The sequence below is a fragment of the Variovorax paradoxus genome, assembly GCF_902712855.1.
Classification (GTDB): Bacteria; Pseudomonadota; Gammaproteobacteria; order Burkholderiales; family Burkholderiaceae_C; genus Variovorax; species Variovorax paradoxus_Q.
Genome location: NZ_LR743508.1, coordinates 450,064 through 670,918, shown reverse-complemented (window position 1 = coordinate 670,918; position 220,855 = coordinate 450,064). Strand labels below are relative to the sequence as shown.

Genomic DNA, 220,855 nt, shown 5'->3' with positions numbered 1-220,855 from the left:
CCTCGGGCACCTTGGTGCTGGTGTTGTGCGGGCAGCCGGCGCAGAAGTAGGGCAGGCGCTTGACGGCGTCGCTGGCGTTGCCCAGCAGCTCGGGCGGCGTGAAGTCGCGCACGTGCTGCAGGTGGTCGCCCAGGTCGCGGTTCTCGGGGAAGTGCACGGCCAGCCAGTGCGCCACCAGCTCGATGAGGCGCGAGGGACGCAGCTCGCCGAGGGCCGACACCAGCGGCTGGCCTTCGCGGTCGTGCTTGCCGACGAGCACGGGCCGTGCGCCGGCGGGCGCGTTGTAGAAGATGTCGCGCAGCTGCGTCTCGAGCACCGCGCCCTTCTCCTCCACGATGAGGATCTCCTCGAGCCCCTGCGCGAAGGCCTTGATGCGCGTCTGCTCGACGGGAAAGCTCAGGCCCACCTTGTACAGCCGCACGCCGGCGCGCGCGAGCTGCTCGGGCGAGAGCTCGAGCCGGCGCAGCACTTCCATCAGGTCGTGGTGCGCCTTGCCGCAGGTGACGATGCCCACCTTTGCGTGCGGGCTCACGATCACGTGGCGGTCGATGCTGTTGCGCTTCGTGAAGGCGGCCACTGCCGCCAGCTTGTCCTCGAGCCGCGATTCGATGCGCAGCGAGGGCAGGTCGGGCCAGCGGTAGTGCAGGCCGTCGGCCGGCGCTGCATGGCCGGTGGCTGCGCGCACCGCCTCGGCGTCTTCCCAGGCGGCGACGCGCGCGTTGACCGCGTCGAGGTCGACCGTGCCGGCGCTCTCGACGATTTCCGAGAGCGCCGCCATGCCGACCCATGCGCCCGAGTAGCGCGACAGTTCGTAGCCGTACAGGCCGAACTCCAGGTACTCGGCCACGTTGGCCGGCTGCATCACGGGCATGCGCCAGGCCATGAAGGCGTGGTCGCTCTGGTGCGGCATGGAAGACGACACGCAGCCGTGGTCGTCGCCGGCCACCACCAGCACGCCGCCGTGCGGCGACGAGCCATAGGCGTTGCCGTGCTTGAGCGCGTCGCCCGCGCGGTCCACGCCCGGACCCTTGCCGTACCACATGGCGTACACGCCGTCGACGGTGCGCTCGGGGTCGGACTCGACGCGCTGCGTGCCCAGCACCTGGGTGGCGGCCAGCTCTTCGTTGACGGCCGGCACGAAGCGGATGCCGGTTTGCTTGAAGCGCTCGCCAGCCTTCCAGATGGCCTGGTCGACCATGCCCAGCGGCGAGCCGCGGTAGCCGCTCACGAAACCCTGCGTGTTCAGGCCGCGGGCTGCGTCGCGCTGGCCCTGCATGGCCAGGATGCGGATCAGCGCCTGCGTGCCGGTGATGAAGATGGAGCCGGCGTCGGCCCAGAGGTTGTCGGAGAGCTGGTAGTCGGGCCGTCTGAGCGCGGCGTGATGTGGGGCATTCATGCCCCGAATTGTTCTGCCGCGCGCAAAGGAAGTGCTTCTTCATTTCATGGGCGCAGACCCTTGTTTGGAGAGGAATCCACTTCCAGAGCGCGAATCGAGAAGGAAATTTTCTCGCTAACGCCCGATTGCAGGAATGGCAGCCTTCGCGCCGGCCCGCCCGGCCTCCGCCATCGGAGGGAGGCGCCGAGGTGTCCGAGGAGGTTTGTGCGCACTGCCGCCGCACCGGACCATGGAGGCTTCGCTTCAACGACACCGAAGGCCGGCCATGAACTCCCTGCAGCTCTCCAGTGCGCCGTGGCGGACCGCGAACATGGCCGCCCTCCGGGCCCGCGCCGGCGGCGTCGCGCGCTACCGTCCTTTCGGCGAGGCGCCCGATCGCGCGGCGCCGCTGGACGACCGGGACACCGATTTCCTCGCGCTGCTCAAGGCATTCCGCCGCTCGGGCGGCCTTGCCACCGGCGACGAGATCGCGGCGCGGCAGGCGTCGGGCGGCGTGTTGCAGCTCGCGCGCTGGATCCACGGCCGCGAGGTGCTGAACTTCGGATGGCGCGGGCGCATCTGGCTGCCGGTGTTCCAGTTCGAACGCATCGGCCTCGTGCTGTGCGACGCGCCTTCGCGCGTGGTCGGCGAACTCGCGCCGGTGCTCGACGGCTGGGAACTGGCGAACTGGTTCACCGCGCCGCACGCCGCGCTGGACGACCGGAGCCCGCTCGACATGCTGCCCGACGATCCCGGGCGCGTGATCGACGCGGCGCGGTCGAGCAGGTTCCTGCACCGGGGTTGAGCGCCCGCGCGGCATGGAGGCGGTGACTAGGGCGTGTTCACACTATTTCTGGCGTCGCGTTGGCCGGCAAAGGGGCGGGCTGCAAGGCGCGCGTGCGCAGCAAGGCTGATGCCTTGCAAGCGCGGGCAACGCCGCAGACGGCCCCTTTGCCGGCCAACCCGAAGGGAAGGCCTGTCACGGCGGGCCACTCGGCGTTGCGCTCCTTGCATGGGCATACGCACATGCGGCGTCGCGCGCCTTGATCGGCCCGCCGTGACAGGCCTTCGCGACGCCAGAAATAGTGGGAACACGCCCTAGAATCGCCCCCACATCGCGATGAATGCCGGCACCGTAACCCTCGACGAGCACTGCCTCAAGATCCTGTCTGCGCTGCAGCACGACGGGCGCCAGACCGTGCAGCAGATCTCCGAGGCCGTGGGCCTTTCGCCCACGCCGTGCTGGAAGCGCATCAAGGACATGGAGGCGGCCGGCGTCATCCGCGGCTACACCACGCTGGTCGATCCCGAACTCGTGGGCTTGCACGTCTCGGCCGTGGCCGAGGTGAACCTCGACCGGCACAGCGAGGCGATGGTGCAGCGCTTCGAGGAGGCGGTGGCCGCGAGCCCGCAGATCATCCGCTGCGTGTCGGCCACCGGACCGGCCGACTACATCCTCAACGTGACCGTGCCCGACATGAAGCACTACGAGCGCTTCCTGCACGAGGTGCTGTTCAGTCTGCCCGGCGTGACGCACGTGCGCTCGAGCATCGTGCTGCGCGAGATCAAGTCCGAAGGCGCGCTGCCGCTCGGGCACCTGCTGGGCGCCAAGGCCGGCGTGGCCGCTCCCCGGCGCGGATAGCCCGCACGGCGATCCCTGCGTCGCGACGCAGCGGGCCGGCTCCAGCACCGCCCCCGCCCCAGCCGCCATGTCCACGTCCACGTCCACGACGCGCACGGTTCCCGAGACCTCCTGCATGACGTGCAAAGCAGCTTTTCGTTGGGTGCCGGCCTGCCGCCCGTACCCGGAAATAGACTGAACGTCGCGAGCACCCCGGCGACGCCGCCCGGGCCCTTCGACAACTACAAGGAGACACCAGGAATGATCCGCAGGACCATCCTTTCGGCATTCACGGGACTGCTGCTGGCCGGCACAGCCGCCTTCGGCAGCGCCCATGCCCAGCAGCCCATCCGCATCGTCGTGCCCTTCTCGCCCGGCGGCGGCACCGACCAGTACGTGCGCCTGCTCGCCTCGGAGCTGACGAAGCGCGGCAGCCTCGTGATCGTCGAGAACAAGCCCGGCGCCAGCGGCATCGTGGCCGCCGACTACGTGGCACGCTCGCGGCCCGACGGGCTGACCGTGCTCATGTCGTCGCTGAGCACGCTGACCAGCAACACGGTGCTCTACGACAAGCTGCCCTACGACCCCGCGAAGGACTTCGCGCACGTCACGCAGATCGCCTACCAGCCCGCGATCATCGTGGGCCGCATGGACCTGCCGTACACCAACATCAAGGAGATGGTGGCGTACGCCAAGGCGAATCCGGGCAAGATCAACCGCGGCTCGCCGGGCGCGGCCATCCTCACCAACCTCGCGCCGATGTCGTTCGAGAAGATGGCGGGCATCGGCACCACGCACATCCCGTTCCCCGGCGATTCGCCCGGCATCCAGGCACTGCTCGGCAAGCAGATCGACGTGCACGGCACCTCCATCACCGGCCCGCTGCCGCACATCCGCGCCGGCAAGCTGCGCGTGCTCGGCGTGATGGACAACCGGCGCCTGCCGCAGGTGCCCGAGGCGCCGACCTTCAAGGAGCAGGGCTTCGACATCGAGGCGCCGCTCTGGTATGCGCTGTCGGTGCCCGCGGCCACGCCGAAGGACGCCATCACCCGCCTGAACGCATCCGTCAACAAGCTGGTGACCGATCCGGAGTTCATCGCCCGCGCGCGCGCCATCGGCATGGAGCCGCGCGGCGGCAGCCCCAAGGAGATCACCCGCTTCATCCGCACAGAGCACGAACGCTGGGCGCCGCTGCTGCAGAGCCTGAACCTGGTCAAGGAAGCGCAGTGAGCGCCTTGTTCGACGGCACGGTGGCGCTGGTCAGCGGCGCGGGCCAGGGCATCGGCCGGGCGATCGCGGCGCGGTTGCTCGAGGCCGGCTGCCGCGTGGCCATCACCGACACGCAGCTCGAACCCGCGCGCCGGGCGGCGCTGGAAACCGGCCACGGTGCCGACCGCTGCCGGCCGTATGCCCTGGACGTGCGGGACACCGCGCAGTGCGAGGCGGTCGTCGCCGAGCTCGCGCAAGCGTGGGGCGACGTCGGCGTGCTCGTGAACAACGCGGGCATCGGCGGGCGCAGCGCACCGGGCGACGCCGCCGGGCTTGCGGACGACATCGACCGCGTGATGGCGGTCAACGTGAAGGGCGTGCTCAACCTCACGCTGGCCTGCGCCGCGAGCCTGGAGCGCACGCGCGGCGCGGTCGTCAACGTGGCGTCGATCACCACGCTGGTGGCCACGCGCGCGCACATCGCCTACGGTGCGTCGAAGGGCGCGGTCGGGCAGCTCACGAAGTTCCTCGCGCGCGACCTCGGGCCGCGCGGCGTGCGGGTGAACGCGGTGGCGCCGGGCCTGGTGATGACGCCGATGACCCGCCACGTCGCGGACGATGCCGCTCGCTTCGGCGCGATGGTCGAGCGCACGTTCCTCAAACGCGCCGCCGAGCCCGAGGACATCGCCGGGCCGGTCGTGTTCCTGGCGTCGGAGCAGGCCCGGTACGTGACGGGCACGGTGATGCCGGTGGACGGCGGCTACACGGCGAACTGATCGCGCCTTGCGCCGCCGCGCCGGCGCATGGGTTGCGAGGAACCTGGCCTGGCGCGGCGCGCCCGGCCTTGACGCACATCAAGCCCGCGCGCCGGGGCGCTCCGGATACTGGACGAACACCTCTTCATCCACTCCAGGAGCCATGCCATGTACCAGCGAATCCTTGTTCCCGTCGATGGCAGTTCGACATCCGGCCGCGGCCTGGCCGAAGCCATCCGCCTCGCGAAACTCACCGGCGGCCGGCTGCGGCTGGTCCATGTGATCGACGAACTCTCGTTCGCGCTCGCGATGGACGCGTACGCGGGCTATGCCGGCGACTGGCTCAAGGAATTGCGCGCCGGCGCCGCGCGGCTGCTCGAGGAAGGCCGCGCGCAGGCCGCAGCGCAGGGCGTGGACACCGACGTGGTGCTCTGCGACAGCTTCAAGGGCACGGTGCACGACCAGGTGGTGGCGCAGGCGCTGGCGTCGCAAGCCGAACTGATCGTGATCGGCACGCACGGCCGCCGCGGGCTGGGCCGCTGGGTCATGGGCAGCAGCGCCGAGCACATCCTGCGCATGTCGCCCGTGCCGGTGCTGCTGGTGCGCGCGCCCGAGGAACTCGCCAGGGCCGAGTCGGAGCGCTTCGCGCTGCCGGCCGGCGAAGTCGCCAGCCAATAGCGCAAGCACGTCGCGGCTGCCATCAGGCGTAGGAACGCAGCCGCACCGAGAAATCGGCCAGCGGCGCGATGCCGCTGTCTTCCGCGCGTTCGCACCAGTCCTGAAGGCGCCGCACGAGCTGTTCGCCGGTGGCGCCCGAGCGGGCCCACAGAACGGTGAGTTCGCGGCGCATGGCGTACATGGTCTGCAGCGCCTGCGAAGCGTTCAGCGCCGACGACAGCTGCGCCTGGCGCGACGGGCCGAGCGCGCCCTCGTCCTTGCCCAGCCAGGCCTTCACGCCGCGCAGCGCGCGCGCCTGCTGCGGCGCGTGCTCGCGCAGCCGGCCGAACTCGCGCGCATAGGTCTTCTTCAGCGAACGCGTGTAGTTCGACAGCACGTCGTAGTGGTGGCGGATGACGGCCTGCACCGTGTCGAGGTCGATGTCGGCGCGCGGCGCCACCAGCCGCGGCTTCGGCGCCAGGTGCTTCACCCTGGCCAGGCCCACTGCCTGCAGCATGCGGATGTAGAGCCAGCCGATGTCGAACTCGTACCACTTGCTCGACAGCCTGGCCGAGGTCGGAAACGCATGGTGGTTGTTGTGCAGCTCCTCGCCGCCGATCACGATGCCGATGGGAAAGAGGTTGGTGCTGGCGTCCGCCGCGGGCCAGTTGCGGTAGCCCCAGTAGTGGCCGATGCCGTTGACCACGCCGGCCGCCCAGAACGGAATCCAGGCGATCTGCACGAGCAGCACGAGCGCGCCCGGCACCACGCCGAACAGCGCCATGTCGGCGAGCCCGGTCAGCACGATGCCCAGCACCTGGTGGCGGGTGTACAGATGCCGCTCGATCCAGTCGTCGGGCGTGCCGTGGCCGTAGCGCGCCAGCGTTTCCTTGCTGGAAGCCTCCTTCGCGTACAGCGCCACGCCGCGCCACAGCACGCGGCTCAGCCCGTACACCTGCGGGCTGTGCGGGTCGTCGGGCGTCTCGCACTTGGCGTGGTGCTTGCGGTGCACCGCGGCCCATTGCTTCGTGACCATGCCGGTGGTCAGCCAGAGCCAGAGCCGGAAGAAATGGCTCGCGGCCGGATGCAGTTCCAGTGCGCGGTGCGCCTGGTGGCGGTGCAGGAAGATGGTGACCGATGCGATGGTGACGTGCGTGAGCGCGAGCGCGGCGAGCACGCAGCCCCACCATGGGAGATCGAGAGCGCCTGAGAAAAGCAGTGAATGCATGCGAGCGAACCAGTGGAAAGACCGGCGGATTCTGGGCGGCGCGCGCACGCCCGGCCTTGACCTGCATCAAGCGCCGAAGCTGCCGCGCGCGAGCACGCGTGCTACGCTTCCCGCGATCCCCCGCCTGCTCCCCTCCTGCATGAAAACCGCACCCCACATCGCGGTGCTCGACGACGAAGTCGACATCACCCGGCTGCTGGCCAACTACCTGCAAGGCCACGGCTTCCGCGTGACCGAGCTGCACGACGGCGCCGCCCTGATGACGCTCATGGCCACCGACCCGGCCGACCTGGTGCTGCTCGACCTCGGCCTGCCCGGCGAGGACGGCTTCTCCATCGCGCGGCGCATGCGCGAGCGCTGGCAGTGCGGCCTCGTCATCGTCACCGGGCGCGGCGACGCGGTCGACAAGGTGGTCGGGCTGGAGGTGGGCGCGGACGACTACGTGACCAAGCCCTTCGATCTGCGCGAACTGGTCGCGCGCGTGAAGGCGGTGCTGCGGCGGCTCACCCCGATGCCCATGCCGGCGCCGATGGCCGCCGCGCCGGTCGCAGCCGCGGTGCCGGCGGCGGCGCCCGGCACGCTGCACTTCGCCGGCTGGCGGCTCGACACCGCGGCGCGCCGGCTCGACGATCCGCAAGGCGTGGAGGTGGCGCTCACCGGTGGCGAGTTCGACCTGCTGTGCGCCTTCGCACGAAATCCGGGGCGCGTGCTGTCGCGCGACTTCCTGCTCGAGCAGACGCGCGGGCGCGAAGCCGCGCCCTTCGACCGCACTATCGACGTGCAGGTCGGCCGCCTGCGCAAGAAGATCGAGGCCGATGCGGACCATCCGCAGCTCATCAAGTCGGTGCGCGGCGCGGGCTACATCCTCGTGCCGCCGGTCTCGCATGGCTGACGCGGCAAGCCACCCCGCCGCCCTCGCGCTGCCCTCCGGCATCGAGGAGGGCAGTGTGTTCCGCTCGCTCTTCATCGCCTACCCCGACGGGCTGCTGCTGGTGGACCGCGCCGGGGCCATCGTGCTGGCCAACCCGTCCGCGGCGTCGCTGCTGGGCTATGCCGTCGAGGAACTGCCGGGCCTGAACGTCGACGTGCTGGTGCCCGACAGCATCCGCCCGCGCCATGCGTCTTACCGCGACGCCTACGGCCGCGCGCCGCGACCGCGGCCCATGGGCACCGACATGGAACTCGTCGCCAGGCGCAAGGACGGCAGCGAGGTGATGGTCGAGATCGCGCTGAGCCCGCTGCAGGACCATGGCCTGCCGTTCGTGGTGGCAGCGATCCGCGACATCGGCGCCTATCCGCGGGTGAAGCAGGCGATGCAGCGAGCGCGCTACAGCGACCATCTTGCGCAACTGGGCCGTCTGGCCGTGGACACGCGCGACCTCGCCGTGGTGCTCGAGCAGGTGCCGCGCATCGCCGCCGAGGGCCTCGAGGCCGAGGTGGCGACGGTGCTGCTGCTGGAGCGCAGCGGACTCGAGTTCCGCGTGGCGAGCGCACTGGGCCATGTGCCCGGCGAGGAGATCGGCGCGCGCATCGACAACCGGCCCGACACGCCGCCGGGCTTCGTGCTGTCGCAGGGCCGCCCGGTCGTCGTTGCCGACTACCGCGAGGAGCGCCGCTTCGCGGTGCCGCCGGCCTACCTGCAGGCGGGACTGGTGAGCGCGCTGGCGGTTCCGCTGTCGGACCGGGGCCGCGTGATCGGCATGCTGTCGGTGCGTTCGCGGCAGGCGCGGCGCTTCGGCGGCGAAGAGCAGCACTTCCTGGAATCGCTCTCCAACCTGCTGGCCACCAGCCTGCAGCGCGTGCAGACCGAGGAGGCACTCGCGCACTCGCAGCGGCTGGAAACCGTGGGCCAGCTCACCGGCGGCATCGCGCACGACTTCAACAACCTGCTGACAGTGATCCAGGGCAATCTGCAGGTGCTCGAGGAGCTTCCCGCGCTCGCGCAGGACCCCCATGCGCAGCAGTTGGTGGCGGCCGCCGCGCGCGCCAGCCGCCGCGGCGCCGAACTCACCGGCAAGCTGCTGGCCTTCTCGCGGCGGCAGGTGCTGCAGCCCGACATGGTCGACACGCACGCGCTGCTGCATTCGCTCGCCGACATGCTGCGCCGCACGCTCGACCAGCGCATCCACATCGCCGTCGATGCGGATGCCGGCCACCCGCCGGTGCTGGCCGACCCGGTGCAACTCGAGTCCGCATTGCTGAACATCGCCATCAACGCGCGCGACGCCATGCCCGAAGGCGGCACGCTGCACTTCCGCGCCGAGGCCGGCGCGGTGCTGCCGCCTGCGCTGCGCACGGAGCCGGAGAGCAAAAGCGGCGACAGCAGCCATGGCCGTGCCCGCTTTGCCGCCATTTCCGTTTCGGACACCGGCACGGGCATGGCCGACGAGGTCAAGGAGCGCGCGTTCGAACCCTTCTTCACCACCAAGGAGGCCGGCCGCGGCACCGGCCTCGGCCTGAGCACGGTGTACGGCTTCGCCACGCAGTCGAAGGGCGCCGTGGCCATCGACAGCGCGCCGGGCCGCGGCACCACCGTGACGCTCTACTTGCCGCAGTGCGAGGCCCACGAACAGCCCGAAGACATCTCCGCGCCGGCGTTCGCCGACACGCCTGCCGACGAAGCGATTCCACCGGGCCTGCGCGTGATGCTGGTCGAGGACGATGCGGAAGTGCGCAAGGTAGTGCGCACCTTCCTGGCCACGTTGGGCTGCGATGTGCAGACGGCCGCGAACGGCGAGGAGGCACTGGCGGCCATGCAGCCCGGCGATGCGCCTGCCGACCTGCTGCTGAGCGACATCGCGCTCGGCGCCGGCATGCGCGGCACGCAGCTCGCAGCCGAGGTACAGCGGCGCTTTCCGCGCATCGCGATCCTGCTGATGTCGGGCTTCTCGTCGGAGCTGCTCGACGCCGACCGGGACATGCCGCAGGGCTGGGAGCTGCTGCCCAAACCCTGCACGCGCGGCGAGCTCGCGCGCGCCATCGCGCGGCTGCTGGCTGCGCAGCCGCCGGCCTGAACGGTCACTGCAGCATCGGCGCCGCAGGAGCGAGGCAGCGCTGCACGAAAGCCGAGAGCGCGCCCACGTCGGGAATGCGCACATCGCGCCGGCCCTTCTCGGCAAAGCCGATGACCTTGTCGCGCGCCAGCCGCGAGAGCGCGCGGCTCACCGTCTCCAGCGTCATGCCGAGGTAGTTGCCGATCTCGGCGCGCGTCATGCGCAGCGTGATCTGGTCGGTCCGCATGCCGCGCTCGGCCAGCGACTCGGCCCAGTAACGCAGGAAGTCGGCCACCCGCGCGTCGGCCGGCAGCGTGCACACCGACATGAGCGAGTCGCGGTCGTGCGCGATCTCGCGGCTCATGGCGGCATGCAGCAGCTGCAGCAGCGGCGGGTGCTGCATGCACGCGGCCAGCAGCGCGCCGTAGGGAACGACCCAGACCTCGCCGGTGTCCATCGCCACGGCGTCGCAGGCGTAGTGGCCGTCCGCGATGCCGTCGAAGCCCAGCCAGTCGCCGCGAAACTTCAGGCCCACCACCTGCTCGCGCCCGTCGGCCGCAAGGTTGACGATCTTGAAGAAGCCCGAACTCAGGATGTAGAGCTTGCCGAAGCGCTCACCGGCCTGGTAGATCGCGTCACCGGTGTGCACCACGCGTCGCTGGGGGCACAGCCGGTCGCAGAGCAGCCTGAGCATGTCGGCGGTGCTCGCCGTGCCGGCGGTGGCGGTGATGTCGGTCATCTGGAACTCCTTGGGCTTGCGGTTGCCGCGCATGCCGCGCGGCGATGAACCGATCCTAGGAAGCGCCGGCCTGCGCAGTGCCAATGCTCCGCATCGTCCGGTAACGCTCGGTGAATGCCGTGTGTCCGGCGTGTATCAGCGCCGCGACGCACGGCGCGCTTGATGCGTGTCAATTCCGCCGCAACCGGCGGGGATAGCCTTGCGATGCAAGACCTTCACGCTCGCCATGCCGCTTCGCACCGCCTCCCCGAACCTCTGCGCCCACCTGCCGCTGTCGCCAGCGGAATCGACGGCGCTGGCCGCGCTGGCGCGGCGGTTGCGGCAGCTCGCGCAGGCCGGTGCCCTGCCCCCGCTGCTGCGCGGCAGGAACATCGGCCTGCTGCGCGGCTCGCACGATGGCGAAGCACCGGCGCTGCTGGTGCAGGCCGCGCGCGAACTCGGCGCGCAGGTGGCCACCCTGCGGTGGCACCTGTCGGCCGCGAGCGCGCCCGGCGAGGTGCAGCACACCGGGCGGATGCTGGGGCGCCTGTACGACGCGCTGGTGTGCCAGGGCATGTCGCCTGCCCAGGTGCGCGAGGTGGGCCTGGCCGCGGGCATTCCGGTGTTCGACGACATCGCGGCCGACAACCACCCGTCCGCGCGCCTGGCCGATGCGCTGGGCGGCGAGGCGCCGCCCGCCGGCAACCGGTTCTTCGTGCTGCAGGCACTGCTGGTCGACGGCCTTTCCTGAACCCGGCACGCGGCCCGCACCGCTCAGACCATGCGCGAGAAGCGCTCTCGATGGTCCGCGCCATAGCGGTCGAACACCATGGCCACCGCACGCACCACGAACCAGCCTTGCGCAGTGACGGTGATGTCGTGGTCAGTCAGCCGCACCAGCCCCTGCGCGACCAGCGGCCCGAGCGCGGCGAACTCGGCGGCGAAGCACCGGCGGAAGTCGATCGCATGCGCCTCGCCCATCGCGTCGAAGTCCACATGGCCGCGGCACATCAGCGCCATGATCACATCGCGCCGCAGCAGGTCGTCGCGCGACAGCACCAGCCCGCGCACCACCGGCAGGCGCTGCCGGTCGAGCAGGCCGTAGTAGTCGTCGAGCGTCTTCGCGTTCTGCGAGTAGGTTGCGCCCATGCGGCCGATGGCCGACACGCCCAGCGCGAGCAGGTCGCCGCCGGGCTGCGCGCTGTAGCCCTGGAAGTCGCGGTGCAGCCGGCCCTGCCGCCGGGCCACGGCGAGCGCATCGCCCGGCAGCGCGAAGTGGTCCATGCCGATGTGCACGTAGCCCGCCTGCCCCAGCACCTCGATGGCGCGCGCCAGCATGCGCACGCGCATCGGCGCGTCGGGCAGGTCCTCGGCCCGGATGCGGCGCTGCGGCTTGAAGCGCGCGGGCAGGTGCGCGTAGGCGTAGAGCGCGATGCGGTCGGGCCGCAACGCGCACAGCTGCGCCAGCGTGCGTTCGAACGACGCGTCGTCCTGGCGCGGCAGTCCGTGGATCAGGTCGACGTTCACCGACTCGAAGCCCAGCGCCCGCGCGTCGGCCATCAGCGCGAACACCTGCCCGGCGGGCTGCACGCGGTGCACGGCGCGCTGCACCTCGGGGTCGAAGTCCTGCACGCCGAAGCTCACGCGGTTGAAGCCGAGCCGCGCCAGGTGCGCGAGGCGCGCGGTGTCGACGGTGCGCGGATCGATCTCGATGGACTGTTCGCCGCCGCGTGCGAACTCGAAGGTGCCGCGCAGCATGTCCAGCAGCGCAGCGATCTCCGCGTCGTCGAGGAAGGTCGGTGAACCGCCGCCGAGGTGCAACTGGCCCACCACCGTGCCGGGCCCCGTCAGCGCGGCCTGCAGTGCAGCCTCGCGCGCGAGATAGCCGAGGTACTGCCGCGCCTTCTCGCGGTTACGCGTGACGACCTTGTTGCAGGCGCAGTAGTAGCACACCGACTCGCAGAACGGAATGTGCACGTACATCGACAGCGGCGCCGCCTGTGCGCCGGCCTCGCGCCGCAGTCGCACCGCACGCGCATGGTCGTCGGCGCCGAAGCTGTCGACGAAGCGGTCGGCCGTGGGGTAGGACGTGTAGCGCGGGCCGGGCACGTCGAACTCGCGCAGCAGGTCGGCGGGCGGCGCGACGGCCCCGTGTATTGCAGCGTCTGGAATGCGGGGCGGGGCGAGCGTGGCTTGCATGAAGCAAGGCTAAGGGCGCGTGCCGCGGGGCGGCTTGATCTGCATCAACCGCCTTCAGGAGCGCCCTGCCTACGCTGGAGGCCCTCTTACGGAGCAAAGGAAGCACCGCCATGTTCAAACGGATCCTCGTCGCCACCGACGGCTCGCCGCTGTCGGAGCGGGCCGTCGACCGCGCGATTGCGATGGCCGCGGGAAGCGATGCCGAACTGGTCGCGCTCACCGTGGTGCCGCGCTATCCGCAGAGCTATCTGGAGGGCGCCATGACCTTCTCGGCCGAGGAGATCGGCCGCGCGGAGAAGCAATGGGCCGACAAGGCGCAGGCGATGCTCGACGGCGTGCGCGACCGCGCGCAGGCCTGCGGCGTGCGGGTGAAGACCGCGCAGGTCAGCTCGGACCTGGTGGCGGAGTCGATCATCGCGGCGGCAACGAAGCATGGCAGCGACCTGATCGTGATGGCCTCGCACGGCCGCAAGGGGCTGCAGCGCCTGCTGCTGGGAAGCGAGACGCTGCAGGTGCTGACACATTCGGCCTTGCCGGTGCTGGTGCTGCGCTAGACGCCCGCGGCATGGCGGCGGCGATGGACAAAGCGGGTGGCTGCGGGTAGCTTTCGTCGCGGACCCGCAGAACCCTCCCGAACATCGGTTCATCGGCAAGAAAAGGAACGACATGGCGAAGATCACCTCCCTGGTGCCCGGCTACTTCCGCATCCCCCTCGAGACACGGCTCAGCGACAGCACGCACGGTCTCATGCTCGACTTCGAGCTGAACACGGTCCGCCTGCAGGACGCCGACGGCGTGGAGGGCGTGGGCTACACCTACACCGTGGGACGCAATGGCGCCGCGATCCACGCGCTGCTCGAGCGCGAGTTCAGCGAGCTGGCCATCGGCGAGGAAGCCTCGCGCATCGAAGCGCTGTGGCAGAAGTTCTGGTGGGCATTGCACTACGGCGGGCGCGGCGGTCCGACCGTGCTGGCGCTGTCGGCGGTCGACATCGCGCTGTGGGATCTGAAGGCCCGCCGCGCGAGCATGCCGCTGTGGCAGCTGCTCGGCGGCCACGACCCGCGCGTGCCCTGCTATGCAGGCGGTGTCGATCTCGACCTGTCGATCGATGCCCTGCTCGCGCAGACCGACGCGAACCTGAAGAAGGGCTTCCGCGCCATCAAGATGAAGGTCGGCCGCAAGAACCTCGGCGAAGACGTCGCGCGCCTCGCGGCGATGCGCGAGCACCTGGGCGCGGAGTTTCCGCTGATGGTCGACGCCAACATGAAATGGACGGCCGACCAGGCGATTCGCGCCGCGCGCGCGTTCACGCCCTACGACCCGCTGTGGCTCGAGGAGCCGCTGATTCCCGACGACGTGGCCGGCCATGCGCGCGTGCTGCGCGAAGGCGGCCTGCCCATCGCGGCCGGCGAGAACCTGCGCACGCTGTGGGAGTTCAAGCAGCTCATCGACAGCGGCGGCGTGAGCTTTCCGGAACCCGACGTCACCAACTGCGGCGGCGTGACCTCGTTCATGAAGATCGCGCACCTCGCCGAAGCCTTCAACCTGCCCGTGACCTCCCACGGCGCGCACGACGTGACGGTGCAGCTGCTCGCGTCGGCGCCGAACTGCGCCTACCTCGAAGCGCACGGCTTCGGGCTGGACCGCTACATCGCGCAGCCGCTCGCGATCGACGAAGGCTTTGCGATCGCGCCGGACCGCGCGGGCCACGGCATCGCGTTCGACTGGGAGCGGCTGGCGACGGTGAAGGCCTGACAAAGAATCAGGAGGGCCATGGCTTCAGCAGCCGCCTGTGCACTTCCCGTTCGCGTCGAACGCCATCGTCACGCCCGAAAGCGGCACATGCACCGGCACCTTCGAGGCCTTCACGAAGGCCTCGGTCTTGCTGGCTGGGCGCACCTTGCCGTTCACCGTGCCGACCTCGTTCGCATGCGAGGCGATCACCGACGCGGGCTTCACGAGCTCGTTGATGACGTAGGCCGACTCGGCCGGCCCCGTGGTGAAGCCGTCGCCCATGTTCATCACCGCGAGCTTCGCCTTGTAGTAGTCGCGAACCACGCGCTCCTGGTCGGCCACGATGCCGGTGTCGCCGGACAGGTACGCCACGAGGCCGTTGCTGAATCGCAGCACGTAGCCTGTGGCGGTGCCGACGTCGCCGGCGATGCCCGCATCCTTCATGGCCTTGCCGAGTTCGCCGCCGATGTAGTCGGGGTCGACGCCGTTGCTGTGCAGCGCCATCACGGTGGCGATGCGCACGCCGCCGAGCGTGACGCTGCCGCCGAAGCGCGCCAGGATCGAGTCGGCCGGGTTGCCGCCGTTGGCCTTGAGCTTGGCCGCGAAGAAGGGTGGCATCTCGCTGCCGGTGACGATCTTCGACTTCTTGGCGAGCGCGATCTCCACCGCGCTGGTGTTCGGCAGCGCCGACACCGACATGTCGGGGCTTTCGCAGCTGCCCGAGTTCGGCGCCTTGTTGTGCGCATTGCCGACGTGATCGCCGTGCATGTGGCTCACCAGGATGATGTCGATCCTGCCGAGCCGCGGATCGTCGGCGCCTGCCACGGTGCGGCCCGGGTCGTAGAGGATGCGCGTGCCGTTCGGGTCCTCGAAGACCAGCGCGCGGTCCTGCGGGCAGAACTCGCCGTCGATGCCGCCGAGCGGCGTCACCTTCACGGTCTGGGCCAGGGCGGGCATCGCCAGGGCGGCGGAAACGGCGGCGAGGGCCGCGAGCAGGGTCAGGCGTTTCATGGAACTCCTCTCTTGCGTGGTGGGAAAACCATTGCGTCCTCAGGCGCGCGCGGGCGCCACGGCGGCGCCCTCGATGCCATGGCGCACCAGTGCCTGCGCCACGAAGCCCGAGGCCTTCATCTCCTCGATGTAGCCGCTCAGCCAGGCCTGCGCGGCGGTGCGGCCCTTCGGCACCCCCATGGCCTGCTCGATGACCATGAAGCGGCCGGGCAGCATGCGCACGCCGCCGACGCGGCGGGCATCGGCCTCGAGCTGTTGCCGCACGCCGGCCGCGACGTCGAGGTTCTGCGCCAGGAACATGTCGGTCACCGCGGGCGACGTGGGCGCGCGCACCAGCGTGGCCGCCTTGATCTCGCGTGTGAGGAACAGGTCGTAGGCGCTGCCGCGGCCCACCACCACGCGCGTGCCCGCGCGGTCCACGTCTTCGTTGCGCCGCAGCGCCGAGGCCTCGCGCACCAGGTACGCGCCCTCGATGATCACGTAGGGTGCGGTGTAGTCCATGTCGGCCGCGCGCACCGGATCGATGGCGACGAAGGCCAGGTCGACCTGGCGTGCCTTCACGGCCTCCACGACCGTGCCAGCGGAATTGAATGGCACCAGCTCGAGCGGCACGCCGAGGCGACGCGCGGCCTCGCTTACCAGGTCCACCGACACGCCGCGCAGTTCTCCCGATGCGCTGCGCGACGCAAGGATCGGATTGCCGAGGTTGATGGCCGCGCGCAGCTTGCCAGTCGACGCGAGTTCGCCGATGGCGGCCTTCGGGTCGGCGCGTGCACTTCGGCCCGAAGCGGCGCAGCCGCCGAGCGCGAGCGCGCCCGCGGCGCAGAAAGTCCGGCGCGTCAGCCTGTCGTGCATGGCGTGCTCCTTTGCATGTTCCGTATCGGCTGCCGGGGTGGTCCGTGCGGAACTCATGGCCGTGCAAGCCCTGTCAGCGCGCGAACATCGGCGGCCTTGCCGAGGTCCCAGCAGGCCTCGAGCAGCGCGTCGGTCTTCGACATGCCCAGGATGCCGTCGGACAGGCCGTGGAACTTGCGCTCCAGGTCGGTGTCGCTCATGGGCCGCTGCAGCGAGCCGATCGCATGTTCGACGAACACATGCTCGCGCCGTCCGTCGGCGAGCACCGCGATCACGTCGGCACTGGCCTCGTCGATGCGGTCGTCCACGGTGGCCACCACCTTGCGGCGCAGCGCGACGACATCGGGGCGGTTCACGATCGCGTCATCGAACTCCTCTTCCGCGGCACGGCCGAACAGCAGGCCTGCGGCGCAGCCGTGGTACACGCTGAACTTGGCGCTCAGGCCGTCGGCCGGCTCCTTCTTGCCGGTGAGCTCGAGCACCAGCGAATGCACCTTGAGCTCGATGCGCTCGACCTGATCGGCATGCACGCCGCGCTCGCGCAGCTGCACGCAGGCATCGATGCTCGGATGGATCACGATGCCGCAGGCGAAGGGCTTGTAGCTGTTGAACGAGATCTCGAAGCGTTCGCCGAGCTGGTCGGTCACCTCGTTCCATGCGTGTTTCGTCGACACCACCTGCGCCCAGCCGCGCGGCGCCTCGATGGCCTTCGGGCTTGCGGTGAAGCCATGCTTCGCCATCAGCGCAGCCATCAGCCCGGCGCGCGCGGCGCCGCCCGGATGGAAAGGCTTGGTCATGGTGCCGAACTGCTCGCGCAGGCCGACCGGTTGCGACGCCGCGATGCCCAGCGCCATCGCGGTGCGCCCGGCATCCAGTCCGAGCAGCCGCGCGCAGCCCGCCGCGGCGCCGAACATGCCGGTGGTGCCGGTGATGTGCCAGCCCCGGTCGTAGTGCTCGGGATACACGGTGTTGCCGAGCCGGCATGCGACGTCGATGCCCAGCACCAGTGCATCGAGCAGCGCCCGCCCGCTGGCGCCGGTGTGCTCGGCCAGCGCGAGGATCGCGGAGGCCACCGGCCCGGCCGGATGGATGATGGTCTTGAGATGCGTGTCGTCGAAGTCGAAAGTGTGCGAGCTGATGCCGTTGAGCATCGCGGCGCTGGCGATGTCGACCTTCTCCGCACGGCCGAGGATGGTGGCCTGCGGTGCCGGCTGCAGCACCTGCACCGCGGCCAGCGCTGCCTCCACCGCCTCGTGCCGCGCCGCGCCCACCGCGCAGCCCAGCCAGTTCAGCAGGGTGCGGTGCGCCTCGTGGTCGACCTCGTCGCTCCATCCGCGCGAGGCGTGGCCGGCGACGTGGTCGGCCAGGATGCGGGTGATGGGAGGGGCGTTGTGGTCTGCGGGGACCTGGGTGTTGCGTGCCATGAAGAAGATGCTCTGGATTGAGAAGGAAGGAAGAAAGAGAGAGAGGATTTATGGAGAGAGGAAGGGCTCAGGCGTCCAGCTGGATCTTTCGCTCGCGAGCCAGCCTGGTCCAGCGCTCGATGTCCGCGCGCACGTACGCGCCGAACTCCGCCGCGCTCATCGGCATCGGCTCGACCGCCTCGATGGCGAGCTTCTCGCTGAGGTCGGGTGCCTTGAGCACGGTGTTGAGCGTCTCGTTGAGCTGCCGCACCACGTCGGCGGGCATGCCGGCCGGCCCGACCACGCCGTACCACTGCACCGCGTCGAAGCCGCGCAGGCCGAGTTCCTCGAGCGTGGGCGTGTCCTTGAGCTGCGGATGGCGCGCCTTGCCGGTGACGGCGAGCGGCCGCGCGCGGCCCGACTTGATGTGCGGCACCGCCGCAGCCAGGCCGGGGAACATGGCCTGCGTCTGCCCGCCCATGAGGTCGTTGAATGCCGGCGCCACGCCGCGATACGGCACGTGCGTCATCTGCACGTCCTCGACCTGCTTGAACAGCTCCATCGTCAGGTGCGTGAGCGAGCCGGGTCCGGCCGAGCCGTAGCTCACCTTGCCGGGGTTCGCGCGCAGGTAGGCGAGGAACTCCTTGAAGTCCCGGGCGGGCACGTCGGCGTTGATCACGAGCACGTTGGGCGTGGCGCCGATCATGCCGATCGGCGTGAAGTCCTTGACCGCGTCGTAGGGCAGCTTGCGCGTGGCGGGGCTGGTGCCGTGCGTGGCGACGTAGCCCTGCATGAGCGTGTAGCCGTCGGCCGGCGCGCGCGAGGTGCTCTGCGCGGCGATCACCCCGCCACCGCCGCCCTGGTTGTCGACCACGATCGTCTGGTTGAGCAGCCGCCCCCATCGCTCGGTGACGGTGCGGCCCACCATGTCGCTGCCGCCGCCGGCGGCCACCGGCACGATGTAGCGAATCGGCTTGCTGGGAAAGGGCTGTGCGCTGGCCAGCCGGTGGACCCCGATCAGGGCGGCGGGAAGCGCGAGCGTGAAGGTGCGGCGTTGCATGGACTGTCTCCTTGTTGGCTTTTCGTCTCGAGGCTCTGCAAACGGTCGTAGGCGTCGCCCACATGGCGCGCCATGAGGTCTTCGCACCGCGCGATGTCGCCCTTGCGCAGCGCGCGGGAGATCCGCTCGTGCTCGGCGATCGAGGCGCGCATGCCCGTGTCCTGCGACAGGTTCTTCAGGCGCGAGAGGTGGAGCTTCTGCACCACGCTGCGGTAGGTGTTCGCCATCGCGCGGTTGCCGGCGGCCTGCACGATGGCCCAGTGGAAGCGCAGGTTCTCGCGGTAGTAGAGCTGCACGTCGTGCGCGGCGAACGCGGCCTTCATCTGCGCGATGGATTCATCGAGCAGGTCCGCCAGCGCAGTGCGCTGCGCGTCCGGCAGCCGCGCCGCACGTCGGCCGGCGAAGCCGTCGAGCATGCCGCGCATCTCGTAGAGCTCAAGGATCTCGCGCGCGTCGGGCTCGTGCACGAAAACCCCCGCGTGCTTGCGCGCCACCACGAGTCCGGTGCTTTCGAGTTCGCGCAGCGCTTCGCGCACCGGCACGCGCGAGATGCCGAGGCGCGAGGCCATGTCGGGTTCGTTGATGCGCTGGCCCGGGCGCAGCTCGCCGCGCAGGATCATGCCCAGCATGTCGTCGCGCACCACCTTCGCGAGCGGCGCGCCATGCAGGGTTCCGGGTGGGTCGCAAGCTTCGTCGGAGAGCCAGGGCAGCATCGTCGAGTCCTTCGGGAAACCGGCGAATCGTATACGGATTGCTTGGATTTATCTTCAAAGTGTTTACCCGAATACATGAAGTGTTGACACTTTGAGCGGTGAAGACGAAGAATCCACGACCCTATCGCCCCTCGTTCCCATGCCTCACCTGCCCGCTTCCGCCGCACTTTCCCGCTTTCGCGTGATCGACCTCACCCAGGTGCGTGCAGGCCCTACGGCCTGCCGCCAGCTCGCCGACTGGGGCGCCGACGTGGTGCAGGTGCAGATGCCCGAGCACATGCGCGGCGACGACACGCTCGGCGGCCAGGACGGCTCCGACTACCAGTACACGCACCGCAACAAGCGCTCGATCACGCTCAACCTGAAGCAGGACGAGGGCATCGCCACGCTCAGGCGGCTGATCGCAGGCGCCGACGTGGTCGTCGAGAACTTCAGGCCCGATGTGAAGTACCGGCTCGGCATCGACTACGAAAGCCTGAGCGCCGACAACCCCGGCCTGGTCTACGCCAGCATCTCGGGCTTCGGCCAGACCGGCCCACTGGCTTCACGCCCCGGCTTCGACCAGATCGCGCAGGGCATGGGAGGCCTGATGTCGGTCACCGGCCTGCCCGGCGACGGGCCGGTGCGCGTGGGCATCCCGATCGCCGACCTGTGCGCGGGCATCTTCGCGGCGCAGGGCATCCTGGTGGCCCTGCTCGAGCGCGAGGCCTCGGGCCGCGGCCAGTGGCTGCACACCTCGCTGCTCGAGGCGATGGTCAGCATGATGGACTTCCAGACCTCGCGCTTCCTGATCGACGGCGAAGTCGGCACCCAGGCGGGCAACTTCCATCCGACGAGCATTCCGACGGGCGTCTACAAGGCGCGCGACGGCTACCTCAACATCGCGGTGTTCGGCTCCAAGATCTGGGAGCGCTTCTGCAACATCCTCGGCGCCCCCGAGTGGATCGACGATCCGCGCTACCACGACAAACCCTCGCGCTCGGTGAACCGCGACGCGCTCAACGCGGAGATCGATGCGCGGCTCGCGGCGCACGACCGCAGCCACTGGATCCGGCAGTTCAACGAAGGCGGCGTGGCCTGCGGCCTGATCAGCGACATGCGCGAAGTCTTCGAGGAACCTCAGCTGGCGCACCTCGGCATGGTCAAGCGCGTGGTCTCGGCGCGCCTCGGCGAGCAGCGGCTGGTCGGCCAGCCGGTGCAGCTCGAACGCACGCCCAGCACCATCGCGCGCGCCGCCCCGCGCCGCGGCGAGCACACCGAAGAGGTGCTGCGCGAACTCGGCCTGGGCGCCGACGAGCTGGACCGCATGAAATCGAACGGAGTCTTCTGATGCGCAACACCGACTACGCAACCGGCACCGAACGCGTGCAGGCCTGGCTCGACGCCAGCACGCTGCACGTCCGCTTCAACAACCCGGCGCGGCACAACGCGCTGTCGGTCGACATGTGGGAGGCGGTGCCGCCGCTGCTCGCGAAGGCCCGAGGCGACGACCGGGTGCGGCTGGTGGTGTTCTCGGGCGCCGGCGAGAAGGCTTTCGTGTCCGGCGCGGACATCTCGCAGTTCGAGGACATGCGCGCTGCGCGCGAGGCCGTCACGCGCTACGAGGCGATGGCCGAAGAGGCGCTGACCGGCATTGCCGACTTTCCCAAGCCCACGCTCGCCTGCATCCGCGGCTACTGCATCGGCGGCGGCGTGAACGTGGCGATCGCCTGCGACATCCGCATCGCATCGGACGATGCGGTGTTCGCGATTCCCGCGGCGCGGCTGGGCCTGGGCTACCGCTACTCGGCCATGAAGAACCTGGTCGACCTGGTCGGGCCCGGCGTGGCCAAGGACCTGTTCTTCACCGCACGCCGCATCGACGCGGCCGAGGCCAGGGCGCTCGGGCTGATTTCGCGCGTGGCCACGGCCGACGGTCTCGATGCGCTGCTGGCCGAGTACACCGGCGCCATGGCCGACAACGCACCGCTGACGATCGCCGCGGCGAAGGCCATCACGCGCGAGATCCTCAAGCCCTCGCCCGAGCTCGACATGGCGCTGTGCACCTCGCTGATCCGCGGCTGCTTCGAGAGCGCCGACTACACCGAGGGCCGCACCGCCTTCATGCAGAAACGCAAGCCGGTCTTCACCGGCCGCTGAGAAGGAGCGACACACCATGCAGGCCTACTGGATGCAGATGAGCGGGTCGTCGAGCGTGCTGGAACTGCGCACGTCCGACGTGCCGCAGCCCGGCGCAACGCAGCTGCTGGTGCGCATGCGCGCGGCATCGCTGAATCGCGGCGAATTCCTGGCCGCGCACGGCCTGCACGGCGAACCCGGCAGCTGGAAGGCGATCGGCGGCGAAGGCGCGGGCGAAGTCGTGGCGGTGGGCGCCGATGTCACGCGCTTCAAGGTGGGCGACTGCGTCATGGGCCGCTGCGCAGGGGCGTTCGCCGAGCAGGCGCTGATGGAAGAAGCCGAGGCCATGGCGGCGCCGCCGAAGCTCTCGTGGGAAGAAGCGGCGAGCATTCCGCTGACCTTCCTCGTGGCCTACGACATGCTGGTGCTGCAGGGCCGCCTGCGCGCCGGCGAATGGCTGCTGGTCAACGGCGTGTCGTCCGGCGTGGGCGTGGCCTCGCTGCAGCTAGCGAAGAGCCTCGGCGCGAAGGTCATCGGCACTTCGGGCTCGGCAGGCAAGCTCGCGCGGCTGGCACCGCTGGGCCTCGACGTGGCACTGGCCAGCCGCGAGCCCGACTTCGCGAGCGCGGTGATCAACGCCACCGACGGGCTCGGCGCCAATCTCGTCGTCAACACGGTCGGCGGCACGGTGTTCGCGGAGAACATCCGCTGCATGGCCTTCGAAGGCCGGCTGGCCACCGTCGGCTATGTCGACGGCGTGGTGCATGCCGACCTCGACCTCGCGGCGCTGCATGCGAAGCGGCTCACGCTGTTCGGCGTTTCGAACAAGCTGCGCAGCAAGGCGCAGCGCGCGGCGGCGGTGCCCGGGTTCGTCGCCGACGTGGTGCCGCACTTCGCCACGGGGCGCATCCGTCCGCAGGTCGACGAGGTCTTCGGCTTCGGAGACCTCGCACAGGCCAAGGCGCGCATGGAAGCCGGCGGCCATGTCGGAAAGATCGTATTGCGCATGCCGGGTTCGGACTGAGCCGGCCGCCGCGGCGAACGACAACAAGGAGACAAGACCATGATTTCCAGAAGAAGCCTCGTCCGGTCCGTTGCCGCCGCAGCGTTCGGCGTTGCGGGCTGCGCGGCCATCGCGCAGCCCGCGCCCTACCCCAGCAAGCCGGTGCGCCTGGTGATCGGATTCGCGCCGGGCGGCGCTGCCGACTACGTGGCCCGCGCGATGAGCGACGCTTTCGGCAAGGCGCTCGGCCAGCCGGTGGTGGTCGACAACAAGCCGGGCAACGGCTCGAGCATCGCGGCAGACATCGTGGCGCATGCGGCGCCCGACGGCTACACGCTGCTGATCGCCAGCCCGAGCAGCATCTCGGTCAACCCGGCGTTGAACCCGAAGCTCAGCTACACGCCGCGCGACCTCCTTCCCGTGACCAGGATCACGACCTCGCCGCTGGTGCTCGCGGTGAATGCGTCCACGGGCATCCACTCGGTGGCCGACCTCGTCGCCGCCGCGAAGAAGGACCCCGGCAAGCTCAACTACTCCACCTCGGGCAACGGCTCCGCGCCGCACCTGGGCGCGGCGCTGTTCAGCCAGGTGACGGGCACGGAGATGACGCACATCCCGTTTCGCGGCGGCAGCCTGGCCATCCAGTCGGTGCTGGCCGGCGACACCCAGCTGACCTTCGGCACCTCGCCGTCGGTGCTGCCGATGGTCAGCGGCGGACGGCTGCGCGCGCTCGCGGTGAGCACGCGCGAGCGTTCGCCGCTGGTGCCCGGGCTGCCGGGCATGCGGGAAGCCGGCCTGCCCGACTACAACCTCGAGTTCTGGTACGGCATGTTCGTGCCGGCCGGCACACCGCCGGCCATCGTGCGCAAGGTCTACGACGCCACCATCGCCGCCATGCAGCAGCCGTCTGTCAAGGCTTCTCTGGCGCGCGATGGCACCGAGGTGTCGGTCTCCGAGTCTCCGGAGCAGTTCGGCAGCTTCCTCGCCGAGGACGGCAGGTTCTGGGTCAAGCTGGTGAAGAGCGCGAACGTGAAGGTGGAGTGAACGCGCAACGGTTTGAACTACGATTGTTCATGCCGACCATTTCCTCAAGCCCCCGCGGTGCAGGCCTTGCCGCGGGGATCGTCGCCGAGCTCAAGGAGCTGATCTACAAGGGCGAGTTCAAGCCGGGCGAGCGCCTCAACGAGGCAGCGCTCGCGCTGCGCATGGGCACCAGCCGCGGACCGATCCGCGAGGCCATCAAGGTGCTCGCGGGCCTGGGCCTCGTCACGGCGGTGCCCAACCGCGGCGTGTTCGTGCGGCAGCTGTCGCTGCGCGAGATGCTCGAGATCTACGAACTGCGCGCGCTGGTCTTCGGCTTTGCGGCCGACCGCGCCTGCGAGCACCTCACCGAGGAGCGCCGCAGGCAGATGCAGGCGCTGCTCGACGGCATGGACGCGGCCTGCGAGCAGGAGGACGGCACGCTCTACTACGAGCTCAACCTGCAGTTCCATGCGCTGATCCTCGAACTGTCGAACAACCAGCGCGCCCACCAGGCCTACGACGACTACGTGAAGGAGCTGCACCTCGTGCGGCGCAAGTACTTCAACGTGCCGGGCAACATGCGCCGCTCCAATCTGGAGCACCGCGCGATCTACGACGCCATCGTGGCAGGCAGCCGGACCCGTGCGCGCTCGGCCGCGGAGCGCCACGTGCAGGCAGGCCAGGTGCGGCTGCTGGCCAATTTCGATTCATCGTCGCCGGTCGGCGGCGGCTGAGCTCAGCCGCTCGAGCCCGTCAGGCCGGCGCCTGCGCCTGGAGCATCGCACCCATCTTCTGGTGGATCAGGTTCACGGCCTTCAGCGGCCGCAGCATGACCTTGAACTCGGTGATCCGGCCGGCGTCGTTCCACTTGATCATGTCCACGCCGTTGATGGCGATGCCGTCGAGCTCGAGCGTGAACTCGAGCACCGCGTCGCGCTCGCCCTTGATCTCGCGCACGTAGCGGAAGCTCTCGTTGAAGAACACCTGGAACGCGGCGGCCAGGTACTTCTGCGTGATGGCCTTGCCGACCTGCGGCTTGTGCACCACCGGCGAGTGGAAGACCGCGTCGTCGTCGAGCAGGGCGTCGAGCCCGGAAGCGTCCTGGCGCTCGACCAGCTGGTGCCATGTGGCGAGAGTGTCGATCGGCATGGGTGTCCTCTGGCGTTGAGTGAATCCGCCCGCAGTCTATCGAAGCCCCGTCGCCCGGGCCATGTGCGGTGTCGCGCAGTTGTCTTCGCCCGCTCCTCAGTCCGCCGCGAGGACTTGCTTTGAGGGTGGGGCTTCCTTCGCGCTGTTTCCGGCGGGCAAGGAGGATATTGCGAGTTGTGCGGGATGCCCTTGATCCTTCGCGTCGAGGCACGAAGCTCAGGGTGCTGCGAACGGATGCCATCAGAGGCTCGCGCAACGCGCCACTCGACGCGCGAAGATTCGGATGGCGCGCCTTCCAACTTCCGCGAGGCGAGCTTCGATGCGCGGGTCCATTTATCGATCAGGTGGTGGCCCCGCTCAGCGGCGTTGGTGTCGACTTGGCCGCTGGTTCCGGCCAAAGCGGGAGGCTTCATGCGGTTGCATCCGGTGCTGATCCGGCGCGAGCTGCTGCGCTTCCTTCCCCTAGCCTGACGAGCCGCGTGGCAGCGCAGCTGGTTCTGCGGGCCTCGGCAGACGATCGCGAACGCGGTGCACCGGCTGTGCGGGACCCAAAGTCTCGCGATCCTGCACGTCGTCGATCTGCACCAGCGAAGTCCGGAACGCCTGCAACAGGTCGTCGAAATCGGCGCGCCTGCGGCCCTCGGCGACCGACAGCGCCGACACCGTCACCGGTATGCGCGGCGAGACGCTTCGGATCGACAGCGACTCATCGCGCGCGAAGCCGGCGGTGAATGAATCGATCACGCAGGGCCCGAAACCGTCGAGCGTGAACAGCAGCGCGGACTGGTATGTCTGCGCCGAGAGCCGCGTGCCGGCGAACACCGCGCTCTCCGACAGCAGTCCGAGCAGGACCCTGCCCACGAGGTCGTCCTTGTCAATGCCGATGAAGTCGCGCGCCGCGATCTCGGCGGTCGGCATGTCTGCGGTGCCGGCGCGCTTCTTCGTGTCGGCCTCGCGGCGCTCGACCCACACCAGGTGGCCCGTGGCCACCACCTCGGCGACGACCGGGGGCGCATCGATCTCGCCATAGGCGATGCCCAGGTCGCATTCGCGCAGCGCCACCGCGCGCGCGATTTCGTCGGAATGAAGGATCTTGATCGAGACCGCGCTGTGCGGATGGCGGGTCTTGAACAAGGCCAGCGCGCGCGACAGACAGGTGGTGGACAGCGAGGGCACGATCGCGATGCGCAACGGCGTCAGGTGGTCGGGCCGCAAGGACTGCGCGAGGCGCCGCAGTTCGTCGACCTGCTCGAAGATCTTCTGCGCCCGCAGGTGGAGCTGCCGCGCCTCGAGCGTCGGCTTCATGCCGCCCTTGTCGCGTACGAACAGCGCATAGCCGAGCTGCTGTTCGGCGTGTTTGAGCGTCTGCGTCACCGCGGGCTGCGTGACGTTGAGGATGCGCGCCGCGGCGCTCACGCTGCCCGACAGCATGATCGCGTTGAAGACCTCGATGTGCTTGAGTTTCATGAGGGCCCCATTAGAAGACCTTATCGCGTTGCCTCAAATTCTGATTTGACGCTCCCCGCCCCCGAATCGGAGACTTCGATGCATGGCAGACATCCGGGCGCGCCGATCATCGGGCACGCCGGAGGTCGATGGCAACAACCCACATCGGAGACCTATGGCGCATTCACTGGCGGTGGACGACACCGCACGGCATGAGATCGATCCCGCCCTTTTCGAGACGCCCGAAGTGCGGCAGGCCTGCGTCGATCTCGCCGCCTGCTTTCGCATGGCAGCGAATCTTGGCATGGAGGAAGGCATCTGCAATCACTTCTCGGCGGTGGTGCCGGGTCTGGACGACTGCTTCATCGTCAATCCCTTCGGATTGGCCTTCAACGAGATACGTGCCTCCGACCTCATCATCTGCGACTTCGATGGCCATGTGCTCAAGGGCGACCGGCCACCCGAGATCACCGCATATTTCATCCACGCGCGGGTGCACAGGAACCTGCCGCGCGCTCGCGTCGCGTTTCATACCCACATGCCGTACGCGACCAGCCTCGCGATGCTCGAAGGACAGCCGCTGCAATGGGCGGGGCAGACCGCGCTGAAGTTCTACGGGCGCACTGCGGTGGACGATTTCAACGGTCTCGCACTCGATGCGATGGAAGGCGACCGCATCGCGGCGGCCATCGGCGATGCCGATGTCGTCTTCATGCGCAACCACGGCGTGATGGTCGTCGGCACGACCATCGCCGAGGCCTGGAACGATCTGTACTACCTGGAGCGCGCCTGCCAGGTGCAGGTGCTTGCCGAGTCCACGGGTCGCAAGCTCCGCCCCGTGCCCTCGGTCCTGGCCGCGGCCACCTACGCGCAGATGCGCAGCGGCGGCAACGAAAGCGCGATCCAGCACCTGGCGAGCATCAAGCGACGCCTGCTCAAGACAGACCCCGATTACCTGCTCTGAATGCCAACTCTCGAACCCATCATGAAATCCAGTCTTCCGCATCTCGTCATCGCTGCCACTGCCGCCCTCGCATTCGCCAGCCTGGGCGCGAACGCCGCCGAACTGACCGGCCGGCTCAAGACCATCAAGGAGCGCAACACCATCACCGTGGCATACCGCGAGTCCTCGATCCCTTTCTCCTACCTTGGCGGCAACGGACAGCCCATCGGCTATGCGCAGGACATCTGCCAGAAGATCGTCGAGGACGTGAAGGCCGCGATCGGCAGCCCGGACCTCGTGGTGAAGCGCCAGGCCGTGACCTCGCAGAACCGCATCCCGCTGATCCAGAACGGCACCATCGACCTCGAGTGCGGCACCACCGTCAACAACCCGGAACGGCAGGCACTGGTGAGCTTCAGCACCACTTACTTCGTGGTGGGCACCAAGTTCGTGTCGCGCAAGGCCGACAGGCTCGCCACGCTGCAGGACCTCAAGGGCAAGACCGTCGTGGCGACGACCGGGTCGAACACCGTCATGCGCCTGCGGGGCATCGACCGCAGGGAGGGCCTGAACCTCAACCTGATCCAGGCGAAGGATTTCTCGGACAGCATGCTGACCTTCACCTCGGGCCGGGCCGATGCGTTCTTCGAGGACGACATCAACCTGGTCGGGCAGATCTCGTTCTCGCTCAATCCGGCCGATTTCACCTTGAGCACCGACACCCTGAGCCGTGACCCCTATGCGGTCATGCTTCCGCGCGGCGAGCCCGAATTCAAGGCCGTGGCCGACAAGACCATCGCGCGGCTGTTCGCCAGCGGCGAGATCAGGGCGCTCTACGACAAGTGGTTCCAGTCGCCGATTCCGCCGCGCGGCGTCAACCTGCGCTTCCCGATGAGCGATGCGCTGGTCAAGGTGATCGCGAAGCCGACGGATTCGCCGAATCCGTCGGATTATTGAGAAAGGAGCCGGGCATGCCCGGCGTTCGCAAGGATGACACGCCGGCCGGCATGGTGCCTGCGGTCGGTCCGAATTTTTCTGCGGTTTTTCGTCTGTGCCTGCGAGGCGCGGCTGCGGGCTGGCATCAGCCCCTTGAAGGCAGTGCCGTCTGACACGCAATGGCCGGTGCGGCTTCGGCAGTGCGGTGGAGACGTTTCTTTGCGACGCGACCGCCGAGCGGAACGAGCACGCCGAATTGTTGCGGGACGTGTGCAAGCCGGCTTTTTCCGGCCGCCGTCCAGTCTTCCCGCTGATGACGGACGGCCAACACCCTGATTTTCCGGCCCGGCCGCATTTCGTGGAGCGACACGCACCCTAGGGAGCCGAGGCCCTCAACGAGCTCGCGGCCCCCGTGGGCCACGTCAAGGTCACCATCACCTGTGGGAACGCTGCCGCATGGGCGCGGTGGCGGCATGCATGCTGGCACTGCTGCTGGCGGGCTGCGCATTGCGCAGGTCGACAACTTCCTCATCGGCTGGCTCGTGCGCCTCAGCGCGAGCGGCCGTAGGGAGCAGGATGCGAAGCGCCGGGAAGCTCAGTACACGGATGAGCCGATGACGAGTTGGACAGCCGTGCTCACGAACTGCAAGGATGTTCCTGCGACGCCGACACAGTGATCTTCATCGAAATCCACTAACGGCCGGTGAGGGAAATACAACGACCGTTCGACACGTGCTGGACTCCGCGAACAGCTTGGACATGTCAGCGCACTCTGCTCGCCAACCGGTCAGATCCCGGCCACGCCGCGCTGCAACGCGAAATCGAGCAACACGCGATCGGACGGTTCCTCAGGCCACGTGGTCTGGGCAACCCATTTGTAGAACGTGCTGGCCGCCACGCGGCTCGCCGGGCCATCACGGCGCCAGGCACGTGCAATGGGAGCCGCCAGTTGCTCGAGCCGCTGCGTCTCGAACTGGCTGCGCAGTTCGCCCTGCGCCGGGATCTGCATCTCGGCGAACATCGCCCTCGCCTGCGCCATGCGGTCGTTTTCCCAGAGCTCGCGGATGCGCAGCATCCGATCCGAAGGCGACAGCTGCTGCTGCATCACCGGCTGGTTGGCGGCCGGGGTGCTGGGCGACACGGCGGGTCGCGCTTCGGCTGGCGCCAGCGACTTGACCGCGGCATAACCCTTCTTCAGTGCGTCCTTGAAGTAGGCGGCGGGCGACTTGAGCTCCGGCATGGTCGGGCTGCGCAGCCGCTGGTCGACATGGTCGAGCGTGGCACGCAACTGGGCCTCGTCGGTGGTGGCGTAGAGGTCCTGCGCTTCTTCCTGCTTGATGCCGAGCGCGATGAGCCGGCCGACGAGCGCCAGGTCGAAGATGTTGCGTTCCGCGCCGGAAATCTCGCCGAGGCGCTGCTGCATCTTGGGCACGACACGGAACTGGATCTCCTCGATCTTGCGCCCGCGCTTGTGCTCGATGAGTTCGATGCTGAAGTCTTCGCACAGCGCATCGATTTCGGCCAGGGCCTTGGAGATCACGTCGCGCTTGAGGAAGCGGTAGTCGACCTCCTTGATGTCGCTGCGACCGGTGAGCACCGCAGCCCACCAGACAACGTCCTCCCGCATCGACAGGCGGCCCGGCGAGGTCAGATAGCGCGCGCCGATCTCGTAGAGCACGGCGGCTGAGTAGCTGCGCATCTGGCCGCTGATTTCCAGCAGCACGCGCGTGTACTGGTGCGGGCGGACCAGCCGCTCCTTGATCTCCTCCGGATAGCGCCACGTCACCATGCAGGCTCGGCCTCGCCCCTGCTCTTCGATGGTGACGGTGCCCAGCAGCTGGGAAGACACCCAGCGCTTCAGCGCGGGTCCGCTTGTGGACCATTCGATGGTCGTGGCCTGCATGTCGCGCAGGTGGGCCTTGAGCAGTTCGGTGTTGTTCGAATTGAAACGGGCGTCGCCGATGAGTTCGCTCAGCGCGAGCTTGTAGACGGGCTCGTCGACGCCCTGTCTTTGCGAGTGGTACAGCAGCGCGTTGTAGATGCGACGCGACAGCAGCGTGAGCCGGCCTCTCTTGGGCCGGATGGCAATGGCTTCGTTGGCTTTGGCAACGCTCTGTTCGTCTGCACTGGGGGATTGGCGCGGGGCGCTGGGCGGAGCATCTTCCTCGGCCATGTCTGATGTATCGCAATTGCTCGGGTTCACATCATGCCTCCGTATTGTGAATCGGTCAATTCACAGAAAAATCGAACCGACTTGTTTTATTTGAAAAAGACACTTGGAACATTGAAGAGTTTGGCAATCGAATTTCTCGTTCTGTGACAAGGACTTGGCAGTGGTTGTGTGAGTACTTATGGGATTCAATGTGAGATCGGATGGGATTTCATGTGAGATCCGTTGGGGTTCTTGGACCGTTGCTGTGTATGTCTATGGGGTCTGATGTGAGTGGATATGGGGTCATCCAGCTGCCGGAGGCTCTTTTCGGGCCCGTCCGGGCCTTCAAGCGGGGCGAACTCGCCTCGATCTCCGTAGAAGACGCGCCTGCAGGCCCCGGCCGCTGCAAAATCCACCCGCACTGGTGGCGTTGCGGCCGGGGTTCCCTAACCGTTCTCACATTAGAAAGGTGGGCGTGCACTGAAGACTCGGCAGAACTTGTTCATTCGATGGATTCTCGTAGAATTGCCGAATTCTGTCGAATAGGGTCCACCCAATGTCCGTTCCCGTGCCTCCCATCAGTGGAAACCAGGTTTCCACCGACTCCCAGACGCCACCGAGGCAAGTCATCAACATGGAGCGCATCGCTGGTCTCGCCACGCGTGCCGGCTCCATGGTCGAGCAGATCCGGGGCATGTTGCTCGCCCCCGAGGCTCGCAAGATTCCGCCCGTCTACTCCACGGCCCAGCTTGCCGCACTGTGCGGCGTGGACAAGGCGCACGTCGCGTACCGCATCACCAAGGAAGACCTGCCGGCCGGCCGACTGACACCGTCCGGCGGCAAGCGCACTTTCGAGCTCGACGAGTTGCGCCGCTGGACGCGCACCTACCGCGCCGACAAGATGCGCCCGTCCGGCCGGAAGGCCATCACGATCGCGGTGGGCAACTTCAAGGGCGGCGTCGCCAAGACCACGACCGCGATGGTGCTGGCACAGGGGCTGAGCCTGCGCGGCCATCGCGTGCTGGCCATCGATACCGACCCGCAGGGTTCCCTGACCACGCTGCACGGCCTGCTGCCCGAAGCCGAGGTCACGGAAGACATGACCATCGGCCCGTTGTGCGATGGAACGCAAAGCGACATCCGCTACGCGATCCGGTCGACCTACTGGGACGGCCTCGACCTGGTGGCCGCGGCGCCCTTCCTGTTCTCCGCGGAATTCGCCCTGCCCGCCCGCCAGATGCAGGAGCCCGGCGCCAAGTTCTGGGACGTGCTCAACGAGGGCCTGGAAAGCGTGCGAGACCTCTACGACGTGATCGTCATCGACACGCCCCCGTCTCTTTCTTACGTGACCATCAACGCACTCTGGGCCGCCAACGGCATCGTGGTGCCGGTTCCGCCGTCGGGCCTGGACTTTGCCTCGTCGGCGCAGTTCTGGTCGCTGCTGGCTGACCTTGGGGGAAACCTCGACGGCCAGAGCAAGGACCGGGAGGGCAAGGCCTTCGAGTTCCTGCACGTGCTGCTCAGCCGCGTCGACGCGGCCGATCCCGCGATGCCGGCGGTACGCCAGTGGATCCAGGCCACTTATGGCGAATACACGCTGCCAGTCGAGATCCCGAAGACCAGCGTCACCAGCAACAAGGCAGCGGAGTTCGCTACTGTCTATGACGTGCAGCGCTACGAGGGTGCGGCCAAGACGTACAAGCGCGCAGTGGATGCGTACGACGCGTTCGTCGAACTCGTCGAGCAGTCGGTGGTTGGCGCCTGGGCTGCGCAGGGAAGGGCGCGTTGATGGGAACGGCTTTCAGCCTGAATCGAATTCCGTCGACGCGGATAGAAGGCGGGGCTGCGTCTGCCGGTGTGGAAACCTGGTTTCCACGTGGCGAGCAGTCACCGCCAGCAGGCGGGTCGGAGATCGCGGGAGCATCTGGCCGCGCTGGTACGTTGCCTGGCGTGTATATATATATGAGCGTGCGCAAGGCACTCTGGTCTGGGCGCGGCATCGTGGAAACCAGGTTTCCACTGCGCGCGCCGCGCGTCAGATTTCATGCTGAACAGGCGCGTGCCTGTCACGAGTCAATTCACTGGAACGGCTCGGCTGCAGAATGCATTCCTACGATCGGGCGTCGCCATGTGCCGTCCGAACCGCGACCGACGCAGCAGCCGTCGTCGTCGATCGGGGCATCGCGACCCCCGTCTATGGAAACCTGGTTTCCACGCCCAAGGAGTCCGCACCATGTCTAGTACCCGCAAGCGCCTCGAAGCGCTCACTGCCAACCTGTCGCTTCCGCAGGCCGCCGCCCAACCTGTCGTCGATCTGCCGAAAGCAGCGCCTCCGGAAGAACCGGCACCGCACGCGGCAGCACAGGCCGGTGCAGGCGTCGCCAGCACCAACACTGGCGCCGGCACTGGATTGGAAACCCGGTTTCCACCAGCCGTCGGCGGCAGCCACGTTCCGCGCACAGGGCCAGGCCAGATGCTCGCATTCCGCGGCCAGATCCAGCAGGTCGAGGGCGAGATGGCTGCACTGCGGGAAAAGCTGCGCCAGTACGAAGGTTCGCTGCCCACCCGCAAGATGGATCCCGCCACGATCCGGCCAAGCCGCTGGGCGAACCGTCACGAAACGGCATTCAAGACCAGCGAGTTTGCAGGCCTCAAGGCAGACATCGAACATGCGGGCGGCAATGTGCAACCGATCCTGGTGCGTCCTCTCAAGGATGAGCCGGGGCAGTTCGAACTCGTCTTCGGGCATCGCCGGCATCGCGCCACGCTGGAGCTGGGCATTCCCGTACTGGCATCGATCTGGACGGACGACCTCGGCGACGCCGCATTGTTCGCGGCCATGGACCGGGAAAACCGCGAACGCGCCGATCTGTCGCCGTACGAGCAAGGCGTGATGTACCAGCGAGCGCTGGAAGAGCAACTGTTCCCCACGCAGCGCCAGCTTGCCGAAGGACTGGGCGTCAGCCACACCTGGGTGCGCAAGGCACTGATGGTGGCGCAACTGCCGTCGGCCGTGGTCGAGTGCTTCCGCTCTCCTTTGGAAATCAGCTTCCGCCACGCCGAGCAGATCAATGCCGCCATGGCGCTCGATCGTCGGGCTCTCCTGAAGCGGGTGGAAAAGCTGCGGGGCCAGACCTTGTCGCCGGCACTGGTGTTGTCGCGCCTGCTGGACTCTGCTCCAGGCTTCGAGCGCAGCGAGAGGGTCGAGGTCCAGTTCGATGGCCAGAAGTTCGGGACGTTGGTGCGCTCGAAGGCCGGCGAGGTCACCATCACCTTGACACCGGGAGCGGCAATCAGCGCTCCGTTGGACTCGTTGGAATCGGCGATCACCGACGCTTTGCGCCGGGCGCGTAGCGTGAGCTGACACCGCCTTCTGCGGGGACATCAGACCCAAATGTGAGAACCATTGGGATTTGATGTTCCCCCCAAGGGCATCCTCGATACGTCTTTGCTCCACATTGGTGATCGCAAGCCAGCCAACCTTGGATGGCAGCCTTCTCCGGGAACCGAAGGCAAATGATCCGGCTGCTCAAAGGCGGTCGACCACCTTCACAGTCAACTGCAACATGACGTGTCATGGGGCCACGTCGAAGCGCCAGTGATGTTGCCCGCCGGGGCATCGCAATAAGGTATCCGAAGCCGGTGAGGGCGCCGGTTGCCGTCTCCTGCGATGTCATCACATTCCGCATCCGCTCGACGAAAGTGAGCGCAGGCTTCAGGGACTTGTTGGCCGCTGACAAGCACTTGCAAACTCAACCTCGAAAGCACCACAAAAGTTCACCCCATCTGACGGCTGGTGGAGCCGAGTGCCCCGGTATGGCCCCCAAATGTCCGTGTGCAACGAAACATCTGCACACCTCGCTTAGCTTCATCGTCCAGATAATGCCAATCAAATCAACGAGTTAAGTTGAGCTCGCGTTGTAGACTCTAGAAATGCAACCAAGAATTGCATGAATGATTATTCCGCTAATCATCGAAATAGAATGAGCGCTCTCCATCCAATCCCAGACCCAGGCACCCATGAGTTCAGACGGCACGTCATCCCCCTTTGCCCACATCGATGACGAGACCCTCGTGAAACTTGCGCAGGAGTGGCGGGCTTACGCGCAGCGCGGCGAGAAGGAGGCCTACGGCACCGCGCATGCACTCGAGGTCGAAGTACGCCGCCGCTCCCGCCAAGCCGCGGCCCTTGAGGAAACGGTGCCCCCGGCCGAGCCCGCCGCTGAGCGTCCCTGGTGGAAGTTCTGGCAATAGCCTCTCCCAGCCGCAGAGCCCGAAGCCAATGACATCGCTCCAGTCCCGCAAGCTTCATCGCGGTCACTTCGCGTTCATGCGGGCATTGGCGCAGGGCATCGACGAACGCACCAGCTGGGACCGCTACCTTCGGCTCGAAGGCGAGCACACCGACCTGCGGGTGGTGCGCCGCACCATCGCGTGGATCCGCGACGAGTTCGCTGCGGCCGCCCGACGCGAGCAGCGGCCGGGCACGGCGCGGCTGATCCTGCTCGATCCCGACCAGTTCTCCAAGGCGACCCCGCTGCCGAGCCTGGGCGATTTCGCGCAGGCCCAGGGCCTCGAGGATTTCTCCGAAGCCGAGCAGATCGAGGCTTATGAAGCGGCCTTTCCCGCGGCCGGGAGCCAGGCCGGCGGCACCGCCCGGGCGTCGCGGCGCACCCGCGTGGTCGAGCGCCAGCTCGACGCGCTGCGCTGGCTCGAAGGCCTCGCAGCGCAAGACCCGCGCCCCGGCGACGGCGTCTCGGCGTGGCTCAACCCGGCGCTGGCCGCGCGGCTGGAGCGCGCCGAACTGCCGACGCTGGTCGCGCTGGTCGGTGCCATCAACTTGAACGGGGCGCGCTGGTGGGTCCGTGTGCCCGGCATCGGCGAACGCAAGGCAGCGCGCATCCTCGACTGGCTGCGCGCCAACGAAGCACCGCTCGGCCTGCGCGTCGGCATGCACGCGACCCGCCGTCGCCGGCAGGTGAGTCCGGTGGACCTGGCTGCCGTGGTGCCCGCCGCCACCGCGCTGTTGCCGCTCGAGAAGTTCGTGGTGCCGCCCGATCTTGATGGACGCAGCGGACGCTTCCGCGCCCCGCAGGACACATGCCTGCTGCCTGCAGCGACCGACCTCGAGGCCATCGGCGCGTGGCTCGAGGCCAAGCGCCCGCACGACTCGTCCGCCGAACTCTCGCCCACGCAGCGCTCCTACCGCAAGGAGGCCGAACGCCTGCTTCTGTGGACCGTGCTCGAGCGCAAGACGGCGCTGTCGTCGCTGTCGGTCGCGGACGCTGCCGCGTACCGCCAGTTCCTTGCCGGGCCGCCCGCGGCTTGGTGCGGCCCGCGGCACAACCAGCGCTGGTCGCCGCTGTGGAGGCCGCTCGAAGGGCCGCTCGCACCGACCGCCGTCCGCCAGGCGATGGCGATCCTGCGCAGCCTCTTTGCCTTTCTCGTGCGCCAGAACTATGTGGTGGGCAATCCGTTCGCGGCAATGAACGAGCCCGCAGCGGCACCGCGCGCGCTCGGGCTGCATCGCACGCTGAGCTTCGCGCAGTGGCAGCACCTCGACACCCTGCTGGCAAAGCACTCAGCCACCGAGTCCGGCCGGCGGCTGCGCCGCGGCATGCGCTGGGTCTATGCGACCGGGCTGCGGCTGGCAGAGATCACCGGTGCGACCTGCGGCGATCTCCGGCGGGTGGTTTTTCGCACGCCCGATGGACGCGATGCCGCCGGCTGGTTGCTGTCGGTCCACGGCCGGGCAGGGCGCCGGCGCGAGGTGCCGGTGCCGCACGAACTGGTGGCGGACCTCGAGGAAGAACTGGCGCACCACGGCTTCGAGCAAGCAGTCGGTGCCGACGGCAACCGCGCCATCCACGTGCTGGCGCGCTTCGACCTGAAACCCGAGCCGCCCAGGCCGTGGTCGACCTCCGGCTTTTACAGCGCCATCAAGCTGTTCCTGGCCCAGGCCGCGCGCACGCTCGAGGGCACCGACGCGCAGAACCTGCAGCGCGCCAGCATCCACTGGCTGCGCCACGCGCACGGCGTGCATGCGCTGCAGGGCGGGGCAGGGCGCGCACCGGTGCCGATCCAGGTCGTGCAGAACAACCTGGGCCACGTGTCGGTCGGCACGACCGCCGGCTATCTGGATGCTCAGGCCCCCACCGGCCTGATGGAGATGCAGCGCTTCTGGGCGCCCTCGGCGGACCTGCCGTCCTAGCCGCGCACCAGTTCGCCCGTCAGCACGTCGCGGATCTCGCTCGGCTTTCCGAGCCCGCCCAGCGGCGCGTCGACCAGCACGTCGATGCCTTGAGGAAAGTAGGAAAGCACTTCGCCGGCCGTGCGCGCAGGTGGCTGTCCGTGCGGGTTGGCGCTGGTCGATACCAGCGCGCCGCCGAAGGCGCGGCACAGCGCCGCCGCATCCGCGTGCGCCGTCACGCGCAGTGCGATGCCTTCATGCCGGCCCGAGATCCATGCAGGCACCCGTTCGCTGCCCGGAAATATCCAGGTGAAGGGGCCGGGCCAGCTCGCCATCGCCTTGTCGAGTGCCGACGAGGGCACGCGGGCCAGGTCGACATACGGCGCAACCTGCGCGAAGTCGGCGGCGATCAGCAGCACCCCTTGCGCCAGCGATCGCTGCTTGAGCGCGCAGATGCGCGTCACCGCCGCTTCGTTCGCGGGATCGCATCCCAGTCCCATCACTGCTTCGGTCGGGTAAGCCGCCACCGCGCCCGCGCGCAGCCGCTGCGCGATCTCACCGGCGTCCGCGGACACGTCGCGAAAGGTCTGCATGGGGGTGGTCGGCTGCGGCATGAGGGCCGCCAGTCTAGCGATGCTGCATGTCCGCGCCGGCCGCATGGACGGTGCGCGTCACGCGGTCGCCGATGGTTCCGTCGCAGGTGCCTAGCGAACGGCCGGGTCAGAACGCGTCGCCGGGCACGCGCACCCAGCCTTCCATCAGCACGCGGGCGCTGCGGCTCATCACTGCCTTGGTCACGCGCCATTGGTCGCCTTCGCGCGTGGCCTGGGCGCCCACGCGCAAGGTGCCCGACGGGTGGCCGAAGCGCACCGCCTCGCGCGCTCCGCCGCCGGCCGCGAGGCTCACCAGCGTGCCGGGGATGGCTGCCGCGGTTCCGATGGCCACTGCGGCAGTGCCCATCATCGCGTGGTGCAGCTTGCCCATCGACAGCGCGCGCACCAGCAGGTCGACGTCCGTCGCCTTCACCGCTTTGCCGCTCGAGGCGGTGTAGCCGGCGGGCTTCGCGACGAAGGCCACCTTCGGCGTGTGTTGGCGGCCCGCCGCTTCGCCGACATGCGCGATGAGGCCCATGCGCACCGCGCCGTGCGCGCGGATGGCCTCGAACCTTGCGAGCGCCGCGGCGTCGCCGTTGATCGCGTCCTGCAGTTCGGTGCCCGTGCAGCCGATGGCTTCCGCGTTCACGAAGATGGTGGGAATGCCCGCGTTGATCATCGTCGCCTGCAGCGCATCGACGCCGGGCACGTCGAGCGTATCGACCAGGTTGCCGGTAGGAAACATCGCCCCGCCCGCGCCTTCCTCCTCCGCGGCCGGGTCCATGAATTCGAGCTGCACCTCGGCGGCCGGGAAGGTGACGCCGTCGAGCTCGAAGTCACCGGTCTCCTGCACCGCGCCATCGGTCATGGGCACGTGTGCGACGATGGTCTTGCCGATGTTCGCCTGCCAGATGCGCACCACCGCCACGCCGTTGCGCGGCACGCAGGCCGCATCGACCAGCCCGTTGGAAATCGCGAACGGGCCGACGGCCGCCGACAGGTTGCCGCAGTTGCCGCTCCAGTCCACGAAAGGCTGGTCGATCGACACCTGCCCGAACAGGTAGTCGACGTCGTGGCCGGGCCGGTCGCTCTTCGACAGGATCACCGCCTTGCTGGTGCTCGACGTGGCCGCGCCCATGCCGTCGATCTGCTTGCCATAGGGGTCGGGGCTGCCGATGACGCGCAGCAGCAGCGCATCGCGTGCCTTGCCCGGCACCTGTGCGGACACGGGCAGGTCCTGCAGGCGAAAGAACACGCCCTTGCTGGTGCCGCCGCGCATGTAGGTGGCGGGAATCTTGATCTGTGGAACGGATGCCATGGCGATGGGATGGGGTGTGGGTTGTCTTCAGAGGGCCGACGCGTTCGCGGCCAGGAAGTCTTGCGCAAAACGCTGCAGCACGCCGCCGGCCTCGTAGATCGACACCTCCTCCGCCGTGTCGAGCCGGCAGGTCACCGGTACCTGCACGGTCTCGCCGTTCCTGCGGTGCACGACCAGCGACAGCTCCGCACCCGGCGCCGGCCTGCCGGCCACGTCGTAGGTCTCGGTGCCGTCCAGCCCCAGCGTGAGCCGCGTGGTGCCCGGCTTGAACTCCAGCGGCAGCACGCCCATGCCGAGCAGGTTGGTGCGGTGGATGCGTTCGAAGCCCTCGGCCAGCACGGTCTCCACGCCGGCCAGGCGCACGCCCTTGGCGGCCCAGTCGCGCGAAGAGCCCTGGCCGTAGTCGGCGCCGGCCACGATGATCAGCGGCTGCCTGCGCTGCAGGTAGGTCTCGATCGCCTCCCACATGCGCACCACCTTGCCCTCGGGCTCGACGCGCGCCAGCGATCCCTTCTTCTGCACGCCGTCGACCACCGCCATCTCGTTGACGAGCTGCGGGTTGGCGAAGGTGGCGCGCATGGCCGTCAGGTGGTCGCCGCGGTGGGTGGCGTAGGAGTTGAAGTCTTCCTCCGGCAGGCCCATCCGGTGCAGGTACTCGCCGGCGGCGCTGTCCATCAGAATCGCGTTCGACGGCGACAGGTGGTCCGTCGTGATGTTGTCCGGCAGCAGCGCCAGCGGCCGCATGCCGCGCAGCGTGCGCGGGCTGGCCGCGAGCGCGCCCACGCCTTCGCTGTCCCAGTAGGGCGGGCGGCGGATGTAGGTGGATCGCGGGCGCCAGTCGTACTGCGGGCTCACCTTCTCGCCGGTGTCCGCCTGGATCGCGAACATGGGGTCGTACACCTTGCGGAACATCTCCGGCCGCACCGAAGCCGCGACGATCGCGTCGATCTCCTCGTCGCCCGGCCAGATGTCCTGCAGCCGGACCTCCTTGCCGTCGGCGATGCCCAGCACATCGCGCTCGATGTCGAAGCGCATGGTGCCTGCGATGGCGTAGGCCACCACCAGCGGCGGCGAAGCGAGGAAGGCCTGCTTCGCATAGGGATGGATGCGCCCGTCGAAGTTGCGGTTGCCCGACAGCACGGCCGCGGCGTACAGGTCGCGCTCGATGATCTCCTGCTGGATCTTCGGATCGAGTGCGCCCGACATGCCGTTGCAGGTGGTGCAGGCGAAGGCCACGATGCCGAAGCCCAGCTTTTCGAGCTCGGGCAGCAGGCCGGCGTCGCGCAGGTAGAGTTCCACCGCCTTCGAGCCCGGCGCCAGCGACGACTTGACCCATGGCTTGCGCGCGAGGCCCAGGCGGTTGGCGTTGCGTGCCAGCAGTGCGGCCGCGATCACGTTGCGCGGGTTCGAGGTGTTGGTGCACGAGGTGATGGCCGCGATGATCACCGCGCCATCGGGCATCAGTCCGGCCGCTTCCTGCGCCCGCGCCTCGGGCAGGCCCACGGCGATGCTGCGTTGCGCCAGTTCCGACGTTGGCAGCCGGCGGTGCGGGTTCGAGGGGCCGGCCATGTTGCGCACGACGCCGGACAGGTCGAAGCGCAGCACGCGCTCGTAGCTCGCGGTCTTCAGCGCATCGCCCCACAGGCCGGCGGTCTTCGCGTAGGCCTCGACCAGCGCGACCTGCGTATCCTCGCGGCCCGTGAGCCTCAGGTAGGCCAGCGTCTGTTCGTCGATGTAGAACAGCGCCGCGGTGGCGCCGTATTCCGGGCACATGTTGGAGATGGTCGCGCGGTCGCCGATCGTCAGGCCTCGCGTGCCTTCGCCGAAGAACTCGAGGTATGCGCCGACCACTTTTTCCTTGCGCAGGAACTCGGTGAGTGCCAGCACGATGTCGGTGGCGGTGATGCCCGGCTGGCGCCGGCCGGCGAGTTCCACGCCCACGATGTCGGGCAGGCGCATCCACGAGGCCCGGCCCAGCATCACGTTCTCGGCCTCGAGCCCGCCCACGCCGACCGCGATCACGCCCAGCGCATCGACGTGGGGCGTGTGGCTGTCGGTGCCCACGCAGGTGTCGGGAAAGGCGACGCCGTCCTGCACGAAGACCACCGGCGACATCTTCTCCAGGTTGATCTGGTGCATGATCCCGTTCCCCGCCGGGATCACCTCCATGTTGGCGAAGGCGCGCTTCGTCCATTCGATGAAGTGGAAGCGGTCTTCGTTGCGGCGGTCCTCGATCCGGCGGTTCTTCTCGAAGGCCTGCGGATCGAACCCGCCGCACTCCACGGCCAGCGAATGGTCGACGATGAGCTGCACCGGCACCACCGGATTGACCTGCGCCGGATCGCCGCCTTCGGCGGCGATCGCATCGCGCAGCCCGGCCAGGTCGACCAGCGCGGTCTGCCCCAGGATGTCGTGGCACACCACGCGCGCGGGAAACCACGGAAAGTCGCGGTCGCGCCGTCGCTCGATGAGCTGCAGCAGGCATTCGTCGAGGATGGCGGGCTCGCAGCGGCGCACCAGGTTTTCGGCGTGCACGCGCGCGGTGTAGGGCAGGGTGTCCCATGCGCCGGCGCGCAGCGTGTCGACCGCGGTGCGGGCGTCGATGTAGTCCAGCGTGGTGCCGGGGAGTCGTTTTCTGTGGGAAGCGTTCATCGTGACGGATCAGGAAGCGAAACTGCAGGCCCGGCGCATCGCAAAGCGCCGGGCGCGTCTGCAGCGGAAGCGGTTCATTCGGAGCGGATGTCGTTGTCCTTCACGACCTGGGCATAGCGCGGAATCTCGGTGCGGATCAGCGCGCCGAACTGCTCGGGCGTTCCGCCCGCCGCCGACACGCCGGTCGGTTCCAGCCTGGCGTTCAGCTCGGGTGCCTTCAGTCCGGCATCGAGCGCGCCGTTGAGCTTCGCGAGCACCGCCGGCGGCACGCCCTTGGGCGCGATCAGCCCGTGCCATGCCACCACGTCGTAGGCGGGCAGCGCACCCGCCTCTGCGATCGAGGGGATGTCGGGGTAGGCCTGCAGACGCTGCGCCGTGGTCACGGCGAAGGCGCGCAGCCGGCCCGACTGCACGTGCGGCATCAGCGCCTCGGTGCCCGCGATGAGCATGTCCACGTTGCCTGCCACTAGGTCGGTGACCGCCGGGCCGGTTCCGCGGTAGGGCACGTGCGTGGCCTTGACCTTGGCCATGCCGAACAGGTACTCGCTCGTGATGTGCAGGTGGCTGCCGTTGCCTGCCGACGCGAAGGTCAGCTTGCCGGGGTTCTGCCGCGCATAGGCCAGCAGCTCCTGCAGGTTCTTCGCAGAAACCTTGGCGGGGTTCACGCACAGCACGTAGGCACCCTTCGAAAGCTGGATCACAGGCGTCATGTCGGCGACCGGGTCGAAGCGCAGCTTGTAGAGCGCGGGGTTGACCGTGTAGCTGCCGGCCACCAGCAGCAGCGTGTAGCCGTCGCCGGGCGTGTGCAGCGCGTACTCGGTGCCGAGCGTGCCGCCGGCACCCGGGCGGTTGTCCACCACCACCGACTGGCCGAGCCGCTGGCTGAGCACGTTGGAGGCCACGCGCGCGATGAAATCGGAACCTCCGCCGGGCGCGAAGGGGCAGACGATCTTGATCGGCTTGCTGGGAAAGGCCTCCTGCGCCCATCCGGCCCGGGCGAGCGGAAGGGCCAGTCCGGCCACGGCGGCCGAAGAGAAGGCACGGCGATTCAGCGTCATGGTGTTGTCTCCAGTGTTGTTGTCCATGCGTCCCGCGAGGGCGTCCCATCGCGGTGGGCACGCCAGTGTGCACATGCGGAGCGCAATCGCAAGAGGGCAATGCGTGCATCGGACTCGGCCGCTGCACGCGGACGACACCACGCGGTTCAGACGCGCGCCTCGATCGGCACGAACGCCAGGTCCTCGGGTCCGGTGTAGTTGGCGCTGGGGCGGATGATCTTGTTGTCGATGCGCTGCTCGATCACGTGCGCGGCCCAGCCGCTGGTGCGCGCGATGACGAACAGCGGCGTGAACATGGCCGTGGGCACGCCCATCATGTGGTAGCTCACCGCGCTGAACCAGTCGAGGTTGGGAAACATCTTCTTCACTTCCCACATGACGCTCTCGAGCCGTTCGGCGATGTCGTACATCCGGGTCGAGCCGGCCTCGGCGGACAGCGACTTCGCCACGCCCTTGATCACCACGTTGCGCGGATCGCTCACGGTGTACACCGGGTGGCCGAAGCCGATGACCACTTCCTTCGCCTCCACGCGGCGGCGGATGTCGGCCTCGGCCTCGTCGGGCGAGTCGTAGCGCTTCTGGATCTCGAACGCCACCTCGTTCGCGCCGCCGTGCTTGGGCCCGCGCAGCGCGCCGATGGCGCCTGCGATCGACGAATACATGTCGCTGCCGGTGCCGGCGATCACGCGGGCAGTGAAGGTCGAGGCGTTGAACTCGTGCTCGGCGTACAGGTTCAGCGAGGTATGCATCGCGCGCACCCAGGCTTGCGAGGGCGCGCGGCCGTGCAGCAGGTGCAGGAAGTGCCCGCCGATGGAGTCGTCGTCGGTCTCCACGTCGATGCGCTTGCCCTGCGTGCTCCAGTGGTACCAGTACAGCAGCATCGAGCCCAGCGAGGCCATCAGCCGGTCGGCGATGTCGCGCGCGCCGCCCAGGTTGTGGTCGTCCTTCTCGGGCAGGATGCAGCCCAGCGCCGAGACGCCCGTGCGCATCACGTCCATCGGATGGGCGCCGGCGGGCAGGCTCTCCAGCGCCTCCTTCACGTTCGCGGGCAGGCCGCGCATCGCCTTCAGGCGCGCCTTGTAGGCCCTGAGCTCCGCGCGGTTGGGCAGCTTGCCGTGCACCAGCAGGTGCGCGATCTCCTCGAACTCGCAGACCTCGGCAATGTCGAGGATGTCGTAGCCGCGGTAGTGCAGGTCGTTGCCGGTGCGGCCCACGGTGCACAGCGCCGTGTTGCCGGCGGTCACGCCCGACAGGGCGACGGATTTCTTCGGCTTGAAGCCGGCTGGGATTGTGGTGTCGTTCATGCGGGTTCCTTTGCGTTGCTTTCCGTGTTCTCGTCGCTGGCCCGGTGCGTATCCGCGCCGGGAATGCGCGCGGGGCGACCCTTGCCGTCGACCGCGACCATCTCGAACAGCGACTCGAGCACCGGCCGCGGCTCGCGCCCCGGCTGCTGCGCAGTGCCGTCGACGCGAACCGTCAGCGAACTGCGGCCGACGCGGCTCACCCATGCGCGCAGCCGCAGCACGCTGCCGACCGGCACGGGCGCCAGGAAGCGGGCGTCGCCGCACCGGGCCATCACCACGTCGGAGCCGGCGAAGGTCCGTGCGGCCAGGAAGGCCGCCTTGGACATCAGCAGCAGTGCGTTGCCGCCGAACAGCGTGCCGTAGTGGTTGGCGTGCTCGGGAAACACGATGTCCGTGAGTTCGAGCGCCGTGTCGTGGTTCGTCATGGATTCGCAATTTACGCAATTGCGTGACCATAATGAAGGACTGAATTAGCCAATCATTGCGAATGAAGAACGCCGAATTTGCGAATCTTGCAAATCTCGCGAATAGCGCAGGAGCGCGAACGGCAGCGCATTCGCCAGGAGTCACACGATGAGCAAGACCTTCATGGGCGTGCGCCTGCGCAAGCTGCGCGCCGAACGCGGCATGACGCAGGTGGCGCTGGCCCAGGTGCTCGGCCTGTCGCCCAGCTACCTCAACCAGCTCGAGCAGAACCAGCGGCCTCTCACGGTGGCCGTGCTTCTGAAGATCAGCCGCGCCCTCGGCGTGGATGTGCAGCAGTTCTCCGAGGACGAGGAAGCCCGCCTCGTCTCCAGCATGCGCGACGCGCTGGCCGACAACCCCGGCGGCGAGACGGTCGCACTGCCCGAACTGCGCGAGGTGGCCTCGCAGATGCCCGCGGTGGCGCGCGCGCTGCTCGCGCTGCATCGGCGTCACCAGGAAGCCACGGAGCGGCTCGAGATGATGGCGGCCGAACTCGGCGACGGGCGCGGCGACCTCACGCGCGTACGCCCGATGCCCTTCGAGGTGGTGCGCGACTTCTTCTTCGCGCACCAGAACCACTTCGAGTCGCTCGACCTGGCGGCCGAGCAGCTCGCGGGCGAGGCGCGCGGCCATGGCGGGCCGCTTTCCGAATGGCTGCTGTCGCGGCTCATGCAGCGGCACGGCGTGCGCGTGGTGCCGACCGACGACGACGCCATGCACAGCCAGCGCCGCTACGACGCGGCGAGCCGCTTGCTGCGCCTGTCGGGCAGCCTGGAGCCGGGCCAGCAGTCGTTCCAGCTGGCCACGCAGCTCGCGCTGCTGGAGCAGAGCGAACTGATCGAGTCGCTGGTGGAAGGCGCCGACTTCGGCGACGCGACCGCGCACGCGCTCGCGCGCATCGGCCTGGCCAACTATTTCGCCGGTGCCGTGCTGCTGCCGTACGGGCTGTTCCTGAAGACCGCCGAATCGCTGCGCTACGACATCGACCTGCTGGCGCGCCGCTTCGGCGTGGGCTTCGAGACCGTCTGCCACCGCCTCAGCGCGATGCAGCGTCCCGGCGCGCCCGGCGTGCCGTTCTTCTTCGTCCGCGTGGACCGTGCCGGCAACATCTCCAAGCGGCAGTCGGCCACGCACTTCCACTTCTCGAAGACCGGCGGCACCTGCCCGCTGTGGAACGTGTACGAGGCCTTCGCCCAGCCCGGGCGCATCCTGCGCCAGCTCGCGCGCATGCCCGACGGGCGCACCTACCTGTGGGTGGCGCGCACCGTGTCGCACGGGCAGCGCGGCTTCGGCTCGCCGAGCAAGACCTTCTCCATCGGCCTGGGTTGCGACATCCGCCATGCCTCGCGGCTCATCTACGCCAAGGGCCTCGACCTTGCCGACGAGGACGTGCCCACGCCCATCGGCATGGGCTGCAAGGTGTGCGAACGCGTGGCCTGCCCGCAGCGGGCGTTTCCCTTCATCGGGCGGGCGCTGGATGTGAACGAGAACGAAAGCCGCTTCACGCCGTACGCGGTGGCCGACGCGTAGGGGTATGGGCGGAATCGGCCCCGATGTGGCCGAACATGCGAACCGGCGGGAACTCCTGCGGCGCATCGGGTTCAATCGCGGTCGACCTCTCGTTCACCGCAAGGGGAATGCCACCCCCGCCGGCCGCATGGCCCATATGCCTGCACTGCGCCGACGACCTCATCCACAGAGAACGCCTTCCGTCCCCATGAACGACGCCTGTCCCATTTCTTCCCGTTCTCCCCGTTCTCCCATCTCTGGCGAAACCCTCGACCGCGACCGGCTGACGCGCCTGGTCGCTGAGGCCGCCGACAGCACCGCAGCCCTGCAGTTCGACCAATGCGATTTCGACGGCGCCGACCTGTCCGGCCTCGACCTGCGCCGCGCGCGCTTCACCGGCTGCAGCTTTGCCGAAGCCGTGTTCCGCAAGACCCAGCTCGCCGAAACGCACTGGACCTCGTGCCGCGCGCGGCAGGCCGATTTCGAGATGGCCGACCTGACCGACGCGCGCTTCACCGCCTGCGACCTCAACAACACCGGCTGGCACCGCGCCAAGCTCGCTGCCACGCACTTCGCGGAGGTGAAGCTCACCGGCGCGCACTTCCATGAAGCCCAGGTGCTCGGCATCGGCTTTCGCGACTCGCTGCTTGCGGGCGCCGACCTGCGCGGCATGTCGTTCCGCAAGCAGACCCTCGCGCAGCTCGACCTGCGCGATGCCGACCTCGGCGGCTGCGACTTCCGCGACGCCGTGTTCGAGGGCGGAAGCCTGCGCGACGCGAACCTCAAGAACGCGCGCTTCGATGGCGCCGACCTGCGATCGGTCGATCTCGGCGGCCTGCGCATTGCCCATGTGTCGCAGTTCTTCAAGGGCGCGATCATTTCCCACGACCAGGCCGCCACGCTGATCGGCGAGCTCGGCATCCGCGTGCTGTGAGCGCGGCGGATCTCCTTTTCTTCTTCCGATGAACCATGAAATCCGCGACGCTGCGGCCGAACTCTCCCGCTTCCGCCGCCGCCTGGTGGTGATCGCCGGCGTGGTGCTGTTCGGCTTCGGCCTGATCGGCGCGCGCCTGGCTGTCCTGCAGGTGGTGCGCCACGACGAACTGGCCGAACGGGCCGAGAGCAACCGCACCGCCATCGTGCCGATCGTGCCCAACCGCGGGCTGATCCTCGACCGCAACGGCGTCGTGCTCGCCTCCAACTACGCGGCCTACACGCTGGAGATCACGCCGTCGAAGGCGGGCGACGTGCATGCGGCCATCGACGACCTCGGCGAGCTCGTCGAGGTCTCGCCGCGCGACCGCCGCCGCTTCCAGCGCCTGCGCGAGGATTCGCGCAGCTTCGATTCCATTCCCATCCGCACCCGCCTGAGCGACGAGGAAGTCGCGCGCTTCGCCGCGCAGCGCTACCGCTTTCCGGGCGTGGAGATCAAGGCGCGGCTGTTCCGCAACTACCCGCTCGGCGACACCGCCTCGCACGTCATCGGCTACATCGGCCGCATCAACCAGCGCGAGAAGACCGCGATGGACGACTGGCCCGAGGACGAGCGCGCCAACTACCGCGGTACCGACTACATCGGCAAGCTCGGCATCGAGCAGAGCTACGAGAAGGTGCTGCACGGTGAGACCGGCGTGGAGCAGATGGAGACTTCCGCCGGCGGGCGCGCCGTGCGCCGCCTTGCGCGAAACCCCGCGGTGCCGGGCCAGACGGTGATGCTGTCGCTCGACATCAAGCTGCAGAAGCTGGTGGAGGACATGTTCGGCGAGCGCCGCGGCGCGCTCGTGGCCATCGACCCCAAGAGCGGCGAGGTGCTGGCCTTCGTGAGCAAGCCCACCTTCGACCCCAACCTGTTCGTCGAGGGCATCGACGTGGAGAGCTGGAAGGCGCTGAGCGAGTCGATCGACAACCCGCTGCTCAACCGCGCGCTGCGCGGCACGTACCCGCCGGGCTCCACCTACAAGCCCTTCATGGCGCTGGCCGCGCTGCAGACCGGCAAGCGCGCCGCCAACGTGGTGGAGAACGACCCGGGCTACTACAACTTCGGCGGGCGCACCTTTCTCAGCCACCGCGGCGGACTGGGCGGCGTCGACATGCACCGCGCCATCCAGTACTCGAGCAACACGTATTTCTATTCGCTGGCCACCGAGATGGGCGTGGACATGATCCACGACTTCATGGCGCCGCTGGGCTTCGGCCAGTTCACCGGCATCGACCTGAAGGGCGAGGTTCGCGGCGTGCTGCCGAGCACCACCTGGAAGCGCAACGCCTACCGCCGCGCCGAGCTGAAGAAATGGCATCCGGGCGAGACCATCTCGCTGGGCATCGGGCAGGGCTACAACAGCTTCACCATGCTGCAGCTCGCCTCGGCCAACGCGACGCTGGCCAATGCCGGCGTGCGCTACCAGCCGCACCTGGTGCGCGCCATCAGGGACACCGTCAGCGGCGAGGTCGTGCGGCAGGTGCAGCCGCCGGCGCAGGACCTGGGCTATGCGCGCAGGAACATCGACGTGGTGCGCAACGCCATGGTCGCGGTCACGCAGGGCGGCACCGGCACGCGCGTGTTTGCGGGCGCGGGCTACGCCTCGGCCGGCAAGACCGGGACCGCACAGGCGGTGAGCCTGAGCCCCAAGGCGCGTGCCAGCGGCAAGGCGCTCGATGCGCGCCAGCGCGACCACGCGCTGTACATGGCATTCGCGCCTGCGGAAGACCCGAAGATCGCGGTGGCCGCCATCGTGGAGAACGCCGGCTTCGGCGCGGCGCATGCAGCGCCGATCGTGCGCCGCGTGTTCGACTACTGGCTCGAAGACAAGTACCCCAACGCCGTCGACATGGCCGCCGTGCAGGCGGGCACCGCGTCTGCACCCATCGGCCAGCCGCTGGTGGCCAGCGAGGTGCCGTTGTCGGAAGCGCGCGCGGACAGCGTCGCGCAAGACGAGGCCGCGGAACTCTAGGCCGGTGCAGGCAGGCTACGCCTCGCGCTGGGCCTGCGCGATCAGGCGGTCGGCGTAGTCTTCCCACGCGCTCTTGCCGTCCAGTCCTTCGAAGAGGCCGGCGCGCGCGTGCTGCGACACCGCGTCCTGCCTGCCTGCGATGGCCGCGGTCATCAGCGGCTCGAAGCCCGCCTCGCGCACCGTCTGCGCGGCTTCGCGCATTTCCTCGGCGCGCCGCTTGCCGTGCTGCACCACGCGGCTGAAAAAATAGGCGCCCTGTTGCGGCCAGTCGATCTGCGGAAAGGTCTCCTTCAGCGTTGCGAGCATCTGCGCCTCGACGCCGTACCTGCGCGCCGTGGTGAAGCTCTCGATCACCAGCGCCTCGAGGCCCTTGATCATGATGCTGCGGCTCATCTTGACGGCCGACGCCACGCCGAGCGTCTCGCTCACCGCCGTCGCGTCCATGCCCCAGCCGTTCAGCGTGGCCGCGAGCGATTCGGCCTGCGCGCCGCCGAGCAGCATCGGCACGCGGATGCCGTACGGAGGCACCGAGGTCATCACGCCGGCTTCGACGTACTCGACGCCAGCTGCGCGCAAGGCTTCGGCCGCGCGCTGCTTCGTGCCGGGCGATGCGGAATTGAGATCGAGAAAGCGTGTGCCTCTGCGTGCATGCCGTGCCGCCTCTTTAGCGACGGCGAAGGTCTGCGATGCGGTCACGGCGGAGATGAGCAGGGCGGCCTCGGCGCAGAGAGCCTCCATGCTGGCTGTGGCAGTTATGCCGTTAGTGTCTTCGGCTGCGCGCCTGGCCGCGGCGCCGTTGTCCGCGTCCGCAAAGCGCAGATCCCACGCCAAGATGCGGTCGATGCCAGGCTTGCCGAGCAGCCCGCGGCCGAGAATGCCGCCGACCTCGCCGAAGCCGATCAGCCCGAGGGTGAGTCCCATGTGCGGTCCTTTTCAGAAAGATGCGCTCTCGCCCGGCTGGAGCGCGAGCACGCGCGTGGCGCTGCTGCCGAGTGCGCGCATGTACTGCTCGGGCGTGCCCTTGCCCAGAGGGTTCGCGCCGTAGTGCATCGGGATCACGAAACGCGGCCTGAGCCATTCGCGCGTGACGAAGGCGGCGTCGTCCGGGCCCATGGTGAAGTGCCCGCCGATGGGCATCAGCACGAGGTCGGGCTTGTAGTAGCGCGCGATGAAGGCCATGTCCGCGAACGGGCCTGTGTCGCCCATGTGGTAGATGCGGAACCCGTTCTCCAGCTCGATGATGAAGCCCACTGGCTCGCCGCCCGGGTGGGCTTCGTCCTTGCCGGTGGCCGGGTTCTTCCACACGATGACCGACGAATGCTCCGCATGCACGGCCGTCACCTTGATGCCCGGTGCCGGCGTGACGGTGCCGCCCTTGTTGAAGCGCGGCACCAGCGCGGGCGGCAGGATGCCGAGCAGGCCGACGGTCTGGTTCATGTCGCCGGGCGCGTACATCGGCACGCGGTTGAGCAGCGCCAGTGCGGGCGCGTCCGCGAAGTGGTCGAGGTGGCCGTGCGTGACCAGCAGCACGTCGACCTTGCCCAGCGCCTCGAGGTCCTTGTACTTCGCGGGCGTCAGCGGGTTCTGCCTGAGCCAGGGGTCGGTCACGATCACCTTGCCGCCGGGCGTGCTGATGCGGAAGGCCGACTGGCCAAGCCAGAGCACTTCGGTCTTGCCGGCGGCGGCCGGGGATGTCGCCGTTGCCGCCGCGTTCGATGGCGCCGCCGTCGTGCACGCGACGCAGGCGAGCACCGCAGCCGTGGCCGCCATCATCGCCAGCAGGGGCTTGAATCTTTTCATTCGCGTTGTCTCCTGGGCCGCGTTCAATCGACGGTGACGTGCGCGGTCTTGATGACGCGGTCCCAGCGCACCATCTCGCTCGCGATCAGGTCCCCGAAGGCCTTGGGGCTGGTGGGGGTGGGTTCGGCGCCTTCGGCGCCGAGGCGCATCCTGACCTCGGCCGAGTCCAGTGAACGGTTGATCTGCTGGTTCAGCGCCGAGACCACCGCCGCCGGCGTGCCCGCGGGCGCCACCACGCCGTACCACTGGTCGGCCTCGAATCCCCGGGTGCCGGCCACGCCGCTCTCCGCCACGGTCGGCACGTCGGGCAGCAGCGCGATGCGGTGCGGGCTCGACACCGCCAGCGCCCGCAGCTTGCCGGCCTTGATATGCGGCACGAGCGCGGGTGCGCCGGTGAACAGCATCTGCAACTGCCCCGCGAGCAGGTCGTTCACTGCCGGTGCGGTGCCGCGGTAGGGAACGTGCAGGAACGAGCTGCCGGTCTGCAGCTTGAGGTATTCCATGGCGATGTGCGCCGCGCTGCCGTTGCCGCCGGAGCCGAAGGCGAGTTGCCCCGGCCTGGCCTTGGCCAGCGCGATGAGCTCGGACAAGGTGCGCGCCGGAACCGATGCGTGCACCACCAGCACGTTCGGCACGCGCGCCACCCACGCCACCGGCGTGAAGCTGCGAAGCGGGTGGTAGTCGAGCCTGGGATACAGCGACGGGTTGATTGCCAGCGTGCCGATGTGGCCCATCAGCAGCGTGTAGCCGTCGGCCGGCGACTTGGCGGCCTTGTCCGCGCCGACCGAGCCTCCGGCGCCAGGCACGTTGTCGACCACCACCGCCTGGTTCCATGCGCGGCCCAGTTCCTGGCCGATGGCGCGGGCCAGCAGGTCGGTCGAACCGCCGGGCGTGAAGGGCGCAATGATGTGCACGGGCCGCGCGGGGTAGGCCTGCGCGAAGGCGTGCGGCGCCGCGGCGCCGAATGCGCCGCCTGCCGCCGCCAGCAAGGCCTGACGGCGCGTGATGCCTGGTGTCATGTGAGCTGTCTCCTGCGTTCTTCTGTTGCAGCCGGGCCGCTTCGGTGCGGCCGGTGCTGCCGTTGCGTTCAGTCGGGCTTGATGCCGGCTTCGCGAATCAGCTTGCCGTAGCGCGCCGCGTCGCTCTTGAGCAGCTTGCCGAACTGCTCCGGCGGACCCGGCAGCGTGACACCGCCTGCCGCAGCGAGCTGCTCGCGCACTTCCTTCGAATCGAGCGCCTTCTGCACCGCCTCGTGCACCGCGGCCAGCACCGGCCTGGGCGTGCCTGCAGGCGCGACGAAGCCGTACCACACGCTGGCTTCGAAGCCCGGGTAGCCCGACTCGGCCACCGTCGGCACGCCCGGCAGCACGGCGGAGCGGTCGGCGCTCATCACCGCCAGCACGCGCAGCTTGCCGGCCTTCACCAGCGGCAGCACCTCGAGCGCGTTGACCGCGACCACGTCCACATGGCCGCCGAGCACGTCGGTGATGGCCTGTGCGCCGCCCTTGTAGGGCACGTGGCTCAGCTTCAGGCCGGCGGTGTGCTGGAACAGCTCCATCGCCAGGTGCGGCGTCGAGCCGTTGCCCGGCGTGGCGACCGTGAGGCCGCCCGGCTTGGCCTTGGCCGCGGCGACGAACTGCGCCACCGTCCTGATGCTCGACTCCTCGCGCACCGTGAATACCACCGGCACGCGGCCGACCATCGTCACCGGCGTGAGGTCGTGGTCGAGGTCGTACGGCGCGGGCTGGAACAGCGACGGGTTCACCGCCAGCGCATTGGCTGCCAGCAGGAGCGTGTAGCCGTCGGGCGCGGCGCTGGTCAGCGCCTTCACCGCGATGTTGGTGCCCGCGCCGGGTTTGTTCTCGACGACCACCGGCTGTCCCATCGTGGCCGACATGCGCTGGCCGACCGACCGCGCGATGGCGTCGACCGCGCCGCCGGCGCTGTAGCCGACGAGGATCTTCACGGGCTTCGACGGATAGGTGTCGGCCGCGGTGGCTGCGCCGGCGGCGAACGTCATCGCGAGGGCGCACGCGGCGGTGCGAAAGAGTTGTCTCATGGTCTGGTTCCTTGGGTTCTTGCGTGTGCGGTTGTCAGCGGGCGGGAGGCGTCGCCGCCTTGTCCCAGGCTTGCGGCGCGGCGTCCTTGCCGGCCACCGAATACAGCGCGCCGGGCGCGTTGCGGGTCTGCTGGAAGGCCTCCAGCGTCTGACCGCGCATGGCGGCGTAGATGTGCAGGTTCGACACGCCGATCACCGCGCCGAGCTTCTCCAGCATGAAGAAGATCACGCCGTAGCGGACGAGCCCGCGCCAGTCGCGGCGGCGCAGCAGGTCGCGCTCCTGTTCGGTGAGCGCGGCCGCCTCGAAGGCGGATTCCGGGTCGGCCAGGAAGGCCGCGCGGTGCGCGGGACGCGTCATGCCGTGCAGGAACCTGTTGAGCCGGTAGGCGCGCACGCTGGTCTCGAGCGTGAACGGATAGGTGCCTTCCAGCGCCTCGATGCCGGCGAGCGGCTCGTCCATGCGGCGGCGGTGCCGCTGCACCTCGCCCGCCGAGGGCGGGCTCGCCAGGTTCTCGTAGACGGCCGTGGCAATGCCGGTCATCGAGGGCAGGTAGTAGCTCTGGTGCGTCTTGCGGATGTTCGACGACAGCGCGCCGCGCATCACGAGCCACATGATCACCTCCGCGCCTTCGGCGCCGCCCAGCGTGGCGAGCTCGGCCTGCGTCATCTCGGTGAGGCGCACCGGGTCGTTCTCGATCAGCTCGAGAAACTTCGCATCCCAGCCGGTGTTGTTGAAGCCCGCGCGTTCGCCGTGCACCTGGTGCGAGAGCCCGCCGGTGGCGACGATGGCCACCTTCAGGTCTTCGGGGTAGCTCTCGATCGCGCGGCGCAGCGCCTGCCCCAGCCGCCAGCAGCGGCGCGCCGAAGGCACCGGCGACTGCAGCACGCCCACCTGCAGCGGGATCACCGGCACCGGCCATGCGGGCTCGTGCGCGCACAGCAGCGACAGCGGCGAGAACACGCCGTGGTCGAGCGCGCGGTCCTGGAAGAACGACATGTCGAACTCGTCGGCCACCAGCGAGCGCCCGATGTGCTGCGCAAGTGCCGGGTGGCCTGCCAGCGCGGGCAGGTCGCGCGCACCGCCGCCTTCGTCGGCGACCGCATGCTGCTCGCCCACGCCCAGCGTGAAGGCCGAGTAGTGGTCGAAGAAGAACGAGCTGACGTGGTCGTTGTAGATGAAGAACAGGGCGTCGGGCCTGCTGTCCTCGAGCCAGCGGCGTGCCGGCTCGAAGGCCTCGAAGATGGGCGACCACACCGGGTCGTCCTGCTTGGCCTTGTCGTATGCAAAGCCGATGGTGGGCGTGTGGGAGCAGGCCACCGCGCCGATGATGCGAGCCATGGTGTTTCCCTAGCGTCAGTCGACATAGCGCAGCCCGGCCCTGGCCAGCGGCTCGCGCATCGTGTACATGTCCAGGCCAAGCACGCCCGAAGCGAGCTTCTGGCGCTTGGCGTGTTCGTTGTCCTCGCGCGCCTGCGCGGCCACGGCCACCTGCTGCGCCATGTGTGCGGGCACCACCACCACGCCGTCGATGTCGGCCACGACCACGTCGCCCGGGTTCACCAGCGCGCCGGCGCACACCACCGGCACGTTCACCGAACCCAGCGTGGCCTTGATGGTTCCCTTGGCGTGGATGGCGCGGCTGAACACCGGAAAGTTCATCTCCGTCAGGTCGCGCACGTCGCGCACGCCGCCGTCGATCACCAGCCCGCGGCAGCCGCGCGAGAGAAACGAGGTGGCCAGCAGGTCGCCGAAGAAACCGTCGGTGCTGTCGGCGGTGCAGGCCGCGACCACCACGTCGCCGGGCTGGATCTGCTCGGCCGCCACGTGCAGCATCCAGTTGTCGCCCGGCTGCAGCAGCACGGTGACGGCCGGTCCGCAGCAGCGCGCCAGCGGGTAGATCGGGCGGATGCGCGGCTGCATGAGGCCGAGCCGGCCCATGGCCTCGTGCACGGTCGACACGCCATGGCGCGACAGCTGCTCGACCGCGGCCGCGTCGGCGCGCTGGATGTTGCGATGGACCACGCCGAGTTCCTGGAAGCGGGGTTCCTGGATGCGGGGAGAGGCAGTCATGGGTCAGAGTCCCTTGTGCTTGAGTGCGCGGTCCAGCCGCGGGTACACGCGGCGGGCGTTGCCTTCGTAGATCTGGTGGCGCGCCCTGGCGTCCAGCTTGGTGGCCGCGTCGATATAGCGGCGCGTGTCGTCGTAGGCGAAACCGGTCTCGGGGTCGATGCCGCGCACCGCGCCGATCATCTCGCTCGCGAACAGGATGTTGTCCACCGGGATCACGCGCGTGAGCAGGTCGATGCCCGGCTGGTGGTACACGCAGGTGTCGAAGAAGATGTTGTTGAGCAGGTGGTCCTTCAGCAGCGGCTTCTTCATCTCCTGCGCCAGGCCGCGAAAACGCCCCCAGTGGTAGGGCACCGCGCCGCCGCCGTGCGGAATGACGAAGCGCAGCGTGGGGAAGTCCTTGAACAGGTCCGAGGTCAGGCACTGCATGAAGGCCGTGGTGTCGGCGTTCAGGTAGTGCGCGCCGGTGGTGTGGAAGCAGTCGTTGCAGCTGGTGCTCACGTGCACCATGGCCGGGATGTCGTGCTCCACCATCTTTTCGTACAGCGGATACCAATGGCGGTCGGACAGCGGCGGCGAGGTCCAGTGGCCGCCCGACGGATCGGGGTTCAGGTTGATGCCGACGAAGCCGTACTCCTTCACGCAGCGCTCGAGTTCGGGGATGCAGGTGCGCGGGTCGACGCCCGGCGACTGCGGCAGCATCGCAGCGCCCGCGAAGTGGTCCGGGAACATCTGCGCCACGCGGTGGCACAGCTCGTTGCAGATGGCGGCCCAGGTGGCGCTGGTCTCGAAGTCGCCGATGTGGTGCGCCATGAAGCTGGCGCGCGGCGAGAAGATGGTCAGGTCGCTGCCGCGCTCGCGCATCTTGTGCAGCTGGTTCTGCTCGATGGACTCGCGCAGTTCGTCGTCGCCGATGTGCAGCGACGCGGCGGTGGGCGCTTCGCCCGGGTTGCCCAGGCTGGCGATCTGGCGCTTGCGCCACGTCTCGAGCGCGGCGGGCGCGGTGGTGTAGTGGCCGTGGCAATCGATGATCACGCGGTCTCCGTTCGGTTCATGTTCATGGGGCAGGGCGAGTGGCAGGCACCAGCACCTGGCCGCGAAAGAGCGGACGTGCGGTGCGCAGCAGCGCGGCACCGGCGATGGCGCGGCCGGTGTCGTCCATCAGCAGCCGCACCGTGAATTCGCCGGTGGGGTGTTCCACCGACAGGTCGTGCAGGCGGCGCGCGGGGTCCGGCGCGATGGCGCACAGCCCTTCCATCACCGTGCCCGGCACCACGCAGGCCGATGCCACCGACACTGCGCCCAGCACGCCGATGGCGTCGTGGCACTTGCGCGGAATGAAGGTGCGCGTGCCCAGCGCGCCGCCGTCTGTCGCGGGCGACACCAGCGTCATCTTGGGAACGACCCTGGCACTCACGTCGCCCAGGCCCATGCGCAGGCCGGCCTGCAGGCGGATGGATTCGACGCGGGCCTTCAGTCCGGCATCGGCATCGAGCGCGGCCGGCGTCTCGTGGCCGGTCACGCCGAGGTCCGCCGCGCGCATTAGCACCACCGGCATGCCGTTGTCGATGCAGGTGACGTCGACGCCGTCGATGCGATCGCGCGCCTCGCCCGTGGGCAGCAGCGCACCGCAGCTCGAACCCAGGATGTCGGAGAAGCGAAGCTCCACCGGCGCGCCGTGCCCCGGCACGCCGCTGATGGCGGTGTCGCCGGCGTAGCGCACGCGGCCGCCGGGCGTCTGCACCACGGCGTCGCAGTACGAGGCGGTGTTGACCATGCGGATGCGAACCACAGACCGGCCTTCCTGCGCGTGCACCAGCCCTTCGTCGAGCGCGAAGGGACCGACGGCCGAAAGGATGTTGCCGCAGGTCGGCGCATAGTCGACGCGCGACTCGGTCGCCACGACCTGGCCGAAGAGGTAGTCGACATCCGCGCGTGGATCGGCCGAGGGCGACACGATCGCGACCTTGGTGGTCAGCGGATGGCCACCGCCGATGCCGTCGATCTGACGGGCATCCGGATGGCCCATCGCAGCGAGGAGCGCGGCGTCGCGTGCGGCGGGCTCCGCCGGCAGGTCCTTCGCATGGAAGAACGCCGCCTTGGAGGTGCCGCCGCGCATCAGCACGCAGGGCAGCGCAACGAGGTCTTCGACCGTGTCCGGCGGGGCTTCTTGAGGCATGCGGAAAGTGTGGCCGCGCCTTGCCGCGAGCGGGTTGAGTTCCGCTTGCTTTGCGTTCTTGTTTATTTATCGAACCGGGTTAACCCTTGCGTTGAATGAAAAGACTTGAGGGATCTGCGCTTGGCAGAATCCCGTCATGCCAGCAAAGAAACTTATCGATGCCGAACCGGCGGCGGGGGGCGAGATGGCGCTGCAGATCAACCTGCGGCACCTGCAGGCGTTCTCGGCCGTGGCCGCCGCGGGCAGCGTGACCCAGGCGGCAGACGCGATGTTCCGCGTGGCATCGGCGGTGACGCGCGCCGTGGCCGAGCTGGAAGCCTGCCTCGGCGTGTCGCTGTTCGAGCGCAAGGCACGCGGCATGCTGATGAACGTGTATGGCGAGGCGGTGCGCGTTCGCGCGCGGCGCGTGGAGCAGGAGTTCGCCGCGGCATGCCAGGAGCTTTCGGCCGGCGTTGTCGCGTCGCCGCGGCAGCCGCTGGAAGCGCGAAGCCTGCTGGCATCGATGTTCAACGGGCGCCGCGTGGCGCTGTTTGCCAGCCTCTCGGAGCTGCACAACATGCCCGCGGTGGCAGCCGCCTTCGGCGTCACCCAGCCCGCCATCAGCGCGCTGGTGCGCGAGCTCGAGGCGCGCACAGGCCACAGCCTCTTCACCCGCTCGGCGCGCGGCGTCACACCGACGCGTGCGGGCAGCCAGCTGGCGTTTCGCTGCAGGCGCGCGCTGGCTGAACTGCGCAGCATCGCCTCCGATCTCGCGGCCCTGCGCGGTGCGGTCGAGGGACGCGTGGCGGTGGGCGCGCTGCCTTTGTCGCGCACGCTGATCCTGCCCTCGGCCATCGCGGCGCTGGTGGCGCGGCATCCACGGCTGCACGTGAGCACCGTCGAGAGCCCGTACGAGGTGCTGGCCGCGGCGCTGCGCAGCGGCGACATCGACTTCATCATCGGCGCGCTGCGCCCGCCCGAGGACGTGAAGGACCTCGTGCAGGAGCCGCTGTTCGAGGACCGCATCTCGCTCATCGTGCGTGCCGGGCATCCGCTGGCCGCGCGCCCGCGCGTCGGGCGCGCAGCGTTGCAGCGCGCGCAGTGGGTGCTGTCGCGGCCGGGCTCGCCTTCGCGCGAATTGCTCGAACGAGCCTTCCGCGAGTCGGGCGATGCCGCGCCGGTGCCCGCCGTGGAAACCGGCGACCTGGCCTTGCTGCGCGGCCTTCTGCTGCAGAGCGACATGGTCACCGCCATCTCGGCGCACCAGCTGCGCTACGAGATCGAGACCGGCGCGCTCGTCGTGCTGCCCCACCCTCTGGAGAGCACGCGCCGCCGCATCGGGCTCACGCAGCGCCGCCATGCGCTGCCTTCGCCGGCCGCGAAGGCATTGATGGATGCGGTGCGGCAGGCCGTTGCGCAGATGTAAGTGATCGCTGCGCGAGCCGGTACAGCTCGAAAGCTGTATTCGCAAAATACAGTTCATGAGCTGGATAAGACGAATACAAACTATCTTGTCGGCCTACCCGGTCCTGGGCGAGGGGCCCGGCAAGCTGTCGCCCTTCAAGGCCCGGATGGCGATGGCCGTGCGCTGGAAAAGCGCGCACTGGAAGATGCGCGACATCCAGCGGCGCCACTGGCTGGGCATGGCGGAGCGCTTCGGCGTGCTCGATGCGCACGGCCGCCCCGCGGACCTCATCGTCGACGACCTCGTGGCGCGCACGCCGCAGGCGGTGCAGGCCGTGCGCGCGCAACTGCCGCAGGGATTCCCGCAGGCATTGGCCGACAGCGTGCTCGGCGGGCTGCAGGACGCTGCCGACCGGCTCGCCGCCTGAGCCCGGAGGCCTGCGCCATCAGGCCCGGCGCTTGAACAGTGCCGACGCGCCGCTGGCCAGTGCCACGTCTTCGGCAGACAGCAGCAGCACCGGGCCGAGTTCGAGCATGCGCTCCTCGGTCAGGCGCACCAGCGGCCCCGCGATGGTGATCACGCCGATCACCGCGCCATTGCCGCTGCGCACCGGCGCGGCCATCGCCGTCATGGCCGGCGCGAACACCTCGTTGATCATCGCGAAGCCTCGCTTGCGCGCCGCGCGCAGGTATGCCAGCAGCGCCTTCACCGTGGTGGGCGCCTTCGGGCCGTAGTCCTCGGGCTTGCCGAAGCCCTGGCGGGCGACCAGCTGCAGCGCCTGCTCGTCCGTCATCGTCGAGAGCCACGCATGGCCTGCAGAACTGCACGACAGGTTGACCGACAGCCCCATGTCGGGGTCGTAGCGCAGGCCGCGCGTCGCGCCCTGCGCCTTGGCGACGAAGGTGAGCTCGTCGCCGTCGACCACCGCGAGGCGCACCAGCTCGCCCGACTCGGCGGCCAGCTTGTCGAGCAGCGGCTGTGCGATGTCGACGATGCCGCTGTTGCTCAGGAAGCTCAGGCCCAGCGACACCAGCTTGATGGTGAGCATGTAGTCGCCGTGGCTCTGGTCCTGGCGCACGTAGCCGCAGCGGATCAGTTCGGTGAGCAGGCGGTGCGTGGCGCTCAGCGGCATTTCGAGCTCGGCCGAAAGCGCCGACAGGGCGCGGCCTTCGGGGTGGCCGGCCAAGTGTTCGAGGACCTTGAAGCTGCGTTCGAGTATGGCGGTCATGTCGTTCGGGAAAAAGAAAGGCGATCCGGGGAGCAGGTGCAACTCTAGCCTTTTTGCCAAGTGTTTTCACTAGTGGAAATGTTTTCCATATTCCAACTAAGATCGCGCCGCCGGAGGTTGGAGCCGCCCTGTGGTCGCCCGACGCGCATCTCTCAAACACAGTTGGAACAGTTGGAGATCACATCTTGAAAACGCTTTATCGCTCGCTGGCCGCAGCCGGCCTGACCGTGGCCCTGGGCCTCGCCGCTTCCACCTGCGCCCTCGCGCAGGAAGTGCAGGAGCGCGTCATCCGCTTCGGCCACCTCAACAATGCCGACCACCCGGTGAGCTTCGGCGTGAAGCGCTTCGCCGAACTGCTCGCGGCCAAGAGCGGCGGGAAGATGAAGGTGCAGGAGTTCCCCGCGTCGCAGCTGGGCAACGAGATGCAGCAGCAGTCGGCGCTGCAGGGCGGCGTGCAGCAGATGTCCGCGCCGGCCACCACCTCGCTGGCGGGCATCGTCAAGGAATTCGGGCTGGTCGACTTCCCGTTCGCGGTGGCCAATTTCGCGCAGGCCGATGCGCTGCTCGACGGCCCTCTGGGCCAGGCGCTGATCGCCCGGCTGCCGGAGAAAGGCCTGGTCGCGCTCGGCTACTGGGACCTCGGCTTTCGCAACGTCACCAACAGCAAGCGCCCGATCACCAGGCCCGAAGACCTCGAAGGGCTGAAGATCCGCGTCATTCCCAACCCGGTGTTCCTGGAGACCTTCAAGGCCTTCAAGGCCAACCCGGTGCCCATGCCCTTCGCCGAGCTCTACGGCGCGCTCGAGGCCAAGGCGGTCGACGGCCAGGAGAACCCGTATGCGGTGATCCTGTCGAACAAGTTCTACGAAGTGCAGAAGTTCGTGAGCGCGACGAACCACGTGTACGCGGCCAACATCGTGCTGGTCAGCAAGAAGTTCTGGGACTCGCTCAGCCCCGCCGAGCAGAAGATGATGCGCGAGGCGGCCGACGAGGCGCGCGGCTACCAGCGCCAGGTGAGCCGCGCCGCGGCGCAGCGCGCCGTGGGCGACCTGCAGGCCAAGGGCGCGCAGTTCAACGAACTCTCCGCCGCCGAGCAGGCCCGCATGCGCCAGATCGCCAAGCCCGTGACCGAGCGCTTCGCCGCGAGCTACGACCCTGCCATCGTCAAGCTCTACACCGACGAGCTGGCGCGCATCCGCAAGTAATCAAACAAGCAAGACATCACCGACGCACCGCCATGAAGATCCTCGTCCTGCACGGCCCCAACCTCAACCTGTTCGGCCGCCGCGAACCGCACATCTACGGCAAGACCACGCTCGCCGAAATCAACGCGCTGCTGCAGCAGCTCGCCGGCGAACTCGGCGTGACGCTCGACATCCTCCAGTCGAACCACGAAGGCGACCTGATCGATTTCCTGCACACGAACATCGACGAGGCGCAGGGCGCGCTGGTCAATCCTGCCGGTCTCACGCAGCACGGCGTGCCGCTGCACGACGCGATCAAGGCCATGCCGTTCCCGGTGATCGAGGTGCACATGTCGAACATCGCCGCGCGCGAGGCATGGCGCGCGCACTCGATCATCTCGCCGGCGGTGAAGGGCACGGTCCAGGGGCTCGGGCCGCAGTCGTACCTGGCCGCGCTGCGCGCGCTGGTCGAGCTGCAGAAGCAGGCTGCCGCAGCCTGAACGGAGCGCCGACATGAACCAATGGATCGACCGGTGCTGCACGGCCGTCGAGGCCCTGATCGCGGCCGCGCTCGCGGTCATGGTCGTGCTGGTCTTCGGCAACGTGGTGCTGCGCTACGGCTTCAACTCGGGCATCACCGTGTCCGAGGAAGTGTCGCGCTGGCTCTTCATCTGGATGACCTTCCTCGGCGCCGTGGTGGCCCTGAAGGAGCACGGCCACCTCGGCGTCGACATGGTGGTGCAGAAGCTGCCGCCCATCGGCAAGAAGATCTGCCTGGCGGTGGGCCACGTGGTGATGCTCTATATCGTGTGGCTGCTGTTCCAGGGCAGCATGGCGCAGACGCGCATCAACTGGGACGTGACCGCGCCGGTCACCGGCGCCTCGATGGCGGTGGTTTACCTGTCGGGCGTGGTGTTCTCGGTGCTGGCGGCGTTCATCCTCGCGCTCGACCTCCTGCGCCTGCTCACCGGTCGCATCGCCGACAGCGACCTCGTGATGGTGCAGGAGTCCGAAGAAGCGGTGCAACTGCAGCAGATCCTCGGTTCGCAGGCCGACGCACGCGCCGACGCGCAGGGAGCGCGCCAATGACCATCCTCGTCTTCGTGGGTTCCCTGCTGCTGGCCATGGCGATGGGCATTCCCATCGCGTTCTCCCTCCTGGCGAGCGGCGTCGCGCTGATGTGGCACCTCGACCTGTTCGACGCGCAGATCCTCGCGCAGAACGTGATCGGCGGCGCCGACAGCTTCCCGCTGCTGGCCGTGCCGTTCTTCATGCTGGCCGGCGAGATCATGAACGTGGGCGGGCTGTCGAAGCGCATCGTCGATTTCGCGCTCGCGCTGGTCGGCCATGTGAAGGGCGGCCTGGGCTACGTGACCATCATGGCCGGCTGCCTGCTGTCGGCGCTCTCGGGCTCGGCCGTGGCCGACGCCGCGGCGCTCACCGCGCTGCTGCTGCCGATGATGGTGAGCGCGGGCCACGACAAGGCACGCGCCGGCGGGCTCATCGCGGCCACCGGCGTCATCGGCCCGGTGATTCCGCCGAGCATCGGCCTGGTGATCTTCGGCGTGGCGGCCAACGTGTCGATCTCCAAGCTGTTCCTCGCGGCCATCGTGCCGGGGCTGCTGATCGGCGGCGCGCTGTGGGTCACCTGGGCGTGGCTGGTACGCCGCGAGAAGATCGTGCCGCCGCCGCGCAAGTCGTCGGCCGAGATCTTCACCGCGTTCCGCAAGGCGCTCTGGGCGCTCATGTTGCCGGTGATCATCCTGGTGGGCCTGCGCATGGGCGTGTTCACGCCGACCGAGGCGGCGGTGGTGGCCGCCGTGTATGCGCTGTTCGTGTCGACCGTGATCTACCGCGAGATCACCTGGGCCGACCTCTACGGCATCTTCGTGAGCGCCGCCAAGACCAGCGCCATCGTGATGTTCCTGATCGCCGCGGCCATGGTGAGCGCCTGGCTCATCACCGTGGCAGACCTGCCTTCGAAGGTGGTGGGGCTGCTGCAGCCCTTCATGGGCAACCAGATCCTGCTGATGATTGCGATCATGGTGCTGGTGATGGTCGTGGGCACCGCGATGGACATGACGCCCACCATCCTGATCCTCACGCCCGTGCTCATGCCGATCGTGAAGGCCGCGGGCATCGACCCGGTTTACTTCGGCGTGCTGTTCATCATCAACAACTCGATCGGGCTGGTCACGCCGCCGGTGGGCACGGTGCTCAACGTGGTGGCGGGCGTCGGCAAGATCTCGATGGACGACGTCACGCGCGGCGTGGTGCCCTTCATGATCGCGGAGTTTGCGGTCATGTTCCTGATGGTGCTGTTCCCCTGGCTGGTGACCGGGCCGGCCAGGTTGTTCCACGGCTAGAGAAAACGCACAAGGAGACTTCGGCATGAAGAGTTCGACGCAGAGGACGAAGAGGGTGTTCGTGGCCGCCATGGCATCGCTTGCGGCGCTGGCGATGACCGGCGCGGGCGCGCAGGTGAAGGAGCGCACGCTGAAGTTCGCGTTCCAGAACCAGACCGGCCATCCGCAGGCGCAGGGTGCGCAGAAGTTCGCCGACCTGGTGGCGGCCAAGTCCGGCGGCAAGATGACGGTGAAGCTGTTCGCCGGCGGCGCGCTCGGCGGCGACCTGCAGACCGTGTCCGCCCTGCAGGGCGGCACGGTCGAGATCACGGTGCTGAACGCGGGCATCCTGTCGGCGCAGGTGAAGGAGTTCGCGGCGTACGACTTCCCGTTCCTCTTCAACAGCGGCAAGGAAGCCGACGCGGTCACCGACGGTCCCTTCGGCCAGAAGCTCATGGCCAAGCTCGAGGAGAAGGGCCTGCACGGCCTGGGCTACTGGGACCTGGGCTTTCGCAACCTCACCAACAGCAAGCGCCCGATCGCCAGGGCCGACGACATCGCCGGCCTGAAGATCCGCGTGATCCAGTCGCCGATCTACATCGACCTGTTCGGCGCGCTGGGCGCCAACGCCACGCCGCTGCCGTTCCCCGAGCTGTACCCGGCGCTCGACCAGAAGGCGGTCGACGGGCAGGAGAACCCGAACACCACCATCCTGTCGTCCAAGTTCGCGGAGGTGCAGAAGTACATCACCCAGACGCGGCACATCTACAACCCGCAGGCGCTGCTGATCAGCAAGAAGACGTGGGACGGCATGAGCGCCGAAGAGAAGAAGATCATCACCGAGGCCTCGGCCGAGTCCACCGCGTTCCAGCGCCAGGCCTCGCGCGGTGCCGCCGACAGCGCGCTCGACGCGCTGAAGAAGGCGGGCATGACGGTGTCCGAACTGCCGCCGGAAGAAATGGCGAAGCTGCGCACCAAGGTGAAGCCGGTGATCGACAAGTACTCGGCGTCGGTCGGCGATGCGACGGTGAAGGAGTTGATGGCCGAGATCGACAAGGCGCGCAAGTAGGCGCGGGCGCGACGCGGCGAAGCGGCGTTCAGTGCGACGCCACGTACTCCGCGTGCGGCAGCGGGTCGGGCATGGCGAAGGCCTTGCGCATGCGCTCCGCTTCTTCCGCCGGTCCGCGCCCGAACATGCGCTTGAACTCGCGGCTGAACTGCGACGGGCTTTCGTAGCCCACCTGCGTGCAGGCCAGGGCGGCCGTCACGCTGTTTCTTACCATGAGCAGGCGCGCCTGGTGCAGCCGCGTCGACTTCAGGTACTGCATGGGCGAGGTGGCGGTCACGGCCTTGAAGTGCGCATGGAACGACGGCGCGCTCATGCCGGCTTCCCGTGCCAGCGTGCCGATGTCCAGTGGACGGTCGAAGCACGCGTGGATCTTGCGGATGGCCCGCGCCACCTTGCCGAACTGGCCCTGCCGCGTGAGCGCGGCGCGCATTGCGCCGCCCTGCTCGCCGGTGAGCACCCGGAAGTAGATCTCGCGCACCAGGCCCGGCCCGAGCACCGCGGCCTCGACGGGAGATCGCATGACTTCCAGGAAGCGCAGCACCGACTGCGCGAGCCGCGCGTCCATCGGCGTGGACATCAATCCCCTGGGCGCCTCGTGTGCGGGCGCGCCGTGTTCTTCGAGCCGCAGCATGAGCTCGGCCGCCACGTTGAAGTCGAGCCGGAAGTAGATGGCCAGCAGGGGCTCCGCGGCGCTGGCGTCGGTCTCCATCGAGAACGGCACGGGCACCGATACCGCGAGATAGTGCTGCGCGTCGTACAGGTAGACCTCGTCGCCGAGGAAGCCGCGCTTGCGCCCCTGCAGCACGATGACGATGCCCGGGTCGTACAGCACCGGCGCACGGCTCAACGGGCGGTTCGAGCGCAGGAAGCGCACGTCGGGCAGCACCGTGAGGTTGTAGCCCTCGGCGGGCGCGAGCGCCCCCGCCAGCGCAACCATCTGCTGCTGGAGCGCGGATGCGGGGGCTGCCGACGGCGGGCTGCTTTTGCTGGAAGGGGAGGACATGACGAGCGATTCCGGGTGGCATCCAATTTGCCACACAAGCATCGCGGCTTCCACCGCCTCATAGTTTCAGGCAAGCAATGCAGGCGAGCGGGCATTTCCGGTTTCGATGGCGATTCCTAGGATCGGTCATCCACCAATCAAAGGAGCCGCCATGGCCGTCGCATCGCAAGTCAAGACCTTTCTCATCACCGGCGTGAGCTCCGGCTTCGGCCGGGCCTTCGCCAGCGCCGCGCTTGCCGAAGGCCACGCCGTCGTCGGCACCGTGCGCAGCGACGCGGCGCGCGCCGCTTTCGAGGCGCAGTCGCCGGGCCGCGCCCACGCGCTGGTGCTCGACGTGACCGACTTCGACGCGATCGGGCCGGCCGTCGAAGCCGTGCAGCAGCGGGCAGGGCCGATCGACGTGCTGGTCAACAACGCCGGCTATGGCCATGAAGGCACGCTGGAGGAGTCGGACCTCGGCGAGATGCGCCGGCAGTTCGACGTCAACGTGTTCGGTGCCGTGGCCATGACCAAGGCGGTGCTGCCTTCGATGCGCGAGCGGCGAAGCGGCCACATCGTCAACATCACCTCGATGGGCGGCTTCATCACGATGCCGGGCATCGCCTACTACTGCGGCAGCAAGTTCGCGCTCGAAGGCATCTCGGAGGTGCTCGCCAAGGAGGTCGCCGGCTTCGGCGTGAAGGTCACGGCGGTGGCGCCGGGGTCGTTCCGCACCGACTGGGCGGGGCGCTCGATGGTGCGCAGCGGACGCACCGTGGCGGACTACGACGCGCTGTTCGATCCGATCCGCCAGGCACGGCAGGACAAGAGCGGCAACCAGGCCGGCGATCCCGCCAAGGCCGCGCGGGCGCTGCTGCAGATCGTCGCCGACGCGAACCCGCCCGTGCACCTGCTGCTCGGCAGGGATGCGCTGAAGCTGGTGCGCGAGAAGCTCGCGCTCATATCGGGCGAGATCGATGCGTGGGAGGCGCTGTCGGCTTCGACGGACCACGACTGAGCGGCCCCTGCGGACGCACAATGTCCGCATGGCCCATCACAGCGTCAGATCCGCGGCACTGCCCGCTGAAAGCAGCATCGCCCATCTCTATGCCGGCGCGAACCTCGCCGACGCCTTCGCCATCACGCTGCCGGCCGGCGCGCCACAGGACATCGAGGCGCTGGCGCGCGCGGTGCTTGGCGACCCGGCGCCGTGGTTCCGTGCGCTGCTCGCATTGCGCGATGCCATCGTCAGGCCCTTCGGCGTCAAGACCTCGAACCAGATCCGCCATGAAGCCGGCAGCGACGGGGCGTCGACGCACATCGACTTCTTTCCGATCCTGGCGCGGCGGCCCGACGAACTGGTGGTCGGCGAGGACGACAGTCATCTGGACTTTCGCGCGTCGGTGCTGCAGCGCCCGTTTGGCAACGGCGACGAGCGCGAGCTGGTCGCCACCACGGCCGTGCACTGCCACAACCTGTTCGGCCGCATCTACATCCAGGCGATCGCGCCCTTCCACCGGCTGGTGGTGCGATCGAGCCTCGCCCGCGCTGCCGCGCGCGGCTGGCGCTGAACGGCCCGACCCTAGGTGCGGTAGAGCGCGTCCTGGATGCGCTCGAGGTCCGGCGGCTTCGGAAAGTGCGCGTCGAAGCCCGCGGCCAGCGCCTTGCTGCGGTCCGACTCCTGGCCATAGCCGGTCAGGGCGACCAGCACCATGCCCTGGCTGCGCGGGTCGGCGCGCACGCGGCGCGCGAGGTCGTGGCCGCTCAGGCCCGGCAATCCGATGTCGAAGATGCCCGCGTCGAAGCGCGTGGTGTCCATCAGCTCGAGCGCGGTCTCGGCGCTGTCCGCGGTGCTCACGTCATGCCCTTCCAGCGTGAGCCAGTCGGCCAGCACCACCAGCGCGTCGCGGTTGTCGTCGACCAGCAGCAGCTTCAGCCGCGGCCGTGTGTCGGCGTGCGCGGCGACGGCCGGCAGCGCCGCCGGCGCCTCGTCGCGTGCCAGCGGCAGCCGCACGATGAAGCTGCTGCCCTGGCCCGCGCCGGCGGAGTGCGCCTCGATGGTGCCGCCGTGCAACCGTGCCAGGCTGCGCGCGATGGCCAGTCCCAGCCCGAGCCCGCCGGCGGCGCGCTGCAGTTGCTGCTCGCCCTGCACGAAGCGCTCGAACACCTGCGTGAGCAGTTCCGGCGCAATGCCGATGCCGGCATCGGCCACGGTCAGTTCGGCATGTCCGTCGTGCGTGCGCAGCACGATGTCGATGCGCTCGTCGGGCTGGGTGAACTTGACGGCGTTGTTCAGCAGGTTGCCCACGATCTGCGCGAGCCGCAGCGGGTCGCCCTGAACCGCCACGGGCGCGTCGGGCAGCGCCAGGTGAGGCATCTGGCCGCGGGCGTGCAGGGCCGGCAGTGTGAGCTCGATCGCCTTGGCCACGATGTCGCGCAAGTCGATGCGCTCGGGCCGCAGGACGATCTTTCCCGACACGATGCGCGAGATGTCGAGCAGGTCGTCCACCAGGCGCGACAGGTGCTTGACCTGGCGCTCGATGATCTGCCGCTCGCGCGGAAACGCCGTGCCGTCGCGCCGTTCGATGAGAGTGAGCGCCAGCGAGATCGGCGCCAGCGGGTTGCGCAGCTCGTGCCCCAGCATGGCGAGGAACTCGTCCTTGGCCTTGCTGGCGATCTCGGCCTGCGACTGCGCCTGGCGCGCGCTCGCCAGCAGGCGCACGTTGTCGAGCGCGAGCGCCGCGCGCTGCGCCAGCTCGCCGATGAGTGCGCCGTCCTCCGGGCCGAAGCGCCGCTTCGAGCGGTCCTGCAGGATGGCCATGGCGCCGATGGTGCGCCCGCGCGCCACCAGCGGCACCACGCAGCCGGCGGTGATGTCCAGCGCCTGCACGAAGTCGCGCAGCTGCGGATGGAAGGTGTCGAGCAGTCCGGGCTCGTCCAGGTTGTGCAGGAAGGTCTGGCCGGTCTCGATGGCCCACGGAAAGAAGCCGGGCACGCCGGCCGGCGCTTCGCGATGGCCCACCATCGCGGCGATCTGCGCGCTGCGCACCGGATCGGCGTGGTGCGTGAGCTTGCGCTGCAGCACATCGTTCTCGTCCAGCAGGTCGATGCGGCAGAGGTCGGCCACGTCGGGCACGATCACCTCCGCGATGGCGTGCAGCGTGGAGTCTTCCTCCAGCGAGCGCGACAGCGCCGCGCTGGCGCTCACCAGGCGCTCGAGCCTCAGCTGCGCGGCCTGGGCCGCGGTGCGGGCGTCGCGCTCGGCGCCGAGCAGGCACTCGCGCTCGACCTCGTGCTGCAGGCGCTGCGTGGCGGAGGAGGACAGGGCGTTGCCCACTGCGTCGATCTCCGCGATGCCTGAGCGCACGCCCGTCACCGGCTGGCCCAGTCCCAGCGCGTCGGCGCTCTGGCGCAGGCGCGCCATGGGACGGGTGATGGTGCGCGACACCCACCAGGCCGCCAGGCCGCCGACCAGCAGCGACACCAGCAGGCCGCCGCCATAGGCGATGAGCGTGCGGCGCATCGCGTCCTCGGCCACCGCGGTCGGGGCGCCCAGCGCCACCGTCCATGGCGCGATGTCCAGGCGCGACACGGCGGTCTGCACATGCGTGCCGTCCACGTTGCGGGTGGTGCCGACGAACTCCTGGCGCCCGTTGCGCGAGCCGAGCAGCTGCTTCAGCGAGTCGCTGGGCGCCATGCCGCGAAAGCGCTCGTCCTCGCGCGAGCGCGCCACGCGCAGGTCGTTGGAGTCGAAGATGGACACGGCCCAGCCCTCGGGCACGCGCTGGCGCGTCAGCACCGCCGAGACGGCCTCGGGCCGCACGATGGCGGTGAGCACGTAGCGCACCTGCTCGTTGCGCACCACCGGCACGCGCACCGCGAAGGCCAGGTTGCCCCGTGGCCCGGGCGTGAGCGGCCCGACCGCCGGCTGCCCGGTGCGCACCACCTGCGCCAGGCTCGCCGCCTCGACCACGCCTGCGCTGCGGCCTGTGACGTCGCCCTCGGTGCTGAAGATGACCTTGCCGTCCGGTGCCACCAGCAGCACGCCGCGCCACTCGGGGTGCGACGCGCGCAGACCTTTGGACAGCAGCAGCGCGTCGACGAGGCCCGACGACTCGGCCACGCCGAGCGGCTCGGTCAGCGCCAGCGCCTGCAGCGCGGCCACCGTGAGGCGCAGCTCGCTGTCCACGGCCGTCGCCAGCGCGCGCGCCACGCCGAGCGTGGAGGCCTGCGTCTGATCGCGCTGTCCCTTGAGCAGCCCGTGCAGTGCGAAGCCGCAGACGATGGCCAGCGGCAGCAGGGCCGCGGAAGCGACCAGCAGGAGCCGGGCCGACAGGGTGGGGTTGCGCATGGAACGGAAGCGGGCTGTGTGGGCGTTCTCGAAGAGCCGACATTGTGGCGTGGGCCGGACAGTGCCGTCACAGCGAATGCCGCGGCGCCAACAGCCGGACGCGGCTTTTTCTGACAGGGCCGCGTCCACGCAGGCCCGACGGTCCATGACATGAAGCTCTCCGTCTACCTCGTCGAGGACGAACCCGCGATACAGGACAGCTTGAAGGTTGTCATCGAGGGCTACCTGCGCGCCGAGGTGGTCGGCACCGCGCCCTCGGAGGCGGAGGCCGTCGCGTGGCTGCACGCGAACGGCGGCGGCTGGCAACTGCTGGTGGTCGACCTGAAGCTGGCGCAAGGCTCGGGCCTGGGCGTGCTCGCGGCGCTGGCGGGCGCGGGCCCGCGCGGCGAAGGATGCGCGGTGATCGCGCTGACCAACGCCGCTTCGCCGGGCAACCGCGCGGAGTGCCTGCGCCTGGGCGCCGACGCGGTGTTCGACAAGGCGGAGGAAATCAACCAGTTCCTGGCCTACTGCGAACAAAGGATGCCGGCCGCGGCTTCGTGACGGCGCGAGGGGGACGCGGCGCACGGCACCGGTACAGAATCGCGGGGCCATGGAACTTCGATCCCTCCGCTACTTCATCGCCGTGCTCGAGGCAGGCAGCCTGTCGCGCGCGGCGGGTGCGCTGTACGTTGCGCAGCCCGCGCTCACGGCCCAGATCAAGAAGCTCGAGGTCGAGCTCGGCACGCAGCTGTTCGAACGCTCGCATGTCGGCGTCACGCCCACGGCCGCCGGGCTGCAGCTCTACCAGGACGCGCGCAAGCTGCTGTCGGACGCCGGCGCCATGCGCGAGCGCCTGCAGCGGGCGCCCGACGGGCCCGAGGGTTCCGTCACGGTCGCGGTGCCGTTCCTGCTGGCCTCGCTGCTGCTCGGGCCGGTGCTGGCGCGGCTCAAGCAGTCGCACCCGCGCATCCGCGTGTTCGTCATCGACGATCTGAGCCTGATGGTGCGAAAGGCCATGGTCGAGCGGCGAGCGGACATCGGCGTGCTGGTCGACACCGAATACGTCAATGGCCTCGATGTGAGACCGTTCGCGCGCGAGGCGATGTTCGTCTGCGGCTACGACGCCGGCGGCGAGGTGGCCGCCATGACGGTGCAGCCCGCCGCCAGGAAGACCGCGAAGGGCAGCGCCGCCGCGGTACAGCGCCCCGAACTGCCGTTCGCCCGCGCGGCCGGCCTGCCGCTGGTGTTGCAGTCGCGCCGCTTCAGCATCCGCGCGCAGGTCGAGCGCACCGCGGCCGACCTGGGGCTCGAACTCAACATCGCACACGAGCACGATTCGGCGCGCGTGATCCGCTCGCTCTACCTGGCCGGCGCGGGCTTCACCTTCTCGCCGGCCTGCGCCATGGGCGACGCGCCGGCGGGCGGCAGGCAATGGCTGGTGGCGCGCGTGGTGCAGCCCGACCTGGCGCGCACCTACTTCCTCGCGACCCCCTCCGCGCGCGAGCCCGACCCCGCGACCCGGGCGGTGATGGAGGTGCTGGTCGACGAGGCGCGCCGCATGATCGCATCGGGCCGCTGGGAAGCCGAGTTCCTGCACGGCAAGCGGCGATCCGCGGGCACCTCGGCCCGGCCATAGCGCGAGACGCGCCGGGCAGGCCGGGCCATCAACCTTTCTGATGGCCGCGCATCAGCAATCCGTATTTGTTGTCGGGTGCCTTCCGCTGCCAAAGTGGTCTCCATCCCGCGCCGTGGCGCGGGCATCCAGGAGACAACTTGCAAAAAACCACATCCCCCGAGATCGCCAACGTCGGCGAGCTTGCATCCCGTGCCGCGCGCATCCACGCGAAGCGGCTCGCCATCACCAGCGCGCAGCGCTCGGTGACCTACCAGGAGCTCGAGCAGCGTTCCAACCGCCTGGCCAATGCGCTGTGCGGCCTCGGCCTGCAGCGCGGCGACCGCGTGGGCGTGTACCTGCCCAACTGCATCGAGATCGTCGAGCTCGAGCTGGCCTGCTACAAGGCCGGGCTGGTCAAGGCGCCGATCAACGCGCGGCTGGCGCCGGCCGAAGTGGCCGAGGTCATCGCGAACAGCCAGGCGACGCTGATCGTCACCACCGCCGACCGCGCCGATGCCTTCCTGCCCCGGCTCGAGGGTGCCGCGCCGCGACTGCTGCTGCTCGACGCCGTGCAGGATTCGCCTTTGTCGTACGAAGGCGTGCTTTCCCGCGCCAGCGACCGCTTCACGCCGGTGCGCGTGCGCGCCGACGAGCTCGCGGTGCTGCACTACACCTCGGGCTCCAGCGGCGTGCTCAAGGCGGCGATGCAGACCTTCGGCAACCGGCTCGCGCAGCTGCGCAAGTTCCTGATGCGCGCCGACAACCTGCAGCCCGGCGACCTGCTGGGGCTGGTCGGCCCGATCACGCATGCCTCGGGCATGCAGCTGGTGCCGGCGCTGTGCAGCGGCGCCACCATCCGGCTGTTCGGCGGGTTCGATCCCGGCCGCTTCATCGCCGAGATGAAGCGCGAGCGGGTGACCCACACCTTCATGGTGCCGACCATGATCAACATGCTGCTGGCCGAGGTGCAGGGCCGCTACCGGCCGATGCCCGACCTGCGGCGCCTGGGCTACGGCGCCGCGCCGATGGCGCCGGCCCGCATCATGCAGGCGATGGACGTGTTCGGCCCCGTGCTCTCGCAGGGCTACGGCGCGGGCGAGACCACTTCCGGCGTGTGCGGCCTGAGCGTGGAGGACCACCTGTTCGCGCGCGCCGCCATGCCCGAGCGGCTGGCGTCCTGCGGCCGGCCGTTCCTCGAGTCGCAGGTCGACATCGTCGACGACGAGGGCCGGCCGGTGGCCACCGGCGAGATCGGCGAGATCGTGGTGGGAGGCGCCGACATCTTCGCGGGCTACTGGCGCGCGCCCGAGCTCACAGCCGAGGTGCTGAAGAACGGCCGCTACCACACGGGCGACCTGGCACGCGCCGACGACGAGGGCTACATCTACATCGTCGACCGCAAGAAGGATATGGTGATCAGCGGCGGCTTCAACGTCTATCCGTCAGAGGTCGAGGCGGTGCTGTATCAGCATGCGGCTGTCGACGAGGCGTGCGTGTTCAGCGTGCCCGACGACAAGTGGGGCGAGGCCGTGGCCGCGCACATCGTGCTGAAGTCCGGCGCCGCTGCGGACGCCGCCGCGCTCGACGCCTTCTGCGCCGAACGGCTTGCGGGCTTCAAGCGGCCGCGCCGCATCGAGTTCGTCGAGGCGCTGCAGAAGAACGCCAACGGGAAGATCGCGCGCAAGGCGATCCAGTCGCCGTACTGGGCCGGCCGCGACCGCCGGGTGAACTGAGGAGCCGCACTGCCATGAACACACAAGTCATCTCGTCCGCAACCGCGGCCCCCGACACCCCCGCCGCTGCGTCCGGCGTGCGCTCGCCGCTGTTCGACGGGCCCTTCGAAGGCTCGGAGCGCGCGGCCGGGCTGATCGCGCGCATCGGCGATTTCCTGCACGGCGAACTGGCCGCGCTGGCGCGCGAGGAAGGCATCGACCATGAGCACGGCGCCGACCGGGCCACGCTGCAGCGCGTGTGGCGCCGCTCGCACGAACTGGGCTTCTACGGCATGACGCTGCCCAGGCAGATGGGCGGCCTCGGGCTCTCGCTGCTCGATCACGTGCTGATCAAGGAGTCGATCTATGCGAGCGGCTCGCCGCTGGCGCCGCACGTGTTCGGCGAACTCAGCGGCCCGCCGCGTGTGGGCGCGCTGGCGCGCTACGCCACGCCGATGCAGCTCGCGAACTTCATCGTGCCGGTGGCGCAGGCAGAGAAGGCCATCTGCTTCGCGCTCACCGAGACCGAGGCCGGCTCCGACCCCGGCGCGCTGCAGACGCAGGCGCGCCTCGAAGGCGACACCTACGTCATCAACGGGCGCAAGCGTTTCATCTCGGGCTCGCCCTTCGCGGACTTCGCGGTGCTGATGGCCTCCACCTCCGACAGCCCCGAGCGCCGCGAGATCTCGGCCTTCTTCGTCGACCTGCGCCAGGACGGCGTCGAGGTGAAGACCGGCTACAAGACGATGGCCGGGCAGTCGACCACCGGCGACATCCTGCTGACCGATTGCCGCGTGCCGGCCGCGAACCTCATCGGCGAGCCGGGCCGCGGCCTGGCGCTGGCGCTGGGCCGCATCACCGTCAACCGGCTGCTGCATTGCCCCGGCATGGTGGGCCTGGCCACGGTGGCGCTGAAGGACGCACGCGACTACGCGCGCACGCGCCGCCAGTTCGGCCGGCCGATCGCGCAGTTCCAGGCCATCCAGCATTCGCTGGCCGACATGGCCACGCAGCTGGCCGCGGCGCGCGCGTTGATGATCTCGACCGCGCGGCAGCTCGACGCGGGTGGCGACGCGCGCGCCGATGCGTCGATGGCGAAGCTGTTCTGCTCGGAAGCGGCCTTCCGCATCGCCGACGCGGCGGTGCAGATCCACGGCGGCGAAGGCATCGTGCAGGGGCGGCGCGTGGAGTTCCTGTTCCGCATGCTGCGCATGTACCGGGTGCTCACGGGCACCAGCGAGATACAGAAGAACATCATCGCGCGCGAGCTGCTGGGCGAGGCGGCGCAGGCGAGCGCCTGAAGAATCACGACACAAGAAATACGGAGACAAGCAACTTGAACAACGACATCGACATCTCGCGCCGCGCGCTGTGCCGTGCCATGGTGGCCGCGCCCCTGCTGCCGCTCGCGGGCGCCGCGCGGGCCGCCGACAAGTGGCCGAGCCGCCCCATCAAATGGGTGGTGCCCTACCTGGCCGGCACCGGTCCCGACACCGGCGCGCGCATCCTCGCCGAGGCCGCCGGCCGCCTGCTGGGCCAGCCGGTCATCATCGAGAACAAGGGCGGCGCCGCCGGCAACATCGGCGCGCGCCAGGTGGCACGCGCCGCGCCCGACGGCTACACCTGGATCTACTCGGCCGCGCCCATGGCCGCGAACGTGCTGATGTACCGCAGCCCCGGCTACGACGTGATGAAGGACTTCCGCCACGTCATGCGGCTCACCACGTCCGACGTGCTGCTGGTGGTCAACCCGGCGTCGGGCATCGAGACGCTGCAGGACCTCGTCGCCAGGGCGCGCGCCAATCCCGGCAAGCTCGACTACGCCTCGGGCGGCGTGGGCACGCCCTCGCATCTCGGCGTGGAACTGTTCCTGAACGCCGCGGGCGTGAGCGCCACCCATGTGCCCTACAAGGGCGCTTCCGAACTGGTCAACGCGGTGCTGGGCAGCCAGGTGACTTTCGGCATGCCGATCTTCGCGGTGGCCTATCCGCAGGTGAAGGCCGGCAAGCTCAAGGCGCTGGGCGTGGCGGCCGCCAGGCGCAACGCCAGCCTGCCCGACGTGCCCACGCTGTCCGAGCAGGGGCTGCAGGGCGTGGAGCTCACCTCGTGGGGCGGGCTCTCGCTGCCCGCAGGGACGCCGGACCCGATCGCGGCGCGCATCTACGAGGTCTTCAGCCGCATGCTGAAGGACCCGCAGGTGATCGCGGCGATGACGGAACTGGGCAGCCAGGTCGCGCCGTCGACGCCCGAGGGCTACCTGCAGGTGATCCGGCACGAGATCGAGCTGACGGGGCGGATGATGAAGAGTGCGAGCATTTCGCCGCTCTAGGGCCCGGTCACCGTGTTTCCGGCGGCCGGACCGAAGTTAGAGCCTGTTGTCGCGGCGCCATAAACAGGGCGAACGGACTCTACGCGGGCATTTGGCCTACTTGGAGCGTCAGCCCTCGCGCATGGGCGAGGGCGGCGACGCGACGCAAGCTCGGTGTTCGACCATCCCCCGAAAAGGATCACTCACCATGCAAAACACAACGCCCCCACGCCATCCCGATGCCATCACGCAGCTCGACGTGTCCCAGGCCGTGCTCGAGGACGAGGAGAACCCGAGTGCCCTGCGCGCGATGACGCCGCAGGAGCGCGCCCTGATGTTGCCCGCGCGCAGCGGCTGGGGATCGGCGTGCCGCAACGCGCTGCGCAGCGTGACGAGCAGCCCCGTGAAGTTGCTGGGCGGTGCCGCGGTGGTGGGCCTGGCGCTGGCCCTGGCCGTCGCCAAGCGGCCTGGCCGCGCCTGACGCGCACGGGCCTGCGGCACCGGTGCGCAGCTCGCTCGACTTCAGTTCCTGGCAAGGCCTGCTATCGACCTTGCTGGGGCTGGTGCTCGTGTCGGTCGTGGCGGTCGGCATCCGCCTGCTGGTCATGCACAGCGTGCAGCAGCGGCGCGAGCGGCAGAACCGGCAGATCAACGAGCGGCTGAAGACGCTCATCGCGGCCTACAAGGTGCTCGGCGGCTCGTTCACCGGCGAGCTTGCCGTGGACCCGAGCCACCTGCGCGATCTTCGCCTGCGCGCTGGCGCCACGGCAGACGTGCCCGTGACCGATGACGACGGCGCGGCCCGCGCCGAGCCGCCGTCGTCGGACCGGCGCCGGCGCATCCGTGACGCGGTCGAAGCAGCGCTTTCCGACGTGATCCTGCTGGGCACCGAGACACAGGTGCGTCTTGCCACGAAGGCCGCCAACGACATGGTGGCCGGCCGCACGGTGGAGACGGCCGAACTGGTGGTCGCGCTGCGCATCTTCATTCGCGACGTGCTCGACCTCGATCCGATTCCCGCCGAGCTCGGCATTCCCAAGCAAGGGCCGCTGCGGGCAAAGGGCACGCCGGCGCGTGGCGAAGGCGGTGGCGGTGGCGGTGGCGGCGGTGCGGGAGCGCGGCGCGGAGGAGAGGCCGGTGCCGCGGGCGGCGGCTTGGCCGGTGTCGGCATGGGCGTGGGCATGGGAGGGACCGCGCCTCCGGCGCGGCCGGTTCCACCGACGAGGTGCAAGCTTGCCGCACGCCGCGGGCATGTCATCCGACCTCGACCCACGGCCGTGAACAAGCACTCTTTCGTCGCCAGGGCAGACTTTCCGGTGACCGAGGCGCAGCGGGGCGACGGCGTGTTCCATGAAGCCGGCAATGCGTGTCGCCGGCGCGCTGTTCAGGCCGGACCGGTCGTGAGCTGGCAGGGCGGGGCTCGATCCCCGGGTGACCCGCCCGCCCTTGCACGCGCGGCGCGGTACCGGCCGTCGATGCATCGGAAACGCGAGAAGCATTTGGCGATATCGCGAGGTTCTTCGACAGGCCCCCAAGGCATCGGCGGGCTGGCCGCATCGATACTCGGTCGCCATTCAACGACCCGCTGCCATGCCCGCTCCTTCCCCCGCAGAACGCATCAAGAACGACGTCGCCCAGGAAATCCGCAAAGGCGTCGACCTCGCCCTCTCGCATGGCCCCTTGCATCGCGGCAAGGGTATGGTCAGCGGAATGATCGCGCTGGCGCTGGCCAACTTCAGCATGCTGGGCGTGCTGATGCTCCAGTTTCCAGCCTTCCTCACCACGCCGAAGGTGCGCGAGGTGCTGAGCTTCGACGCCATGCGCACGATGCTGCTGGTGGCCATGGTGGCCATGGTGGTGTGCGGTGCGCTGGCGCTGACCAACATCGTCTTCAACCGCGTGCGGCGACTGTCGGTCTGGGCGCTGTTCTGGCTGGCCGTGGCGGTGGTCGGCTCGCAACTGGGCGCGAGCGCGACGGGCCGCGGCTGGCTTCCCACGGGGCCGCTGCCTGACAACGTGCCGTACCTCGGCATCGACTGGTTCATCTTCGACCTGCTGGCGACGACGCTGCTGTTCACCACCATCGAGAAGCTCGTGCCGCTGCGGCCTGCGATGCCGGTCTTTCGCAAGGAGTGGCAGACCGACTTCATGTACTTCGTGACGGGCCACCTGCTGGTGGGGCTCACGCTGTTCCTGGTGTATGCCATTCTTCATGGCGTGAGCGGCATGTTCGCGGCCGTTCAGCCGGCCGCCCAGGACACACTTCGCGGCTGGATACGCCAACTGCCGTTCGGCTGGGCGCTGTTGCTGCTGATGCTGGTCACCGACTTCGCGCGCTACTGGCTGCACCGCTTCTATCACGAGACCGCCATCGGCTGGCGCCTGCATTCCGTCCACCACAGCGCGCAGCACATGGACTGGATCTCGGGCAGTCGCACGCACGGCGTGGAGACGGTGCTGTCGACCGTGGTCATCCTCGCGCCGGCATTCCTGCTGGGCTTCTCGCAGAACGTGATCAACGTGTACATCGTCATCGCGGGCGTGCAGGCCGTGTTCAACCATACCAACACATCGGTGCGGCTGGGCCCGCTGCGCTACCTGATCGTGACGCCCAATTTCCATCACTGGCACCACAGCCGCGATGCCGAAGGACTCGACCGTTGCTACGCGGCGCATTTCGCGTTCTGGGACTACCTGTTCGGCACCGCGGTGAAGTCGGACAAGAACAAGATCTGGCCTGACGAGTACGGCGTGGTGGGCGACTATGTGCCCAAGGGCTTCTGGCACCAGCAACTGCACCCACTGACATGGTCGGGGCGCTGGACGGACGAACACGGCGTGGCGCACCGGGAGAACCGCTAGCGGCGCGACGCGGCACCTGCGCGGCGAAAGGAAGGACACGCCGGGCCGCGGCCACGCGACCCGGCGCCCTGAGGTGCGGCTTCCGGCCGGGTCTCCGGGTGCGGCAACCTCGGTGCCTGCGTCCGTCGCCACGCCGGGGTCGGAGCGGCCGGCATGAGCGCCGCTTCGCAGTAGCGTGGTCGGCTTTTTCCCGCCGGGTCGCGGGCTCACCGCAACGCAGCGAAACTAGGGGCCACATCCGGCGCTTCTGCGCCAGCATTTCCCCGGGAGCAGAACAACTTGGCATCCAACAAAGTCTTTCGCATCGCACTGTCGGCATCGGCCGCCGCCATCGGCGGCATCGCGGCGTACTGGACGCTGCTCGCGACACGGCAGGGCGACATCCTGTTCAACGCGCGCAAGCTGCCCGTCGTGCATCTGTCCGACGACTTCTCCACCTATTCGCACACCGTGCCCGGCGGCATGGTGCGCGGGTACGTCTACCACCCGCAGGGCGAAGCGGCGCTGCACGACCTGTTCGTCTACTTCGCCGGGCGCGGCGAAGACGTGCGCGCCACAGCGCAGATGCTGCACTGGCTGCCCGAAGGCTTCGGCTTCGCCGCCGTCAACTACCGCGGCGTGGCCGACTCGCAGGGGCACCCGTCGGAGATCGCATCGGTCGAGGACGCATGCCAGTTCGCCAACCATCTGCGCAAGGCCTTCCCGCATGCCCGCCTGCACGTCGTCGGCCGCAGCCTGGGAACGGGCGTGGCCATCCAGCTGGTGGCACGGCAGGAGTTCGCCAGCCTGCAGCTGGTGACGCCCTACGACTCGATGCTCGAGGTGGCCAAGAAGCGCTTTCCGCTCGTGCCGTTGTCGCTGCTGTTGCGGCACCAGTTCAATTCGCTGGAGCACAGCAAGGAAGTGGCGGCGAAGACGCAGGCGCTGCTGGCCGAGCGCGACGACGTGGTGCTGCCCGAGCGCTCGGCCAGGCTCATCGCGGCCTGGCCCACCCCGATCAGCGTGCAAACCGTGCCGGGGTCGGACCATCACAGCATCATGGGCCTGGAGGCGACGTGGCTGTACCTGATCGACTTCGCGCTGACGGCGGTCCTTCCTGAGCCGAAGGTGGCGTAGCGGGAGACACGCATGGCCGTCAGGGCATTCGCTCCATCCGATCTCGAGGAGGTCCATCGTCTCCTGGCGTCCAGCGGATGGGCGCATCGCATCCCCGACGCGCAATACCTGGCGCGCCTGATCGCGGCGTCGCAGCGGGTGGTGGTGGCCGAGATCGATGGCCGGATCGTCGGCTTCGCGCGTGCGATCACCGACGGGATCTCGAACGGCTACCTCTCGATGGTCGTGGTCGCGCCGGATGTCCGCAGACAGGGCCTGGGCCGGGCGCTTGCCGAACAGATCATGCAAGGCGACGACGCGATCACCTGGGTGCTCCGCGCAGGCAGGGAGGGCGCCGATGCATTCTTCGCCAGCCTCGGGTTCGTCGACTCCGCCGTGGCGATGGAGCGAAGGCGGCGCTGAGCCAGAATGTCGGCCTGAACGTCCACCCGACTTCGAGGAGACCGCTCATGCAGCTCGCGTCGCACAGAACCGTTCTCGCCGGCATCGCCATCGGCTTCTGCCTGATGGCCGCGGATGCCGGCGCGCAGGCAAGGCCGCCCAGCGGCTCGGAGCGCGCGGGCGAGTCCTCACAGGTGTTCACCCGGGCGGTCGTCCGGTCGTTCTTCGAAGAGCCCGACGGCAGGTCGTACGTGCGCCTGAAACTGCTGCCCAAGGCCAAGCTGCCGTTCACGGTGCAGACCTTCAGGGTCGTCGACCGGGCGTTGCTGGCGGGCCTTTCCGAAGGCAGCTCGGTGAAATTCGTCTCCAGGTACATCGACGGCGAGAACACCGTGACGTCGATCCACGCAGCGGCCGAATGCCAGCGGTTCCGGCCGTGTGACTGAAGCGGCCTCGCTCAGCCCGCGCCTTCCAGGTCCTCGAGAGACAGCACGAGCGACTGCACGTTGCCCGCATAGAAACCCGCCGCGTTGATCGTGTTGATCTCCACGATCTTCATGCCGTGCGGGGTGTCGCACACGTCGATGACGAATGCCCTGTGCGGCTGCCACGCCTGCACGCACTCGTGCACGAACCGGTCGAAGCGTTCGTCCACGTCGCTGGCGTACATCACCTTGTCGCCGCGCTTGTACATGCTGCGCGTCGCGATCTCGCCGTTCACGATCCAGAAGCGGTACTCGCCGTAGATGGTCTTCGGGTTGCACAGCTGCACGAGCGTCTCGCCGCTCAACGACGTCCCATGGTCTTGCCCGAGGTCGACGACCTTGTGTTTCCAGTCATTGAAATCGCCGGGCATGAAGACCTTGCCCGCGAAGTACTTGCTGTCGTCGACAGGGCGCAGGAAGGTCGGTTCGGTAAGGCTTGGGACGTCCTTGAACGGCAGGATGCGGCTGTCGAAGTTCAGCATCCGTTCACCCCAGTGCGAGAGTTGCACCTTGAAATCCTTGTCGAACAGGTCGTAGACCCCGGGTGTCCAGGCCTGGGCCCTGGCCGTGTGCCGCATCGAGTACGAACCGAAGCAGACGACCTTGTCGTGCTTCGGCTCCGCGGGAGGCACCAGTTCACCGACGAACGGGACGACCTTGTGGACCGAAAAGGGGATGCCGAAGCGCTCCAGCGTGCCGGTCAGGCTCGCCCACTCGTTTTCCTTGAAAAGGTTCTCCTGGAGGATCCAGTGCACGCACCGCTCCCCTCAAGACCGCCGCACGAGCTTGCCCGTCGACGACGCACGCGCAATCAGCCGCCCTTCGGGCGCGAACAGGTCGGCATCGAGGAACACCACGCTGCGACCCCACCGGAGGATGCGCGCCTCGGCCTCGAAGGTGGTCACTTCGGCCCGGTCGAGGAACGAGACCTTGAGCTCGAGGCTTGCCAAGCTGGCGGTCGGGTCCTTGGCATGCACGGCGACGGCCATCGAGCAGTCGAGCCAGGCGGTGACCAGCCCGCCCTGAACCACGGTGCCGTTGCTGTGCGCGAACTCCGGCCGCGCCACGAAGCGCACGCGCGCCGAGCCGGCTTCGGGGTCGGTGCGAAGCACCTGCGAGAAGCCGATGGTGTGCATCAATGCGCTGGGGAATTTTTCGATTTCCATGCGCGCATTCTCGCGTGGGAATCGCTGTCGGCACATGTGCGGCAGCGTGCCGGGCGATTCGCTTTTACCGACCGATCCGTTTGGCGACAGGCCATGACGGTCGAAGCTGCGCTAGACTGCCCGGATGCCCAGGCCGACCAAACCCGAGATAGACGCAGAAATCATCGACCGTGCGGCCGCGCTGTTCGCCAGGCATGGATTCGCGAACACGTCGCTCCAGCAGATCGCGGATGCCGTCAACTACTCCAAGGCCGGGCTGCTGCATCACTATCCGAGCAAGAAGGCGATCTACGACGCGGCGCTGAAGATCGGCCTTGGCCAGACGCAGACGCTGCTGGCCAGCGTCAAGGGAATCCCTGTCGGCATCGAGCGCGACCGCGCCGTGGTGGAAGCCTCGGTCGACCTGACCTTCGACTGGCCGGGGCTGTCGGCGTTTGCCAACCAGCTCGTCAACACCGAGCAGGATGTCGATCCCGAACTCACCGAGATGGGCCTCATGATGTACGCGGCCCTCGGCATCGACCTGAAATCGGTCAAGCTGGAGCGGATCGTTCGCGTGACGAGCGCTTTTTCGGGGCTCGGCGCGACAGCGATGCTGGCGGCGCGCATGGGCCTGAAGCGCGAATGGCGCGGCGACATCGTCGCGTGCGCCATGAACGCGCTGGGGCACTGAGGCCCGTCAGGAACCCCCGACGAAATTGATCAGCTTCGGGGCCAGCACCCCGTGGCCCATGCCGACCGACACGCGCAGTTCGGGCATGTGCGCCGCCGCCGCCCTGCCGGCCGCGTAGACGGCGCCGAACACCGCACCGAGCAGCACCCCGAGCAGCACTCCGAGGAAGACGAGCCGCATCAGGCGCTGCCCGAACGCGGAGAAGGCCGGGAAGGTCCGGAAGGCGGTGGGCGGCGTGGTCAATGTGTCTTCCTTCCTGAAGATGGGGCGATCGGTCCGGCCTTGTGCCGGACAGCCTCATTATTCTACCGATATGGTTGGTTGGCAACCATTATGGTCTGGACTGAAGGCGGGTCGGCACTCAGGCCGTCGGGAGGACCTTTCTCACGTGCGCCGCGAAGGCGGCCGTCAAAGCACTCGGCTCGTTGCGCCCGAATGCGAGGGTGACGCCCACGCTCGGCAGTTCGGGCAAGCCCTGGTCCGGCGTCAGGATCTCGAGGTCGTCGGGCACGGCGGTGCGCGTGAGAACGATGACGGCCTGGCCCGATCGCGCCATGCCGACCAGGCCCGAGAGGCTGCTGCTTGCATAGGCGAGCCGGTAGGCCCGTCCCGCGGCCTCCAGCGCCTGCCTCGGCCACAGGTGGTCCAGCGCGTCGGGCGCGCCGAGCGCCAGCGGCAAGGGTTCGCACGCGGCCGCGGTGCCGCCGCGCAGGCCGACCCACACCAGCGGTTCGCGCCGGATCACTTCGGTGCCGCCGCTTCCCGGGCTGCCGGACACCGGTCCCGACACCGACACCAGCGCCAGGTCGACGGCCCGGCGGGCCAGCAGCTCGTGCAGCCGCGGCGTGGGTGCGCAGATCACTTCCACCTGTACGTGCGGATGCAGGCTCGCGAAGCCCTGCAGCAGGTAGGGCAGGAAGACGACGGCGTAGTCGTCGGGGCAGCTGAAGCGCAACGTGCCGGCCAGCTGCTCGCCGCGCAGCTCGGACAGGGCTTCGTCGTGCCTGCGCAGCAGCTCCCCGGCGCGCAGCAGCAGCCGCTCGCCGGTGGCGGTGAGCGTGACGCCGCGCCCGGTGCGGTAGAGCAGCGGCTGCTCGACGATGCCTTCGAGCTTCTGCATCTGCATGCTGAGCGCCGACTGCGTGCGCCCGACGCGGGCCGCGGCCTTGCCGAGCACGCCCGTCTCGGCAATGGCCACGAAGCTGCGAAGCAGGTCGATGTCGAGGGACTGGCTCACGGCATGAGTTCTCCTGATAGCTGAATTCAAAACATTTCGCTTCCCCCGGCGCGGGGCGACACGTAATGTGCGCCACTTCGGTCACTTTGGTCTGGAAGCATCGACATGAGCAGGAACGACGATCCGCAGTTCTGGGCACAGGCCCGGCAACACCTGGTGCGCTACGGCGGCAGCTTCGAGCCGCTGATCATCGAGCGCGCGCAGGGCAGTTTCGTCTACGACGCCGACGGACGCGCGATCCTGGACTTCACGTCGGGGCAGATGAGCGCCCTGCTCGGCCACGCGCATCCGGAGATCGTCGAGGTCGTTTGGGAGCACGTGCGCACGCTCGACCATCTCTTCAGCGGCATGCTGTCGAGGCCGGTGGTGTCGCTGGCCGCGCAGATCGCGCGGCACGCGCCGGCGGGGCTCGAGCGCTGCCTGCTGCTGAGCACCGGCGCCGAGTCGAACGAGGCCGCACTGCGCATGGCCAAGCTGGTGACGGGATGCCACGAGGTGGTGGCCTTCACCCAGTCGTGGCACGGCATGACCGGCAGTGCCGCTGCGGCCACCTACAGCGCGGGACGCAAGGGCTACGGCCCGGCGCCCGCCGGCTCGCTGGCCATCCCGGCGCCCAACGCCTACCGCCCGCGCTTCACCACGCCCTCCGGCGAGCTCGACTGGCGACGCGAACTCGACGACGGCTTCGAGCAGATCGACCGGCAGTCGACCGGCGCGCTGGCCGCCTTCATTGCCGAACCCATCCTCAGCAGCGGCGGCATCCTGGAACTTCCGCCGGGCTACATGGCTGCGCTGAAGCAGAAATGCAGCGAGCGCGGCATGCTGCTGATCGTCGACGAGGCGCAGACCGGCGTCGGCCGCACCGGCGTGATGTTCGCGTGCCAGCGCGACGGCGTGGCGCCGGACATCCTCACGCTCTCCAAGACGCTGGGCGCGGGCCTGCCGCTGGCCGCGATGGTGACCACCGCCGCCATCGAAGAACAGGCCCACGCGCGCGGCTTCCTGTTCTACACGACGCACGTCTCCGATCCGCTGCCGGCAGCGGTCGGCCTGAAGGTGCTCGAAGTGGTCGAGCGCGACGGGCTCGTCGAGCGCGCGCGCATCGCCGGCGAGCGGCTCGCGCAGGGGCTGCAGCGGCTGCGGTCGCGGCACGAATGCATCGGCGACGTGCGCGGGCGCGGCCTGCTGATGGGGCTGGAGCTGGTCACCGACCGCAAGACGCGCGAACCGGCTTCGCAGCTCGGCGAGGCCATCACCCGCGAGTGCATGAAGCTCGGGCTGAGCATGAACATCGTCAAGCTGCCGTCGATGGGCGGCGTGTTCCGCATCGCGCCGCCGCTGACCATCAGCGACAGCGAGCTCGATCTCGGACTGGAACTGCTCGACAAGGCGATCGACACCGCCGTGCGGGCCATGCCCGGCGGGCGCTGACCCGGTCAGCCGCCCGCAAGCCAGCGGCCGGAGGCCGGACACAGCACGGCCGGCGCGCCGTTCACCAGCACCTGTTCTTCGTCCAGCCGCAGCGCGGCCTGCGGATCGACATCGAACGCGATGCCCAGCGCGCCTGCGATGCGCGGGTCCTCGATGGGCAGCTCCCACGTCAGGAAGAGCTGGGCGCAGTCGTCGTCCGGCGGGAAGTCGGCGGCATCGAAGCCGGTGCCGCCGCGGCGTACCACGGCATGCGGCTGGCCGGTGTCGAAGACCAGCGCCGTGCCGCGCGTCAACGGGATGCGATGGCCTGCGTGTGGAAAGATCACGTCGAGACCGCGGTCGTCGCTGACGAACAGGTTGCAGAAGGCAGCGCCGCCGTACTGCGCGCCGTCGTGGTGGTAGCGCGCGCCGCGGCATGCCATGAGGGCGATGTCGCAGGTGGCCAGCAGGCCGGGAAACCCTTGCGCGGAAGTCCAGTCGGCCATGGCCTGCACGCACAGCCTGTAGTCGGGCCAGCGCATCCGCGCGCGCGCCAGCGGCAGCGGCTCGACGTCGCCGGGTTCCAGCGCGAGCGACGCGACCTCCCTTTGCCAGTCCGCCGCGAGCCGCGCGGGCGGCGCCGGGATGTCGAGCGTGGCGGCCAGCACCACGCCGCTCACGCTGCGGCTGCGCAGGGCGTCGCCGTGCCGGAAGATGCAGGCGAGGCGGTCTCGCGCGGGGTCTGCAGGCGGCGTAGGAGAAGGGCGCATCCGGGGCAGTGTAGTCACGCGCCGCGCGGCGGCTGGCCGCGATGCACCACAGAATGGCGGCCTCCTTCACTCGAAAGGCTCCCGCCACCATGTTGACCTACGCGATCCAGAAAGTCGGCTACGACCACCAGCAGACAGACCCGCAGGGCGAGACCAGTCTCGTCGCCTTCATGGCCGCCATCGACGCCTTCCCCTGGGCCGAGCAGCACAAGGCCTGGGACGAGGACCAGGAGGGCCCGCTGCCCGCGCTGGTGCTGCTCAACGACGCCGACCAGCGCCAGCTGTGGGTCACCGCACTGGGCGCGGACCGCACCGGCGGCTACCAGCTGCAGTCGGTGGCCATGCGCATGCGCAAGGGCTTCTTCGGCAAGGGCAAGCTGGAGCAGGACGCGACGGTGGCGGACGCGCGCAGCCGCGGCGAGGTCGACCGCCTCTGCGAGCTCTTCTGCGACGCGCAGTACGACGCCCTCGACCGCGAGGTGGAGCGCCTCGCCGCGCGCGACGGCGACTGAGGCGCGAGGCACCGCGCCGGGCGCCCGCGGCGTCCGGCTTTTCGCATCCGTATGGCACGATCAAAGGATGCATGAGCCGTCTCGCCGAATACCGTATCGCACCTGGCCGGGCGCGCTGGCGGTGCTTCTCGCCATTGCAGCCTACGTGGGCGGCCTGATCTTCTGGGACCGCCACACGCCCGCGAGCCGGCCCCTGCCCGAGGGCGACACGGTGGCGGTCGGGCAGGCCCGTTTCGTGCCCGTCGACGGATGGGAGATGGACGTGTCGCGCTCGCGGGCCGGCCAGTCGCTGATGCTGTTCAAGGGCAGCCACAAGTTCCTGGTGACCGTCGGCCAGTGGGCGGGCGGACCCGACGGACCGATGCTGCGGCAGCAGCGCCTCATGGAGCGCGGCCAGGGCCTGAGCATCGAGGGCGACGTGTCCGATTTCGTCACCTCCTGGGGCCTGCAGGGCAAGACCTTCGCCTACTACGGATCGAAGCTGGCGGGTCGCTTCTGGCAGGTGGTCGACCTGCAGCGCAAGTCGGTCGTGCAGGTCGACGCCTACGGCGCCGACGACGGGCTCGACGAGGCGCTGGAAGACGCCCGCGCCATGCTCGACTCGATGGACCTGGAGGCGCCGCAATGAACCAGCCGATCTTCGAGAAGGATGCGTCGCCCTGGCCGGTCGGCACCGATTCGTTCTTCCAGCCGCGCCGCGCGGCGTTCTGGGTGCTGGCGGCACTGATCGTCAACGGCCTGTTCTACACGCTGCACCTGTTCTTCATGGGCGTGCGCGTGGTGCCCGTCACCGCGCTGCTGGGGCTGGTGGTGTGGGGCGTCTACACGCTGGTGTTCGTGCAGGTGTTCCGCACGCTCGACCTGCTCGAACAGCACCCGCCCGAGGCCTTCGTGCTGGCCTTCGCATGGGGCGGCATGGGCGCGGTGTATTTCTCGGCGCCGGCCAACATCGCCATCCAGAGCCTGTGCGCCAAGCTGGTGTCGCCCGAGTTCGTGGCGGTGTGGGGGCCGGCGGTGGCGGGGCCGATCACCGAGGAATTCCTGAAGCTCGCGGGCGTGGTCCTGCTGGTGCTGGTGGCGCGCAACCAGTTCCAGACCTACCTGTCGGTGCTGATCGTCGGCGCCATGACTGGACTGGGCTTCCAGGTGACCGAGAACCTCGTCCACACGGTCAACGCGTCGATGCACTTCCCGCTCGAGAACCAGGTGGCGCCGGTGTTCATCAACCTGCTGACGCGCGGCCTGCTGAGCGGGCTCTGGAGCCATGCCGCCTACACCACGATCGCATCCTTCGGCATCGCCTGGTTCCTGCTGCATCCCGAGAAGCGGCTGCCGGCGCGCATCGGCGTGGCCTTCCTGTGCTTCGCGCTGGCGTGGGCGATGCACTTCGTGTGGAACTCGCCATTCCTGGAAGACCTGTTCGACGGCGGGTACGGCGAGATGGCGGTGCTGCTGATGGTGAAGGGCATTCCGGTGCTGATCGCGGCCGGCCTCTTCTGGCGCATGGCCGCGCGCGAAAACGGCACCTACCTGCATGCGCTGGCCGCCTACTTCGTGCCCGAGCGCGAACTGATCCAGGACGACGAATGGGTGCGCCTTGGCGCGCCGATGCAGCGCTACAAGGTGCGCCGCGAGATCGGCTGGACCTTCGGCTGGCGCGCGCGCCGGCTGAAGACGCGGCTGCAGCGCGAGCAGCTGCGGCTCATCCGCAAGGCCGGCACCTACGGGCGCGGTGCCCAGACGCTGCGCCACGAGGTGGCGGTGCGGCGGCTGCGCGCGCAGCTCGAACCGCTGATCGCCGTGCAGCCCTGAGCGCAGCGCAACCGACGACATGGATTCGCTGATCGCCGCCTCCGCCCGCGCGCTTGCCGGCGGCGACGCGCTCGGCGCGCTCAAGCGCGTGGCCTTGCGAGACGATCCACCGGCGCTGGCGCTGCGCGGCATCGCGATGGCGCAGCTCGGCGAGCATCCGCGTGCGCGCGAACTGCTCAAGCGCGCTGCGAGCGGCTTCGGCGCGCACGAGGAGCTGTTTCGTGCGCGTTGCGTGGTCGCCGAGGCCGAAGTGGCGCTCGCGATGCGCGACCTCGGCGGCTCGCCCCGCGCGCTGGCCGCGGCGGCGGCCACGCTCGAGGCGCGCGCCGACCGTGCCAATGCGCTGCAGGCGCGGCTGATCGCGGCGCGAAAGCTGTTGCTGCTCGGCCGGCTCGACGATGCGGAAGCCGCATTGGCGCTGCTCGACACGCGTGGCCTGGCGCCTTCGCTCGCGGCGGTGGCCGAGCTCAGTGCGGCGGAGCTGGCATTGCGGTCGCTGCGCATCGGCACCGCACACGCGGCGCTCGCGCGGGCCCACGAGGCCGCCGAACGCGCGCGCGTGCCGGCATTGCTGGCCGAGGTGGCCGAAGCCCGCGCGGCCATCGAGCGCCCCGCCGCGCGGCGGCTTTCGGGTGGCGCCGAGCAGGTGCTGCGCCTCGGCGACGTCGCCGCGCTGCTCGCGTCCGGCACCCTGGTCGTCGACGCCTGCCGCCGCAGGATCGGGCCCGGCCCCGGTGTCGACGCCCCCTGGCAGCCGCTGGTGCGCCGGCCGGTGCTGTTCGCGCTGGCGCGCCTGCTCGCCGAGGCGTGGCCGGGCGACATCGACCGCGAAGCGCTGATCGCCGGCGCGTTCCGCACGCAGCGCCCCGACGAGACGCACCGCGCGCGGCTGCGCGTCGAGATCGGGCGGCTGCGTGCGCTGGTGAAGGGCATGGCGCGGATCGAGGCCACGCCGCGCGGCTTCGCGTTGACGCCGCACGGCGACCGCGCGGTGGCGGTGCTGGCGCCGCCGCTCGACGGCGAGCAGGGCGCGCTGGTGGCCTTGCTGTCCGACGGCGCGGCCTGGTCGACCTCGGCGCTCGCCCTGGCGCTGAATGCGAGCCAGCGCACGGTGCAGCGCGCGCTCGCCGAACTCGAAGCCGACGGCCGTGTGCGGTCCATCGGACAGACGCGCGCGCGCCGCTGGCTTGCGCCGCCGCTGGCCGGATTCACGACGATCTTGTTACTCCCCGCCGCACTGCCGATTGAATAGAGTTGTCTCCAGGGCGCCGATCCACGGCGCGCACAAGGAGTCAACGATGAACAGCAAGACAGTCAAGGCCCGCCCCCAGGTCCGTGTGCAGGCCGCGGACATCGTGCGCGAGTACGGCCCGTTTCCCGGCGGCGACAAGGTGAACGGCGTGACCCACGACGGCCGGCGTGTGTGGGCCGCACTGGGCGCGCAACTGGTCGCTTTCGATCCGGACAGCGGCGAGCCCACGCGCTCGCTCGACGTCACCTGCGACGCCGGCACCGCGTTCGACGGCAAGCACCTCTACCAGATCGCCGATTCGCGCATCGACAAGATCGATCCGGCCACGGGCGGCGTGGTGGCGTCGATCCCGGCGCCGGGCCATGGCAGCGATTCGGGGCTCACCTGGGCGGAGGGCAGCCTGTGGGTGGGCGAGTACCGCGACCGCAAGATCCACCAGGTCGACCCGACGACCGGCGCGGTGGTGCGAACCATCGAGTCGAACCGCTTCGTCACCGGCGTGACCTGGGTCGACGGCGAACTCTGGCACGCCACCTGGGAGGGCGACGAAAGCGACATCCGCCGCATCGACCCGCAAAGCGGCGCCGTGCTCGAGCGGCTCGAGATGCCCGGTGGCACCGGCGTGAACGGGCTCGAGTCGGACGGGGCCGGCCTGTTCTATTGCGGCGGTGGCGGCAGCGGCAAGGTGCGCGCCGTGCGCCGGCCGAAGGCCGCGCGCGCCTGAGCGCTCACAACTCCACACACCTCATACATGTCCGAAGTCCGCAAGGAGTACCCCGCCATGAACAACGCCGTGACCGAAACAGGCCCCGTGAATCATCCCGTCGTACCGCCCGAGCAATGGGTGGCCGAACGGCTCGTCCTGCTGGCGCGCGAGAAGGAACTGATGCGCCTGCACGACCAGCTCGCCCGCGAGCGGCGCGCGCTGCCCTGGGAGCGCGTCGGCAAGCGCTACGCCTTCGATACGCCGCAGGGCAGCCGCACGCTGGCCGAGCTGTTCGGCGGCCACCGCCAGCTGGTGGTGCAGCACTTCATGTTCGGGCCGGGCTGGGGCCAGGGTTGCCCGAGCTGTTCGTACATGGCGGACCACGTCGACGGGATGACGGTGCACCTGGCGGACCGCGGCATCGGCTTCGTTGCCGTCTCGCGCGCGCCCCTGCCCGAACTGCTGCGTTTTCGCGAGCGCATGGGCTGGAAGTTCGACTGGGTGTCCTCGCATGGCAGCGACTTCAACCATGACTTCGGCGTGAGCTTCACCCCGCAGGAAGTGGCGAGCGGTGCGGTCGACTACAACTACGGAAAGCGCCCGTTCCCTTCCGAGGAGGCGCCGGGCGTCAGCGTGTTCTTCCGCAGCGATGCAGGCGAGGTCTTCCACACCTACTCGACCTACGGGCGCGGCGTGGAAGTGATGATGGGCGCCTACCAGCTGATGGACCTCGCGCCCGAGGGCCGCAGCGAACGCGACGTGCCGCACAAGATGGAATGGGTGCGGCATCACGACCGCTACGCGCCGGCGCCGGCACCCGTTTCTGCCTCTGCTGCACCGTCGTCCTCGGCATGCTGCGGTGGCGCGCACCGCTGACGCACGCGATGCCATGTCAGGCCTCTGGCCATGGCTTGCGGTCGCCGGTGCCGGAGCGCTGCATGGGCTGAACCCCGCCACCGGCTGGATGTTCGCGGCCGCATGGGGCGTGGGCTCGCGCGACCGGGCCCAGGCACTTCGGGCGCTGATGCCCATCGGGCTCGGGCATGCGGCGTCGGTCGGTCTCGTCGCCGGGGTGGTCGTGCTCGGGGTGTCGATGGGCCGGGTGATGCTCCAGGTCGTGGCCGGTGCATTGCTTGCTGCGGTGGTCGCCTTGCACGTCTTCCGGCGCCGCACCGCGCCAGGCCGGTCGCCGAGCCCGGCCGGGCATGCGGGGCTCGCGCTCTGGTCTTTCATGATGTCCACCGCCCACGGGGCCGGCCTGATGCTGGTGCCGGCACTCGTCCCGCTCTGCATGGGCGAGGCGTCCGCTGCGCGGGACATCACTGCTTCCGGCGCCCTGCTGCTCGCAATGGCCGCGGTTGGCGTTCACTCCGTAGCCATGCTCGCAGTGACGGGGCTGGTGGCCGCGATCGTGTGCCGCAGCGTCGATGCCGGCGCGGGCTGGCTGTGCGGGATGCGCGGGATGCGCCGGGACTGACCGGACATGACCTCTGCAATCCCGGCAGGGCATTTGCCGCGGCGCTGGGTAGCCCCCCATTCATCAAGAAACATTGGTTACTTTTTGACGCAGTTCAGGGTATGCCGGGTGGGGAGGCGCTTCGACGCGACGTACACGCCTGTCACACAGCCGGAATATTCGGGCAGAGGGGTACCCGGAACCGGGCATATGCCGGGCTGCTACGCGTACTTACATTTTTGACTTGCAAATTCGAAATCGAAGGGCGTGGGGAGGTGCAAGCCATTGCTGCCGCACGCGGGCGCCTGCCCGATCAGGTAACGAAGGACCAAGTTGAAGCCATGAACAAGATCTTCCGAACCCTCTGGAATCCCACCCTCGGCACCTGGGTGGCCACGCCTGAAACCTCGCGCGGCCATGCCCGGTCGTCGGGCACGCGCAGCGCGCGCCGCGGCCGCGGCGGCACTGCTCGTGCGCAGCGCCCGTGATGGCGGCGGGCGGCGCGGGCGGCGTGCCCGTCGGCGAGACCACGCTGGGTGCGGGGCCGGCGGCAGTGACGGCACCGGCGGCGCCGGCGGCCTGAACGACACCACCATCAACGCCTTCGGCGGTGCCGGCGGTTGTCGACGCCCGCGGGCGTGACCGCGGGCGGCAGCGCCAGCACGGCCGGCTTCGGCCGCGACGCCCGGCACCGGCGGCGCGGCGGGCGCCGTCAGCATCCCGGTGGGACCGGGCGCGTTCCAGGGCCAGGACGGCGGCGCGGGCCAGGCACAGACCGGCGGCATGGGTGCCGGCGACGGCTACGGCGGTGGCGGTGGCGGCGGCTTCCAGGGCGCGTCGATCGCGAACAACGTCGGTTCGTCCGCCGACAACTACACGGGCGGTGCCGGCGGCGCGGGTGGCAACGGCTACTGGGCCGCGGGCGGCGGCGGTGCCGGCGGCTACGGCTCGATCCTCGATGCCCCGCTCGGCAGCTACACCGCATCGGGCCTCGACCGGCGGCGTGGGCGGCAAGGGCGGCGACGCGGCCTCGCAGGCCGGCGGCGGCGGCGGCGGCGGTGGCGGCTTCTACCTGAACGCCACGACGGCCGGCATCGTCTTCACCAACACCGGCGCCATCACCGGCGGCGCGGGTGGCGCTGGCGGTGCCGAGCTGGCCCCGGTACGCGCCAACAGCGCGGGCGGTGGCGGCGGCGGCGGCGGTGTGGGCGTCACGCTGGCCGGCAGCGCAGTCACCGTGAACAACACCGGCGCGATCGCGGGCGGTGCCGGCGGCGCGGGTGGCGCGGCCGGTGGCGGCGCAGGCGGCACGGGTTCGCCGGGCGCGGGTGGCGATGGCGGCATCGGCCTGTCGTCGACCGGCGCCGGCGCGACCGTCGTCAACACCGGCACGATCTCCGGTGGCGCGGGCGGTGCAGGCGGCGCCAACAGCAGCGGCGGCGCCGTGGGCGCCAACGGCGTCGGCGGCGCGGGCGTGTCGGGCGCCAACATCGCGCTGACCAACGGCGGCACCATCAACGGCGGCCTCGGCGGCGACGGCGCGACCCAGGCAGCGGCCGTGCGGTTCACCGGCGGCACCAACAGCCTCACGCTGAACACCGGCTCGGCCATGACCGGCGCCGTGGCCATCGACGCGGGCGCCACGGCCAGCGTGATTGCCGGCTCCGACGGCCTGAGCGTCAGCAACGCCCTGCTGCTCGGCGGCAACGCCACCGTCGACACCGGCGCCAACAGCCTGGCCTGGACGGGCCCGATCTCGGGCGCCGGCAACCTCGCCAAGGCCGGCACCGGCGTGCTCACGCTGAGCGGTGCCAACACCTACACCGGCGCCACCAACGTCGCGGCGGGCACCTTGCGCGCCGGCGCGGCCAACACCTTCAGCAGCGCCAGTGCCTACACGGTCGCGTCGGGCGCCACGCTCGACCTGGCCGGCAACAGCCAGACCATCGCGTCGATGGCCAACAGCGGCACCGTCTCGCTGGTGGGCACCGTGCCCGGCACCACGCTCACCGTCACCGGACCGTGGGTCGGCAACGGCGGCACGCTGCGCCTGGGCACTGCGCTCGGCACCAGCGCCAGCGCGACCGACCGGCTGGTGCTCAGCGGCGCCACCGCCATCGCCAGTGGCACGACCAACGTACAGGTCACCAATCTCGGCGGCCTCGGCGCACTGACCACCGGCAACGGCATCGAGCTGATCAGCGCCATCGGCGGCGCGACCACCACGGCGCAGACCACGAAGAGCGCGTTCGCCCTGGCCGGCGGCCATGTCGATGCCGGCGCCTACGAATACCGCCTGTACGCGGCCGATGCCAGCGGTGCCGGCGAGAACTGGTACCTGCGCTCCACGGCCACGGTGACACCGCCGACCGGCGGCGGCACGGGTGGAACGGGAGGCACCGGCGGCACCGGCGGTACGGGCGGCGCAGGCACGAGCACGGGCGGCGGCATCGTCGTGCCGACGTACCGTTCCGAAGTGCCGCTGTACGCGGCGCTGCCCGAGCAGCTGCGCCAGGCCAACCTGTCGATGCTGTCGAACCTGCACCAGCGCGTGGGCGACGACGGCGCGTCGGGCGCCAACACCGCGAGCCCAGAACAGGGCTATCGCCAGGCCTGGGGCCGCGTCATCAGCACCGAGCGCACCATCTCGCAGGGCGGCACCGTCAGCCCCACGAGCAAGGGCCGCCTCACCGGCTTCCAGGCCGGCACCGACCTGTGGGCCGACCCCAACTGGCGCGTCGGCGTGTACGTCGGCAAGCTCGACGGCGACATGCGCGTGAACGGCTTTGCCAGCGGCCTCGCGAACTTCGGCGTCGGCTCGACCGACCTGCGCAACGAGTACGTCGGCGCCTACGCCACGTGGAAGAACGACAGCGGCCTGTACGTGGACGGCGTGCTGCAGGGCGGACGCCACCGCTACAGCGTGTCGCCCACGCTGAACTTCGGCAGCGGCGGAAAGGGCGACAGCCTGCTGGCGTCCATCGAGGTGGGCCAGTCGTTCCCCATCGCCGAGGGCTGGAGCATCGAGCCGCAGGTTCAATTGGTGCACCAGCGCGTGAAGCTGGACAACACCAGCATCCCCGGCGCCCTGGTGCAGCAGGACAGCCACGACGGCTGGCTGGCGCGCGCCGGCGTGCGGATCAAGGGCGAGATCGCCACCGGCGCGGGCCTGCTGCAGCCCTACGTTCGCGCCAACGTCTACCGCAGCAGCAGCGGCACCGACGTCACCCGCTTCGTCGGCCCGGCCGGCTTCACCGACATCGCCACGCGCACCGGCGGCACCAGCACCGAACTCGCGGCCGGCGCCACGCTGCAGGTGACCGACAGCGTGAGCCTGTACGCCGAAGTCGGCAAGCTGTGGGGCGCGGGCAGCGGCGTGCGCACGAAGAGCAGCGTCGATGCGAGCGTGGGCCTGAAGGTCCGCTGGTAGGCGCGCTTTTCGCTTTTTTCGGAGACCGGCAGCAAGCGAAGAAAGCAGGCGAGAAAAAAGCGCCCATGGCCCTCGCGGGTCATGGGCGCTTCGACTTTTCTCGCCCGGTGCCTGTCCGGCGACGGCTAATCGTCGGCGGCCATTGCAGCGAACCCCTGCGCCAGGTCCGCCATGAGGTCGGCCGGCGCCTCCAGCCCGATGTGCAGGCGCACGACGGCGCCGCGTCCGCTCCAGTCGGTCACGCTGCGCGCGGCGCGCATGTTGGTCCACGCGACCAGGCTTTCGTAGCCGCCCCATGAGGAGCCCCGGCCGAACAGGGTGAGCGCATCGACGAAGCGCTCGACGGCCGCGTTGGCGATGCCGGGCTGCAGCTCGATCGACAGCAGACCGTTGGTGCCCTTGCAGTCGCGCTTCCAGAGGTCGTGGCCGGGGTGTTGCGGCAGCGCCGGGCAGAACACGGTGGCCACCTCGGGCCGCCGCTCGAGCCAGTGCGCCACCTCGAGCGCATGCCGCTCGTGCATCTGCAGCCGTGCCGACAGCGTGCGGATGCCGCGCAGCACCAGCCATGCGTCGTCGGGGCTCACGGTCATGCCGAACGCATCGCAGCGCTCGTTGAGCGGCCGCCACGCGGCCTCGGTGGTGGCCACGGTGCCCATCATCACGTCCGAGTGTCCCGACAGGTACTTGGTGGCGGCCATCGTCGAAATGTCCGCGCCCAGCGCGAGCGGCCTGTACTGCAGGCCCGAACCCCAGGTGTTGTCGGCCGCGAGCAGCGCGCCGCGCGCATGCGCGAGCGCGGCGAGCTTCGGCAGGTCGCACATCTCGTAGACGAGCGAGCCGGGGCACTCCGCATACACCAGCCGCGTGGAGGGCTCGAACAGCGCCTCGATGCCGCTGCCGTCCGCCGCAAAGAAACTGCTGCGGATGCCGTAAGGCTCGAGGAACGAATGCACGAGGTTGCGCGTGGGCTCGTACACGCTGTCCGACATCAGCACATGGTCGCCCGGCTTCAGGTACGACAGCAGCACCATGCCGATGGCGGCCAGCCCTGTGGGAAAGAGCCGCGTGCGGTAGGCGCCCTCGAGTTCGCTCACCGCATCCTCGAGCGCGAAGGTGGTGGGCGTGCCGCGCGCACCGTAGCTGAAGACGCGCTCGTCGTCGCGCCGCGCCCGCGCGTCCCGCATGGCGCCCACGCTGTCGAACAGCACCGTGCTCGCGCGCACCAGCGGCGTGTTCACGGGCGAGCCGCCGGCATGCGAGGGGTTCTTGCCGGTGCGCGTGAGGCGGGTGTCGGATGCCAGGTCTGCGGGAACGGTGTGCGAATCGGACATGGTGATGCGGGGCAGGAAGACGTCGGGCCGCTATGTTGCTCGAATTGGTCAGTCGGCGCGCGCGCCCGACAGCTTGACGATGCGCGACCAGCGGTCGATGTCCTGGCGAAGCTGCGCCGCGAAGGCCTCGGGCGTGTTGGCCACCACTTCGCTGCCGCCGTCGGTGACGAGCTTGGCCACTTCGGGCAGGTGCAGCGTGCGCACGATCGCCTCGTTCAGGTAGGCCACGCGTTCGGGCGGCGTGCCGGCCGGCGCGAAGAAGCCGTACCAGTCCTCGAAGCGCGCGCCGGCATACCCGAGCTCCTCGAGCGTGGGCGCCTTGGCGAACACGCCGATGCGGCGCGGGCTGGTCACGGCGAGCACGCGCAGCTTGCCGTTCTGCACCAGCCCGGCCACCGACGCGGTGGAGGTCACCAGCACGTCGACCTGGCCACCGAGCAGGTCGGTCAGCGCGGGGCCGGCGCCCTTGTAGGGCACGTGGGTCATGTCGATGTGGTTGTCCTTCGCCAGCACCACGCCGACCAGGTGCGACAGCGTGCCGTTGCCCGGCGTCGCGTAGGTCACCTTGCCGGGGCTCGCCTTGGCCTTGGCCGCCAGGTCGGCGAAGCTCTTCAGCGCCGAATTGGCGTCCACCACGAGCGCGAGCGGCGCGGCATTGATCTGCGTGATCGGCACGAAGTTCTTCACCGGGTCGAAGCCCGCGGAGGCATACAGCGTGGGGTTCACCGCCATGATCGACACCTGCGAGGTGAGCACGGTGTAGCCGTCGGCCTTGGCGTCGGCCACCGCCTTGGCGCCGATGTTGCCGCCCGCGCCGCCGCGGTTGTCGACCACCGCGGCCTGGCCGATGATTTCCGGCAGCCGCGTGGTCACGAGCCGAGCGGTCGCGTCGTTGCCGCCGCCGGGCGGGAACGGCGAGATGAACTTGATCGTCTGCGACGGGAAGCCGTTGCGCGGTGCCAGCGGCTCGGCCGTGGCGGGGTGCATGACCAGCGCCGCGAGCCAGGTGGCGGCGACGGCGAAGCGAACGAGCGGTGTGATGCGACTGGCAGACGACATGGCAGGACTCCTGGGATAGGAACGGACAGGGACGAACAACAGAAAGCGGATCGGGAGCGGGGTCAGGCGTGCGACCCGGCGGGGGAAGAGGGCAGGCGGAACGCCGCCTTCTCCTGCGCATCGAGCTGCGCGACAAGGCCGGTCTCCCATGCGAGGTAGCGGCGCGCGGCGTCCTTGTTGCCGTCGTGGCGGTCGTGCACGAAGAACAGGTAGTCGATGCAGTCGCTGTCGGCCGGCAGTGCGGGCGTGGCTTCCACCGGCAGGCCGGCGGCGCGCCAGGCGGCCATGCCGCCCTGCAGCAGCAGCGGTGCGGCAGCGCCCTCGAGTTCGGAGGCCGCGCTCCACGCCGCGAGCGCGGCGTCGTCGGCGACCAGCACCAGCTGGCGCGTCTCGTTCTTCGTGTCGGCCGCCAGGCGCGGGCGGATCGACCAGCGCGCCTGCGGAATGTGGCCGGCGCGGAACTGCATGCTGCCGCGCAGGTCGATCAGCGCCACGTCGTTCTTCTCGAGCCGCGTGGCGAGCGCCTGCGCATCGATGGTGGCAAGCGGCGGTGCGGCGGGCGCCGGGGCGGGTGCCAGCGACAAACCGCTCGCGAGGCCGCCCTCGAGCACGCTCGCGTCGTGCCCCATCTGCCGCAGCCAGCTCGCCACGGTGGGCGCGCGCACGCCGTCGTCGTCGAACAGCACGAGCCGCGCGCCGCGCACGCCGAAGTACTGGTCGCCCGCCTGCATCAGCTGCCCGCCCGGCGTGTGCTGTGCGCCCGGCAGGCTGCCGGCCGCGAATTCCTCCGGCGTGCGCACGTCGCACAGGAAGAGGCTGCGGCCCGCATCGGCGACCCATTGCTGCACGGCCTGCGCCGTCACCGTCGGCACGTCGAAGCGCGCGGCCAGCGCATTCGCGGCGGGGCGCAGGTCGGTGTTGCCGCTGTCGTCGGCATAGCGGTGCGTGCCGCCGTGCTCCAGCACGTGGTCGTTCAGGTACCAGCCCTGCGTGCCGTTCTCCAGCGCATACACCGGGTTGGGCAGGCCGAGGTTGATGAGCGTCTGCGCGCCGATGATGCTGCGCGTGCGCCCCGCGCAGTTGATGACGATCGGCGTGGCGGTGTCGGGCACCAGCCGGCGCACACGGTAGGCCAGCTCGCCGTTGGGGCAGCAGGTGGCGCCGGGGATGTTCATCTTGTGGAACTCGCTGACCGGGCGGCCGTCGAGCACCACCACCTTGTCGTTGCGCGCCAGCATGCCGGCCAGCTCGTCGGCGCTGACACGGGGCGTGTGATAGACCTCCTCGGCCAGTTCGCCGAAGGTCTTCGAGGGCAGGTTCACGCCCGCGAAGAGCACGTAGCCCGCGGCCTTCCAGGCCGGGGCGCCGCCGGCCAGCACGTGAACGTCGGTATAGCCCAGCGCCGCGAGCCGCGCCGCGGCGCGCTCGGCCACGCCGCCTTCGCCTTCGTCGTACAGCGCCACGCGCACGCTGCGCCGCGGCACCAGGCGCGGCGCATCGATCTCCAGCCGGCTGAAGGGCAGCGGGATGCCGTAGAACAGGTGCGCCTCGCCGTACTGGCCGTGCTCGCGCACGTCGAGCAGCGCGATCTCCGAGCCGTCGTGCAGCCAGGTCTTGAGGGTCTTCGGGTCGATGAAGGAGGTCATGGGAAAGAACAGGTCGTTGGGACGAACGGGGTCCTGCGAAGCCGCTGTCGCGGCCCGCATGAAGAAAGACGAAGTCGGAGGAAGAGGCGCCCTAGCGGCGCGTCTGCACGCCGATGCCCATGGTCTGGTACGTGCCGGCCGCGAGGTCGTAGGCGGTGCGCTGGTTCAGCGTCTCGAGCGCGCGGCCGTACATGTGCAGGTGGCGGATCACCTGGTCGCCCTGTATCTCGACCGAGTGGATGTCCTCGGGCATCAGCGCGATGCCCTTGCCGGGCGCCACGACCACCAGCTCGGTCTGCTTCAGCGTTCCCCGGCCCGGCACCGAGCCGTCGTCGGTGCGCTCGTAGACGCGGTTGTGCTCGGTGCCTTCCACCGCCGCGATGCAGGCCCAGGTGGTGTGGTTGTGCGGCACGATCTTCTTGCCGGGGCGCATCACGTTCAGGTAGAGCGCGTAGCTCTGGTCCGCGTCCTCGGCGATCAGGTAACGGGCCTGGTGCTCGCCGGCCTCGGGCGGCGGGAAGTCGGCGGCACCCCAGTACTCGGTGTGTGCCGCCAGGTCCTGCAGTGCGCCGAGCACCGTGCCGAGCGCGGCGCGGTTCGGTTCAGCGCCGGCGATGGCTTTCTTCATTGCATCGATGGACGTGGTCACGGCCTGCTGGCGTTGATCGGACGTGGTGCTCATGCATTTCTCCAGTGGGGTTGGCTCTTCGTGTGCATTCACTGTAGTGACCGCCGCGTGACGCCACAATCCAGCTGGCGCAGGAAACACATCAATAAAATTAATGTATGCCCACGCTCGATCTTGAATTGCTGCGCTCCTTCGCGGCCGTCGTCAGCCTCCAGAGCTTTGCCGCGGCCGCGGTGCACCTGGGGCGCACGCAGTCGGCCGTGACGCAGCAGATGCAGCGGCTCGAGGAGCAGATCGGCCATCCGCTGTTCGCCAAGCAGGGCCGGCAGAAGCGCCTCACGGAGCACGGCGAACGCCTGCTCACCTACGCCCACCACATGCTCGCGCTCAACGACGAGGCCCTGCGCAGCCTGCGCCAGGGTCAGCTCGAGGGCAACCTGCGCATCGGCGCGCCGCACGACGTGGCCGAGACCATGCTGCCGCTGCTGCTGACCGAGGTGGCGCGAACCTCGCCGCTGCTGCAGCTCGACATCCACATCGGCCGCAGTCCCTACCTGATGACCTCGCTCAAGAGCGGCGAGGTCGACATGATCATTTCCAACCGCGCCGACGCGCAGTCGCAGTTCGAGGGCGTGGTGCTGCGCAACTCGCCCACCGTGTGGCTGTGCGCCGCGAGCTACGTGCACGACCCGGCCAAGCCGGTGCCGCTCATCATGGCCGACGGCCCGAGCATCTTCCGGCGCATCGGCCACGAGGCGCTCGACACCGCTGGCGTGGCCTGGACACCGCGCTACACCTCGTCGAGCCTGATCGGCATCAAGGCCGCGCTGCGCGCGGGGCTCGGCGTGACCGCGCGCGGCGTGGAGCAGCTCGACGCCGGCCTGCGGGTGCTGGGCGCCGGCGACGGCATGCCGCGGCTGCCCGACCTGGCCTACTACCTCTACGTGCGCAGCCACGTGGTGAACCCGGTCACCCGGCAGGTGTTCGAGACGCTGAAGAAGCACCTGCGGCTGCCGCGCACCGACATGCCGGCCTGAGTGCCTAGGGCGTGTTCCCGGCCAGGCGCCGCACGAACCCGACAGGCTTCACGTCGGCGCGCACCTGCACCTCGGCCGCGCGCGCCCGCAGCTGGCCGCAACCGCCGTCGACGTCCTGGCCCGCGGAATTGCGCAGCTTGGTCAGGATGCCGCGCTCGTGCAGCACGCGCGCGATCTCCCTGCAGCGCTCCCACGACGGCCGGCTGAATGCCACGCCGTCCACCGCGTTGAACGGGATCATGTTCAGCACGCCGTACTTGCCGCCGAGCAACCGCACGAGACCGTCGATCTCGTCCGGCCCGTCGTTCACGCCCTCCAGCAGCGTCCACTGGTACTGGATGGGGTAACCCGTGGCGCGCGCATAGCGTTCGCCGGCGGCAACCACTTCCTCGGGCGTCATGCCGGGGGCGCGCGGCAGCAGCGTCCTGCGCAGCTCGGCCCTGGTGGTGTGCAGCGACAGCGCCAAGGCGGGCTTCACGCGCTCCTGCAGCAGCCTGTCGAACACGCGCGGGTCGCCCACGGTGGAGAACACCAGGTTCTTGTGGCCGACGTTGCCGACCGTGCCGAGCAGGTCGATCGCCTCGAGCACGTTGTCCAGGTTGTGGGCCGGTTCGCCCATGCCCATGAACACCACCTTGCGCACCGGACGGCGGGTGCGCGCGAGCGCGACCTGGGCAATGATCTCGGCGCTGCCCACCTGGCGCAGCAGGCCTTCGCGCCCCGTCATGCAGAACTGGCAGCCCACGGCGCAGCCCACCTGCGAAGAGACGCACAGGCCGTCGCGCGGCAGCAGCACGCTTTCGACGGTCTGGCCATCGGCAAGGGCCACCAGCAGCCGTTCGGAACCGTCCGCGCCCGGATGCACCGCGTGGATGCGCGCCAGTCCGGCCAGCTCGGCCTCGATGGCGGGCAGCGCGTCCATCAGCGACGCGGGAAAGAAGCTGTGCGGTAGGCGCCTGCCGCTGTTGCGCGGCAGCGCATGCGACCACAGGCGCAGGATGCGCTGCTCGTGGCCGGGGCCCGCGCCGGCTTCGCGCAGGCGGCTTTTCAGTTCGTGGATTCGCAGCATGGGCCGGCTAATGAAGGCCCCGGAGGTTCCGGAGGCTCTGGGAAGACATGCGACAGATTGTGCATGGCGGTCACCCGAAGTGAGGTGCCTTGTACCGCCCGGTCCCGGCGCGCAGAATCGCGCTCCCCACCCTGGGGCACGGAAGATGACGATGCCGTACTTTGTCCTCACGCCAGAGCGGCGCGATGCGCCTCTGAATGTGGTCGGCACGCAGGTCACGGTGCTGGCCTCGAACGCCGTCACTCGGAGTTTCGGCGTGACCTTCCAGCGGGGCGACGAGGGCACGGGCCCGCCGCCGCACAGCCACGACTGGGACGAGGCCTTCTACGTGCTCGGCGGCGAGATATCGTTCTTCTGCGAGGGCCGCCTGCACATGTGCCGCCCGGGCACGCTGGTGCACGTGCCGCGCGGCACGGTGCACGGCTTCCAGTACGGCCAGGGCGGCGGCCAGATGCTCGAGATCACCGGGGAGGGCGCGCTGGCCACCCGGATGTTCACCGACATGGACCACGAGATTCCCCCAGGCCCGCCCGACATTCCGAAGCTGCTCGCCGTGCTCGAGCGCAATGGCGTCACGGTCGAACTCTGAACCGCTCACTCGCGCGCGGCCAGCCACTCGCGCGGCGACACGCCGACCTTCTGCGTGAAGAGCCGCGACAGCGCCGACGCGTTGGCGTACCCGAGCGCGTCGGCGATCGTCTTCACCGACGCGCCGTTGCGCAGTTCCGCCTGCGCGATGGTGAGCCGCCAGTTCGCAAGGTAGTCCGCGGGCGTGGCGTCGACCACGGCCTTGAAGCGCTGCGCGAATGCGCTGCGCGACAGCCCGGCCTCGCTCGCCATCTGCTCGAGCGACCAGGGCTCGCCCGGCCGCTCGTGCATGGCAACCAGCACGCGCGCGAGCTGCGGGTCGCCCAGGCCGGTCAGCAGGCCGGGCGGCAGGCCGCTTTCGTGCGGATGATCGAGCAGCCAGCGCAGCAGCTGGATCAGCACGACCTCGAACAGCCGGTCCGCCAGCAGGCGGTGGCCGCACAGCACCCGCGTGGTCTCGGCGAACAGCAGCCCCAGCGACTGCTCGAGGCCTTCCACCGCATGCAGCGGAAGGCGCACGAGCGGCGGCAGCGCACGCGCAAGAGGGTGCGCCTCGCCGCCGTCGAAGTCGAGCGTGGCGCAGACGAAGTCGGAGCCTTCGACGGGCGCGTTGTGGAAGTCGTGGGACAGCGGCCGCGGATAGAACAGCAGGGTCGGTTCCTTCACCACCACCTTGCGCGGCACGCCGGCACGCGCCGAATGGGTGACGACCATTTCCCCGCGTCGCAGCACATGCAGGAAGCCGCGTCCCGGCTTCGCCGCGAAGTGCGTGGTGCCGCACAGGGGACCGCTGTGGAACAGGTGGGCGCGCACCTGGAAGCGCTCGAGCAGCGATGAGAGCCTGTCGATCGGTGGCAGGGCGGTGGCTGAGGTCATTGGACGAAAAGGTATGTTTTCTGGACAAAACGAGCCAAATCATACGGCCAGCGCGAAGACACTTCCTTCACCACTTCATTTCAAAGGAACACACCATGTCCCGCATTCCCCTCGTCAGCCAGGCCGAAGCCACCGGAGAAGCCCAGGCGCTGCTGTCGCAGATCCACGGCGCGTTCGGCGCCACGCCCAACATGTTCCGCGCCGTCGCCAACTCGCCGGCCGCGCTCAGGAGCATGTGGGGCTCCTTCGGCGCGCTGGGCGGCGGCGTCATTCCCGCGCAGCTCGGCGAGCAGATCGCGGTAGCCGTGGCCGACCGCAACGCCTGCAACTACTGCCTGGCCGCGCACACCGCGCTGGGCCGCAAGGCCGGGGTGTCCGCCGCCGACATGGCGGCCGCGCAGGCGGGCGAATCGTCCGACCCCAGGACCGCCGCGGCCTTGCGCTTCGCGCTCAAGCTCGTCGAAGACCGCGGCCAGATCGGCGAAGCGGACGTGCGGGCGTTGCGCGACGTGGGCTTCGACGACCAGCACATCGTCGAGATCCTGGCGCACGTCGCACTGAACCTGTTCACCAACTATGTGAACGTGGCCTTCGACGTGCCAGTCGACTTCCCGTCGGTCAGGCTGCGCGCCGCGGCGTGAGGATCGGTCGGTAAGAATCTCCCGGCAAGCGTGCCATGCGCGCTTGCCGGCGTTGCCTTCAAGTCGGAGCTTTCCAGTCATGCCCAATCACTTTCCCGAAGCCCCCGCGCTGCAGGTCTCGCGATGGCTCAACACCGACACGGCCCTCACGCTCGAGTCGCTGCGCGGCCGCGTGGTGGTGATGCACGCGTTCCAGATGCTGTGCCCGGCCTGCGTCACGCACGGCCTGCCGCAGGCCAAGAAGACGCGCCAGCTTTTCGCCGAGAAGGACGTCGCGGTGATCGGCCTGCACACCGTGTTCGAGCACCACGACGTCATGACGCCCGCGGCGCTCGAGGCGTTCGTGCGCGAGTACCGCTACGTCTTCCCGATCGGCATCGATACGCCCGCGCAGGGCAGCATTCCGGCCACGATGCGCGAGTACCAGCTGCAGGGCACGCCGAGCGTCGTGCTCATCGACAGGCAGGGCCGCATCCGGCTGAGCCGCTTCGGCGTGATCGACGACATGGCGCTCGGCGCGGCCATCGGCCAGCTGGCTGCCGAGGACGCGCCCACGACGCTGGTCACGCGCCCTTCGGCCGAAGCGGAAGCCGCCGGCCCGGAGGGTTGCGACGACGACGGTTGCCGCGCGGGCGGAGCCTGAACATGCCATGCATCCTCATGCTGCACCTTGCCGTCGAGGGCCCCGAATGACGCGCGAAGCCCTCACCATCGACGCGCTGCTCGTCGGGCCGGTGGCCCTGCTGCCCGACGGCCGCTCGCGCAGCGGCATCCACAAGTTGCCGGCCCACGACGCGCGGTGGCTGTCGGCCACCGGCCTGGACGGAGACTCGCAGGCCGACCTGCGCATCCACGGCGGCGTGGAGAAGGCGGTGCACCACTACCCGCGCGAGCACTACGCGGGCTGGGCGTCCTGGAGCCGGCGCGCCGACCTGCTCGCGAGCCCCGGCGCCTTCGGCGAGAACGTGTCGACCACCGGCTGGGACGAATCGAATGTGTGCATCGGCGACGTGGTGCGCCTCGGCGAAGCGCTGGTGCAGGTGTCCCAGGGCCGCCAGCCCTGCTGGAAGCTCGACGTGCGCTTCGGCGAGACCGGCATGGCGCGCGAGATGCAGGCGCGCGGCTGCACCGGCTGGTACTACCGCACGCTCGAACCCGGCTGGGTGCGCAGCGGCGCGCAGGCGGTGCGGGTCGAGCGGCCGCATCCCGACTGGCCTTTGTCGCGCCTCATCGCCTTGCTGTTCGCTCGCGACGAGCGCTTTGCGCCCGAATGGGAGCGCGCCGCCGAACTGCCTGCGTTGGCGCAGCGCTGGCGCGACACCTTCGCCAGGCGGGTGGCCGCAAGGCGCGTGGAAGACTGGGAGCCGCGCCTGAGCGTGCCGCCGCAGGACGCGTGAGCCGCCGGCCGGGCGCGCTCAGGCGATCATCAGTTCCAGGTCGGCGGCGAGCACGCGCGGCGCCGGCATGTCCTGGACCACGTGCTCGGCGAGGCCCGCGGCCATGGCCGACTGGCTCGGCCAGAAGCCGCCGACGTCGCTCAGGTTCGCGCCCTGGCACTCCAGCGCCACGCGCCACACGGCCAGGTGAAGGATGCCACCGAGCGCATTGACGCGCTCCGACCTGACCGGGCTCACGAAGCTCGCGAGCCCGCCGATCAGGTCCGGGGCGAAATCCCAGCGCTGTGCCAGCGACGCGCTCACGTCGCCGTAGTGATAGCCGAACTCGACCTGCTCGAGTTGCGCACGCCCGAGCGCGTCGAAGGGGTGGTCGTCGTTCAGCGCGGCCATCCGCGCGGGCATCGCCTGAGCCATGACCAGGTGCCCGATGGCATGCATGCTGCCTGCGGTGAAAGCCAGGTTGGGGTCGACGCGCCGCGTCCTGGATGCGAGGTATCTCGCGACCGATGCGACGCGCAGGCTGTGTGCCCAGAAGGCCGGCAGGTCGACGCCGTGCACCTTCCTGAAGGCGGCCGGCAGGCCCGAGCTCACCACGAACGAGCGCATCGCCGAGTGGCCGAGCATCAGGATCGCGCCCTGGATCGAGGAGATCTTGCGCTGGAGTCCGAAGAACGGCGAGTTCACCATCTGCAGCACCCTGGCCGCAAGCACCTGGTCGAGCTCGATGCGGTGCGCGATGTCCGCGAAGGAAACGTCCTCGTCGCGCAGCATCTCCATCAGGTCGGACACCACCCTCGGAACGGTGGGCAGCGACTCGTCATGGGCAAAGAGTTCGTCGAGTGTCATGGCGCTTGTTGGTGTATTGCCTCGGTATGCAAAAGATTCTCCTCCAGCATGTCGCCCGGCACACTCCTGATTTGCGCGAATCCTTCATTTCTACGGATTCCGGTGGTGCTCCCCGCCGCATACCATCACGGCTCCATGCATCGCCGCCGTTCCCGAAAGACATGACCCTCTCCACACGAAACCTGACCGCACTTCCGGACATCGATGGCCTGCGCCGCCTCGCGCAATCGCTGGCGACGCTCGATGCCATCCTGTCGCCGGAATGGGAGTACCGGTACTACTCGTTCAACCGGTCGTGGGCAGACGGCGAGATGATGGCCTCGATGCGCAACGGCTCGGGCGATCGCTGGTTCGCGCTCTTCTGCGCCGCAGGCGCCGCATTGCACGGCCGGGTGCAGGGTGCCCCGGCGGCCGCGGTCTTCGGGCGCCTGCCGTCCGCGTTCCACGACAACCTGCTGCACGAGCCGGCCTTCACTGCGCACGAGAGCACCTTCTGCATCTGGCGCCTCGAGGACGACACGCGCTGGTCGAGTGGCGCCGCTGAATCGGCGGCCGGCGACGACGCGGCCGGGCTGCTGGAAATCCTCGACGGACAACCGGCGCGCTACGTGGCCTTTGCCGGCAGCTATCACGAACGCGATCTCGAACCGGACGACGTCGCCGCGATCTACGCGCACCGGCCGCTCGCGCCGGCGCTGGTACGGCGCCTCAATCCCGATGTCGACCTGGCCGCGCTGGCGGACGACCTCGACGAAATCGGCTACCCCGTCGAAAGCCTCGACGCGCCCTGAACCGCGACGCGCGGAGCGTTCGCCACCACGTGGCTCCTGCGTCCGCGCTGCTTCGCCTGGTACATCGCCCTGTCCGCCGCGGACAGCAGGTCCTGCGGCGTTTCGTCTCCGCAGCCCACGGCGATGCCGATCGACACACCCATGACGGTCTCGGAACCCCTCAGCCGCAGAGGCGACGCGATCGCGTCGACGCAGCGTTGCGCCAGGATCGCGGCGGCGCGTTCGGCGGAGTCCTCGAAGTCGGCGGCCAGCAGCACGAACTCGTCGCCGCCGATGCGTGCCACGGTGTCGGTCTGGCGCACCAGGCCCAGCAGGCGACGCGCGACTTCTTCCAGTGCCTCGTCGCCGGCCTCGTGGCCGAGCGTGTCGTTGAGCGCCTTGAAGCCGTCGAGGTCGAGGTAGAGCACCGCGACCTGGTGGCCGTGCCGCTTGGCGCGCACCAGCGCCTGCTGCAGCCGGTCGTCGAGCAGCTTGCGGTTGGGCAGGCCGGTCAGGCTGTCGTGGTGGGCCATGCGCGCCAGTGCCGCCTGGTTGTCGACCAGCTTGGCCAGCAGCCGGTTGAAGGCCTGCGTGAGGTGGCCGATCTCGTCGTCGCGCACCACGCGCAGCGGCGCCAGTTCGAGTTCGCCGCGGGTCATGCGGTCGGCCTGGTTGGCGGCGCGCAGCAAGGGCCGCAGCAGCCAGGCCATGATGAACCCGATCACGATCAGCACCGCGGTGACCGCGGGCGCGCGCTGCTGCAGGATGAAGGTCTGCATGCGTCCCACCGGCGCCAGCGCTTCCGACACCGGCAGCCGCGCGACCACGAACCAGCCGCTGGTCGGCACCGAGGCGATGGCGGAGATCTCGTCGATGCCCTTGGCGTTGCGCGTCGTGCCGCTGCCGCGGTAGCCCGCCATGGCGCGGTCGTGCAGCAGGTTGACGCCTTCCGGCGGGGTCGGGGTCAGCGACATCGACACGTCGGTGGAGGCCACGAAGAGACGGTCGCGCGGCGAGATCACGAGGATGCCGCCGGCCTGGCCCACGCGCCCGGCCTGCAGGTGGTCGAGCAGCCCGTCGGCCGTGAGGTCCGCGGTGCCGACCAGCACGGCCGCCACCTGGCCCGAGGCGTCGCGCACCGGGGCGGTCATCGGCAGCACGGAATGCCGCGATACGGGGGCCTCGTGCGGAATGCCGAGGGCCGGGCGGCCGGCGAGGGCGCCGCTGAATTCCGAACTGTCCGCTGCGAGCTGCCCTTCGCCGTCGAGCCGCCTGCCGGTGGCGTCGGCCACCGTCAGCCCGAGCGGGAAGGCCTGGCTCAGCGCGTTGCGTTCGGCCAGCCAGGCGTGCAGTGCCGCGGGTTGCGCAAGGAGTTCCGGGGGCAGCGCATGGGCCAGGCGCTGCAGGAACGACAGCCGTTCGACGAGGTAGTTGTCGACGTCGCGGGCGACGTAGTCGGCCAGCGCCTTCTGCTGGGTCGCGACCGACTGGGTCAGGTCCTGCCGCAGGAAGCGGCTGAGCTGGATGTAGCTGACGGCGGTGCCGAAGATCGCCATCAGCAGGCCCATCGCGAGCAGGCGAACAACCAGACTGTTGGCAGATTTTCTGAGGTTCACTCTGTCGGCAAGTCCTGAAGCAGTGGTGCGGGACTGTATCCCAATCGCATGAAATGCAAACCCCAGTATTACCCGTTCTGCGAGGCCAGGCTCTCGCGCGTGGAACTCTGGCGGCGCGACCAGGCGAAGATGCCGCCCATTGCCAGCACCAGGAACGCGCCGAAACCCGCCAGCGTGGGCAGCAGGGGCGCGTCGAGGTAGAGCAGCCCGCCATACACCCCGAGCATGACGAGGGACGCCAGGCTCTCGTTGGCGTTCTGCACCGCGATCGACTGGCCCGGATGCATGCGCAGCAGCCCGCGGCTTTGCAGCAGCGCATTCATCGGCACCAGCAGCAGCCCCGCGAGGGCGCCCACCAGCACCAGCATGGCGACGGCAAACGCCGGCCCTGTCACCAGCGTCATCGCCATCACCGCGGCGCCCAGCACCACGCCCAGCGGCAGGGCCCGGCGCGCGCGCTCCAGCGGGAACCAGCGGGCCGCGCCCATCGCGCCGGCCACCATGCCGATGGCCACCGCGATCTGCAGCAGCGCACCCTGCGCCAGCGTGAGCCCGAGCCGCTCGGCGGCCCAGCGCAGCACCAGGAACTGCAGCGTGGCCGACGCGGCCCAGAACAGGCTGGTGACGGCCAGCGAGATGCGCGCGTCGGCGTCCTGCCACAGCAGGCCGAGCGAGCGCCGGAAATCGCGCAGCAGCCGTCCGGGGTGCGCCAGCGCCTTGCGATCGCGCGCCGGGCTGTACGGAATGGCCAGCGTGCAGGCTGCCGCCAGCAGGTAGACCGCGCCGATGGCGTGCAGGCCGAGGTCGCGGTCGACCAGCGCGCTGCCCAGCCCCACGCCGAACAGGATCGACACCACCGTGCTGGCCTCGACCCAGCCGTTGGCCTTGACCAGCTCCTCCTCCGGCAGCAGCTCGGGCAGGATGCCGTACTTGGCCGGCGAGTACGCCGCCGCGCCCAGCCCCACCAGCGCATAGGCCACCAGCGGCTGCACGTGCCACAGCAGCAGCGCGCAGCCGCCCAGCTTGACGAGGTTGGTGGCCATCAGCACCCGGCCCTTGGGTGCGGCGTCGGCCACGGCGCCCGCGAACGCGGCGAGCAGCACGTAAGACAGGTAGAAGAAGAGGCGCAGCGCGGGCGTCATCCAGCCGGGCGCGTGGCGCTGCGCGAGCAGTCCGATGGCGACGATCAGCAGGGCGTTGTCGGCCAGCGAACTGAAGAACTGCGCGGCCACCACCGCGCGCAGCGTGCGGGCGGTGCGCGCCGGGGTGCCCGGGTCGGCCGCGTTCACGCCGTCACGTTGAAGAAGTGCTGGCGGTAGCGTGGCGAGACCTCGTCCACCCGCAGCATCAGCGGCAGGTCGGCCGTGTTGAAGGCGACATCGAGCGCCGGCGGACCCAGCAGCCGCGCGCCGCAGCGCAGGTAGCCCTTGATGAGCGGCGGCGGCGACGCGGGCGGCGTGGCGTCGCTGTCGGCATCGGCGTCCGGGTCGGTGTCCAGCGGCAGCGCGATGCGGGGCTCGACGCGCCAGCGCTGCTCGACCAGGTGGGTGCGGCACAGCCGGTGCCACAGCCGCGCGGCGCTCAGGCCCTGGTCGTCCAGGCCGATGCTGGCGCAGCCGATCATGGTGTCGAGCTGGTGCTCGACCATGTACTGCCCCAGCGCCGTCCACAGCGCCATGATGACGCTGCCCGAGCGCCACTGCGCGTCCACGCACGAGCGGCCCAGCTCCAGCGCGCGGCCGCGCAGCGGTGCGAGGGGCGCAAGGTCGAATTCGGTGTCGGTGTAGAAGCCGCCCGCGCGGCGCGCCGCATCGGGCGTGAGCACGCGGTAGGTGCCGATCAGCGGGCCGGCGCCGTGCACCGGGTCCACCGCCCGCACCAGCAGGTGGTCGCAGAAGGCATCGAAGCGGTCGGCGTCGAGTCCCGGCGGCGTGCCTTCGGGCGGCGACAGGCTGGCGCCCATCTCCTGCGCGAAGACGCGGTAGCGCAGGCGCTGGGCGTCTCGCAGGTCTTCCTCGCAGTCGGCCCAGCGGGTTTCCAGCAAGGTGGCGGCGGTCGGGTCCGGGGGCGTGCGCTCTTTCATGCAGTGCCTTCGTCAGTTGGAAGGGGGATACCGGTCCACCAGGCGGTTCTGCCGCCGGTTGAGCCTCGCGAGCGCCAGCAGGCCGATGGGCCGGACGCCCGCCTTGCACTGCGCCGCACCGATGGTGAACAGCAGCCGCTGCTTGGCGAAGACCATGCGGAAGCCCTGCAGCACGCCGATGCCGGGGTCCCAGGCCTCGATCGCCTCGGAGCCCGCGCCGTTGATCTCCATGATGGTGAAGCCGCGTCCCGCGCCGAGTTCGCGCAGGCTGTCGTAGCGCACGTCGAAGCGCCCGAAGTGAAAACCCGGCATGTCGCGCGCCACCGCGTCGATCGCGCGCACCAGCTCGGGCGTGACGAGCGCCGCGCCGTTGCGGTACAGCCCGCCCACCCGGGTCGAGCCGATGGTGGCCAGCCGCACCTGCTGGCCGGCGGCGGGCACGCTGTCCGGCGGCACGCTGCACGCGTGACGCGGCGAGCGCGCGATGCGCCGGGCGCGCGCGTCGCCCGCCACGAGTTCGGCCACGGTGCTGCACCCGTCGCCCGTCACCCGCGGGAAGTAGCGCAGCGCCAGCCCGATGATGCGGCCCTCGTCCGTGACCGGGTCGCGTGCGTAGAAGATGCCCGCTTCGCCTTCCTGCGGCAGGTAGTGCTGCAGCACCACGGTCTCGCCCGCGGGAAACGCCGCGAGGTACGCCTGCAGGTCGGGCATGCCGTGCAGCAGCCGCACGCCGTAGCCGCACAGGCCGAGGTCGGGCTTGGCGACCACCGGGAAAGCGAGGCCGGCAGCCGCCATGCTCCGCTGCAGCGAGGCCGGCGTGGCAGTGCCGTCGTTGAACACCGCGCAGTGCGCGGCCGTGAGCGAGCGCGCCAGCGGTCCCATGCCGCGGAAGTACTCGAGCTTGCCTTCGCCCACCAGCCCGCCGGACGTCAGGTGCGGATTGGCAGCCGAGGGCACCGTGGGGCCGCCATGGCGCAGCGACAGCCACAGCCACTGCACGACCAGCGGCACGCAGATGAGCCACTTGGGCATGCGCTCGAGCACGCTGCATTCGCGCACCCCGGCGAGCGGGCCGGTGGCCGTGTCGAGGTCGGCCGGGCCGGCGAGGTCGAGCCGGGCGGCCATCAGGCGGCCTCCGGCGCGCGCGTGGCGACGAGGCCCACGGCGGCGATGCGGTCGATGTGCGCGTACACCGGCCGCTCGAGCTCCTCGCCGAATACGTCGGGGTCGATCTCGGTGTACGACCATTCGGTGCCCGACGCGGCCAGCAGCGGACGCATCTCGGCCAGGAACGGGTCTTCGCCGTCGACCATCGCGACGCCGGTGTACAGCAGCAGCTGCCCGCCGGGTGCCAGGCGCCCGAGCGCGTCGGTTGCGATGCGCGCGCTCAGCGCGCGGCCGAGCCGCGTGCCGCCATGGCGGTAGGCGCGCCGCGCGGCGTCGTCGAGGTAGGGCGGGTTCGACACGATGAGGTCGAACATGCCGTCGACCGCCGCCAGCGCATCGCCCTGCGCCAGCGTCACCGTCACGCCGGCCACTTCGGCGTTGACGGCGGTGTACTGCAGCGCGAGCGGGTTGATGTCGTTCATCACCACCTTGGCCGGAATGCCCAGGGCGGCCAGCGCCCGCGCCACCGCGATGCCGCCCGCGCCGCTGCCGCAGCCCACGTCGAGCACCCGCAGCGGTCGCGGCTGCACGATGCGATGCGCCAGCGCATGGCCGAGGAAGCGCGCGAAGCGGCTGGTGTCGGGCCCGAAGAACACCGCGTTCTCCTCCACCGTGGGATAGGCCGAGTGAAGGAACAGGTCGTCGCCGAGGCTCGCGATGCGCACCGTGCTGCGCAGCAGCGTGCCGGTGCGCGCGACGACGCCGGCGTGCTCCATCGCGGCCAACAGTTCCGGCGCCACGGCGCGCGCCTCGAACGGCAGGTTCCAGCCGAAGATGTCGCGCAGCGTGGCACCCGGTTCGCGCCCGCGCCGCGCCAATACGCGCTGGTGGGTGAGCGGCGTGACCGTGGTGAAGCGGTAGCCGGTGGCCGCCACCTGGCGCAGCACGCCGGCCGCGTTCAGCATGCAGCGGCCTCCTCGGCACGCAGGGCTTCGTCGAGATGCGCGGTGTAGCGGTCGAAGCAGCGCTCGCCGCACACGAGCCGCATCAGCGCGCCTTCGGCAATGAACTGGCCGCAGGACGGCTCTGCCGCCACCAGCGGATGGATCACCTCGCGCAGCCATGCGCGCGCATGCGACACGTCCAGCGCCGCATGCAGGTCGAAGTACGCGCGTGCGCGGCCGCTCAGGCCCAGGCGCCGCATGCCCGCGGCCACCTGCTTCACGCGTCCCGGCGCGGTGAGCTCGATGACGCCGAGCGCGCCGATGGCGTGGTAGCCGTAGCGCCGCGTGGTCGCCAGGCCCACCATGGTGTTGGCGAGCGCCAGCGATTCCCACACGGTGCCGTCGATGGACGGCTGCAGCCCGAGCTCGCGCACCATCTGCTCCAGCATCTGGCCGTGCATGGCGCTCTGCTTGCCGTGGCCCATCTCGTCCCAGAAGTTGCGCGCGCATTCGAGCTTGGGCTGCGGCGGCAGCTTGACCTGGGTGTAGGCCAGAAGGTCTTCGAAGCCCGCTTCGCCGGCGGCTTCCTGGGTGAGAAACCACCGCATCTGCGGCAGCGTGGCCTCTTGCGCGAGCCGTTCGAACAACGGATGGTTCTGCCCGGGACCGTTGTGCGCAAGCCGTTCGAACCAGTTGACGAAGTGGTCCGCATTGCCGGCCGAGCCGCAGGCCCCCACCTGCACGGTGGTGCGCAAGGCTTCGAGAAAGCCGCCTTCGAGCAGGCGGTATTCATGCTCGCGCGCAAGTTCTTCCTTCCAGCCGGGAGCGGGCGTGCCCGGCTTCAGCCGATCGGCGTTGAACCGCGCCAGCCGCCGATGCAGCGAGGCGTTCGTCTCCGGGATTTTCTGAGCAGGCATGGCCGGTCCTTGTCACCGCTGGGCAAAAAGGCAGGTTGCGCCTTTGCGCGGCGGCTGTCCGTCAGACAGCGGCTACAAATTCGCCCCCTCACGCGGGGCCCCGCACTCAGGTCGCCCAGATGCGCGGCGTGGCGGCCGGCAGCTGCCAGAGTTCGCCGCGCCATGCCTGCCAGACCTGCCGCAGCAGCTGCATGGCGGGTTCGACGACCGGTGCCAGCACGCGCAGCACGACCACCTCGGCATGCGGGCTGGTGGCACCGGCGCTGTCGGCCAATCCGTGCGCCTCCAGCAGCCTGCGTGCGTGCGCCAGCAGCACGTCGCGGCGCGCGCGTTCCAGGGGCGATCCGGCCACGAAGAACAGCGATGCCATGCAGCGATGGCCGCCCAGCCCCAGCGGGCTCTGCAGCAGCCGGCGGTCGGCCGCGTCGATGCGTCCGCGCTCCAGCCACACGCCGGGTACCTCGATGTGCTGCAGGTAGGTACCCCGCTCGAAGGGCTGGCCGGCGTTGGGCAGGCCGAGCGCGGTCACATCCCAGCCGATCAGCTCGGCACCGGGCGCGGCCTCGATGGACAACCGGTTCTCCGCCTGGCAGCCGATGTAGCAGATGGCCTCGAGCGGCAGCCATTCGAGCCGTGCGCCGGCTGCGAGCCGGATGCGGGTGCGCTGCAGCGCCAGCTCGCCTTCGGACCGGTAGAAGCGCGAGGCGCCCGGCGTGGTGATGAGGCCGTGGCTGCCGTCGGCGGCCTCGATGTCGATGTCCAGCGTGTCGCCGCCCACCAGGCCGCCCGGCGGGTGCACCAGCACGTTGTGGCAGACGCTGTCGCCCTCGGGGTAGAGGCTCTGCAGGATGCGCAGCGGGCCGTCGTGGCGGAAGCGGGCGACGGTGCGGGCGGCTTCGTGTCGATAGGAGAGATGGAGACGGGCGTGCCAGGGCATGCAGCGAGTCTCGCACGTGGCGTGCCGCGCCTAGGGTGCGCTGCGCGCCTGCGATCTCTGCTTCTTCATCTCGCCGGCCGCCTTCACCGCGACTTCCTTCAGTTCCCGCACCATGAGGCTGCCCTGCATCGCGCTGGTGGTGAGGAAGCTCACCGGCGGAAGGTTCCATCCCAGCCGGTAAGGCAGGGCTCGCCAATGGCCCTTGGCCTCCATGTCGTCCACGACGTCGCGCGAAAGGATGGAGATGGCGTTGGGCTCGTCGCGCAGGGCCGTCTCCAGGGTCCGGATGGACGTGGACTCCAGCATGGGCACGGGCGGCTGCACGCCCGCACCGACGAAGACGGCGTTGTAGGTGCGCCGCATCGGCGTGTTCAGCGGCGGAAGTATCCAGTCGAGCTTCGCCAGGCCGGCCCAGTCGAGCGGACCGCGCGACAGCCTCCTGGCGCTCCTGGCGGACACCACGAGGCAGGGCTCCTGCTCGTAGAACGCCTCCTGCACGAGGCCGGTGGCGTCGCCGTCGTACGAGCGGCCGATGGCGCAGTCGAGCTCGCCTGCGAGCAGCAGTCCCACCAGTTCGTCGGTGGTGCCTTCGCGCACCATCGCCGCGACGCGCGGTGTGCGGTGCAGCAGATGGTCCAGCAGGGCGGAGATGAACTTCTGCGGCACCTGCTGCGTGAGCCCGATGCGCACGCGGCCGCCGCGCCCCGCCTCGTAAGACGAGAGAACCTGGGCCGTCGCCTCGAGTTCGGCCAGCGCGCGCTTCGCATAGGCCAGCACCGCCTCGCCGCTCGGCGTGGGAACGAGGCCGCGGCTGGTCCGCAGGAAGATCGCGCTGCCGAAGACCTCCTCGACCTCCTTGAGCGCCTTGGTCACCGCGGGCTGGCTCACCCGCATCTCGGCGGCGACCCTGCCCAGCGTCCGATGCCGGTCGATGCGTTGCAGCAAGGCAAGCTGGCGCAGCCTCAGGCGTGAAAGGAGCGCCTGGTGAAGCATCTCGGCAGGGTCGCGGAAGGAAGACAAGCCATAACTCCCGGGTTATCGGTGCATCAGTTTATAGATGCTTTTCCTGAATCGACCGGCCTAGACTTTCCTCATGACATCACCGTGCAACATCCATGATGTGGACCTGGACCTCCTCGCGGCCTGCACCACGCCGGGGGAGGGAATGGCCGCGATCGATGCGCTGCGGCGCCGGATCGCACCGCAGTCGATCTTCAGCATCCAGCAGAACGTGACGACCGCGCGCGATGCGGCAGGCGAGGTGCTGCTGCGCCGCTTCCACTCATCGGAAGCGGAGCGTTTTCCGGTCAATGGCGCCAAGCGCAAGACACGCACGCCATGGACCGAATGCCTCTTCGTCGAGGGGCGCCCTTTCGTCGGCGAAGGGGCGCATGTGCTCGCGCAGCACTTCGACGACTTCGAGCAGATGCGTGCCATCGGCCTGCGCAGCGTGATCAACGTGCCGCTCATGCAGGGCGCGCTCTGCTACGCGACCTTCAATGTCTTCGGCACCCGCGACCGCTGGCTGCCGGAAGAGATCCTCGGCATCCGGCTGCTGGCGCTCGCCGCCGCGCGCTGGGTGCCTGCCATGCCGGGGCTCGCCTACAGGTTCGCGGCGGCGCCTGCCGCGTCCCATCTTTCCGCCATGCAGGCGCAAGCGCGCTGAAGGAGGACTTCCATGCCCGTGACCGCGTTGCATCACTTCACCATCCGCTGTGCGCCGCAGGAGCTGCCGCTGCTGCTGGACTTCTACACCCGCGTGCTGCGCCTGGAGGCTGGCCGGCGGCCCGAGATTCCCGCGCCGGGCGCCTGGCTCTATGCCGGAGGCCAGCCGATCGTGCACCTGTTCGCGCACCTCTCGACGCCGGACGCGCCCGTGCAGCCGGTCACCGGGCATGTCGACCACATCTCCTTCCGATCGCACGGGCTCCGGGAGATGCGCGCGCACCTGGGCGGACTGGGCGTGCCGTTCAGCGAGGCACCGATTCCCGGCTGGAACATCCAGCAGCTGTTCCTGCATGATCCGCGCGGACTGAAGATCGAGATGACCTTCTGGCTGGACCAGGAGGAAGCCGCGGCACAAGTGCAGAAGGAAGGCGGCGCGACATGACCGAGTTCCTGCAGGCCGGCGAGGTGCGCATCGCTTTCGAGCGGGCCGGCGAGGGGCCGCCGCTGGTGCTCATGCACGGCGCGGAAGCCACCCGGCAGATGTTCGCGGCGCTGGTGCCGCATCTGGCGAGCCACTTCACCGTCATCACCTACGACCAGCGCGACTGCGGCGAAACCGAAGCCCCGGAACACGGCTGCACGCTGTCGGACCTCGCGAACGATGCGCAACGGCTGATCGGCGGCCTGGGCCTCAGGCGTGCGCACGTGTTCGGGTCTTCCTTCGGCGGGCGGGTGGCGCAGGCGCTGGCGCTGATGCACCCGCGCGTCGTCGATCACCTGGTTCTCGGCAGCACCTGGCCGCTGCCGAGGCCGCTGGAAGAGCTCTGCCCCGACGCGCGCCGCCTGGGCGAGGTCCGGCGCGGTCTTCCCGGCACCGCCGAAGAGCTGGCGACATGGTTCTTCCCCGAGGCTTTCCTCGTGGAGCGGCCCGAGCTGCGGCGCTTCTTCGCGAACGTGCGGCCCGCATCGCCGCGGTCCGCGCGGCGCGCCGCCACGGTGCAGACGGCACTCGACAGCGGCGTGGCCGGCATCGTGGCGCCCACGCTGCTGCTGGCCGGCGAGCTCGATCGGGTGGTGCCCGCGAGCGTGACCCTCGCCATGGCGGCCCGCATCCGCAATGCCAACGCCGTGCTGCTGCCCTCGGTCGGCCACGTGACGGCGATGCAGGCGCCCGAGGCGCTCGCCCGGCACATGGTTCATTTCTTGAAGCCCACAGGAGTCGACGCATGAACGCACCGCTACGCCCCGACTACATCCGCATCGAGGGACTGTCCAAGACCTTCGGAGGCGGCAACGAGGGCGTGCTCGCGCTCAAGGACATCGACTGCACCATCGCGCAGGGCAGCTTCGTCACCATCGTCGGGCCGAGCGGGTGCGGCAAGAGCACGCTGCTGCGCATCCTGGCCGGGCTGCTCGACTACGGCATGGGCACGGTGATGCTCGACGGCCAGCCCATCCGCGGCACGCGCCGCGACGTGGGGGTGGTGTTCCAGAGTTCCATCCTGCTGCCCTGGCGCACCATCCTGGAGAACGTGATGCTGCCGGCGGAGGTACTGGGCCTGGACATGAAGAAGGCCCGCGACCGCGCGATGCAGCTGCTGCAGATGGTCCGGCTCGAAGGCTTCGAGCACAAGCTGCCGCGCCAGCTGAGCGGCGGCATGCAGCAGCGTGCATCGATCGCGCGGGCACTGCTGCACGACCCGAAGATCCTGCTGATGGACGAGCCCTTCGGCGCGCTCGATGCCATGACGCGCGAGCGCATGAACCTCGAGCTGCAGCGCATCTGGATGGAAAGCGGCAAGACCGTGGTGCTGATCACGCACTCCATTCCGGAGGCCGTGTTCCTCGGCGACAGGGTGTTCGTCATGTCGCCGCGCCCCGGCACGCTGGAGCGCGTGCTGCCCATCGACCTGCCGCGCCCCCGCACCATGGACGCGATGTCGCATCCCCGCTTCGCGGCGGCGTCCGCGTCGATCCGCGAGCGTTTCTCGCACGCTGCCTCGTTCGACTGAAAGGACGCCCCATGACCACCGCCATGCTGAACTCCTCCCGGACCGCGTCGTCGGCCGACACCGCCACTCCGGTCGCCACGCCTGTGGCGCCGAGGTCGCGCCGGCGCGCCAATCCGCTCGCCTCCACGCGCGTGCAGTCCGTCCTGCTGCTGGCCGCATTGCTGGGTTCCTGGGAGGCCGCCGTGCGCTGGTTCAAGGTGCCGCAGCACCTGGTGCCGCCGGTCAGCGACATCGCGGTCGCGCTGTGGCGCGGCCTGGCCACAGGACCGATGGCGAAGGACGGCTTCTGGTACCACGGCGGCGTGACGCTGGCGGAGATCCTGCTGGGGTTCTTCGTCGGCGGCGGCATCGGGCTTGCGATCGGCATCGTGATCTCGCAGATGCCGCGGCTGGAGGCATTGCTTGAGCCCTACGTGGCGGCGCTTCAGAGCGTGCCCAAGGTGGCGGTGGCGCCGATCATCGTGGTGTGGCTGGGCTTCGGCATCAGCTCCAAGGTGGTCATCATCTGCCTGCTCACGTTCTTCCCGGTGCTGGTGACCAGCATCGCGGGCTTCAAGGCGGTGGACACCGACCGCATCGACCTGCTGCGCTCGCTGTCGGCGTCGCCCTGGCAGATCTTCCGCAAGGCCAAGTTTCCTACCGCGCTGCCGTACATCTTCGCGGGCCTCAACATGGCCGCGGCCTTCAGCGTGGTCGGGGCCGTGGTCGGCGAGTTCGTGGGCGCGCAGGCCGGGCTGGGCGTGCTGATCCTGCAGATGGAAGCGCAGGCCGACACCGGCGGCAGCTTTGCCGTGTGCATCGTGCTCTCCGTCATCGGCATCCTGCTGACCTCCGCGCTGCGCCGCGTGCAGCGGCGTGTCCTGCACTGGATGCCCGCCGATACCTCCCAGCGCCCGGTGAACACCTGAACCGGCCGCATTCCCGGTCCCTCTTTTTCCTTGAAGGAGCACAGCGATGTTGACGAGACGTGATCTTGGCCTGGGCCTCGGCGCCTGGGCCCTTGCGACGGGACTGCCGGCACTGGCGCAGGGCGTGCGCGTGATGAAGCTGGCGAACACGGCGGCGGTGAACGACCCGCAGCAGTGCTTCGTCACGGCGGGCCAGCATCCGCGGCTCAACTTCTACAAGCCCGCCGGCGTGGACCCGGAGTACGTCAACATGTCCAGCATGACGCAGGCGCTGCAGAGCCTGCGCGCCGGGCATGTGGATTTCGGGCCCGCGGTGCCGGGCATCCTGCTGCCCGCGATGGCCAAGGACCCGTCGCTGGACCTGGTGAGCGTCTACAAGTGGCTGCCGGGCAATGCCAACACGGTCGTGGTCAAGCCGGGCAGCCCGATCAAGTCGGTGGCCGACCTCGTGGGCAAGCGCATCGGCGTGCGCAGCCAGGGCGACGCGGGCATCGTCGTCACGAAGACCATGCTCGCCGAACTGGGGCTGAAGGACGACACCTGCGAGTACATCGCCATCGGCGACGGCGCGCCCGCCGGGGCTGCCATCGACAACGACCGGGTGGACGCCATGGTGGCCTTCGACACCGCGACGGCACGCATCGAACTCGTGGGCACCAGGCTGCGCTATGTGCCGCTCACGCCCAGGTTCGCGCGACTGGGATCGGGCTGGCTGTGCGTGCCGCGCAAGCTGCTGAAGGACGAGCGCAAGTCGCTGGTGGCGCTGTTCCAGGGCATGGCGAAGTCGACCATCTTCTCGAACGCGAACCTCGATGCGGCCATCGACCTGCACTGGGCGGTGTACCCCGAGAGCAAGCCCAAGGGCCGCAGCGAGGAAGAAGCCCGCAAGGAACTGGCGTTCATCCTCAAGGACCGCAAGAACAGCTGGATGCGCCGCCCCGACGACCCGGACCAGCGCATGGGCGCGTCGTCGCTGGCCGAATGGAACTCGAACATCGAGATGGCCGCGGAAAGCAGCAAGAACCCCAAGCTCGGCAAAGAGCTCGGCGACCCGAACCGCCTGTTCACGAACGACCTGATCGACGAGATCAACAACTTCGACAAGCAGGCCGTGATCCGGATGGCCAGGGAATTCAAGCTGTAGAGCGCACACCCACACACTCAGGAGCCGCATCATGAATGTCCTCGTCTCCGGCGCCAGCATGGCCGGCCTGTCTGCCGCCTACTGGTTCGCCCATCTCGGCCACCAGGTGACAGTGGTCGAGCGTTCGGACGGCCTGCGCCCCGGCGGTGCACCCATCGACGTGCGCGGACGGGCGCTCGGCACGGCGCAGCGGATGGGCATCCTCCAGCGGATCGATGACGAGAAGGTCGTGATCTCGCAGCCGGCGCCGGTGCTCGACGCGAAGGGAGAGCAGGTGGCGACGCTCGACCTGCGGTGGTTCGCCAACGAGACCGACGACGACATCGAGATCTCGCGCGATCGCCTCAACAACATCCTGCTCGATCTGATCCCGAAGGATGTCGGGTTCCGATTCAAGGTGTCCATCGCATCGCTCGTGGACGGCGAGGGCGGCGTGGACGTGGCGCTGACGGACGGCTCGCAGGGCCGCTACGACCTCGTGGTGGGCGCCGACGGCCTGCACTCGAACGTGCGCAGGCTCGCCTTCGGCCCCGAGAGGGACTACGTGCGGCACTTCGGCCACTACGTGGCACTGCTCGACCTGCCGAAGGAGCGCGAGTGGTCCCGCGGCATGCTCAATGTGCCCGGCCTGAAGATCAGCGTGCGCAACGCAGGCGACGGACCGCAGGCCATGATGATCGCCGCCAGCCCCGAGATCGACTACGACCACCGCGACCTTGCCGCTCACCGCAGGATCATCGACGGCTTCCTCTCGCGCGTCGATGCGTGGCAGGTCCCCGCGATACGTGAGGCGTTCATGGACCCGGCCGCCAAGGGCTTCTATTTCGACTCCGTGAGCCAGACCCACATGCCGAGCTGGATCAAGGGCAACGTGGCCGTGATCGGCGATGCGGGCCACTGCGCTGCGCTGCTGTCAGGCATGGGAACCACGCTGGCCATGGTGTCCGCCGAGACGCTCGCCCGAACCTGGAGCGAGTGCGGCGGCGACATGTCGGCCGCATCCCCGGTCTATCACGAGAGCCTGCGCCCCTACGTCGAGCAGTGCCAGGCCTTCGCGCACGAAGGCGCGCCGATCATGGTGCCGAGGACGCAGGAGGCGCTCGACCAGCGCAACGCGAACTTCCGGCGCTACGCCGAAAAGGCTGCCGCGTCATCGGCCGCGCCATTGGCCGCGACCGCAACCGAGGGCAACGCCTGAGCAGCAGCCGGCGCCCGGCCGCGCCCGTCAGGGCAGCAGCAGGATCGCGCCGGTGACCGAGCGGCTCTCGGCCGCGCGGTGCGCGTCGGCCGCATCGGCCAGCGCGAAGCGCGCGCCGATCGAGGCACGCACCGCGCCGGAGGCCATGGCGTCGAACACGTCCTTCGCGTTGGCGCGGAAGGTGGCGGGGTCGGCGTTGTGCGGGAACACCGAAGGGCGCGTGAGGAACAGGCAGCCCTTCTTGTTGAGCAGCTCCGGGTCGATGGCCGGCGCCGGGCCCGAGGCCGCGCCGTACAGCACCACCATGCCGAACGGCGCGGTGCAGTCCAGCGAGCCCATGAAGGTGTGCTGTGCGACCGAGTCGTACACCACGCGCGCCTTGCGCCCGCCGGTGGCGTCGATCACCTGCTGCACCCAGTCGGGCTGCGAATAGTCGATGGCCGTGTCGCAGCCTGCCGCGCGCGCCACCTCGCACTTGGCGGCGGAGCCGGCGGTGCCGATCACCGTGGCGCCCAGCGCCTTGGCCCAGCCGCTGAGGATCTGCCCCACGCCGCCGGCGGCCGCATGCACCACCACGATGTCGCCGGGCTGCACCGCGTGCGTCTTCTTCACGAGGTATTGCGCCGTCATGGCCTTGAAGAACACGGCGGCCGCGTCCTCGTCGGAGATGGCGTCGGGAATGCGCACCAGCTTGGCGGACGGCACGTTGCGGCGCTCGGCATAGGCGCCGACACCTGCGTTCATGTAGGCCACGCGGTCGCCAGGCTTCAGGTCGGTGACGCCTTCGCCCGGCACTTCGACCACGCCGGTGGCCTCGTGGCCCAGGCCGGTGGGCGAGGGCAGCGGGTACTTGCCGCTGCGCTGGTAGACGTCGATGTAGTTGAAGCCGATGGCGGTCTGGCGCAACTGCACTTCGCCGGCGGCGGGCGCGGGAAGGTCGACGGTCTCGAGGCGCATGGCCTCGGGGCCGCCGAACGTGGCGACGCGGATCGCGCGGGTGGTGCGTGCGTGGGGGGCCTGTGGTGTCGCGGTCAAGGGGCTTGCTCCTGTGTGTTCTCGTGGGCCATGGCGGCCGACGCGATTCTGGGCGAAGCCGGAGCCCCGGACAGGAGCGGGTCTTTCGGAGGCCGGGGCCCTCAGGTTTTCCAGGCCCCGTCGTGCGCCGCGCTGGCCTCGTCGATCAGCGCCGGCCCGACGCATTCGATCGGGTGCGGCGAGGCGCGGAACACGTCGCGGCACGACAGCTCGGCGTCGCGCTGGTCCTGCCGTTCGCCGCGGAACACGCGCAGGCGCTCGGCGTCGATGCCGAACACCACGCGGCCGATGTTCGACCAGAAGATGGCGCCCGCGCACATCACGCAGGGCTCGCCCGAGGCGTAGAGCGTGGCGCCCGCGAGTTCCTCGCGCGAGATGTTGCGCCCGGCCAGCGCGCGCAGCGCATTCACTTCGGCGTGCGCGGTGCAGTCGCCGGTCTCGATGTTGCTGTTGCCGGCCTCTGCCAGCACCTCGCCCGAGGCCGAGACGATGACCGAGCCGAACGGGCGGTTGCCGCGCCGGCGCGCGGCGTGCGACCAGCCGATGGCCTTGCGCAGGTAGCGGCCGTCGCGCTCGTCGAGCGTGCTTTCGGCGGGGTAGGTGGAGGTGGTGTTGTAGCTGTTGAAGTTCATACCTTGGGGAGATTGCGTTCGCTGCGCGATGGGAGCATCGAAGTGTTGAAGATGGCGTCGGACGCAGGCTTGACCTTGAGGCCGAACACATCGGCCACTTCGTCGACCTGCTGCTCGAGCGTGAGCTTGCGGATGTCGCCCAGGCCGTGGCCGCGCGTGTCCGCCGCGCCCACGTACTGGGCGGTGATGCCCCAGCGCTCCAGCTCGATCTTCTCGTCGAGGATGGGCTCGCGCTGGCGCATGGCCGCGATGCTGGGCGCCGGATTGGCGAAGGTCTCGACGATGGCGCGGTTGCTCGCGCGCAGGAAGGCGGCCACCACCTTCGGGTTCTGCGCAATGAGGTTGCTGCTCGCCAGGATGGCGTTGCCGTACAGGTTGACGCCCGCGTCGGCGTACTTGAGCACCGACAGCTCGTCGGGCTTCATGCGCGCGAACAGCGAGACGGCCGAGTCGTGGAAGTAGGTGGCGGCATCCACGTCGCCGCGCACCATCACGTTGTCGCGCGCGCTGAAGTCGGTGGTCTGCCACTGGAAGGCGTCCCCGCGCATGCCCTGCTTGCGTGCCACCAGGGGCCAGGCGCGGCGGGTCGATTCGACGGCGGCCGCGGCCACCTTCTTGCCCTGCAGGCTCTTGAAATCGGCGGTCACGCCGCGGTCTTTGCGCCCGATGATCACGAACGGTGCGCGGTTGTAGTACTGGTACACGGCCTGCACCATCGGCGTGCCCGCGTTCTGCGCGTTGAACTCCACCAGCGAGCTGATGTCGCCCAGGCCCAGCTGGTACACGCCGCTGGCGATGCGGGTGATGGAGGCGACCGAGCCGGCGCCCGTGTCGATGCTCACGTCGAGCCCTTCGTCCTTGTAGTAGCCCTTGGTCATCGCGAGGAAGAAAGGCGCGGTCTGCCCGTTGATGCGGAAATCGAGCGTGAACTTGAGCGGGGTGAGCTTGCCGCTGCCCTGAGCGAAGACGGAAGGAGCGGCGATGGCGGCTGCGGTGGTGCCGGTGGCTGCAAGAAAGAATCGACGTTGCATGGCGGGGCCTCGGAAACTTCGGGTCTTGAATCCCCCTGCAAGAAGCAGAAGGCGTTTCAAGAGCAATTTCCGGGCGGCGCACGTTCATGGTGCGTGCGCTGCTGAACGCTTCTACTCTTGCGGCCGGTGATGCACGACGCATGCCAAGGCCAGTGCCAGCCGGTTTTGCTCGGGCTTTGCGGCCGGGGCTTGGAGCGGCGGCGCGGCCGCGTCACAATCCGGGCGCGCAATTTGCATGGCAGGTTGCGCAGAGTAGAAGCGTTCAGCCGCGCGGTGCCCCTCCCCGCACCCCGGCAGGAAATTGCTCTTTCAGTTCGTCCCCACACGACCACAGAAGGAGTCCGCGCATGCTCGTTACCCAACAACCCGTCTTCCGCAAGTTCTGGCATGCCGTCATGCCGCTCACCGAACTGGCCAGCGGCCCCAGGCCTTTCAGGCTGCTGGGCGAAGACATCGTTCTCTTCATCGATGCCAGCGGCCAGCCCGCCGCCTTGCGCGACCGCTGCTGCCACCGCACCGCGAAGCTGTCGAAAGGCTGGTGCGTGGACAGCGAAGGCCAGGCCTGCGGCACCGGTGCCATCCAGTGCGGCTACCACGGCTGGACCTACGACCGCAGCGGCCAGGTCATCCGCATTCCGCAGTACGAGCCCGGGCGCACGATCTCGCCCGACTACAAGACCACGGCCTACCGCTGCACCGCGCGCTATGGCTATGCATGGGTGGCGCTGGAAGAGCCCATTGCCGACATTCCAGCGATTCCCGAGTTCGACGACCCGGGCTACCGCACCATCTTCCAGTTCTACGAGGAGTGGCAGACCAGCCCGATGCGCGCGCTCGAGAACTCCTTCGACAACTCGCACTTCAGCTTCGTGCACCGCGCCACCTTCGGCGTGGCCGCGAGCCCGAAGCCGAGCAGGTACGAGCTGGTGGAGAACGAGTCGGGCTTCTACGCGGAGACCGTCATCGAGGCGACCAATCCGGTGAAGTTTCATGCAATCAGCGGCGTGACCGACCCCATCACCACGCGCCACATGCGCAACGCCTATTTCCTGCCGTTCTCGCGCCGCCTCGACATCGAATACCCGAGCGGCGTGCGCCACATCATCATCAACTGCTTCACGCCCATCGACGACGGCCGCATGCAGCTGTGCCAATGGCTCTTCCGAAACGACACCGAGGCGGACTGCAGCGCGCAGATGCTGATCGACTTCGACGAGGCGGTGACGCGCGAGGACAAGGACATCCTCGAATCGACCGACCCCGACGCGCTGGTCGACACGCGCCGGCGCGGCGTGGAGTACTCGATGGAGTCCGACCGGCCGGGCATGCTGATCCGCAAGCACCTGATGCAGCTGCTGGCCAGGCACGGGGAAGCGGAGGTTCACCGCGGCATGAGCGCGGTCATTCCTGTCGCCAAGGCTGCTTGAGAGGCTGGGTCAAGTTCCTGGTGCTGGGGGCTGGGTCGGCTGCGTCTGGCGGGGCTCGGGAAACGCAGGCATCGGCAAGCACTCGAAGCCCGGCTTCGCAAAGAGGTAGCACTGGAACAGGTGCACGCCTTGGTCTTCCAGCCAGCGCAGCTGGTCCGGCGAATCGATGCCTTCGGCGATCACGTCGATGCGCAGTTCGCGGCACAGGCCCACGATGGCCCGCACGATCGATTGGCGCGGGCCGTTGATCTGAATCTGGCGCACCAGGGCGATGTCCACCTTGATCTGGTCGGGCTGGAATTCGGCGAGCAGGTTCAGCCCCGAATAACCGGCCCCGAAGTCGTCGATGGCCACCTTCAGCCCCTGGCGCCGGTACACGTCGATCGACTCCGAGAAGCTGCGATGGTCCTGAATGGCCTCGGTCTCCGTGATCTCGATGACGATGCGCTCGAGCGCCATGCCGCATTGCCGGGCCGCGGCCAGGGTGCTGTCCAGAACGCGCGGGGACGCGACGGCGCTCTGCGGCATGAAGTTCAAGTTCAGGTCGCAGTCGATCCCCAGGCGCGCCGCTTGCGCGATGGCTTCGATGCGGCCTTCGGCGTCGAAGCCGTGGAGCTGCGCGGCCGGCACCGCCCCCAGCACCTGGAACGCCGATTCGCCCCGGGCGCCGCGAACGAGGGCCTCATAGGACACGACCTTCCGGGCCACCGTGTCGACGATCGGCTGATAGGCGTAGCTGCGGCCGTACGCCGACGCCCAGGCTGCCGATGCAGGCGCGGGAACGCTCGGGGCGTCGGCGGCCGCGCCGGTGACGGTTGCCCTTTTTTGCGATGCACGCCCGACGATGTTCTGCCGCCAGCGCCCGTCGGCAAAGGCTGCAATCACCCGGCGCGCCCGTGCCGGATTCAATTGCATGAACGTGGCGTCTGCGTCGAAGACGTCTTGCAGTCCGTCGATCGCGCCGAGCTCGCCCGGCGTCATGGCCATGAACGCCATGGACCACTCGTCGAACTGGCGCGCGGGAAGGGGTTCGTTCAGGATGCAGACGATCTCGCCATGCCGCGCGTCGGCCACGATCTTGCGGAACGTCTCGTCGACGACGGCCGGCGGACCTTCCAGCAGCTGAAAGAAATGGCGGTTGTCGTAGAGCAGAAAGCCCGTGAGCCCGAGGCGTTCATTGGCACTGCTTGCGCGCTGCATCAGCTGCGCCAGGGCGCTGCCATCGAAGGCTTGCGTCGCTTTGCTCGCGTAGGCGATGTGAATGAGGGGTTGCATCAGTTGGATCCGTGCCCTCCAGGGTAGCGGCGGAAACCGGCTGTGCAACCGCGACTTCGCGGCGATTCTGTAGGCCGATGTGCCGTGACGGCGTGGCCGACGCCTTCGGCCTGTGCGTCAGGCGGGTGCAGCCGCGGTGCTGGGGCGCGTCGCGCGCGGCGAGCCCTGCTCGTAGCGGTCCATTGCGAGGCCGTCCGTACGGATCTCGGGGCGCTGGCCCATCACCATGTCGGAGATGAGCTTGCCCGAGCCGCAGGCCATGGTCCAGCCCAGCGTGCCGTGGCCGGTGTTGAGGAACAGGTTGCCGTAGCGCGTGCCGCCCACGATGGGCGTGCTGTCGGGCGTCATCGGGCGCAGCCCGGTCCAGAAGGTGGCGCGGGGCACGTCGCCGCCGGGGAACAGGTCGGTCACGACCTTCTCGAGCGTGGCGCGGCGTGCGGGGTTCAGGCGCAGGTCGAAGCCGCCGAGCTCAGCCATGCCGCCCACGCGGATGCGGTTGTCGAAGCGCGTGACGGCGACCTTGTAGGTCTCGTCGAGCACCGTCGACTGCGGCGCGAGCGATTCGTCCAGCAGCGGCACCGTCAGCGAATAGCCCTTGACCGGGTACACCGGGATGTCGAGGCCCAGTGAGGCGATGGCGGCGCGCGAGTAGCTGCCGAAGGCCATCACGTAGCGGTCGGCCGTGAGGATCTTGCCCGTAGTGGTGCGCACGCCGGTGATCCGGCTGCCGTCGGTTTCCAGGCCGTCGATGGTCTGTCCGAAGCGGAAGTCCACGCCCAGGCTGCGCGCGATGTCGGCCAGGCCGCGCGTGAACAGGTGGCAGTCGCCGGTTTCGTCGTTGGGCAGACGCAGGCCGCCGGTGAGGCGGTCGCGCGCGCCGGCCAGCGCGGGCTCGACGCCGGCGAGCGCGTCGCGATCGAGCAGCTCGTAGGGCACGCCGCATTCCTCGAGCACCGCGATGTCGCGCTGCACCGCGTCGAGCTGCGCCTGCGTGCGAAACAGCTGCAGCGTGCCGCCGGTGCGCTGCTCGTACTGCAGGCCGGTGTCGGCGCGCAGCTGCTGCAGGCAGCCGCGGCTGTATTCGGCCACGCGCATCATGCGTTCCTTGTTCACCGCATAGGCCTCGGGCGAGCAGTTGCGCAGCATGGCGGCCATCCAGCGCAGTTGGAACAGCGTGCCGTCTGGGCGGATCGACAGCGGCGCGTGCTTCTTGAACATCCACTTGATCGCCTTCAGCGGAATGCCCGGCGCGGCCCACGGCGTGGAGTAGCCGGGCGACACCTGGCCGGCGTTGCCGAAGCTGGTTTCCTCGGCGGGCCCGTCCTGCCGGTCGAGCAGGGTGACCTCTGCGCCCGAGCGCGCGAGGTAGTAGGCCGTGGTGGTGCCGATCACGCCGCCGCCGAGAACGATGACTTTCATGGTGTATTCGCCGATTCAGATGGAATACGTGGAATCTAAAGTGCACAATGCCGTGGATTCCATCGTTTTTGGAGGTTTGGCAGGGGAATCCGCTGCCAACAATCGTCCAGAGCCACGCCCGAAGTGAAATGCCTGAACTCGACCGAATCGACCGCAGGATCCTCGACGTATTGCAGCGCCAGGGCCGCATCTCCATGACCGAGCTGGCCGAGCACATCGGCCTGTCTGCCTCCCCCTGCGCGGAGCGTGTGAAGCGCATGGAGCGCGACGGCGTCATCACCGGCTACCACGCGCGCGTTTCGCCCGAGGCGCTGGGCAAGACGCTGCTGGTGTTCGTGGAGATCAAGCTCTCGGCCAAGTCGGGCGACGTGTTCGACAAGGTCAGGCAGGAACTGCTGCACATGCCCGAAGTGCTCGAATGCCACCTCGTGTCGGGCAGCTTCGACTACCTGGTGAAGGCTCGCCTGAGCGGCATGAGCGAATACCGCCACCTGCTCGGCGACATCCTGAAGAAACTGCCTGTGGCGGCCGAGTCGCACAGCTACGTGGTGATGGAAGAGATCAAGGAGACGCTGACGCTGGCGGTCGACCGATGAGCACGGGCAACGACGTTCCGGGCATCGCGGGCGGGTACCGGCGCCCTGGCGGCCTCTTCATCGCCTTCACGCACCTGAAGGCCTTCTTTTCCTGATTTCCCGATCCTCCAACTTCTGCCAAAGGACAACCGCATGACCATCTCGATCCGCCGCGACGGCACCACCGGCACGCGCCACATCCTCAAGATCCGCAACCACGAGATTCCTGTCGATGCCTCGCCCGCCGGCGGAGGCAGCGACGCGGGCCCCGAGCCGCACGACCTGTACGACGCATCGCTCGCGGCCTGCAAGGCGCTCACGGTGCTGATCTACGCGCGCCGCAAGGGCATCCCGGTGGAAGACATCGAGGTGGTCGTCGACCGCGACGACAGCGAAGAGCGCAAGGGCGTCTATCGCCTGAAGTCGGGCCTGCGCGTGACCGGCGCGATGAGCGACGTGCAGCGCGAGGAACTGCTGCGCGTGGCGGCCAAGTGCCCGGTCCACAAGCTCATGACCGAGGTGAAGACCGAGATCGAGACCGGCTGGGCCGATTGACCGGCCGGCACCGGTCGCTAGTTCAGCGCGCGGTAGGCGCGCACCGCGCGCAGCAGCGCCCACAGGCCCGCTTCGGCGGGCACCTTCTTTTCGTTGAACGACACGGCGATGTAGACGTCGTCGGCCGGCACGTAGGCCACGACGCTGGTGAAGCCCTCGATGCCGCCGCTGTGGCCGAGCATCAGTCCCGGGCCGTCGGGTACGTCGTACAGCTGCACGCCCATGCCATAGAAGGAGCTGCTGCCGCTGTAGGCGCCCAGCATCGCCGGCATGCCGCTGAACATGCGGTGCACCGCGGGTTCGGGCAGCACCCGGCCGGCCAGCAGCGCATGCCAGAAGCGAACGAGGTCGCCGGCCGTGGAGGCCAGCGCGCCGGCAGCATAGGGCGTGGCGTACTGGTCGGGCGCTTGCACCGGACGACCCGCATCATGGCCCGAGGCCACCGGCAGCTCTACGCCTGGCCTGCGCATGACGCTGTGTGTCAGCGAGAGCGGCTGCAGGAGCCGTTTCGAGAGCACCTCTGCGAATGGCGCGCCTTCGGTCTTCTCGATGATGATGCCGAGCATCGCGTAGCCGGTGTTGGTGTAGCTCCAGTCGGTGCCGGGGCAGAACTGCGGTTTCTGCGAGGTGCCGAGCGCGATGATGTCGGCCGGGGTGCGGTAGTGGGTGCCGAACGACGGCAGTGCATTGAAGCTCACCAGGCCGCTGGTATGCCGCAGCAGCTGTTCGATGGTGATGAGCTTCGCGTTGGGTGCGTCGGGAAACCACCTGTCGATGGTGTCCTCGAGGCGCAGCTTCTGCTCTTCGACGAGTTGGAGAACCACACTGGCGTTAGTGTCTTTGCCGTGCTGGCCACCTGAAAGGCCTGGTCGGGCATCACGGGCTGTGGCGGTTCGCTGCGTGCGAGGCCGCGTGTGGCTGTCCAGGTGCCCTGGCCGGGAATGGCGACCGCGACGCTGGCCGCCGGCACGTGCGCCAGCATCCTGTCGAGCGCGCCGCTCAACGAGGCCTGCAATGCAGGTGGCAATGCACCGTCGATGGAACGCCTGAAGTCCTTCTGCCACACGGTCTGCGGCGCGGAGCGCATCGGCGGACCTTCATAGGCCGGAGACGGCGCGCATGGCTGAGCCATGGCACGGGACAGCGGCAGGGCTGCGCACAGCGCCAGCAGCGCAGCCGACAACGGGTTGGCAAGCCGCTTCATGCCGCCGCTTCTGCCTGCCTGCGCGCAGTGGCCACGCGCCTGGCATGGCGGTCGCCCCAATCGGCCAGCGGACCGAGTGCCGCATGGAGCGTGGCACCGAGCTTCGTCTGCGAATACTCGACCCGCGGCGGCACTTCATGGAAGACCTCGCGATGCACGATGCCGTCGGCCTCGAGTTCGCGCAGCTGCAGGATCAGCGTCTTCTCGCCGATCTCCGGCAGCAGGCGCCTGAGCTCGCCGAAGCGGCGCGGCTGCGCGTGCAGCTCCCACAGGATCGCGGCCTTCCACTTGCCGCCGATGACGTCGAACGCGGGGCCGATGCCGCGGTTGCAGGGTTTCCTGGATTTCATTTTCCTTCCGGGCAATTCTTCGGTACGGAGCTTCTCGCTGGAACTGCGGCAGTGTCCGGCATGCACCTGAAGAATCCCTGCGGCATTCATGAAGATTTCCTGAATCCGGTGCGCGGCGCTTGTCAGATACTTCGGCCTCACCCGGCCCCGTCCCGCCTCCGCGCGCCGGCGGACGGGCCATTCCCGTGGAGGCCCATGAATCTTTTGCTTGTTGAGGACGATCTTGATCTCGGCAACGGCGTGCGCATCGCGCTGGCCAACCAGGGCATGGACGTGGTGTGGGTGCGCCGGCTCGACGACGCGTTGCGCACGCTCGACGGCGGCACCTTCGACATGGTGCTGCTCGACCTCGGCCTGCCCGACGGCGACGGGCTCGACCTGCTGTTCCGCCTGCGCCGCGACCGGCAGATATTGCCGGTGCTCGTGCTGAGCGCGCGCGACGCGCTCAACGACCGCCTGCGCAGCCTGGACGACGGCGCCGACGACTACCTGGTCAAGCCCTTTGCGCTGGCCGAACTGCTGTCGCGCGTGCGGGCGCTGGCACGCCGCAGCTACGGCTTCAACGACGAGACCATCCGGATGCGCGGGCTGGCATTGCACGAGCCCACGCGCGGCGTGATCGTCGACGGCGAACCGGTCGAACTGTCGCGCTGCGAGTTCGACCTGCTCGCGCTGCTGCTCAAGCGCACCGGCCGCGTGGTCACGCGCCGCGTGATGGAGGAGCAGGTGCTGCCCGGAGGCCAGGCCAACGGCAGCAATTCGCTCGAGGTGCACATCTCCAACCTGCGCCGCAAGATCGGCCAGGGCTACATCCGCACGGTGCGCGGCATCGGCTACGTGATCGACGCGCAGTCGCTGGCGCGGAGCGCGTCCAAGTGATGCTGCAGGGGCTGGCGCAGCGCTGGAAGAACTGGAAACAGCCTTCCCTGATGCGGCGCCTGCTGATGGCGCAGATGGCGGTGGTCGCGCTGCTGTGGACCATGGTCATCGCGCTGCTGCTGTACGACTCGTACGAAGACCCCGAGCTGCTGAAGTACGACAAGATCTTCAACACCGTGCTGGCCATCGCGCAGAACATGTCCGGCCAGCCCGCCGCCCAGCAGCAGACGCTGGCGGCCTTCGATGCCGCACTGCTCGAGACCGTGGGCGACGGCGACGCCGCTTCCGACAGCGCACCGGTGATGCAGGTGTGGCAGGGCGACAGGCTCATCTACCGCTCGACGGCGGCGGTGCCGGTGATCCTCAACACCACGCTGAACCGCATCGAGACGGTGAGGGCGGGCGACCGCGAATGGCGCGCGCGAACGCTGGCCTCGACCACCTCGGACACGCGCGTGATGCTGGCCGAGCCCAGCGTCTGGCGGCTCACGGTGACCGTGATGTACCGGGGCTTCTACCTGCTGCCGCTCGTCATCAGCCTGCCGTTCCTGATCTTTCCGGCATGGCTCTCGGTGCGGGTGGCGCTGCGGCCCTGGCGGCAGGTGAGCAAGGAAACCTCGGAGCGCGGCCCGGCCGATCTGACGCCGCTGTCGTATTCGCCGCCGCACAAGGAGCTGCAGCCGCCGGTGCAGAGCATCAACAGCCTGCTGCAGCGCGTGCGCGACAGCACATCGCGCGAGCGCAGCCTGATCGCCGACGCCGCGCACGAGCTGCGCACGCCGCTGGCGGCCATGCGGGTGAACGTCGAGGCGCTGAAGGAGCAGACCACCGACGAGGGCCAGCGCGAGCTCATGGGCAACCTGCTGCGCAGCAATGACCGCGCGGCGCGGCTCGTGGGCCAGCTGCTGCAGCTGATGCGCAGCGACGCCGTCTCGGGCCACGGCCTGCCCGTGATGCTGGTGCTCGACACGCTGGTGCAGGATCGCCTCGCCATGATCGAGGGCCTGGCGAGCGCCCGCAGCATCGAGCTGGAGCTCGTGTGCGACGACCACGTGCCGGTGCTCGGCGAGCGCGAGAGCCTGATGTCGATGATCGACAACCTCATCAACAACGCCATCAAGTACAGCCCCGAGGGCGCGACCGTGGTCGTGCGCGTGTCCCGCGAGGGCGCGCATGCCGTGCTGCGCGTGACCGACCGCGGCCCGGGCATTCCGGGGGCGCTGCGCGAACGGGTGTTCGACCGCTTCTTCCGCAGCCCGGACCAGAGCCAGAGCGGCAGCGGCCTGGGGCTGGCGATCGTCAAGTCGGTGGTCGACCGCCACGGCGGCGAGGTCGCGCTGGACGAGGCGCCCGGCGGCGGGCTGGTCGCCACGGTGCGGCTGCCGCTGGCCGGGGCCGATGCGCCGCAGCACCTGCCGTTCGGCTGAAAACCCGGCGGTTACACCGTCCAACGTGGTCATGGGGCGCGATCAGGCCCATTCCGGGGCAACGATTTACACTACCCGGTGCCGTTTACAGGACACTTTCGACAATGAAGTGGGTCATTCTTGCCATCTTCGCGCTCAGCGCGCTCTACGTTCATTTCCGCGGCCAGGTGCGGCATCGTTTCTTCAGACAGCTCTCTGATCACTCGACCTTCCTGGCGCCGCTGAACGTCTTCATGTACCTTTTCTCGAAGGTGCCGGGTACGCCGTACCTGTCGCCCGCGCAGTTCCCCGAGATGCGCATCCTCGAGGAGAACTGGGAGGTGATCCGCGAGGAAGCGCTCGCCATGCGCAACGGCGGCAGCATCAAGGCCTCGAGCCAGTTCAACGACGTGGGCTTCAACTCGTTCTTCAAGAGCGGCTGGAAGCGCTTCTACCTGAAGTGGTACGACGAGGCGCACCCCTCGGCCGCCGTGCTGTGCCCGCGCACCACCGAACTGCTCAAGGGCATCGGCACCATCAAGGCCGCGATGTTCGCCGAGCTGCCCCCGGGCAGCCGCCTGGTGCGCCACCGCGACCCCTTCGCCGGTTCGCTGCGCTATCACCTGGGGCTGTGGACGCCTGGCGTCGAGGGCTGCTACATCGACGTGGACGGCCAGCGCTACCACTGGCGCGACGGCGAGGCCGTGGTGTTCGACGAGACCTTCATCCACTACGCCGAGAACACGACCGACCACGACCGCGTGATCCTGTTCTGCGACATCGAGCGTCCGCTGAAGTACCGCTGGGCCAGTGCCGTGAACCGCTGGTTCGCCAAGAACCTGCTGGCCGCGGCGGCGTCGCCCAACGACGCGGGCGACAAGACCGGCGGCATCAACCGCGCATTCAAGTACATCTACCAGATCCGCGTGGTCGGCAAGCGCCTGAAGGCGTGGGACAAGCGGGTCTACTACCTCGTGAAGTGGGCCATCTTCGGCGGCCTTGCGCTCTGGATCTTCTGGTGATCCGGACAGAGCCGCTAGCTTCCATCCTCCGACCGGCCCGGCCCGCCTGAAGCGAATCGCGGGCCGCGTGCTTCGCGCTCAGGGGCGTGCGACCCCTGCAAGCGGCGAGCCGGGCGTCAGCCCGTAGCACGCCAACCCCAACGGTGCCAGCCGGTCGGGGTACTCCCAGAAGGCCTGGTCCAGTTCTTCGAGTTCCTCGCTTTCCGCTTCGGTCAGCAAGCGGTAGATGTCCTGCATGGATTCCAGCCGGGGGTCGTCTTCCAGCCGCTGCAGGATGTCGCGCTGCCGCTGCACGATGGCCAGCGCCTGGTGCGCGCCGATCTTTCGCAGAGCGTCCAGTGCGATCCGGCAGTTGGCTTCACCCCAGTTGCCGAAGAACTGGATGAAGCCGCCGTTGTTCATGTCGGCTTCGAGCCGCCACAGCGCGCACAGGTCCTGCTCGCGCGAAGGCAGGGCGTCGAGCTTCCAGCCGGCTTCCTTGAGCAAGTCCATCGCCGCGTCGTACGACGCCTCCCAGGCCACGTCGTACATGTTGATCAGGCCGGCCTCGCCGGAATTCGCCAGCGCGGGCCAGGCGATGCCGCAGCCCCCGTCGACCAGCACCCATTGCGCGCGCTGCGCGGAGGTCGCCTTTTGCAGCACGCTGTGCAGGCGATAGGGCCGGCTGTGTTCGCTGCCGTTGGAGAGCGTCAACTGCAGGTGGTCCGTGTCCAGCGCGACGCGTTCGATGCGCAGCGCGGCGGCGATGTCGTCGGCCATGATTCGAGAGTGCCTGGTGTTGTTGTGCCTCGCGCTTTGTACCGTATTCAGGCCTCTTTCCACACGAGCCGGCCGCGCGTGTTGCCGGCCCAGCCCACCGCGAACGCGAGCAGCGTGCCGCCGAGCACGTCGAGCAGCACGTGCTGGCGCGTGGCGAGCGTCGAGTAGACGATGCCCAGTGCCCACAGCAGGTTCAGCGCGCGCACCCAGGCGGGCGCGCGGACGCTGCGCAGCTGCCGCGCCAGCACCATCGCCGAGAACACCGCGAAGGCGACGTGCAGCGACGGGAACGCATTGCCTCCTGCGTCGGTCGCCTTGAGGAACTGGAGCGACGGGTACTGCGACCAGTCGACCGCGAACGCCGGCACCGCGGTCGGGAACAGGCAGAACACCAGCAGGCCGACGACGGCCATCAGCGCGGCGTCGCGCGCGCAGGCCAGGAGCTCGGCCTTGTCCTTCGCGAACGCCGGCGCGAGCGAGATGTAGAACCACAGCGAGCCGTAGAGCATCATGGCTTCGTCGTTCACGCCGACCCAGTGGTCCAGCGGCGTGAGCGGCATCACCGTCGGCTCCCGCAGCGGGTTGTGCATCACCCAGAAGTACACGACGAAGAAGCCCGAGATGCCGAGCGTGGTGCCGAACATCTTGACCACCCAGAGCGTCGCGATGCGCTGGCCCAGCGCCATGTACCAGGGCACGGGGCTCGCGGAAGGCAGGAGGGAATGTGTCGCCGGGCGGGAGGTCACCGATGCTGCTTTCGGAGAAAGGAAGCGACCCAGCTTAGGGGCCTGCATTGCGTGAACATTGCGTCTTCCGCAAGGGGCCCTCTCCTAGAATGACCGGCCCCGTTTCACGCATCCGCCCTACTCACATCCGCCACCGCAGCCCATGAGAATCCTGCTCGTCGAAGACGAAGCCGACCTGGCGCAGGCCCTCGCGTCGGCGTTGCGTCAGAACCAGATGGTGGTCGACGTGGCGAGCTCGCTGCGCGAAGCCGAGGAGGCGGCGCTGTCGGCGCAGCACGACGTGATCGTGCTCGACCGCGGCCTGCCCGATGGCGACGGCCTATCGCTCGTGGCATTCCTCCGGCAGAACAGCATCGCCGCCGCGGTGCTGGTGCTCACGGCCATGAGCGATGTGGCCGAACGCGTGCTGAGCCTCGACGGCGGCGCCGACGACTACCTTGCCAAGCCCTTTTCCATGGACGAGCTGATGGCGCGCGTGCGCGCGCTGGCGCGGCGTCCCGCGGTCCGCGCGAACCTCGTCATGACGCTGGGCCTGCTGCGCTTCGACCATCAGATGCGGCAGGCCCACGTGGGCGACGCGAGCATCACGCTGCCGCGCCGAGAGCTGCTGGTGCTCGAGGCGCTGCTCGAGCACCGCGGCCGCACCGTGCTGCGTGAGGCCATGCAGGACCGCGTGTACGGGCACCAGGACGAGATCCAGTCGAACGCGCTCGACACGCACGTCTCGCGCCTGCGCTCCAAGCTCGACAAGGCCGGAGCGCAGGTCGAGATCCATGCCATCCGCGGCGTGGGCTACCTGATCTGCGCGGCACAGCCGCCCGCGCAATGACGCTGAGTTCGCTGCGCTGGCAACTCATCTGGAGCCTGATCCTGCTGCAGGTGGTGGTCGGCTCGCTGGTGCTGGGCGGCTTCATCGGCCTCGCGTGGGTGCTCGGCCGCGTGGTCGACGAGACGGGGCAGGAGACGGTGGCAGTGATCCAGCGTGCGGCGGCGCGCGATGCGGGCGGCAAGCTGGTCATGGAACAGACGGCGGAGCTGAAGCGCCTGGCGGAGGCCGACGCGTCGTTCTGGTTCATCGCGCGCGACCCCGCAGGCAACGAGGTGCGCCACGGCGAGGTGCCGCCGAGGTACGACACGCTGATGAACTCGTTCGACGGCCTCTCGCGCATGTCCATCGAGCCAGCCAACGACAACACGCAGCCCAAGGCCCGGTTCGAGCGCATGGACACCGCGGCGGGGCCGCTCGACGTGATGGCGCGCACCGGTGCCCCGCTCACGATGAAGAACACGCTGAAGGGCACAGGGCTGGTGTTCCTGTTCCTGGTGGCGCCGATGGCGCTGGTGACTTGCCTCGGCGTGATCCTGGCGACGCCGTTCGTGGTGAAGCGCGGCCTGAAGGGCGTGGTGGCCACGGCCGGCCATGCGGAGAGCATCGACGTGCACGAGCGCACCACGCGGTTGCCGCTGGCCAACGTGGCGAGCGAGATCCGGCCGCTGGTGAACGCGGTGAATCGCGCGTTCGACCGCCTCAACGAAGGCTACGACCGGCAGGAACGCTTTCTCGCCGACGCCGCGCACGAGCTGCGCACGCCGATCACCACCCTGCAGATCCACATCGAGGGACTGCCCGGCGACGCGCCCAAGGTGAAGCTGATGCAGGCCTCGGCGCGGCTCGCCACGCTGGCCGAGCAACTGCTCGACCTGCAGCGGCTGGACCGCATCGTGCTGCACGACCATGAGCCCGTCGACCTGAAGGCGCTGTGCGAGCGCGTGGCCGGCGACATCGCGCCACTGGCCATCCTGAACCGCTGCACGCTGTCGGTCGACGCACCGCGGCCCCTGTGGGTGCGCGGCGACGCGCCCTCGCTCGAGCGCGCGCTCACGAACCTGATCCAGAACGCGATCGAGCACGGCGGACAGGGCTGCGACATCGAGGTACGCCTCTGGGAGCCTTCGGGTTTCGAGGTGCTCGACTCGGGACCGGGCATTCCGGAGGCCGATCGCGAACGCGTGGTGGCGCCGTTCCACCGCCTGGTGCCCCGGGGACGCGGCGCGGGGCTCGGCCTGCACCTGGTGGCCGAAGTCGCGCGCCTGCATGGCGGGCAGCTCACGATCGGGTCGAGCGAATCGGGTGGCGCGAAGATGCGGCTGGAACTGAACCTCGAGACCCGAGAATCGGCGCTTCCTTCATGAATCCGATCGAACGGTTGCCCGACCCCACGAACCTTGCCGGCGCGCAGGCGCTGATCGCGCGCGTGCAGGCCTTGCTCGACGCGCACGGTGTCGCGCTGCGCCCGCCGCCGCCAGAGCCCACCACCTGCTGCGGGCGCGGCTGCAACGGCTGCGTATGGGAAGGCTGGCTCGCAGCGGTGAACTACTGGCGCGACGAGGCGTCCCTGCTGCTGGAAGACGACGCGCCCGAAAACGCAACCGAAGTGCGCCGTACCGACTTGCGATGAGCGAGTTCCGCCGCCTGCGCGCCGATCAGCCGCGCTCGCTCACGCATCTGCGCGACCACGGTCTCAAGCCGCGCATCGGGGAGGCGCTCGGTGATGGTGGCGATCGCCAGCCCTGCCACGGTGCGGCCGTCGGCCAGGCACACCGGCACCGCCACCGCGCGTGAGCCGGGCACCACGCCCACCGGCGCATAGGCATAGCCGTCCCGGCTGACGCGCACCGCGCGAGCCAGCAGTTCCGCAGGATCGATGCGCAGGGCTTCCAGCCGCCGCGCGTTGCGCCGCACCACCTCGGCCGCCTCGTCGGGCGGCAACGAGGCGAGCAGCACCAGTCCGCTCACGCCCACCCCCAGTGGCCGCCGCGCGCCGATCTCGATCGACAGCACCTTCACCGGAAAGCTGCCGGCGCGCCGGTCGATGCAGACCGAATCGGTGCCGTTGCGGATGGTGAGGAAGGCCGTGTCGCCCAGGCTTTCGCTCAGGTGCCGAAGATGCGGCTCGGCGATCGCGCGAATGGGAAAGCGGCTCGAGCGCGCCAGCCCCAGCAGCGAGACCTCGCCGCCGACCAGGTAGCGGCGCGTGGCCGGGTCCTGCTCGACCGCGCCTTCCTCCACCAGCACGCGCAGGATGCGGTGCACCGTGGGCCGGTTGAGGCCGGTGTGGTTGACCACGTCGGTCAGCCGCACGCCACGCTCCTGGCCGGTGGCCAGCACGCGCAGCACCGCCAGCGCGCGGCGCACGCTCTGCGCGCCGGCCGTGCCGGAGTCCGTGTCGGCCGATCTATCTGCCGCCGCCATCCATCACCGCCTTGGGCGTCTGCTGCATGCCGCGCAGCGTGACGATCTCGCCCAGCGTGGCGTAGTTCGGGCCGCCGATGCGGCACACGGGGTCGAGGGCGCGCGTGTCGACCTTGCCGTCGTGCATCAGGCCGTCGCGGATGTGAAAGGCCGTGACCTCGCCCACGATGAACTCCGCGCCGGTCTTGCCGAAGGAGATCACGCGCTCCAGCCGGCACTCCATGCTCACCGGTGCGTCCGCCAGGCGCGGCACCCGCACCGTGGTGCAGGGGAGGGTGCCGAGGCCGAGCAGCTCGGTCTCGCTGACGTCGGGCGCGTGCTCCGCGCTGCTCTCGTGGATGGCCACCATCTGCGAGGCGTCGCCGATGTTCACCACGAACTCGCCCAGCGCGTGGATGTTGGCGCCGGTGTCCTTGCGCCGGCCGGCCTTGCGGCCCACGTTCACGCCCAGCATCGGCGGCTTGTTCGACACGAAGGTGAAGCAGGAGAACGGTGCGAGGTTGACCACGCCGGTGTCCGACAGCGTGGTGATCCACGCGATCGGGCGCGGCACGACGATGCCGCTCATCAGGCGGTAGGTGGCTTCGGGCGACAGGTCGCCGGCATCGAGAAACATGAGGGGCCTTCCTTGGTGGCAGAGGCTCGATTGTCCGCAGCGCCTCTGAGACGGCATCTGCGGACTTGTCGAAAACGTCCATCATATGGAACAACTCGGACATATTGCGTTGCAGCATCCAGTCTCGGATTCTTAGAGTGCATGGGTCGCCGGTGCACAGCGCAACACACTTGCGGGGCCGGCATGCAAGCAAGGAGACATCACTTGAAAGAACTCATCGCCACCGTTGCCGTCGCCGCGTGCGCGGCCTTCGCGCCCGTGCTCGCCACGGCACAGTCCGGCTGGCCCGACAAACCCGTGAAGCTGGTGCTGCCCTACCCGCCGGGCGGCAATGTCGACGGCGCCGCGCGCATCATCAGCGAGCAGCTGCAGGCTGAGCTCAAGCAGCCCTTCATCGTCGACAACCGGCCCGGCGCGGGCGGCATGATCGCCGCCGAGTACGTGGCCAAGTCCTCGCCGGACGGCTACACCTTCTTCATGGGCGCGAACGGGCCGATTCTGTTCTCGCCGACCATCTTCAAGCGCAACGCCTACGACTGGAAGAAGGACTTCGCGCCCGTCAGCTCGGTGTCCTTCACGCCGCTGGTGCTGCAGGTGCATCCGTCGACCCCCTACAAGACGGTGGCCGACCTGGTCGCCGAGGGCAAGAAGCCCGGCAACACGCTGACCATGGCCTCGCCCGGCGCGGGCACGCAGAACCACCTGGTGAGCGAATACCTGCAGCGCGAAAGCGGCGCGCACTGGACCACGGTGCACTACAAGGGCAACGCGCCGGCCACCACCGACCTGCTGGGCGGCCAGGTGCAGTTCAACTTCGACCAGATCTCCGTGGCCGGTCCGTTCATCCAGCAGGGCCGCACGCGCGCGCTCGCCGTCACCTCGCCCAAGCGGCTGCCGCAGCTGCCCGACGTGCCGACGCTGAAAGAAGCCGGCTTCAAGGACTTCAGCACCGAGACCTTCACCGGCGTCCTCGCACCGCACGGCACGCCGAAGGAGATCGTCGCGCGGCTGTCGACTGCGCTGCAGAAGATCCTGGCCGACAAGGCGGTGCAGGCCCGCTTCCAGACGCTGGGCTCCGAGGCCCGCGGCAGCTCGCCCGAGCAGTTCGCGCGCTTCCTCACGCAGGAAGACGCGCGCTGGATGCCCGTCATCAAGCAATCCAACATCTCCGCCGAATGAGCACGCCCACCGCACCCATGGCCGTTCTCGGGCGCGCCGCGCCGGCCGCGCGCACCAGCGTGTACGTCGACGGCTTCGGCCACAAGAACCCGATTCCCGCGGCCTGCCGCGTGGGGCCGCTGCTGGAGAGCGGCAGCATCCAGGGCAACGACCCTGCCACCGGCAAGCCCGCCGAGACCATCGAGGCGCAGTGCCGCTTCATGCTCGACAACGTGCGGCGCATCGTCGAGGCCGCCGGCGGCAGCACGCAGGACATCGTGAAGCTCACCGTGTGGATGAAGGACCGCAGCCAGCGGCCCGCGCTCAACGCACCCTGGCTCGAGATGTTCCCCGACGCCGCCTCGCGGCCCGCGCGCCACGCCATCGTCGCGCCCGAGCTCGACATGGGCAAGCTCATCGAGTGCAGCTTCACCGCCTGGATCGCCTGAGCCGCGTCCCCTGTTCCTTCCGACCGGAAACCCATGCCCGACTACCTTCCCTTCGACCCTCATCCGCGCGCGCCCGTGCCGCTGCCGCCGCCGCTGGCCTGCGACAGCCAGTTCCACGTGTTCGGCCCGCGCGAGCAATACCCGGTGCGGCCCAACGCCGCCTATGAAATGCCCACCGCCACCTGGCAGGTGGCCCAGCGGCTGCACGCCACGCTCGGCATCGGCCGCGGCGTGATCGTGCAGGCCACCACCTACGGCGCCGACCACACGGTGGTGCTCGATGCGCTCGAAGGCCTCAACGCCGGCGGCCCGCGCCGCTACATGGCCTGCGCCAACGCCGCCGTGCTGACCGAGCGCGACGACGCCTACCTCCACAAGCTGCACGACGCCGGCGTGCGCGGCGCGCGCTTCACCCGCGGCGGCCTCGGCATCAGCCTGAGCGCGGCCGAGCAGGCGCGCGCCTTCGCCCGTGTCAAGGAACTCGGCTGGTACGTCAAGGTGCAGCCCGAGCCCGACGGCATCGCGGCGCAGCTCGCGACCTTCGAGGCGCTCGACGTGCCGGTGCTGCTCGACCACATGGGCCGCGCCGATCCGTCGCGCGGCGATGCCGACCCGAGCCTCGCGCGGATGCTCGAGCTGTTCGAGCGCGGCAACTTCTGGGTGATGCTGTCGCTGTCCGAGAAGATCTCGAAGACCGGCGCACCCTGGGACGACGTGGTGCCGCTGGCCCGCCGCCTGATCGAGGCCGCGCCTGAGCGCTGCGTCTGGGGCAGCGACTGGCCGCACCCCGTGTCGGTGAAGCAGCCGCCCAACGAGGGCGCGCTGCTCGAGCTGCTCTACCGCTTCACGCCCGACGCCGCCACGCGGCAGAAGGTTCTTGTCGACAACCCCGCCCGCTTCTTCGGATTCGAGACCGCATGAAACTCATCAGCTACCTGCATGGCGGCTCCTCGCACTGGGGCTGCGTGGTCGGCGACGGCGTGGTCAACCTGAGCCGGCGCCTGCCGGCCTTCGCATCGGTGTCCGCGCTGCTGGCCGGCGGCGAGGCCGCACTGGCCCAGGCCCGCGCCGCCGCCGAGGGTGCGGCGCCCGACCACGCGCTGGCCGACGTCCGCTTCGAGCTGCCCATCGCGCAGCCGCGCCGCGTGTTCTGCATCGGCGTGAACTACGCGCACCGCAACGCCGAGTACAAGGACGGCAGCGACCTGCCGAAGTACCCGAGCATCTTCATGCGTGTGGCGGAGTCCTTCGTGGGCCACGGCGAGGCGCTGCAGCAGCCGCTCGAATCGACGCAGCTCGACTACGAGGGCGAGATCGCCATCGTCATCGGCCGCCGCGCGCGCCGCGTGAACGGCGACGAGGCGCTGGCCTGCATCGCCGGCCTGACCTGCATGAACGAGGGCACCATCCGCGACTGGGTGCACCACGCCAAGTTCAACGTGACGCAGGGCAAGAACTTCAACGCCTCCGGCGCCATCGGTCCGTGGATCGTCACCGCCGACGAGTTCCCGCAGGGCTTCGGCGCGCTGCGCGTGCAGACGCGCGTGAACGGCGAGCCGCGCCAGGACGACACCACCGCGAACCTGATGTTCGACTTCGCCTACCTGGTGCACTACCTGTCGACCTTCACCACGCTGGAGCCCGGCGACATCATCGCCACCGGCACGCCGACCGGCGCCGGCATCCGCTTCGATCCGCCGAGATTCCTGAAGCCGGGCGACGTGGTCGAGGTGGAAGTGAGCGGCGTGGGCGTGCTGCGCAACGTGGTGCGCGCAGAGGAATCGGTGCCATGAGCCTGGACGCCACCACCCTGTCGCAGGCCGCCGAACGGCTCGAGCAGGCGCAACTCACGCGCGTGGCATGCCGCCAGTTCTCGCTCGAGCATCCGGGCATGACCATCGACGACGCCTACGCCATCCAGCACGCCTGGATGCAGCTCAAGCTGCGCAACGGCCGCACGCTCAAGGGCCACAAGATCGGCCTCACGTCCAAGGCGATGCAGCGCGCGGTGAACATCGCAGAGCCCGACTACGGTGCGCTGCTTGACGACATGTTCTACCGCGACGGCGCGGTGATCCCGACGGAGCGCTTCCTTCAGCTGAAGATCGAGGCCGAGCTGGCCTTCGTGCTGGCGCGTCCGCTGTCGGGCCCCGACTGCACGCTGTTCGACGTGCTCGACGCCACGGCCTACGTGACGCCTGCGCTGGAGATCCTCGACGCGCGCATCCAGCGCATCGACCCAGAGACCGGCCGCACGCGCAACGTGTTCGACACCATCTCCGACAACGCAGCCAACGCCGCGCTGGTGCTGGGCGGGCGGCCGTTCAGGCCCGCGCTGGTCGATGCGGACATGCGCCGCATCGGGGCCATCGTGAGCCGCAACGGCGAGGTCGAGGAAACCGGCCTGGCCGCCGGCGTGCTCAACCATCCGGGCTACGGCGTGGCGTGGCTGGCGAACCGGCTGCATCGCTTCGGCGTGACGCTGGAGGCTGGGCAGGTGATTCTCGCGGGCTCGTTCATCCGGCCGATCGAGGTCGTCAAGGGCGACACCGTGGTGGCCGACTACGGCGAGTTCGGCACCGTGTCGTGCCACTTCGGGTGAACGCCATGCCGGTGCTGCCCAATCACTTCAAGCGCGCGCTCGCGGCGGGCGTGCCGCAGATCGGGCTGTGGTCGACGCTGCCCGACCCGTACGTGTCGGAGATCGTCGCCGGCGCGGGCTTCGACTGGGTGCTGCTCGACACCGAGCACACGCCCACCGACGTGCCGCACATGCTGCACCAGCTGCAGGCGGTGAGCGCCGCGGTGCCGGCCGATGCCGCGCGGCGCACCTCGGCGGTGGTGCGGCCCGACTGGAACGACACCGTGCTCATCAAGCGCTACCTCGACATCGGCGCGCAGAGCTTGCTGCTGCCCTTCGTGCAGGACGCGGAACAGGCGCAGGCGGCGGTGCGTGCGACGCGCTACGCCCCGGCCGGCGTGCGCGGCATGGGAGGCTCGATGCGGGCGTCGAACTTCGGGCGCATCGGCGACTACGTGAAGCGTGCGCAGGACGAGCTGTGCCTGCTGGTGCAGGTGGAAACCGGCGAGGCGCTCGAGCAGCTCGACGCGATCCTCTCGGTCGAGGGCATCGACGGCGTCTTCATCGGGCCGGCCGACCTGTCCGCGAGCCTGGGCCATCCGGGCGACCCCGGCCACCCGACCGTGAAGCGCGCCATCGACGATGCGATCCGCCGCATCCGTGGCAGGCACAAGGCGCCCGGCATCCTGATGCTCGACGACGCGCGTGCGCGCGAATGCCTGGACCTGGGTGCGCTCTTCGTGGCGGTGGCGATGGACCTGCAGATCCTGGCGCGCGGCGCCGAGGCGGCGGCGTCACGTTTCCGCGACGGTGCGCAAACCACGCGCGCCGTGCGACCGGCGTACTGACCCCAGGTGGCGGGCGCCTACCCGCCCTGGTGGTTCCCGCGCGACTCCCAGAAGCCGCGGTGCGTGGCGATCATCTCTTCGGCCACCTCGGGCACCGGGCCGATCACCTCGACCTTCTTCTGCCCGCGCGCGAAGACCTCGCGGCACGGCAGGCTCAGCGTCGGGTTTTCCGGGTGGCTGCCGGTGAGCGCGAGCAGCGCTGACTCTTCGGCACCGTAGACGATGCGCCCGATGTTCGCCCAGTAGCTCGTTCCCGCACACATTGCGCAAGGCTCGAAGGTGGTCGCCAGCGTGCATTGCCAGAGGTATTCGGGCGGCCAGTTCTGCGCGGCGTGGCGCGCGAGCGTGGCCTCGGCGTGCTGCACCGTGTCGATGTTGCCCTGCTCGGCGAGGATGGTCTCCCCGTCGGGCGCCACCAGCACCGCGCCGAAGGGGTGGCGGCCCATCGCCATCGCGCGCCGCGCCACGTCGTTCGCACGGCGCAGCGCCTTGATCGCCTGCTCCGGCGTCATGGCCGGGCGCCTGTTCGTGGAACACCGCGGAACCGGCTCTGCCGGGCCGCAGGTGTCGCCCCCTGCAAGGGGGAAGGAGGAGCGACACGCAGTGCACGAAGCCCGAGCGTGTTCATGCCTGCGATCCCCGGTGCGCCCAGCCCGTGGTGTGCTTCTCGATCACGCTGAAGAGTTCGTACATCAGCATGGCCATCGCACCCACCACCATCAGTCCGGCGAAGGCCAGGCCCATCTGCATGGCCGAGCCGGCCGAGATCAGCAGGTAGCCGATGCCTTCGTTGGCTGCCGTCATCTCGCTCACCGTGGTGCCCACGAAGGCCAGCGTGATGGCGACCTTGAGCGAGCCGAAGAAGTACGGCATGGAGCGCGGCAGGCCGATCTTCACGAGCACGTCCCAGCGCTTGGCGCCGAGCACGCGAAGCACGTCTTCCAGCTCGGGCTCGAGCGTGGCGAGGCCCGTCGCGATGTTGACCATGATCGGGAAGAAGCTGATGAGGAAGGCGGTGAGGATCGCCGGCCCGATGCCGATGCCGAACCACACCACCAGGATCGGCACGAAGGCCGCCTTGGGCAGCGCGTTGAAGGCCGTCATCAGCGGATAGATGGCGGCGTACGCGAGCCGCGAGCTGCCGATGACGAAGCCCAGCAGCACGCCCACCACGATCGCCAGGCCGAAGCCCGCCATCGTGACCCAGAAGGTGCGCCACGCATGGCCCGCGATGATCTCCTTGTATTCCCAGAACTGGGTCCAGATACGCAGGGGGCTCGGAAAGATGAAATCGGAGACGCCGAAGCCCGCGCAGATCACCTGCCACAGCAGGATCACCGCCACGAGCAGCAGCCAGGGCGACCAGCGTTCGAGTTGCTTGCTGTTCTTCATGGCCGCTCCTCAGTGCGCCACCGCGGCGGGACCCGTCGCGCCGGCGGCGTTGCCGCGAATCGCGCCGATGTGGCCGCGCAGTTCCAGCACGATGTCGGTGAACTCCTTCGTGTAGGTGAGTTCCAGCTCGCGCGGACGCGGCAGCTCGATGTCGCGCTTCACCACGAAGCGGCCCGGGCTCTTGCTCATCACGTATACCGTGTCGGCCAGGAACACCGACTCGCGCAGGTCGTGCGTCACCAGGATCACGTTGAACTGCTGCTCGGTCCACAGGTCGCGCAGGATGCACCACAGTTCCTCGCGCGTGAAGGCATCGAGCGCGCCGAAGGGCTCGTCGAGCAGCAGCATCTTGGGTTCATGGATGAGCGCGCGGCAGATGCTCGCGCGCTGCTGCATGCCGCCCGAGAGCTGCCACGGGAACTTGTCCTCGTAGCCGCCCAGGCCAACCTTCTGCAGCAGGCGCCGTGCGCGCTCTTCGTACTCCTTGCGCCTGGCCTTGAAGTTCGAGCGGTAGGGCTCGACGATCTCCAGCGGCAGCAGCACGTTGTCGACGGTGGTGCGCCACGGCAGCAGCGAAGGCGCCTGGAAGGCCATGCCCGAGATCTTCAGCGGCCCGGTCACGGGCTGGCCGTCGATGCGGATCCGGCCCATCGACGGCATCCTGAGCCCGGTCGTGAGCTTCATGAAGGTCGACTTGCCGCAGCCCGAAGGGCCGACGATGGCGATGAATTCGCCGCGTTTCACCTTCAGGTCGATGGCCTCGACCGCGAAGTGGTTCGCGCGCAGCAGTTCCTCGTTGTAGGCGAGCCAGACGTCCTGGAAGTCGACGAACGCAGCGGCCGGGTCGGGCGCGCCGGACGCACCGGGTGCGAGCGCCATCACTTCTTCAGGATGTTGAGTTCCGCAGCCGGCGGCAGCATGGCCGCGGTCCACACCGCGTCGGGGCTCACGCGCGTCTTGGTGTTGAACGCGTCCGACACCTGCGATGCCATCAGCGACATGCGGCCCGCATTGACCGCGCCGAAGCCGTCGGCACGGGCGTCGGCGCTGTTGATCACGGTGTCGATGGCCAGCTGCAGGCGGCGCGTCTCGAGTTTGCTGTCGATGATGCCGTCGCGCGCCTTGACCGACTCGATGGCCACGGCCGGATTGGCAATGACCTCCTTCGCGCCCCTGGCGAAGGCAGAGAGGAATTTCTTCACCACCTCAGGGCGCTCCTTGATGAGCTTGGGCGAGGCGATGATGACGTTGCCGTACAGCTTCACGCCGTAGTCGGGGTACGGCAGGATCACCACGTCGGCCGCCTTGGCGCCGCGCGCCTCGAGGTTGAGCAGCGAGGTGAAGGTGAAGCCGGTGATGGCGTCGATGTCGCCGCGCACCAGCATGGTTTCGCGCAGCGTCGGATCCATGGCCGTCCAGTTGACGGCGCCCACGTTATTGGCCTTGGCGAAGATCGGGAACGCGCGGCGGCCTGCGTCGAACACCGGCGCGCCGAGCTTCTTGCCCGCGAGGTCGGCGGGCTTGGTGATGCCGCTCTTCTTCAGCGCCATGACCGAGGCCGGCGTGTTGTTGTAGACCATCATCACCGCGACCGGCTTGTTCGGGCTGTCCGGGTTGTTGGCGTGGAATTCCATCAGCGCCGCGAGGTCGGCGAAGCCCATGTCGTAGGCGCCCGAGGCCACGCGCGTGACCGTGCCGCCCGAGCCGTTGCCCGCATCGATGGTCACATCGAGTCCGGCCGCCTTGAAGTAGCCCTTGGCTGCCGGGTGCAGGAACAACGCCGCGGGTCCCTCGAAGCGCCAGTCGAGCTGGAACTTGATCGGCGTCGTGGCCTGGGCAAAGGCCGGGGACAGGCCGAAGCTGAGGGCCGAGGCGGCGAGGAAGGACTGGAGCAGTTGGCGCTTGTTCATTCAGGTCGGTCCGTGAAAGATGAATGCAGGAAAGTTGCCCGGCATTCAAGCAAAAACGGTGCCCGCACGTGATTGGTGCGAACCCTTCCCGTGCTCCGAAGCGGTGCAGTTGCTGCACCTTGCGCGGGAAATCCCTTCGATTCGAGGGGTCTGGCGCACCGGAGCCGGGCGAAAAGGCGTCTAGACCGCGCCGGCGTCCGCTGCGCTGGCTGCATCGCCATGGCAAAAAAAATCCGGGGCGGATGATTCACCCGTCCCGGATTCCTGTGCGTGTGCCCGGCCTGCGGCCGGGCGGGGTTGGCTTACTTGTCGACCGTCACCTTGGCCACGGCCAGCGCGGTCATGTTGATGATGCGCCGCACCGTCGAGGAGGGCGTCAGCACATGTGCCGAGCCGGCCGCGCCCAGCAGCACCGGCCCGACCGTGATGCCGTTGGCGCCGGTCATCTTCAGCACGTTGTAGAGGATGTGCGCCGAATCGAGGTTCGGGCACACCAGCAGGTTGGCCTCGCCGCTCAAGGTGGTCTCGGGCAGGGCGGTGCGGCGGATTTCCTCCGACAGCGCGGCGTCGCCGTGCATCTCGCCGTCGCACTCGATGTCGGGCGCCATCTGCGCGAACAGGTCGCGCGCCAGGCGCATCTTGCGCGCCGAGCCGCGGCTGGAGGTGCCGTAGTTCGAGTGCGACAGGAAGGCCACCTTCGGCGGCAGGCCGAAGCGGCGCACTTCCTCGGCGGCCATCACGGCGATGCTGGCCAGCAGCTCGGCGCTCGGATCTTCGTTGACGTTGGTGTCGGTGATGAAGACGGTGCGCTTGTCCAGCGTCAGCGCGTTCAGCGTGGCGAAGCCCGGGGCGCCGCGCTTCAGGCCGATCAGGTTGCGGATGTGCTCCAGGTGCACGTCGAAGCGCCCGACCAGGCCGCAGATCATGGCGTCGGCATCGCCCAGGTGCAGCATCAGCGCGGCGATGGTGGTGTTCGAGCGGCGCACCATGGTCTTGGCGGCCTCCGGCGTCACGCCGCGGCGGCCCATGAGCTTGTGGAAGCTCTCCCAGTAGGTGCGGAAGCGCGGATCGTCCTCGGGATTGACGATCTCGAAGTCGGTGCCCACGCGGATGTGCAGGCCGGCCTTCTTGATACGCGCGTCGATCACGGCGGGGCGGCCCACCAGGATCGGGCGCGCCAGGCCTTCGTCGACCGCCCACTGTGCGGCGCGCAGCACGCGCTCGTCTTCGCCTTCCGCGTAGGCCACGCGCTTGGCCGTGGCGATCTTGGCGGCGCTGAACACCGGGCGCATGAACATGCCGGTCTGGTAGACGAAGCGCGTCAGGTGCTGGCGGTAGGCGTCCATGTCCTCGATCGGGCGCGTGGCCACGCCCGAGGCGGCGGCCGCCTTGGCCACGGCCGGCGCGATGCGCAGGATCAGGCGCGAATCGAAGGGCTTCGGAATGATGTAGTCGGGGCCGAAGGCCAGCTCCTGCCCGGCGTAGGCGGTGGCCACCTCTTCGCTGATGTCGGCCTTGGTCAGGTCGGCGATCTCGCGCACGCAGGCCAGCTTCATCTCTTCCGTGATCTTGCTGGCGCCGCAGTCGAGCGCGCCGCGGAAGATGTACGGGAAGCACAGCACGTTGTTGACCTGGTTCGGGTAGTCCGAACGTCCCGTGGCGATGATGCAGTCGGGCCGCACGGCCTTGGCCAGCTCGGGCCGGATCTCGGGCTCGGGGTTGGCCAGCGCCAGGATGATGGGCTGCGTGCCCATGGTCTTGACCATCTCGGCCGTCATCACGCCGGGGGCCGAGCAGCCCAGGAACACATCGGCGTCCTTCACCACGTCGGCCAGGGTGCGGGCGCCGGTGTCTTGCTGGGCGTAGCGTGCCTTGGATTCGTCGAACCCGCCTGCACGGCCCATGTAGATCAGGCCCTTGGAATCGCAGGCGTAGATGTTGGCGGGCTTGGCGCCCAGGCCGACCATCACGTCCAGGCAGGCGATGGCGGCCGCGCCCGCGCCCGACACGGCGATCTTGACTTCCCCGATCTTCTTGCCCACGAGTTCCAGCCCGTTGAGCAGCGCTGCGGCCGAGATGATGGCCGTGCCGTGCTGGTCGTCATGGAACACCGGGATGTTCATGCGCTCGCGCAGCTTCTTCTCGATGTAGAAGCACTCCGGCGCCTTGATGTCCTCGAGGTTGATGCCGCCCAGCGTGGGCTCCAGCGCCGCGATGATCTCGACCAGCTTATCGGGGTCGCGCTCGGCCAGTTCGATGTCGAACACGTCGATGCCGGCGAATTTCTTGAACAGGCAGCCCTTGCCTTCCATCACCGGCTTGGCGGCCAGCGGGCCGATGTCGCCCAGGCCGAGCACCGCGGTGCCGTTGGTGATCACGCCGACCAGGTTGCCGCGCGCGGTGTATTCGGATGCCGTCGAGGGGTCTTCCGCGATGTCCAGACAGGGATAGGCCACGCCCGGCGAATAGGCCAGCGACAGGTCGCGCTGGTTCAGCAGGGGCTTGGTCGGGGTGACCGAAATCTTGCCCTTGACGGGCGAGCGGTGGTATTCGCGCGCTGCCTCGCGAAGTGCTTCTTCTGCGGGGGAAAGGGGTGCAGCCATGAAAGTCTCCTTGTTTCAGACGGGCAACGAGGCTACCGCAAAAGCGCGGCTTGTTCTCGCGGGGGGAATGCCGAAAACGCCTGAACCCATAGCGTGGATGGGACGGGCGGGCCGTTTGGCTAAACTGCGTGCTTGTTAACCATGGTTATCCGGGGTTCACAAAGCCAACTCGACCACATCACAGAACGACAGCGGAGGGGCATCGCATGCGCGGTACGAGCCAGGAAACTTTCAGCACGGCCGACCCCGACGTCGTCGTCATCGGTGGCGGCCCCGCGGGCTCCACCGTGGCCGCGCTGCTCGCGGACAAGGGGCACGACGTGGTGCTGATCGAGAAGGCGCAGCATCCGCGCTTCCACATCGGCGAGTCGCTGCTGCCCATGAACATGCCGCTGTTCGACCGGCTGGGCCTGCGCATCGAGGTCGAGGCCATGGGCATCCGCAAGCACGGTGCCGAGTTCGTCTCGCCCTGGCACGAGCACACGAGCCAGTTCGACTTCGGCGAGGCCATGGACAAGAACTTCCCGTACGCGGTGCATGTGCGCCGCTCGGAGTTCGACGAACTGATGTTTCGCCATGCCGGCAAGCGCGGCGCACGCACCTTCGAGGGCCTGCGCGTGACGGGCGTGGACATGGACGCCGGCAAGGGCACGCCCGAGAACCGGCCGCTGGTGAAGGTCAAGGCCGACGACGGCACCGAGAGCGCCTGGCGCCCGCGCTTCGTGATCGACGCGAGCGGGCGCGACACGCTGCTGTCGAGCCAGTTCGACACCAAGCGGCGCAACCGCAAGCACGCCAGCGCCGCCATCTACGGGCACTTCGCCAATGCCGAGCGCCGGCCGGGCCGCGCCGAGGGCAACATCTCGCTGTTCTGGTTCGACCATGGCTGGATCTGGTTCATTCCCCTGAAGGACGGCACGGTGAGCGTGGGCGCGGTGGCGTCCCCGGTGTACTTCAAGCGCCGCAAGGGCTCGCTCGACCAGTTCCTGATGGAGACCATCGCGCTGGCGCCCAAGCTGGCCGCGCGCCTGCAGAACGCCACGCTGCTCGAAGGTGCCACCACCACCGGCAACTACGCCTACGACGCCGATGTCTGCCGCGGCGACCGTTTCATGATGGTGGGCGACGCCTATGCGTTCGTCGACCCGATGTTCTCCTCGGGCGTCTTCCTGGCGATGAACAGCGCCTTCGAAGGCGCCGCCGCGGTCGACCTGTGGCTGCGCGGCGAGGCGAAGCAGGCCGAGCGCGCCTTCCGCCGCTACGAGAAGATGATGGACTACGGGCCGCGCGTGTTCTCGTGGTTCATCCACCGCATCACCTCCCCGGCCATCCGCGGCCTGTTCATGTACCCGCGCAACCTGTGGCGCATGCACGAGGCGCTGCTGTCGATCCTGGCGGGCGACCTGTTCCGCGACACGCCCGTCACGTCGCGCATGTGGGGCTTCAAGCTCACCTACTACATCTCCAGCCTCTTCGTGCTGCCGCAGTCCTTCCGGACCTGGGCCCTGCGCCGGCGCAACCTGAAGGAAGCGCTGGAAAAAGCGTAGCGCCCCCAGGCTGCGGGTTGGTTCATTCGGGGGACACGGTGTGCTGGGCCAGCACCTCGAGCGCCTTGACCAGCGCCGAGTGGTCGAGCTGGCCGTAGCCGAGCGCCGCGCAGGCGTTCATCAGCTGCGCCGCGCCGGCGGTCTGCGGCAGCGACACGCCCAGCGTGCGCGCGCTCTGCATCGCCAGGTTCAGATCCTTCTGGTGCAGCGAGATGCGGAACCCCGGCGCGAAGGTGCGCTTGATCATGCGCTCTCCATGCACTTCCAGGATGCGCGAGCTCGCGAAGCCGCCCATCAGCGCCTGGCGCACGCGGGCCGGGTCGGCGCCGGCCTTCGAGGCGAACACCAGCGCCTCGCTCACCGCCGCGATGTTCAGCGCCACGATGATCTGGTTGGCCACCTTGCACACCTGGCCGTCGCCCGCGCCGCCCACCAGCGTGACGTTCTTTCCCATCAGGTCGAGCAGCGGCTTCACGCGCTCGAAGGTGCCTTCGCTGCCGCCGCACATGATCGTCAGGCTCGCGGCCTTGGCGCCCACCTCGCCGCCCGAGACCGGCGCGTCGATGTAGCCGGCGCCCAGTGCCGTGATGCGGCGCGCGAAGTCCTTCGTCGCGATCGGGTCGATCGAACTGCAGTCGACCACCACCTTGCCGCTCGAGCCCTTCAGGCCCGCGGCCACGCCTTCGGAGCCGGGCGCGCCGAACAGCACCTTCTCCACGTCGGGCGTGTCGGGCACCATGATGAAGACGATGTCGGCCTGCCGCGTCACCTCGGCCGCCGAGGCGCAGATGGTGGCCTTCGACACGAAGGGCTCGGGCGTGTTGCCGTGCGTGTTCACGAACAGCTGATGGCCTGCGTCGAGCAGGTGGCCCGCCATGGGCGCGCCCATGATGCCGAGGCCGATGAATCCGATTCTCTGTTGGGTTGCCATGTCTCTGTTTCCTGTGTGTTTCACTGTTGTTGCGTGAGCGCCTCGCGCCATCCGAGCCCGCTGACCGTGTCGCTGCGAGGCTTGTATTCGCAGCCGATCCAGCCGTCGTAGCCGAGCGCATCGATGTGCTGGAACAGCCAGGGGTAGTTGATCTCGCCCGTGCCCGGCTCGCCGCGGCCCGGGTTGTCGGCCAGCTGGATGTGGCCGATGCGCCCCAGGTGCTTCGCGAGCGTGTTGCCCAGCTCGCCCTCCATGCGCTGCGCGTGGTAGATGTCGTACTGCACGCGCAGGTTGGCCGAGCCGACCTCGTCGATCAGCGCCAGCGCCTGGTCCGTGCGCGTGAGAAAGAAGCCGGGAATGTCGAAGGTGTTGATGGGTTCCAGCAGCAGCCGCAGGCCCGCGGCCTCGAGTTCGCGCGCCGCGATGCGCAGGTTGCCCACCACCGTGCGGTGCGCGGCCTCGCGGCTCGCGCCTTCGGGCAACTTGCCGACCAGACAGTTCACCTGCGGGCAGCCCAGCGCCGTGGCGTAGCCGATCGCCATGCCGATGCCCTCGATGAATTCGCTCGTGCGCTCGGGGTGGCAGGCGATGCCGCGCTCGCCCCGGTCCCAGTCGCCGGCGGGCAGGTTGTGCAGCACCTGCTGCAGGCCGTTGGCGCGCAGGGCGGCGGCGAGTTCCTTCTTGTCGAAGGCATAGGGAAAGAGGTACTCGACACCCTCGAAGCCCGCCTTGGCGGCGGCTTCGAAGCGTTGCATGAAGGGCAGCTCGGTGAAGAGCATCGTGAGGTTGGCTGCGAACTTGGGCATGTGTTTCCTTCAGGATCTCAATCGAGCATGGCCACGGCCAGCGCCGTGGGTGCGTCGGCGGTGCTCTCGGCGAGCGGCTCGAATTCGTTGATGGCGTCGATCTCGGTGCCCATGGCGATGTTGGTCACGCGCTCCAGCATCACCTCGATGACCACCGGCACGCTGAACTCGGCCATCAGCGCCTCGGCGCGGGCGATGGCGGGCGCCATCTCTTCCTGCTTGCGCACGCGGATCGCCTTGCAGCCCAGGCCCTCGACCACCTTCATGTGGTCCACGCCGTAGCTGCTCTCGATGCCTGCGTCGGGTGCCGCGTTGATGTTGTCGAACGCGAGCTGCACGCAGTAGTCCATCTCGAAGCCGCGCTGCGCCTGGCGGATCAGCCCGAGGTAGGAGTTGTTGACCACGATGTGCAGGTACGGCAGCTTGAACTGCGCACCCACGGCCAGCTCCTCGATCATGAACTGGAAGTCGTAGTCGCCCGAGAGCGCGACGATCTTGCGCGTGGGGTCGGCGGCGCGCACGCCCAGCGCGGCGGGAATGGTCCAGCCCAGCGGGCCGGCCTGGCCGCAGTTGATCCAGTGGCGCGGGTTGTACACGTGCAGGAACTGCGCGGCGGCGATCTGCGACAGGCCGATGGTGCTCACGTAGCAGGTGTCGCGGTCCAGGTGGTTGTTCATGCACTGGTACACGCGCTGCGGCTTCATCGGCACGTCGGCGAAGTTGGTCTTGCGCAGCATCGTCTTCTTGCGGTCGCGGCATTCGCCGGCCCAGGCGCTGCGGTTCGGCAGCCTGCCGGCGGCCTTCATCTCCTCGGCCACCTGCACGAAAAGCTCGAGCGCGGCCCTGGCGTCGGACACGATGCCGAAGTCGGGCGTGAACACGCGTCCGATCTGCGTGGGCTCGATGTCCACGTGCACGAAGGTGCGGCCCTTGGTGTAGACCTCGACCGAGCCGGTGTGGCGGTTGGCCCAGCGGTTGCCGATGCCCAGCACGAAGTCGCTCGCCAGCATCGTCGCGTTCCCGTAGCGGTGGCTGGTCTGCAGACCGCACATGCCGGCCATGAGCGGGTGGTCGTCCGGAATCGCGCCCCAGGCCATCAGCGTGGGAATCACCGGCACGCCCGTGGTTTCGGCGAAGCGCACCAGCAGGTCGGCGGCATCGGCGTTGATGACGCCGCCGCCGGCCACGATCAGCGGGCGCTCGGCCGCGTTGAGCATGCCGATGGCCTTCTCGACCTGCGCGCGGGTGGCGGCGGGCTTGTAGGGGGTGAGCGGCTGATAGGCATCGATGTCGAATTCGATCTGCGCCATCTGCACGTCGAAGGGCAGATCGATCAGCACCGGGCCGGGGCGGCCCGAGCGCATCAGGTGGAAGGCCTGCTGGAACACCTGCGGCACCTGGCCCGGTTCGCGCACCGTGACCGACCACTTGGTGACCGGCTTGGAGATCGACTCGATGTCCACCGCCTGGAAGTCTTCCTTATACAGACGCGCGCGCGGCGCCTGGCCGGTGATGCACAGGATGGGAATGGAGTCGGCCCAGGCCGAGTACAGGCCGGTGATCATGTCCGTGCCCGCCGGGCCCGAGGTGCCGATGCACACGCCGATGTTGCCGGCGATGGCGCGGGTGTAGCCCTCGGCCATGTGCGAGGCGCCCTCCACATGGCGCGCGAGGATGTGCGCGATGCTGCCGCGCTGGCGCAGCGCGGAATACAGCGGGTTGATCGCCGCGCCCGGCACGCCGAAGGCCTGCGTCACGCCTTCCTTTTCCATCACCAGCACCGCGGCCTGGACCGCTGTCATCTTTGCCATTTGCATGTCTCCTTGAGGTGGCCCCACTTTAGGAAGCAGCGCTTGTTCGAAGAAGACGCCTGCGGGCCATAAAACCTATTCCTCCATGGAATAAGTGGCTACGATGCGCGCCATGGACCGTTTGCTTGCAATGGAAATGTTCGTGCGCGTGGTCGAAACCGGCAGCTTCTCGAAGGCCGCGCGCGAGTTCAACACCACGCAGCCCACCGTGACCAAGCAGGTCGCCGCCACCGAGGCGCGGTTGAAGGTGCGGCTGCTCAACCGCAACACGCGCGGCGTGAGCCTCACCGAGCCCGGTGCGCTGTACTACGAGAAGTGCAAGACCATCGTGCGCGAGGCCGAGGAGGCCGAGAGCATCGTGCAGCTGCGGCAGAACCAGGCGCAGGGCCTGCTGCGCGTGGGCACCTCGGTGGCGTTCGGGCGGCGCGTGGTGGTGCCGCTGGCGCTGGAGTACATGCGACGGCATCCGCAGGTGCAGCTCGACCTGAGCTTCGAGGACCGCTACGTCGATCTCATCGCGCAGGGCGTCGACGTGGCCATCCGCATGGGCAAGCTGGCCGATTCTTCGCTGGGCGCGCGCTACCTCGGCGTGAACCCGTGGGTCATGGTGGCCTCGCCCGCGTACCTGAAGAAGCACGGCACGCCCAAGCGCGCACAGGACCTGAGCGCGCACGTGGCGCTGATCTACAGCAGCGTGGTCGGCGACGAGTTCTGGCGCATGCACACGCCCAGGGGCGATGCGGTCACGGTGCCGGTGTCGGGGCGCTTTCGCTCGAACAACCTGTCGGCCGTGCTGGCCGCGGCGCGCGACGGGCTGGGCATTGCGCTGATGCCGCGCTACGTGGCGAGCGATTCGCTGGCTGCGGGCAAGGTGCGCGAAGTGCTCGGCGACCATGCGCTGCCCGAGCAGGAGATCCACGCCGTGTTTCCCTCGCCCAAGCTGGTGCCGGGCAAGGTGTCCGGCTTCGTCGCGTTCCTGCAGGGGCGCTTCGACGAAGGGTGGTGGGCGGCCGCCTGACCTCGCCGCGTGCGGACCCGGCCGCTCGAGGGCTGCGCGCCCCGACGTGCGCGCTCAGGTCCGGCGCCCGGACTGCCGCAACGTCTGCAGCAGCATGCGGTGCAGGCTGTCGACCGCCTTCGAGCCGCGCGAGGCCGCGCTGCGGTAGAGCGCGACCTGCATCGGCTCGAGCGGACCGAGCCCGTGTTCGGTGCCCAGCACCTGCAGGTTCGGCGGTGCGCTGCATTGCGTGAGCGCCGCAACGGCAAGCCCGCTTTCCACCGCCGCGATCTGGCCCGCGAGGCTGGAGCTGTTGTAGACCACCTTGTAGGGCCGTCCCTGCAGGGCCAGCGAGTGGATGGCGCTGCGCCGGCCGAGGCTGGCTTCCTCGTAGACGGCAATGGGAAGCGGGTTGCGGCTCCAGACATCGAACTGCGCCGAGCCCACCCAGACCATCGGCTCGTGGAACAGCAGCGTGCCGCGCCGCACGTGGTCGCGCGACACCAGCGCCAGGTCGAGCTCGCCGCGCGCCACGCGCGGAATGAGCGAGGTCGACTGCTCGCAGTCGAGCTGGATCTCGACGCCGCCGTGCCGCGGCGCGAAGCGTTTGAGTGCGGGCGTGAGGTACTTGCCGGCATAGTCGTCGGGCACGCCGAGCCGCACCAGGCCCGAGACGCTCTCGCCCTGCAGCGCGGCCTGTGCCTCGGCATGCAGGTCGAGCATGCGGCGTGCGTAGCCCAGCAGCGTCTGGCCTTCGTGCGTGAGCTGCAGCTGTCGCGCACCGCGCACCAGCAGCCGGCATCCCGCGGCCGACTCCAGCTTCTTGAGCTGCATGCTCATCGCCGACTGCGACCGGTGCACTTCGGAGGCCGCGCTCGAGAGCGTGCCGGCATCGACCGCCGCCACGAAGCTCTTGAGCCAGTCGATCTGCAGGTCTCTCATGTATTCGATAAGCGGATGGTTGGCTGCAAAATTATGCGCTTTTCAGCTTGCTCACGGGGCGGCACAGTCGCCCGATGAACTCGACGACTTCCCTGCACGCAGTGTCCCCGGTGCCGGCCGGTGCCTCGGCGCTGCCGCGCCAGCCGGTCGCGCCCGGCCCGCTCGATGGCCGCGCCATCGGCGTCATGACGCTGCTGTGCCTCACCTGGAGCCTGCAGCAGATCTCGCTGAAGGCCATTGCAGCGCAGGCCAGCCCGATGCTGATGGTGGTGCTGCGCTCGGGCATCGCGCTGGTGCTGCTGGCCGCGTTGATGTGGCACCGCGGCGAACGTGCGCAGGCCGCGCGCTGGAAGCCGGGCGCGGTGGTCGGTGCGCTGTTTGCGCTGGAGTACCTGCTGGTGGCCGAGGCGCTGCGTTTCACCGGCGCGTCGCACGTGGTGGTGTTTCTCTACACCGCGCCCATCTTCGCCGCGCTGGGCCTGCACCTGCGGCTGCCCGCGGAGCGACTGGGCGCGCGGCAGGTGGGCGGCATCGCGCTGGCGTTCGCGGGGATCGCGTTGGCCTTCCTGGGAAGCGACGCAGCTTCGGCCGGCACGGGCGCTCGTGCGCTGCTGGGCGATGCGCTGGCGCTGCTCGCCGGCGTCGCGTGGGGCGCGACCACAGTGACGATCCGCTGCTCCAGCCTGGCCTCCGCGCCCGCCACCGAGACGCTGCTCTACCAGCTGCTGGGTGCCTTCTGTCTGCTGCTGCCGGCCGCCTGGCTCACCGGGCAATGGCACTTCGAGCCTTCGGCGCTCGTCTGGGCGCACCTGGGCTTCCAGAGCCTCGTGGTGTCGTTTGTGAGCTTCCTGGCCTGGTGCTGGCTGCTGCGCCGCTACCTGGCGTCGCGCCTCGGCGTGTTCTCGTTCCTCACGCCGCTGTTCGGGGTCGTGCTGGGTGTCGGGCTGCTCGGCGAGCCGCTCGAGCTGCCGTTCGTCGCCGGCAGCGTGCTGGTGCTCGCGGGCATCGGGCTGGTGGCACTGCGCCGTTGAGGGCGCTTCGCATCTCGCGCCGTTGAAGGTGCGGCGCACCTGGCGCCGCTGCCTCAGTCCCGTTTCGTGCGCGCTTCGCGCGCTGCCTGCACGGCCGGGTCGGCGGCCTCGGGCGTCTTCGGTGGATCGATGGGATCGTTCTCGTTGTCCACGTTGCCCGAATCGGCGAACAGGCTCCAGGCGGCCATGAACAGCGCCGCGATCACCGGGCCGATCACGAAGCCGTTGATGCCGAAGATCGCCATGCCGCCGATGGTCGACATCAGCACGATGTAGTCGGGCATCTGCGTGTCCTTGCCCACCAGCACCGGGCGCAGGATGTTGTCGACCAGGCCGATGACGAACACGCCCACGAAGATCAGCACGCCGCCTTGCCAGAAGTGCCCCGTGGCCAGGAAGTAGATGGCCACCGGTCCCCAGATCAGTGCGGCGCCTACCGCTGGCAGCAGCGACAGGAATGCCATGAGCACCGCCCACAGCAGCGCGCCCTGGACGCCCAGGAACCAGAAGGCCAGCCCGCCCAGCGTGCCCTGCGCGATGGCCACCGCCACGTTGCCCTTCACGGTCGCGCGGATCACGGTGGTGAACTTGTTCAGCAGGTAGTGCGTGTGCGGCTTGGCCAGGGGCAGGGCGTCGCGCATGCGCTTCGACAGGCCCGCGCCGTCGCGCACCAGGAAGTACAGCAGGTACAGCATCACGAAGAAGCTGACGATGAAATCGAAGGTGTTCTGCCCGATCGCCAGCGCCTGGCTCGCGATGATCTGGCTGGCCTGCCCTGCGGCCGTCGAGATGCGCGCCTGCCAGGCCGCCATGTCGCCCAGGTTGAAGCGCTCGACCAGGTTCAGCAGCCACTGCGGCGCCGCGTCGAGGATCTGCTGGAAGTAGGCGGCGAAGTTGATCTGCCCCGACCGGATGTTCTGCGTGACCAGCGCCACCTCCTGCACCAGCGACACCCCCACCATCGCCAGCGGCAGGATCACGATGAACAGGCAGATGGCCAGCGTCGAGAGCGCTGCCGCGTTGGGCTTTCCGCGCATCTTCCTGAGCAGCCACTTGTACAGCGGCGTGAACAGGATCGCCAACGCCACACCCCACAGCACCGCGCCGAAGAACGGCATCAGCACCCACAGGAAGGCGACGGTGACGATGGCAAGCAGGGCGAGAAACACGCCGCGTTGGAGTTGGGGTGAATTCATAGGTGTCCGCACTGTAGCCGAGCCGCCGCCTCCGCCGGTGTCAGCCGGAGCGCCCTGTGCGGCACGGCAGATTTGCCGGAGCGACCACGCCGGGTCGCCCGCCGGCATGGCCTGCCGGGCCATCGAGCAGCGCGGAGGCGTCCGCGGCGATCGCGCCGGCTCGCGCCGTCAGCGCTTCGCGCGCGGCAGCGCCACCGGCGCCAGCGTGGCGCGCAGCCGGCTCGGCGCATCGGGCTCGGCCGCCGCATCGACCTCCAGCGCGCGCTCGACGTTGCCGATGTGCGCCAGCATCAGCCGGCGTGCCTGTTCGGTGTCCCCGGCCTCGAGCGCCGCGACGATCGCGCCGTGCTCCGCGCACGACTGTCCGGCCTCGTGCTTCGACTGGTACAGCGTGGCCGCCAGCGTGGTGCGCGCCGTGAGGTCGCGCAACACGTCGACCAGCAGCTGGTGCCCCATCTGCTCGGCAAGGCACACATGGAAATCGGCCAGCAGGAAGGCGCGGGTGGCGGCGTCTGCGCCTTCGATGGCGCGCTGCTCGTCGGCGATGTGGTCGCGCAGCTTGCGGATCACCCTGGCCAGCGGCCGGCCCTCGCTGGCAGCGAGGATGCCGGCCTCGACGATGCGCCGCGCCGAGAACGCGTCGCGCGCCTCCTCGGCCGAAGGCTCCACCACGTACCAGCCGCGGCGCGACTGCACTTCGACGAAGCCGCGCGCCTGCAGCTGCATGAGCGCCTCGCGCACCATGGTGCGGCTCACCGAGAAGTTCTCCGCCAGCGCCTGCTCGCCGAGCCGCTCGCCCGGTGCGAGCTTCTGCGCGAGGATGGCTTCCACGACGCGTTCTGCGATGGCGGTGGGGCTGACGTCGGTGGTGGGCATGGGGTGCGGTTCAGTGGGCGCTGGAAGCTGTGGCGGTGCCGGTGTTTACCACGCGGCCGCCGTCTTCCTGCGCCAGCGGTTCGTCGTCGGGCGACCAGCGCCCGTCGAGCACCGCATGCGCGCGCTCGCGGTCGATGTCGCCTTCCCACGATGCGATGGCCACCGTCGCCACGCAGTTGCCGATCAGGTTGCCCAGCGCGCGGGCGATGCCCATGAACCAGTCGACCGACAGCACCAGCACCAGGCCGATGGCGGGAATCGCCGGAATCGCGTGCAGCGTGGCCGCCAGCACCACGATGGCCGAGCCCGGCACGCCGTGGGCGCCCTTGGACGTGACCAGCGCGATCGCCAGGATCGTCAGCAGGTCGGCCATCGAGATCGGCGTGTTGGTGGCCTGCGCGATGAACACGGCCGCCAGCGTGATGTAGATCGAGAACGCGTCGAGGTTGAACGAATAGCCCGTGGGAATCACCAGGCCCACGGTGGAATCGCGGATGCCCATGCGGCGCAGCTTGGCCATGATCTGCGGCAGCACGCTGTCCGACGAGGTGGTGGCGAACACGATGGTGAGTTCCTCGCGCAGGTAACGCAGCAGCTTGATCAGGCTGAAGCCCGACATCCGCATCACCAGCCCCAGCACCACGAACACGAAGATCAGCACCGCGCCGTAGAACAGGGCTACCAGCATGCCCAGCTGCTTGAGCGACCCGATGCCGTACTGCCCCACCGTGAAGGCGATCGCGCCCAGCACGCCCAGCGGCGCCAGCTTGATGATGATCCCCATGATCTTGAAGAGAACCAGCGACGTCGCGTCGATCACCGCGGCCACCGGCTTGCCGCGCTCGCCCAGCAGCGTCAGCGCGCAGCCGAACAGCACCGCGAACAGCAGCACCTGCAGCACGTCGCCGGTGGCGAAGGCGTTCACCACGGTGGTGGGAATGAGCTTCATCAGGAAGTCGACCGTGCCGCCGCTCGTGAGCTTGTCGGCGTTCGATGCATAGGCGCTCATCGCGGCCGGGTCGAGCCTGGAGGGGTCCACGTTCATGCCCGCGCCGGGCTGGAACACGAAGGCCAGCACCAGGCCCATGGCCAGTGCGATGGTGGTCAGCACCTCGAAGTAGATGAGCGACTTCACGCCCACGCGGCCCACGCGCTTCAGGTCGCCCGCACCGGCGATGCCGTGCACCACCACGCAGAACACCAGCACCGGGATGATCATCTTGATCAGCTTGATGAACCCGTCGCCGAGCGGCTTGAGCTTGACGGCGTACTCGGGCGCCAGCAGGCCCGCGAGCACGCCGAGCACCAGCGCGATGACCACCTGGCCGAAGAGGGATTTGGCGAAGCGAGGCATGGAGGACTCCTGTTGTCTGGGCGACGTTGTGTGTCTCTGGAGGTTTTGCATGCAAGATCTGCCGTGTCTTGCATACAAGAAATGTAGGCAAGAAGATGCGGAGGGGTTCAGAGGGTATTCCCGGGATGGTGCTGGTAGAGGCTGCCACGTGTCGCGCGCTGTGGCCTTGCCGGAAGCGGGCGATCAGGCAGGGCGACCGGGGACGCGTGGATTCGTCTGGCGATGCAGCGCGGCGATATCCCGAAGCGGCTGCCAGCGCAGGTGGCCAGGGCCGGTCCGGGCAGGCTGGCGTTTACTTGCCGGCCGGATGCTTCGCGCCGCGCCCCCGCAGCCGCTCGCTGCGCTCCTGCATCACCTGCTTCAGCTCGACCATCCTGCTGTCGCAGGCGGCCCGGTTGCTCACCAGCATGAGCGGATTGCGGCGCAGCGTCTCGATCGCTTTCTCGGTGGCTGCAGGGTCAGCGGTCTTCTCGATCCATCCTGCGGCAACGAAGGCCCTGGATTGGCGCGTGAACAGCTTCTCGAAGGCCGGGGTGCCGCAGCGGGCGGCCATCACGCGGTAGTCGGCCTCGAGTTGCCTGCCTTGGGCGGGGCTCGGGGTGTCCGGTGCGGACGTCGGAAAAGCGGATTGTGCAAGTGCCATCGAAGGCATCAGGCAGAGCCAGAGCGCCATCACGCGCAGATCCCGATCGACAGGCTGAAGCATCGCTGCCTCCGTTCGAATCTTCCGATGCTTCTCAGGCTAAGCACGCAAGGATCAGGCGTCAACGGGGACGAACCCTTTCGTGGAAAAAAAGATGACGCGGCATCGCTGCGATGCATCACGAACCCCGGTCGCGCACGTGAACGATGGCCTCCGCCCGCGTGCGCACGCCGAGCTTGTCGAAGATGCTCGACACCTGGTTGCGTACCGTCTTCTCGCTCTTGCCCAGTTGCTGCGCGATGGCGCGGTTGTCCAGGCCGATTGCAACGAGGCGCAACACCTCGCGCTCCGCCGGCGTCAGCGCTTCGGCGGCGTCGGATTCGGCACGGCCCAGGAAACCGCGCAGCTCGGCCAGAAAGACGGACCACGCCGGCTCGCTGTCGAGCAGCACGTGGTTGTCGCTGTCGAGCGGCACGAAGCGCGCGCCGGGGATCAGCGCCGCCAGCCGCACCCCTTCATCGAACGGCACTCGGGCATCGCCGCGCGCATGCAGCACCAGCGTCGGCACCTGCAACCGGCGCGCCATCTCGGTCACGTCGACGCGATGGAAGGCGTCGAGCGTGCGCGCCGCGTTTTCCGGGCTCGCGGTCAGGCGCTCGAGCTCGTTCCACCACTGGTGCTGCGCCGCCGTGCCGCCGGGAATGAACTGGTTGGTGAACACCTGGCGAAAGGCGGCGTTGTCGCGTCCCCAGCCCAGGCGGATCAGGTTCACCAGCGTCTCGGCTTCCAGCCGCTGCGCGGCGCTGGTGGCGCGCTGCAAGGCCCCGCGTGCGTACGCGCCAGGCAGAACGAGGTGGGACACCTTGTCGGGATGCCGCACGGCGTAGGCGATGGCCACCGCGCCGCCTTGCGACATGCCAACCAGCGGAAAGCGGCGCAGCCCGAGACTGTCGACCACGGCCTCGAGGTCACCGACCCAGGCATCGAGCGAGAAATCGGTGACCGTGGCGTCCGACAGGCCGCAGCCGCGCTGGTCGTAGCGGATGTACTGGCGGTCGCGCGCGAGTTCGCGAAGCCAGGGCTGCCACACGGGGCTGTGCAGGTCGTGCTCGACATGGCTGAGCCAGTGCGCAGCGCGCACCAGCGGCGGCCCCGAGCCGATCGAGGCGATCGCGATGCGCGTGCCGTCTGCCGCGACGCAGAAGCGCAGGCTCTGGCGCAGTTTCGGCGGCATCCTCGGATCGGTGGCCATGCGGGATTGTCTCGCTTCTTCCCGAATGTGGGCCGTGCGTCCCATGCCCCCGGCGCTTGCGGCCCCCGGCCGGCGTGCGTGCGGGACATGCGCCTCATGCCGCCGGGCGCAGGCCGCGGGATGCTCGGTCCACGTCAACGAGATGCACCGAGACGCTTCATTCGAAAGGACCTTGCCATGAACACCGCCGCAGCCACTGCCACCACCCCCGACATCGCGCGCTACGCCAGGACCATCGAAGTGTCCAGGCGCATCCGCTGGGACATCGACCGCGACGTGATCCGCGGCCGCACCTTCGACCTGGCCCACACCTTCCTGCCGGACGGGCTCTCGCTGGCCGACGAGCTGCCGTTCCTCGGTGCGGCGGAGCATCGCTTCCTGAGCCAGGTCCAGGGCCGCACCTACGCCAACATGTTCGGGCTGGTCGAGCGCTTCATCGGCGCCAAGATGCTCGAGGTGAGCCGCGACCACTGGCTGGGCGACCAGACCGCGCTCGAAGCCATCGTCCGATTCACGGACGAGGAACTCAAGCACCAGGAGCTGTTCCGTCGCATCGAGCGGCTGGCGGGTGCGCACATGCCCGCGGGCTATCGCTTCGACGTGTCGCCCAACGACGTTGCGGCCTTCGTGCTCGGCAAGTGCACATGGGCCGTGCTTGCGCTCACCTGCCACATCGAGCTCTTCTCGCAGGCGCACTACCGCGCCAGCATCGAAGCGGCCGATGGCCTGTCGCCGCTCTTCAAGGACGTGTTCCTGTTCCACTGGAAGGAGGAGTCGCAGCACGCGATCATCGACGAGCTCGAGTGGGAGCGCGAGGACGCGAAGCTCGCGACCGACGCGCAGCGAGACTTGGCGGTGGACGACCTGATCGCGCTGGTCGGCGGCGTCGACGGCATCCTGCAGGGCCAGGCCGCGGCCGACGCGGCGTACTTCGTGGGCGTCTGCGGCATGGCCGCGAGCGACGAACGCGCGCAGCAGGTGACCGACACGCTGCTGAAGGCCTACCGCTGGCAGTACATCGTCTCGGGCGCGCTGGAGCCGCGCTTCCGGAAGGTGCTTGCCAGGCTGGTGAATGAAGACCAGCTCGCACGCATCCAGGCCGCGCTGGCGCCCCTGAGCTATGCGGTGCCGACGCGAGCGGAGGCAATGAGCGCGATGGTGCAGTGAGGCGCGCCCTGAGGGGCGTGGTTCGCCGAGGCAATAATCGGCCGGTGCCCGAACCAAGCCGCCCCGTCCTGCCGCCGTCGCTGCAAATCGCCCTGCCTCTCGTCGTCCTGGCGCTCGGGCATACGCTCTCCAATCTTCTTCGCACGCTGCCGGCCATCGCCACCGATGTCATGTCCGCGGACATCGGCACGACCACCGCCTACCTCGGCGTGCTCACCGGCGCGTACCACCTCTTCTTTGCGCTCGGCCAGATACCCGCCGGCGTGATGCTCGACCGGCTCGGCGTCAAGACGGTGTCGCTGTCGCTGTTCATTCTGGCCGCGCTGGGCTCCGCGGCGGGCGCGCTGGCGCAGGGGCCCGTGAGCTTCTTCCTCGCGCAGGCGCTGCTTGGCATCGGCTGCTGCGGCATGCTGCTGTGCCCGTTCGCGCTGGCTGCGCGGACGCTGCCGCCGGCGCGCTTCGCGATGTGGTCCGGACTCATCCTGAGCATCGGCAACTGCGGCATGCTGCTGTCCGCCACGCCCATGGCATGGCTCATCGAGCACCACGGCTGGCGCGCGAGCTTCTGGGTCTCGGTGGCGCTGGCCCTGTGCATCGGAGCGCTCGTCGCGCTGGTGGTGCCGCGCGCCGAAGCCGCCGTGCCGCCGCCGTCGCGCGAGCTGAAGGCGGAATTCCGCGAGGTGCTGGCGCTGACGGCGTCCATGCCCTTGCGTGGGCCGGTGCTGCTGGCCTTCAGTTCGCTTGCCGCTGTGCTCGCGGTGCGCGGTGTGTGGGGCGGCCCGTGGTTCATGGACGTGAAGGGGCTGTCGCGAATCGACGCGGGCAACGCGCTGATTCCACTCACGCTGGCGATGGCCGTCGGCCCGCTCGTGGCGGGTGCCATCGACAGGCTGACCGGTGCCCGTCGCGCCCTGCTCGCGGGCGGGCATCTCGGCGCCGGCTTCATGCTGCTGTTCGTCGTGGCCGCCATGCCGGGTGCGTGGCTGCACGGCGGCCCGCTGGGCTCGGCCACCTTCGACTCGTGGGTGTTCTTCGCCTTCGGCTGCTGCCTGTCGACCCAGCCGCTGCTCTTTGCGATGGGGCAGACCTCCACGCCGAAGGAAAAATCCGGCAAGGCGCTGGCGGCATTGAACCTGATGTTCTTCTGCGGCACGGCCTTCCACCAGCTGGTCAGCGGCGCCATCGCTTCGAGGTTCGGCCTCGCGGCGGTGTTCCTCTACTTCGCGCTGGCGTTGACCGTGTCGGCCATGCTTTTCCTCTACTGCACGAGGCGCAGGCCCGCGGGCGCCATCGAAAACCAGGCATCGGCGCGACCCTCGTGAGGCTGCGTTCGCGCGAGGATGTAACCGGTTTTCTGGAATCGCGTTTCAGGCCCGAAAGGCTACCCGCGCCCGGCAAAAGATGCATCCAGCTTTTATGGGAGCCCACGGGGTGGAACGCGGTCGGCGGTTCGATGAAAATCCGACCCGATGTTTGTCCCTTCCCCCCGCACCACCGAACGCGCCCAGAGACCGGCGGCCCGGCTCGGCTTCGCTGTCGGCGACTTCAACGAGCCCTACGGCCTGCCCAAGCCTGCGGTGCTCGGAAGCCTGTCCGGCGTCTCGATGACGCTCAAGGAATTCGGCGGCCGCTGGGACCGCACCGACCGCGTCTATTTCTTCGCCAGCTGGCCCATGCTCGAGGCCGCGCTCGAGCACCTGATCTCGGAGCGCGAGCAACTGGCCAAGGCCTAGAAGCGGCGCGCAAGGCCGCCGGGCGGTCTCATTCCTCGATGTGCACGGCACGGCCCACCGAAAGCCCCAGCCCGCACATCGCCACGCACAGCACGGTGCATACCACCAGCGGCACCGTCCAGCTTCCCGCGGCCTCGTGAAGGAAGCCGATGAGGGTCGGCCCCACGGCGGCCAGCAGGTAACCGATGCATTGCGACATGCCCGACAGCGACGCCGCGATCCGCTGGTTGCCCGCACGCAGTCCGACGAAGGCCAGGCTCAGGATCAGTGCCGCGCCCATGCCCATGCCGAACGCGAAGACCCACAACGGCGTGAGTGCGGGCAGCGTCATCAGGCCGACGAGGCCGAGCGCGCTCAGCGCGGGCGAGGCGAACGAGATCCAGCGCTGGTCGCGCATGCGCTGCATCAGCGGCATCAGCAGCAGCGCCGGCACCGCGCCGGCGAGCTGCATCCAGCCGTGCATCGCGCCGGCATGCGCGCTCGAGTCGCCGGCCTCCAGCAGGATCGACGGCAGCCATGCGATCGCCGCGAAGTAGACGAAGCAGGTCAGCCCGAGGTAGGCCGCCACCTGCCATGCCAGCGGCGCCTTCCACACCGAAGCGCTCGCAGGCGCGGAGGACAGGCCGGGCGCCGACGTCGTGCGAAAGCGCAGCTGCGGCAGCCACAGCAGCGCCGCCAGCAGCGGCAGCCCCGCGGCGGTGGCCAGCGATGCCGGCCAGCCCGCGCCGAGCGCGCGGTGCAGCGGCACCGCCACGGCCGACATCACGCCGGCGGCGGCGATCATCGCGAGGGCATAGCAGGCCGTGAGCCTCGCCACGTGCTGCGGAAAGTCGCGCTTCAGCAGGCTGGGCAGCAGCACGTTGGCGATGGCGATCGCACCGCCGATCACGCAGGTGCCCGCATACAGCGCAGCCGCGCTGCCGGCCGAACGCAGCACGATGCCCGCGACCAGCAGCATCAGCGCAGCGAACAGCACGCGTTCCAGGCCCCAGCGGTGCGCGACGGGCGCGGCGAGCGGCGACACCGCCGCGAATGCAAGCAGCGGCAAGGTGGTCAGCAGCCCCGCCTGCGACGCGTTCAGCGCGAAGCTTTCGCGAACGAGTTCGAGCAACGGGCCGAGCGCGGTGATCGGTGCGCGCAGGCTGGCGGCAATGCAGAGGATGCCGGCGACGAGAAGTACGGGGCGGTGCGTGCGCACCGCGAGGGTCGAGGAATGCATGGCGTGTGGCCTGTTGGGGGACCTGTTCGAATCTATCGACCGCACAGGAATCGCGATGCCCGCAGGCGGACAGACGATGGGCAAATCCGGTCAAAATCGCCCGCGTGACGCCGCAGCAAGCCAGCCCCTGGAACTTCGAGTTCGACAAGATGGATTCGGCCGTGGCCGCATTGCAGATCCGAACGCAGGCGCATGCGGAGCAGCTCGCGACCCACGCGCATGCGCAAGGGCAACTGGTGATGGTGCTGCGCGGCGCCATGACCTGCGAAGTGCCCGGCGCGTTGTGGATGGCGCCCATTCATGGCGGGCTCTGGATTCCCGGCGGCGTGCCGCACGGCAACCGCGTCACCCCCGATGCGAACGTCTGCTTCGTCTTCGTCTCGCAGGAAGCGGCTGCCGCCATGCCGCGCAGCTGCTGCGCACTGGGCATCAGCCCGCTGCTGCGCGAACTCGTCCTGCATCTGGCGGCCATGCCGAAGCACGCGCCGCACGACGCCGCGGCGCAACGCCTGCAGGCCGTGCTGCTCGACCAGCTGGTGCGCATGCCTGCGGAAGCGATGCATCTGCCGGTGTCGGACGAGCCGCGCCTGCGGCGGGTCGTCGAGGCGCTGATGCACGACCCATCCGACCGCTCGACGTCCGCGCAATGGGCTTCGCGGCTGGCCATGAGCGAGCGCACCTTCGCGCGGCTGGTGCAGCAGGAAACCGGCATGTCCTTCGGGCGGTGGCGGCAGCGGCTGCACCTGATCGTGGCGCTGCAGTGGCTGGCCTCGGGCCGCACGGTGCAGCAGGTGGCCGGCGACCTGGGCTACGACGCGGCCGGCGCCTTCATCGCGATGTTCCGCAAGGCGATGGGCCAGCCGCCGGCGCGCTACCTGGCCGAGCGCCGGTTGGCGCAGGGCGCGGAGCGCGCCATCGTCACTTCACCGGAATGAAGAAGTCCACGCCCTTTTCCTTGATGAGCGTCACGATGAACTTGGCCGGCTGCGTGGTGCTCGCATTGCGTCCGACCGTGTGGATGTCGTTCGGGCCTTCGTAGAACGTCTGGCCCTTGGTGAGCGTGACTTCCTTGCCGCCCTTCACGCCCATCACGATCGAACCCTCGAGCACATAGACGAACGCATGCGCGTCGTGGCGGTGCACCGGGTCGATCGCACCGGGCGGGTAGTCGACGTTGATCATCAGCACTTCCTTGCCCGGGATGTTGGGCAGGTCGCGCGTCAGCAGCGGCGTGACCACGGCTTCGGGCGCCGCGGCCGCGTGCTGTGCCAGCAGCACGCCGCAGGCCAGCAGCAGCTGCTTTCCGGTTTTTGCAATAGCGGACATCTTTCTTCCTTCGGAGGGCCCCGTCTCGCGGGGCTGGGTTGCAGATCACGGCGCCACGGCATCGCGGGGCGATGCGCAGTTTTCTTCCGTGACCTACTGTGCCCGCCGGATGCGCCTTCGCCAGTCTCTGGTCGTCGCATGCGGGCCTATCCCTTTGCGGGGGGCTTCCGCGTGGCTGCGCGTTCAGAAGCGGTACGCGTAGCGGACCTGGACGAAGTTCTCGCCCGGGTTCGGATGCTTGATGCCCGCGTTCGAGAAGTGCTCCACGCGCAGCGCGATCTCGTGCTGGCGGCGCTCGCCGAAGCTGCGGCCCACCGCCAGGTGCGTGCCGAAGTTGAAGCGGGTCGAGAAGGTCTTCTGACGCGTGCGATAGATCGACGAGGTTGCCGTCAGCCCCACGCCGGTCTCGAAGAACCAGGGCGACGCGCCCTCGTCGGGCCTGAAGCGGAGCACCGGCACCAGCGCGAACTGCGACAGCTGCGAGCGGCCGTCGCGCTCGCTCGCCTGGATGTGCCAGTACGCGTACGAGGCCTCGAGGTAGCTGTCGAGCCGGCCGCCGCCGAGCTGCCAGCGGTAGGGCAGGTCCCAGGTCAGGCCGGTCGTCAGCGTGCGGGTGCCATGGGCCGAACCCGTCTGCACGAAGGCGGAAGAGGGTTCGAACAGCGACGCGGCATCGGCGTGCGGAAGAGGGAGCAGGCAGAGCCCTGCGCCGAGCAGGGCTGCGGCGAACGCATGTCGCCGAGGGGGAGTGGGCTTGGAAGCCGTGGGAATCTTTTCTTCGAACATGTGGATGGTCGCCAGGCTGGCGCTCTTGAAACGCGAGCGGACATCGGTGTCCGCTGCGCATCGAGCGTAGGCAGGCCCGGCGCCGCACGCATGCGCCAGAAGAGGGATTCGGCGTCCTCTCTTCGGCCGTGGAGCGCTGGCCCGCCACCCGGCGCTCGCCGCGCGTTCACGGCGTCACCAGATGCTCTCGAGCAGCGCGTCGAGCTTCACGCTCGCGTTGCTGCCGAGGTCCGCCACCTCGTTCGGATAGTTCTTCTTCAGCAGGCGGGCCACCTCGGGCAGCCTGGCCGGATCGAGATCGAAGTCGCCGATGCGGGCCGGCAGCCCGAGCGAAGCGACCACGCCGGAGATGCGGTCGGCGAGCTGCGTCGCAGCGTCTTCGCCCGGCCTGCGCGTGCCGAAGATCTCCAGCTTGTCGCCATAGAAGTCGGCGCAGGCGCGGATCACCGGCGCCAGCGTGATGCAGGAGGTTGCGCTGTGCGGCAGGCCGAAGGTGCCGCCCAGGATGTGGCCGATGCGGTGGCTCAGGCCGTAGATGACCGAGGCGGGCGAGAAATAGCACTGCCAGGCCGCAAGCTGCAGCTGCAGCAGGTCGGCGGGCGTCACCGCACCCTGCTCGAGTGCCTCGCGCGTCTCCACCGACTGCGGCCACTTCTGCAGCACGGCCAGGAAGCGTTCGAGGCCGCTCGCGGCCATGATCGCGTGCGGATGCTCCCTGGTCACCTTGCGCATGCCCTCCACCGCATGGTCCATGCCCTTGATGGCCGATGAGAGCAGCAGCGCGCGCGGCGTGTCGGACACCAGCACCGGATCGATCACCACCACCTTGGGCACCGTCTCGCGCACGGCGTAGCTGCGCTTGAATTTCTGCGGACCGTCGGTCTCGGTGATGCCGAAGTAGTGCGAGAACTCCGAGCCCGACAGCGTGGTCGGAAGCGCGGCGATGGGCAGGTAGCGCCCCGTCTTCTCGTGATGCAGGTGCGACACCGCCTTGGCCGCATCGAGCACCGAGCCGCCGCCCAGCGCCAGGATCGATTCGGCGCCCGACTGCAGGCAGGCCTCGAGGCCGCCCTGCACCGCCACGTCGGGCACGTGCGCCGGCAGCGCGGTGAAGCTGCCCGCTTCGTGCTTCAGGTTGGGCTGCACGCAGTTGCGGTACAGGCGCTCGAGCGGCTCGACCGTGAACGTGACCGGGCGCCGGATGCCATGGTCGCCGAGCCTCGCCACCGCACCCTGCAGGATGTGCTGGCCCCAGAAAACGCCTTCTTGCGGCAAGCAGTTCAAGTGATTCATATCGGTCGGGCTGTGTATTTCAGGAGCCCACAAGATAGGCGGGCCGTCCCGCGCCCACAAGCCGCTCATTGACAGACGCAGCGTCCAGTTTCGTGGACGATCGGGCCGCCGCGCGGTGCGCTGCGGGCACCTCTCGTCAGTGCCTCACTCGAAGTGGAGCGGATGGTCGAACGCGGTGATCACCGGGATTTCCACGGCCAGGAAATCGACCAGCGAACGCACCGCGGGAAGCAGCCCGGTGCGGAAGGGAATGAGCGCGGAGATGCGCGCGTCCGCGGCCGACCAGTCGGGAAGCAGCTGCTGCAGCGCGCCGGTGCGCAGTTCGGTGCGGCAGATGTAGCCCGGCAGCGCGGCAATGCCCAGGCTGGCGCATGCCGCTTCCTTCAGCGCGACCATGTTGTTGCTCTGGAAGCGCGGGTCGATGGGCATCACGACCTCCTCGCCATGCGGCCCGCGCAGCGGCCACTGGGGCGGCCCGTTGCGCACCATCGCTATGGTGGCGTGCTTCGCGAGATCGGCCGGGCTTTCGGGCACGCCCATCTTCTTCAGGTACGCAGGGCTTGCGAACAGGTACCAGGGCACATCGGCCAGTGCGCGCTGCACCAGCGTGGAGTTCTGCAGCGGCGCCGTGTGGCCGCGGATGGCCAGGTCGAAGCCCTCGCCCACGATGTCCACGTAGCGGTCCGTCGCGATCTCGATCACGCGCACCTTCGGGTACTGGTTGAGGAACACAGGGAGAATCTCGCGCAGCGCGAACTGCGCGATCTCCACCGCCGTGGTCAGCCGGATCACGCCGCTCGGCTCGGTCAGGCGCTGGCGCACCGCCTCCTCGGCAACCTCGGAGCTGTGCAGCATCGCGACCGCGTATTCATAGAACTCGCGGCCGATGTCGGTCATGCCGAACTGGCGCGAGGTGCGGTTGAGCAGCCGCACGCCCAGGTAGCTTTCGAGCTCCTGGACGCGGTGGCTCAGCGTCGACTTGGGCAGCCGCAGCGCGGTGCCGGCGGCCGTGAATCCGCCGCGGTCGACGACCTGCACGAAGTAGAAGACATCCTTCAGATCCAGCATCGTTGGCCTGCGCGCCGTGCACGTCCTGCGTTTCCTGCGTTCCCTGCCGGGCAGGCAGTGGCTTGCCGCGGTGCGCGGCAAGGCTGGGCAAGCATAGCGCGCACGCGGCGGCTGCGCGCGCCCTCAGGCAACTTCGGGCACTTCGGGCGACGGCTGCCGCGCCGCGCGAAGCGCCCGTGCGGTCGATGCGACGCGGCGGCCCTGGTAGTTCGCCACCGCGAGTTCCTCGGCGCCGGGCATCACCGAATCCTGGTGCGAGATGTGGGTCGCGCCGTAGGGCGTGCCCGCGGCGAACATCGCCGGGTCGGCGTAGCCCAGCGGCACGATGATCAGGCCCAGGTGGGCCATCGGCGCGTAGATCGACAGCAGGGTCGACTCGTTGCCGCCGTGCTTCGACGAGGCGGAGCCGAACACCGAGCCGACCTTGCCGTTGAGCTTGCCCTGGAACCAGAGGCCGCCGAGCGAGTCGATGTAGGCCTTGAGTTCCGAGGCGATGGAGCCGAAGCGGGTCGGCGTGCCGAACACGATGGCGTCGGCCCAGTCGGCATCGGCCTCCGTGGGGGCTTCGTACCTGGCGTTCATCTCGCTGGCGCGCTCGGCCCAGCCTGGCGCCTGGCGCATTGCCTCGGGCGTGACGAACTCGCGCGCGCGGCGAAGACGCACTTCGGCGCCTTCGGCCGCGGCGCCCTGCGCGACGGCCTGGGCCAGGAGCTCGGTGGAGCTGTTGCGTGAATAGAAGGCAATGAGGACCTTGGTCTTTGACATGGCGTGGCCTGTGTGAATGGAAAAAGGAAACGTCGGTGGATACGAAGGCGGCAACGCTCAGACGGTGATCGGCTCGAGGCGTCCGAGCAGCTCGTCCTTGCGCTCGCGCAGCCATGGCGGCAGCTGGAATTCGGCACCGAAGTGGCCCGGCTCTTCGTCGATGGCGAAGCCGATGTCGGTCGTGGCCGCCTCGAACATCACGCCGCCGGGCATCTTGAAATACATCGAACGGAAGTAGTTGCGGTTGACCGACTCGGAGGTGTCGATGTGGCCCATCGACATCAGCTTCTCCTTGATCTGCATCTGCTGCGCCACGCTGTCGACCGCGAAGGCCACGTGGTGGATGGTGCCCTCGCCGTAGATCGACGACCCCTGCAGGCGGTCGGGCTCGTGCAGGAACTCGACCACCGTGCCGGGCGTTCCGTCGGCGGTCTCGAAACGGTGGTGCGGCCCCGACTCGCCGGCATACCGAAAGTCGAGCGCCTCCTGCATGAAGATGACCGACTCCGCCACCTCGCGCAGCGACAGCGTGATGCTGTGCACGCCGCGGATCGCGTACTGCGCGGGAATGTCGGCGGCGGTGCATGGCGGGCGCGTGTCGCGGTCGGAGGCGACCAGGTCGAACTCGATGCCGCACGGGTGCTGGAAGCGCTGGCGCTGCTCGCCGAAGCGCTCGACCACCGCGTCGTCGAAGCGCACGCCATGGGCGCGGAAGCGCTCGCGCCAGAAGTCGAGCGAGCCGGCGGGCACCGAATAGTTGATCACCTTGATCTGCCCGGAGCCGCGCCGGCCCTTCACGCCCTTCTGCCTGAAGGGGAAGGACGTGACCAGCGTGCCGGCGTCGCCCTGTGCGTTGCCGTAGTAGAGGTGGTAGACGGGGTCTTCGCCGTCCAGCAGCACGGTCTTCTTGACCAGGCTCTGGCCGAGCAGCTTGACGTAGAAGTCCACGTCCTCCTGCGCGCCGCTGACACAGGCGGTCAGGTGGTGGAAGCCTTTGATGATCGACATGGGAGAAATCCTCTCGGGTGGTGGTTGTGTGTGTTTGCAGTGCGGGACTACTGGTGGATGAACGAGGCGAAGTGGTCGAGGTCGAGCTTGTGCAGCGTCATGCGGTTCTCGGGCAGGCTGTTGTCGGCCCAGCCCATCGACATGCCCGCGATCACCATTTCCTCGGCCGGAATGCCGAGCTCGGCGCGCAGCACGTGGTGCTGCAGCGACCAGATCTGCTGCGGGCAGGTGTCCAGGCCCCGCGCCTTCGCGGCCAGCATCACGTTCTGCAGGAAGCAGCCGTAGCAGAGAAAACTGGCCCACTCCAGCTTGCGGTCCATCGTGAAGATGAGGCCGACCGGTGCATCGAAGAACAGGAACTGGCGCTCCACGTCGCGCATGCGTCCCGCCTTGTCGCTGCGGTGCACGCCCTGCGCGTCGCCCAGCTGGCCGCGAAAGGTGTTGAAGCGCGACGAGTACGGGTCGTGCAGCGGCTGGGGAAAGAACGGGTACTCCGGCGCCAGCGTGGCGTGGTTCGCACGGAACTCCGCCACCGCCGCCCGTGTCACGCGCTCGCGCGCTTCGCCGGTCACCACGTAGCAGCGCCACGGCTGCGTGTTGCTCGAGCTCGGCGCGTACTTCGCCACCGAGAGAATGTCCTTCACCGTGTCGAGCGGCACATTGCGGTCGAGAAAGCCGCGCTTGCTGCGGCGCTCCCGGATCAGGTCGTCGACGAACGGGTCTGCATTCATTGGCGTGGGTTCCATCAGCAGGGGGGCTGGCATGACGTTCTCTCTTCTCGGTTGGTTCATCGGATCGGACGAGATCGCAGGTGCGCGTCGCGCACCCGGCAGGACCTCGCTGCTTGCACGTTCGGTTCCACGCTCGCGGCGGCCGGCGCCGCGAGCGCCTTCACCGGCCCTGCCGGGCCATGTGCGGGCACACCGGCGGCGGGCTGCCGATGAAGGTGCGCGCCGACCACAATTCTGGAAACGGAATCTCCTCGAGCGAGGGCGCCAGCCACGCGACCCCTTCGGTGCCGAAGTACGCCGGCCGTGCGCCGAAGGTGCGTCGCGTCGCCATCAGGTGGCGGAACTTCCAGTTGCAGAAACCTTCGGCGATGTCGGCCAGCGTCTCGCCGAGCTGCTGCAGGTCGGCATGCCTGTCCGGCGTCGCGTAGATGTCGCGCCAGACCTGCTCGACCTCCTTGCTGGGCAAGTAGGGCGCGCGCAGGTCGCGTGCGAGCAGCGCCTGCGGAATGTTCATGCCGCGGCGCTGCAGGAACGCGAGCACGTCGTCGTAGAGGCTGGGCTCGGCCAGGGCCTGCTCGAGCTGCGCCTTTCGCTGCGGCTGCGGCTCGAAGTGCTGCAGATGCTCGGCCTGCTTGATGCCGAACAGGTACACCATCTGCCGGTAGGTCCAGCCCTGCAGCGCCGTGTCCTTGCCGTAGGTTCCGACGGCGCGCGAAAGAATGGCCAGCAGGTCGTTCGGCGTCATCCAGTCGATCGAGCGCCAGATGGCGTCGAGCGGCGCATGGTGGGCCACCACGCGCTGCAGCGTCCGCCACGCCTGCGGCAGGTCGTCGGCGCGCAGGAAGCGCTGCGCCGAGTGCATCTCCTTCACGATGAGCATCCAGTAGAGCTCGGACACCTGCACGTGGACGATCCATGCGTGCTCGCCCGGATGGTCGCTGACCGTGCGCTGCAGCGCGTGCAGCGTGTCGGTCTGCATCCATGCGCTGTACGGTGTCTGGCCGGCGGGCGTGATGCCCGGCACGGGGCCTGCGGCGGATGGGGTGGCTTCGGCTGTCTCGCTCATGGGGTGCTCCTTTGTCGTGTGGTAGTCGGTCAGCGTGCCGCCGGCGCGTGGGTGCCGGCGCGCAGCAGGTGTTCCATCTGCAGCGCGACCTGCAGCAGCGCGCCGTCCCGGCCGGGCTTCGCCACGATCTGCAGCGCGGCGGGCAGTCCGTTCTCTGCGGCTGCGATCGGAATCGATATCGCGGGGAAGCCCGCGACGTTGAACGGCGCGGTGCCGCTCATGAGCGCTTCGCGCGTGGTGCCGCTCCAGTTGCCGATCGATATCGTTTCCTCGCGCAGCCGCGGCGCGGTGCACGGGCACGTCGGCAGCAGGAGAAAGTCGGCCGCCGACATGGCGCGGTGCAGCCTGGCCGTGAAGCCGCGCCGGGCCTGCTGTGCGAGCGCGTAGCCGCCCAGGGTCATCGCCCTGGCGCGTTCGAGCCGGTCGATGGTCTCGCGGCCATAGTGCGCGGCGATGAGGTTCGCGTCGCTGCGCCGGAAGTGTTCGGCCCCGCCCTCGGTCAGCACGATGTTCGCGAACGCCTCGAAGACGCCGTCGAACAGGCCGGTGCCATCGAGCGCCTCGCAGCCGAAGCGCTCACGCAGCGTTGCAACGGCGGCGTCGAAGGCCGCGCCGACGCCGGCGCTGGAAGGCACCGGCGAGAAATTCCGCAGCACGGCCACTCGCGCGGCGAGGCGCGCGCCGTGCGGCGGCATCGCGATGCCGAGCGCACCGGCAAGAATGACCACATCGTCGACCGTCTCGCCGAGCAGGCCCGGATGGTCGAGCGACGGCGCCAGCGGAAACACGCCGCGCGTCGAGAGCGCACCGTGGCTGGGCTTGAAGCCCACGACCCCGCACAGCGCTGCGGGAATGCGGACCGAGCCGCCGGTGTCGGTGCCGAGCCCGGCCGCCACAGCGCCGTAGGCAATGGCCGCGGCCGCGCCGCCGCTGGAGCCGCCCGGCATGCGTGTGCGGTCCAGCGGGTTCAGCGTGTCGCCGAAGGTGTCGCTGGATGTGGTCACGCCCCATGCGAACTCGTGCGTGGCGGTCTTTCCGACGACGATCGCCCCTTGCGCGCGCAGCGCGGCCACCACGTCGGCGTCGGCCCCGGGCACATGGCCGCGCCACGCGGCCGAGCCGTAGTTCGTCTCGATGCCTTGCGTGTCGATCAGGTCCTTCACGCCGATGGCCAGTCCTTCGAGCGGCCGCGGCCGTCCTTCGGCGTAGCGGCGCTCGCTCTCGCGGGCGGCGCGCAGCGCGCCTTCCCCGTCGATGGCGGCGAACGCATGCAGCGCACGCTGCGCGGACTCCGCGGCGTCGAGCGCCTGCTCGACCAGGCCGGACACCGTGATGCGCCCCGCGGCCAGGGCCTCGAGGGCGCGGCGCAGGCCGGGGGCGCGGGGAATGGCGGTGAAGGGTTGACGGGCGTTCACTGCAGGGCTCTCGGTTGGAATCCCGGGGTCGGGCGGCATGCGATACGCGCAGCCGCCCCTCGCGGCATGACGGACGCCGCGACCGGGGAATGAAGACAGGCAACGGACGCGGCAGGCGCCGCGCCGCGAATCAGGCGACGGCTTCGCTCATGCAATCCGCCACCGCATCCATGTAGTGCGAATGCGGCATCGATCCGACCGATGCGCGGATCGATTCCTCGCACAGCGAAGGCCGCCGGCACAGCGCGTCGAAGTACCGTGTGACGTTGGGCAGTTCGCTCCACAGCGACGACAGGCCGAGGTAGTTGAGACGGACCAGGTTCACGCCCCACAGCACGTCGGCCAGCGAGAACGCGTGTCCATTGGTGCAGCCGAAGCCTTGCTGCGAGAGGTCGCGCTCGAGGTCCATCAGCAGCTGGCCCATGCGGTGGCGGGCCGCGCGCTGGAACTCGGGGTCGTGGCACACGCGCTTGCCGCCGAGCTCCTTCGCGATCTTGGCGCGGTAGGCCGCCACCAGCGCGGCGTCGGCTGCGTTGTCGGCAATCAGCCGTTCGAGCGCCATCACCTTGTAGTGATAGACCGTGCGCATCGAAGCCTTGAGAGCCTCCGGGCGCAGGTCGGCGTCTGGATGGAAGCCGTAGAGCAGCGCGCCGTTGGGCACGCGGTCGACGATGCCGACCTGGCGCATCACTTCGTCGCGCGCGCCTGGCTCGTCGGGAATCAGCCGCACCGGCTGGGGCGACACGGCGTCGAGGTAGCTGCAGATGCGCTGCGAGTCGGCCACCACGCGCCCGGCCTCGTGGTCGACCAGCAGCGGCACCACGCAGGGGTCGAAGCCTTCGGACTCGACCGACGTGCGCCCGCTGTAGCCGCTCACGTACCGCACGTCCAGGTCGCGCGCCGCGACGAGCCGCAGGCGGATGTATGCGGGGCTGTAGTGCTCTGCCGGCACCAGCCCGTCGCTCTCGAGCGAACCCAGGATGCGCATGTCGTTGGAGCGGTAGGGCAGCGCCTTCTCGCGCAGCACGGTGCGCACCTTCTGCGAGCACAGCGAGCTGGCCGCATGGAACAGCTCGAAGCGAGGGCTTGCCGCGCCGCCCACGAGGGTGATGCGGTTCGGGTCGAGGACGGCGGCGCGGGCGGCGGCGGCCATCTGCATCAGCGAAGCTGTGTTCATCATCACGTTCCTCTCATCGGCCTGCGTGGCAGGTGCAGCAAGAAATCTTCGATCGGCGGCGTTCAAACGCGTTGAACGTCAGCGAATCGTAGGGAGCTTGCCTGCGGGTGAGAAGGCGCCAAAGCTTGCACGCTCGGTTCCGGAAACCCGAACGATGAGCGGCTTCAGGTCGCGGGCGCAGTGCCCTCGTCGGGCAGCAGCTTCACCCAGCGGGGCTGGGCCTGCACGCGCGCCACCCACGCGCGGATGGCCGCGAAGCGCGCCATGTCGTAGCCGCCGTCGCCGGCCAGCGAGACGTAGGTGGAAGCCGCGAGGTCGGCGATGGTGTAGCTGTCGCCCACGAGCCATGTGCGGTCCTGCAGCCATTGCTCGAGCTTCTCGAGCGCGGGGTAGCCCTCGGCGTGGAAGCGCGCGATGTCCTGCTGCCTGCTCTGCGCTTCGTTCCACAGGTGCAGCACGCGCGGCGTGGCGATGTTCTTCTGCAGGTCGGCCTGCTCGAAGAACAGCCAGCCCATGACCTCCGCGCGCAGGTAGGGGTCGCCGGGCAGCAGGGGCGTGCCTTCGGCCAGGTGCAGCAGGATGGCGCCCGACTCGACGACAGGGCGGCCGTCTTCGAGCACCAGCACCGGCACGCGCGCGAAGCGGCTGATGCGCCGGAACGCCGGGGTGCGGGTCTCGCCCTTGCGGATGTCGAGCGTGACCCGTTCGTAGGGCAGGGCCAGCTGGCTCAGGAGGATGCGGACCTTCCACGAGTTGCCGGAAAAACGGCTGTCATAGAGACGCAGCATGGGTGACTCCATCGGGTTGCGCGCGCGGTGCGATGCCGCCGATTGTCGCGCTGTCGCGTGCCCTGCCAAAGAGAGAGGCCTTCGCCGGACCAACGGCCGCTGTGCCGCAGGCCGCGCGGGCCTATTGTGGGCTCAGGCAGCCTGGAACACCCCGCGGCGGCCCGCTGCAACGCAGCCCCTTCCTCTCACAACCCTTCCCGAAGGAACCTCATGAACCAACCCCGACTTCCCTGGACCGAGATCGGTGCCAAGTCCTACCAGGCGATGGCCGGCGTCAACATGTCGCTCGCCAAGTCCACGCTGGGCCACTCGCTGATGGAGCTGGTGCAGACGCGCGTGTCGCAGATCAACGGATGCGCCTTCTGCCTCGACATGCATGCGCGCGACCTGCGCAAGCACGGCGAGACCTGGCAAAGGCTGAACAGCCTGTCGACCTGGCGCGAGGCCGGCTTCTATACCGAGCGCGAGCGCGCGGCCCTCGCATGGGCCGAGCAGCTCACGCGGCTGGCCGACCAGCACGGCGACCACGACACCGCCTTCGAGGCGCTGAAGACGCAGTTCAGCGACCAGGAGATCGTCGACCTGAGCTGGACGATCGCCGCGATCAACACGTGGAACCGCCTGGCCGTCGGCATGCGCACGCCGCCATCGGACAAGCCGCTCGAATAAGCGCGTGGAAAAGAAGAAAGCCGCCGGCGTCGCGAAGACGCCGGCGGCTTTTTTTTTCTGTCGGCCCGCGCGAAGGAAAGGGACTCAGCCTGCCTTCAGGTGCCGAGCCAGAAACGCGTCGGTCCTGCCGTTGGCGAGCGCGGCGGCCCGGGCGTCGTAGCTGATGCCGCGGTGCCTTGCGAAGGCGTGCCGGCAACCGGGGTAGGTGTGCACCTCGACCTGCGCGCGGCCCTTCAGCGCGGCGACGATCTGCCGGCGTGCGTCGGACGGAATGTATTCGTCCTCCTCCGCCAGATGGACCATCAGCGGCCCGGCGATGCCGACCGCTTCCTGCAGATGCCTGTCGGCGTTGCCGGGGTAGTAGGCCACTGCCGCGTCGACCACCGCACGCGCGGACGACAGGTAGGTCAGCAGGCCGCCCAGGCAGTAGCCGACCACGCCCGCGCGCCCGTTCGATCCCGGCATCGCGCGCGCAGCGCCGATCGCGGCGGCGATGTCGCGCACGCCGGCATCGAGGTCGAACGCGGCGTACAGCTCGTTGGCCTTCGCCCGTTCGGCTTCCGTGCGATCGGTCAGCGACAGGCCCGGCTCGATGCGCCAGAACAGGTCGGGGCAGATCGCAAGGTAGCCCTGCGCGGCGAGCTCGTCGCACGACTGGCGCATGTCGGCATTGACGCCGAACACTTCGTGGATGACGACGATCGCGGGGGCGGGTGCCGCCTGCGGCCGCGCGACATAGGCGCCGAAGGCGCCGTCGGCGGTGGTGATTCGCATGGTGTCCTGCATGGTGCTCTCCATTGCGTGTTCAGGCGCTGAGCCAGAAGGCGACATTGCTGACGTACTGCTTCGTCGACCGCAGCGCTTCGGGGAATCGCGCGATGCCGTCGCCCGGTGCCTCGCCCACGAAAGTGGGACAGCCGGCGGCCGGGTCCCAGTTGTAGTCGGCGAAGTGGTGGAAGGTCGACTGCGCGATGGCGCGCCCGCCGTGCTCGGAGCGCTCGAACGCCACCGCGATGTTGAAGCGCCGGCCCGACGCCGCGCTTTGCCCTTCCACAACCACGCGGCCGCTCGCGTCGTTCGCCGGCGCGCTCACCACGCCTTCGTGCGGATGCGCCGGCAGGTACTGGATGACGCCCGTGGGCGAATGCCGGTCGCGCATCACCGGGTGGATGCTGCCGACCGAGCGCACGCGCTGGTAGTCGCCGTTCGCGCCGGAGTGGTAGTTGGGCCAGGAGATGTGCGTCGCGAGGGTGTCGTCGATGCAATGACGGCTCTCGTCGGGCTCGCGGTTGTGGCTGTGGAAGTGGTGGGCGGCCCCGATGCCGCCCAGGTTGCAGATCGAGCTGCCCACGTCCATGTGGTCGCGCGTGACCATGAGCGCGCCGCCCCGGCGGCGGAACTGGCTGATGCTCGCGCAGTCCTGTTCGGTCAGTCCGTCGCCGCCGTCGACGGCGAACAGCCAGAGCTGGTCGACGCCCGATTCGTGCAGTGTCGACAGCATCGGGTCCGGCGCGCCGCGCGGTGCGCGGTCGCGGGCCGTGACACGGAAGGCGAGTTCGCCGTCCTTGTCGCGCAATTGGGCAAGGAACGCGGCCAGGTGGCTGAATCGGGAGATGTTCCAGTCGTCCGCGTCGCCTTCGATGGTGGTCTGCAGCAGCAGGTTCAGCATGACCCGGCCATGGTGGTGGATGAACGGTCCGGCATGTCGATCAGCTGCGCAGGAAGGCGAGCAGGTCGGCGTTGACCTTGTCCTGCATCGTCGCGGTGAGGCCGTGCGGCGCACCGGGGTAGTAGATTTCCCTGGCGCCCTTGATCAGCTTCACGGACTTCTTTGCGGAGTCGTGGATGGGCACGATCTGGTCGTCCTCGCCGTGCATGATGAGCGTGGGAACGTCGATCTTCTTCAGGTCCTCGGTGAAGTCGGTTTCCGAGAAGGCCTTGATGCACTCGTAGGCGTTGAGCTGGCCGCTTTGCATGCTCAACCGCCAGAACTGGTCGAGGATGCCCTGCGACACCTTCGCGCCCGGGCGGTTGGCACCGTAGAAGGGCAGCGCAAAGTCCTTGAAGAACTGCGAGCGGTCGCCGGCCACGCCGGCACGGATGCCGTCGAACACCTCCAGCGGCAGGCCTTCGGGGTTGGCGGCCGACTTCAGCATGACCGGTGGCACCGCGCCGATGAGCACCGCCTTGGCCACGCGCCGCGAGCCATGGCGCCCGATGTAGCGCGCCACCTCGCCGCCGCCGGTCGAATGGCCGACCATCGAGACGGCCTTCAGGTCGAGCGCGTCGAACAGCTCGGCCAGGTCGTCCGCGTAGCCGTTCATGTCGTTCTTCGACGAAGACTGCGTCGAGCGGCCATGGCCGCGGCGGTCGTGCGCGATCACGCGAAAGCCGTTGCGCGCCAGGAAGAGCATCTGCCCGTCCCACGCGTCGGCGTTGAGCGGCCAGCCGTGCGAGAAGGTGACGACCGGACCGCTGCCCCAGTCCTTGTAGTAGATGCGGGTGCCGTCCTTGGTGGTGAGGGTGTCGCTGGTCATGCGGGGGCTCCGGTTCTTGGGGTTGGAAGTGGGGGCGGATGTGGCTGCGCCGGCGGCGTCATGGATGCCGAAGGCCAGCGTGCTGGTGGCGACGGCGGCGCCGGTGGCGATCAGGTTGCGCCGCGAGGGGTTCTGCGAGAGCGTCATGAGGTTCCTGTGGAGGGGGCTGATGGTGGAATCCATCGTAGGTTTTGCCTGCGCCTGCCGGTAGGTCCGCGCAAGGACTCACGCTGTTGTCGGGGCTGCACCAATGCAGGCTCAGTCGCGCGCGCCGAGGTCGGTGAGGCACTGCAGATCTGCCGCGCGGATCTTCGTCGTCATGAAGTCGATGAACACGCGCATGCGCGTGGGCAGGTGCTGCCGGCTCAGGTAGCAGATGTAGTGGCCGTGGTCGTCGGGCACGTGCTGCGCGAGGCAGGGCACCAGCGCGCCGTCGCGCAGGGGGTCGCAGATCAGGTAGCCCGCCATCTGCGCGATGCCGTGGCCGTCGAGCACGGCCTGCAGCACGAGGTCGGCGTCGTTGTAGGTGAGCTTCGACGGCGGCAGCAGCTTGCGCTGCTGGCCGTCGACCTTGAACTCCCATTCGCTGACGCGCCCCGAGGCGGTGCGGAAGTTGATGCACTGGTGATGCAGCAGGTCGTCCACCGTGGCGGGCAGGCCGTGCGCTTCGCGGTAGCCCGGCGAGGCGCAGACCAGCATCTGCATCGGGATGATCTGCTTGGCGATGATCTGCGCGTCTTCCATGCGGCCGTTGCGGAACGCGATGTCCACGCGGTCGGAGGTGAAGTCGGTCGGCTTGTCGTTCAGCAGCAGGTCGATCGAGACGTCGGGGTAGGCCGCGCGGAACTCGCCGAGCAGCGGCGCCACGACCCGGCGGCCGAAGCCGACGGCGGAGCTGATGCGCAGGTGGCCGCGCGGCGGGCCCTCGCGAAGGTCGCGCATCTCCTCGACGGCCTGCACGATCCGGTCCACGCCGGTGTGGCAGTTGGCGTAGAACAGGTCGCCCTCGCGCGTCAGCGTGGTGCTGCGCGTGGTGCGGGTGAACAGGCGCACGTTGAGCTGGTCTTCCAGCTTCTGCACGCTGCGGCTCACCGCCGAGCGGCCGATGCCGAGCCGGTCGGCGGCGCGCGCGAAGCTGCCTTCGGTCACCACGGCGATGAAGGCGACCACGCCCGCGTAGCTGGTGGCGAAGCTGGAGGCGAGCGGGTCGGCACGCGTCGCGAGCGGTGTGGACGAGGGATAGGGCAGGGCGGAATTTGTCATGGAGCGGCGTCTCGGTTTCACGGAGGCCTCGGCATGGCCTCCTCACGACGACAACTCTGCGCGCTGAACCGGACAAGGGCCAGTTAATGCCTGTCAATGTTTGTTATGACCGGCGCGCCGCCCGCGCCGCCCGCGTCGCCCGCGGCGCCCGCGGCTCCAGGGAAGCTAGGGCCGCAGGACCGAGGCCAGCGCGGCCAGCTTCGCGGGGTTGCGCTGCACCTGCATGCGCACGATCCTCGTGCCGTCGGTTTCGACCGAATGCACCGATTCGAGCGTGCCGTCGATGAAGCGCAGCAAGCCCCATTCGCCGTTGACCGGCGCCATCCGCATGCGCGCCCGGTCGCCGTAGCGCAGCCTGGTGGCGTAGAAGAGCCGGGCGACGCGGTCGGCCCCCCTGAGCGGGGCCGCGAAGCTCGGCACCTGGCCGCCCCCGTCGCCCATGAGCTCCACGCCGTCGGCCAGCAGCGAGCGCATCGCCGCGAAGTCGCCGCGCTGCGCCGCTTCCGCGAATTCCTTCAGCAGGCGGATGTGGTCTTCGGGCGCCACGCGGTAGCGCCTGCGTTTCTCGAGGATCTGCGCCTTGGCCCGGTGCACCAGCTGGCGGCACGCGGCCTCGCTCTTGCCCAGCGTGAGCGCGATGTCGCGGTAGCTCGCCGCGAAGACCTCGCGCATCAGGAATGCGGCGCGGCCCTCGGGCGACAGCCGCTCGAGCATTGTGAGGAAGGCGATCGAGATGTTCTCCACCTTCTCCAGCATCTGCTCGGGCGACGGCGATGCGTCGGGCGTCACAGGCTCGGGCAGCCATGTGCCGATGTAGTGCTCGCGCTCCACCTTGGCGCTGCGCAGCCTGTCGATCGACAGGTTCGTGACCACCGACACCAGCCAGGCCTCTTCGTTGTCGATCGCGACGCCGGCCGTCTGGCGCCATCGCATCCAGGCGTCCTGCACCACGTCTTCGGCCTCCTCGTTCGAACCGAGCATGCGGTAGGCGATGCCGTGCAGCCGCGGGCGCAGGCCGGTGAACACGTCGTTGATGTCGTCGATGTCGTCCGTGGGATTCATGGGGTCTGTCCAGGTTGAACGCTGCGCGGGCCCGCGGCCTGCACCCTTCCAGACGTGACGGCGCTGCCTTTTGTGACGCGGGCGCCGGCCATCTCCTGCTCATTCCTCAGGGCACGATGAACGCCGGCAGTCGCCGTGGGGCCGGTCCGTCTGCGTCTCGTCGAGGCCGCGCGGCGCCATGCGCGATGGCGCGACGGCCCTGCCCGGCCGGCAACAGCATCCGCGGCGCCCGGCTGTGGATGCGGGTGCGGTCCCTTGTCGTCGGGGTATTGCCCATGTCTCTGTGTCTTCCGTCGGATCGGCCTGTGCTGAGGGGTCAAGGGTAGGAACGAAGCGGCATCCGGACACCGGGTATCGGCGATAGGTGTTCCTCCCCCTTCTGGAGGGGGTGCGCGGGCCGGCGCAGTCCGGCGCTCGGCTCGCGGCCCGGTTGCCGGCACAGTGCGCGATGCAGCGCGCGGGCCTGCGCGAGGCCCGGGCCGCCGCCGCAGGAAGCCGCCCTGCCGCAGAGCTCGCCGAGCAGCGCGACCGATTCGCAGGTGCGGCCCGTGCGATGCCACATCCTTGCCAGGTTGCACGCGGCGCGGAGCTCCCATCCGGTCGCCCCCTGCTGCCGCGCCGTCGCGATGGCCTTCGTGTAGAAGGCCTCGGCCTCGCCGGGCAGGCCGCGCCGTTCGCTGCGCCGCCCGGCCGCGCGCCACACCTCCGCCGCATTCCACTGGCCGCTGCCGCTCCATGCCCGCGTCACCATTTCGTCGTCGAACCAGTCGGCGCAGAGGGTCACGAGCATGTCCTTCTGCGGCGCAGCGAAGCCCGCGAGCTGTGCGGCCACCTCGCGCACATGGCGCTCGCGTGCCTCGCCTTCGGCTTGCGCCGCCTCCAGGCCGAGCGAGAAGCATTGCGCCCAGCGGTGCCAGTACACGAAACCGCGGCGCTGCGCCTCGTCCAGCATCAGGGGAATCCATTCGCGCGCGAGGGCCAGCTCGCCCGACCACAGCGCGACGGGGCATGCGCCGAACAGCGCGAAGCACAGCGAGATCGCGTTGCCGTCGGCCCGGGCATGCGCCACCGCACGCCGCGCCGCCTCGAGCGCGCGCGGGGCGTCGCCCTGTATCCACACCGTGCGGGCCAGCAGCACATGCGCCGCCACCCGCGCATCGATCTGGAAAACGTTGCCGCGCGTGCGCTGCACGCCGCTGGCGCCGGTCCGCATTGCGGCCTCGGCGCTGTGTGCCGCGGCGGCGAAGTTGCCGCTGAAATGGCTGGTCAGCGAGACGATCCGGTGGCACAGGTTGAGCGTGGTCGGGTCCTGCGTGGTGCGGGCGAGGGCGGCCAGCCGTTCCGCCTGCCGCAGCGCCGCCACATGGTCGCCTCGCCCCACCAGCAGCACGCACATGCCCCACCGCGCCTGCAGCTCGAGTGCGAAGGCGTCGACCGAGAGCGCGCCCGCCAGCGCGCGCTCGCAGGCCTCGTTCATCTCGGGGCTCGGGCCGCGCGTGTGGAACAGCGCGTTGGCCAGCGCCACCTGCAGCCAGGCGGCCGTCTCGGCATCGGGCTCGGGCCGGCCTTCGACGCAGGCGATGGCGGACCGTACCCGGTCGCGGTACTCCTCGATCTGCGAGACATGGAACCACAGCGGTGCGGAGGCGATGGTGAGCGCCGCGCCCGCGTGTGCATCGTCCGGCTGCGCCAGGCAGGCATCGAGCGCGGCGCGCACGTCGTCCAGGCGGTGCGCATGGCGCTCGGTCCATGCGTGCACGCCGAGTTCGCCCAGCTGCGCGGTCGCCGTGCCCATGAGGTCGTGCATGAGGTCCGCGTGCCGCCGCTGCAGCGCGGGCGCCTCGCCGCTGCGCGACAGCAGCGCCCCGGCATAGCCGCGCGTGGTGTCGAGCAACCTGTACGGCGCGACCCCGTCGTTGTTGTCGAACGCGACCAGCGACTTGTTCACCAGCGAGATCAGCGCGTCGAATGCGGCCTCCGCGTCCATGCGCCCATCGGCGATGCGCAGCGCCGACTCGACGTCGAAGCGCCCGCGGAAGACAGACAGCCGGCGCAGCAGCTGCAGCTCGGCGTCGTTCAGCAGCGCGATGCTCCAGTCCAGCGCCGCGGCGAGCGTGCGGTGCCGCGGCAGCACGGCACCGTTGCCGACCGAGTACAGGCGCATGTGGTCGTTCAGCCGCAGCGCGAGGTCGCCGATCGACTGTACGCCGAGCCGCGCCGCCACCAGCTCGATGGCCAGCGGAATGCCGTCGACCTGCCGCGCGATGCGCGCGAGCAGCGGCGCGTCGCGGTCCTCGAACGCGCGCGAGCCTGCTGCCTGGGCGCGCTCGACCAGCAGTTCGACGGCGGGCGACTGCACGGCCTCGGCCAGCGTCAGCTGCTCCGTGCCGGGCACCGCCAGCGCCGCGAGACGCAGCACATGCTCGCCTTCCATGCGGAACGCCTCGCGGCTGGTCGCGAGAACGCGCAGCCTCGGCAGTGCCGCCAGCAGGCCGTCGATGAGCGGCGCCAGCGCGTCCACCACGTGCTCGCAGTTGTCGACCAGCAGCAGCGCATCGCGGCCGGCCAGGCGCTGGTGGATGGTCTGCATGGTGTCGGGCGCATCCGCGGGCGCGCCCAGTGCGCGCGCCATGGTGCCCAGCACGTGGTCCGGCGAGACCAGTGTCGAGAGATCGACGAAGGCCGTCTGCATGGACCGTTCCGCCTGCAGGCACTCCGCCGCCCGGATCGCGGCGCGCGTCTTGCCCATGCCGCCCGGCCCGACCATGGTGACGAGGCGGCCGCCCTCCAGCGCGGCCAGCACGCGCAACACGTCGGCCTCGCGTCCGATCAGGCGCGTGAGCCGCACCGGCAGCCTGGTGAACGCCGGCGCACGCGGCGCCTCGGCCGGTGCCGCGTCCCGCGCGGCGGGGTGGGACACCTCGCGGCGCACCGCGCCGTTGAAGCGGTAGCCGCGCAAGGGGATGTTCGAGATCCATTCGACGCAGTCGTCGTTCTCGTCCGGCTCCCCCAGTGCCTTGCGCAGCGCGGACATCTGCACGCGCACGCTGGCCTCCTCGACCACCACGCCGGCCCACACGGTGGACAGCAGTTCGTCCTTGCTCACCACTTCGCCCACGCGCTTGACCAGCTGCAGCAGCAGTTCGAACGAGCGCGAGCCCAGCCGCACCGCCTCGCCGAGCCGCTCGATGCGGCGCTGCGTTTCCCAGACGATGAAGGGGCCGAATCGCCAGCGGACCTCGGGCCGGGCCTGCGTGGCGTCGGCGGCTGGGAAGGCAAGGGCTGCTGTCATGAGGTCCGGGACGAAGAGCCGAAGCTCGGGTACGGACCATAAGACGCGGGCCGGATTGCGCCTTGATCCAATATGCATCGCGGTTTGCACGGCGCCGCACAGCGGCGAAAGAGCGGGCAGGTTCGCGCACAGTCAATCCGGCGAAGCCGCTCTGTTCGGCGAATCGGAAGCGCAGGGCGCGCGATAAGGTCCGGCGCGATGCGAAGCACTCCTGCTTCGCCGACCACCATGACCCATGGAGCGAACCTGCCGATGAGACCTGTCAATTCATTCCAGTACTTCCAGACCGCCATGCAGTCGCCCTACGGCGGCAAGGCGGCGTCCACCGCGCAGGCCGGCCAGTCCCTGGCGGGCCTGCTCGCGGGCGGTGCGGACGCCGGTACGGCCGCCGGGCCGGCGGCTTCCACCCAGGTCGTGCTGAGCGCCGACGCGCGCGTGCTCGCCGACTTCGCAGGCAAGGGCATCGCCATGACGATGCGGCGGCTCGATGCGCCGCTGGATGCATCGCAGTCGCCGGCCGTTGCCGACCCGTCGGTGACGAAGGACGACTTCGAGCGGCTGCTGGCGCAACTCGGCGCCACGCAGCAGGAAAAGAACCAGATCCAGGCCGGGCTCGACACCGACCGGAGCGGCGACATCTCGCGCAACGAACTGCTCAAGGGCCTTGCGGCCACGAACGGCGCGACCTCGGGCAGCCAGACCTCGCAGGCGCTGCTGCACCTGATGGACCGCAACGGCGACGGCAACGGCCGTGTCGATGCGCAGGAGTTCGGCGGCTTCACCGCGGCCTTCCTCGACGCCGAGAAGCGCGCCTGACGCGCCTCGGGCTGCTGCCCTGCGCCGGGTTCAGTCGCCCGAGGGCTCCGGCGGCTGCGCGAGCGAGGCGGCCATCAGCCGGAAGCGGCCGGGCGGCATGCCGTACGAGGCCTTGAACGCGCGCGCGAAATGCGCGTCGCTGTTGAAGCCGTTCTCGAAGGCGATGGTGCCCACGGGCCGATGCAGGTTCTTCGGATCGAGCAGCGCCTGGCAGCTGCGCTCGAGCCGGGCGTTCCAGATCAGCTTCTCGGGACTGAGCGACTCTCCGGCGAAGGCCTTGTAGAGATAGCGCGTCGAGCAGTTCATGGCGCGCGCCACGGCCTCGACACCGAGCTCGGCGTCGGCCGCATGGGCGCTCACGAACTGCGACGCGCGCAGCCGCAGCATCGCGAGGCTGTCCGGTGGCGCGCGGTTGCGCCGCCGTTCTTCCTCGAGCACCGCGGCGAGCAGGCCGATGGCGGCATCGGCAAGCAATGCCGCAGCTTCGCCCGCGATGTGCGAGAGCTGCGCTTCCACGGTTCGCAGGAAGCTGCTCATCACGCCGTCGATGCCGTTGCGCGGCTGTGGGTCGGCGCCCTGTGCCCCGGCGCCGCGCGATGCCAGCATCGGCGCAACCTTCATGCGCCCGAGCCGGCGGCGCGGGATCTGCAGTCCGAAGAAGACGGCGTCGGTGGCCACGTTCCAGGTGCAGGCGCGGCGCTGGTCGCGCACGACCCAGTCGCCGTCGCCCAGCGGCGCGGATTGCTCTCCCGCGGTGAGCGTGGCCGTGCCTTCGACCAGCACGGCCAGCAGCACGTCGTCGCTGCCGGCCTCGCCGGAATCCCGGGGAAGCTGCGTCACGCACGAGGCCGGCATCGCCATGCGCACGGCGGTGATGCCGCCCATGTCGTACACGTCGCAGCGGGTCTCGCGAGAGAACAGGGCGGGCGTGTCGGTGTGCAGCAGCCCGAAGAACGGGTTCGCCGAGAGCGCCCGCGTGGGCGGATGGCCGTTCGTGTCCGCGGATGGCGTCGGGTCTGACTCTTCTTTCATGATGGCGTTGTCCGTTGTGCTGCGTTCCGGATTGCCCCCGCTGCGACGGCGGCGGCGCGCCGGCCCCTGTCGCTGCCGGCGACGCGAACCACCCTGCCGGTGAACTGCTTCATGTGACGATCCTGTGCATTGAGATGGAAAAGCCGCGGTCCGCCGATCCGTGCAAGACGGCGGCCGGGTGCATGGCGGCTGGAGACGCGTTCGCGTCTCACGAAGCAAGGACGGATGAGCCGTGTGTTTTGTGACAGGTTTTTTCGGCCCGCCCGTGCCCGCGTCGCGTCAGCCTTCACTTCGTCATCGGGTCGATTCCATGTTAGGGACGAGGCCGCCCCGGTCAATCGCCCGGGCCTCGGACGAAGCATCCAGAAACCCCGAACGATCGAGGTGCCGAAGGCCCCGCCGGCGCGCCGATTGGTGCGCCGCCGACAACACGGTGCGCCGCTGCACAGGCCTTCCGCCGGAAGGGGGCGCTGCCTAGCATCGATGTGTTCGCAACACCTCCGGCCACACCCGATGCGGCCATCCGCCCGGATCACCATGAAGCCTTTCCACATGCCCGGCACCAGCCGGCCCCTCGACTCCCGTTTCCTCGCGGGGCCGCTGTGAACACGACCGCGTGGAGCCCCTGCGGCATGCAGGCAACGTCCGATGCGGCCGCGCCGGCCCGGCGCGATCCGGGTGCGGCGGTGCGCCTGCGCTGCGCCACCCGGGACCGCGCGCTGGCCGTGGTGTCGCACGAGCTCAAGCAGCCGCTCAACGTCATCCAGATGAACGCGAAGCTGCTGCAGCGCCTGCCCGCGTCGACCGCCCACATCCGCGGCATTGCCGAGTCGATCCAGCGCGCCATCGAGAACCAGACGCGGATCATCAACGACCTGCTCGACTTCTCGCGCGTGCGGACCGGCAAGCTGGCGCTGCATTGCGCACAGGTCGATGTCGCCGAACTGGTGCTCGGCCTTGTCGCGGCGCTGCGCAGCAGCTGGACGCGGGGCAGCATCCGCACCGAAGTGCGCGCGGCTGGGCCGCTGCCGTGCCATGCGGATGCGGTGCGGCTCGAACAGATCGTGGGCAACCTGCTCGACAACGCCATGAAGTTCTCGCCCGAAGGTGCGGAGATCGTGGTGCGCATCGGCGCCGAGGACGGCTTCGCCAGGCTGTCGGTGGCCGACTCCGGCTGCGGCATCGCACCCGAATTCCTGCCGCATGTCTTCGGCCTGTTCAGCCAGGCCGGCGCCGCCGCCGAAGGCTTCCACGGCGGCTTGGGCATCGGTCTGGCGCTGGTGCACGGCCTGACGGTCGCGCACGGCGGCTTCGTGAAAGCGACGTCGGCCGGCATCGGCCATGGCGCCGAGTTCAGCGTGTGGCTGCCTCTTTATCGCAACGGTCGTGCCTGAGCGGCGCGGTCGATTCCTTTCCTCCACTGCCCACCGGCGCCCAACCGATCGAAGCCTCATGAAAATCTCCCTCGCTCCCTCCCTCGACGCGCGCCATCAGGGCGCGCTTGCATCGAGCGTCCTGTCGGCGTGGTACGACGCCACCCCCGCCATCCTGCGCCTGTGGGCCATCCAGCCCGCGGGAGAAGACGACGGCACCGGCCTGCGCGTGGTCGTGATGCTCGCGCCCTCGATCGACGGCGACGAAACCGACCTGCTCTGGATGGCGCAGGGCCCGGGGTGGGCGCAGGAACTGCGCCGCCAGCTTGCAGGCGCCGTGCAGCTCGAATGCATCGATGGCCCGCTGCCCGAAGAGTTCGAGATCGACGGCGATGGCGTGGTGCTGTCCACGCTGCACTGGCGCGACGTCACCTCGTTCCAGGACTGAGCGCTGCGACTTTTCCGATCCTCAACCGACCACCCACCCGAAAGCAATCCATGAGCAAGATCCTCGTTCTCTACTACAGCATGTACGGCCATCTCGAGCAGATGGCGCAGGCGGTCGCCGAAGGCGCGCGCAGCGTTCCGGGCAGCGAGGTCACGCTCAAGCGCGTGCCCGAGACCATGTCCGCCGACGCGCTGCGCCAGGCGGGCGGCAAGGCCGAGCAGGCCGCCCAGATCGCCACCGTGGCGGAACTGCCGGGCTACGACGCAATCCTGTTCGGCACGCCCACGCGCTTCGGCAACATGGCCGGGCAGATGCGCACCTTCCTCGACCAGACCGGCGGGCTGTGGGCCGCGGGCGCGCTGGTCGACAAGATCGGCAGCGTGTTCACTTCGACCGCCACGCAACACGGCGGCCACGAGACCACGATCACGTCGTTCCACACGACGCTGCTGCACCACGGCATGGTCATCGCGGGCGTGCCCTACTCGTGCGCCGGCCTGACGAACATGAACGAGATCACCGGCGGCTCGCCCTACGGCGCGGGCACGCTCGCCGGTTCCGACGGCCAGCGCATGCCGACGGCCAACGAACTCTCGATCGCACGCTTCCAGGGCGAACGCGTGGCGCGGCTCGCCGCGCGCCTGGCCGATTGACACTGCGCGCGAACGGGAACTTCCATGACCCATGCCACCGCCAGCATCGGCCGCGACCTCTACCGCACGCAGATCGAGACGGGGGCCGGGCACCGGCTCGTCGCGGACGAGCCGGTCTCGCTCGGCGGCGCGGACGGCGGACCCGCCCCGTACGACCTGGTGGTTGCCGGCCTCGGCGCCTGCACCGCGATCACGCTGCGCATGTACGCCGACCTCAAGGCATGGCCGCTCGCGTCGGTGCAGGTGCAGTTGCGCCTGGCGCGCGAGAACAACGAGATGGTGGTCGAGCGGCTGCTTCACATCGAAGGGCTCGACGACGCGCAGAAGGCCAGGCTGGCCGAGGTGGCCGAGCGAACGCCGGTCACGCTCACGCTGAAGTCCGGCCTGCAGATCCGCACTACCCTGGCCTGAAGGAAACGCCATGCCGACACGTCCGTTCGACTTTCAGAATCGCGAAGGCCAGCGCCTGTCCGGCACGCTGGAGATGCCCGAGGGCATCCAGCGCGGCTGGGCGCTCTTTGCCCATTGCTTCACCTGCGGCCGCAAGAACCTTGCGGCGGTGCGCGTGGCGCGCACGCTGGCCAGCGTGGGCATCGGCGTGCTGCGCTTCGATTTCACCGGCCTTGGCGACAGCGAGGGCAGCTTCGCCGACTCGAGCTTCAGCCTCAACGTGCAGGACCTGGTCTGCGCCGCCGCCGCGATGCAGGCCGCGGGCATGGCGCCCGCGCTGCTGGTCGGCCACAGCCTGGGCGGCGCGGCCATCCTCGCAGCCGCGGGCAGCATCGCGAGCGCGCGTGCCGTCGCCACCATCGCCGCGCCATTCGACGTGGCGCACGTGCTGCACCTGCTCGACCCCGAGGGCCTGGCACGGCTGCAGATGCAGCAGCAGGCGCTGGTGCAGGTGGCCGGCCGGCCGTTGTCGGTGGGCAAGGCCTTCGTCGACGACCTGCGCGGCCACGACCAGGGCGCGCGCATCGCCGCGCTGCGCCGCCCGTTGCTGTTGCTGCACGCTCCGCGCGACCAGACGGTGGACATCGAGAACGCCACCCACATCTTTCTGGCGGCGCGGCACCCGAAGAGCTATGTCTCGCTCGACGATGCGGACCACCTGCTGTCGAAGCGCGAGGATGCCGAGCATGCGGCGAACCTGATCGCGACCTGGGCGCTGCGCTACCTGCCCGAACCCTCCGCGCCGCAAGCCAGCGTGGGCGATGCCGTGGCCGAGGAAACCGGCCTCGGCAAGTTCCAGCTGGCACTGCGCTCCGGCGGATCGCGCTGGCTGGCCGACGAACCCGAGACCGCCGGCGGGCTCGGCTCCGGTCCGACACCCTATGACCTGCTGGCTTCCGCACTCGCGGCCTGCACCACCATGACGCTGCGCCACTACGCAGACGGCAAGGGCTGGCCGGTGGAGCGCATCCGCACCGCGGTGAACCACCGCCGCGACAAGGACCGCTCGCCGCCGGACGTGTTCAGCCGGCAGGTGGCCATCGAGGGTGCGATCGACGCGGGGCAACGCGCGCAGCTGATCGACATCGCGCAGAGATGCCCTGTGCACCGCACGCTGGCACAGGGCGCGGCCTTCGATGACGTCATGCCGGAACCGCCGCAGTGAACGCCGGGGCGGCATCGATGGACATCGAGAAGATGACCGCGTCGCACGAACGCATTGCGCAGATCGTCGACAGGTGCGTCGCGCAGTCCGCGCTCTCGCAGTCCCTGTGCGGCCTTGCGCACCTGCGGGTCTCGCAGATCAACGGCTGCGACGCGCGCATGGACGCGCACTTCCTGTCGCTGCTCGGTGCGGGCATCGCCATCGAGAAGCTGGCGCTCGTGTCGGACTGGCGCGATGCTGGCACCGGACTCACGCCGCGCGAGCGGGCCGCGCTTGCCTGGGCGGAGGCGCTGCTGGCGACCGGCGAGGCGCGCGCCGCGCATGCGCAGTACCAGGAGGTCGTCGCCGTGCTCGAGCACGACGAGCTCGTGGCGCTCAGCCTGTCGATCGCGCTGGAGAACGCACGCAGCCAGCAGGCTGTCGCCGGGTTGCGCGGGCAGGCCGCAGACACCGGCACCACCAACGAAAGGGCACCGACATGATCGCACTCGCCTGCGATGCAGACACCGGCCATGCCGGCACCGGCAGCACCACCGCGCTTCTCGCGCCCTACACCGGCGCCGAGGTGCTTCCGCTCTACACCACCACTGTCGCCGTGTCCGGCGGCGAGGCGCGGCATGCGCGAGCCTCGGGGCGCGCGGTTTCCGACGACGGCAACCTCGACCTGGTGCTGCGGCAGCCGCCCGAGCTCGGTGGCGATGGCGGCGGAACGAATTCGCAGCAGCTGTTTGCCGCCGGCTTCGCCGCGTGCTTCCACGGCGCGATGACGATCGCCGCCGCGTCGCGGCGCATGCGCCTGCCGCCGCACGTCGACATCGCCGCCACCGTCTCGTTCGGGCGCGATCCGGCAGACGGGCTGTTCCTCATCACCGCGGAACTCGAGGTGAGCCTGCCGCACATGAACGCCTGCGAGGCCGCGGCGCTGGTGGCGGATGCGGAACGCATCTGCCCGTACACCAAGATGTCGCGCGTGGGCATGCGCTCGTCGATCAGGTTCGTCTGATCGCCGCCGCGCGCATCCGTCGCTTCGCGCATTGGTGAGCTGCGCTCAACACCATGGTCCGTCGCGCGGGCCTACCGGCGCGCGTGCGCGCTACCTACGATCGGTTCACAGGGCTGCCACAGGACGCAGCCCGACGATTTGCCTTCCGCCTGTCGCAACGAAGATGACGGGTGTCAGATTGCCGAGGCGGCTGTAACGAGGCGTGCACTTTCCATCCGTTCGTGCACGGGACGAACTCACGTCGGCGCGGACTCTTCCGTGCAAATCCGACCAGCAACACGGCAACGCGACAGGCGGAGGGCGCCCACATGGAGCGCCGCATGACCGACCCGGTCCCTTCCTCTCCCGCCGATCGACGCGACAGGATCGACTACGACCTCGTGATCGTGGGCGGCGGCCCCGCAGGCATGGCGGCCGCGATACGCGCGAAGCAGCTGGACCCCAAGGTTTCGGTGGCGGTGCTCGAAAAGGGCAGCGAGCCCGGCGCCCACATCCTCTCGGGCGCGGTGATGGACACGCGGGCGCTCGATGAGCTGCTGCCCGACTGGAAGGCGCTCGGCGCGCCGCTGAACCAGCCGGTGACGGCCGACGAGTTCCTCTTTCTCGGCAGGCAGCGGACGTTCCGCACGCCGCATTTCCTGGTGCCCAGATGCTTCCGGAACCGCGGCAACCACGTCATCAGCCTCGGCAAGGTCGTGAAATGGCTGGGCCAGCACGCGGAGGGCCTCGGCGTCGAGGTCTTCGCGGGTTTCGCCGCGACGGAAGTGCTGTACGACGCGCAGGACCGCGTGATCGGCGTGGCGACCGGCGACATGGGCGTGGGACGCGACGGCAAGCGCACCGCGGCCTTCCAGCCGGGCGTCGAGCTGCGCGGCAAGTACACCGTCTTCGCGGAAGGCGCACGCGGCCAGCTCGGCCGGCAGCTGATCGGGAACTTCGGGCTGGCCGAAGGGCGGGACCCGGTGAGCCATGCGATAGGGCTCAAGGAGACCTGGCGCGTCGATCCCGCGCAGGCCCGTCCCGGCCTCGTCGTGCACACAGCGGGCTGGCCGATGCGCGGCGATGCCTTCGGCGGCGGCTTCATCTACCACCTCGAGGACAACCGCGTGTCGCTCGGCTTCGTCATCGGGCTCGACTACGCCAACCCATGGCTGAGTCCGTTCGAGGAATTCCAGCGCTGGAAGACGCATCCTGCGGTGCGCGCGCACATCGAGGGCGGCACGCGTCTGGGCTACGGCGCGCGCGCCATCAACAACGGCCTGCCGCAAAGCCTGCCCCGCACCGTGTTTCCCGGCGGCGCGCTGGTGGGCTGCGACGCCGGCTACCTGAACGCGGCGCGCATCAAGGGCAGCCATGCCGCCATCAAGACCGGCATGCTGGCGGCCGAGGCCGTGTGCGACGCGCTGCGCGATGGCCGCTCGGGAGACGAGCTGACTGCCTATCCGCAGGCGTTCGAGCGCAGCTGGCTGCGCGCCGAGCTGCAGGAGTCGCGCAACTTCAAGCTGTGGTTCAAGTACGGCACGGCAGTGGGCACGCTGATGACCGGCGTGGAGCAGTGGCTCCTGCCGCGCCTCGGCATCCGCACGCCGCCGTGGACGCTGCACGGCAGGCGGCCCGACCACGAGAGCCTGCGCCCGGCCGACCAGTGCGAACCCATCGCGTACCCGAAGCCCGACGGCAAGCTCACTTTCGACCGGATGAGCTCGGTGTACCTGAGCAACACCCACCACGTGGAAGACCAGCCGGTGCACCTGCGCCTGCGCGACGCGAACGTGCCGGTGGCCGTCAACCTGCGCACCTACGCGGGCCCGGAGAGCCGCTATTGCCCCGCGGGCGTGTACGAGTTCCTGAAGAACGGGCACGGCGAGGACCGCCTGCAGATCAACGCGCAGAACTGCGTGCACTGCAAGGCCTGCGACATCAAGGACCCGACCCAGAACATCGTGTGGACCGCGCCGCAAGGCGGCGACGGGCCCGGCTACGAAGCGATGTAGGCACGCACCGCCTCCGCCTTCCTTTCTTTCTTTCTTCCACCCACGCGGCATCGCCGCACGGAGACACCGACATGACCGCCACCTGCACGCACACCGACCAGATCCGCGACGTTACACCGTCGGCCCAGGGATGCGAGGACTGCCTGCGCACCGGCGGGCGCTGGGTGCACCTGCGGATGTGCCTCGCCTGCGGGCACGTCGGCTGCTGCGACTCCTCGGAACGCAAGCACGCCACTGCCCACTTCCACGAGACGGGCCACCCGGTGATCCGGTCGGTGGAGCCGGGCGAGGACTGGCGCTGGTGCTACATCGACCAGGTCCACGTGCGCGCCTGAGCCGGGCAGGCGCTGCGCAGGCCGCATTGATGCCGCGCGTGCAACATGGAAGTACCCGCCGCAGCACTACCGCCACCGGGTTGCGAAAACTAGCATCGAGTCCGTCTCGCGATCACCGCGGACCGGCGCCTCAGTCGCCCTGGGGCCGGGCCTCCAAGGGCCTTCTGGGGACTCACCATGACGCAGCGCATCCGCACCTCGGCGCGACAGCCTTCCTTGCCGTCTTCGCCTTCTCCATCGCCGGCCGCGGGTCGCCTCGAGATGGCCTTGCGCCTCGGCTACATGGGCATCTGCCTGTTGGCCATCGCTGCGGCCGGCGTGCTCGCCAGCGGCCAGGCCGCCACCGCCGCGCTGAGCATCGCCACGGTGGCGGTCGCGGCACCGCCGGCGCTGCCGCAGGACATCTGCACCACCAACACAACCACCGCGGCGGCAACGGCCATCGCACCAACGGGCCGTGCATGCGCGAATCCGCTCGCGCGAGGCGGCAGTGCGTCCGGCGCCTGCTGAAGGCCCACCCCTTTCCAACCACCTCTCCTCACGAAGGAACCGACATGAAGAAACTCCTGCAACTCGCTCGTGCCGCGGCGGCCATCGGCCTCGCGGCGCTGCACCTCGCGACACCCGTCGCCGCGGCCACGCCCGCCGCGCCGCCCGACCGGCCCACCGTCGTGCTGGTGCACGGGGCGTTCGCCGAATCGGCCAGCTGGAACGACGTGGTGCGCGACCTGCGCGCGCGCAGCTTCCACGTGATCGCGGTGGCCAATCCGCTGCGCGGCGTGAAGTCCGATGCGGACTACGTCGGCGCGGTCGTCGATGCGGTGAAGGGGCCGGTCGTGCTGGTCGGGCACTCGTACGGCGGCTCGGTGATCTCGGCCGCGGCGGAAGGCAAGGCCAACGTGAAGGCACTGGTCTTCGTGGCCGCGTTCGCACCCGAAGTGGGCGAGTCGGCGGCCGACCTGTCGGGCAAGTTCCCCGGCAGCACGCTCGGCCCCACGCTCGCCCCACCGGTCGCGCTGCCCGGCGGCGGCAAGGACCTCTACATTCAGCAGGACAGGTTCGGCAACCAGTTTGCGGCCGACGTGGCACCGCGCATGGCGCACCTCATGGCCGTGTCGCAACGCCCCATCACCGAAGCCGCGCTCGGCGAGCCCGCCCCCGCGGCCGCATGGAAGTCGGTGCCCTCGTGGTTCATCTATGGCGACCGCGACCTGAACATCCCGCCGGCCGCGCTGTCGTTCAGGGCCGAGCGCGCGAAGTCGATGAAGACGGTGGTGGTCAAGGGTGCGTCGCACGTGGTGATGGTGTCGAAGCCGGGCCCGGTGACGCGGCTGATCGTCGAGGCCGCCGCTGCGAATCCGCCGCGCCCCTGAGGCATTGGTGCCTGCCATGCAACACCGTGGTCCCCTGCGCCGGCCTACCGGCGGCACGCCGCAGTCACTACGCTTGCCTGGACGCAGCCGGCAAGAGCCGGTGCGAGCCAGTGCCCCAGGAGATTCGTCATGAAACCGTCAATTCCCACACCTCGCGATCCGTTGCCCGACGGGCGTGCCGATGCCCTCGTGCGCAGGCTGCAAGGCATCGCGAGCACCGCCGTGGTGATGGGGGCGGTGGTGGCCGGCTCGGTGGTCGCGGCATCCGAAGCGCTGCAGGAGGCGCCCGGCGACGCCATCGTGGTGTTCCGCGATGCGCTGGCGGGCAGCTTCGCCCGCGTCGGCGGGAGGCTGCCATGACGCCCGCCGGCATGCTGGCCGAAGCCGACGAGGTGTTCGACGCCACCGGCATCGCGGCGCGCGCGGTGCGTGCAGGCGACAGCGCCCCCGACGTCACGCTGCCCGATGCAGCGGGCAGCCCGGTGCGCCTCGCGGACCTCTGGCAGCGCGGACCGCTGGTGATCGTGTTCTACCGCGGCGGCTGGTGCACCTACTGCAACCTGCAGCTGCGCGCATGGCAGCAGCAGTCGGCCGAACTGGACCGCCTCGGCGCCACGCTGGTGGCGATCTCGCCGCAGACGCCCGACAACTCGATGAGCACCGCCGAGGCGAACGCCCTCGCATTCACGGTGCTCAGCGACTCCGCGCTCGACGCGGCCAACGGCTTCGGCCTCGCCTACGCGCTGCATCCCGACCTGGTCGACTACTACGGCTCGGTGGGCACCGACATTCCCGTGCTCAACGGCAACGGGCAGTGGGTGCTGCCGGTGCCCGCGACCTACGTGGTCGACAGCGCGGGCCGCATCCGGTTCGCGCTGATCGAGGAAGACGTCCGCCGGCGCGCCGAGCCGCGCGACGTGCTCGCCGCCATCGAGGCGCTGCAGCAGCAACCGTAGCCGCCGCGCCGGCTGCAGTTCGTCGGTCCATACAGCGCGAGCGCGGTCCCGTCCGGGGTCGGCGCTCGCGCACGCACTTGCAGATCCATTCCACCGAATTTCCCCCACCTGCGCGAGAGATCACCATGCATCTAGGCAAGCACTACAAAGTCTCCGAATTCATCGTCTGGACGCGGCGGCAGATCTACCTGCTGCTGGCCGTGGGCGTGGTGCCGGTGCTGCTCTACCAGGTGCTCGGCCTGCGGTGGCTCACCATTCCGCTGACCGTGGTCGGCCTGCTGGGCACCGCGACCTCGTTCATCGTCGGCTTCAAGAACGTCCAGACCTACAACCGCACGATCGAGGCGCAGCACCTGTGGACCTCGATCCTCAACAGCAGCAGGTTCTGGGGAACCAGCGTGCGCGGCTTCATCGCGCACCCGGGCGACGCGCGCGAACTCGTCGACCGGCATGTCGCGTGGCTCACCTGCCTGCGCTACGAGCTGCGCAGCCCGCGGCCTTGGGAAACGGTGAACAACGCATCGAATGCGGAGTACCGCGATGCCTACCGCATTCCGGAGCAGGACGTGGCGCTCGAAAGCGAGCTGCGCAAGCATCTTGGCGCCGCCGAGCACGGCCGTGTCTGCGACGCGAAGGACAAGGCGACGCAGGTGCTGTGGCTGCAGAACAGCGCGCTGAAGCGCATGCTCGACGAGGACCGCATCTCGCTCACGGTGTATGTCGAGCTCAACAAGGTCCAGAAGGAGTTCATCGACCAGCAGGGGCGTGCCGAGCGCATCAAGAACTATCCGTACCCGCGGCAGTACGCGATCATCAACACGCTGTTCGTGTGGGCCTTCTGCATCCTGCTGCCGTTCGGCCTGCTGAAGGAATTCGACAAGCTCAACGAGGGCATCGGCGGGCTGATGCAGGGCTGCATGGTGTGGCTGGTGATTCCCTTCAGCGCCACGATCTCGTGGATGTACACCTCCCTCGAGCAGGTCGGAGAGAGCACCGAGAACCCGTTCGAGGGCAGCGCCAACGACGTGCCGATCACGCTCATCGCGAGAACGATCGAGCGCGAGCTGAAGGAGCTGATCGGCGCGACGGACCTGCCCGCTCTGCCCGTGCCGGTGAACGAAATCATCCTGTGAGCCCGGCCTTGCCGCGCCCTGCGCGGCGCGCATTGTTGCGCTTCGCTCAACACCGTGGGGCCGCCCGAAGGGCTACCGGGCGGCGGACCCCACTCCTACGATCAAGGCTCATCTCGCGATCCTTCGCAAACGGGTAGCCCAGCCGCTCTGAGCTTCGGCATCTGCCGATTCATCTTCAAGGACCCAGCCATGACGCAGCGTGTCAAGTACACCGAACAGTCTCCCGAGATCTTCAGGAAATTCGTCGAGTTCCTCAACGCGATCAAGGAAGGCGCCATCGAAGAGCCGATCCGCAACCTCGTTTCGATCCGCACGTCGCAGCTCAACGGCTGCACGTTCTGCCTGGACATGCACATCAAGCAGGCCAGGATCCAGGGCGAGCGCGAACTGCGCCTGCTGCACCTGGCCGCGTGGCGCGACTCCACGCTGTTCATTCCGCGCGAGCGCGCCGCGCTGGCCTGGACCGAAGCGCTGACCAGGCTCTCCGACCAGGGCGTGCCCGACGACATCTACGAGCGCGTGCGCACGCAGCTGTCGGAGAAGGAGATCTCCGACCTCACCTTCCTGGTGATGTCCACCAACGCCTGGAGCCGGCTGAACATCGCCTTCAAGACGGTGCCCGGATCGTCCGACAAGGTCTTCGGCCTGGACAAGGCCAAGCTCGCCTGAACCACGCAACCCACCCAAGGAACACCATCATGAAGATCGTTGTCATCGGCGGCTCCGGCCTCATCGGCTCGAAGGTCGTCAACAAGCTGCGTGAAGCCGGGCACGAAGTGCTCGCCGCATCGCCCGCCTCGGGCGTGAACACCATCACCGGCGAAGGCCTCGATGCCGCGCTGGCCGGCGCACAGGTCGTGCTGGACGTGGCGAACTCGCCGTCGTTCGAAGACAAGGCCGTGCTCGAGTTCTTCCAGACCGCGGGCCGCAACCTGATGGCCGCCGAAGCCAGGGCCGGCGTGAAGCACCACGTGGCGCTGTCGGTGGTCGGCACCGACCGCCTGGGCGAGAGCGGCTATTTCCGCGGCAAGATGGCGCAGGAAGCGCTCATCCGCGAGTCGAAGATTCCTTACACCATCGTGCACTCGACGCAGTTCTTCGAGTTCCTGGGTTCCATCGCGCAATCGGGCGCCGACGGCAACACGGTGCACCTGTCGCCCGCCTTCGTGCAGCCCATCGCCTCGGACGACGTGGCTGCCGCGGTGGCCGACTTCACGCTCGGCGCACCCGTCAACGGCGTGGTCGAGATCGCCGGTCCGGAGCGCGTGCGCCTGTCGGACCTGGTGTCGCGCTACCTCAAGGCCACGAACGACACGCGCACCGTGGTGCCAGACGTGCACGCGCGCTACTTCGGCGCCGAGCTGAAGGACGACACGCTGGTGCCGGGCGACAACCCGCGCATCGGCGCCCTGAACTTCGAGGCGTGGTTCGCACTGCCGAAGGCCCCGCGCTGACACTGCGCCGATGCCGCACCGATGCCAGCGCCTTTGCCGCGGCCGGTCGCGAACACGGGCATCCACGCCAAGGCGTCCCCTGGCGTGCGGTGACCGTTGCAGCGCCCGGCCGCGGCAGAGGTTGCCAGCCCCGGTGCGGTCCCCGGACAACCACCCCCAGATACCCGGTGAAGACATGACCGATACCCTTGCGCCCACCCGGCCGATGCCGCCGCCCCAGTTGCCCGACGCCGTGCGCCGAGGCAGCTACCTGCTGGACCCGGTGCACACGCGCGTGCTGTTCAGCGTGTCGCACTTCGGCATCTCGACCTTTTACGGCGAGTTCCTGCGGCCCACCGGCATGCTCGATCTTTCGTCGTCGCAGCAGGGCGCGGAAGCCGGCGCCCTGACCGTGTCGGTGCCCGTGGCCAACGTGCGGACTTCGGTCGACCTGCTCGACGAGGAGCTCTGCAGCCGCGACTGGCTCGACGCCGGACGCTTTCCGAATGTGACGCTCACCTCCACCTCGCCGGTCTCGCTGGCGAGCCGCGCTTTCCACGTGGCCGGCAACCTGTCGCTGCATGGCGTCACGCGCGAGATCGTGCTGGACGCCACCTTCGTCGGCGCCGGCATCAACCCCGTGAAGCAGGTCTACACGATCGGCTTCGACATCCGCGGCACGCTGCGCCGCAGCGACTTCGGCGTGCTGGCCGCGCTGCCGCAGATCGGGGAAGAGGTCGGGCTGATCGTCAGCGCGGCCTTCGAGCTGCAATCTTCCTGAGGCCACCGCGATGAACGCCATTCGACTCGTCACGACCGCTGCGGCGGCACTGTCCGCGCTGTGCACCGCCGGCGCGCATGCGCAGGACGTCGCTGCCGGCCGGCAGGCCTATGCCCAGTGCGCGGCATGCCACTCGATCGACGGAAGCCCGGGCGTCGGCCCCAGCCTCAAGGGCGTGGTGGGCCGCGAGGCCGGCAGCGCGCCCGGCTTCCGCTTCAGCCGCGCCATGAAGGGCGCGGGTTATCCGTGGGACGCCCGCAAGCTCGATGCCTACATCGCGAATCCGCAGAACGCCGTGCCGGGCAACGTGATGCCCTATGCCGGCCTCGACGACGCGAAGCAGCGTGCCGACCTGATCGCCTACCTGGCGTCGCTGAAGTAGGCCGCGCCATGGGCTCCTTGCAAGCGCCTCCGGTCAGCATCCTGAACCGCTACACCGGGCCGGAGTTCCAGCCTATCTACTCGACGAAGGTCACGGTGAGCGGCGGCGAGGCGGGGCACGGGCGCGCCTCGGGCGTGGCGCGCTCCGACGACGGCAGCCTCGACGTCGAGCTGCGACTTCCGTCCGAACTCGGCGGCAAGGGCGGCGGCACCAACCCCGAGCAGTTGTTCGCCGCGGCCTTCGCCGCGTGCTTCCACGGTGCGCTGACGCTGCTGGCCACGCGCAACAGGATCGCGGTGCGCGATGCCCGCGTGGAAGTGGCGGTGGCGTTCGGGCGCGACCCGATGGACGGGCTCTTCATGCTCACAGCCAACGTGCTGATCCATCTGCCCGGCGTCGAGCGCAGCCTGGCCGAGGAACTCGTGCGCAGCACCGAGCGCTTCTGCCCCTACGCCAAGATGACCCGCAGCGGCATCGCCAGCATCGTGGCGCTGGCGCCGTAGCCCGGCGCGCCCCCATAACAAGGATTGACAGGGTTTAACTGGCCTGCGGAGCGGCGTTTGCGCAGACTTGCTCCAGGACTTCAGAAGGAATCGCGCCCATGACCGCAATGGCCCATGCCCCCCAGATCAACGTGGCGATCGCGCACCACGACCCCTACGTTTCCACCGGCATCGCATCGCTGCTGCGCGCCAGCACCGACTTCACCGTGCAGGCCGGGAGCCCCGAGGCGGCCGACGTGCTCGTGACCGACTACGCCACCGGCGTGCTGCGCGCCACCGCGCCGGTACGTCCGCCTGTGGGCCGGCGCCCGAAGGCGGCGTCGTTCCTCGTCGTCACCGACCAGGACCGCAGCTGGCAGATCCGCCGCGCCGTCGACGCGGGCGTTCGCGGCTACCTGCTTCAGGACTGCTCGGCCAACGAGCTGTCGGACGCGGTGCGCACCGTGGCCGCCGGACGCAGGTATCTGTCGCGCTCGGTGGCCGAGCGGCTGCTGGACACCCTGGCGCAGGCCATCCCGACGGCCCGCGAGCTCGAGGTGCTGCAGCTGATGGCACGCGGGCTGAGCAACAAGGACATCGGCCGGCTGCTGGGCATCGGCGAAGGCACCGTCAAGACGCATGTGAAGGCGATCCTGGCGAAGCTCGGCGAGCCGACGCGCACCGGCGCGATCGCCGAGGCGATGCGTCGCGGCCTCCTGATGGACGAAGAGCCGCCGCATGCCGACACCTCGCTGGCGTCCTGAACCCCTTGAACGAGACACCTCACTGCCATGACAAGACCACCCCAACTCACCATCCGCGTCTGCCATGAAGACCTGCTCGTCATGGCCGGCCTCGTCGCACTCATCGGCCAGGAGCCCGACTTCGACGTCCATGCGGGGCCCGGCCCGGCGGACATCCGCCATGACGTGGCCGACGTGATCGTGGCCGACTACGCATGCGCCCTGGGACTGCTGGCCGCGGCGGCGGCGGCGGGCGCGGCCGGCACCGGCCCGCGCATCGTCGTCATGACGCGCCGCGACAAGGAGGGCGAGGTCCTGCAGGCGATCCACGGCGGCGTGCACGGCTACCTTCTGCAGGACGCCAATCCCTTCGAGCTGATGGATGCCATCCGCCATGTGGCGCGCGGCGGCTCGCGCTACCTCTGCAAGCGCGCGGCGATGCTGTTCGAGAGCAGCCCGCCGCGCACCTGGCTCACGGCGCGCGAGGAAGACGTTCTGCGCTTCCTCGTGAAGGGCGATTGCAACAAGGGCATCGCGCGCAAGCTCGACATTTCGGCCAACACCGTGAAGGCGCATGTCTCGCGCATCTGCGAGAAGCTGCACGCCAGCTCGCGTGCGCAGGTGGCGGTCAAGGCAACGCAGCGCGGGCTGGTCCGTGCCTGAAGCCGACGCAGCCGCTGCAACCGATGCCGGCGGCGCGATCGCCTGGCGCTTCGGTTCGTTCGTGCTGCGCGAAGACCAGCGCCGGCTCGAGCGCCACGGCCGGCCGGTGCGGCTGGGCTCGCGGGCCTACGGCCTGTTGCTCGAACTGCTGAAGCGCGCGGGCGAGATCGTGAGCAAGGACCAGTTGCTTGCGGCGGTGTGGCCCGACGTGGTGGTCGAAGAAGCCAGCGTGCGCGTGCACATGTCGATCCTGCGCAAGGCGCTCGGCGAACCCGACGACGGCAACGGCTGCCTCGAGTGGATATCGAACATTCCGCTGCGCGGCTATTGCTTCCGGGGCCGGGTCCGGCGCGAAGTCGTCCGGTCGAACGGCTCCCTGGCGGAGCATGCGCACGAGAGCGACGAGGCCGCGCCCGCCGGACTGCCGGCGCGCTTCACGAAGCTGATCGGCCGCGACGCGGAAATGGAACGCCTGCTCGCCATGCTCTCGAGCCACCGTCTGGTCACGCTGGTGGGCGCGGGCGGCGTGGGCAAGACCTGCGTCGCGGTGCGCGTGGCCGACCGCTACCGCGAGCGCCACGCATGCGCGGTGCGCTTCATCGATCTCGCGCCGCTCACCTCGCAGGACCACGTGCTGACCACCATGGCGCGCGCCATCGGCGTGCGCGGCGGCGTGCCCGACATCGAGCAGGCCATCGTCCAGCGGCTGGAGAACGCGTCGGCGCTGCTGCTGGTCGACAACTGCGAACACGTGATCGAGACGCTGGCGCCGCTGCTGCACCGCTTCCTGGTGGCGTTGCCGAACCTGCGCATCTTCGCCACCAGCCGCGAAGTGCTGCGCGTGGAGGGCGAGCATGTGCTGCGGCTGCAGCCGCTGGCCGTGCAGAAGCAGGCGCCGGCCTCGCTGGCCGAAGCACTGCATTCGCCCGCGGTGCAGCTGCTGGTCGAGCGCGCCCACGCGGCCGGCGCCGGTGCCTTCGACGACGCGAGCGGCGGGCCGCTGTCGCGGATCTGCCGGCAGGTCGACGGCATCCCCCTGGCCATCGAGCTGGTCGCGGCGCGGCTGGGCGCGCAGGCCGCGAGCGATCTCGCGTTCAGGCTGAACGACCACATGCGCCTGCATTCGGCGCTGCGGCATCCCGCGCTGCCGCGGCAGCGCACGCTCGCCGCCACGCTCGACTGGAGCATCGGCCTGCTCAACCCGTCCGAGCTGCTGCTCTTTCGCATGCTGTCGGTCTTCCGCGCGCACTTCGACGTCGAGGCCGCGCTCGGCGTGGTCGCGAACGAACTCGACCCCGACGTCGCCTCCGACGCGCTGATCTCGCTCGCCGGCAAGTCGCTCGTGGTCTACGACCCCGGCAGCGAGGCGCACGCCCCCTACCGGCTGCTGGACACCACGCGCAGCTATGCCCACGTGCTGCTGGTGCGCGCGGGCGAGCACGAGATGGTGTCGCGGCGGCACGCGCGGCTGATGCAGGACCTGATGGGCAGCGCCACCGCCGACCTGGCGTTGCTTGATGCGCACGAATGGCTGCAGCGCTACGGCGGGCTGCTCGACGACGTGCGCGCCGCGCTCGATGCCAGTCTCGCGCAGCGCGAGGACACGGCCATCGCCGGCGCGCTCACCATCGCCTCCGCGCCGCTGTGGTTCCGCCTCTCGGAGGTGGGCGAGTACCGCGATCGCGTGCAGGCGGCGCTGGACTACGTGCGGGCGCTGCCGCAGCCCGACCTGCTGACGGCCGGCTGGCTGCAGCTGGCGCTCTACAACGCACTGTGGCACACCGGCGGCAGCGTGGCCGACATGACGCAGGCCTGCGAGCGCGCGCTCGAGACCGCGCTGCAGTTCAGGGTCGGCAGCCTCGAGTTCCAGGCCCGCTGGGGCCTGTGCGCGCTCAACGTCACCCGCGGCGACTACCCGTCGGCGCTGACCCATGCCCAGGGGCTGAGCGCCTACGCCATGCAGTCCGAGAGCGAGGTCGCGCGCAACCTGTCGCACCGCATGCTGGCGCTGGCCAGCTTCTTCTGCGGCGAGCTGGCCGACGCCCGCACGCACGCCGAGGCGGCGATGGATGTCGACGGCGCGACGCGGCGCAACCAGGGCAACACCTTCCAGCCCGATGCGCGCACCACGGCCATGGCCATCCTGGCGCGCACGCTGTGGATCGAGGGCGACGCGCGCCTCGCCATGGCCATGGCGGTGCGGTGCATGGACGAGGCCGCGGCGCTCGGCCACGCGATGTCGCTGTGCGTGGCCCTGTTCTGGATCTGCCCCGTGGCGATCTGGGCCCAGGAGCGCGCGGTGGCGCGCGCCTGGGTCGACACGATGCTGCGCGAGACGCAGGCCAAGGGCTTCGACTACTGGCACGAATGGGCGCAGTGCTACGACGATGCGCTCAGGCTGGAGGAGGTGGTCGACCGGGGCGCGCACGTGCGCGAGGTGGCCGGCCGGCTCGCGAAGATGGACGACCCCCGCAGCGAGATGCTCGTCACCTTCTGCGATGAATGGGTCGACGGCCGGCTGGTGGCCCGCGCGATGCGTGGCGGCGGGCAGTGGAGCGCTGCCGAGGTCTACCGCGCGGCGGGCCTGCGGCATGCGCGGCAGGGCCATGCCTCGGAAGCCGAGGCGCTGTACCGGCGCTCGCTCGACCTCGCGCGCGCGCAGGGCGCGGTGGCCTGGGAGCGGCGCGCGGCGGGGGCGCTGGACACGCTGCGCGACGCGAAGGCGGCGTAGGAAAGCCGCTTCGTGCCGGGTCGCCCGGCGTGATTCAGTGCGACTGCTTCGGCAGGTTCAGGCTCTTGAGCATCGGCACCCAGCGTTCGAACTCGGTCTGCACGAATTTCGCGAGTTCCTCCGGCGTGCCGCCGCGCGGCTCCATTCCCATGGCGCGTGCGCGGGTCACGAAGTCGGGCTGCGCGATGACTTCGTTCACGGCCTTGTTCAGGCGGCGGATCGAATCGGCCGGCGTGCCCGACGGCACCGAGAGCGAGTACCAGAGCACGGCCTCGAAGTCGTAGCCCTGCTCCTTGAAGGTCTGCGCGTCGGGCACCTGCGGCAGGCGCTGGCTGTCCATCACGCCGAGCACGCGCAGCTTGCCGGCCTGGATCAGCGACAGCGACCCCGTCAGCGATGTGCCATGGATGTCGATGGTGTTGCTCAGCAGCGCCTGCACGGCCGGCGCGTCGCCGTTGAAGGGCACGTGCACGGTGCTGTAGCCGTGCGTGCGCTCGAAGTTCAGCGGTGCCAGGTTGGTCAGGATGGCTTCGCCCGGCGAGCCGCGGTTGATCTTGCCGGGATTGGCCTTGGCGTAGGCCACCATCTCCTTGATGTTCTTGTAGGGCAGGTCGACGCGCCCGACGATGATGGCCGGCTGGTAGCCGATCTGCGAGACCGGCGCGAAGTCCTTCTTGGGGTCGTACGGGAGCTTGTCGTACAGCACCGTGTTGTTGGCCAGCGTGCCGAGCGACGACACCAGCACCGTGAGCCCGTCGGGCCGCGAGCGCGCCACGTAGTCGGCGGCCACGATGCCGCTGGCGCCGGGCTTGTTCTCCACGATGATCTGCGTGCCCTTCTTCGCGAGCTCGGAGGCCAGCAGGCGCACGTACTGGTCGGTGCCGCCCCCGGCCGCGAACGGCACGACCATGCGGATGGGCTGCTGTGCGTGGGCCGCGCCGGCCACCATGGCCAGCCCGAGCAGCAGCGGGGCGATGAGCTTTCGATGAATCATGTCGTCTCCGGTCTTGTGGACGGGCTCGAAGGCTGTGCGCCAGGCCCGCCGGGGCAGTCTATCGACGGGGTTCCGGCGGGGTGCTGCAAGGTGTGAAAAGCAGCTTTGTCGCCGCCGCAAAGGCGCGTGCGGGCTTTCCCTGACGCGTTCGCGGGCAGGCTCGCTGCTTCTCGCGAACCGTCCTCCGGACACGGTGCACGCCGCAGTGCTGCTGCTGCTGCGGCCGGGCGGTCAGCCGCCTGCCGGCGCCAGCTCGACCCACTGGCTGCGCCAGGCCGGCGCATCGAACGGGTCGGCGAAGTACTGGGTCTCGCACGACACCTTGCCGTCGCAGAATTCCATGATGCTCACGGTGTACGCGCGCCGGCCCTGATAGTCGATCGCGTACTCGGTGACCCAGAGCTCGCCCTGGCCGACGATCCGGCGCACAGCGAAGCCCGACGGCCGGCCGGGGTGATGGCTGCGCAGCGCCTGCAGGTTGCGCCGGCCATGGATCGCCTCGCCCGACTGCGGGTAGCTGCACACGGCATCGTCGTGGTAGATCTCGTGCTCGGCGTCCTGGTCGCCCGCGGCCGACGCGGCCCAGTGCCGGTCGATGGCCGCGCGGATGTCTCGTTCTTCCATCTTCGACCTCCATTCGTGCGCGCCGAAGCACGCGTGCAGGGCGGGTGTCAGTGGGCCTGGCGCGCAGCCTTGCGCGCGCCCTGCGGCGTCATGCCGAACTGCCGCTTGAATGCGGTGCTGAAATTGGCGGCGTGGCCGTAGCCCGCTTCCGCCGCGATCTGCGAGATGCTGAGCCGGCCGGACTCGACGAGCGTGCGCGCCCGCGCCAGCCGGGCCTGGCCGACGTATTCGAAAAGAGGAAGGCCGAAGGCCTCGCGGAAGCGGCGCGCGAGGTGGCTCTCGCTGAATCCGAAACGCCTCGCGAGCTGCCGCATCTCGAGCGGTTCGTGCAGGTTCGCGTCGATGTAGCGCCTGACCGTGGCCAGCCGCTCGCGGGCACGCCCGCCGGTGCTGTCGGTGGCGGCATCGTCGAAGCGCCGGGTGAGGAAGGTGTGGAGCAGCTCGAAAGCCTTCGACTCGGCATAGAGGCCACGGAAAGCGTCGCCCTGCGAATCGCCCAGCAGCGCCAGCGAGATGCCATGCTGGACGGCATCGAGCGGAAAGCGCATGAACTCGAAGCGCTGCGGCTCGCCGCGCACGAAGGTGCCGAACGGCCCGCTCAGCGCCTCGCCCGACAGCCCCAGTTCCTGCGTGAGAAAGCTGCGCGAGCAGCACAGCGTGACCGAGCGCTCGCGCACTTCGCTGGCAAAGAACTCTTCCTTGGCCAGTCCGGGGGGCTGCAGCAGCGTGCTCACGCTCATCGCACTGACCGTCTGCGCGGCAGGCGCGCCGGGCTGGCCGACGAAGCTCTCGCCCTCGAGGCGGAAGTGCAGCTTGATGAAGTCGCCGCTGCGGTAGACCTCGCGGCTCGGTTCGGCATGGTCGACATGCCCCAGCGCGACGTAGAAGCCCGGGCGGAAGCACAGGAACTCGCGCCGTCCGCGCGCCCGCCCGATGGGCGTCAGCGTGAGGCCCTGCGTGCGCCCCCAACTGCGCGCCGATTCGAGCGCGTAGGCGGAAGGCAGGCTGAATGGCATGTCCATGCGCAGGGTCCCCGATCCTGGTTGACGAGGATCGCAAGCATACGCCTGCACTTCAGGGCGCGCGCGCGAGAAACTGCAGCGCCATGCCGATGATCCGGCGCGACTGGTCGACGAGGCCGCGCTGCCATGCGGCGTCTTCGGGGTAGAAGAATTCGAGCAGTTCGCGCCGCACCTCCGACAGCGTCGTCCGGCCCGTGCCCGAGGCCCATTCGCGCTGGTCGCGCACCAGCAGATCGAGCATGCGTTGCGGCCGCCCGGTGCCGAACTCCAGCACCGCGGCCGTCACGCGCGCCTGCGGCAGTGCGCGTTCGTAGCCCGGCGTGGAATGCCCGGTGACGGGCGCGAAGTCTTCGGGAGCGTCGCTCTCGTGCACCGCGACCACCCAGCGGCCGAAAGCCTCGCGCATGCGCGCCAGGTCCGCGCCCTGCTGCAGCGCCACGATCGAGCCGTAGCCGTACGGCCCCAGGCCGGTGTGGTAGTCGACCAGGCACACATCGGTGGCGCTGGCGCCATGGCGGCGCAGCACCGCCTCGATGGCCAGCCGCGACCATGTCGGCGCCCGGCCGCCGAAGCCCATGCCGTGCGGCAGGCCGTACTGGCCGGCCATCAGCGCGTTGTAGAGCGCTTCGTCGCCCCTGGCGGCGGCGAAGTCCGCGAGCAGCGCGTCGCCCCGGGCTGCGGCATCGGCGTCGTCCGGATCGAGGTCGATCGCCGCGTGCAGCGGCGCGTAGGCGGGCGACGGCGGCGCGGCCGAGTGGTCGATGAAGTTGCGGCAGAGATCGACGTTGTCTTCGGTGTAGCGCCGCAGCCAGGATGCGCCCCACGGGTTGATGGCATGCACCAGCACCACGGCGGTGTCGCGCGGCAGGTCGGAGGCGCCATGCGTCAGCAGCCAGTCGATCTGGCAGCCCGCGCCGGCGAAGAGCTCGACCCCGTGCACGCCCGAGGTCAGCACCAGCACGCGCCGGGCATCGGCCGGGCCCACGCGCACCACGTCGGTCGCCAGCGGCTCGCCCTGCGCGCCCGCCAGCGGGTGCACGAAGGCCTGCGGTTCGAGGCCGCGCAAGGTGCAGGCCGCGCGGAACTTGTCGCGCGCCGTGGCGTAGTCGGCGCTGAAGAGCATGTCGGCTTGCATCGTCAATCGATCTGGAATCCGGATTCGCGAATGATCGGCTGCCACAGCGCGAGCTCGCTGCGCACCGCCTCGTGCAGCTGCTGCGGGCTGCCGGCGGCGGTGTCGAAGCCCGCGGTGGCCAGGTTGGCGGTGGTGGCCGGCAGCGCGGCGACCTCGAGCACGCCCGCGTTGATGCGCTCGACGAAGGCCTGTGCCGTGCCGGGCGGTGCGAACAGGCCGACCCAGCTCGAGCTGCCCAGCGACCTGAAGCCCAGTTCGCCGAAGGTCGGGACCTCGGGCACGCTCTTGCTGCGCTGCGGCCCGGTCACCGCCAGCACGCGGATCTTGCCGGTCTTGTGCGAGGGCAGGAGGCCGCCGAGCGCATCCACGGCGGCCGGAATCTGGTTGCCGATCAGGTCCGCCAGCAGCGGCGCGCCGCCCTTGTAGGGCACCGGCAGGAGTTCGACGCCTTCCTGCTTTCCGACCACGTAGCCCACGAAATGCGGCGAGCTGCCCGCGGCGGGCACGCCGAAACTGCGCGCCTGCGGCGTGGCGCGCGCCAGCGCGATGTACTCCTTCAGGGTTCTCGCCGGCTGCGCGGCGCTCACCGCCAGCGCGACCTCGAAGGTGGCGAGCCGGGCCACCGGCGCGAAGTCCTTCACCGGGTCGTAGCGCACCGTGCGCGAGGTCAGCGGCAGGGTCGAGAACATGTGGCTGTTGCCGAGCAGCAGCGCGGTGCCGTCCGGACGCAGCGTGCGGAACTGCTCGGCCGCGAGCTGCCCGCCGGCACCGGGCTTGTTGTCCACGATGACATTGACTCCCAGGCGCTTCTGCAGGCCTTCGGCGTAGATGCGCGCAACCGCGTCCGCCGTGCCGCCGGCCGGATAGCCGACCACGAGCCGGATCGTGCGCGGCAGCTCCGGCGAGGCCGGCTGCGCGGCGGCAAGGCGCGGCAGCATGGCACCGCCCACGATGCCGGCAGGCAGCATGGACAAGAGGTCGCGTCGCTTCATGGGGGCTGCTCCAGGAGAGTTGAATCGGGCGGGGCGCGTCCGCAGCGCTGCAGTGGCGCTCGGGACGCAGGCGTTCAGGCGATCAGGCGTCCAGCAACAGCTCTCCGCGAGCGAGTTGCTGCGCATAGGTCGCGGCATCGAGATTGGCGCCGCAGACGATGAGCCCGGTGCGTGCGCCGCGCAGTTCGTCGCGCAGCGGCCCCAGCAGGGCGGCAAGGGCCGTGGCACCGGCCGGCTCGACGGCCAGCTTGGCGTCGCGGAACATCACCGCCATGGCGCGGCAGATCTCGTCGTCGCTCACGGTGACGATGCGTTCCATGTAGCGGCGGCACAGGCCGTAGGCCATCGGCAAGGTCATCGGCGGCGCCAGGCTGTCGGCGATGGTCGAGAGCTTGTCCATGCGTTGCGGCGAACCGGCTTCGAAGCTGCGCCGCATGACGTCGGCGCCCTCGGGCTCGACGCCGATCACGCGGCACGACGGCAGCAGCTTGCGCACCGCCGTGGCCACGCCGCTGGCGAGCCCGCCGCCGCCCACGGCGACCAGCACCACGTCGAGGTCCGGCGCCTGCTCGGCGAACTCGAGGCCCAGCGTGGCCGTGCCCAGCGACACGGCCTCTCCCTCGAAGGGGTGGATGAAGCTGCGCTGCTCGTCGCGCACCAGCGCCTCGGCCATGGCGAAACCGGTGGCACCGTCGGGCGCGACCAGCAGTTCGGCGCCGTACGAACGGGCCAGGGCCGCGCGGGCGGGGTTGGCGGATGCCTGGATCACGATCCTGGCGCTCACGCCGGCCTCGCGCGCCGCGAACGCCGCGGCCACCGCATGGTTGCCGGCGCTCACGGCGGTGATGCCGAGCGCTTTCTGCGCGGGCGTCAGGCGCCGGACCGAGTTCAGCGCGCCCCGCGCCTTGAAGGTGCCGGTGCGCTGGAACAGCTCGAGCTTCATGACGACGTCGGCACGCCCCAGCAGGCGCTCGACGGTGGCGCCGTGCAGCGGCGCGACGGGCGTGCGCAGCAGCGCGCCGGCGTTGGCGCGGGCGGTTTCGCGGATGGCGTCGAGGTCGAGGTCGACGTCGGGGACGGCGGTGGCGGCGGCGGTGGGATTGGGTGTGCTCATGCCGTCAGTCTCCGGCGAGTGGGCGGTTGCGCGCAATGGCCTCGATCTCGACCAGCGCGCCCGGCACCATGAGGTCGGCGCGCACGGTGGAGCGCGCCGGCGCCGGTGCCTTCGTCGTGGCGAAGACCTCCGCGTAGCTGGCGTTGAACTCGATGAAGTCCGTGACCCGGCCGAGCCACACCGTGGTCTTCAGCACGTCGGCAAGGCCGAGGCCTTCGGCGCAAAGGATGTGCTCGATGCGGGCCAGGCAGCGCCGGGTCTGGTCGCCGACGGTGTCGCCCGCGATGCGCGAGTGCTCGTCGAAGGCCATCTGGCCGCTGACGAAGACCCAGTCGCCGTCGCGGCGGGCGGAGGAGAAGAAGGGCGCGATCGGCGCGGCCGGCAGGCAAGCATGGGGCATGGCCGCAGTCTATGGACGGGCGGGCGGCCTGTCCTTTGCGCGGCGATCCGGATCTTTTGCGCAGTCGCCAAACTGCGGCCGTGCCAGGGGCGCGGCCTGCCAGGGGTCAGGGCGCGGTCTTCACGACCCGCGCTTCGCGCAGCGCCTCGATCTCTTGTGCGCCGTATCCCGCCTCGCGCAGCAGTTCCTCGGTGTGCGCGCCGTGCGCGGGTGCCGCGCGGGTGGCGCGGCGCGGTGTGTCGCACAGCTCGTAGGGCAGGCCGAAGCTGGCGTAGCCGGGCAGCTCGCCGTCGGGCGCCGCCTCGATCACCATGCGGCTGGCGCGGAAGTCGGCGCCGGCCAGCGCATCGGCGTAGCTGCGCACCACGCCCACCACGATGCTGTGGCGCGTGAGCAGCTGCACGCACTCGCCGGTGCCGTAGTGCGCGAGCCGCCCGCTCACCGCCGCCTTCATCGCGGGCCGGTTCTGCACGCGCAGTTCGTTGGTGGCAAAGCGCGCGTCGGTCGCCAGTTCGGGGCAGCCGATGGTCTCGCACAGCCGCACCCAGTGCGCCTGCACGTAGGCCGAGATCACCACCATGCCGTCGCGCGTGCGGAAGATGTCGGCCGCCGGCGCGCTCAGCGGCTGGCCGTCGCCGCTGCGCGTGGGCTCCACGCCGCGCACGAGGTAGTCGCTCCAGTTGGCCAGCTGCAGGTTCAGCGCCACTTCCAGAAGCGATACGCGGATGGTCTCGCCATGGCCGGTGCGCTCGCGGCGGAACAGCGCCGCCAGGATCGCCTGCGTCGCCACCTGCACCGTGGCGGTGTCGACGATGGTGGCGCCCACCTTCTGTGGCAGGCCCTGCGGCTCGCCGGTGACGGCCATCAGCCCGCTCTCGGCCTGCGCGGCGATGTCGTAGCCCGGCCGGTCGCGCGAGGGCGCGTCCGCGGGAAACCCGCTGATCGACACATGGACGAGGCCCGGATGCGCCGCGCGCAGCGCCTCTGCGCCCAGTCCGAGCGCGTCGGCAGCGCCGGGGCGCAGGTTCTGCACCACCACGTCGGCACCGGCGATCAGGCGGCGCGCGATCTCCAGCCCGCGCGGCTGCCGCAGGTCGAGCGCGATCGACTTCTTGCTGCGGTTGTAGGCGCGCAGCATCGCGTGCCCGAAGTGGCCGGTGTGGCGCGCCATGTCGCCGTCCAGCGATTCGATCTTCAGCATCTCGGCGCCGAGGTCGCCCAGCGACATCGCGGTGCCGGGCCCGGCGATGTAGTTGCCGAGCTCGACGACGCGGATGCCCTGCAGGGGCGGGGGAGCGGTGGGTTCTTTCATCGGCCGGACTCTAGGAGCGCACGGCGGGCGCGGGAAGGCACGATGTGCAAAGCAGCTTTGCACGATGCGCGCGAGCCCGCGCCGCGTCCGTCGCCACACTGCGGACCATGGATGCATGGACTGTTCGGGAACTCGGCACGACCCGGGACCTGCTGGGCGAGAGCCCCTGCTGGGATGCGCGCGCGGGCGCCGTCTGCTGGATCGACTCGCTGGCCGGCACGCTGCACCGCCACTGGCCCGGCACCGGCGAATCCGAAAGCCACAGCCTGCCCGCACCGGTCGGTTCGGTCGCACTGTGCGAAAGCGGCGCCGTGCTCGTGGCGCTGCAGCACGGCTTCGCGCGCTATCGCTTCGACACGCGCGAACTGCAGCGCCTCGGACGGATCGACACCGAGCACCCGGGCGTGCGCCTCAACGACGGCAAGTGCGATCCGTGGGGCAACTTCGTGGCCGGCACGCTGCATGTGCACCGCCAGCCGGGCGAGCCGATCGGCGGCGGTCTCTACCGCCTGCGCCCCGGCGGCGAGATCGAATTGCTCGCCGACGGCTTCGCGCTGACCAACGGGCCGTGCTTCAGCCCCGACGGCCGCACTTTCTACGTGGCCGACAGCCCGCTGCGCACGATCTGGGCCTACGACTATTCACCGCACGGGCCGCTCGCCAATCGCCGCGCCTTCGCGCAGACCGAGGGCTTCGCCTCCGGGCCCGACGGCGCCACCGTGGACGCCGAAGGCTTCGTCTGGAGCGTGCTGCCGCGCGCGGGCGCCATGGCGCGCTTCGCGCCCGACGGTCGCGTGGAGCGGGTGGTCGAGCTGCCCGCAACGCATCCCACCAGCCTGTGCTTCGGCGGCGCGAAGCTCGACAAAGCCTTCGTCACTTCGCTGTCGAAGAGCACCAACCTGTCGGGCGACCGGCCGCAGGATGGCGCGCTGTTCGAAGTGGGCGGGCTGCCGGCGCCCGGCCTGCCGCCGCACCTGTTCGGCGGCTGAGGCGCCGACCCGCGGCGCATCTTCTTTTCCTCAGGCGCCGTCGTTCTCGCGCAGCGCCTCGGCCATGAAGTCGACGAAGGCCCGCACCTTCAGGGGCAGCGTGCGGCTCTGGCGGAACACGGCATAGACGCCGTTCGAGAACGCGCGCACCGCGAAGCGGTACTCGGGCAGCAGCCGCACCAGAGTGCCGTCCTGGATGCCGCTGCGCACCGTGGGCTCCGACAGCAGCGCGATCCCCATGCCGCCGATGGCGGCCAGCCGCAGCAGCTCGCCGTTGTTCGAGCTCAGCACGCCCTGGATGGGGAGTTCCTGCTGCACGCCCTGTTCGTCGATGTACTTCCAGGTAACCGCCTCGTGCTCGCGGCGGTAGGTGAGGCAGCGCACCTGCATCAGGTCGTTCGGGTGGCGGATGCGCTTGTGCACCTTCATGAAGGCGGGGCTCGCCACCAGCACCTCGTCGCTGCTGAGCAGGCGCTTGATGACGAAGTTCGAATCGTTCGACTCGCCGGTGCGGATGTCGATGTCGAAGTCCTGCTCGACCAGGTTGACCGGGTGCTCCGACAGTTCGAGCTCGAGCTGGATGTCGGGGTGCTGCTGCGCGAAGCCCGGCAGCAGCGGCCCGATGACGCGCAGCCCGATCTGCATGCGCGAATGGATGCGCAGGCGGCCCTCGGGCAGCTGCTTGGAGTTGCGCGCCGCCTCCTCGGCCCGCGCCATGGCCTCCAGCACCACCTCCGCGTGTTCCAGGAAGGCCTGGCCGGCCTCGGTCACCTTCAGGTTGCGGCTGGTGCGGTCGACCAGCTGGACGCCGAGTTCCTCCTCGAGCGCGCTGATGCGCCGCGAGATGGTGGCGGGCGACAGGCTCAGGCTGCGGCCGGCCGCGGAGAGGCTGCCCTTCCTCTGGACGATCACGAAGATCCGCAGCGAATCGAGGGCCTTCATTTCAATAAGCGCAAAGAAGGTGTGCGAAGCATGGCGAGCCGGACGGGGACCCGGCTCCTACCATCAAAACACGCAACCAAGCCTACAAGGAGCCAAGCGATGGATTTCGGAATCTTCATATTGATGCAGCAGCGGAACAAGCACAAGACGTCCCACCAGATCCTGCGCGACGCCGTGGAGCAGACGCGCGTGGCCGACGAACTGGGCTTCGGGGCCGCGTGGTACGCCGAGCACCATTTCAGCAACTACGGCCTGTGCTCCTCGCCGCTGACCATGATCGCCCATTGCGCCGCGGTCACCCGCAACATCCGGCTGGGAACGGGCATTGTCGTCGCACCGCTGTACCAGCCCGCGCGCCTCATTGCCGACGTGGCCATGGTCGACCAGCTGTCCAACGGCCGGCTCAACCTGGGCATCGGCTCGGGCTACCAGCACTTCGAGTTCGAGCGCTTCGGCGTCTCGCTCGACACCGCCAAGGCGCGCACGCTCGAGATGCTCGACATGCTCGAGCTGGGCCTGAAGCAGCCCAAGTTCAGCTACGACGGCGAGTTCTACCAGCAGCCCATGAGCGCTATCAGCCAGCGCGCGGTGCAGCAGCCGATGCCCCCGATGTGGATCACCAGCGTCGACCCCACCTTCGTGACCCGCGCGGTGCGCGGCGGCCACCATGTGTTCGTCTCGGGCGGCGACGGCGGCGTGGAGAAGCTGCGCGCGACCCGCAACCTGATCGACAAGGTCGCGCTCGCCGAGGGCAAGGACCCGGCGCAGGTGAAGGTCGGCGTGCTGCGCGCGGCCTACGCCAGCGACAACAAGGACGAGGTGGAGCGCTACCTCGACTGCGCACGCTTCCAGCGCCGCATTGCCGTGAGCCTGAAGCGCCGCACCGCGCAGGTGGCCGACGACTATCAGGTCGAGGAAGGCATCGTCGAAGGCGAATCGAGCCTCGAGGAAATGCGCGCCAACCTGCCGGTGGGTTCGGTGGATCAGGTGATCGAGCGTGTGGTGAAGGAGATCCGCACGCTCAAGCCCTGCCACTACGCCTTCCAGACGCAGATGGGCGACTTCGACCACCCGACCATGCTGCGCCAGCTGGAGCTGTGGGCCAAGGTGATCATGCCCGCTGTGCAGCGCGAGATCGCGAACGACCCGCCGCACGTGGCGCAGGTCGAGCCCGAACTCGCCGCGGCCTGAGCGGCACCGGCCACGCGACCCATCCGAGGGGAAAGCCATGACCCAAGCCATGACCCACGCCGTACCCCAAGCCGGGCCCGCAGCGGTGGCTCCGATCGAGCCGATGCTGTTCCGCCAGCTGCTGGGCTGCTTTCCCACCGGCGTGGCCGTCATCACGACGCGCGACGCCGTCGGGCGCCCGGTGGGCCTGACCTGCAACTCGTTCAGCTCGGTGTCGCTGGAGCCGCCGCTGGTGCTGTTCAGCCTGCGCAAGGCCAGCAGCCTGGTGGGTGCCTTCCGCGAGGGCGAGGGCTTCGCCATCAACATCCTGTCGCAGCGGCAGGACGCGCTCTCGGGTCGCTTCGCCTCCAGCAGGATCGCCGACAAGTTCGAAGGCGTGGCCTGGCGCCCGGGTCCGCTCGGCATGCCGGTGATCGACGACTGCCTGGCGAGCTTCGAGTGCAGCGTGCATGCATGCCACGACGCGGGCGACCACCACATCTTCATCGGCGAGGTGAAGCACATGGGCGGTGGCAGCGCCGACCACGCGCTGGTGTTCTACAAGGGCGCCTACATGATGCTGGCGGAGTCGCTGCGCACGCTGGTCGTGCAGGGGCGGCTGGGTTCCGCGGACCTCGACGAGGCCTACCGCACGCTGTACGGCACGCTGCTGCGCCTGGCCTGCGATCGCGCCACCGACGCCGAGCTCGACGCGGTGGAGAAGGCCGTGGACGACATCGAGCGCCACCAGGGCACCGACACGCTCGCGCAACGCATCGAATCGGCCAGCCGCTTCTTCTGCGCCATCGCGGACGCGGGCCACAACGAGGCGCTCATGCTGATGGCGCAGACCATGACCAGCATCCTGCGCGAGCGCATGACGCACGTCATCCCGGTGCTGCCCCGGCCCGACCTGTTCCCGCTGCGCCGCCGCGTGGTGCATTGCCTGCGCCGGCGCGATGCCGACGGCGCGGTGGCCGCACTGGACGAACTCATCACCAAGCTGCGCAAGGACGCGCCGGTGGCCAGCCCGGCCGCGGCGGCCTGAACGCGCCAGCCCATCGCTGCACCGCCTGGGGGCGGTCAGCAACACAACTCAGGAGACAAGACATGTCGAACGACGACACCCACGGCGCCGAAGGCGCCGGGGCCGACCCCTACGCGGATTTCCGCCGCGAGCTCGCCGAGTTCGCGCGCAGCGCATGCCCGGCCGAGATCCGCGCCGTCGTGGCCGCGGGCCAGAAGGTCACCAAGCGCGAGTACCTCGGCTGGCAGCAGATCCTCACCGCCAGGGGCTGGGGCGCACCGAGCTGGCCGACCGAGCACGGCGGCACCGGCTGGGACATCATGCAGCGGCTGATCTTCGAGGAGACCATGGCCGAGGCCGACTGCCCGCCGCTGTACCACCACGGCCTGGGCCACATCGGCCCGGTCATCATCCGCTTCGGAACGCCCGAGCAGAAGGCGCGATTCCTGCCGCGCATCCTCGACGGCTCCGACTGGTGGTGCCAGGGCTACTCCGAGCCGGGCTCGGGCTCGGACCTGGCCTCGCTCAGCACCAGTGCCCGGCTCGACGGCGACGAATACGTCATCAACGGCCAGAAGATCTGGACCTCGCACGCGCACGAAGCCAACATGATCTACATGCTGGTGCGCACCTCGAAGGAGGCGAAGAAGCAGGACGGCATCTCGCTGATCCTCGTGCCCATGGACACGCCCGGCATCACCGTGCGGCCCATTCGCAGCATCGACGGCTGGCACCACCTCAACGAAGTGTTCTTCGACGAGGTGCGCGTGCGCGCCGACAACCTGATCGGCGAAGTCGGCAAGGGCTGGACCTGCGCCAAGTTCCTGCTCGAGCGCGAACGGCTGCCCCCGGCCAACGTGGCGCGGCTGGAGCTGGTGCGCCGCCAGGTCACGCGCGTGGTCGAAGAAGCGGCCCGGGCCGCGGCCGGCAAGCGTGACTTCAGCAGCCTGCGCTACCGCCTGCTTCTGGCCGAGGCCGACGTGAAGGGCGCGCGCGTGCTGCTCGCCAACGCCACCGACGACCTGAAGAACCAGCGCCCGCTGGGCGTGCAGCCGTCGGTCATCAAGCTCATGTGCAGCGACGTCGCGCAGCGCCTGACGACCATCGCGCTCGATGCGGTCGGGCCCGATGCCGCGCACCGCTTCCTGGTCGATGAAGGCGAGGGCGAGCCCGGCGCCACCTGGGTGCAGAACTACCTCTTCACCCGCGCCCGCACGATCGCCGGGGGCACGTCGGAAGTGCAGCGCAACGTCGTTGCCAATGAATTGCTGGGAGCCTGAGAAGTGTCGATGTCATTCACCCCCCTGTTCCCCGGCATGCTGCTGGACGCCGCCGCCCGCTTCGCGCAGGACAACGAGAACACCAGGGATTTCGGCGACGCCGACCCGGTGCGCGAGATGGGCTGGACCTGCACGCTGGTGCCCGAGGACGCCGGCGGCGTCGGCGGAACGCTGAACGACCTGGCCTCCATCGTCGTCGGCCTGGCCTCGCACGGCGTGCACCTGCCCGTGGTGGAGACCTGCGCGGTGGTTCCGCTGCTGCTGCAGGCTGCCAACGCCGAGACCTCCGCGCGCTGGCTCGAAGCGGTGTGCGAAGGCAGCGCGAAGATCGCGCCCCTGACCTCGCTCTCGGCCTCGCTCGACGACATTGCCGTCGGCGCGAAGCAGCTCGACATCGGTTACGCCTTCACCGGCGAGGTGAAGGGCGTGGACGTGTCGCTGGCCGCCACGCACTGGCTGGTGCCCGCCAGGCTGCAGGGCAGCGGCGAAACGGCGCTGTTCCTGGTCGACCTCGAACACTTGCCCGCGCCCAGCGCCACCTACCGCACCATGGAAGGCCGGCGCAGCGCCGACTTCAGGCTCGACGGCGTCACCGTGCCCGCGCTGGCCTGCATCGCACGCGGCGCCGCGGCCGACGCGGCGCTCGAGCGTGCCGACAACGCCGCGCTGCTGCTCACCGCGGCCGACACCGTGGCGGCGCTCACCACGCTGATCGAGCAGACCGTCAGGCACCTG

222 protein-coding genes (2 of these 222 running past the window's edge) are annotated in these 220,855 nt (G+C 69.4%); 119 read left to right on the top strand and 103 right to left on the bottom strand.

From position 1 onward, the window contains the following. Positions 1-1,396: the 5' portion of an indolepyruvate ferredoxin oxidoreductase family protein gene (locus AACL56_RS29655; RefSeq protein ID WP_339093584.1), read on the bottom strand. The gene continues 2,213 nt to the left of window position 1, outside the view; only the first 1,396 of its 3,609 coding nucleotides appear in the window; its start codon is at positions 1,394-1,396; its stop codon lies off the left edge, out of view. A gap of 265 nt (positions 1,397-1,661) precedes the next feature. Between AACL56_RS29655 and AACL56_RS29650 the strand changes: the two genes are divergently transcribed. From AACL56_RS29650 to AACL56_RS29630, 5 genes are all read left to right on the top strand, one after another. After that, entirely contained in the window at positions 1,662-2,180 is a 519-nt protein-coding gene (locus AACL56_RS29650) for a hypothetical protein (RefSeq protein ID WP_339093583.1), read from the top strand. A gap of 315 nt (positions 2,181-2,495) precedes the next feature. Then, on the top strand, positions 2,496-3,017 hold the full coding sequence (locus tag AACL56_RS29645) for an Lrp/AsnC family transcriptional regulator (protein WP_339093582.1): 522 nt from the start codon (positions 2,496-2,498) through the stop codon (positions 3,015-3,017). Positions 3,018-3,257: 240 nt separating this feature from the next. Further along, complete coding sequence (locus AACL56_RS29640) at positions 3,258-4,226, top strand: Bug family tripartite tricarboxylate transporter substrate binding protein (RefSeq protein ID WP_339093581.1); 969 nt, start codon at positions 3,258-3,260, stop codon at positions 4,224-4,226. Further along, positions 4,223-4,981 (top strand): SDR family NAD(P)-dependent oxidoreductase, encoded by a 759-nt coding sequence (locus tag AACL56_RS29635; RefSeq protein WP_339093580.1) that lies wholly within the window; start codon positions 4,223-4,225, stop codon positions 4,979-4,981. The genes AACL56_RS29640 and AACL56_RS29635 overlap by 4 nt, the downstream gene beginning before the upstream one ends. 147 nt (positions 4,982-5,128) lie before the next feature. Continuing rightward, positions 5,129-5,638 (top strand): universal stress protein, encoded by a 510-nt coding sequence (locus AACL56_RS29630; RefSeq protein WP_339093579.1) that lies wholly within the window; start codon positions 5,129-5,131, stop codon positions 5,636-5,638. A gap of 22 nt (positions 5,639-5,660) precedes the next feature. Here the strand turns inward: AACL56_RS29630 and AACL56_RS29625 are convergent, their stop codons facing one another. Next, positions 5,661-6,845, bottom strand: coding sequence for a DesA family fatty acid desaturase (locus tag AACL56_RS29625; RefSeq protein ID WP_339093578.1), 1,185 nt, complete (start codon positions 6,843-6,845; stop codon positions 5,661-5,663). A 139-nt stretch (positions 6,846-6,984) separates the two neighbouring features. Between AACL56_RS29625 and AACL56_RS29620 the strand changes: the two genes are divergently transcribed. Together AACL56_RS29620 and AACL56_RS29615 are read left to right on the top strand one after the other, a co-directional pair. Further along, the gene (locus tag AACL56_RS29620) at positions 6,985-7,737 is read left to right on the top strand and encodes a response regulator (protein ID WP_339093577.1); all 753 of its coding nucleotides are present in this window, start codon (positions 6,985-6,987) and stop codon (positions 7,735-7,737) included. Then, positions 7,730-9,859 (top strand): PAS domain S-box protein, encoded by a 2,130-nt coding sequence (locus tag AACL56_RS29615; RefSeq protein WP_339093576.1) that lies wholly within the window; start codon positions 7,730-7,732, stop codon positions 9,857-9,859. The genes AACL56_RS29620 and AACL56_RS29615 overlap by 8 nt, the downstream gene beginning before the upstream one ends. Positions 9,860-9,863: 4 nt before the next feature. Here the strand turns inward: AACL56_RS29615 and AACL56_RS29610 are convergent, their stop codons facing one another. Next, on the bottom strand, positions 9,864-10,577 hold the full coding sequence (locus AACL56_RS29610) for a Crp/Fnr family transcriptional regulator (RefSeq protein WP_339093575.1): 714 nt from the start codon (positions 10,575-10,577) through the stop codon (positions 9,864-9,866). A 226-nt stretch (positions 10,578-10,803) separates the two neighbouring features. Between AACL56_RS29610 and AACL56_RS29605 the strand changes: the two genes are divergently transcribed. Next, on the top strand, positions 10,804-11,307 hold the full coding sequence (locus AACL56_RS29605; protein WP_339093574.1) for an ornithine carbamoyltransferase: 504 nt from the start codon (positions 10,804-10,806) through the stop codon (positions 11,305-11,307). A gap of 23 nt (positions 11,308-11,330) precedes the next feature. Here the strand turns inward: AACL56_RS29605 and hemN are convergent, their stop codons facing one another. Beyond that, positions 11,331-12,755 carry an oxygen-independent coproporphyrinogen III oxidase gene (gene hemN, locus AACL56_RS29600; protein WP_339093573.1) on the bottom strand — a complete coding sequence of 475 codons (1,425 nt, stop codon included), beginning with the start codon at positions 12,753-12,755 and terminating at the stop codon, positions 11,331-11,333. A gap of 110 nt (positions 12,756-12,865) precedes the next feature. On the opposite strand from hemN, the gene AACL56_RS29595 reads away from it, so the two are divergent. Together AACL56_RS29595 and AACL56_RS29590 are read left to right on the top strand one after the other, a co-directional pair. After that, positions 12,866-13,309: a universal stress protein gene (locus AACL56_RS29595; protein ID WP_339093572.1), complete on the top strand. Its 444-nt coding sequence runs from the start codon at positions 12,866-12,868 to the stop codon at positions 13,307-13,309. A 112-nt stretch (positions 13,310-13,421) separates the two neighbouring features. Beyond that, on the top strand, positions 13,422-14,510 hold the full coding sequence (locus tag AACL56_RS29590; RefSeq protein WP_339093571.1) for a mandelate racemase/muconate lactonizing enzyme family protein: 1,089 nt from the start codon (positions 13,422-13,424) through the stop codon (positions 14,508-14,510). A gap of 24 nt (positions 14,511-14,534) precedes the next feature. Here AACL56_RS29590 and AACL56_RS29585 read toward each other — a convergent pair whose 3' ends face one another. The 5 genes from AACL56_RS29585 to AACL56_RS29565 form a co-directional block, all read right to left on the bottom strand. Further along, on the bottom strand, positions 14,535-15,500 hold the full coding sequence (locus AACL56_RS29585; RefSeq protein WP_339093570.1) for an MBL fold metallo-hydrolase: 966 nt from the start codon (positions 15,498-15,500) through the stop codon (positions 14,535-14,537). Positions 15,501-15,539: 39 nt separating this feature from the next. Continuing rightward, positions 15,540-16,355 (bottom strand): ABC transporter substrate-binding protein, encoded by an 816-nt coding sequence (locus AACL56_RS29580; RefSeq protein WP_339093569.1) that lies wholly within the window; start codon positions 16,353-16,355, stop codon positions 15,540-15,542. Positions 16,356-16,408: 53 nt separating this feature from the next. Next, positions 16,409-17,779: an MmgE/PrpD family protein gene (locus AACL56_RS29575; RefSeq protein ID WP_339093568.1), complete on the bottom strand. Its 1,371-nt coding sequence runs from the start codon at positions 17,777-17,779 to the stop codon at positions 16,409-16,411. 67 nt (positions 17,780-17,846) lie between these two features. Next, the gene (locus tag AACL56_RS29570; RefSeq protein ID WP_339093567.1) at positions 17,847-18,818 is read right to left on the bottom strand and encodes a Bug family tripartite tricarboxylate transporter substrate binding protein; all 972 of its coding nucleotides are present in this window, start codon (positions 18,816-18,818) and stop codon (positions 17,847-17,849) included. Then, entirely contained in the window at positions 18,776-19,531 is a 756-nt protein-coding gene (locus AACL56_RS29565; protein ID WP_339093566.1) for a GntR family transcriptional regulator, read from the bottom strand. Before AACL56_RS29565 ends, AACL56_RS29570 begins: the two co-directional genes overlap by 43 nt. A gap of 139 nt (positions 19,532-19,670) precedes the next feature. On the opposite strand from AACL56_RS29565, the gene AACL56_RS29560 reads away from it, so the two are divergent. The 5 genes from AACL56_RS29560 to AACL56_RS29540 are packed head-to-tail and all read left to right on the top strand — an operon-like array spanning position 19,671 to position 24,409. Beyond that, positions 19,671-20,861 carry a CaiB/BaiF CoA transferase family protein gene (locus AACL56_RS29560; protein WP_339093565.1) on the top strand — a complete coding sequence of 397 codons (1,191 nt, stop codon included), beginning with the start codon at positions 19,671-19,673 and terminating at the stop codon, positions 20,859-20,861. Beyond that, complete coding sequence (locus AACL56_RS29555; RefSeq protein WP_339093564.1) at positions 20,861-21,670, top strand: enoyl-CoA hydratase; 810 nt, start codon at positions 20,861-20,863, stop codon at positions 21,668-21,670. The genes AACL56_RS29560 and AACL56_RS29555 overlap by 1 nt, the downstream gene beginning before the upstream one ends. Before the next feature lie 16 nt (positions 21,671-21,686). Beyond that, on the top strand, positions 21,687-22,673 hold the full coding sequence (locus AACL56_RS29550) for a quinone oxidoreductase family protein (RefSeq protein ID WP_339093563.1): 987 nt from the start codon (positions 21,687-21,689) through the stop codon (positions 22,671-22,673). Between the two features lie 39 nt (positions 22,674-22,712). Continuing rightward, complete coding sequence (locus AACL56_RS29545) at positions 22,713-23,696, top strand: Bug family tripartite tricarboxylate transporter substrate binding protein (RefSeq protein ID WP_339093562.1); 984 nt, start codon at positions 22,713-22,715, stop codon at positions 23,694-23,696. A 29-nt stretch (positions 23,697-23,725) separates the two neighbouring features. Further along, positions 23,726-24,409 carry a GntR family transcriptional regulator gene (locus tag AACL56_RS29540; protein ID WP_339093561.1) on the top strand — a complete coding sequence of 228 codons (684 nt, stop codon included), beginning with the start codon at positions 23,726-23,728 and terminating at the stop codon, positions 24,407-24,409. Between the two features lie 19 nt (positions 24,410-24,428). Here the strand turns inward: AACL56_RS29540 and AACL56_RS29535 are convergent, their stop codons facing one another. After that, on the bottom strand, positions 24,429-24,824 hold the full coding sequence (locus tag AACL56_RS29535) for a nuclear transport factor 2 family protein (RefSeq protein ID WP_339093560.1): 396 nt from the start codon (positions 24,822-24,824) through the stop codon (positions 24,429-24,431). A gap of 462 nt (positions 24,825-25,286) precedes the next feature. After that, positions 25,287-26,291, bottom strand: coding sequence for a LysR family transcriptional regulator (locus AACL56_RS29530; RefSeq protein WP_339093559.1), 1,005 nt, complete (start codon positions 26,289-26,291; stop codon positions 25,287-25,289). A 154-nt stretch (positions 26,292-26,445) separates the two neighbouring features. Between AACL56_RS29530 and AACL56_RS29525 the strand changes: the two genes are divergently transcribed. Then, positions 26,446-27,234: an aldolase gene (locus AACL56_RS29525; RefSeq protein ID WP_339093558.1), complete on the top strand. Its 789-nt coding sequence runs from the start codon at positions 26,446-26,448 to the stop codon at positions 27,232-27,234. Between the two features lie 21 nt (positions 27,235-27,255). Then, positions 27,256-28,170, top strand: coding sequence for an amino acid ABC transporter substrate-binding protein (locus tag AACL56_RS29520; RefSeq protein ID WP_339093557.1), 915 nt, complete (start codon positions 27,256-27,258; stop codon positions 28,168-28,170). A gap of 766 nt (positions 28,171-28,936) precedes the next feature. Here the strand turns inward: AACL56_RS29520 and AACL56_RS29515 are convergent. Beyond that, complete coding sequence (locus AACL56_RS29515) at positions 28,937-30,322, bottom strand: replication initiation protein (protein ID WP_339093556.1); 1,386 nt, start codon at positions 30,320-30,322, stop codon at positions 28,937-28,939. 613 nt (positions 30,323-30,935) lie between these two features. On the opposite strand from AACL56_RS29515, the gene AACL56_RS29510 reads away from it, so the two are divergent. The 4 genes from AACL56_RS29510 (at position 30,936) to AACL56_RS29495 (ending at position 36,512) form a co-directional block, all read left to right on the top strand. Then, entirely contained in the window at positions 30,936-32,090 is a 1,155-nt protein-coding gene (locus tag AACL56_RS29510; protein WP_256220156.1) for an AAA family ATPase, read from the top strand. A 444-nt stretch (positions 32,091-32,534) separates the two neighbouring features. Continuing rightward, the gene (locus tag AACL56_RS29505) at positions 32,535-33,665 is read left to right on the top strand and encodes a ParB/RepB/Spo0J family partition protein (protein WP_339093555.1); all 1,131 of its coding nucleotides are present in this window, start codon (positions 32,535-32,537) and stop codon (positions 33,663-33,665) included. 656 nt (positions 33,666-34,321) lie between these two features. Continuing rightward, on the top strand, positions 34,322-34,555 hold the full coding sequence (locus tag AACL56_RS29500; RefSeq protein ID WP_339093554.1) for a hypothetical protein: 234 nt from the start codon (positions 34,322-34,324) through the stop codon (positions 34,553-34,555). Between the two features lie 28 nt (positions 34,556-34,583). Further along, positions 34,584-36,512 (top strand): phage integrase family protein, encoded by a 1,929-nt coding sequence (locus AACL56_RS29495; RefSeq protein WP_339093553.1) that lies wholly within the window; start codon positions 34,584-34,586, stop codon positions 36,510-36,512. Here the strand turns inward: AACL56_RS29495 and AACL56_RS29490 are convergent. The 6 genes from AACL56_RS29490 to AACL56_RS29465 form a co-directional block, all read right to left on the bottom strand. Further along, positions 36,509-37,105, bottom strand: coding sequence for an L-threonylcarbamoyladenylate synthase (locus tag AACL56_RS29490; RefSeq protein WP_339093552.1), 597 nt, complete (start codon positions 37,103-37,105; stop codon positions 36,509-36,511). The two genes, AACL56_RS29495 and AACL56_RS29490, sit on opposite strands and share 4 nt — an antisense overlap. Positions 37,106-37,211: 106 nt before the next feature. Beyond that, positions 37,212-38,402: a 2-methylaconitate cis-trans isomerase PrpF gene (gene prpF, locus AACL56_RS29485; protein WP_339093551.1), complete on the bottom strand. Its 1,191-nt coding sequence runs from the start codon at positions 38,400-38,402 to the stop codon at positions 37,212-37,214. A gap of 27 nt (positions 38,403-38,429) precedes the next feature. Further along, positions 38,430-41,054 (bottom strand): Fe/S-dependent 2-methylisocitrate dehydratase AcnD, encoded by a 2,625-nt coding sequence (gene acnD, locus AACL56_RS29480; RefSeq protein ID WP_339093550.1) that lies wholly within the window; start codon positions 41,052-41,054, stop codon positions 38,430-38,432. Positions 41,055-41,128: 74 nt separating this feature from the next. Then, complete coding sequence (locus AACL56_RS29475; protein WP_339093549.1) at positions 41,129-42,112, bottom strand: tripartite tricarboxylate transporter substrate binding protein; 984 nt, start codon at positions 42,110-42,112, stop codon at positions 41,129-41,131. Between the two features lie 146 nt (positions 42,113-42,258). After that, the gene (prpC, locus tag AACL56_RS29470) at positions 42,259-43,416 is read right to left on the bottom strand and encodes a bifunctional 2-methylcitrate synthase/citrate synthase (protein WP_339093548.1); all 1,158 of its coding nucleotides are present in this window, start codon (positions 43,414-43,416) and stop codon (positions 42,259-42,261) included. Next, entirely contained in the window at positions 43,413-43,841 is a 429-nt protein-coding gene (locus AACL56_RS29465; RefSeq protein ID WP_339093547.1) for an acyl-CoA thioesterase, read from the bottom strand. Before AACL56_RS29465 ends, prpC begins: the two co-directional genes overlap by 4 nt. Positions 43,842-43,989: 148 nt before the next feature. Here AACL56_RS29465 and AACL56_RS29460 point away from each other — a divergent pair, with 148 nt between their 5' ends. From AACL56_RS29460 to mrdA, 3 genes are all read left to right on the top strand, one after another. Then, positions 43,990-45,411 carry a short-chain fatty acyl-CoA regulator family protein gene (locus tag AACL56_RS29460; protein ID WP_339093546.1) on the top strand — a complete coding sequence of 474 codons (1,422 nt, stop codon included), beginning with the start codon at positions 43,990-43,992 and terminating at the stop codon, positions 45,409-45,411. Positions 45,412-45,598: 187 nt separating this feature from the next. Further along, positions 45,599-46,324 (top strand): pentapeptide repeat-containing protein, encoded by a 726-nt coding sequence (locus AACL56_RS29455; protein WP_339093545.1) that lies wholly within the window; start codon positions 45,599-45,601, stop codon positions 46,322-46,324. Positions 46,325-46,352: 28 nt separating this feature from the next. Then, on the top strand, positions 46,353-48,341 hold the full coding sequence (gene mrdA, locus AACL56_RS29450) for a penicillin-binding protein 2 (RefSeq protein WP_339093544.1): 1,989 nt from the start codon (positions 46,353-46,355) through the stop codon (positions 48,339-48,341). 15 nt (positions 48,342-48,356) lie between these two features. Here the strand turns inward: mrdA and AACL56_RS29445 are convergent, their stop codons facing one another. The 8 genes from AACL56_RS29445 to AACL56_RS29410 all read right to left on the bottom strand — a co-directional run bounded on the left by AACL56_RS29445 (position 48,357) and on the right by AACL56_RS29410 (position 56,447). Continuing rightward, a complete protein-coding gene (locus AACL56_RS29445) occupies positions 48,357-49,262 on the bottom strand; it encodes a DUF1932 domain-containing protein (RefSeq protein WP_339093543.1) in 906 nt (301 codons plus the stop codon). A gap of 12 nt (positions 49,263-49,274) precedes the next feature. Beyond that, on the bottom strand, positions 49,275-50,141 hold the full coding sequence (locus tag AACL56_RS29440) for a metal-dependent hydrolase (RefSeq protein ID WP_339093542.1): 867 nt from the start codon (positions 50,139-50,141) through the stop codon (positions 49,275-49,277). 23 nt (positions 50,142-50,164) lie between these two features. Further along, on the bottom strand, positions 50,165-51,160 hold the full coding sequence (locus AACL56_RS29435) for a Bug family tripartite tricarboxylate transporter substrate binding protein (RefSeq protein ID WP_339093541.1): 996 nt from the start codon (positions 51,158-51,160) through the stop codon (positions 50,165-50,167). A 68-nt stretch (positions 51,161-51,228) separates the two neighbouring features. Beyond that, on the bottom strand, positions 51,229-52,200 hold the full coding sequence (locus AACL56_RS29430) for a Bug family tripartite tricarboxylate transporter substrate binding protein (RefSeq protein ID WP_339093540.1): 972 nt from the start codon (positions 52,198-52,200) through the stop codon (positions 51,229-51,231). Between the two features lie 34 nt (positions 52,201-52,234). Next, positions 52,235-53,539, bottom strand: coding sequence for a gallate dioxygenase (locus tag AACL56_RS29425; RefSeq protein WP_339093539.1), 1,305 nt, complete (start codon positions 53,537-53,539; stop codon positions 52,235-52,237). 15 nt (positions 53,540-53,554) lie between these two features. Continuing rightward, a complete protein-coding gene (gene ligK, locus AACL56_RS29420) occupies positions 53,555-54,271 on the bottom strand; it encodes a 4-carboxy-4-hydroxy-2-oxoadipate aldolase/oxaloacetate decarboxylase (protein WP_339093538.1) in 717 nt (238 codons plus the stop codon). A 3-nt stretch (positions 54,272-54,274) separates the two neighbouring features. Then, positions 54,275-55,303, bottom strand: coding sequence for an amidohydrolase family protein (locus AACL56_RS29415; protein WP_339093537.1), 1,029 nt, complete (start codon positions 55,301-55,303; stop codon positions 54,275-54,277). 22 nt (positions 55,304-55,325) lie between these two features. Continuing rightward, the gene (locus tag AACL56_RS29410) at positions 55,326-56,447 is read right to left on the bottom strand and encodes a 4-oxalomesaconate tautomerase (protein ID WP_339093536.1); all 1,122 of its coding nucleotides are present in this window, start codon (positions 56,445-56,447) and stop codon (positions 55,326-55,328) included. 136 nt (positions 56,448-56,583) lie between these two features. On the opposite strand from AACL56_RS29410, the gene AACL56_RS29405 reads away from it, so the two are divergent. Both AACL56_RS29405 and AACL56_RS29400 read left to right on the top strand, forming a co-directional pair. Further along, positions 56,584-57,852 carry a LysR family transcriptional regulator gene (locus tag AACL56_RS29405; RefSeq protein ID WP_339093535.1) on the top strand — a complete coding sequence of 423 codons (1,269 nt, stop codon included), beginning with the start codon at positions 56,584-56,586 and terminating at the stop codon, positions 57,850-57,852. A gap of 85 nt (positions 57,853-57,937) precedes the next feature. After that, entirely contained in the window at positions 57,938-58,258 is a 321-nt protein-coding gene (locus AACL56_RS29400; RefSeq protein ID WP_339093534.1) for a hypothetical protein, read from the top strand. Positions 58,259-58,276: 18 nt separating this feature from the next. Here the strand turns inward: AACL56_RS29400 and AACL56_RS29395 are convergent, their stop codons facing one another. Further along, a complete protein-coding gene (locus tag AACL56_RS29395) occupies positions 58,277-59,059 on the bottom strand; it encodes an IclR family transcriptional regulator (protein ID WP_339093533.1) in 783 nt (260 codons plus the stop codon). A gap of 185 nt (positions 59,060-59,244) precedes the next feature. Here AACL56_RS29395 and AACL56_RS29390 point away from each other — a divergent pair, with 185 nt between their 5' ends. The 5 genes from AACL56_RS29390 to AACL56_RS29370 are packed head-to-tail and all read left to right on the top strand — an operon-like array spanning position 59,245 to position 63,657. Beyond that, on the top strand, positions 59,245-60,264 hold the full coding sequence (locus AACL56_RS29390; protein WP_339093532.1) for a TRAP transporter substrate-binding protein: 1,020 nt from the start codon (positions 59,245-59,247) through the stop codon (positions 60,262-60,264). Positions 60,265-60,296: 32 nt separating this feature from the next. Beyond that, positions 60,297-60,743 (top strand): type II 3-dehydroquinate dehydratase, encoded by a 447-nt coding sequence (locus AACL56_RS29385; RefSeq protein ID WP_339093531.1) that lies wholly within the window; start codon positions 60,297-60,299, stop codon positions 60,741-60,743. 13 nt (positions 60,744-60,756) lie between these two features. Beyond that, complete coding sequence (locus tag AACL56_RS29380; protein WP_339093530.1) at positions 60,757-61,332, top strand: TRAP transporter small permease; 576 nt, start codon at positions 60,757-60,759, stop codon at positions 61,330-61,332. After that, positions 61,329-62,609, top strand: coding sequence for a TRAP transporter large permease (locus tag AACL56_RS29375; RefSeq protein WP_339093529.1), 1,281 nt, complete (start codon positions 61,329-61,331; stop codon positions 62,607-62,609). The genes AACL56_RS29380 and AACL56_RS29375 overlap by 4 nt, the downstream gene beginning before the upstream one ends. Positions 62,610-62,634: 25 nt before the next feature. Next, positions 62,635-63,657: a TRAP transporter substrate-binding protein gene (locus AACL56_RS29370; RefSeq protein ID WP_425337091.1), complete on the top strand. Its 1,023-nt coding sequence runs from the start codon at positions 62,635-62,637 to the stop codon at positions 63,655-63,657. A gap of 28 nt (positions 63,658-63,685) precedes the next feature. Here AACL56_RS29370 and AACL56_RS29365 read toward each other — a convergent pair whose 3' ends face one another. Further along, positions 63,686-64,660, bottom strand: coding sequence for an AraC family transcriptional regulator (locus AACL56_RS29365; protein ID WP_339093528.1), 975 nt, complete (start codon positions 64,658-64,660; stop codon positions 63,686-63,688). 151 nt (positions 64,661-64,811) lie between these two features. Here AACL56_RS29365 and AACL56_RS29360 point away from each other — a divergent pair, with 151 nt between their 5' ends. Continuing rightward, positions 64,812-65,657, top strand: a complete 846-nt coding sequence (locus AACL56_RS29360; protein ID WP_339093527.1) for an oxidoreductase — start codon at positions 64,812-64,814, stop codon at positions 65,655-65,657. 28 nt (positions 65,658-65,685) lie between these two features. Further along, positions 65,686-66,210, top strand: a complete 525-nt coding sequence (locus tag AACL56_RS29355) for a DUF2867 domain-containing protein (RefSeq protein WP_339093526.1) — start codon at positions 65,686-65,688, stop codon at positions 66,208-66,210. Between the two features lie 11 nt (positions 66,211-66,221). Here the strand turns inward: AACL56_RS29355 and AACL56_RS29350 are convergent, their stop codons facing one another. Continuing rightward, positions 66,222-68,990 (bottom strand): hybrid sensor histidine kinase/response regulator, encoded by a 2,769-nt coding sequence (locus AACL56_RS29350; RefSeq protein WP_339093525.1) that lies wholly within the window; start codon positions 68,988-68,990, stop codon positions 66,222-66,224. Between the two features lie 150 nt (positions 68,991-69,140). On the opposite strand from AACL56_RS29350, the gene AACL56_RS29345 reads away from it, so the two are divergent. The 6 genes from AACL56_RS29345 (at position 69,141) to AACL56_RS29320 (ending at position 75,088) form a co-directional block, all read left to right on the top strand. Further along, a complete protein-coding gene (locus tag AACL56_RS29345; protein ID WP_339093524.1) occupies positions 69,141-69,533 on the top strand; it encodes a response regulator in 393 nt (130 codons plus the stop codon). A gap of 49 nt (positions 69,534-69,582) precedes the next feature. Next, positions 69,583-70,608, top strand: coding sequence for a LysR family transcriptional regulator (locus AACL56_RS29340; protein ID WP_339093523.1), 1,026 nt, complete (start codon positions 69,583-69,585; stop codon positions 70,606-70,608). 137 nt (positions 70,609-70,745) lie between these two features. Beyond that, on the top strand, positions 70,746-72,320 hold the full coding sequence (locus AACL56_RS29335; protein WP_339093522.1) for an AMP-binding protein: 1,575 nt from the start codon (positions 70,746-70,748) through the stop codon (positions 72,318-72,320). 14 nt (positions 72,321-72,334) lie between these two features. Beyond that, positions 72,335-73,600, top strand: coding sequence for an acyl-CoA dehydrogenase family protein (locus AACL56_RS29330; protein WP_339093521.1), 1,266 nt, complete (start codon positions 72,335-72,337; stop codon positions 73,598-73,600). Positions 73,601-73,680: 80 nt separating this feature from the next. Continuing rightward, positions 73,681-74,628 carry a tripartite tricarboxylate transporter substrate binding protein gene (locus AACL56_RS29325; RefSeq protein ID WP_339095274.1) on the top strand — a complete coding sequence of 316 codons (948 nt, stop codon included), beginning with the start codon at positions 73,681-73,683 and terminating at the stop codon, positions 74,626-74,628. 187 nt (positions 74,629-74,815) lie between these two features. Continuing rightward, positions 74,816-75,088, top strand: coding sequence for a hypothetical protein (locus tag AACL56_RS29320; protein ID WP_339093520.1), 273 nt, complete (start codon positions 74,816-74,818; stop codon positions 75,086-75,088). Positions 75,089-75,149: 61 nt separating this feature from the next. Here the strand turns inward: AACL56_RS29320 and AACL56_RS34360 are convergent, their stop codons facing one another. Beyond that, positions 75,150-76,106 (bottom strand): hypothetical protein, encoded by a 957-nt coding sequence (locus tag AACL56_RS34360; RefSeq protein WP_425337090.1) that lies wholly within the window; start codon positions 76,104-76,106, stop codon positions 75,150-75,152. Positions 76,107-76,197: 91 nt separating this feature from the next. Here AACL56_RS34360 and AACL56_RS29310 point away from each other — a divergent pair, with 91 nt between their 5' ends. The 4 genes from AACL56_RS29310 to AACL56_RS29295 all read left to right on the top strand — a co-directional run bounded on the left by AACL56_RS29310 (position 76,198) and on the right by AACL56_RS29295 (position 79,412). Next, entirely contained in the window at positions 76,198-77,469 is a 1,272-nt protein-coding gene (locus tag AACL56_RS29310) for a sterol desaturase family protein (protein WP_425337089.1), read from the top strand. Positions 77,470-77,748: 279 nt separating this feature from the next. Continuing rightward, positions 77,749-78,585: an alpha/beta hydrolase gene (locus AACL56_RS29305; protein ID WP_339093518.1), complete on the top strand. Its 837-nt coding sequence runs from the start codon at positions 77,749-77,751 to the stop codon at positions 78,583-78,585. Between the two features lie 12 nt (positions 78,586-78,597). Beyond that, complete coding sequence (locus tag AACL56_RS29300) at positions 78,598-78,987, top strand: GNAT family N-acetyltransferase (RefSeq protein WP_339093517.1); 390 nt, start codon at positions 78,598-78,600, stop codon at positions 78,985-78,987. A 47-nt stretch (positions 78,988-79,034) separates the two neighbouring features. Continuing rightward, positions 79,035-79,412, top strand: coding sequence for a hypothetical protein (locus tag AACL56_RS29295; protein WP_339093516.1), 378 nt, complete (start codon positions 79,035-79,037; stop codon positions 79,410-79,412). A gap of 11 nt (positions 79,413-79,423) precedes the next feature. On the opposite strand, the gene AACL56_RS29290 is transcribed toward AACL56_RS29295, so the two are convergent. Both AACL56_RS29290 and AACL56_RS29285 read right to left on the bottom strand, forming a co-directional pair. After that, positions 79,424-80,206: an ATP-grasp domain-containing protein gene (locus AACL56_RS29290; RefSeq protein ID WP_339093515.1), complete on the bottom strand. Its 783-nt coding sequence runs from the start codon at positions 80,204-80,206 to the stop codon at positions 79,424-79,426. Positions 80,207-80,218: 12 nt separating this feature from the next. After that, positions 80,219-80,617, bottom strand: coding sequence for a PaaI family thioesterase (locus tag AACL56_RS29285; RefSeq protein WP_339093514.1), 399 nt, complete (start codon positions 80,615-80,617; stop codon positions 80,219-80,221). A gap of 124 nt (positions 80,618-80,741) precedes the next feature. Between AACL56_RS29285 and AACL56_RS29280 the strand changes: the two genes are divergently transcribed. Next, positions 80,742-81,290, top strand: coding sequence for a TetR/AcrR family transcriptional regulator (locus tag AACL56_RS29280; RefSeq protein WP_339093513.1), 549 nt, complete (start codon positions 80,742-80,744; stop codon positions 81,288-81,290). 6 nt (positions 81,291-81,296) lie between these two features. On the opposite strand, the gene AACL56_RS29275 is transcribed toward AACL56_RS29280, so the two are convergent. Continuing rightward, on the bottom strand, positions 81,297-81,533 hold the full coding sequence (locus tag AACL56_RS29275; protein ID WP_339093512.1) for a hypothetical protein: 237 nt from the start codon (positions 81,531-81,533) through the stop codon (positions 81,297-81,299). Positions 81,534-81,651: 118 nt separating this feature from the next. Next, entirely contained in the window at positions 81,652-82,527 is an 876-nt protein-coding gene (locus AACL56_RS29270) for a LysR family transcriptional regulator (protein WP_339093511.1), read from the bottom strand. A gap of 105 nt (positions 82,528-82,632) precedes the next feature. On the opposite strand from AACL56_RS29270, the gene AACL56_RS29265 reads away from it, so the two are divergent. Next, a complete protein-coding gene (locus AACL56_RS29265; protein ID WP_339093510.1) occupies positions 82,633-83,958 on the top strand; it encodes an aspartate aminotransferase family protein in 1,326 nt (441 codons plus the stop codon). A 5-nt stretch (positions 83,959-83,963) separates the two neighbouring features. Here AACL56_RS29265 and AACL56_RS29260 read toward each other — a convergent pair whose 3' ends face one another. After that, the gene (locus AACL56_RS29260) at positions 83,964-84,707 is read right to left on the bottom strand and encodes a hypothetical protein (protein ID WP_339093509.1); all 744 of its coding nucleotides are present in this window, start codon (positions 84,705-84,707) and stop codon (positions 83,964-83,966) included. Between the two features lie 89 nt (positions 84,708-84,796). Here AACL56_RS29260 and AACL56_RS29255 point away from each other — a divergent pair, with 89 nt between their 5' ends. From AACL56_RS29255 to AACL56_RS29215, 9 genes are all read left to right on the top strand, one after another. Next, a complete protein-coding gene (locus tag AACL56_RS29255) occupies positions 84,797-85,219 on the top strand; it encodes a hypothetical protein (RefSeq protein ID WP_339093508.1) in 423 nt (140 codons plus the stop codon). Between the two features lie 67 nt (positions 85,220-85,286). Continuing rightward, positions 85,287-85,847, top strand: coding sequence for a hypothetical protein (locus AACL56_RS29250; protein WP_339093507.1), 561 nt, complete (start codon positions 85,287-85,289; stop codon positions 85,845-85,847). Beyond that, positions 85,844-87,031, top strand: a complete 1,188-nt coding sequence (locus AACL56_RS29245) for a PrsW family intramembrane metalloprotease (protein WP_339093506.1) — start codon at positions 85,844-85,846, stop codon at positions 87,029-87,031. The genes AACL56_RS29250 and AACL56_RS29245 overlap by 4 nt, the downstream gene beginning before the upstream one ends. A gap of 19 nt (positions 87,032-87,050) precedes the next feature. Further along, on the top strand, positions 87,051-88,283 hold the full coding sequence (locus tag AACL56_RS29240; RefSeq protein ID WP_339093505.1) for a helix-turn-helix domain-containing protein: 1,233 nt from the start codon (positions 87,051-87,053) through the stop codon (positions 88,281-88,283). A 46-nt stretch (positions 88,284-88,329) separates the two neighbouring features. Further along, a complete protein-coding gene (locus tag AACL56_RS29235; RefSeq protein ID WP_339093504.1) occupies positions 88,330-89,007 on the top strand; it encodes a hypothetical protein in 678 nt (225 codons plus the stop codon). 57 nt (positions 89,008-89,064) lie between these two features. Further along, complete coding sequence (locus AACL56_RS29230; protein WP_339095273.1) at positions 89,065-89,865, top strand: DUF899 domain-containing protein; 801 nt, start codon at positions 89,065-89,067, stop codon at positions 89,863-89,865. Between the two features lie 13 nt (positions 89,866-89,878). Then, a complete protein-coding gene (locus tag AACL56_RS29225) occupies positions 89,879-90,466 on the top strand; it encodes a hypothetical protein (protein WP_339093503.1) in 588 nt (195 codons plus the stop codon). Between the two features lie 320 nt (positions 90,467-90,786). Then, positions 90,787-90,933, top strand: a complete 147-nt coding sequence (locus AACL56_RS29220) for an ESPR domain-containing protein (protein ID WP_339093502.1) — start codon at positions 90,787-90,789, stop codon at positions 90,931-90,933. A gap of 470 nt (positions 90,934-91,403) precedes the next feature. After that, positions 91,404-93,875: an autotransporter outer membrane beta-barrel domain-containing protein gene (locus AACL56_RS29215; protein ID WP_339093501.1), complete on the top strand. Its 2,472-nt coding sequence runs from the start codon at positions 91,404-91,406 to the stop codon at positions 93,873-93,875. A 125-nt stretch (positions 93,876-94,000) separates the two neighbouring features. Here the strand turns inward: AACL56_RS29215 and metC are convergent, their stop codons facing one another. The 4 genes from metC to AACL56_RS29195 form a co-directional block, all read right to left on the bottom strand. Next, positions 94,001-95,206 carry a cystathionine beta-lyase gene (gene metC, locus AACL56_RS29210; protein ID WP_339093500.1) on the bottom strand — a complete coding sequence of 402 codons (1,206 nt, stop codon included), beginning with the start codon at positions 95,204-95,206 and terminating at the stop codon, positions 94,001-94,003. A gap of 48 nt (positions 95,207-95,254) precedes the next feature. Continuing rightward, positions 95,255-96,265 (bottom strand): Bug family tripartite tricarboxylate transporter substrate binding protein, encoded by a 1,011-nt coding sequence (locus AACL56_RS29205; protein WP_339093499.1) that lies wholly within the window; start codon positions 96,263-96,265, stop codon positions 95,255-95,257. A 62-nt stretch (positions 96,266-96,327) separates the two neighbouring features. Continuing rightward, entirely contained in the window at positions 96,328-97,911 is a 1,584-nt protein-coding gene (locus tag AACL56_RS29200; RefSeq protein ID WP_339093498.1) for a rhodanese-like domain-containing protein, read from the bottom strand. Positions 97,912-98,002: 91 nt separating this feature from the next. After that, complete coding sequence (locus tag AACL56_RS29195) at positions 98,003-98,593, bottom strand: cysteine dioxygenase family protein (RefSeq protein ID WP_339093497.1); 591 nt, start codon at positions 98,591-98,593, stop codon at positions 98,003-98,005. A gap of 104 nt (positions 98,594-98,697) precedes the next feature. Here AACL56_RS29195 and AACL56_RS29190 point away from each other — a divergent pair, with 104 nt between their 5' ends. Next, positions 98,698-99,576, top strand: coding sequence for a LysR substrate-binding domain-containing protein (locus AACL56_RS29190; protein WP_339093496.1), 879 nt, complete (start codon positions 98,698-98,700; stop codon positions 99,574-99,576). Positions 99,577-99,580: 4 nt separating this feature from the next. Here the strand turns inward: AACL56_RS29190 and AACL56_RS29185 are convergent, their stop codons facing one another. After that, positions 99,581-100,642, bottom strand: coding sequence for an RNA methyltransferase (locus AACL56_RS29185; protein ID WP_339095271.1), 1,062 nt, complete (start codon positions 100,640-100,642; stop codon positions 99,581-99,583). 154 nt (positions 100,643-100,796) lie between these two features. Here AACL56_RS29185 and AACL56_RS29180 point away from each other — a divergent pair, with 154 nt between their 5' ends. Then, positions 100,797-101,234: a cupin domain-containing protein gene (locus AACL56_RS29180; RefSeq protein WP_339093495.1), complete on the top strand. Its 438-nt coding sequence runs from the start codon at positions 100,797-100,799 to the stop codon at positions 101,232-101,234. Between the two features lie 5 nt (positions 101,235-101,239). Here AACL56_RS29180 and AACL56_RS29175 read toward each other — a convergent pair whose 3' ends face one another. After that, positions 101,240-102,109 (bottom strand): AraC family transcriptional regulator, encoded by an 870-nt coding sequence (locus tag AACL56_RS29175; protein WP_339093494.1) that lies wholly within the window; start codon positions 102,107-102,109, stop codon positions 101,240-101,242. Between the two features lie 95 nt (positions 102,110-102,204). On the opposite strand from AACL56_RS29175, the gene AACL56_RS29170 reads away from it, so the two are divergent. From AACL56_RS29170 to AACL56_RS29160, 3 genes are all read left to right on the top strand, one after another. Beyond that, a complete protein-coding gene (locus AACL56_RS29170) occupies positions 102,205-102,750 on the top strand; it encodes a carboxymuconolactone decarboxylase family protein (protein ID WP_339093493.1) in 546 nt (181 codons plus the stop codon). Positions 102,751-102,829: 79 nt separating this feature from the next. Beyond that, a complete protein-coding gene (locus AACL56_RS29165; protein WP_339093492.1) occupies positions 102,830-103,393 on the top strand; it encodes a TlpA disulfide reductase family protein in 564 nt (187 codons plus the stop codon). 46 nt (positions 103,394-103,439) lie between these two features. Next, positions 103,440-104,147, top strand: coding sequence for an MOSC domain-containing protein (locus AACL56_RS29160; protein WP_339093491.1), 708 nt, complete (start codon positions 103,440-103,442; stop codon positions 104,145-104,147). 18 nt (positions 104,148-104,165) lie between these two features. On the opposite strand, the gene AACL56_RS29155 is transcribed toward AACL56_RS29160, so the two are convergent. Continuing rightward, positions 104,166-104,993, bottom strand: coding sequence for an HDOD domain-containing protein (locus AACL56_RS29155; RefSeq protein ID WP_339093490.1), 828 nt, complete (start codon positions 104,991-104,993; stop codon positions 104,166-104,168). A gap of 161 nt (positions 104,994-105,154) precedes the next feature. Here AACL56_RS29155 and AACL56_RS29150 point away from each other — a divergent pair, with 161 nt between their 5' ends. Next, positions 105,155-105,784, top strand: a complete 630-nt coding sequence (locus AACL56_RS29150) for a hypothetical protein (RefSeq protein WP_339093489.1) — start codon at positions 105,155-105,157, stop codon at positions 105,782-105,784. On the opposite strand, the gene AACL56_RS29145 is transcribed toward AACL56_RS29150, so the two are convergent. The 8 genes from AACL56_RS29145 to AACL56_RS29110 form a co-directional block, all read right to left on the bottom strand. Continuing rightward, positions 105,754-107,379: a GGDEF domain-containing protein gene (locus AACL56_RS29145; RefSeq protein WP_339093488.1), complete on the bottom strand. Its 1,626-nt coding sequence runs from the start codon at positions 107,377-107,379 to the stop codon at positions 105,754-105,756. The genes AACL56_RS29150 and AACL56_RS29145 overlap by 31 nt on opposite strands. A 68-nt stretch (positions 107,380-107,447) precedes the next feature. Then, positions 107,448-108,668, bottom strand: coding sequence for a lysophospholipid transporter LplT (gene lplT / locus AACL56_RS29140; RefSeq protein ID WP_339093487.1), 1,221 nt, complete (start codon positions 108,666-108,668; stop codon positions 107,448-107,450). After that, positions 108,665-109,462: a GNAT family N-acetyltransferase gene (locus tag AACL56_RS29135; protein ID WP_339093486.1), complete on the bottom strand. Its 798-nt coding sequence runs from the start codon at positions 109,460-109,462 to the stop codon at positions 108,665-108,667. The genes lplT and AACL56_RS29135 overlap by 4 nt, the downstream gene beginning before the upstream one ends. Positions 109,463-109,474: 12 nt before the next feature. Next, positions 109,475-110,587, bottom strand: coding sequence for a hypothetical protein (locus tag AACL56_RS29130; protein ID WP_339093485.1), 1,113 nt, complete (start codon positions 110,585-110,587; stop codon positions 109,475-109,477). After that, positions 110,587-111,534 (bottom strand): class I SAM-dependent methyltransferase, encoded by a 948-nt coding sequence (locus tag AACL56_RS29125; RefSeq protein WP_339093484.1) that lies wholly within the window; start codon positions 111,532-111,534, stop codon positions 110,587-110,589. Before AACL56_RS29125 ends, AACL56_RS29130 begins: the two co-directional genes overlap by 1 nt. Continuing rightward, entirely contained in the window at positions 111,528-112,430 is a 903-nt protein-coding gene (locus AACL56_RS29120) for an iron-containing redox enzyme family protein (RefSeq protein WP_339093483.1), read from the bottom strand. The genes AACL56_RS29125 and AACL56_RS29120 overlap by 7 nt, the downstream gene beginning before the upstream one ends. A gap of 106 nt (positions 112,431-112,536) precedes the next feature. Next, positions 112,537-113,367: an urease accessory protein UreD gene (locus tag AACL56_RS29115; protein ID WP_339093482.1), complete on the bottom strand. Its 831-nt coding sequence runs from the start codon at positions 113,365-113,367 to the stop codon at positions 112,537-112,539. 30 nt (positions 113,368-113,397) lie between these two features. Next, on the bottom strand, positions 113,398-114,387 hold the full coding sequence (locus AACL56_RS29110; RefSeq protein WP_339093481.1) for a LysR family transcriptional regulator: 990 nt from the start codon (positions 114,385-114,387) through the stop codon (positions 113,398-113,400). A gap of 73 nt (positions 114,388-114,460) precedes the next feature. Between AACL56_RS29110 and AACL56_RS29105 the strand changes: the two genes are divergently transcribed. From AACL56_RS29105 to AACL56_RS29075, 7 genes are read left to right on the top strand one after another with little or no spacing between them, the layout of a single operon-like run. Next, on the top strand, positions 114,461-115,033 hold the full coding sequence (locus AACL56_RS29105; RefSeq protein WP_339093480.1) for a GAF domain-containing protein: 573 nt from the start codon (positions 114,461-114,463) through the stop codon (positions 115,031-115,033). 12 nt (positions 115,034-115,045) lie between these two features. Then, positions 115,046-115,477: a VOC family protein gene (locus tag AACL56_RS29100; RefSeq protein WP_339093479.1), complete on the top strand. Its 432-nt coding sequence runs from the start codon at positions 115,046-115,048 to the stop codon at positions 115,475-115,477. Further along, a complete protein-coding gene (locus AACL56_RS29095) occupies positions 115,474-116,265 on the top strand; it encodes an alpha/beta fold hydrolase (protein WP_339093478.1) in 792 nt (263 codons plus the stop codon). Before AACL56_RS29100 ends, AACL56_RS29095 begins: the two co-directional genes overlap by 4 nt. Continuing rightward, positions 116,262-117,047 carry an ABC transporter ATP-binding protein gene (locus AACL56_RS29090; RefSeq protein ID WP_339093477.1) on the top strand — a complete coding sequence of 262 codons (786 nt, stop codon included), beginning with the start codon at positions 116,262-116,264 and terminating at the stop codon, positions 117,045-117,047. The genes AACL56_RS29095 and AACL56_RS29090 overlap by 4 nt, the downstream gene beginning before the upstream one ends. Positions 117,048-117,058: 11 nt before the next feature. Beyond that, complete coding sequence (locus AACL56_RS29085) at positions 117,059-117,955, top strand: ABC transporter permease (protein ID WP_339093476.1); 897 nt, start codon at positions 117,059-117,061, stop codon at positions 117,953-117,955. Positions 117,956-118,001: 46 nt separating this feature from the next. Beyond that, positions 118,002-119,099 carry an ABC transporter substrate-binding protein gene (locus AACL56_RS29080; RefSeq protein ID WP_339093475.1) on the top strand — a complete coding sequence of 366 codons (1,098 nt, stop codon included), beginning with the start codon at positions 118,002-118,004 and terminating at the stop codon, positions 119,097-119,099. A gap of 31 nt (positions 119,100-119,130) precedes the next feature. Next, positions 119,131-120,297, top strand: a complete 1,167-nt coding sequence (locus tag AACL56_RS29075) for an FAD-dependent monooxygenase (protein ID WP_339093474.1) — start codon at positions 119,131-119,133, stop codon at positions 120,295-120,297. 27 nt (positions 120,298-120,324) lie between these two features. Here AACL56_RS29075 and AACL56_RS29070 read toward each other — a convergent pair whose 3' ends face one another. From AACL56_RS29070 to AACL56_RS29060, 3 genes are all read right to left on the bottom strand, one after another. Continuing rightward, on the bottom strand, positions 120,325-121,254 hold the full coding sequence (locus AACL56_RS29070; protein WP_339095269.1) for a quinone oxidoreductase: 930 nt from the start codon (positions 121,252-121,254) through the stop codon (positions 120,325-120,327). Positions 121,255-121,433: 179 nt separating this feature from the next. Beyond that, positions 121,434-121,964: a nucleoside deaminase gene (locus AACL56_RS29065; protein WP_339093473.1), complete on the bottom strand. Its 531-nt coding sequence runs from the start codon at positions 121,962-121,964 to the stop codon at positions 121,434-121,436. Then, positions 121,961-122,995 (bottom strand): ABC transporter substrate-binding protein, encoded by a 1,035-nt coding sequence (locus AACL56_RS29060; protein WP_339093472.1) that lies wholly within the window; start codon positions 122,993-122,995, stop codon positions 121,961-121,963. Before AACL56_RS29060 ends, AACL56_RS29065 begins: the two co-directional genes overlap by 4 nt. 347 nt (positions 122,996-123,342) lie before the next feature. Between AACL56_RS29060 and AACL56_RS29055 the strand changes: the two genes are divergently transcribed. Beyond that, on the top strand, positions 123,343-124,422 hold the full coding sequence (locus AACL56_RS29055; RefSeq protein WP_339093471.1) for an aromatic ring-hydroxylating oxygenase subunit alpha: 1,080 nt from the start codon (positions 123,343-123,345) through the stop codon (positions 124,420-124,422). 9 nt (positions 124,423-124,431) lie between these two features. Here AACL56_RS29055 and AACL56_RS29050 read toward each other — a convergent pair whose 3' ends face one another. After that, positions 124,432-125,697, bottom strand: coding sequence for a diguanylate phosphodiesterase (locus AACL56_RS29050; protein WP_339095267.1), 1,266 nt, complete (start codon positions 125,695-125,697; stop codon positions 124,432-124,434). 117 nt (positions 125,698-125,814) lie between these two features. Then, positions 125,815-127,116 (bottom strand): D-amino acid dehydrogenase, encoded by a 1,302-nt coding sequence (locus AACL56_RS29045; protein WP_339093470.1) that lies wholly within the window; start codon positions 127,114-127,116, stop codon positions 125,815-125,817. A gap of 128 nt (positions 127,117-127,244) precedes the next feature. Between AACL56_RS29045 and AACL56_RS29040 the strand changes: the two genes are divergently transcribed. Both AACL56_RS29040 and AACL56_RS29035 read left to right on the top strand, forming a co-directional pair. After that, the gene (locus tag AACL56_RS29040) at positions 127,245-127,712 is read left to right on the top strand and encodes a winged helix-turn-helix transcriptional regulator (protein ID WP_339093469.1); all 468 of its coding nucleotides are present in this window, start codon (positions 127,245-127,247) and stop codon (positions 127,710-127,712) included. A gap of 132 nt (positions 127,713-127,844) precedes the next feature. Then, a complete protein-coding gene (locus AACL56_RS29035; RefSeq protein WP_339093468.1) occupies positions 127,845-128,246 on the top strand; it encodes an OsmC family protein in 402 nt (133 codons plus the stop codon). Between the two features lie 17 nt (positions 128,247-128,263). Here the strand turns inward: AACL56_RS29035 and AACL56_RS29030 are convergent, their stop codons facing one another. Continuing rightward, complete coding sequence (locus tag AACL56_RS29030) at positions 128,264-129,070, bottom strand: serine hydrolase domain-containing protein (RefSeq protein ID WP_339093467.1); 807 nt, start codon at positions 129,068-129,070, stop codon at positions 128,264-128,266. A gap of 117 nt (positions 129,071-129,187) precedes the next feature. Here AACL56_RS29030 and AACL56_RS29025 point away from each other — a divergent pair, with 117 nt between their 5' ends. After that, positions 129,188-129,349 (top strand): hypothetical protein, encoded by a 162-nt coding sequence (locus tag AACL56_RS29025; protein ID WP_339093466.1) that lies wholly within the window; start codon positions 129,188-129,190, stop codon positions 129,347-129,349. Between the two features lie 97 nt (positions 129,350-129,446). On the opposite strand, the gene AACL56_RS29020 is transcribed toward AACL56_RS29025, so the two are convergent. Further along, positions 129,447-129,800, bottom strand: coding sequence for a helix-turn-helix domain-containing protein (locus AACL56_RS29020; protein ID WP_339093465.1), 354 nt, complete (start codon positions 129,798-129,800; stop codon positions 129,447-129,449). 195 nt (positions 129,801-129,995) lie between these two features. On the opposite strand from AACL56_RS29020, the gene AACL56_RS29015 reads away from it, so the two are divergent. The 3 genes from AACL56_RS29015 (at position 129,996) to lpxO (ending at position 133,107) form a co-directional block, all read left to right on the top strand. Continuing rightward, positions 129,996-130,679, top strand: coding sequence for a response regulator (locus AACL56_RS29015; protein WP_339093464.1), 684 nt, complete (start codon positions 129,996-129,998; stop codon positions 130,677-130,679). Beyond that, on the top strand, positions 130,679-132,106 hold the full coding sequence (locus AACL56_RS29010) for a sensor histidine kinase (RefSeq protein WP_339093463.1): 1,428 nt from the start codon (positions 130,679-130,681) through the stop codon (positions 132,104-132,106). Before AACL56_RS29015 ends, AACL56_RS29010 begins: the two co-directional genes overlap by 1 nt. 104 nt (positions 132,107-132,210) lie before the next feature. Continuing rightward, a complete protein-coding gene (gene lpxO / locus AACL56_RS29005; RefSeq protein WP_339093462.1) occupies positions 132,211-133,107 on the top strand; it encodes a lipid A hydroxylase LpxO in 897 nt (298 codons plus the stop codon). A gap of 78 nt (positions 133,108-133,185) precedes the next feature. On the opposite strand, the gene AACL56_RS29000 is transcribed toward lpxO, so the two are convergent. Both AACL56_RS29000 and AACL56_RS28995 read right to left on the bottom strand, forming a co-directional pair. Beyond that, positions 133,186-133,866, bottom strand: coding sequence for a DMP19 family protein (locus tag AACL56_RS29000; RefSeq protein ID WP_339093461.1), 681 nt, complete (start codon positions 133,864-133,866; stop codon positions 133,186-133,188). A gap of 47 nt (positions 133,867-133,913) precedes the next feature. Further along, on the bottom strand, positions 133,914-134,564 hold the full coding sequence (locus AACL56_RS28995) for a phosphatase PAP2 family protein (RefSeq protein ID WP_339093460.1): 651 nt from the start codon (positions 134,562-134,564) through the stop codon (positions 133,914-133,916). Between the two features lie 190 nt (positions 134,565-134,754). Here AACL56_RS28995 and AACL56_RS28990 point away from each other — a divergent pair, with 190 nt between their 5' ends. From AACL56_RS28990 to AACL56_RS28980, 3 genes are read left to right on the top strand one after another with little or no spacing between them, the layout of a single operon-like run. Further along, complete coding sequence (locus tag AACL56_RS28990; protein WP_339093459.1) at positions 134,755-135,441, top strand: response regulator; 687 nt, start codon at positions 134,755-134,757, stop codon at positions 135,439-135,441. Further along, positions 135,438-136,805: a sensor histidine kinase gene (locus tag AACL56_RS28985; protein WP_339093458.1), complete on the top strand. Its 1,368-nt coding sequence runs from the start codon at positions 135,438-135,440 to the stop codon at positions 136,803-136,805. The genes AACL56_RS28990 and AACL56_RS28985 overlap by 4 nt, the downstream gene beginning before the upstream one ends. Further along, positions 136,802-137,071: an oxidoreductase-like domain-containing protein gene (locus AACL56_RS28980; protein ID WP_339093457.1), complete on the top strand. Its 270-nt coding sequence runs from the start codon at positions 136,802-136,804 to the stop codon at positions 137,069-137,071. Before AACL56_RS28985 ends, AACL56_RS28980 begins: the two co-directional genes overlap by 4 nt. Here the strand turns inward: AACL56_RS28980 and AACL56_RS28975 are convergent. Continuing rightward, entirely contained in the window at positions 136,987-137,865 is an 879-nt protein-coding gene (locus AACL56_RS28975) for an IclR family transcriptional regulator (RefSeq protein WP_339093456.1), read from the bottom strand. The genes AACL56_RS28980 and AACL56_RS28975 overlap by 85 nt on opposite strands. Further along, positions 137,849-138,481: a flavin reductase family protein gene (locus AACL56_RS28970; protein ID WP_339093455.1), complete on the bottom strand. Its 633-nt coding sequence runs from the start codon at positions 138,479-138,481 to the stop codon at positions 137,849-137,851. Before AACL56_RS28970 ends, AACL56_RS28975 begins: the two co-directional genes overlap by 17 nt. A gap of 204 nt (positions 138,482-138,685) precedes the next feature. Between AACL56_RS28970 and AACL56_RS28965 the strand changes: the two genes are divergently transcribed. The 6 genes from AACL56_RS28965 to AACL56_RS28940 are packed head-to-tail and all read left to right on the top strand — an operon-like array spanning position 138,686 to position 143,517. Further along, the gene (locus AACL56_RS28965; protein WP_339093454.1) at positions 138,686-139,660 is read left to right on the top strand and encodes a Bug family tripartite tricarboxylate transporter substrate binding protein; all 975 of its coding nucleotides are present in this window, start codon (positions 138,686-138,688) and stop codon (positions 139,658-139,660) included. Further along, a complete protein-coding gene (locus tag AACL56_RS28960) occupies positions 139,657-140,088 on the top strand; it encodes a RidA family protein (protein ID WP_339093453.1) in 432 nt (143 codons plus the stop codon). The genes AACL56_RS28965 and AACL56_RS28960 overlap by 4 nt, the downstream gene beginning before the upstream one ends. A 33-nt stretch (positions 140,089-140,121) precedes the next feature. Further along, the gene (locus AACL56_RS28955; RefSeq protein WP_339093452.1) at positions 140,122-141,009 is read left to right on the top strand and encodes an amidohydrolase family protein; all 888 of its coding nucleotides are present in this window, start codon (positions 140,122-140,124) and stop codon (positions 141,007-141,009) included. Then, positions 141,006-141,881 (top strand): fumarylacetoacetate hydrolase family protein, encoded by an 876-nt coding sequence (locus AACL56_RS28950; protein WP_339093451.1) that lies wholly within the window; start codon positions 141,006-141,008, stop codon positions 141,879-141,881. Before AACL56_RS28955 ends, AACL56_RS28950 begins: the two co-directional genes overlap by 4 nt. Beyond that, positions 141,878-142,690, top strand: coding sequence for a 2-oxo-hept-4-ene-1,7-dioate hydratase (gene hpaH / locus AACL56_RS28945; protein ID WP_339093450.1), 813 nt, complete (start codon positions 141,878-141,880; stop codon positions 142,688-142,690). Before AACL56_RS28950 ends, hpaH begins: the two co-directional genes overlap by 4 nt. 5 nt (positions 142,691-142,695) lie before the next feature. Continuing rightward, positions 142,696-143,517 carry an aldolase/citrate lyase family protein gene (locus AACL56_RS28940; protein ID WP_339093449.1) on the top strand — a complete coding sequence of 274 codons (822 nt, stop codon included), beginning with the start codon at positions 142,696-142,698 and terminating at the stop codon, positions 143,515-143,517. A 17-nt stretch (positions 143,518-143,534) separates the two neighbouring features. Here the strand turns inward: AACL56_RS28940 and AACL56_RS28935 are convergent, their stop codons facing one another. The 5 genes from AACL56_RS28935 to AACL56_RS28915 form a co-directional block, all read right to left on the bottom strand. Then, the gene (locus AACL56_RS28935; protein WP_339093448.1) at positions 143,535-144,029 is read right to left on the bottom strand and encodes a nucleoside deaminase; all 495 of its coding nucleotides are present in this window, start codon (positions 144,027-144,029) and stop codon (positions 143,535-143,537) included. Between the two features lie 112 nt (positions 144,030-144,141). Beyond that, positions 144,142-144,909, bottom strand: coding sequence for an ABC transporter permease (locus AACL56_RS28930; RefSeq protein WP_339093447.1), 768 nt, complete (start codon positions 144,907-144,909; stop codon positions 144,142-144,144). Between the two features lie 9 nt (positions 144,910-144,918). Beyond that, positions 144,919-145,788 (bottom strand): ABC transporter ATP-binding protein, encoded by an 870-nt coding sequence (locus tag AACL56_RS28925; RefSeq protein ID WP_339093446.1) that lies wholly within the window; start codon positions 145,786-145,788, stop codon positions 144,919-144,921. Next, positions 145,788-146,819, bottom strand: a complete 1,032-nt coding sequence (locus tag AACL56_RS28920; protein ID WP_339093445.1) for an ABC transporter substrate-binding protein — start codon at positions 146,817-146,819, stop codon at positions 145,788-145,790. The genes AACL56_RS28925 and AACL56_RS28920 overlap by 1 nt, the downstream gene beginning before the upstream one ends. Positions 146,820-147,121: 302 nt before the next feature. Then, on the bottom strand, positions 147,122-149,422 hold the full coding sequence (locus AACL56_RS28915) for an NADP-dependent malic enzyme (protein WP_339093444.1): 2,301 nt from the start codon (positions 149,420-149,422) through the stop codon (positions 147,122-147,124). 206 nt (positions 149,423-149,628) lie between these two features. On the opposite strand from AACL56_RS28915, the gene AACL56_RS28910 reads away from it, so the two are divergent. Next, complete coding sequence (locus AACL56_RS28910; RefSeq protein ID WP_339093443.1) at positions 149,629-150,969, top strand: NAD(P)/FAD-dependent oxidoreductase; 1,341 nt, start codon at positions 149,629-149,631, stop codon at positions 150,967-150,969. 22 nt (positions 150,970-150,991) lie between these two features. Here AACL56_RS28910 and AACL56_RS28905 read toward each other — a convergent pair whose 3' ends face one another. Genes AACL56_RS28905 through gcl form a run of 3 tightly spaced genes read right to left on the bottom strand, consistent with a single transcriptional unit; the run spans position 150,992 to position 154,517 of the window. Beyond that, entirely contained in the window at positions 150,992-151,900 is a 909-nt protein-coding gene (locus AACL56_RS28905; RefSeq protein WP_339093442.1) for a 2-hydroxy-3-oxopropionate reductase, read from the bottom strand. Positions 151,901-151,920: 20 nt separating this feature from the next. Next, positions 151,921-152,706: a hydroxypyruvate isomerase gene (hyi, locus tag AACL56_RS28900; protein ID WP_339093441.1), complete on the bottom strand. Its 786-nt coding sequence runs from the start codon at positions 152,704-152,706 to the stop codon at positions 151,921-151,923. Between the two features lie 17 nt (positions 152,707-152,723). After that, positions 152,724-154,517: a glyoxylate carboligase gene (gene gcl / locus AACL56_RS28895; protein WP_339093440.1), complete on the bottom strand. Its 1,794-nt coding sequence runs from the start codon at positions 154,515-154,517 to the stop codon at positions 152,724-152,726. Between the two features lie 112 nt (positions 154,518-154,629). Between gcl and AACL56_RS28890 the strand changes: the two genes are divergently transcribed. Then, a complete protein-coding gene (locus AACL56_RS28890) occupies positions 154,630-155,535 on the top strand; it encodes a LysR family transcriptional regulator (RefSeq protein ID WP_339093439.1) in 906 nt (301 codons plus the stop codon). A 54-nt stretch (positions 155,536-155,589) separates the two neighbouring features. Here the strand turns inward: AACL56_RS28890 and AACL56_RS28885 are convergent, their stop codons facing one another. Then, positions 155,590-156,456: a LysR family transcriptional regulator gene (locus tag AACL56_RS28885; protein WP_339093438.1), complete on the bottom strand. Its 867-nt coding sequence runs from the start codon at positions 156,454-156,456 to the stop codon at positions 155,590-155,592. A gap of 185 nt (positions 156,457-156,641) precedes the next feature. On the opposite strand from AACL56_RS28885, the gene AACL56_RS28880 reads away from it, so the two are divergent. Next, the gene (locus AACL56_RS28880; RefSeq protein WP_339095265.1) at positions 156,642-157,487 is read left to right on the top strand and encodes a DMT family transporter; all 846 of its coding nucleotides are present in this window, start codon (positions 156,642-156,644) and stop codon (positions 157,485-157,487) included. Positions 157,488-157,540: 53 nt separating this feature from the next. Here the strand turns inward: AACL56_RS28880 and AACL56_RS28875 are convergent, their stop codons facing one another. The 5 genes from AACL56_RS28875 to AACL56_RS28855 form a co-directional block, all read right to left on the bottom strand. Next, a complete protein-coding gene (locus AACL56_RS28875) occupies positions 157,541-158,683 on the bottom strand; it encodes an AI-2E family transporter (RefSeq protein WP_339093437.1) in 1,143 nt (380 codons plus the stop codon). A gap of 168 nt (positions 158,684-158,851) precedes the next feature. Beyond that, positions 158,852-159,559 carry a GntR family transcriptional regulator gene (locus AACL56_RS28870; protein WP_339093436.1) on the bottom strand — a complete coding sequence of 236 codons (708 nt, stop codon included), beginning with the start codon at positions 159,557-159,559 and terminating at the stop codon, positions 158,852-158,854. Positions 159,560-159,569: 10 nt separating this feature from the next. After that, positions 159,570-160,913 carry a C4-dicarboxylate transporter DctA gene (locus AACL56_RS28865; RefSeq protein WP_339093435.1) on the bottom strand — a complete coding sequence of 448 codons (1,344 nt, stop codon included), beginning with the start codon at positions 160,911-160,913 and terminating at the stop codon, positions 159,570-159,572. Positions 160,914-161,205: 292 nt separating this feature from the next. Continuing rightward, a complete protein-coding gene (locus AACL56_RS28860) occupies positions 161,206-161,619 on the bottom strand; it encodes a hypothetical protein (RefSeq protein WP_339093434.1) in 414 nt (137 codons plus the stop codon). Positions 161,620-161,734: 115 nt separating this feature from the next. Then, the gene (locus AACL56_RS28855) at positions 161,735-162,808 is read right to left on the bottom strand and encodes an alpha/beta fold hydrolase (RefSeq protein ID WP_339093433.1); all 1,074 of its coding nucleotides are present in this window, start codon (positions 162,806-162,808) and stop codon (positions 161,735-161,737) included. A 177-nt stretch (positions 162,809-162,985) separates the two neighbouring features. Between AACL56_RS28855 and AACL56_RS28850 the strand changes: the two genes are divergently transcribed. From AACL56_RS28850 to AACL56_RS28840, 3 genes are all read left to right on the top strand, one after another. After that, positions 162,986-163,975, top strand: a complete 990-nt coding sequence (locus tag AACL56_RS28850; protein ID WP_339093432.1) for a hypothetical protein — start codon at positions 162,986-162,988, stop codon at positions 163,973-163,975. Between the two features lie 44 nt (positions 163,976-164,019). Beyond that, positions 164,020-165,297, top strand: coding sequence for an MFS transporter (locus AACL56_RS28845; protein WP_339093431.1), 1,278 nt, complete (start codon positions 164,020-164,022; stop codon positions 165,295-165,297). A gap of 147 nt (positions 165,298-165,444) precedes the next feature. Next, on the top strand, positions 165,445-165,708 hold the full coding sequence (locus tag AACL56_RS28840) for a hypothetical protein (protein WP_339093430.1): 264 nt from the start codon (positions 165,445-165,447) through the stop codon (positions 165,706-165,708). A gap of 28 nt (positions 165,709-165,736) precedes the next feature. Here the strand turns inward: AACL56_RS28840 and AACL56_RS28835 are convergent, their stop codons facing one another. Continuing rightward, a complete protein-coding gene (locus tag AACL56_RS28835) occupies positions 165,737-166,927 on the bottom strand; it encodes an MFS transporter (protein ID WP_339093429.1) in 1,191 nt (396 codons plus the stop codon). Between the two features lie 104 nt (positions 166,928-167,031). Here AACL56_RS28835 and AACL56_RS28830 point away from each other — a divergent pair, with 104 nt between their 5' ends. Beyond that, positions 167,032-167,862, top strand: a complete 831-nt coding sequence (locus AACL56_RS28830; RefSeq protein WP_339093428.1) for an AraC family transcriptional regulator — start codon at positions 167,032-167,034, stop codon at positions 167,860-167,862. On the opposite strand, the gene AACL56_RS28825 is transcribed toward AACL56_RS28830, so the two are convergent. The 11 genes from AACL56_RS28825 to AACL56_RS28775 form a co-directional block, all read right to left on the bottom strand. Beyond that, positions 167,846-168,253 (bottom strand): cupin domain-containing protein, encoded by a 408-nt coding sequence (locus AACL56_RS28825; RefSeq protein WP_339093427.1) that lies wholly within the window; start codon positions 168,251-168,253, stop codon positions 167,846-167,848. The two genes, AACL56_RS28830 and AACL56_RS28825, sit on opposite strands and share 17 nt — an antisense overlap. 183 nt (positions 168,254-168,436) lie before the next feature. After that, positions 168,437-169,039, bottom strand: a complete 603-nt coding sequence (locus tag AACL56_RS28820; RefSeq protein WP_339093426.1) for an acyloxyacyl hydrolase — start codon at positions 169,037-169,039, stop codon at positions 168,437-168,439. Between the two features lie 174 nt (positions 169,040-169,213). Further along, a complete protein-coding gene (locus AACL56_RS28815) occupies positions 169,214-170,332 on the bottom strand; it encodes an iron-containing alcohol dehydrogenase (RefSeq protein WP_339093425.1) in 1,119 nt (372 codons plus the stop codon). Positions 170,333-170,476: 144 nt separating this feature from the next. Next, positions 170,477-171,400, bottom strand: a complete 924-nt coding sequence (locus AACL56_RS28810; RefSeq protein ID WP_339093424.1) for a LysR substrate-binding domain-containing protein — start codon at positions 171,398-171,400, stop codon at positions 170,477-170,479. A 123-nt stretch (positions 171,401-171,523) separates the two neighbouring features. After that, a complete protein-coding gene (wrbA, locus tag AACL56_RS28805; protein WP_339093423.1) occupies positions 171,524-172,165 on the bottom strand; it encodes an NAD(P)H:quinone oxidoreductase in 642 nt (213 codons plus the stop codon). A gap of 57 nt (positions 172,166-172,222) precedes the next feature. Next, on the bottom strand, positions 172,223-173,173 hold the full coding sequence (locus AACL56_RS28800; RefSeq protein WP_339093422.1) for a ring-cleaving dioxygenase: 951 nt from the start codon (positions 173,171-173,173) through the stop codon (positions 172,223-172,225). A 47-nt stretch (positions 173,174-173,220) separates the two neighbouring features. Beyond that, the gene (locus AACL56_RS28795) at positions 173,221-173,937 is read right to left on the bottom strand and encodes a nitroreductase (RefSeq protein ID WP_425337088.1); all 717 of its coding nucleotides are present in this window, start codon (positions 173,935-173,937) and stop codon (positions 173,221-173,223) included. A 127-nt stretch (positions 173,938-174,064) separates the two neighbouring features. Continuing rightward, positions 174,065-174,970: a tryptophan 2,3-dioxygenase gene (locus AACL56_RS28790; RefSeq protein ID WP_339093421.1), complete on the bottom strand. Its 906-nt coding sequence runs from the start codon at positions 174,968-174,970 to the stop codon at positions 174,065-174,067. A gap of 29 nt (positions 174,971-174,999) precedes the next feature. Further along, positions 175,000-176,385 (bottom strand): amidase, encoded by a 1,386-nt coding sequence (locus AACL56_RS28785; protein WP_339093420.1) that lies wholly within the window; start codon positions 176,383-176,385, stop codon positions 175,000-175,002. 130 nt (positions 176,386-176,515) lie between these two features. After that, a complete protein-coding gene (locus AACL56_RS28780; RefSeq protein ID WP_339093419.1) occupies positions 176,516-177,565 on the bottom strand; it encodes a glutathione S-transferase family protein in 1,050 nt (349 codons plus the stop codon). Between the two features lie 161 nt (positions 177,566-177,726). Next, a complete protein-coding gene (locus AACL56_RS28775; RefSeq protein ID WP_339093418.1) occupies positions 177,727-178,350 on the bottom strand; it encodes a glutathione S-transferase family protein in 624 nt (207 codons plus the stop codon). A gap of 210 nt (positions 178,351-178,560) precedes the next feature. Between AACL56_RS28775 and AACL56_RS28770 the strand changes: the two genes are divergently transcribed. Continuing rightward, positions 178,561-179,019: a carboxymuconolactone decarboxylase family protein gene (locus AACL56_RS28770; RefSeq protein WP_339093417.1), complete on the top strand. Its 459-nt coding sequence runs from the start codon at positions 178,561-178,563 to the stop codon at positions 179,017-179,019. 84 nt (positions 179,020-179,103) lie between these two features. Here AACL56_RS28770 and AACL56_RS28765 read toward each other — a convergent pair whose 3' ends face one another. From AACL56_RS28765 to AACL56_RS28740, 6 genes are all read right to left on the bottom strand, one after another. Continuing rightward, entirely contained in the window at positions 179,104-179,805 is a 702-nt protein-coding gene (locus tag AACL56_RS28765; RefSeq protein WP_339093416.1) for a dienelactone hydrolase family protein, read from the bottom strand. Positions 179,806-179,824: 19 nt separating this feature from the next. Beyond that, on the bottom strand, positions 179,825-180,688 hold the full coding sequence (locus AACL56_RS28760) for a hypothetical protein (RefSeq protein ID WP_339093415.1): 864 nt from the start codon (positions 180,686-180,688) through the stop codon (positions 179,825-179,827). A gap of 40 nt (positions 180,689-180,728) precedes the next feature. After that, a complete protein-coding gene (locus AACL56_RS28755; RefSeq protein WP_339095261.1) occupies positions 180,729-181,556 on the bottom strand; it encodes an alpha/beta hydrolase in 828 nt (275 codons plus the stop codon). A gap of 258 nt (positions 181,557-181,814) precedes the next feature. After that, positions 181,815-182,819, bottom strand: a complete 1,005-nt coding sequence (locus AACL56_RS28750; RefSeq protein WP_339093414.1) for a LysR family transcriptional regulator — start codon at positions 182,817-182,819, stop codon at positions 181,815-181,817. A gap of 165 nt (positions 182,820-182,984) precedes the next feature. Further along, positions 182,985-183,881, bottom strand: coding sequence for an RNA polymerase sigma-70 factor (locus AACL56_RS28745; protein ID WP_339093413.1), 897 nt, complete (start codon positions 183,879-183,881; stop codon positions 182,985-182,987). 316 nt (positions 183,882-184,197) lie between these two features. Continuing rightward, positions 184,198-187,173, bottom strand: a complete 2,976-nt coding sequence (locus AACL56_RS28740) for an ATP-binding protein (RefSeq protein ID WP_339093412.1) — start codon at positions 187,171-187,173, stop codon at positions 184,198-184,200. A gap of 252 nt (positions 187,174-187,425) precedes the next feature. Here AACL56_RS28740 and AACL56_RS28735 point away from each other — a divergent pair, with 252 nt between their 5' ends. Beyond that, the gene (locus tag AACL56_RS28735) at positions 187,426-187,989 is read left to right on the top strand and encodes an EF-hand domain-containing protein (protein WP_339093411.1); all 564 of its coding nucleotides are present in this window, start codon (positions 187,426-187,428) and stop codon (positions 187,987-187,989) included. 30 nt (positions 187,990-188,019) lie between these two features. On the opposite strand, the gene AACL56_RS28730 is transcribed toward AACL56_RS28735, so the two are convergent. Beyond that, the gene (locus AACL56_RS28730) at positions 188,020-189,021 is read right to left on the bottom strand and encodes a helix-turn-helix domain-containing protein (protein ID WP_339093410.1); all 1,002 of its coding nucleotides are present in this window, start codon (positions 189,019-189,021) and stop codon (positions 188,020-188,022) included. A 632-nt stretch (positions 189,022-189,653) separates the two neighbouring features. Between AACL56_RS28730 and AACL56_RS28725 the strand changes: the two genes are divergently transcribed. From AACL56_RS28725 to AACL56_RS28620, 22 genes are all read left to right on the top strand, one after another. Beyond that, positions 189,654-190,415 (top strand): sensor histidine kinase, encoded by a 762-nt coding sequence (locus AACL56_RS28725; RefSeq protein ID WP_339093409.1) that lies wholly within the window; start codon positions 189,654-189,656, stop codon positions 190,413-190,415. Between the two features lie 58 nt (positions 190,416-190,473). Further along, positions 190,474-190,842, top strand: coding sequence for a hypothetical protein (locus AACL56_RS28720; RefSeq protein WP_339093408.1), 369 nt, complete (start codon positions 190,474-190,476; stop codon positions 190,840-190,842). 50 nt (positions 190,843-190,892) lie between these two features. Beyond that, positions 190,893-191,495, top strand: coding sequence for an NAD(P)H:quinone oxidoreductase (gene wrbA, locus AACL56_RS28715; RefSeq protein WP_339093407.1), 603 nt, complete (start codon positions 190,893-190,895; stop codon positions 191,493-191,495). A gap of 24 nt (positions 191,496-191,519) precedes the next feature. Then, positions 191,520-191,906, top strand: coding sequence for an OsmC family protein (locus tag AACL56_RS28710; RefSeq protein WP_339093406.1), 387 nt, complete (start codon positions 191,520-191,522; stop codon positions 191,904-191,906). Positions 191,907-191,916: 10 nt separating this feature from the next. Next, positions 191,917-193,110 (top strand): bifunctional alpha/beta hydrolase/OsmC family protein, encoded by a 1,194-nt coding sequence (locus AACL56_RS28705; RefSeq protein ID WP_339093405.1) that lies wholly within the window; start codon positions 191,917-191,919, stop codon positions 193,108-193,110. Beyond that, positions 193,107-193,592: a carboxymuconolactone decarboxylase family protein gene (locus AACL56_RS28700; protein ID WP_339093404.1), complete on the top strand. Its 486-nt coding sequence runs from the start codon at positions 193,107-193,109 to the stop codon at positions 193,590-193,592. The genes AACL56_RS28705 and AACL56_RS28700 overlap by 4 nt, the downstream gene beginning before the upstream one ends. After that, positions 193,589-194,113, top strand: coding sequence for an Ohr family peroxiredoxin (locus tag AACL56_RS28695; RefSeq protein WP_339093403.1), 525 nt, complete (start codon positions 193,589-193,591; stop codon positions 194,111-194,113). The genes AACL56_RS28700 and AACL56_RS28695 overlap by 4 nt, the downstream gene beginning before the upstream one ends. A 308-nt stretch (positions 194,114-194,421) precedes the next feature. Then, entirely contained in the window at positions 194,422-196,107 is a 1,686-nt protein-coding gene (locus AACL56_RS28690; protein WP_425337087.1) for an electron transfer flavoprotein-ubiquinone oxidoreductase, read from the top strand. 71 nt (positions 196,108-196,178) lie between these two features. Continuing rightward, entirely contained in the window at positions 196,179-196,442 is a 264-nt protein-coding gene (locus AACL56_RS28685; RefSeq protein ID WP_339093401.1) for a ubiquitin carboxyl-terminal hydrolase 14, read from the top strand. Between the two features lie 177 nt (positions 196,443-196,619). Beyond that, entirely contained in the window at positions 196,620-196,952 is a 333-nt protein-coding gene (locus AACL56_RS28680) for a hypothetical protein (protein ID WP_339093400.1), read from the top strand. Positions 196,953-196,996: 44 nt separating this feature from the next. Continuing rightward, positions 196,997-197,815 (top strand): alpha/beta fold hydrolase, encoded by an 819-nt coding sequence (locus AACL56_RS28675; protein WP_339093399.1) that lies wholly within the window; start codon positions 196,997-196,999, stop codon positions 197,813-197,815. Positions 197,816-197,944: 129 nt separating this feature from the next. Further along, on the top strand, positions 197,945-198,175 hold the full coding sequence (locus AACL56_RS28670) for a hypothetical protein (protein WP_339093398.1): 231 nt from the start codon (positions 197,945-197,947) through the stop codon (positions 198,173-198,175). Next, positions 198,172-198,771, top strand: coding sequence for a peroxiredoxin-like family protein (locus AACL56_RS28665; RefSeq protein WP_339093397.1), 600 nt, complete (start codon positions 198,172-198,174; stop codon positions 198,769-198,771). Before AACL56_RS28670 ends, AACL56_RS28665 begins: the two co-directional genes overlap by 4 nt. A 125-nt stretch (positions 198,772-198,896) precedes the next feature. Further along, a complete protein-coding gene (locus tag AACL56_RS28660) occupies positions 198,897-199,904 on the top strand; it encodes a bestrophin family protein (RefSeq protein ID WP_339093396.1) in 1,008 nt (335 codons plus the stop codon). Between the two features lie 189 nt (positions 199,905-200,093). Then, positions 200,094-200,573, top strand: coding sequence for a carboxymuconolactone decarboxylase family protein (locus AACL56_RS28655; RefSeq protein ID WP_339093395.1), 480 nt, complete (start codon positions 200,094-200,096; stop codon positions 200,571-200,573). 29 nt (positions 200,574-200,602) lie between these two features. Next, a complete protein-coding gene (locus tag AACL56_RS28650) occupies positions 200,603-201,358 on the top strand; it encodes an SDR family oxidoreductase (protein ID WP_339093394.1) in 756 nt (251 codons plus the stop codon). Positions 201,359-201,533: 175 nt separating this feature from the next. Then, positions 201,534-202,118, top strand: a complete 585-nt coding sequence (locus AACL56_RS28645; protein ID WP_339093393.1) for a YceI family protein — start codon at positions 201,534-201,536, stop codon at positions 202,116-202,118. Positions 202,119-202,128: 10 nt separating this feature from the next. Continuing rightward, positions 202,129-202,500 (top strand): c-type cytochrome, encoded by a 372-nt coding sequence (locus tag AACL56_RS28640; RefSeq protein WP_339093392.1) that lies wholly within the window; start codon positions 202,129-202,131, stop codon positions 202,498-202,500. Between the two features lie 8 nt (positions 202,501-202,508). Beyond that, complete coding sequence (locus AACL56_RS28635; RefSeq protein WP_339093391.1) at positions 202,509-203,003, top strand: Ohr family peroxiredoxin; 495 nt, start codon at positions 202,509-202,511, stop codon at positions 203,001-203,003. Positions 203,004-203,101: 98 nt separating this feature from the next. Further along, positions 203,102-203,746 carry a response regulator transcription factor gene (locus tag AACL56_RS28630; protein WP_339093390.1) on the top strand — a complete coding sequence of 215 codons (645 nt, stop codon included), beginning with the start codon at positions 203,102-203,104 and terminating at the stop codon, positions 203,744-203,746. 27 nt (positions 203,747-203,773) lie between these two features. Further along, on the top strand, positions 203,774-204,388 hold the full coding sequence (locus tag AACL56_RS28625; protein WP_339093389.1) for a response regulator transcription factor: 615 nt from the start codon (positions 203,774-203,776) through the stop codon (positions 204,386-204,388). After that, a complete protein-coding gene (locus AACL56_RS28620) occupies positions 204,381-207,119 on the top strand; it encodes an ATP-binding protein (RefSeq protein ID WP_339093388.1) in 2,739 nt (912 codons plus the stop codon). Before AACL56_RS28625 ends, AACL56_RS28620 begins: the two co-directional genes overlap by 8 nt. Before the next feature lie 34 nt (positions 207,120-207,153). Here AACL56_RS28620 and AACL56_RS28615 read toward each other — a convergent pair whose 3' ends face one another. From AACL56_RS28615 to AACL56_RS28580, 8 genes are all read right to left on the bottom strand, one after another. After that, positions 207,154-208,113, bottom strand: a complete 960-nt coding sequence (locus AACL56_RS28615) for a Bug family tripartite tricarboxylate transporter substrate binding protein (protein ID WP_339093387.1) — start codon at positions 208,111-208,113, stop codon at positions 207,154-207,156. A gap of 231 nt (positions 208,114-208,344) precedes the next feature. Beyond that, positions 208,345-208,737, bottom strand: coding sequence for a nuclear transport factor 2 family protein (locus AACL56_RS28610; protein ID WP_339093386.1), 393 nt, complete (start codon positions 208,735-208,737; stop codon positions 208,345-208,347). Between the two features lie 47 nt (positions 208,738-208,784). Further along, entirely contained in the window at positions 208,785-209,759 is a 975-nt protein-coding gene (locus tag AACL56_RS28605) for a helix-turn-helix domain-containing protein (protein WP_339093385.1), read from the bottom strand. Positions 209,760-209,811: 52 nt separating this feature from the next. Further along, a complete protein-coding gene (locus AACL56_RS28600) occupies positions 209,812-210,894 on the bottom strand; it encodes a DUF2817 domain-containing protein (protein WP_339093384.1) in 1,083 nt (360 codons plus the stop codon). Between the two features lie 2 nt (positions 210,895-210,896). Beyond that, entirely contained in the window at positions 210,897-211,886 is a 990-nt protein-coding gene (locus AACL56_RS28595; RefSeq protein ID WP_339093383.1) for a tripartite tricarboxylate transporter substrate-binding protein, read from the bottom strand. A gap of 82 nt (positions 211,887-211,968) precedes the next feature. Continuing rightward, complete coding sequence (locus tag AACL56_RS28590; RefSeq protein ID WP_339093382.1) at positions 211,969-213,000, bottom strand: pyridoxal-phosphate dependent enzyme; 1,032 nt, start codon at positions 212,998-213,000, stop codon at positions 211,969-211,971. A gap of 4 nt (positions 213,001-213,004) precedes the next feature. Beyond that, complete coding sequence (locus AACL56_RS28585; protein WP_339093381.1) at positions 213,005-213,400, bottom strand: RidA family protein; 396 nt, start codon at positions 213,398-213,400, stop codon at positions 213,005-213,007. A 106-nt stretch (positions 213,401-213,506) separates the two neighbouring features. Next, positions 213,507-214,712 (bottom strand): CaiB/BaiF CoA transferase family protein, encoded by a 1,206-nt coding sequence (locus AACL56_RS28580; protein WP_339093380.1) that lies wholly within the window; start codon positions 214,710-214,712, stop codon positions 213,507-213,509. A gap of 107 nt (positions 214,713-214,819) precedes the next feature. Here AACL56_RS28580 and AACL56_RS28575 point away from each other — a divergent pair, with 107 nt between their 5' ends. Then, positions 214,820-215,701: an SMP-30/gluconolactonase/LRE family protein gene (locus AACL56_RS28575; RefSeq protein WP_339093379.1), complete on the top strand. Its 882-nt coding sequence runs from the start codon at positions 214,820-214,822 to the stop codon at positions 215,699-215,701. Between the two features lie 30 nt (positions 215,702-215,731). Here the strand turns inward: AACL56_RS28575 and AACL56_RS28570 are convergent, their stop codons facing one another. Continuing rightward, the gene (locus tag AACL56_RS28570; protein WP_339093378.1) at positions 215,732-216,643 is read right to left on the bottom strand and encodes a LysR family transcriptional regulator; all 912 of its coding nucleotides are present in this window, start codon (positions 216,641-216,643) and stop codon (positions 215,732-215,734) included. Positions 216,644-216,742: 99 nt separating this feature from the next. Here AACL56_RS28570 and AACL56_RS28565 point away from each other — a divergent pair, with 99 nt between their 5' ends. The 4 genes from AACL56_RS28565 to AACL56_RS28550 all read left to right on the top strand — a co-directional run. Then, positions 216,743-217,834, top strand: a complete 1,092-nt coding sequence (locus AACL56_RS28565) for an LLM class flavin-dependent oxidoreductase (protein WP_339093377.1) — start codon at positions 216,743-216,745, stop codon at positions 217,832-217,834. A gap of 37 nt (positions 217,835-217,871) precedes the next feature. Further along, positions 217,872-218,861, top strand: a complete 990-nt coding sequence (locus AACL56_RS28560; protein WP_339093376.1) for a flavin reductase — start codon at positions 217,872-217,874, stop codon at positions 218,859-218,861. Between the two features lie 62 nt (positions 218,862-218,923). After that, positions 218,924-220,120 carry an acyl-CoA dehydrogenase family protein gene (locus tag AACL56_RS28555; protein WP_339093375.1) on the top strand — a complete coding sequence of 399 codons (1,197 nt, stop codon included), beginning with the start codon at positions 218,924-218,926 and terminating at the stop codon, positions 220,118-220,120. A 9-nt stretch (positions 220,121-220,129) separates the two neighbouring features. Continuing rightward, a protein-coding gene (locus AACL56_RS28550; RefSeq protein ID WP_339093374.1) for an acyl-CoA dehydrogenase family protein crosses the window boundary here: on the top strand, positions 220,130-220,855 show its 5' portion. Its footprint extends 399 nt past the window's final position; the window shows 726 of its 1,125 coding nt (coding positions 1-726); its start codon is at positions 220,130-220,132; its stop codon lies off the right edge, out of view.

Coding starts and splice junctions, on each gene's coding strand:
- AACL56_RS28775 (WP_339093418.1), bottom strand. CDS start 178,350: ATGCTGCGTCTCTATGACAGCCGTTTTTCCGGCAACTCGTGGAAGGTC.
- AACL56_RS28555 (WP_339093375.1), top strand. CDS start 218,924: ATGTCGAACGACGACACCCACGGCGCCGAAGGCGCCGGGGCCGACCCC.
- AACL56_RS28890 (WP_339093439.1), top strand. CDS start 154,630: ATGGACCGTTTGCTTGCAATGGAAATGTTCGTGCGCGTGGTCGAAACC.
- AACL56_RS28695 (WP_339093403.1), top strand. CDS start 193,589: ATGATCGCACTCGCCTGCGATGCAGACACCGGCCATGCCGGCACCGGC.
- AACL56_RS28970 (WP_339093455.1), bottom strand. CDS start 138,481: ATGTTTCTCGATGCCGGCGACCTGTCGCCCGAAGCCACCTACCGCCTG.
- AACL56_RS29235 (WP_339093504.1), top strand. CDS start 88,330: ATGAACAGCAAGACAGTCAAGGCCCGCCCCCAGGTCCGTGTGCAGGCC.
- AACL56_RS28585 (WP_339093381.1), bottom strand. CDS start 213,400: ATGCCCCATGCTTGCCTGCCGGCCGCGCCGATCGCGCCCTTCTTCTCC.
- AACL56_RS28815 (WP_339093425.1), bottom strand. CDS start 170,332: ATGAATCACTTGAACTGCTTGCCGCAAGAAGGCGTTTTCTGGGGCCAG.
- AACL56_RS29075 (WP_339093474.1), top strand. CDS start 119,131: ATGAATGTCCTCGTCTCCGGCGCCAGCATGGCCGGCCTGTCTGCCGCC.
- AACL56_RS28980 (WP_339093457.1), top strand. CDS start 136,802: ATGAATCCGATCGAACGGTTGCCCGACCCCACGAACCTTGCCGGCGCG.
- AACL56_RS29410 (WP_339093536.1), bottom strand. CDS start 56,447: ATGCCTCAAGAAGCCCCGCCGGACACGGTCGAAGACCTCGTTGCGCTG.
- AACL56_RS28915 (WP_339093444.1), bottom strand. CDS start 149,422: ATGGCTGCACCCCTTTCCCCCGCAGAAGAAGCACTTCGCGAGGCAGCG.
- AACL56_RS29365 (WP_339093528.1), bottom strand. CDS start 64,660: ATGTCCTCCCCTTCCAGCAAAAGCAGCCCGCCGTCGGCAGCCCCCGCA.
- AACL56_RS29325 (WP_339095274.1), top strand. CDS start 73,681: ATGGTGGCCGCGCCCCTGCTGCCGCTCGCGGGCGCCGCGCGGGCCGCC.
- AACL56_RS29045 (WP_339093470.1), bottom strand. CDS start 127,116: ATGAAAGTCATCGTTCTCGGCGGCGGCGTGATCGGCACCACCACGGCC.
- AACL56_RS29170 (WP_339093493.1), top strand. CDS start 102,205: ATGTCCCGCATTCCCCTCGTCAGCCAGGCCGAAGCCACCGGAGAAGCC.
- AACL56_RS29295 (WP_339093516.1), top strand. CDS start 79,035: ATGCAGCTCGCGTCGCACAGAACCGTTCTCGCCGGCATCGCCATCGGC.
- AACL56_RS28840 (WP_339093430.1), top strand. CDS start 165,445: ATGTTTGTCCCTTCCCCCCGCACCACCGAACGCGCCCAGAGACCGGCG.
- AACL56_RS29430 (WP_339093540.1), bottom strand. CDS start 52,200: ATGAGACAACTCTTTCGCACCGCCGCGTGCGCCCTCGCGATGACGTTC.
- AACL56_RS29195 (WP_339093497.1), bottom strand. CDS start 98,593: ATGAGCACCACGTCCGATCAACGCCAGCAGGCCGTGACCACGTCCATC.
- AACL56_RS28600 (WP_339093384.1), bottom strand. CDS start 210,894: ATGCAAGCCGACATGCTCTTCAGCGCCGACTACGCCACGGCGCGCGAC.
- AACL56_RS29385 (WP_339093531.1), top strand. CDS start 60,297: ATGAAGATCCTCGTCCTGCACGGCCCCAACCTCAACCTGTTCGGCCGC.
- AACL56_RS28975 (WP_339093456.1), bottom strand. CDS start 137,865: ATGGCGGCGGCAGATAGATCGGCCGACACGGACTCCGGCACGGCCGGC.
- AACL56_RS29455 (WP_339093545.1), top strand. CDS start 45,599: ATGAACGACGCCTGTCCCATTTCTTCCCGTTCTCCCCGTTCTCCCATC.
- wrbA (WP_339093407.1), top strand. CDS start 190,893: ATGAGCAAGATCCTCGTTCTCTACTACAGCATGTACGGCCATCTCGAG.
- AACL56_RS29255 (WP_339093508.1), top strand. CDS start 84,797: ATGTTGACCTACGCGATCCAGAAAGTCGGCTACGACCACCAGCAGACA.
- AACL56_RS28665 (WP_339093397.1), top strand. CDS start 198,172: ATGACGCCCGCCGGCATGCTGGCCGAAGCCGACGAGGTGTTCGACGCC.
- AACL56_RS29330 (WP_339093521.1), top strand. CDS start 72,335: ATGAACACACAAGTCATCTCGTCCGCAACCGCGGCCCCCGACACCCCC.
- AACL56_RS29025 (WP_339093466.1), top strand. CDS start 129,188: ATGGCGACCGCGACGCTGGCCGCCGGCACGTGCGCCAGCATCCTGTCG.
- AACL56_RS29630 (WP_339093579.1), top strand. CDS start 5,129: ATGTACCAGCGAATCCTTGTTCCCGTCGATGGCAGTTCGACATCCGGC.
- AACL56_RS28950 (WP_339093451.1), top strand. CDS start 141,006: ATGAAACTCATCAGCTACCTGCATGGCGGCTCCTCGCACTGGGGCTGC.
- hyi (WP_339093441.1), bottom strand. CDS start 152,706: ATGCCCAAGTTCGCAGCCAACCTCACGATGCTCTTCACCGAGCTGCCC.
- AACL56_RS29565 (WP_339093566.1), bottom strand. CDS start 19,531: ATGCTGCCCTGGCTCTCCGACGAAGCTTGCGACCCACCCGGAACCCTG.
- AACL56_RS29440 (WP_339093542.1), bottom strand. CDS start 50,141: ATGAAAAGATTCAAGCCCCTGCTGGCGATGATGGCGGCCACGGCTGCG.
- AACL56_RS28680 (WP_339093400.1), top strand. CDS start 196,620: ATGACGCAGCGCATCCGCACCTCGGCGCGACAGCCTTCCTTGCCGTCT.
- AACL56_RS28740 (WP_339093412.1), bottom strand. CDS start 187,173: ATGACAGCAGCCCTTGCCTTCCCAGCCGCCGACGCCACGCAGGCCCGG.
- AACL56_RS28655 (WP_339093395.1), top strand. CDS start 200,094: ATGACGCAGCGTGTCAAGTACACCGAACAGTCTCCCGAGATCTTCAGG.
- AACL56_RS29085 (WP_339093476.1), top strand. CDS start 117,059: ATGACCACCGCCATGCTGAACTCCTCCCGGACCGCGTCGTCGGCCGAC.
- AACL56_RS28595 (WP_339093383.1), bottom strand. CDS start 211,886: ATGAAGCGACGCGACCTCTTGTCCATGCTGCCTGCCGGCATCGTGGGC.
- AACL56_RS28910 (WP_339093443.1), top strand. CDS start 149,629: ATGCGCGGTACGAGCCAGGAAACTTTCAGCACGGCCGACCCCGACGTC.
- AACL56_RS29590 (WP_339093571.1), top strand. CDS start 13,422: ATGGCGAAGATCACCTCCCTGGTGCCCGGCTACTTCCGCATCCCCCTC.
- AACL56_RS29460 (WP_339093546.1), top strand. CDS start 43,990: ATGAGCAAGACCTTCATGGGCGTGCGCCTGCGCAAGCTGCGCGCCGAA.
- AACL56_RS28735 (WP_339093411.1), top strand. CDS start 187,426: ATGAGACCTGTCAATTCATTCCAGTACTTCCAGACCGCCATGCAGTCG.
- AACL56_RS29345 (WP_339093524.1), top strand. CDS start 69,141: ATGAAGCTCTCCGTCTACCTCGTCGAGGACGAACCCGCGATACAGGAC.
- prpF (WP_339093551.1), bottom strand. CDS start 38,402: ATGGCATCCGTTCCACAGATCAAGATTCCCGCCACCTACATGCGCGGC.
- hpaH (WP_339093450.1), top strand. CDS start 141,878: ATGAGCCTGGACGCCACCACCCTGTCGCAGGCCGCCGAACGGCTCGAG.
- AACL56_RS29375 (WP_339093529.1), top strand. CDS start 61,329: ATGACCATCCTCGTCTTCGTGGGTTCCCTGCTGCTGGCCATGGCGATG.
- AACL56_RS29620 (WP_339093577.1), top strand. CDS start 6,985: ATGAAAACCGCACCCCACATCGCGGTGCTCGACGACGAAGTCGACATC.
- AACL56_RS28660 (WP_339093396.1), top strand. CDS start 198,897: ATGCATCTAGGCAAGCACTACAAAGTCTCCGAATTCATCGTCTGGACG.
- AACL56_RS29570 (WP_339093567.1), bottom strand. CDS start 18,818: ATGCAACGCCGCACCTTCACGCTCGCGCTTCCCGCCGCCCTGATCGGG.
- AACL56_RS29135 (WP_339093486.1), bottom strand. CDS start 109,462: ATGAAAGAGCGCACGCCCCCGGACCCGACCGCCGCCACCTTGCTGGAA.
- AACL56_RS28855 (WP_339093433.1), bottom strand. CDS start 162,808: ATGGCCACCGATCCGAGGATGCCGCCGAAACTGCGCCAGAGCCTGCGC.
- AACL56_RS28635 (WP_339093391.1), top strand. CDS start 202,509: ATGGGCTCCTTGCAAGCGCCTCCGGTCAGCATCCTGAACCGCTACACC.
- mrdA (WP_339093544.1), top strand. CDS start 46,353: ATGAACCATGAAATCCGCGACGCTGCGGCCGAACTCTCCCGCTTCCGC.
- AACL56_RS29320 (WP_339093520.1), top strand. CDS start 74,816: ATGCAAAACACAACGCCCCCACGCCATCCCGATGCCATCACGCAGCTC.
- AACL56_RS29445 (WP_339093543.1), bottom strand. CDS start 49,262: ATGGGACTCACCCTCGGGCTGATCGGCTTCGGCGAGGTCGGCGGCATT.
- AACL56_RS29260 (WP_339093509.1), bottom strand. CDS start 84,707: ATGCGCCCTTCTCCTACGCCGCCTGCAGACCCCGCGCGAGACCGCCTC.
- AACL56_RS28630 (WP_339093390.1), top strand. CDS start 203,102: ATGACCGCAATGGCCCATGCCCCCCAGATCAACGTGGCGATCGCGCAC.
- AACL56_RS28860 (WP_339093434.1), bottom strand. CDS start 161,619: ATGCTTCAGCCTGTCGATCGGGATCTGCGCGTGATGGCGCTCTGGCTC.
- AACL56_RS29355 (WP_339093526.1), top strand. CDS start 65,686: ATGGCCCATCACAGCGTCAGATCCGCGGCACTGCCCGCTGAAAGCAGC.
- AACL56_RS29230 (WP_339095273.1), top strand. CDS start 89,065: ATGAACAACGCCGTGACCGAAACAGGCCCCGTGAATCATCCCGTCGTA.
- AACL56_RS29175 (WP_339093494.1), bottom strand. CDS start 102,109: ATGACCTCAGCCACCGCCCTGCCACCGATCGACAGGCTCTCATCGCTG.
- AACL56_RS29155 (WP_339093490.1), bottom strand. CDS start 104,993: ATGACACTCGACGAACTCTTTGCCCATGACGAGTCGCTGCCCACCGTT.
- AACL56_RS29395 (WP_339093533.1), bottom strand. CDS start 59,059: ATGACCGCCATACTCGAACGCAGCTTCAAGGTCCTCGAACACTTGGCC.
- AACL56_RS28940 (WP_339093449.1), top strand. CDS start 142,696: ATGCCGGTGCTGCCCAATCACTTCAAGCGCGCGCTCGCGGCGGGCGTG.
- AACL56_RS29615 (WP_339093576.1), top strand. CDS start 7,730: ATGGCTGACGCGGCAAGCCACCCCGCCGCCCTCGCGCTGCCCTCCGGC.
- AACL56_RS29380 (WP_339093530.1), top strand. CDS start 60,757: ATGAACCAATGGATCGACCGGTGCTGCACGGCCGTCGAGGCCCTGATC.
- AACL56_RS29125 (WP_339093484.1), bottom strand. CDS start 111,534: ATGCTGAACGCGGCCGGCGTGCTGCGCCAGGTGGCGGCCACCGGCTAC.
- AACL56_RS28770 (WP_339093417.1), top strand. CDS start 178,561: ATGAACCAACCCCGACTTCCCTGGACCGAGATCGGTGCCAAGTCCTAC.
- AACL56_RS29530 (WP_339093559.1), bottom strand. CDS start 26,291: ATGAAACTCAAGCACATCGAGGTCTTCAACGCGATCATGCTGTCGGGC.
- AACL56_RS29300 (WP_339093517.1), top strand. CDS start 78,598: ATGGCCGTCAGGGCATTCGCTCCATCCGATCTCGAGGAGGTCCATCGT.
- AACL56_RS29550 (WP_339093563.1), top strand. CDS start 21,687: ATGCAGGCCTACTGGATGCAGATGAGCGGGTCGTCGAGCGTGCTGGAA.
- AACL56_RS28990 (WP_339093459.1), top strand. CDS start 134,755: ATGAGAATCCTGCTCGTCGAAGACGAAGCCGACCTGGCGCAGGCCCTC.
- AACL56_RS28575 (WP_339093379.1), top strand. CDS start 214,820: ATGGATGCATGGACTGTTCGGGAACTCGGCACGACCCGGGACCTGCTG.
- AACL56_RS28580 (WP_339093380.1), bottom strand. CDS start 214,712: ATGAAAGAACCCACCGCTCCCCCGCCCCTGCAGGGCATCCGCGTCGTC.
- AACL56_RS29555 (WP_339093564.1), top strand. CDS start 20,861: ATGCGCAACACCGACTACGCAACCGGCACCGAACGCGTGCAGGCCTGG.
- gcl (WP_339093440.1), bottom strand. CDS start 154,517: ATGGCAAAGATGACAGCGGTCCAGGCCGCGGTGCTGGTGATGGAAAAG.
- AACL56_RS29645 (WP_339093582.1), top strand. CDS start 2,496: ATGAATGCCGGCACCGTAACCCTCGACGAGCACTGCCTCAAGATCCTG.
- AACL56_RS29435 (WP_339093541.1), bottom strand. CDS start 51,160: ATGACACCAGGCATCACGCGCCGTCAGGCCTTGCTGGCGGCGGCAGGC.
- AACL56_RS29035 (WP_339093468.1), top strand. CDS start 127,845: ATGACCATCTCGATCCGCCGCGACGGCACCACCGGCACGCGCCACATC.
- lpxO (WP_339093462.1), top strand. CDS start 132,211: ATGAAGTGGGTCATTCTTGCCATCTTCGCGCTCAGCGCGCTCTACGTT.
- AACL56_RS29515 (WP_339093556.1), bottom strand. CDS start 30,322: ATGGCCGAGGAAGATGCTCCGCCCAGCGCCCCGCGCCAATCCCCCAGT.
- AACL56_RS28800 (WP_339093422.1), bottom strand. CDS start 173,173: ATGTCGATCATCAAAGGCTTCCACCACCTGACCGCCTGTGTCAGCGGC.
- AACL56_RS29545 (WP_339093562.1), top strand. CDS start 22,713: ATGATTTCCAGAAGAAGCCTCGTCCGGTCCGTTGCCGCCGCAGCGTTC.
- AACL56_RS29625 (WP_339093578.1), bottom strand. CDS start 6,845: ATGCATTCACTGCTTTTCTCAGGCGCTCTCGATCTCCCATGGTGGGGC.
- AACL56_RS29340 (WP_339093523.1), top strand. CDS start 69,583: ATGGAACTTCGATCCCTCCGCTACTTCATCGCCGTGCTCGAGGCAGGC.
- AACL56_RS29510 (WP_256220156.1), top strand. CDS start 30,936: ATGGAGCGCATCGCTGGTCTCGCCACGCGTGCCGGCTCCATGGTCGAG.
- AACL56_RS28560 (WP_339093376.1), top strand. CDS start 217,872: ATGACCCAAGCCATGACCCACGCCGTACCCCAAGCCGGGCCCGCAGCG.
- AACL56_RS29105 (WP_339093480.1), top strand. CDS start 114,461: ATGACATCACCGTGCAACATCCATGATGTGGACCTGGACCTCCTCGCG.
- AACL56_RS29280 (WP_339093513.1), top strand. CDS start 80,742: ATGCCCAGGCCGACCAAACCCGAGATAGACGCAGAAATCATCGACCGT.
- AACL56_RS28685 (WP_339093401.1), top strand. CDS start 196,179: ATGACCGCCACCTGCACGCACACCGACCAGATCCGCGACGTTACACCG.
- AACL56_RS29180 (WP_339093495.1), top strand. CDS start 100,797: ATGCCGTACTTTGTCCTCACGCCAGAGCGGCGCGATGCGCCTCTGAAT.
- AACL56_RS28565 (WP_339093377.1), top strand. CDS start 216,743: ATGGATTTCGGAATCTTCATATTGATGCAGCAGCGGAACAAGCACAAG.
- AACL56_RS28880 (WP_339095265.1), top strand. CDS start 156,642: ATGACGCTGCTGTGCCTCACCTGGAGCCTGCAGCAGATCTCGCTGAAG.
- AACL56_RS29310 (WP_425337089.1), top strand. CDS start 76,198: ATGCCCGCTCCTTCCCCCGCAGAACGCATCAAGAACGACGTCGCCCAG.
- AACL56_RS29020 (WP_339093465.1), bottom strand. CDS start 129,800: ATGAAATCCAGGAAACCCTGCAACCGCGGCATCGGCCCCGCGTTCGAC.
- AACL56_RS28605 (WP_339093385.1), bottom strand. CDS start 209,759: ATGGACATGCCATTCAGCCTGCCTTCCGCCTACGCGCTCGAATCGGCG.
- AACL56_RS29100 (WP_339093479.1), top strand. CDS start 115,046: ATGCCCGTGACCGCGTTGCATCACTTCACCATCCGCTGTGCGCCGCAG.
- AACL56_RS29540 (WP_339093561.1), top strand. CDS start 23,726: ATGCCGACCATTTCCTCAAGCCCCCGCGGTGCAGGCCTTGCCGCGGGG.
- AACL56_RS28920 (WP_339093445.1), bottom strand. CDS start 146,819: ATGAACAAGCGCCAACTGCTCCAGTCCTTCCTCGCCGCCTCGGCCCTC.
- hemN (WP_339093573.1), bottom strand. CDS start 12,755: ATGCAAGCCACGCTCGCCCCGCCCCGCATTCCAGACGCTGCAATACAC.
- AACL56_RS29130 (WP_339093485.1), bottom strand. CDS start 110,587: ATGGCCGCCCGGCTCGACCTCGCCGGCCCGGCCGACCTCGACACGGCC.
- AACL56_RS29350 (WP_339093525.1), bottom strand. CDS start 68,990: ATGCGCAACCCCACCCTGTCGGCCCGGCTCCTGCTGGTCGCTTCCGCG.
- AACL56_RS29115 (WP_339093482.1), bottom strand. CDS start 113,367: ATGCCCTGGCACGCCCGTCTCCATCTCTCCTATCGACACGAAGCCGCC.
- AACL56_RS29425 (WP_339093539.1), bottom strand. CDS start 53,539: ATGGCTCGCATCATCGGCGCGGTGGCCTGCTCCCACACGCCCACCATC.
- AACL56_RS28985 (WP_339093458.1), top strand. CDS start 135,438: ATGACGCTGAGTTCGCTGCGCTGGCAACTCATCTGGAGCCTGATCCTG.
- AACL56_RS29560 (WP_339093565.1), top strand. CDS start 19,671: ATGCCTCACCTGCCCGCTTCCGCCGCACTTTCCCGCTTTCGCGTGATC.
- AACL56_RS28850 (WP_339093432.1), top strand. CDS start 162,986: ATGAACACCGCCGCAGCCACTGCCACCACCCCCGACATCGCGCGCTAC.
- AACL56_RS29580 (WP_339093569.1), bottom strand. CDS start 16,355: ATGCACGACAGGCTGACGCGCCGGACTTTCTGCGCCGCGGGCGCGCTC.
- ligK (WP_339093538.1), bottom strand. CDS start 54,271: ATGACTGCCTCTCCCCGCATCCAGGAACCCCGCTTCCAGGAACTCGGC.
- AACL56_RS29520 (WP_339093557.1), top strand. CDS start 27,256: ATGAAATCCAGTCTTCCGCATCTCGTCATCGCTGCCACTGCCGCCCTC.
- AACL56_RS29585 (WP_339093570.1), bottom strand. CDS start 15,500: ATGAAACGCCTGACCCTGCTCGCGGCCCTCGCCGCCGTTTCCGCCGCC.
- prpC (WP_339093548.1), bottom strand. CDS start 43,416: ATGAACGACACCACAATCCCAGCCGGCTTCAAGCCGAAGAAATCCGTC.
- AACL56_RS28885 (WP_339093438.1), bottom strand. CDS start 156,456: ATGAGAGACCTGCAGATCGACTGGCTCAAGAGCTTCGTGGCGGCGGTC.
- AACL56_RS28720 (WP_339093408.1), top strand. CDS start 190,474: ATGAAAATCTCCCTCGCTCCCTCCCTCGACGCGCGCCATCAGGGCGCG.
- AACL56_RS29120 (WP_339093483.1), bottom strand. CDS start 112,430: ATGCCTGCTCAGAAAATCCCGGAGACGAACGCCTCGCTGCATCGGCGG.
- AACL56_RS28905 (WP_339093442.1), bottom strand. CDS start 151,900: ATGGCAACCCAACAGAGAATCGGATTCATCGGCCTCGGCATCATGGGC.
- AACL56_RS29070 (WP_339095269.1), bottom strand. CDS start 121,254: ATGCGCCTCGAGACCGTCGACCTTCCCGCGCCCGCCGCCGGCGAAGTG.
- AACL56_RS29050 (WP_339095267.1), bottom strand. CDS start 125,697: ATGCAACCCCTCATTCACATCGCCTACGCGAGCAAAGCGACGCAAGCC.
- AACL56_RS28710 (WP_339093406.1), top strand. CDS start 191,520: ATGACCCATGCCACCGCCAGCATCGGCCGCGACCTCTACCGCACGCAG.
- AACL56_RS28650 (WP_339093394.1), top strand. CDS start 200,603: ATGAAGATCGTTGTCATCGGCGGCTCCGGCCTCATCGGCTCGAAGGTC.
- AACL56_RS29010 (WP_339093463.1), top strand. CDS start 130,679: ATGCTGCAGGGGCTGGCGCAGCGCTGGAAGAACTGGAAACAGCCTTCC.
- AACL56_RS28865 (WP_339093435.1), bottom strand. CDS start 160,913: ATGCCTCGCTTCGCCAAATCCCTCTTCGGCCAGGTGGTCATCGCGCTG.
- AACL56_RS29535 (WP_339093560.1), bottom strand. CDS start 24,824: ATGCCGATCGACACTCTCGCCACATGGCACCAGCTGGTCGAGCGCCAG.
- AACL56_RS29250 (WP_339093507.1), top strand. CDS start 85,287: ATGCATGAGCCGTCTCGCCGAATACCGTATCGCACCTGGCCGGGCGCG.
- AACL56_RS28690 (WP_425337087.1), top strand. CDS start 194,422: ATGGAGCGCCGCATGACCGACCCGGTCCCTTCCTCTCCCGCCGATCGA.
- AACL56_RS28675 (WP_339093399.1), top strand. CDS start 196,997: ATGAAGAAACTCCTGCAACTCGCTCGTGCCGCGGCGGCCATCGGCCTC.
- AACL56_RS28745 (WP_339093413.1), bottom strand. CDS start 183,881: ATGAATCCCACGGACGACATCGACGACATCAACGACGTGTTCACCGGC.
- AACL56_RS29605 (WP_339093574.1), top strand. CDS start 10,804: ATGCCGCTTCGCACCGCCTCCCCGAACCTCTGCGCCCACCTGCCGCTG.
- AACL56_RS28670 (WP_339093398.1), top strand. CDS start 197,945: ATGAAACCGTCAATTCCCACACCTCGCGATCCGTTGCCCGACGGGCGT.
- AACL56_RS29190 (WP_339093496.1), top strand. CDS start 98,698: ATGCCCACGCTCGATCTTGAATTGCTGCGCTCCTTCGCGGCCGTCGTC.
- AACL56_RS28725 (WP_339093409.1), top strand. CDS start 189,654: ATGCAGGCAACGTCCGATGCGGCCGCGCCGGCCCGGCGCGATCCGGGT.
- AACL56_RS29215 (WP_339093501.1), top strand. CDS start 91,404: ATGCCCCGCTCGGCAGCTACACCGCATCGGGCCTCGACCGGCGGCGTG.
- AACL56_RS28705 (WP_339093405.1), top strand. CDS start 191,917: ATGCCGACACGTCCGTTCGACTTTCAGAATCGCGAAGGCCAGCGCCTG.
- AACL56_RS29575 (WP_339093568.1), bottom strand. CDS start 17,779: ATGGCACGCAACACCCAGGTCCCCGCAGACCACAACGCCCCTCCCATC.
- AACL56_RS34360 (WP_425337090.1), bottom strand. CDS start 76,106: ATGCTTCTCGCGTTTCCGATGCATCGACGGCCGGTACCGCGCCGCGCG.
- AACL56_RS29090 (WP_339093477.1), top strand. CDS start 116,262: ATGAACGCACCGCTACGCCCCGACTACATCCGCATCGAGGGACTGTCC.
- AACL56_RS28640 (WP_339093392.1), top strand. CDS start 202,129: ATGAACGCCATTCGACTCGTCACGACCGCTGCGGCGGCACTGTCCGCG.
- AACL56_RS29265 (WP_339093510.1), top strand. CDS start 82,633: ATGAGCAGGAACGACGATCCGCAGTTCTGGGCACAGGCCCGGCAACAC.
- AACL56_RS29200 (WP_339093498.1), bottom strand. CDS start 97,911: ATGACCTCCTTCATCGACCCGAAGACCCTCAAGACCTGGCTGCACGAC.
- AACL56_RS28875 (WP_339093437.1), bottom strand. CDS start 158,683: ATGAATTCACCCCAACTCCAACGCGGCGTGTTTCTCGCCCTGCTTGCC.
- AACL56_RS29205 (WP_339093499.1), bottom strand. CDS start 96,265: ATGTCGTCTGCCAGTCGCATCACACCGCTCGTTCGCTTCGCCGTCGCC.
- AACL56_RS28610 (WP_339093386.1), bottom strand. CDS start 208,737: ATGGAAGAACGAGACATCCGCGCGGCCATCGACCGGCACTGGGCCGCG.
- AACL56_RS29040 (WP_339093469.1), top strand. CDS start 127,245: ATGCCTGAACTCGACCGAATCGACCGCAGGATCCTCGACGTATTGCAG.
- AACL56_RS29015 (WP_339093464.1), top strand. CDS start 129,996: ATGAATCTTTTGCTTGTTGAGGACGATCTTGATCTCGGCAACGGCGTG.
- AACL56_RS28780 (WP_339093419.1), bottom strand. CDS start 177,565: ATGATGAACACAGCTTCGCTGATGCAGATGGCCGCCGCCGCCCGCGCC.
- AACL56_RS28935 (WP_339093448.1), bottom strand. CDS start 144,029: ATGACGCCGGAGCAGGCGATCAAGGCGCTGCGCCGTGCGAACGACGTG.
- AACL56_RS29000 (WP_339093461.1), bottom strand. CDS start 133,866: ATGGCCGACGACATCGCCGCCGCGCTGCGCATCGAACGCGTCGCGCTG.
- AACL56_RS28825 (WP_339093427.1), bottom strand. CDS start 168,253: ATGTCCGCTATTGCAAAAACCGGAAAGCAGCTGCTGCTGGCCTGCGGC.
- AACL56_RS29220 (WP_339093502.1), top strand. CDS start 90,787: ATGAACAAGATCTTCCGAACCCTCTGGAATCCCACCCTCGGCACCTGG.
- AACL56_RS29165 (WP_339093492.1), top strand. CDS start 102,830: ATGCCCAATCACTTTCCCGAAGCCCCCGCGCTGCAGGTCTCGCGATGG.
- AACL56_RS29405 (WP_339093535.1), top strand. CDS start 56,584: ATGCCAGCAAAGAAACTTATCGATGCCGAACCGGCGGCGGGGGGCGAG.
- AACL56_RS29640 (WP_339093581.1), top strand. CDS start 3,258: ATGATCCGCAGGACCATCCTTTCGGCATTCACGGGACTGCTGCTGGCC.
- AACL56_RS29150 (WP_339093489.1), top strand. CDS start 105,155: ATGACCCTCTCCACACGAAACCTGACCGCACTTCCGGACATCGATGGC.
- AACL56_RS29650 (WP_339093583.1), top strand. CDS start 1,662: ATGAACTCCCTGCAGCTCTCCAGTGCGCCGTGGCGGACCGCGAACATG.
- AACL56_RS28760 (WP_339093415.1), bottom strand. CDS start 180,688: ATGCTGAACCTGCTGCTGCAGACCACCATCGAAGGCGACGCGGACGAC.
- AACL56_RS28955 (WP_339093452.1), top strand. CDS start 140,122: ATGCCCGACTACCTTCCCTTCGACCCTCATCCGCGCGCGCCCGTGCCG.
- AACL56_RS28755 (WP_339095261.1), bottom strand. CDS start 181,556: ATGACCAGCGACACCCTCACCACCAAGGACGGCACCCGCATCTACTAC.
- AACL56_RS28925 (WP_339093446.1), bottom strand. CDS start 145,788: ATGGCGCTCGCACCCGGTGCGTCCGGCGCGCCCGACCCGGCCGCTGCG.
- AACL56_RS28625 (WP_339093389.1), top strand. CDS start 203,774: ATGACAAGACCACCCCAACTCACCATCCGCGTCTGCCATGAAGACCTG.
- AACL56_RS28570 (WP_339093378.1), bottom strand. CDS start 216,643: ATGAAGGCCCTCGATTCGCTGCGGATCTTCGTGATCGTCCAGAGGAAG.
- AACL56_RS28960 (WP_339093453.1), top strand. CDS start 139,657: ATGAGCACGCCCACCGCACCCATGGCCGTTCTCGGGCGCGCCGCGCCG.
- AACL56_RS28820 (WP_339093426.1), bottom strand. CDS start 169,039: ATGTTCGAAGAAAAGATTCCCACGGCTTCCAAGCCCACTCCCCCTCGG.
- AACL56_RS29475 (WP_339093549.1), bottom strand. CDS start 42,112: ATGACGCTGAATCGCCGTGCCTTCTCTTCGGCCGCCGTGGCCGGACTG.
- AACL56_RS29240 (WP_339093505.1), top strand. CDS start 87,051: ATGGATTCGCTGATCGCCGCCTCCGCCCGCGCGCTTGCCGGCGGCGAC.
- AACL56_RS28810 (WP_339093424.1), bottom strand. CDS start 171,400: ATGCTGGATCTGAAGGATGTCTTCTACTTCGTGCAGGTCGTCGACCGC.
- AACL56_RS28790 (WP_339093421.1), bottom strand. CDS start 174,970: ATGAGCGAGACAGCCGAAGCCACCCCATCCGCCGCAGGCCCCGTGCCG.
- AACL56_RS28750 (WP_339093414.1), bottom strand. CDS start 182,819: ATGACAAATTCCGCCCTGCCCTATCCCTCGTCCACACCGCTCGCGACG.
- AACL56_RS29055 (WP_339093471.1), top strand. CDS start 123,343: ATGCTCGTTACCCAACAACCCGTCTTCCGCAAGTTCTGGCATGCCGTC.
- AACL56_RS29370 (WP_425337091.1), top strand. CDS start 62,635: ATGAAGAGTTCGACGCAGAGGACGAAGAGGGTGTTCGTGGCCGCCATG.
- AACL56_RS28765 (WP_339093416.1), bottom strand. CDS start 179,805: ATGCAGGACACCATGCGAATCACCACCGCCGACGGCGCCTTCGGCGCC.
- AACL56_RS29060 (WP_339093472.1), bottom strand. CDS start 122,995: ATGCAACGTCGATTCTTTCTTGCAGCCACCGGCACCACCGCAGCCGCC.
- AACL56_RS29360 (WP_339093527.1), top strand. CDS start 64,812: ATGGCCGTCGCATCGCAAGTCAAGACCTTTCTCATCACCGGCGTGAGC.
- AACL56_RS29465 (WP_339093547.1), bottom strand. CDS start 43,841: ATGACGAACCACGACACGGCGCTCGAACTCACGGACATCGTGTTTCCC.
- AACL56_RS29080 (WP_339093475.1), top strand. CDS start 118,002: ATGTTGACGAGACGTGATCTTGGCCTGGGCCTCGGCGCCTGGGCCCTT.
- AACL56_RS29245 (WP_339093506.1), top strand. CDS start 85,844: ATGAACCAGCCGATCTTCGAGAAGGATGCGTCGCCCTGGCCGGTCGGC.
- wrbA (WP_339093423.1), bottom strand. CDS start 172,165: ATGTCAAAGACCAAGGTCCTCATTGCCTTCTATTCACGCAACAGCTCC.
- AACL56_RS29505 (WP_339093555.1), top strand. CDS start 32,535: ATGTCTAGTACCCGCAAGCGCCTCGAAGCGCTCACTGCCAACCTGTCG.
- AACL56_RS29160 (WP_339093491.1), top strand. CDS start 103,440: ATGACGCGCGAAGCCCTCACCATCGACGCGCTGCTCGTCGGGCCGGTG.
- AACL56_RS28615 (WP_339093387.1), bottom strand. CDS start 208,113: ATGATTCATCGAAAGCTCATCGCCCCGCTGCTGCTCGGGCTGGCCATG.
- AACL56_RS28590 (WP_339093382.1), bottom strand. CDS start 213,000: ATGAGCACACCCAATCCCACCGCCGCCGCCACCGCCGTCCCCGACGTC.
- AACL56_RS29610 (WP_339093575.1), bottom strand. CDS start 10,577: ATGACCGACATCACCGCCACCGCCGGCACGGCGAGCACCGCCGACATG.
- AACL56_RS28930 (WP_339093447.1), bottom strand. CDS start 144,909: ATGAAGAACAGCAAGCAACTCGAACGCTGGTCGCCCTGGCTGCTGCTC.
- AACL56_RS29065 (WP_339093473.1), bottom strand. CDS start 121,964: ATGAACTTCAACAGCTACAACACCACCTCCACCTACCCCGCCGAAAGC.
- AACL56_RS28795 (WP_425337088.1), bottom strand. CDS start 173,937: ATGCCAGCCCCCCTGCTGATGGAACCCACGCCAATGAATGCAGACCCG.
- AACL56_RS29490 (WP_339093552.1), bottom strand. CDS start 37,105: ATGCCGCAGCCGACCACCCCCATGCAGACCTTTCGCGACGTGTCCGCG.
- AACL56_RS28730 (WP_339093410.1), bottom strand. CDS start 189,021: ATGAAAGAAGAGTCAGACCCGACGCCATCCGCGGACACGAACGGCCAT.
- AACL56_RS29500 (WP_339093554.1), top strand. CDS start 34,322: ATGAGTTCAGACGGCACGTCATCCCCCTTTGCCCACATCGATGACGAG.
- acnD (WP_339093550.1), bottom strand. CDS start 41,054: ATGAACGCTTCCCACAGAAAACGACTCCCCGGCACCACGCTGGACTAC.
- AACL56_RS28645 (WP_339093393.1), top strand. CDS start 201,534: ATGACCGATACCCTTGCGCCCACCCGGCCGATGCCGCCGCCCCAGTTG.
- AACL56_RS29495 (WP_339093553.1), top strand. CDS start 34,584: ATGACATCGCTCCAGTCCCGCAAGCTTCATCGCGGTCACTTCGCGTTC.
- AACL56_RS29095 (WP_339093478.1), top strand. CDS start 115,474: ATGACCGAGTTCCTGCAGGCCGGCGAGGTGCGCATCGCTTTCGAGCGG.
- AACL56_RS29525 (WP_339093558.1), top strand. CDS start 26,446: ATGGCGCATTCACTGGCGGTGGACGACACCGCACGGCATGAGATCGAT.
- AACL56_RS28835 (WP_339093429.1), bottom strand. CDS start 166,927: ATGCATTCCTCGACCCTCGCGGTGCGCACGCACCGCCCCGTACTTCTC.
- AACL56_RS28870 (WP_339093436.1), bottom strand. CDS start 159,559: ATGCCCACCACCGACGTCAGCCCCACCGCCATCGCAGAACGCGTCGTG.
- AACL56_RS29225 (WP_339093503.1), top strand. CDS start 89,879: ATGTCAGGCCTCTGGCCATGGCTTGCGGTCGCCGGTGCCGGAGCGCTG.
- AACL56_RS29595 (WP_339093572.1), top strand. CDS start 12,866: ATGTTCAAACGGATCCTCGTCGCCACCGACGGCTCGCCGCTGTCGGAG.
- metC (WP_339093500.1), bottom strand. CDS start 95,206: ATGTCCGATTCGCACACCGTTCCCGCAGACCTGGCATCCGACACCCGC.
- AACL56_RS29285 (WP_339093514.1), bottom strand. CDS start 80,617: ATGGAAATCGAAAAATTCCCCAGCGCATTGATGCACACCATCGGCTTC.